We start from the raw sequence: 228,319 nt of genomic DNA, 5'->3' as shown, positions 1-228,319 counted from the left end.
GATGCGCTCCATGGGCGGGGCCATGTTCGGCCAGCAGATCGGCCAGGCCGTGGGCGTGCTCGCGGGCGAGGTCGTCGGCTCCACCGACATCGGGCTGCCTCTGGGCCCGGCCGGCAAGGCGGCGCTGCTGCCGCTGAACATCCAGGGCTTCGGCAAGGACCTCGGGGTGCCCTCGGAGGAGGTCCGGCTGTACCTGGCCCTGCGCGAGGCGGCGCACGCCCGGCTGTTCGCGCACGTGCCGTGGCTGCGCTCGCACCTGTTCGGCGCGGTCGAGGGGTACGCGCGCGGCATCAAGGTCGACACCTCCAAGCTGGAGGACGTGGTCGGTCAGATCGACCCGACCAACCCGGAGCAGCTGCAGGAGGCCCTGCAGGGCGGCATGTTCCAGCCGCAGGACACCCCCGAGCAGAAGGCCGCGCTGGCCCGCCTGGAGACGGCCCTCGCGCTGGTCGAGGGCTGGGTGGACGCGGTGGTCCACGAGGCGGCCAAGCCCCGGCTGACCTCGGCGGACGCGATGCGCGAGACCATGCGGCGGCGGCGCGCCTCGGGCGGCCCGGCGGAGCAGACGTTCGCGACGCTGATCGGGCTGGAGCTGCGGCCGCGCCGGCTGCGGGACGCCTCGCGGCTGTGGGCCTCGCTGACCGATGCGCGCGGCGTGGAGGGGCGCGACGGGCTGTGGGAGCACCCGGACATGCTGCCGACGGCCTCCGACCTCGACGACCCGGACGGCTTCGTCCACCGCGAGCAGCTGGACTTCTCCGAGATCGACAAGATGCTCGGCGAGGCGGCGCAGCGGCGCGAGCAGGGCGACAATGGCGGCGACAAGGGCGGCGACGAGGGCGGCAGCCGGGGCGAGGGTGAGGACGGGAAGTGAGCCTGTACGAGGACGCCGTCCTGGTCCTGAAGGGGTACGAGGGCCGCGACGAGCAGCAGAGCGCCCTGCGCGAGGTCTACCTCGAGCACCTGGCGGCGCATCCCGACGGGGTCTACAAGCCCTGTCAGGCCGGGCACGTCACGGGCAGCGCGCTGGTGATCGACCCCGTGGGCGGCCGCGTGCTGCTGACCCTGCACAAGAAGCTCGGCCTGTGGTTGCAGATGGGCGGGCACTGCGAGCCCGGTGACGCCACGCTCGCCGCGGCGGCGATGCGCGAGGCGGTCGAGGAGTCGGGCATCGCCTCGGGGCTGACGCTGCTGGCGGGCGGGCCGGTGCGGCTGGACCGGCATCCGATCCCGGCGCCCTGCAACTGGCACCTCGACGTGCAGTACGCGGCGCTGGCCCCGGCCGGTGCGACCGCGGAGATCAGCGACGAGTCGCTGGACCTGCGCTGGTTCCCGTACGAGGAGGTTGCGGCGGTGGCCGACACCTCGGTGGTGCGGCTGGTCGAGGCGACCCGGGCGCGACTGGGCGCGTGAGCAGAGCCGCCCGCCGGCCGACCCGCTCGGGCGGCGGGGCGCCCGTGTGATGTGCGAGGGGCGGGGCCGCCGGTGCGGCCCCGCCCCTCGGCGGTGGTGGAGCGCTCAGTTCCAGACGTTGTTCTGGTTCTGGGCGTGGGCCCCGTGCTGGCCCATGCCGAACTGCGCGGCGATGCCCTGCCCGAGCTGCGCGTTCTGCGGCGGCAGCACCTCGCTGGGCTGCACCAGGGCGAAGCCGGTTCCGAGGAAGCTGAGCTCCCAGCCCTCGCCGGTGTTGCCGCGGCGCCGCCAGACGCCCGAGGAGTGCGTCTGGGCCTGCATCTGCACGCGCAGCGAGGTGGACCAGGCGACGATCGCGTCGGCGTCCACGTTGACGTACTTGTCCGGGGTGACCTGCATCATCAGCGGCTGCCCGGAGGTCATCAGGGCCACCTTGCCGCGGCCGGTGATGTTCAGCTGGTACTTGCCGGAGCCGGAGATCCCGTACTGGCTGTCCACCGCGATGACCTCGGCGTGCAGGCTGGAGTCCATGGCCAGGACGTAGCTGCTGTCGACCGTGAGGCCCTCGTGGTCCACGTCGAGGACGTGCACGTGCTGGGCGAGGTTGGCGAAGTAGACCGTGCCCTGCCCGGAGCAGCGCATCAGGTCCAGGCCCTCGCCGGTGCGGCGGCGGGCGCCCCGCTGGCTGCTGCTCTGGTACTCGCCGTCGAAGTCGATGATCCCCTGGTAGGCGACCATGGAGCCCTTGCGGGCGAGGACGTCGTCGGAGCCGGCCAGGGTGACCCGCAGCAGCTGCGGGTTCTGGACGGTGTACCGGTCCTGGGACTGCTGTTCGGCGTGGCCGAAAAGTGAGCTCTGCATGATGTGTGTCCGCTCCCCCTCAGCCCCGGGTCCGGAGCCGGTCGGTGCTGTCCTCGCTGGGCTGTACGACGACGATGCCCTGGCCGGAGAAGGCCATCTGGTAGGCCTCCCCGCTGCCCCGGCCGATCATCGACGAGGCCTTGAAGCTGCGCTTCCCCTTCACCTTGAGGTTCGGCGACCACGCGACGAGCGCGTCCGGGTCGACGTAGGTCTCGTCCTCGCCGCGGCCGCAGTCGACGACGATGGGGGTGCCGCGGGAGGTGATGGCCACCCAGCCGGTGCCGGCGATCTGCACGTTGAACAGGCCCTGGCCGGCGAACTTGGCCATGCCCTTGACCCGCTCGACGCCCCACTGGAGGTGGGCGTCGAAGGCGAGGACGTTGGTGCCGTTGACCGACAGGGCGTCGTTGTCGAGGTGGATGACGACGACGTCGGCGCCGTAGTCGGCGAGGTAGAGCAGGCCGTCGCCGGTGCACTTCATCAGCGGGGTGCCCTCGCCGGTGAGCCACTGCGAGGCCATCTGGCGCAGGGCCGGCGGGTTGGGCTCGTACTGGACGAAGCCCTCGTAGGCGACCATCGATCCGGTGCGGGCGAAGAGGTCCTGGCCGCTCTGCATGGCGACCTTGAGCATCGCGCGGCCGTGGTTCTCCATGCGGGCCGTGACGGGGGTGGGGGCGTAGCCCGCGAGCTGCTGGTTCATTGCGTTCATGACGGGCTCCCTCAGACCTCGTACGGCTGGACGACGATGAAGTTGCCGGGGGCACCGCGGAATTGGAGGTTCACGGTCTCCCCGCTGTGGCCCGGGTAGGCGTTGCGGCGCAGCCGGACCTGGCTGGAAACGATCACCTGGGAGGCCGCGGACCACGCCACGATGGCGTTGCTGTCGGCGAAGGTGGTCGGGGTGACGGGCAGCACGACGGGGGTGCCGTGCGTCTTGACGATCACGGTGCCGGTGCCCTGGAAGAGCATGGTGAACAGGGCTCCGCCCGGGATGCCGTGGCCCTCGATGCGGCGGACCTCGTGGTGCAGGGACTCGTCGAAGGCGAGGACGCTCTCGGAGGAGACGCAGATGCCGTCGCCCTGGAGCTCGATGGCGTGCAGGTGGGCGCCGTTCTCGGCGAGGAAGACCTGGCCGCGGCCGCTGCACCGCATCAGCTGCATCTCCTGGCCGGTGGCGTTGCCGACGATGCGGCCGGCGAAGCCGGCTCCCTTGTAGCTGAAGTCCACCTTGCCCTGGTAGAGAACCATGCTGCCCTGGCGGGCGAGCACGGGCTGGCCGCCCATTGCCAGGTCGACGCGCATCAGCTGCTGGTTCTGCGCCGTCCAGCGGGCGCCCGTGGGCACCTCCTTGTACGGCTGGAGGGCCGCGCCGAGGCCGCCGCCGGGGGCCTGCGGGGCCGCCTGGCCGTAACCGGGCGCGGGCTGCTGGCCGTACGGGGGCGGCTGCTGGCCGGGGACCTGGCCGTAGCCGGGCTGCTGCTGGCCGTAGGGCGCGGGGGCCGGGGCCGGCGGCGGGACCTGGCCGTAACCGGGCTGCTGGTGGCCGTAGCTCGGCTGCGGCGGCTGCGGGACCTGGCCGTAGGAGGGCGGGCCCGGCTGCTGCGGCGGGGGCGGCTGTCCGTACGGGGCGGGGGCCTGCGGCGCCTGCGGGGCGATGGGGCCCACCATGGTGGGCGCCGAGTGAACCGGGGCGGGCGCGGCCGGCGGGGCGGGCTGCTGGTACTGCGGGGCGGGGGCCTGGGGTTGCGGGGCCTGGGGGGCCTGCGGCTGCGCGGGTGCCTGGACCGGGGCCCCGAAGGAGGGGGCGGGGGCGGCGGCCGGCGGCGGGGCGAAGGCGGGGGCGGCGGCCTGGGCCGGGGCGGCCTGCTGCGCCTGGGCCGGGGCCTGCTGCTCCTGCTCGTCCTCCTCGGCGACCTCGCCGCCGAAGTTCTTCAGCAGGGCGGCGAGTCCGCCGTCGAAGCCCTGGCCGACGGCGGCGAAGCGCCACACGTCCTTGAGGTAGAAGTCGCCGAGCATCACCGCGCGCTCGGTGCTGAACTCCGCGCCCGTGAACGAGTACCGCACGACCTCCTCGCCGCCGGCCACGATCCGGATGTAGCCGGGGCCGATCTGCGACATCTGGCCGGGGCCGTCGATGGTGGCGGTGAAGGACAGCTTGTGGATGGCGGCCGGGATGCGGTCCAGGGTCACCCGGAACGACTCGGTGTCACCCGCCTGCGGGCCGAGCTGCTGGATCGACTCCTCCGGCGACTTCGGCTGGTTGTAGAAGACGAAGTAGCGGTCGTCCGACAGCCGCTCATCGGCGTCGAGGCCGAAGCAGCTGATGTCGAAGGCGAGTCCCGGCCCGGCGATCTGGACGCCCACGTACAGATCGGTGCCTGCCGTCAGATCGCTGATCCTGGCCTTGTGACCGCGTTGGAATTCCCTGGCCATACGTAACGACCGTCCCCCATCCCGACAGTGAATTGCGTGCCGCTCAGGCTAGCCCCATCCGGCGACATCCGGCCAAGCCGGTACCGACCCGGTACACGGCGCCTCACTCCGCACGGGGCGCCGGCACCTTGGGGAGGCGCTCGGCGGCGGCCACCCCTTCGAGGTAGCCGCGGGCGCGCTCGGTGCGCGGATAGGCCTCCAGCAGCTCCCAGAAGCGCGGCCCGTGGCCCGCGACGAGGAGGTGGGCCAGCTCGTGCAGCAGCACGTAGTCGACCACGTACTCCGGCATGCCCTGGAGGCGGTGCGAGAGGCGGATGCTGCCCTCGGCGGGGGTGCACGAACCCCAGCGGGTGTTCTGGTTGGTGACCCAGCGCACCGAGCGCGGGCGGGCGCGGGCACCGAGGTACTGCTCGGACAAGCGTGCGGCGCGCTCGGCCAGTTCGGCGTCGCCGAGGGTGCGCCGGCTCTCCTGCGCGGCGAGCTTGTCGAGCATGACACCGACCCAGCGCTGCTCCTCGGCCTCCGACATCCGGGCAGGGATGAGCACGACCGTACGGTCGCCCTCGCGGTAGGCGGACACGGTCCTGCGGCGGCGCGCGCTCCGGCGGACTTCGACGGCGCGCTGCGTGGGGTCGGCGGACACGCCCTCGACCGTACCCGTTCGCCGCGGTCGGCGTACCGCCGCTCCGCGGTTCGAACATGATCGGTGCGCAGCCGGTGCGGAAAGCGCGCCCATCCTGCATCTCATATGCCTTATAGGGGTCGCCTGTGGACGAATGCGCGCACGGAGGGCGGCGGGCGGGCACTCTGCGGGGGACGGCAGAACGCGGCGGGAGCCCGGGGCGAACGCGGCGGTGGGTGGACGAGGGGGCAAGGCGATGTATCCGAAGGTGAAGCCGGCGTTGGCCAGGGCGTGGCGGGATCTGCAGACGGTGCAGTTCGGGGTGACGCCCGCGCATGCGGTGGTGCTGGGTCCGGTGGACACGGCGACCGGGTCGCTGATCGACCGGATCGACGGGACGCGGGGCATGGACCGGCTGCGGGCGGAAGGCGCGGGGATGGGCCTGCCGGAGGGCCAGGTGGACGCGCTGGTACGGCGGCTGGCCGCGGCCGGGCTGATCGACGACGCCACGGCGGGCGGTCCGCAGGCCCAGGCGGTGCGCAGGCGGCCGGAGACGCTGGAGCGGCTGGGGCCCGACCTGGGTTCGCTGTCCCTGGTGCACCGTGAGCCGGGCGGGGACCTGCGGGGGGTCGCGGCGCGGCGGAGGTTACGGGTCTAGGTGCGCGGCAGCGGCCGCGTCGGCGCGATGATCGCCGGGGTCCTGGCGGGAGCCGGCGTGGGCCGGGTCGAAGTGCTCGACGGCGGCCGGGTGGAGCCGGCCGACGTGGCGCCCGGCGGGCTGGGGCCCGGCAGCATCGGCCGGCTGCGCGCCGAGGCCGCGGCGCGGCTGGTCCGCGAGTCGGCCCCGGGGCGGCCACCGGGCGCCGGGGAGCGCGAGGGGCCCGACGGTGGGACGGCCCTGGTGGTGGTCGCGCCCCGGGACGGGCTGCACGCCTGGGCCCCGGATCCGGGAACCGCGTCCGACTGGATCGCCGCCGGCACCCCGCACCTGTACGCCGGGGTGCTGGAGGGGACCGGCCTGGTCGGACCGCTGGTGCTGCCGGGGGCCACGGCCTGCGCGGGCTGCATGGAGCGGGAGCGGGTCGATCGGGACCCGGCCTGGCCGCGGATGCTCGTGCAGTGGCGCTCGGCGCACCGCCGACGGGCCGGCGCCGCCTGCGACCTGGGGGTGGCCACGGCGGTGGCCGGGCTGGCCGCGGCCCATGCGCTGTCCTTCCTGGACGGGGAGCTCCCGGCCTCCACGGCGGCCCGCTGGGAGGCCGCCCTGCCCGGGCTGCACTGGGAGCGCACCGCGGTCCGCCCGCATCCGGACTGCCCGTGCGCCGCGGCCTCGCTCACGGCGGGGCGGGAGCAGGAGCAGGAGGTCGGGTCGTGAGCCGGCTGTCATCCCGGCGCGGCGAGCCGCTCCTCCACGGCGCGGCAGAACTCCGGGATCCGCGGCTGCGCCCAGGCGAGCACCGGGAGCAGGCTGCGCAGGCTCATGAGCAGCTCGTCCACCGTGCCCCTGGGCGGGTTGAGGTCCAGGAAGCGGGCGAGGGACCGCTCCGCCTCGTCCCAGCGGGCCCGTACGCAGTGGGCGAGGACGAGGTTGGCGTGGTCGTCGGGCTCTTGGGGCGCGGAAAGGAGTCCGACCGCCCGTTCCAAGTGGTGGTCTCGCTCGGGGTGCCGGAGTACGTGCAGCACCACGGCCGTTTCGTAGTGGGTCCAGGCCTCGTCGGGGTCGAGTGCGATCGCGCGCGTGAGATCGGCCAGCGCCTGGTCGTACTGGCCGAGCAGCCGCCGGGTGGCACCCGAGCGGGTCAGCACCGACGCGTTGTCGGGCCGGACCTCGTCCGCACGGGTGTAGTCCGCCAGCGCCTCCTCGACCCGGCCCAGCTTGATGAAGACGTCCCCCCGGTCGCTGAGGGCCCAGGCATCATCCGGCCCCAGTTCGATGGCTCGGGTGTAGTCGGCCCTGGCTTCGCCGTACTGGCCGAGCACTTCATGCGTCAGTCCGCGGTGCCGCAGGGCCCACCGGTACCCCGGGGTGAGCTCGATCGCGCGGTCGAAGTCGGCCAGAGCCTGGTCGAACAGGCGCATGAGCCGGTAGGTCTCGCCGCGGTGGGCGAGGGCCCAGCCGTAGTCCGCCGTGAGCTCGACGGCCCTCGTGAGATCGGCGAGCGCCTCCTCGTACCGGCCCGTCAGCCGGAAGACGTCCCCGCGGGAGGCCAGCGCCGAGGAGTCATCGGGCTCCAGCTCGAGGGCACGGGTGTAGTCGGCCCGCGCCTCTTCGTACCGCTCGCACAGCCGGTGGCATTCCCCTCGGGCCACCCTGGCCCAGGCGTAGTCGGGGTCGGCCTCGATCGCCCGGTCGAGGGTGGTCAGGGCTTCCTCGTACCGCCCGGTGCTCGTGAGGACCCAGCCCCGGCTTGCCAAGGCCCAGGCGCTGTCCGGTTCGATCTCGAGGGCGCGGTCGAAGTCCGCGAGGGCCTCGTCGAACCGGCCGGTGCTGCGGTGGAGGGCGCCGCGCTGGACGAACGCCCCGAAGTCGTCCGGAGCGAGCTCGATCGCCCGGTCGTAGTCGGCGAGCGCCTCCTCGTGCCGGCCGAGGTTGTGGTGGCAGTACCCCCGGCAGACCAGGCTCCAGACGTACTCGGGGTCGAGTTCGAGTGCGCGGGTGTAGTCCGCGACGGCCTCTTCGAAGCGTTCGGTGAGCTCGTGCGTGCGGCCGCGGCCGTAGTGGGCGCGTTCGGTCTCCGGGTCGAGGGCGAGGGCCTGCGCGTAGTCCGCCAGGGCCTCGGCGTACCGCTCGGCGTTGCGGTGGTCCCGGCCCCGGAGCGTCAGGGCGAGGCAGCGGCCGGCGGTGTCGAGCGGGGCGCGGGTCAGCAGGAGCGTCAGGGTGGCGATGCGGGGGTCCGGCTGTTTCAGGGCCTCGCGGAGGCGTTCGCTCCAGGAGGCCAGGTCCGCGGACTCGGTGTCCCGGCCGGCCTGGTCCAGGGCCTGGACCCAGCGGTGGAGGGTGGTGATGCCGTGGTCGTAGGCGTCGAGGAGCTCGCCGAGGGCGGCGGGGAGGGCGCCTCGGGGGTCGGCGCAGAGCCGGTGGTAGGTCTCCTGGAGGCGGTGGCCGCGCCAGTTCTCGTCCGACCACCAGCCGTCCGGCGGGGCGGCGGCCTCCTCCAGCCGGGCCCGGCGCCCGTGGAAGGCGTCGGCCAGGCGGCCGTGGAGCCGCTCCCAGCGTGCGGGGGACTGCCTGCGCTGGAGGCGCAGCATCGCCGTACGGACCACCTGGTGGTAGCGGCAGTGGCCGGAGCGGTCGGTGACGAAGGGCATGGAGCGGAGCCAGCCGAAGAGTTCGGCCGCCTCCTCCTCGACGGCCGCCCGGTACACGTCCTCGTCCAGCTCCTGGGGGAACGCGCAGGCCAGGGCGGCGGCCCGGCGGGCGGGGTCGGTCTCCCACTTCAGGAACCGCTCCACGGCGGTGCCGCTGGGGTCGCCGATCTCCTCCACGCTTGCCGGCTGGGTCTCGGCGAGGGTGGAGACCAGGACCGGGAGCCGGCCCGACAGGCGCAGGATCACCTCGACGATCCGCTCGTCGGTGACTCCCTTGCCGGCGAGCAGGGTGCGGGCCTCGGTGTCGGTGAAGACCTCCAGCGGCCAGTCGGTGACCAGGTCCTGCCAGTCCTCCCAGCAGCGGGCGGCGAGCCGGGACTGGCCGGCGAGGACGACCAGCACGTTCGCGGGGAGTTCCCCGTGGCGGTCGCTGACCAGGATGTCGCGGAGCCAGGTGTCGAGCATCGGCCCGGTGCGCTCGTAGGTGTCGAAGAAGAGCACGATCCACGGGTGCTTGCGTGCGACGCCCGCGAGCTCTTCCAGGAAGACTGGAGTGAGGGCGTCGAGCGGGGAGAGGACGAGTTCGACGTCGCCGTGGCTGCGCAGGCGGGTGCTGAGGAGGGCCTTGACCCGGTCCGCGCCGGCGGCGACCTGGTTCGGGTCGACGGCGCCGGCGAAGGGGCCGACCCCGGGGATCAGGCCGAGTCCGGCCAGGCCCAGCTGGGAGGCGACCACGCTGGAGGGAGAGGGAGCCGGGGCGCCGCCGGCGGCGGGGTCGGCTCCGGCGGTGCCGATTCCGGCGTCGGCCTCGTGCCGGCGCTGGCGGTAGGTGGCCAGCAGTTTGTCGAAGGCCTTCAGCGGGGCACCCTGCTGGGCGAACTGGGCGCTGATGACCTCCATCGTCTCGATGGCGTCGGCGGCGGATTCGTCCGCGCAGGCGGTGATCGCCTGGTCTTCGCGGGCGATGGTCTCCAACCGGCGTACGAGGGAGGACTTCCCGACCCCGGCCTGGCCGCGGACGTGGAAGAGGAACTGCGTCGCCTCGTCCGGGGGCCGGCGCAGGGTGTCGCGGAAGGCCGCCACCTCTCCCTGGCGGCCGACGAATCCGCTGGAACGCCGCCGCCTGATGAGTTCCTGCCTCGAAGGCCCCCGCCCCGCCATGCACAGCCCTTTCGAGATCCGTCCTGGTGTGCTGCCGACCATGGTCTCCCACCCGGGTCGGCAGCGGCCGCCGATGGCCGGATTCGAGTCCTGGCGGAGGCCGGGAGATGCGGGCCCGGCGGGTGGGAAGGGCCATGGCAGGATGCGTTTTGACCGCAGGCACGGGGAGGGCACCCCTGAACCGCCGCTTGCGCCACGGCTGTCTGGGAATTGGAGGGGCGCATGTCTGATCTTCCCCGGAAGGCGGTCACCCGGACCGTCAAACTGGCCGCTCTGCCGCTGGGCATAGCGGGTCGGGCCACCTGGGGGCTCGGAAAGCGGATCGGGGGCAAGTCGGCGGAGATCGTGGCGCGCGAGATCCAGCAGCGCACTGCCGATCAGCTCTTCCGCACGCTCGGGGAGTTGAAGGGCGGCGCCATGAAGGTGGGGCAGGCCCTGTCCGTCTTCGAGTCCGCGCTGCCCGAGGACTTCGCCGGGCCGTACCGGGCGGCGCTGACCAAGCTCCAGGAGGCGGCTCCGCCGCTGCCCGCGCACACGGTGCACCAGGTGCTGGCAGAGCGGCTGGGTGACGATTGGCGGGATCTGTTCGAGGAGTTCGAGGACAAGCCGGCCGCGGCGGCCTCGATCGGGCAGGTGCACCGGGCGGTGTGGCACGACGGGCGGCAGGTCGCGGTCAAGGTCCAGTATCCGGGGGCCGGTGAGGCGCTGGTGTCGGACCTGAGGCAACTGGGCCGGTTCGCGGGGCTGCTGGGGCCGCTCGTGCCCGGGATGGATCTCAAGCCGCTGATCCAGGAATTGCGCGAGCGGGTCGTGGAGGAGCTGGACTACGAGCTGGAGGCCGAGGCGCAGCGCACCCACGCGGATGCGTTCGAGGGCGATCCGGACGTGGTCGTACCGGAGGTGGTGCACCAAGGCGACCAGGTGCTGGTGACGGAGTGGTTGGAGGGGACCCCGCTGTCGGAGGTGATATCCGACGGCACGCAGGAGGAGCGGGACCGCGCGGGGCAGTTGCTGGCCCGGTTCCTGTTCACGGGGCCCGCGCGCACGGGGCTGCTGCACGCCGATCCGCACCCGGGGAACTTCCGGCTGCTGGCGGGGCCGGACGGCCGGGTGCGGCTGGGCGTGCTGGACTTCGGCACGGTCGACCGGCTGCCGGGCGGGTGGCCCAAGCCGATCGGCACCTCGCTGCGCATGACGCTGGAGGGGGACGCCGAGGGGATCTACGGGCACCTGTGCGCGGAGGGGTTCGTGCGGGAGTCCATAGAGCTGGACCCGGAGGCGGTGCTCGCCTACCTGCGGCCGATCATCGAGCCGGCCGAGGCCGAGGAGTTCACCTTCACCCGGTCGTGGCTGCGCGGGCAGGCGGCCCGCATAGCCGACCCCCGCTCCCCCGCCCACCAGTTGGGCCGGCAGATCAATCTGCCGCCCTCGTACCTGCTGATCCACCGGGTCACGCTGAGCACGATCGGGGTGCTGTGCCAGCTGGGCGCGACGGTGCGGCTGCGGGGCGAACTGGAGTCCTGGCTGCCGGGGTTCCTGCCCGAGGAGTGAGCGGGCGGGGCCGCGCACCGGGGGCGGTCACCACCAGGACGAGTCGAGGCGGCCCTCGATCGCGCGGAGGTTGGCGCGCGCGCAGTCCACGCAGAAGTACTGTCTGGCCCCGTTCTCCACGGAGCAGGTCCAGGTGGGCGGGGCGACGCCGGCGGGGGCCCGGGTGCCGCAGCGCGCGCAGACGACGGGCTGCGCCTCGGGTCCCGGCTGGGCGGGATGGGGAGTCGGCTGGTCCACCTCCAGACGATATCCCCGCGGGGCCGCGGAGCGGTCCGCAACGCACCGGGGGGACCGGTCCGTTCGGACCGGTCCCCCCGGGAGGCTGCCGTGCCGCCGGCTCGACCGGCGGTCAGCGGTGGTCGGGGCCGTCAGTGCATGACGGCCATCGCCAGTGCACGGCGGGCGCGCATGGAGACGCGCTCGGCTCGCCGCTGCATGCGGCGGGCGGCGACCAGGCGCAGGGCGCGACGCTCGGCGTCGACCTCACGCATCCGGTCCTCCATATGTGCACGGGCCAGGGCTTCTGGGATGAGTTGCATTTCGCGGGTCCTGTTCTGACGCGAGGTGATCGCGCCGGTGGTGATGAAGTCTGCGGTGGCGGAGCCGTGCGGCTTCTCGCTCGTCGTGTGGGCGGTCATGGGGGCCTGCTTCAGGGGGTCGTGCGTCAGGGGGCGGTCGATGGTTCCGATGGTGGCGTTCATGCCGAGGCAACCGGGTTCTTGCGCGGGCGGCCACGGGGACGCTTGCGGGCGACGACCACACCCTGGACGAAGAGCTCGCCACCCCAGACACCCCAGGGCTCGCGGCGCTCGACCGCGCCGGCGAGGCAGGCCTCGACCAGCGGGCAGGTGCGGCACAGGGACTTGGCGTACTCGACGTCGGCCGGGGACTCGGCGAAGAAGACCTCCGGGTCGTAGGTGCGGCAGGCGACGGGTACACCGAGGTTCTCGATGGCGTCGTCGAGCGCGGTGAGCGCGGTGAGGGGAGTCAAGGCGGAGTCCTCCGGGACGGCGGGCGGGGAGATCGTGTGGGTCTGCGGTACGGACGGGGCGTGCGCTTCGAGTTGCACGGTGTTTTCTTCCTCGTCTTGTTCGTCTAGTCGTTCCGGCCGGGGTCGGCCGGGGGCGGCTGGTACCTGGTCTTGCCAGTCCCGAGGCTCCTTCGGGCTGCCGCCCCCGTTTGGGGGCAAACAGAAGGGCCGCGGATCCCGGGTGGGGTTCCGCGGCCCTGAAGGCGCCGGCCTGATCATCGGATCAGGCTGGATCACTCCAGGGTTCGAGCCCACGGAAGGCCCACATCAGGTGGTGCTGGTGCTGCGTCTGCTTCGTCTGCGTTCCGGCACCGGCCGCGGCGGCAAAGCCATAGGCCTGGGCCTGGGCTTCTGCCAGTACTGCCACCGGTGCCTGGGTCGGTCGCTCATTGCGCTCGCTCGCGAGCAGCGCGGCGGGCGCGGCCGCCAGGACGCGGTCGCCGGCGGAAATCGCAGACAGACCGGTACCCGGGAGCGGGAGGACGGAGACGGAACCGAGCAGGGTGGAGCCGAGGGTGCAGGAAGCGGCGACCGAGCGATCGGTCATTTTGGTGCTGGTCATGAAGCTGGTCACTGGTCTCGCCTCCTCTCGGCGTCTCGGGGACGGGGGCCCGGGGGCCCGTCCCATGCGTATTCGGATAAGTACAGCACGGATCCGGAGCTTCGTGTGAAGCCACCGTTTCCGTTGCTAAGAACCTATGGGGATTCGCTGGGCATGTGCAAACTATTTTTCCGACGAGTTTCTACGCGTCGGCCGCCTCGCCCCCGCCGGGCTCTTGACCTGCGCAGATCGCCAGGACGTCGGCCCCGTACCGGTCGAGCTTGCGGACGCCCACGCCGGGGATCGCCGCGAGCTCGCCGTCCTCGCCGGGCGCGGCCTCGGCGATCGCCATGAGCGTCTTGTCCGTGAAGACGCAGTACGCGGGCAACCCCTGCTCCTTGGCCCGCACGGCCCGCCACTCCCGCAGCCGCTCGTACAGCCCCTCGTCCATGTCGGAGGGGCAGTCCTCGCAGCGCATCAGCTTCAGCTCGCCCGCCTCGGTCAGCGTCCTGCCGCAGACCCGGCAGCGGACCGGGCCGCGGCGGGTGCGGCCGCGCCCTGCGGGGACCGGCCCGGCGGACGGGGCGCCGGCCCGGGGCGCGAGGGCCCCCGAGCCGGGCCGCAGCCCGTTCAGGAAGCGGCTGGGCCGACGGGAGGCCCGGCCGCCCGGGGAGCGCGAGAGGCCCCAGGAGAGCGTCAGGTGGTGCCGTGCGCGGGTGACGCCGACGTAGAGCAGCCTGCGCTCCTCCTCGATCTGCTCGTCGGTCTTGGCGTACGTGATCGGGATCATGCCGTCGGTGAGGCCGACGAGGAACACGGCGTCCCACTCCAGGCCCTTGGCGGCATGCAGCGAGGCGAGGGTGACGCCCTGGACGGTCGGGGCGTGCTGGGCGGCCCGGCGCTCCTCCAGCTCGACCGCGAGGTCGGCGAGGGTGGCGCCGGGCCGGGCGCGGGCGAAGTCCTCGGCGAGGCGGACCAGGGCGGCCAGCGACTCCCACTGGTCGCGCACGGCGCCGGAGCCGGCGGGCGGCTCGGCGCTCCAGCCGGTGGAGCTGAGCACGGCCCGGACCTGGGAGCCGAGCTCGACCACGTCGTCGAGGAGCGGGTCGTTGCCGCCGGAGCGGGCGGCTCCGCGCAGGGCGAGCATCGCCTTCTGCACCTCGGCCCGCTCGAAGAACCGCTCGGCGCCGCGCAGCTGGTACGGGACCCCGGCATCGGCGAGGGCCTGCTCGTAGACCTCGGACTGGGCGTTGATGCGGTAGAGCACGGCGATCTCGCCGGCCGGGACCCCGGCGGAGACCAGCTGCCGGATCCGGGCGGCGACGCCCTCGGCCTCGGCGGGCTCGTCGGCGTACTCGGCGTAGACCGGGGCGGGGCCGGGCTCGCGCTGGGAGACGAGCTCCAGGCGGTGCTCGGCGGCGCGGCCCCGCGCCTGGGCGAGCAGCCCGTTGGCCAGGTGCACGACCTGCGGGGTGGAGCGGTAGTCGCGGACCAGCTTGACCACGGTGGCGTGCGGGTAGCGGGCGCGGAAGTCCAGCAGGTGGTCGGGGGTGGCGCCGGTGAAGGAGTAGATCGTCTGGCTGGCGTCGCCGACGACGCAGAGGCTGTCGCGCTCGCCGAGCCACAGCTCCAGCAGCCGCTGCTGGAGCGGGCTGACGTCCTGGTACTCGTCGACGACGAAGTGCTGGTACTGGCTGCGGATCTGCTCGGCGATGTCGTGCCGGTCCTGGAGGATGCCCACCGTCAGCAGCAGCACGTCCTCGAAGTCGATCATGGCTCGGTCGCGCTTGAGCTGCTCGTACGTGGCGTAGATCTGGGCGATCTCGGCCATGTCGCGGGGGGCTTCGCGGCCGGCCTTGAGGGCCGCCGCCGGATAGTCCGCGGGCACGGTCTGCGTGACCTTCGCCCATTCGATCTCGCCGGTGACGTCGCGCAGCTCGCCCCGGTCCAGCCGCAGCCGGCAGCGGGCGCCCGCCTCGGCGACCAGCTGCACCTTCCGCTCGACGAGCCGGGGCAGGTCCCCGCCGATCGCCCTGGGCCAGAAGTACTGCAGCTGGCGCAGGGCGGCGGAGTGGAAGGTCCGCGCCTGGACGCCGCCCGCGCCCAGCGAGCGCAGGCGGCCGCGCATCTCGCCGGCGGCGCGGTTGGTGAAGGTGACGGCGAGCACGCTGGCGGGCATCAGCTGCCCGGACCGGACGCCGTAGGCGATGCGGTGGGTGATCGCCCGGGTCTTGCCCGTCCCCGCTCCGGCCAGCACGCACACCGGTCCGCGCAGGGTCGTCGCGACCTCGCGCTGCTCCGGGTCCAGGCCCAGGAGCACCGCGTCGGCCGACTCGGCCGCCTCGGCGCCGGCGGGGAAGGACGGGAAGTGCGTTGCTGCTGTCACCCCAACATGCTGCCAGGTCCGCAGTGGCGGGCGGGACCTCTGTCCACAGGCCTGCGTCCACAGGGCGCCCCCGCCGGTCGTACTTGACGTACCGGCTGCACCGCGGGTGCGGGAATGGCTCCCGGGTCCCGTACGTTCGAGTACTCGGCACCACGCCCAGACCCACCCACGAAGGAGCGCAGCATGCAGGACACGGGTTCCGTGACGATGTACAGCACGACCTGGTGCGGCTACTGCCGCCGGCTGAAGACCCAGCTGGACCGGGAAGGCATCGCGTACAACGAGATCAACATCGAGCTGGACCCGGAGTCCGCGGCGTTCGTCGAGAAGGCGAACGGCGGGAACCAGACCGTTCCCACCGTGCTCGTCGTCTCGCCCGCCGGCACCGAGTCGGTCATGACGAACCCGAGCCTCGCCCAGGTGCAGCAGGCGCTCGCCGTCTGACCGGGCCGTTCCGGCCCGTTCCGGTGCGACGGAAAGGCCCCCGCCCTCGGGCGGGGGCCTTCGCTGTGCGCGGTGCGCGCGTGTGAGGAACCCCGCGCCCGGGCTACGCGGCCGGGCGGGGCAGCGGCTCGCCGTACCAGCGCTCGACCAGCCGGGCCGCGATCGAGATCCCCGACGGCGGCAGCACCTCGCCGGACTCGAACGCCGCGCGCAGCTCCTCGCGGGAGAACCAGCGGGCCTCCTCGATCTCCTCGCCGTCGACGTTGATCTCGCAGGAGACGGCGCGGGCGGTGAAGCCCAGCATCAGGCTGTACGGGAAGGGCCAGGGCTGGCTGGCGACGTACTCGACCTCGCCGACCTGGACGCCCGCCTCCTCCCAGACCTCGCGGACCACGGACTGCTCGATGGACTCGCCCGGCTCCACGAAGCCGGCCAGCGTCGAGAAGCGGCCCTCCGGCCAGTGCACCTGGCGGCCCAGCAGCGCCCGGTCCCGGTCGTCGGTGACCAGCATGATCACCGCCGGGTCGGTCCGCGGGTAGTGCTCGGCGCCGCAGCCCGGGCAGCGCCGGATGTGCCCGGCGGCCGCGACCACGGTGCGCTCGCCGCAGCGCGAGCAGAAGCGGTGCATCCGCTGCCAGTTCTCCAGCGCCACCGCGTGCACCATCAGCCCGGCGTCGCGCGGGGACAGCAGCAGCCCGGCCTCGCGCAGGCCGGCCGGGCGGGCCGACTGGTCCATCCGGCCCGGCAGGGCGTCCTTCTGCAGCGCGAAGTACCGTACGCCGTCCTCGTCGGTGCCCAGGAAGTAGCGGTGGGTCTCCGTGAGCGGGGCCTCGAAGGCCGGCGTCATGACGATCCCGGTGCCCCCGTCGGGGGTGTCGTCGATCAGGACCTGGCCGCCGGAGACGACGAAGACCCGCGTCGTCGGGTGGCTCCACGCGGCGGCGAGCCATGCCTCGTCGAGGCGGTGGTGTGCGGCACGGTCGATCCCGCTGGGCGCGGCGAGCGAGATCGGGTGCTCGGTATGGGTGCTCACTGGTACTTCCAACTCCCCCGGTGGCTGGGACGGGCGGGCTCGGTGACGCGTGACGGGCGGGCGGTGCGGGGCTCGCGGCTCAGGACCGCGGCCCACGGCTCGTGGTTCGGGGCTCTCGGCCGGTTCGGGGCTCTCGGCTCACGGCTCACGGCTTCCAGGTGGCGGCCAGGTCGCTCCACAGGTGGGCGGCCGTCTCGACGCCCTTGAGGAGGAGGTCGAGCTCGACCTTCTCGTTGGGCGAGTGCCAGCCGTCCGAGGGCACCGAGATGCCGAGGAACAGCACGGGCGCGGACAGCACGTCCTGCAGGTCGGCCGCGGGTCCGGAGCCGCCCTCGCGGGTGAAGCGGACCTTCTGGCCGAAGGCGCGCCCCATGGCCCGGACGACCGACTGCAGCGCGGGGTGGTCCAGCGGCGTCAGGCACGGGCGGGTCGGGGCGCCGAAGACGATGGAGTGGCGGATCCCGTCCGGGATGCGGGCCGCGACCCAGTCGCGCACCGCGGCCTCGATCTCGTACGGGTCCTGGCCGGACACCAGGCGGAACGACAGCTTCAGGTGGGCGGAGGCGGGCACGATGGTCTTGCCGCCGGGGCCCTGGTAGCCGCCGCCGATGCCGTTGACCTCGGCGGTCGGGCGGGCCCAGACGCGCTCCAGCGTGGAGTAGCCCTTCTCGCCGGCGGCCGCGTGCGACTTCGCGGTGCGCAGCCACTGCGCCTCGTCGAACGGCAGCTCGGCGATCAGGGCCCGCTCCTCGTCCGTCAGCTCGGCGATGTTGTCGTAGAAGCCGGGGATCGTGACCCGCTCGTCGGCGTCGTGGAGCGCCGCGACCAGGCGGGCGGCGACGGTGGCCGGGTTGGGCACGGCCCCGCCGAAGGCGCCCGAGTGGATGTCCTGGTCGGGCCCGTGCAGGTCGATCTCGCAGTCGGCGACGCCGCGCATGCCGGTGCACACGGTCGGGGTGGTCTCGGACCACATGCCGGTGTCGGAGACGATGACCACGTCGGCGGCGAGGCGGGCCGCCTCGCGCTCCACCAGGGCGCGGAAATGGGGAGAGCCGGACTCCTCCTCGCCCTCGATCAGCAGCTTGAGGTGGACGGCGGGCGCCTCGGCGCCGGTCGCGGCCAGGTGGGCCCGTACGCCGAGGGTGTGGAAGAAGACCTGGCCCTTGTCGTCGGCGGCGCCGCGCGCGTACATCCGGCCGTCCTTGACGACCGGCTCGAACGGCTCGGTGCGCCAGCCGTCGGCCAGGGCGGCCGGCTGCACGTCGTGGTGGCCGTAGACCAGGACGGTCGGGGCCTCGGGGTCGTGGCTGGGCCACTCGGCGAAGACGGCGGGCGCGCCGGCGGTCTCCCAGACCTCGGCGGTCGGGAAGCCGGTCTTCTCGAGGTGAGCGGCGAGCCACTCGGCGCTGCGTCGTACGTCGTCCGCGTGCTCGGGCTGGGCCGAGACCGAGGGGATGCGCAGCCACTCCGCGAGGTCCTCGAGGAAGGCGGCGCGGTGCGTGTCGATGTACGTGCGGACGACGGTGTCCGCCGGGAGGTCGCTCATGCCCACGAGCCTATCCGGCCCTCCGGGGGCCGCCGCCGGTGCCCGTTTCGCCTTGGAGGATCCGCTCAAGACCGGCCCGGCCGGGCAGGTCGCGGGGCCGGATCACGCGGCCGCTGCGGACGTGGAGGAAGGCGGCGCCGACCCGGTCGAGGGGGGTGCCGGTGGCTTCCGCCCAGGCGAGGCGGTAGACCGCCAGCTGGAGGGGGTCGGCCTCGGTGGTGCGGCCGGTCTTCCAGTCGACGATCTCGTACGCGTAGGGGGCCCCGGGCTCCGGATCGCGGTACACGGCGTCGATGCGGCCGCGGACCACCCGGCCCGCCAGGGTGAGCTGGACCGGGACCTCCAGGCGGTACGGGGTCCGCTCCGCATACGGGCTGCGCTCGAAGGCGGCCTTGAGGGCGTCGAGGTCGGCCTCGTCGGCCACCTCCTGGTCGGAGCCGGGCAGGCCGGTCTCCGGGTCGAGGACGTCCAGGAACGGGAGCGGGAGCTCCTCGAACCGGGACTCCACCCAGGCGTGGAAGCGGGTGCCCCGGCGGGCGGCCGGCTGGGGCGGCTTGGGCATGGGGCGGGCGAGGTCGCGGGCGAAGCCGGCCTCGTCGGCGGCGAGGCGCAGCAGCTGGCTCGCCGAGAGGGCGGCGGGGAGCTCCACGTCGCGGACCGCCTCGCGGGCGCGGCGCAGCTCGCCCTCCAGGGCGTCGAGGTCCCGGTCCCAGGAGTCGACGGTCCGCGCCTCCTCGGGGCTGAGCCCGTGCGCCCCGGCGGGCCCGGGCCGGTCCGCGGTGCGCGCGGGCACGCCGCCGGGCAGCCACGGGTCGGTGTCGGCGGCGCTGGGCGCGGGGGCGCCGGGAGCGGTTTCTTCCCCCGCCCCGCCCCTTCCCGAAACCGGAGCTCCGCCCCGGACCCCGTGGCCGGGCGCAGTCGCTCCGCGACCGCCGCCGGGCGCCGGGGCGGCGCCCCGGGGCGCGTCGGCGCCCGCCGACGGGTCACCGGGCAGCCACAGCTCGTCGTTCGGGGCCTCCGCAGGAGTGCGGGAGCCGTCGGCGGGCGGCGCGGGCGACGCCGACGGGTCGGCCGGCAGCCAGAGCTCGGCGTCCGGGTCCGCCACAGGCGTGCCGGAGTCGCCCGCCGGGGGCGCGGACAGCGGCGACGGGTCGGCGGGCAGCCAGAGGTCGTCGTCCGGGCCCGCCGCGGGCACGTCGGGGCCGTCGGCGGGCCAGGGCTCCTCGTCGTAGGACGGGTCCTCGCAGTGCGGGGGCCAGAGGTAGGGGTCCTCCTCCGCCGCGGGTGCGGGGGCCGCCAGGTGGGATTCGACCAGGGCCGCAGCCGCCCGGCGCAGGGCCAGGGACGCGGGGTCCAGGGGCAGGGGCCAGGACTGGTCCGGCGCCGAGCCGGCCGACAGGGCCGGGTTCTCCTCCTCCGGGTCGGGCTCGGGAGCCCACGCCTCGATCTCCCCGTGGCCGGCCGCGCAGTGCCCGTACAGCGCCTGGAGGAACGGCGACGGCCCGCGCGGCTTCTTCTGCGTCGGGCCCCACCAGTGGCCGGAGGCCAGCAGCAGGGAGCGCGGGCGGGTGAACGTGACGTAGCCGAGGCGGAGCTCCTCGACCTCCTTGTGCTCCTTGAGGGCGGCCTTGAAGGACTTCAGCCCGGCCGAGGTCCACTCCGGGTCCGCGGGCAGGGTGGCGGCGTCGCCGCGCAGCGCGTACGGCAGCACCTTCGGGTACGAGGTCCACGCCTCCGGCGGCTTCTGCTTGGGGAAGGAGCCCGCGCACAGGTCGGGGACGACGACCACGTCCCACTCCAGCCCCTTGGACTTGTGGGCGGTGAGCACCTTCACCGTGTTCTCCCCGCCCGGAAGCGCGTGGTCGAGGCCCTTCTCGTACTGCACGGCCGTCCGCAGGAAGCCGAGGAAGGCCAGCAGCGACGCCTCGCCGTCGAGGGAGGCGAAGCCGGCGGCCACGTCCAGGAAGGACGAAAGGGTCTCGCGGCGGCGGGCGGCGAGCGCATGCGGCGACGCCGACAGCTCGACGTCGAGGCCCGTCACGGCCAGCACCCGGTGCAGGACGTCCATCAGCGGGTCGGAGAGCGAGCGCCGCAGGTCGCGCAGCTCCTGCGCGAGGTGGGCGAAGCGGACCCGGGCGGCCGCCGAGAACGGCAGGTCGTCTGGGCCCTCCGCGGCGCCCGGGCCGCCGCCCGCACCGTCCAGGAAGGTCTCCAGGGCGTCGGCCAGCGAGACGACCTCGGCCGGGTCCACGCCCTCCACGGCCGCGGCCAGCCGCCCGTCGGGGTCCACCTCGCCGGGCACCCGCCCGACGAGCTGCCGCGCCCGCCGACCCAGCAGGGCCAGGTCGCGGGCGCCGATCCGCCAGCGCGGCCCGATCAGGAGCCGGACCAGGGAGGCGTTGGCCCCCGGGTCCTGGAGCACCTCGCACACCGCGACCAGGTCGGCCACCTCGGGCAGGTGCAGGAGCCCCGACAGCCCGACCACCTCGACGGGCACGTCCCGGGCCACCAGCGCCGCCTGGATCTGCGCGAAGTCCCCGGCCGAGCGGCACAGCACCGCGATGTCGCGCGGCTCGGTCCCGGTGCGGACCAGGTGCGCGACCGAGTCGCCGAGCCAGTCGAGCTCCTCGGCGTGCGTGGCCAGCAGCGCGCAGCGCACCGAGCCGGCCTGCTCCTCGCCCGGCGCGGGCCGCAGCGCCTCGACGCCCTCGTGCATGGCGCGCAGCGGGGCGGCCAGCCCGTTGGCGAGGTCGAGGAGGCGGCCGCCGCTGCGCCGGTTCTCGCTGAGCGAGAAGCGGGTGGCGGGGCGGCCGTCGGCGTGCGGGAAGTGCTCGGGGAAGTCGTCCAGGTTGGCCACGGACGCGCCGCGCCAGCCGTAGATCGCCTGGCAGGGGTCGCCGACGGCGGTCACGGCGTGCCCGGTGCCCCCGCCGAAGAGCCCCGACAGCAGCAGCCGCTGCGCGACGGAGGTGTCCTGGTACTCGTCCAGCAGGACCACCCGGAACTCCTCGCGCAGCAGCGCCCCCACCTCGGGCCGGGTGGTGGCGAGCTCCGCGCACAGGGCGATCTGGTCGCTGAAGTCGAGCAGGTCGCGGGAGCGCTTGGCGGCGCGGTAGCGCTCGGTCAGCTCCAGCAGCTCCAGGCGGCCGCGGACCGCTTCGGGGACCTTGCGCAGGTCGTCGTTGGTCAGGCGGGCGCCGGCCAGCTCCTCCAGCAGGGCGGTGTCGTACGCGCGCAGCCGCTCGGGCGCGACCAGGTGCTCGGAGAGTTCCCCGTCCAGCGCCAGCAGGTCGCTGACCAGGTCGGGGACCGACTTCGTCAGCGCCGGGTAGGGGCCGGGCGCCTCGCGCAGCACGCGGGCGGCGAGCTGGAAGCGGGTGGCGTCGGCGAGCAGCCGGGCGCTGGGCTCCAGCCCGATGCGCAGGCCGTGGTCCTTCAGCAGCTGGCCGGCGAAGGCGTGGTACGTGGAGATGCGGGGCTCGCCGCCGGCCGCATCGGGGTGGTCGGCCGGGGAGGGGTCCGGGTCGGTGACGCCGGCCCGCGCGAGGGCCCCCCGTACGCGCTCGGCCAGTTCGCCGGCGGCCTTGTTGGTGAAGGTCAGGCCGAGGACCTGCTCGGGCGCGACCGTTCCGGTGCCGACCAGCCAGACCACGCGGGCCGCCATGACCGTGGTCTTGCCGGAGCCCGCGCCGGCGACGATGACCTGCGGGGCGGGCGGGGCGGTGATGCACTCCAGCTGTTCGGGGGTGAAGGGGATGCCGAGGAGCTCCTTGAGCTGCTCGGGGTCGGTGAGGGGGGACGGACGCGCGGACACCCGGAAAGGCTAGCCGTCCGCGCCGACACTGCCCGCGACCCGCATCACACCTGTGGACGGCCGGCGGGCCGGGCGGGCTCACTCCACCGTCTGGCGGCCCTCGGGGCGGGCGCTGCACGCGCTGCGGAAGGAGCAGTGGTCGCAGTGGCTGCCGGTGGCGGGGGCGAAGCGCTCGTCGAGGACCCGTCCCGCGGCCGTGGCCAGCAGCTCCCCGACCCATGCGCCGGAGGAGCCGGCCGACAGCCCCTCCTGCGCCTGCACCCTGGGGACCGTCTCGCCGCCGTCGCGCTTGGCCGCGCCCTGGCGGAGGTGGACGAGCTCGGCGCCGCCCGGCTCGGGCCGTACGCCGTCGAAGACCTCGTCGACGGCGCCCGCGCGGACGGCGAGCTGGTAGACGGCGAGCTGGGGGTGGCGGGCCACCTCGGCCTTGGTCGGCGCCGACTTGCCGGTCTTGAAGTCGACGACGTACGCGCGCCCCTGCGGGTCCGCCTCGACCCGGTCCATGGAGCCCCGGATCCGGACGGCGTACTCGCCCGCTTCGAGCGTGACGTCGAAGTCGTGCTCCGTGGCGACCGCCGCCCGGCCCCCGCGGTCGGTGGTGTGCCAGCGTAGGAAGCGCTCCAGGGCGGCGCGGGCGTTGTCCTTCTCCTGGCGGGACTTCCAGGGCGCGTCGAAGGCGAGGGCGTCCCAGACGGAGTCGAGGCGCTCCATGAGCACGGCGAGGTCGGCGGGGGTCCGGCCGGAGGCGACCTCGTCGGCGAGGACGTGGACGACGTTGCCGAAGCCCTGGGCGGCGGTGGCCGGCGCGTCGGCCTTGACCTCCCGCCCCAGGAACCACTGCAGGGAGCAGGTGTTCGCGAGCTGGTCCAGGGCGCTGCCGGAGAGGGCGACGGGGCGGTTGCGGTCGCGCAGCGGGACGCTGCTGCGGGTGGGCTCGTACAGGCCCCACCAGCGCTGCGGGTGGGCGGCGGGCACCAGCGGCCGGCCCTCGTCGTCGGTGAGCGCGGCCAGCCGGGCCAGGCGCCGGGCGGCGGCGTCGCGCAGGGCCGGCGAGGCCTCGGGGTCGACGGTGGTGGCGCGCAGCTCGGCGACGAGCGCCGGGACGGCGAGGGGGCGGCGCGGGCGGCCGGTGACGTCCTTGGGGGTAACGCCGAGCTCGGCCAGGAAGCGGGAGGGCTGGTCGCCGTCCTCGGCGGGGGCCTTGACGGCGGTGACGACGAGCCGGTCGCGGGCGCGGGTGGCGGCGACGTAGAACAGGCGGCGCTCCTCGGCGAGGAGGGCGCCGGCGGGGAGCGGCTCGGCGAGGCCGTCGCGGCCGATGCGGTCGGCCTCGAGGAGGGAGCCGCGGCGGCGCAGGTCCGGCCACAGGCCCTCCTGGACGCCGGCGACGACGACGAGGCGCCATTCGAGGCCCTTGGAGCGGTGCGCGGTCATCAGCCGGACGGCGTCGGAGCGGGCGGCCCGGCGGGTGAGGGTGTCGGCGGCGATGTCCTCGGCTTCCAGCTGCTCGAGGAAGTTCAGGGCGCCGCGGCCGCCGGTGCGGTCCTCGGCGCGGGCGGCGGTGTCGAAGAGCGCGCAGACCGCGTCGAGGTCGCGGTCGGCGTTGCGGCCGGCGGGGCCGCCGCGGCGGGCGCTGCGTTCGAGGCGCTGCGGCCACGGGGTGCCGTCCCAGAGGGTCCACAGGGCCTCCTCGGCGGTGCCGCCGCCCTGGAGGAGCTCGCGGGTCTTGCGCAGGAGCAGGCCGAGGCGCTGGGCCCCGCGGGCGTACGCGGGGTCGTGCGCGACGAGCCGCTCCGGCTCGGCGAGGGCGCGGGCGAGCAGCACGTCGGAGGGCGCGGGCACGGCGATGCCGGCGGCGCGCTCCTCGTCCCGCAGCGCCCGCCCGAGCCGCCGCAGGTCGGCGGCGTCCATCCCGCCGAGCGGCGAGGTCAGCAGCATGAGCGCCGCCTCGACCCCGACCCACCCGGCATCCACGGCCGCACCGGCGCCGCCGTCGCCCCCGTCGGACGCGTGCGCGGACACGCCGGCCTGCTCCGCACCGTCGCCCTCGGCGGCGACACCGGCGGGCTGCACGGCCGGCCGCGGGGAGGCAGCTTCGGCGGCAGCGGTCCGGGGGTCTGCCGCGGCCGCCTGTTCGGCGTCGGTCCGCGGGGCGGAACCGGGCGCCGCGGCTCCGTCCCCGGAGGGCGTGTCGTCCTGCGTGCCGTCGGCCGCGGTCCCCGGCCCGTCGGCCGGCCCCGCGGCCGCAGACACGGCGGCGTCGGCAGCGGTCGCCGCGGGGGCGGACGCGGCGGCGCCGGCGGACGCAGACGCGTCCCGGGCGCCCTCGTCCGCGGCGGCTTCGGTGCCGGGCTCGGGTGCGGTCAGCGACAACGCTGCGGTGCGCAGGGCCGTCAGGAGGGGGGTGACGGCCGGCTCGTGGCGGAGCGGGGTGTCCGTGCCGTCCGTTTCCGCCGGGACCCCCGCCGCGATCAGGGCCCGCCGCATCGCCGGGAGCGTGCGCCCGCCGGAGCGGACCAGGACGGCCATCTCCTGCCAGGGCACGCCGTCCTCCAGGTGGGCCCGGCGCAGGATGTCGGCGATGTTGTCCAGCTCGGCGCCGGCCGTCGGGTACGTGTACACCTCCACCCGGCCGCCCTCGCGGGTCGGCGCCAGCCCGCGGTGCGCCCGTACGGCCTGCGCCGGCAGCCGGGGCACCGGCATGCGCGCGGCCAGCAGGCGGGTGGCGGCCAGCAGCTCGGACGCCGAGCGGCGGCCGACCGTCAGGGCGCGCACCGCGGCCCCGGGGAAGGAGCCCTCGAAGTCGAGGATGTTGTTGATGTCGGCGCCGCGGAAGGCGTAGATCGACTGGTCGGGATCGCCGAAGGCGACCAGCGTCCCGCCGGGCCCGGCCAGCGCCTGCAGCAGCCGCAGCTGCGAGGCGTCGGTGTCCTGGTACTCGTCGACGTAGATCACGTCGTACGCGGCGGCCAGCGCCGGCGTCCGCTCCGCCAGCAGCACGGCGCGGTGCAGGAGCTCGGCGTAGTCGAGCGTGCCCTGCATGTCCAGGACGTCCAGGTACTCGGAGAGGAAGGCGGCGGCGGCCTTCCAGTCCGGGCGGCCGATCCGGGCCGCGAACGCGTCCAGCGCCGCCGGGCCGAGCCCCAGCTCGCGCGCGCGGGCGAGCACGGCCCGCACCTCGTCGGCGAAGCCGCGCGTGGTCAGCGCGGCGCGCAGGTCGTCGGGCCAGCGGATGGACCGGATCTCGCGCTGGCCCTCGAGCAGCGTGCGGACCATGACGTCCTGCTCCGGCCCGGACAGCAGCCGCAGCGGGTCCGCGAACAGGTCGGTGTCCTGGTGGGCGCGGACCAGCCCGTAGCAGAAGGAGTGGAAGGTGGTGGCCTGCGGGGCGCGGGCGCCGCCGAGCCGCAGGGCGGCCCGGTCGCGCAGCTCGACCGCCGCCTTTCGGCTGAAGGTGAGGATCAGGATCCGGGCCGGGTCCGTCCCCGCCTCGACCCGGGCCGCGGCCGCCTCGACCAGGGTGGTCGTCTTGCCCGTGCCCGGCCCGGCCAGGACCAGCAGCGGCCCGGTGGTGTGATCAACCACCGCCTGCTGGCTTGCGTCCAGGACAGGGGGGTCCACTCGCTTCGGCCCGCTGCGCACGAGGCGGTACGCGTCGGGGATCCGCGTACGCCGCCGCTGGGAGCGGTCGGAGGAAGAGGTGATCACGTGGGGTGCCGGTCCTGGTGGGTCTGCTGCTGCGGTGGTGCGTACGGGCGCCGGGGCCGCTGCGCGGGCGCCCCGACGGCCCCCGGCGGCGACCGCCGAAGAGGCAACGCTACGGCAAGCCGCCCGCCCCTCGCAGTTCCCCGAGGTCGGCGGCGGGACCCCGCCGCGGCCCCCGCGCGTCCCCCGTACGGGCCTTCGGCCGGGTACGGGAGCGGACGCGGCGGCGCCCGATGGACGAAGCTGTCAGATGTGACCCCCGTCGCCCCCGGCACCACCGGCTTCGCCGCCTTCGCCGGCCCCGCTGCCGTCCCAGCGGGCCCTCCGCATGTCCAGCCGGGCCTCCCCGGCGGCGGTCAGCCGCAGCGGGGTGGACTCGGCCCGGTAGTGCTCCAGCGCGCGGGGCTCGCTGCCCGGCAGGGGCCGCCCGTCGGCGCGGACCACGCGCCACCAGGGCACCGCTCCCCCGTACAGGGCCATCACGCGCCCGACCTGGCGCGGGCCGCCCTCGCCGAGCCACTCGGCGACGTCCCCGTAGGTCATCACCCGCCCGGGCGGAATCCGGTCGGCCACGTCCAGCACGCGCTCCGCGTACGCGGGCAGCTCTTCGCTCATTCCGCCCATGGTGCCGGACCGGCCGGGGCGGCCTCGCGGAGTCGTTCCCTCCGCACCGGCGCGCACCCTGCTGCCCCGCAGGCCCGCCCGTCCGTGCCACCATCTTCCGGGCGGTGACTGGTGATACGTGATCAAGAAGAGACGGATGTGACGACGAAGGAGCAGGGTGTGAGCCCTCCGGACGGCGCGACCGAGGACGACGGCACGCGGCCGGGCCCGCGCCCCGGCGAGCCGGCGGCCGAGCGCCCCGCCGAGCAGGCCGGGCGTCCGGCCGAGCTGCCCTCCGACGTGCCCTCTGACGTGCCCTCCGACGTCCCCGCCGAGCCGCCCTCCGAGCCGCCCGCCGAGCTCCCCGAGGGAGCCGTCGAGGTGGACGAGCCGCTGCTCGCCGCCCGCGTGCACCGCCCGTCCGACCTGGTCCGCCTCCTCGTCGGCATCCTCGGCATCGCCGTCGTCCTCGGCATCGCCGCCTTCGCCCACGGCACCACCGCCGGCCTGGAAGCCGACATCTCCCAGGGCACCGGCGCCGCCCCCGACCTGCTGATCAAGGTGGCCGGGCTGGTGTCGAGCATCGCCGTGCTCCTCGTCCCGGTCGCCTTCGCGATCGAGCGGCTCATCAAGCGCGACGGGCTCCGCATCGCCGACGGGGTGCTCGCCGCCGTCCTCGCGCACGGCGTCACCCTGGCCACCGACCTGTGGGTCTCGCAGGGCGCCCCCGAGACCATCCAGGACGCCCTGACCCGGACCGCGGGCGCCGGCGGGGCCCCCACGGACCCGGTGCACGGCTACCTCGCGCCGGTCATCGCGTACATGACGGCCGTCGGGATGACGCGTCGGCCGAGGTGGCGGGTGGCGCTGTGGGTGGTGCTGCTGCTGGACGCCTTCGCGATGCTGGTCAGCGGCTACACCACCCCCTTCTCGATCATCCTGACGGTGCTGATCGGCTGGAGCGTCGCGTACGGGACGCTGTACGCCGTCGGCTCGCCCAACGTCCGGCCCACCGGGCAGAACCTGCTGGCCGGGCTGCGCCGCGTCGGCTTCCAGCCGGTCAGCGCGAGGCGGGCCGAGCTCCCGGACCGCGCCGACGCCTCCGAGGCCAGCGACCGGGGCCGCCGCTACCACGTCACCCTGGAGGACGGCCCGCCGCTGGACGTGACCGTCGTCGACCGCGAGCAGCAGGCGCACGGGTTCTTCTACCGGGTCTGGCGCCGCATGACCCTGCGCGGGATCACCACCCGGCGCTCCCTGCAGTCGCTGCGGCAGGCACTGGAGCAGGAGGCGCTCCTCGCGTACGCGGCCATCGCGGCCGGGGCGAACGCGCCGAAGCTGATCGCCACCTCCGAGCTCGGCCCGGACGCCGTCATGCTCGTGTACGAGCACCTGGACGGCCGGCCGCTGGACGCCCTCGCGGACGAGGAGATCACCGACGAGCTGGCCCGCAACGCGTGGCAGCAGGTACGCGCCCTGCAGTCGCGCCGGATCGCGCACCGCCGGCTCACCGGGGACGCGCTGGTGGTGGATCGTTCCGGCACGGTGGTCCTCACGGACCTGCGCGGCGGGGAGATTGCGGCCGGCGACCTGGTGCTGCGGATGGACATCGCCCAGCTGCTGACCACGCTCGGCCTGCGGGTCGGTGCGGAGCGGGCGGTGGCCTCGGCGGTGTCGGTGCTCGGCCCCGACGCGGTGGCGGACTGCCTTCCGCTGCTCCAGCCGATCGCGCTGAGCCGCTCCACCCGGGCGACGCTGCGCCGGCTGGCCCGGGAGCGCGCCGACCGCCAGCGCGAGGCCGTACTGGAGTCCTCGCGGGCGGCGAAGGCCGCGCGGGAGGCGGCCGGGGCGAAGGCATCGGCCACCTCGGCGGCCGACCGCAAGGCAGAGAAGAAGGCCCTGGACGACGCACTGGAAGGGGCCCGGGAGGAGGACCTGCTGAGCCAGATCCGCGCCCAGGTGCTGCTGATCCGGCCACAGGCGCCGGTGGAGCCGGCCCGGCTGGAGCGGATCCGCCCGCGGACGCTGGTGTCGTTCATCGCGGGCGCGTTCGGTGCGTACTTCCTGCTGACGCAGCTGGCCCACGTGGACTTCGCGACGATCGTCGGCCAGGCGGAGTGGAGCTGGGTGGGGGCCGCGATGGCCTTCTCGGCCCTCAGCTACTGCGCGGCGGCGATGAGCCTGCTGGGCTTCGTGCCCGAGCGGGTGCCGTTCCTGCGGACCGTGGTCGCGCAGGTGGCGGGCTCGTTCGTGAAGCTGGTCGCGCCGGCCGCGGTCGGCGGTGTCGCGCTGAACACCCGCTTCCTGCAGCGGGCCGGGGTCCGGCCGGGCCTGGCCGTGGCCAGCGTCGGCGCCTCCCAGCTGTTCGGGCTGGCCAGCCACGTCCTCCTCCTGCTGCTGTTCGGCTACCTGACGGGGACGGAGAAGACCCCGGAGATGACCCCGTCCAGAACGGTCATCGCAGGCCTGCTGACCGTCGCGGTACTGGTCCTGGTGGTCACGGCGGTGCCCTTCCTCCGCAAGTTCGTGGTCACCCGGGTCCGGGCCCTGTTCGCGGGCGTGGTGCCGCGCATGCTGGACGTGCTCCAGCGGCCGCAGAAGCTGATGACCGGCATCGGCGGCATGGTGCTGCTGACCGGCTGCTTCGTGATGTGCCTGGACGCCTCGATCCGCGCCTTCGGCGGCGGCGAGGCCCTCAGCTACGCGAGCATCGCGGTGGTCTTCCTGGCCGGCAACGCCCTCGGCTCGGCGGCCCCGACCCCGGGCGGCATCGGCGCGGTGGAGACCACGCTCACCCTGGGCCTGATCGCAGCCGGCCTGGAAAAGGAGGTCGCCATCTCCGCGGTCCTGCTGTTCCGCCTGATGACCTTCTGGCTCCCCGTCCTCCCGGGCTGGATCTCCTTCAACTACCTCACCCGCAAGGAAGCCATCTAGCCCCGGCGGACGCCGCCCCGCCGCCAACCGCCGACCGAGCCCAGGAGGTCTGGCGGCTGGCTCAATATGTGCGGAGGAAAGAGGCAAAGTTGGCCTCCACGGGCACCCCAGGCAAAATCACGTTCGATTGCAAACGGTCGCGGGGGCGCGGGCCGGACAACCGAAGGGCTTTGGGGTGGGGTTCGACGACGAGTGGGGCGCCCTGCGCGCCGCAGCGGCAACACGCACCACCGATCCGGTGGCGGATCCGTACGAAACGGCGCGCACGGCGGCGCAGCAGCGCCTGACCGACCTCCGTGGGAGCACGCTCCTGATCCCGTCGGACCCGCAAGACGGTGCGTGGACCGCCCGATTCGGCGGCATGGACTGGATCTGCGCGTTCACCGACGAGGAAGCGCTGTACCGGTTCGCGGTGGCGCGGGACGAGGCAGACCGTGAGTGGCCGTTCCGCCGGGTGATCGGCGCGCGCCTGCTGGACGAGGTGCTGCCTGCCCTGGACTTCCCTTGCGGGGTGGCACTGAACGCGGCAGGCCCGGACGGCGCCGTGTACCCGCCGGTGCGCGGCATCGTGCCCGACGCAGCGGCCCTCGACGGGGAGCGTGCAGCGTGAGCGGCGGGGACGGCAAGGACCTGGACGTCTCGAAGCAGGCACTGGCGCAGATCGCGCAGGGCATCACGGACACGCTGTCCGAGCTCAAGGAACTCGGCACCGTCGGCAACGCGAGCATGGGCCGGGGCTTCTCCGACCTCGCCCTGTCGGGCGGGCAGACCGGCCATGCGGGCCTGGCCTCCACCCTGAAGTCGTTCTGCGAGCGCTGGGAATGGGGAGTGCGCGCGCTGGTCCAGCAGGGCAACGCCTTCGCCGCGAAGGTGGGTCTCGCGGCAGGACTCGTCCACGAGCAGGACCAGTACATCCAGGGCACCTTCAAGATCGCGACCAACGCGGTGATGGGCAACCCGTACGCGTCCGAGCAGGAGATCGCCGACAAGAGCTGGGGGGAAGTCCTCTCCGACAACCCCTACACCCAGTTCCGCGACGCCGACAACAGCCGCGAGTCCTTCGACCGTGCCGTCCACAACGGCAAGGACGCCTGGAAGGCCGCCATCCACGACGCGAACTCCTCCCCCCTCCTCCCGTCCACCCAGATCACCGACGCGGTCGGCCTGCGCGAGGAGAACGACGCCGTGGTCGAGGGCGTCGTCGGCCCCGCACCCCGATCCCAGCCGCAGCCGGAGGAGGGCGAGCGCCGATGACGGACTGGGGCGGCCTGGTCAACCGGGCGAAGAAGGCCGTCGGCGAGGGCATCGACAAGGCCACCGACGGCATCGGTGACGCCTTGGACGCCGTCGGCGCCCACGACGTGGCGGACGGGGTCGAGAACTGGGGCGACACCATGGCCTCCGCCTTGGGCGCCACCGTGCACGAGGGGCAACTCGGCCGAACCGAGCAGGCCGACGAACTCGTCCACGGCTCCCCGTCCGCGATCCGCGAAAGCGCGATGCACCTGAACGCCTTCAAGGCGGCGTTCGACGGTGTCGGCGCGGGCATGCGCGCCCTGGACACCGAGCACTGGAAGGGCGCCGCGGCGGACGCCTTCCGCGAGAAGTTCGCCATGCACCCGGCCGACTGGCTCCGCGCGGCGGACGCCTGCGAAACCGCCGCGAAGGCCCTGAGCGGTTACGCGGAGACTGTCGAATGGGCACAGAACAAGGCGGCGGAGGCCGTCGAGCTGTACCGGCAGGGCAAGAAGGCCACGGCCGATGCCAAGACCGCCCACGACAACGCGATGAAGACGTACGAGGCGGCCGCAGCGGGCGGCCGTGACGCCGGACCGCGGCCGACCGACCCCGGCGACGTGGGCAAAGCGGCCCGCGACCGGGCGGAGGAGGTCCTCAAGGAGGCCCGCAGCCAACGCGACACGGCCGCGCACACCGCCGAACAGGCCCTTCGGGCCGCCCTCGAACACGCCCCGGCCAAACCTCCCGCGATGGACCGCATCTGGGCCGAGCTCGTCGACTACGAAGGCGCCCAGGCCGTCGAACTCACCCACTTCGCCGGCGGCATCGCCAAGGGCACCGCCGGTCTGGCCACGTTTGCCCGCGGCCTCGATCCCGCCGACCCCTACAACCTCACGCACCGTGCCGAGTACGCGGAACATCTCAACCTGACCCTCGCGGGCCTCGTCTCCGCTGCCTCCCACCCCGAGCGCATCCCCGGCCCCCTGATCGACTCCTTCCTCCGCGACCCGAGCGAATTCGGCGGTCGCCTGGCACCCGAGCTCCTCGGCACCAAGGGCCTCCCCACCCGCACGGCCGCCCGCTTCGCGGAGGACTTGGCGCATGTGCCGAAGACGCCCAAGGTGCCGAGGGGCCCGAAGGAGCCGGAAGCGCCTTCCGCAGCAGATGAGCTGAACAAGGATCCGCACGGAACGTCCCGCGAACCGGGGGACCGGACCTGCCGGACCGACCCGGTCGATGTCGCAACGGGCCGGATGATCCTCCCGCAGACCGATCTCGTCCTCCCCGGCTCCCTGCCGCTCGTCCTCAGCCGCACCTTCGAGTCCTCCTACCGACTGGGCCGCTGGTTCGGCCCACGATGGGCTTCCACGCTCGACGAGCGGCTGGAGTTCGACGAGACGGGCATCGTCCTGGTCGGCGGGAACGGCAGCCTGCTCGGCTACCCGCACCCGGCGCCCGGCGTCGCCGTACTCCCTCGCCTGGGCCGGCGCTGGCCGCTGGAACAGCAGCCGGACGGCGGCTACACGGTCACCGACCCGGACCGGGGCCAGGTCCGCCACTTCACGGAGCACGGCGTCCTCACGCAGATCGACGACCGCAACGGCGCCTGGATCGCCTTCACGTACGACGCGGCAGGCGCTCCCACCGCCATCTCCCACAGCGGCGGCTACGAGGTCCGGCTCACGACCTCCGGCGGCCGAATAACCGGCCTGGCCCTCGCCGACGGCACGGAGGTCCTGCGCTACGGCCACACGGACGGCCACCTCACCGAAGTCACCAACTCCTGCGGCCGCCCCCTCCGCTTCGGCTACGACGAGCTGGGCCGGATCACCTCCTGGACCGACACCAACGACCGCCACTTCGCCTACGTCTACGACGACCAGGACCGCTGCACCGCCCAGTCCGGCACCAACGGCCACCTGAACGTCCGCTTCAGCTACGAGCCGGGCCGCACCACCCTCACCGACTCCCTGGGCCACAGCACGCAGTTCCTGGTCGACGACCGCAGCCGCGTCACGGCGGAGATCGACGCCACGGGCGCGGTCACCCGTTTCGAGCACGACCGCCACGACCGCCTGCTCTCGCGCACGGACCCCATGGGCCGCACCACCCGCCTCGGTTACGACGCGGACGGGCGCCTGATCACGGTGACTCGCCCGGACGGCCGCAGGACGCGGGCCGAGTACAACGCCATGGGCCTGCCCGTACTGGTGGAGCACCCGGACGGCAGGCTCGTCCGCGAGACGTACGACGAGCGGGGCAACCGCACCTCGGTGACCGACCCGTCCGGCGCCACGACGTTCTTCGCGTACGACCTGCGCGGTCACCTCGCGTCGGTGACCGATGCCCTGGGGCACACCACCCGGGTGCAGTGCGACCCGGCGGGCCAGATCGTCTCCGCGACGGATCCCCTGGGCGGGACGACCACATACGAACGCGACGCCTTCGGCCGCCCGGCTACGATCACGGACCCACTGGGCCGTTCCACCCGCCTCACCTGGAGCGTCGAAGGCCGCCTCGTGCGCCGCGTGAACCCCGACGGCACCGAGGAGGCCTGGACCTACGACGGCGAGGGCAACTGCCTGACCCACACCGACGCGGCCGGCGGCGTCACGGTCTCCGCATACGGAGACTTCGACCTGCTCACCGCCCGTACCGCCCCCGACGGCACGCGCCACACCTTCACCCACGACACGGAGCTCCGACTCACGGGGGTCACGAACCCCCAGGGCCTGACGTGGAGCTACGCGTACGACCCGGCCGGCCGCCTGGCCTCGGAAACGGACTTCGACGCCCGCACCCTCACGTACGGGTACGACGCGTCGGGCCTCCTGACGTCCCGCACCAACGCCGTCGGCGAGAGGACCGTCTACGAGCACAACCTCCTCGGCCAGACCACCCGCAAGGAAGCGGCGGGCCTGGTCACCACCTACGCGTACGACGCCTTCGACGCCCTCGCGGCGGCGTCCTCGCCCGAGGCCACGGCCACCTGGCTCCGCGACGCCGCGGGACGCCTCCTCTCGGAGACGGTGAACGGCCGCACGATCACGTACGGCTATGACGCCCTGGGCCGCCGCACCAGCCGCAGGACCCCCGCGGGCGCGGAGTCCCACTGGACGTACGACGCGGCAGGCCGGCGGACCTCCCTCACCACGGCCGGCCGCACGCTGACGTTCGAGCGCGATGCGGCGGGTCAGGAGCTGACCCGCACCCTGGGCGGCGGCGCACTCTCCCTCACCCACGAGTACGACGTGATGGGCCGCCGCACCGCCCAGTCCGTGGTCGGCCAGGACGGCCGCACCCTCCAGCGGCGCGGCTACAGCTACCGTGCCGACGGGCACCTGACCGGCATCGACGACTCCCTCACCGGCCTGCGCACCTTCACCCTGGACGCGGCGGCGCGCGTCACGGCGGTGGAGGCCGACTGCTGGTCGGAGCGCTACGCCTACGACGAGTCCGGCAACCAGACCAGCGCGTCCTGGCCCGCCACCCACCCCGGCACGGAAGCGCAGGGCGAGCGCACCTACACGGGCACCCGCATCACCCGCGCGGGCTCGATCCGCTACGAGCACGACGCGCTCGGCCGCGTGACCCTCCGCCGGAAAAGCCGCCTCTCCCGCAAGCCGGACACCTGGCGCTACGAGTGGAACGCCGAAGACCAGCTGACGGCCGTGATCACCCCGGACGGAACCCGCTGGTGCTACCGCTACGACCCGCTGGGCCGCCGCACGGCCAAGCAGCGCGTATCCCCCACGGGCGAAGTCCTCGAGGAAACCCTCTTCACCTGGGACGGCGCCACCCTCTGCGAGGAGACGAGCGGCCGGGTCACCCTGACCTGGACCCACCAGGGCCTGCACCCCCTGACCCAGACCGAACACATCGACCAATCAGAAATCGACGACCGCTTCTTCACGATCGTCACGGACCTGATCGGCACCCCCACGCAGCTCTTGGCGGAGGACGGCACCACGGCGTGGCACACCCGCAGCACCCTGTGGGGCACCACAACCTGGAACCGGGACGCAACGGCCTACACCCCGCTCCGCTTCCCAGGCCAGTACTACGACCAGGAGTCGGGCCTCCACCACAACTACTTCCGCACCTACGACCCGGAAACGGCCCGCTACCTCACCCCGGACCCCCTGGGCCTCACCCCGTCCCCCAACCCGACCACATACGTCCACAACCCCCACACCTGGTCCGACCCCTTGGGTCTGAAGTGCGAGCCCGGTGACGGCGTGACGAACCGGGAACGCCCACCCGTAAACGGAGACACCAATTATATCGTGGACAACCCAGCGGACTGGTCGGACACCATCACAGACATCGACAGGATCGAGAACGGTACATTTTGGGAGGAAAAATCTGCCACAGGCCAGAACCCCAACATGAATGTCCAGAAATGGACAGACAAGCACATCATCAAGAAGCTGGACTCATATCTCCGCGCACGCTCACACCTGGAAGGGTGGGAGCAAGCTCCGCTCGGGATCCATTTCGTGGAGCCTGGGGCGACACCAGCATTCAGAGCGGCGGTAGAGTCGGCGGTTGATTCCTGGCGCCAAGCAAACCCGGGCGTCACCGTAGAGGTGAGGTGGAGCTAGTGAGCATTTTTTTTCAGATCGACGGGGCGGATGTCTGGAACCCGTCCAATTCCGTTGCGCGACTTTTCATTGCGCAGGCGTTGACCACTGGTCGCGAACTCGGATTCGAACCAGGAATTGGCCCTGTCGTTGACGACGAATGCAATATTGACGGCCAACTATTTGCCACATTTATTTCATCGGTCATCACTCGTCATCGCGAAACCAATAACCTTCCTCTGAAGCTCCTCATCGAAGGAATCATTCCGATGGGCGTAATCATGTTGGAGCGTGCGAAAATTTTCCCCATTGAATCGAATCACACTGGCGAAGATTTTTGGCGAGAGCGTTCGGTTACAGTTTCAAAAGCAATGCCACAGTAGCGGACGTCCGTGGTGGCGCGGGATCGTCCGAATGGGCCCGTGCGGGGGCGGGGGGCGTGGGGGGCGCGGAGGATGGGGCTATGGCGAGACGTGGCGTGTGGGTGGTCGCTGTGGGGGTTGTCGGGGCCGTGGTGGCCGGGTGCTCCGGGCCGGCGGCTGCGCCGCGGGCCGGGGGGACCGAAGGGCCGCCGCCGCTGAAGTGGGGGGAGTGCGCGGCACCCGACGCGGCCCAGGGGGGCGGGCCGGCGCCGCCCAAGGACTGGCAGTGCGCCACGCTCCGCGTGCCGCTGGACTACGCCAAGCCCGAGGGGGAGACCATCCCCCTCGCGCTCATCCGGGCACGGGCCCGGGACAAGGACAAGCGGCTCGGGTCGATGGTGTTCAACTTCGGCGGCCCCGGAGGGTCCGGGATCAGCACGCTGCCCGGCGCGGCCAAGCAGTACGAGGCCCTGCGCAGCCGGTACGACCTGGTGAGCTTCGATCCGCGCGGGGTGGGCCGCAGCGCGCCCGTGCTGTGCGAGACCGACAAGGAGCTCGACCGGTATTACGCGCAGGATTCCTCGCCCGAGACGAGCCGGGAAGAGGCCGCGTTCGTCGACGGGATCCGGAAGTACCAGGCGGCCTGCAAGAAGCGGTCCGGGAAGGTGCTGCCGTATGTGGGGACCGAGAACGCGGCCCGTGACCTCGACCGGATCCGGCAGGCCCTCGGCGACAAGAAGCTGAACTACTTCGGGATCTCCTACGGCACCGAGCTGGGCGGGGTCTACGCCCACCTCTTCCCGAAGAACGTCGGGCGGGCCGTCTTCGACGCCGTGGTCGACCCGACCAAGACCTCCGAGGAAGGGTCGCTGGCCCAGGCCAAGGGGTTCCAGCTGGCGCTCGGCAACTTCGCACAGAACTGCGTGGACCGCGGTGATGACTGCCGGCTCCAGGGCGCCACCGCGAAGGAGATCGAGGACAACATCGTCGCGCTGCAGAAGCGGCTCGCGCAGAAGCCCATCGCGGGGCTCGGCGGCCGCAAGCTCACCGACTCCGCCGCCACGAACGGCATCGCCCAGGCGCTCTACTCCAAGGAGCTGTGGCCGCTGCTGGAGCAGGGGCTCGACGAGGCCGAGGGCGGGCAGGGGCAGTTGCTGATGGCGCTGTCCGACGCGCTCAACGGGCGGGACCGCTACGGCCGCTACAGCAACATCGGCGCGGCCAACACCGCCGTCAACTGCGCCGATTCCAAGGACCGGTTCACGCTGGAGCAGACCAAGGCCCGGCTGGCGCGGTTCCGGGCGGCCTCGCCCGTCTTCGGGGACTTCCTGGGGTGGGCGCTGATGAGCTGCACCGGCTGGCCGGTGCCCGGTGCCTGGCGGACGCCGGACGTGTCCGCGCCCGGCGCCGCGCCGATCCTGGTGATCGGCAACACCGGCGACCCGGCGACCCCGTACGAGGGCGCCCGCCGGATGGTCGAGCGGCTGGGCCCCGGTGTGGGCGTGGAGCTCACGTACGAGGGCCAGGGCCACGGCGCGTACAACAGCGGCGACGCGTGCGTGCAGAAGGCGGTCGACGACTACTTCCTGACGGGGAAGGTGCCCGGCCGCAACACCGTGTGCAGCGCAGGCTCCGGCGCCAGCCCCACCGCCCCGCCCGCTGCCGCCGCCTGACCGGAGGCAGCGAGCGCGCCACCGCACGGCGAAGGGCCGTACCCCGTCGCAGGTACGGCCCTTCACGTGCGCGCTCCGGAGCCTTCGGCTCCGCTGCTGCTAGTAGACCGGCTTCTCCGGCTCGACCTGGTGGACCCAGCCGATGACGCCGCCGCCGACGTGGACCGCGTCCGCGAAGCCCGCGGACTTCAGGACGGCGAGGACTTCCGCACTGCGGACACCCGTCTTGCAATGCAGGACGATGCGCTTGTCCTGCGGCAGGTCCTGCAGGGCGTTGCCCATCAGGAACTCGCCCTTGGGGATCAGCCTGGCGCCGGGAATCGAGACGATCTCGTACTCGTTCTTCTCGCGGACGTCGATGATCTCGATGTTCTCGCCCTCGTCGATCCACTCCTTGAGCTGCTTGGGAGTGATCGTCGAGCCGAGCGCCGCCTCCTGGGCCTCCTCCGACACGACGCCGCAGAAGGCCTCGTAGTCGATGAGCTCCTTGACGGTGGCGTTCGGGCCGCAGACCGCGCAGTCGGGGTCCTTGCGGACCTTGACCTGGCGGTACTGCATCTCCAGGGCGTCGTAGATCATCAGGCGGCCGACGAGCGGCTCGCCGACGCCCGCGAGCACCTTGATGGCCTCGGTGACCTGAATGGAGCCGATGGACGCGCAGAGCACGCCCAGCACGCCGCCCTCGGCGCAGCTCGGGACCATGCCCGGCGGCGGGGGCTCCGGGTAGAGGCAGCGGTAGCAGGGGCCGTACTCGGACCAGAAGACCGAGGCCTGGCCGTCGAAGCGGTAGATCGAGCCCCACACGTACGGCTTGTTCAGCAGCACGCACGCGTCGTTGACCAGGTAGCGCGTGGCGAAGTTGTCCGTGCCGTCGACGATCAGGTCGTACTGGCTGAAGATCTCCATCACGTTCTCGGCCTCGAGCCGCTCTTCGTGGAGGATCACGTTCACGTACGGGTTGATGCCCAGCACGGTGTCGCGGGCCGACTCGGCCTTGGAGCGGCCGATGTCCGACTGGCTGTGGATGATCTGGCGCTGCAGGTTCGACTCGTCGACCTCGTCGAACTCCACGATGCCCAGCGTGCCGACGCCGGCCGCGGCGAGGTACATCAGGGCGGGCGAGCCGAGGCCCCCCGCGCCCACGGCCAGCACCTTCGCGTTCTTCAGGCGCTTCTGGCCGTCCATCCCGACGTCCGGGATGATCAGGTGGCGGGAGTACCGACGGACCTCGTCAACGGTGAGCTCAGCAGCCGGCTCGACCAGGGGTGGCAGCGACACGGGGACTCCGTAGATGGGTATGCATGAACGGTGGTTCTTTCCGTAACACTGCCACGCCCTTCTTCATTCCGAGACACCCGGTCCGATGCGTGAGACGATTTCGTCCCAGTACGCGGGCATGGACGCCCACGGGTCCTGATCGCGGGCCCCGCGCCGGTCGGTGAACCAGATGGTGCCCGCCCCCTGCCAGCGGGCGATGCGCACCGCTTCCTCCAGGTGCGTGCGCGGCACGCCGTGGACGAGGTGGCAGAACCGCTCGGGCGGGTGTTCGGCGGTCCACTCCGCCACCTGCGACCAGCGGTAGTCGGTCCACGCCCCCGCGAAGGTGACCAGCTGGTCGGCGGCCTCCGCGTAGCCCTCGTACGGGTGGGTGCCGTGCCCGAGCACGATCCGCATCCCCTCGCCGAGGCCGCGCAGGCTGTCGGCGACGCGGCGCACCGCGGAGAGCTCGTCGCGCCCGGCGGGGGCCCGGTCCAGGTAGAAGCCGTCCACCCGGTACCAGTCGGCGAAGCGGTGGGCGTCGGAGAGCAGCTCCCCGAAGGACCGCGCCCCGTCCCGCATGGCGAGATGCCCGAGGACGGTGCCGCCGGCCTCCCGCAGCCGGCCGACGGCCTCGCCGCAGTGCGGGTCGGGGCGGGTGCCGGGGCCGTCCGTGACGTTGAGCACGGCCCAGTGCAGCGGGGTGCCGGGGCGGGTCAGCTCGGCCCATTCGACGGGGGCGAGCAGCGGGTGCGCGTAGCCGGGGATGCCGAGGCCGAGGCGGCCGGCCTCGGTGGCGGCGCTCGCCGCGGGCCGCGTGGTCAGATGCGGCATGCCGCCTCCATCCAGATGTCCGCGAGGGACTCCTCCAGGTTGATCCGGGGCCGCCAGCCGAGCCGGTCCCGGGCGGTGCGCACGTCGGCCTGCTGCCAGGCGCCGCAGCCGTCGGGGTAGGGGTACGGGGCCGGCGGCGGGGGCGCCGCGGCCAGCTGCTCGGCGGTGGCCTCCGAGCGCGGGGCGCCGATGGCCGACAGGGCGGAGGCCCGGCCGGGGTGGCCCGGGTGGCCGTGGCCGTGGCCGTGCTGCCCGTGCGCCTGCCGGTCTCCGGGGCCGTGGGGCAGGTCGAGCTCGTGCAGGGCCCCTCCGTACCCGGCGACCCGGGCCAGGATGGCGGCGGCGTCGCGCAGCCGGACCGCGCGGCCCGTGCCGATGTTGACCACGCCCTGGGCGGCGGAGAGCGAGGCGGCGTGCACGGCCCGCGCGACGTCCCGTACGTCCACGAAGTCCCGCTGGACACCGAGCCCGCTGAGCTTGAGCTCGCCGTCCCCGGACTGCATGGCGCGCCGCATGGCCTCGGCGAGGCGGCCGAGCGGGGAGCCGGCGGGGGTGCCGGGGCCGACGGGCGAGAAGATCCGCAGGACGACGGCGTCGAGCCCGGAGCCGAGCACGAGCTCGGTGGCGGCGAGCTTGCTCACGCCGTACGGGCCGCCCGGTCTGGGCACGGCGTCCTCGGCCGTGGACGATCCGGGCTGGCTGGGCCCGTACTCGGCGGCGCAGCCGAGCTGGACGAGCCGGGCCCCGCAGCCGCTGCGGCGCAGGGACTCGCAGATGGTGGCGACGGCGACGGTGTTGTGCCGGGTCAGCTCGCGGGCGCCGCCGCGGGTGGCGCCGGCGCAGTTGATGACGACGCCGGGGTGGACGGCGTCGAGGAACCGGGTGAGGGCCCCGGGGCTGCCGGTCGCGAGGTCGAAGCGGACGTCCGCGTCGTCGCCGCGGCCGAGCGCGGTGAGCTGGACGGCGGGGTCGGCGAGCAGCCGGTCGGCGACGTAGCGGCCGAGGTATCCGTTGGCTCCGATCAGCAGCACCCTCATCGCGCGGCCCCTTGGTCGGTTGGCTGGCCGGTCATCGTGTGTCTCCTTGGTCGACGGTTCGGGTTGAGGGATCCGGTGGTTCCGGGGGCGGTACGGGTGGCGGTGCGGCGCTTGGTGTCGAGCGGGCGGTGCGCCGCTCAGGGCCGGGCGTGCGCGGAGGCGCGGGCCAGCACGGGGACGGCGAGGACGAGGAGCCCGGCCGCGGCGGCGGCCGCGGCCGGGGCGGCCGGGACCAGGGCGAGGGCCAGGGCGGCGGCGAGGGGCCGGCGCGGGGCGCCGTGGCCGAGGAGCAGCCGGGCAAGGAAGAGCAGCACGGCGAGCGGCACCGCGACGGGGAGCGGGGCCCCGGTGAGCAGGGCGGCCCCCGCGGCGGCCGCGGTGAAGGCGGCGACGCAGCCCAGGAGCAGCGGCCGGGCGCCGTCGGCGAAGTCCTCCAGGGCGCGGCTCGCGGCGAGCCGGCGCCGGGCGCGGGCGGCGAAGGCGGCGGAGGCCAGGTGGGCGGGGGCGGCGGCCAGGGCGAGGCACACCCCGAGGGCGGCGCCGTGGCGGTGGACGGCCCAGCCGGCGACGGCCGCGGCGAGCAGGTAGACGGCGGCCGCGGCGGCCCGGCCGTGGGCCTCCCGCGGACCCGCTCCCGGCCGGACCGGTGCGGCGACGGCCGCGAGGGCGGCGAGAGCGGCGAGGGGCCCGGCGTACGGGACCCCGGCGGCGGCCGCCGCGAGGGCGACGGCGCCGGGCAGCAGGGAGTAGCCGAAGCCGCGTAACGCCCGGGCGTCGGCCCGGCCGCCGGCGGCGGGGACGGCCGGCTCGTCCCCGCGGGGGGTGCGGGCGTAGAGCTCCTCGGCCAGGGAGAAGACGTCCCGGTGCCGGAAACGGGCGGCGGTGCGGTCGGTGATCCCGTGGGCCTCCAGCCCGGCGGCGATCTCCAGCGGGTCCACGGCCTGCTCGCACAGCACCCGGTGCCGGTGCAGCAGCGCCTTGACGGGATCCCCGCCGGCCCGCCGCCGGGGCCCCGCCGCGAGCGGTACGGCTTCGTCGAGGGTCATACGGTCGCCTCCGTGATCGGGACTGCGACCGGGGTCGGGGTCGCAGCGGGCGTCTCGCCGGCGGTCGGGGCGGGGGCCGGGCCCGGGACCGGCAGCGGGGCGCCGGTCGCCCCCGCGGCCGGGCCGCGGCCGGCGGCGGCCCGTGCAGCGCCACGGGCGCCGTCGCCGAGGACACCCGCACAGGCGTCACCGAAGGGGCCCGCCAAGGCGTCCCCGAAGCCACCCCCGCCGGCGTCACCGAAGGGATCACCGCCGGCCTCACCGAACGGGTCCCCGCCGACGTCGCCGAAGGGATCCCCGGAGGCGTCGCCCGAGCCGTCCGCGGCGGCGTCGCCGACGGCGTCCTCGGGACCGCCCGCCGCCGGATCCGGGGCCGGGGTCCAGGTCGGGCTGGTCCAGTGGCCCGGGACGCGGGCCTCCGGCGGGTGGTCGAAGGGGACCGCGGCCCCCGGCCGGGCCGGGCCGCGGGCCAGCAGGTGGAGGTAGATCTCCCGGAAGGCGGCCACGTTCTGCTCCACGGTGAACAGTTCCAGGGCCCGCGCCCGGGCGGCGGCGCCGAGCCGCTGGGCCCGTTCGGGGTCCCTCAGCAGCGCCAGGCAGGCGTCGGCCAGGGCGCGCGGGTTGCGGGGCGGGACGACGAGGCCGGTGCCGCCGATGACCTCGCACACCGCGCCGACGTCGGTGGACACGGTGGCCCGGCCGCAGAACATGGCCTCGGCCAGGGTGATCGGGAAGCCCTCGATGACGGAGGACAGCACGACCACGCGCCCGCAGCCGTACGCGTCGGCCGCCGACGGGGCGTCGGGCCCGCCGATCTCCTCGAAGGTGACCGGGTTCTCCCCCACCGTGACCGCGTCGGCGGCCTCGTCGGGGAAGAGCTGCGCGGCGAGCGAGCGGCAGTCGGCGAGGTAGCCGGGCACGGCCGCGGTGGCGAAGATCCGCAGCCGGGTGCCGGGTGCGGCCCGCCGGACGTCGGCGAAGGCGTGCAGCAGGGCGATCAGGTCCTTGGCGGGTTCGATCCGCCCGACCCACACCAGGGTGCCCGGGTCGCCGCAGGCGGGGTCCTCGCCGACGGTGGCGAATCGGTCCGCCTCCATCCCGGGGTACACCGTGCGCAGCCGGTCCCGGGTGGCCCCGCACCGCTCCTGCCAGCGGCGGGCGTGCGCGTTGCCGGGGGTGAGCAGGTCGGCCCGGGCGTAGATCTCGCAGGCGAGCCGTTCGTGGAAGGCCGCGAGGAGGGCGCGGACGGCGGGCCGGGCGTCCCCGGACCGCTCGAGGTAGTGGGCGCGCAGCCGCACCCCGTACTCCGTGACCAGCAGCGGCACCCCGAAGAAGCGTTTGGCCAGGAGCCCGGCGAGGGCGGCGACCCCGCCGGCGGTGGCGTGGCAGACGTCCACCTCGCGCAGGTCCTCGTACCAGTCGAGGGACAGCGGCCGCAGCAGCCGCTCCAGGGCGTCGACGAACTCCAGCAGGTCCGGGACCTGCACGCGCTGTACGGAGCGGCGCGCGCCGGGGGCCCGGCAGGCGGACTCCACGGCCCGCACGGCGGTCTCGGAGCGCAGGGCCGCGTACAGCCCGCCCTGGTCCCGGGCGAGTTCGGCGAGGCCGTAGAGCCCGGCGGCGAAGGCGTCGGCGTCGCCGGCGCAGATGCCGCGGACGAGCTCCTTGAAGGCGTCGGCGAACCGCCGGCGCTCGCGGCGCGCATAGCTGCGCCCGTCGTCGGCGGGGGCCCACAGCGGCGCGGTCCAGACGCGGGTGACGTGCTCGGGGAGCACGACCCGGCCGCGTTCCTCCTGCTCGGCGCTGCGGCTCAGCGCGTACAGCTCGAACTCGTGCTGCGGCAGCCCGCGCACGAGGCGGTCGCACCAGAGCCTGGCCTCTCCCGTCGCATACGGATAACCACCTTCGGTGAGCAGTCCGATCCGCACGAGTGGCACCCCCGATCTCCCGTCGAGGCGGCCGCCGTAGTCCGGTGACCGCCGCGGGAGAACTCAAGCGGATGTGCCGGTGGCGCGGCGGACGGTTGTCCGTCGCGCCACCGGAAGGGGTGAAGAGTCGTAACTTTCCCGTACGGTTCGCGTTCGAGCGCGCTAGCCGGGGGCGGCCGGGGCAGGGGCCTCGGCAGGCCCCGCTGCAGGGGCCTGCGGCCGGGGCGTGCGGGGCGCCTTGCGCCTTTCGGACGTCAGTTGCCGGGGAAGACCCACGGGTTCGGCTTGCACTGGATGCCGCCGATGTCGAGGGACTTCGTCTGCTGCTGCATGATCGGCGCGAGGGCCCCCGGGGTCTGGCAGTTCACGTGCCCGTTGCCGAGCCGGTGGCCGACCTCGTGGTTGATGAGCATCTGGCGGTACGCGAACATCTGGTCCGGGCCGTACGTCGGCGAGCCCTGCGCCCAGCGGAACGCGTTGATCATCACGCGCTCGGTGGACGCCGAGTCGCAGGAGACGTTGTCGATGGTGGTGTCCAGCCCGGACTTGGCGCACCACACGCCGGTGGTCCCGGGGCTGGCCAGGGTGATGACGAAGTCGGCCTCGCCGCCCGGCACCCGCTCGAACGTCCTGGTGCCGCCGTGGCCCCAGCTGCGGTCGTCGTTGAGGGTGCGGTGGACGGCTTCGGCGAACAGCTGCGGGTCCAGGCCGAGCCCCTGCTCGACGTCGACCCGGTAGCGGACCACCTTGCCCTTGCCCGGCGCGGGGGCCAGGCCGGGCACGGTGTCGAAGGTGCCGGGCCCCTTGAGCTTCTCGTCGATCGGGAGCTGCGCGGCCATCTTCTGCTCGTACGACAGCTCCGGCGCGGCCGCGGCCGCGGCCGGGGGCTGGGGGGTGGGCCGGCCGTCGGAGCGGGAGGCGGCGGACTGGCCGGGCAGGGCGCGGTCGGGGTGTCCGCCGGCGGCGCGCGGAGCGGGATTCTTGCCGTCGCTCTCGGTGAACACCTGCCCGGCGGCGACGACGGCGATGACGACGGTGACGGCCGCGGCGGCCATCCCGGTGTAAGCGAGGACCTTCCGCCGGCGGCCGGAGCCGGACGTGGCCGCTCCGGGCGCACCGGCAGCCGACTCGCGGGGGCCGGGCACGCGGCGGTGCGAGCCGGTGGAGGTCAGGGGGTCCCGGTCGGGCGCGGGGGCGGCGGCCGGGGCGGGCGCCGCGGCAGAGGCGGCGGGCGCGGGCAGGGTGACCTGCGGGAAGCCGGCGGCGGGGGTGCCGAAGGCCGGGGTGTCGGTGTCGAGCACGGCCGCGGCGGCCGGGCGGGGGCTGCGCGGGACGCCGCGCCAGTCGCCGTAGACCGCTCCGGTGGCGGAGCCGGGGGCGGGGCGCGCGGCGGGACCGCCGGCGGCCGGGCCGCTGCCCCAGGCGCCGCCGGGTTCGCGCTGCTCGGGATGGCCGCCGAGGCGCGCACCGGTCCCGGGCGCGGCGGGCGGCGCGTATCCCTGGGCGGAGCCGGGGGTTTCGGCCCGCCGCCGCCCGCGCGGTCCGGCGTACAGGGGTGCGTTGCCGTACGGAAGCCCGCCGCCGACGGCGGGGGACGCGGGCCGCTCGCGGGCCGACAGGTCGTCAGGGGCGCCGGCGTGCCCGTGCGCAGGGGCCGCCTCGTGGGCCGAGGGGTCGCCCTGGGCCGCGGTCCACTCGTACGCCGACGGGTCGGCAGCGGTGGCGGGCTGCGCGGGGGCCGGGGCAGCCCCGTACGCCGGGCGTTCTCCGTACGGCTCCCCGTACGGCTGGGATTCCCCGTACTGCTCGTGGGCCGGGCGCCCGCCGTACGCTGCGGGCGCCTGCGGAGCGGGCTGCGGCGCCGGCCGGGCGGGCGCGGGGGCAGGGGCGGGGCCCTTGCGGCTATGTCGTCCCACGGTCGTCAGCCTCTGCCGTCTTCGGTGTTGCGGTCGGTCTCCCGTGCGGTGTCGCGCAGCAGTTCCCTGAACGCGCCGGCGACCACCTCGGGGTACTCCATCATCGCCACGTGCCCGGCCTCGGGCAGGCTCAGCAGCCGCGAGCCCCTGAAGGCCGCGGCCGCCTTGCGCGCCATACGGTACGAGACGAGTTGGTCCCGGCCACCGTAGACCAGCAGGGTCGGCGCGAGCACGCGCTGCGCCTGGCGCCACAGTCCGTGTTGCCCGCCGAGGGTGTAGGCGTCGACGATCCCGCGGGTCGAGCGGCTCATCGCCTCCCAGAAGTACGGAAGGGCCGCGCGCCGCTCCATCTCCTCCACGGCGCCGGCGAGCTCCTCCGGTGTCACCCGGGAGGGGTCTCCGTAGCAGAGCTCCATCACCCCGCGGGTGCGCTGCTCGGCGGTGAGGCCCCGGGTCAGCCGGCCGAACAGGCCGACCATGCCGGGGAGCGCCAGGAGCACGGTCGGCACGACCGCCCGCTGCACGCGCAGCTCCGGCAGCGCGGGCGAGACCAGCGTCAGGGTGCGCACGAGGTCGGGGCGGACGGCGGCGACGCGGGTGGTGACGGCGCCGCCGAGGGAGTTGCCGAAGAGGTGGACGGGGCCGCGGCCGGCGGCGTCGAGGTGGCGGATGACCGCGCGGGCCATGGCCCGGACCGAGTAGTCCCGGTCGGCGGGGGGCGGGGACCAGCCGAAGCCGGGCAGGTCCAGGGCCTCGCCGTCGACGCTGTCCTCCAGCTGCCGCATCAGGCTCGACCAGTTGGTGGAGGAGCCGCCGAGCCCGTGCACGTACAGCGCGGGCGGCAGTCCCGCCCGGGTTCCGGGGCGGGCCCGCACGGCCAGTTCCAGGCCGGGCAGCACGACGGTGCGCAGCTGCTCCCCCTCGGCCACCCGGGCGGTTCCCGCCCGGACGGAAGGCTCGGCGGCGGACCGCACACCCGGCAGCTCGGTCGAAGACATGGGGGCAATGTTACGAGACGATCACGTCCGGACTCTTGTGTTCGGCATCACAGGTCGGGCGGGATCCGCATAGCGGCGCACCCGCGATCCTCCTAGGCTCATAGGTGAGGCAGGACCACGAGGGGTGAGGGAAGAAGGGGAGCGAGATGAGTGTCGACCCCGCAGAGCCGGAAACCTTCCGGGGCCGGATCCGGGAGGCCCTGGACGACGAGGCGCCCGAGGCGGATGCGGCGGAGCAGCTGGCCGAGCTCCGGCCCGATGACGACGACGAGCGCGTCACCGGGGTGGACCGGGACGAGGCGACGGACGGGGACGCCGTGGAGCAGGCGCGGGTGGTGCCCCTGGACGAGGACGAGTACCGCTGACGGCGGCGGCCCGGGACACCGCCCGGCGTCTACCGTCCGGTAACCCCGCCCGAGCGGCCCCGAGCGGCGCTGACCAGCACGTCCTGGTGGTCCGTAGAGCGAGAAAACTCGGCTTGAACCCTACAGATTCGGTTACCGAAAAGTACGATGGCGGGCGCGGCGCAGAGCGCACTGTGTTCAGAGAGAAAGTGGGAGGCGGCGTGACAGCCATCGAGCAGACGGAGGCAGCGCGTCCCCGGGGCACGCGCCTGCCGCGCCGAGCCCGACGCAACCAGCTGCTGGGCGCGGCCCAGGAGGTGTTCGTCGCGCAGGGGTACCACGCGGCGGCGATGGACGACATCGCGGAGCGGGCCGGAGTCAGCAAGCCGGTGCTGTACCAGCACTTCCCCGGCAAGCTCGACCTGTACCTGGCGCTGCTGGACCAGCACTGCGAGAACCTGCTGCAGTCGGTGCGCGGGGCGCTGGAGTCCACGACGGACAACAAGCTGCGCGTGGCGGCGACGATGGACGCCTACTTCGCGTACGTGGAGGACGAGGGCGGGGCGTTCCGGCTGGTCTTCGAGTCCGACCTGACCAACGAGCCGGCGGTGCGCGAGCGCGTCGACCGTGTCTCGCTGCAGTGCGCCGAGGCCATCTCCGACGTGATCGCGGAGGACACCGGCCTGTCGAAGGACGAGTCGATGCTGCTGGCCGTCGGCCTCGGCGGCGTGTCGCAGGTCGTGGCCCGGTACTGGCTGTCCAGTGAGAGCCCGGTGGCCCGCGACAAGGCGGTGGGACTGCTGACCTCGCTGGCCTGGCGCGGCATCGCGGGCTTCCCGCTGCACGGCGCCGACGGGGCCGGGGCCGGCCAGGCCTGAGCCGCGACCCCGCCGGGCGGGGGGCCGGTGTTCGCTGCGAGCGTGCCGCAGCGCCGCGTCCGCGTCCCCTCCGGCGGGCTAATGTGGCCGGTGTACGGCGCGACTGATCGCGCACAACGGACCGTCGGAGGGACAAAGCCGTGGAGGTCAAGATCGGCGTGCAGCACGCACCCCGGGAGATCGTGCTGGAGAGCGACTTGAGCGCCGATGAGCTCGAGCGCATCGTCTCCGCCGCGCTGACGGGTTCGGAGCCGCTGCTGAGCCTCACCGACACCAAGGGCCGCCGGGTCCTGGTGCCGTCCGACCGCCTGTCGTACGTCGACCTGGGCGAGCCGGCCGCGCGGAAGGTCGGCTTCGGCCAGCTCTGACGCATCGCGCGCCACCGCGCCGCGGCCCGTGCCGGCGGCCGGAAGAAGCGGGTGGAACGGCCCGGCGGATGATTCCGCCGGGCCGTTTCCGTGTCTTCCGCTTCGGGTAGGACGGCAGTGACCCGGTTCGCCCCCTGACCTGCGGGAGGCACTCATGGTGCTGATGGAAGCGCTCGGCTCCGCCCTGCTGGGCCTGGCCCTGGCGGCCCTGGCCGCGCGCCTGCTCGCCAGGCGGCTGCCGTCCGCGCGGGTGGTGCTCCTCAGCGGCGTGCTGGGCGCCCTCTTCGGTGCATACCTCACGCAGTACGCGCTCGGCCCGGGGCACAACACCCTGACCGCGACGCTGGTCGGCTCGGTGCTGGTGGCGGCGGTGGTCCTGTCGCTGCTGCTGCGGCCGGGTACCGAGGGCCGCAGGCCGTCCCCGCGGGCGTCGTTTTCGCTCCCGTCGCGCGGCTGACCGGCCGCCGCCGGACGAGGAGCCGCCGCCCGGTGCAGCCGGGCCCGCCGAACCGCCCGGACCTTCCGGACCTTCCAGACCTTCCGGACCTTCGGGAACCGGACCCCCCGACGACTGAACGCACCCCGGCCCCGGAGCGCTCCTCGCGCTCCGGGGCCGGGGTGTGTCGGTCCGTCAGGCCGTCACGGCGTCAGGACGGCGGCCCGTCAGGACGCGGAAGGCAGAAGCAGAACGCACCGCGCAGAGCAAAGCGCAGCGCGCCGCGTCAGGCCGCGAGGCCCAGGGCCGCCATCCGCTTGGTGTGCGCCTTGGTGATCCGGGCGAACATCTCGCCGACGGCGGCGAGGTCGAAGCCGGCCGCCATCCCGTCCACACCGCCGACCAGCATGGTCGAGAGCGCGTCGCGCTCGGCGACCACGCGCTGGGCCTGGGAGAGCGCCTCGCCCATCAGGCGGCGCGCCCACAGCGCGAGCCGGCCGCCGCAGCGCGGGTCGGCCTCGATGGCGGCGCGGACCTTCTCCACGGCGAAGCCGCCGTGGCCGGTGTCGTCGAGGACGCCGAGGACGAGGGCGCGGGTGTCGGAATCGAGGTGCGTGGCGACCTCGCGGTAGAAGTCGCTGGCGATGGAGTCGCCCACGTAGGCCTTGACCAGGCCCTCCAGCCAGTCCGACGGCGCGGTCTGGCGGTGGAAGGCGTCGACGCCCGCGGCGAAGGGCTCCATGGCGGCGGTGGGCTCGACGTCGATGGCCGCGAGCCGGTCGCGCAGCTGCTCGAAGTGGTGGAACTCCGCGGAGGCCATCTTCGCGAGCTCGGCCTTGTCGTCGAGGGTGGGCGCGAGCTTGGCGTCCTCCGCGAGGCGTTCGAAGGCCGCGAGCTCGCCGTACGCGAGGGCGCCCAGCAGGTCCACGACGGCGGCCCGGTACTGCGGCGAGGCGGAGGCGGTCGCCCAGTCCTGGGCAGCGATCCCGCTCGCGTCCGCGGGGGTGCTGTCGTCGGCGGGCGAGGCGTTTTCAACGGTCGGCATGCTCCGCACAATAGCCCGCCGGACCAGGCTCGAGGTCACCGCGTCGCAGCGGCGTCCGTCCACCTAAACGCGACGACCAGGTGAATTCACCCGACACGCCTGCGCGATTCCGGGGTACAGTGGTAATGCGCCTGCCGAATACTCGGCGGGCCATCCGAATGAGGATGCCCGGTCGGTGGCCCGATCGGCTCCAACCCGACCGCCCTCGGCCGATGCGTACGTCCATGCGTACCGCGTCCACGAGGGGCCCCCTCAGCGGCACAAGCGCTTGAGCGAAGGCCAGTGGTCCCGCGCAGCTTCGTACGTACGTCGCAGTACTGCAAGCCCGGCACGGTAGGACCCCCCTCTCGCCGCCTCGCGCCGCGTCTCACAGAAGAGGCAGCACCCTGACTACGTTCCGAGAACTCGGGATCTTTCCCGAAACCGCCGAGGCCCTCGAAGCCGTCGGCATCGTGACCCCCTTCCCGATCCAGGAGATGACCCTTCCCGTCGCCCTCTCCGGCACGGACGTCATCGGCCAGGCGAAGACCGGAACCGGCAAGACGCTCGGTTTCGGCCTTCCGCTGCTGGAGCGGGTCGTCGTCCCCGCGGACGTCGAGGCCGGCCGGGCCACGCCCGAGCAGCTGACCGACTCCCCGCAGGCCCTCGTCGTCGTCCCCACGCGCGAGCTGTGCACCCAGGTCACCAACGACCTGCTGACGGCGGGCAAGGTCCGCAACGTCCGCGTCCTCGCCATATACGGCGGCCGCGCGTACGAGCCCCAGGTCGAGGCGCTGAAGAAGGGCGTCGACGTGATCGTCGGCACCCCGGGCCGCCTGCTCGACCTGGCCGGCCAGCGCAAGCTCGACCTCTCCCGCGTCAAGGCCCTGGTGCTGGACGAGGCCGACGAGATGCTCGACCTGGGCTTCCTGCCCGACGTCGAGAAGATCATCAACCACCTGCCGGCCAAGCGGCAGACGATGCTGTTCTCGGCGACCATGCCGGGCGCGGTCATCGGCCTGGCCCGCCGGTACATGACCCAGCCGACGCACATCCGCGCCACCTCGCCCGACGGCGAGGGCGCGACCGTCGCCAACATCACGCAGCACGTCTACCGTGCGCACAACATGGACAAGCCGGAGCTCGTCTCCCGCATCCTGCAGGCCGAGGGCCGCGGACTGGCCATGATCTTCTGCCGCACCAAGCGCACCGCGGCCGACATCGCCGAGCAGCTGGAGCGCCGCGGCTTCGCCTCGGGCGCCGTCCACGGCGACCTGGGCCAGGGCGCGCGCGAGCAGGCGCTGCGCGCGTTCCGCAACGGCAAGGTCGACGTGCTGGTGTGCACCGACGTCGCCGCGCGCGGCATCGACGTCGACGGTGTGACGCACGTCATCAACTACCAGACGCCCGAGGACGAGAAGACCTTCCTGCACCGCGTGGGCCGCACCGGCCGCGCGGGCAACAAGGGCACCGCGATCACGCTGGTGGACTGGGACGACATCCCGCGCTGGCAGCTGATCAACAAGGCGCTGGAGCTCGACTTCCACGACCCGGTCGAGACGTACTCCACGTCCCCGCACCTGTTCGAGGAGCTGAACATCCCGGCCGGCACCAAGGGCATCCTGCCGCGCGCCGAACGCGTGCGGGCGGGCCTGAAGGCCGAGGAGATCGAGGACCTGGGCGAGACCGGCGGCCGCGGTGGCCGCGGCGGCCGGGGGCCGGCCGCCTCCGCGCAGCCCGCGGAGCGTCCCGCCCGGACCCGTACCCCGCGCCAGCGCCGCCGTACGCGCGGTGGCGCCGAGGTGGAGGCCGGTTCCGCGGCCGTCGCCGAGGCCGCAGTCGCCGAGGCCCCCGCGGTGGTCCCGGCCGCCGCCGAGGCCGTCGAGGCGCCCGCCGCCGACGAGGCGCGCCGGCCGCGCCGCCGCCGCACCCGGGTGTCGGCTGCCGCCGTCGCCGCTGCCGCGGTGACCCCGGTCGCCGAGGCGCCCACGGCCGAGGCCCCCGCCGCCACGGCGGCGAAGGCTCCGGCAGCCGAGGGCCGGGTCGTCCAGGCGCGCGTCGCCGAGGCTCCCGCGGCTCCCGCCGCCGTGGCCGTCGAGGCTCCCGCGGCCGAGGCCACGGCGGCGAAGGCACCGGCGGCGAAGGCACCGGCCGCGCGCCGGCCCCGTACCCGCAAGCCCACGCAGACCTCGATCCTGGCCGCGGCCGCGGCCGCGCCCGTCGTGGCGCCGGTGGTCCCGACCGGGCCGGAGCCGGACTTCCAGATCGCGCCGCCGTCCGAGCCGGTCCGCCCCCGCCGTACGCGGGCCCCGCGCCAGGCCGCCCCGGCCGCCGCAGTGGCCCCGGTCGCCGAGGCGCCCGCCGCCGAGGAGGCGCCGGCGAAGCCCAAGCGCACCCGGACCCGCAAGGCCGTGGCGCCGGCCCCCGAGGCGGCTCCGGCTGCCGAGGCGGTCGTGGCCGAGGAGGCCCCGGCGAAGCCGAAGCGGACCCGGACCCGCAAGGCGGCCGCGGCTGCGGAGGCTCCGGTGGCCGAGGCCGCCGCGGCCGAGGAGGCCCCGGTCAAGCCCAAGCGCACCCGGACCCGCAAGGCCGTGGCGCCGACCGCCGAGGCCTGAGCCCCGCCGTCGCCGTGATGCGAGGCCCCGGTCCCCTTCCAGGGGGGCCGGGGCCTCGTGCCGTACGGGCCGCACCGGCTCTGGACAGCCCGCTACGGGCCGGTAACCTCGGGCCATGAGCAAGCCGCCCCGCCTCACCCTGCCGTCCGACGCCCGCGCGTACCGCCTCTCGACCGCCCGCGGCGACTTCGCCGTGCACGAGGCCGGTGAGCCGGTGCGCGGCACGGCCCTGCTGGTCCCCGGCTTCACCGGCAGCAAGGAGGACTTCATCGGCCTCCTGGAGCCGCTGGCGGCCGCCGGGTACCGGGTCGTCGCCGTCGACGGGCGCGGCCAGCACGAGACGCCCGGCCCGCGCGAGGAGTCGGCCTACGCCCTGGAGGAGCTCGCGCTCGACGTGCTGGCGCAGGCGGCCGCGCTGGGCGGCGGCCCGGTCCACCTGGTCGGGCACTCGCTCGGCGGGCTGATCTCGCGGGCCGCGGTGCTGCGCGATCCGGCGCCGTTCGCCTCGCTGACCCTGATGAGCAGCGGGCCGGCCGCCATCTGCGAGGCGCAGCAGGAGCGGACCGCGCTGCTGGTGGCCGCGCTGGAGGCGATGCGCGAGGACATGCCGGGCATCTGGACGGCGATGCGTGCGCACGACCCGGAGGACGCGGTGCCGGACGCGCCCGAGCTGGCGGAGTTCCTGCGCGAGCGCTGGCTGGCCACGGTCCCCGAGCAGCTGATCGCCACGGGGCGGGTCCTGGTCTCCGAGCCGGACCGGGTGGACGAGCTGAGCGCGGTGGACCTGCCGAAGCTGGTGCTCTCCGGTGAGGTGGACTACGCCTGGCCGGTTCCGGTGATGGACGACATGACACAGCGTCTGAAGGCGCGGCGGGTGGTCGTGCCGGGCGCCGAGCACTCCCCCAACGCGGAGAATCCGCAGTTCACGGCGGGTGCGCTGGTGAAGTTCTGGGACACCGCGAGCCCCCGGTAGTTAGCTTATGAAAAAATTTCCTTAGCGTAGGGAATGTTTGCTTCATACACTTCGTTGGGAACGGTGCAAGGAGAACACTGACGAAGGGAGAAGCCGGTGCGCTTCGAGATTCTGCGCCTGGACGATGTCGACGGAACCGCCGTGGACAGCACCGTCGTGGACGCGGCCTCCGTCAACCGGATCGTGCAGCAGGCGGCCGCCGTCGGCCAGCGCATCCTGATCCGACCGGCCGAGAGTGCGTCCTCCTGACACGCGGCACCGGCTACGCCGCACACCGCACACCGCACGCCGGACGCCCCCGCACCGATCACTTCGGTGCGGGGGCGTTCGCATGTGCCCGGGGTCCGGGGCCGCAGGCGGGGCGGGGCGTCAGGCGCCGTGCACCACCTGGAGCACGCCGTTGATGATCTGCTGGACGGCGATGGCGGAGAGCATCATGCCGGCGAGGCGCGTCACGAGGACGACGCCTCCGTCCTTGATGACCCGGATGATCACCAGCGAGTACCGCATCGTGAGCCACAGGACCACGTGCATCGCGGCGATGGCGGTCCACACCGAGAACTGGCCGCCGAACCCCTCCGCCTTCTGCACGGCGAGGATGACGGAGACGATCGCACCGGGACCGGCCAGCAGCGGCATGCCGAGCGGCACGAGGGCGACGTTGACGTCCTTGGTCTGCTTGGGCTCGTCGGTCTTGCCGGTGAGCAGGTCGAGCGCGATGAGCAGGAGCAGCAGACCACCGGCGATCATCAGCGCCGGGACGGAGACGTGCAGGTAGTCCAGGATCTGCTGGCCGCAGATGCCGAAGACCGCGATGACGCCGAAGGCCACGCAGACGGCCTGCCAGGCCATCCGGCGCTGCACCTTGGCGGGTCGGCCGGACGTCAGGGCGAGGAAGATCGGCGTGATCCCCGGAGGGTCCATAATCACAAAAAGCGTGAGAAATAGGGATCCGAAGACGGCGAAGTCGAACACAGTGATGCCTTGCAGGGAGTTAGGGGTGTGACGGGGGAAAGAAGAGGGGCGCAGGGCGCGCAGGTGGACGTCCGTCCTCCCGGCACGGGCCGCCCAGGGCGACCGGCCAGGAGGGGCAGGAGCCTTACGCGCCCGCGGTTCCGCCGGCGCCGGGGACGGGGAAGGCGCCGAACGCGCGGCGCGTGATCTCGCCGTAGACCTCGGGGTCGGTCGTGTAGTCGCCGAGGCGGCACGTCTTGCGGCTGCCGTGGTAGTCGCTGGAGCCGGTCGTGAGCAGCCCCAGCTCGCCGGCGAGCCCGCGCAGCCGGGCGCGGGTGTCGGCGTCGTGCTCCATGTGGTCCACCTCGACCCCGTCCAGGCCGGCGGCCGCGAGCGCGGCTATCGCGCTCTCGGGCACGCACCGGCCGCGCTTGACGGCGGCGGGGTGGGCGAAGACGGTGACGCCGCCGGCCGCCTTGACCAGGCGGACGGCGTGGAAGGGGTCGAGCTCGTGCTTCTCGGCGTACGCGCGGCCGCCGTCGGCGAGCCAGTCCGCGGTGAACGCGTCGGACACGGTGGGCACGACGCCCAGCTCGACGAGGGCGGTGGCGATGTGCGGCCGGCCGACGGAGCCGCCGCCGGCGATCCGGGAGACCTGCTCCCAGGTGATGCCGACGCCCAGCGCCTGCAACTTGCCGATCATGGTCTGCGCGCGCGGGGTCCGGTCGTCGCGCACCAGCTCGCGCTCGCGGGCGAGTTCGGGCTCCTCGGGGTCGAAGAGGTACGCGAGCAGGTGCATCGGGATGCCGTCGAGGCGGCAGGAGAGCTCCATGCCGGTGACGACGGTGAGCCCGGCGGGAGCCGCGGCGATGGCCTCGGCGTGTCCGGCGACGGTGTCGTGGTCGGTCAGCGCGACCACGTCTAGCCCGGCGGCGGCCGCGTGGCGGACCAGCTCGGCGGGGGTGTCGGTGCCGTCCGAGGCCGTGGAGTGGGCGTGCAGGTCGATGCGCACGGCCATGGCTCCAGGGGTCGCGGGTACGGGGGGACACCCCAGGATAACGCCCGGCCGCACCGGCGGCCGACCGGCCCGCGCACGGCGGCGTCCGGGGCCCCGGACGGGTCGCCGTTACGGCCCCAGGATGCGGGGGCTCAGTGCGCCGCAGGGCATCATCTCGACCTCCGCCCCCAGGTCCCGCATGTCCGTCAGGACCAGCTCGTCGTACATCAGCAGGCCCGACTGCTCCGGCCAGGCAATGGCCCACAGCCATATCCCCCGCGCCTCCCCGGCGAAGACGGCCCGGTCGTCCGGGGTGTCCCGCACGAGCCACAGCGGCGTCGGGCGCCCCGCCGCGACGACCTTGGTGTGCGGAGGGGACGACACGTCGATGTACGCGCCGGGGTCGGGGCCGTCGATGCCCGCGTACCGCGCACCGAGCCCGACCCCCAGCTCCTCGGCGATCAGCAGCAGCTCCCCGACTCCGCCCAGCGGCCCGGGCCCCGAGCAGGCGACGGCCGTCGCCCGGCCGCCGCTGCGGTCGTCACCGGCAGCCGCCACCCCCGTGAAGAGCCAGCCCAGCGGCAGCGGCCACGGCATCCACACCGGCACCTGCGCCCGGCGGACGACCACCTCCAGCCCCTCGACGCTGGGCGGGATGACGGGCTGCAGCGGGTACACCGCGCCGTGCACCGCGCACTGCCAGGAGTCGGAGAACAGGCCGGGCGCCCTGACCCGGCCACCGCACTTCGGGCAACTTGGTTCGCCCCTCATAGGAAGCCACGCTCCTCCCCGCCCGGCGCGCCGTCAAGACACGATCACCCGTCCGGATGCCTCAGTCCAGCGTCACGGCCGTACGCAACGGGTCGCGCAGGTCGGTGCCGTGGGCCAGCCAGCGCTCCTGGAGGGCGGCCGCGCCGTGCACCCGCTTCCACGCCGCCTCGTTCGGCGTCATCGGCAGCAGCGGCAGGAACTGCACCGGATCCATGGGCTCGTCCAGCTCCAGGTCCTCCACGAGCCCGCCCGGCTCGGCGACCAGCACGGAGGTGAACGGCGCCCCCTCCCACAGCGGCTCGCCCACGTCGAGCGAGGCGCCCGGCGCCACCACGAGCCCCTCGACCTGCGGCGACGCGGCCAGCACGGCGAGCGGCCGCAGCAGCCGGTCGGTGGGCGCGAGCCCGGCCCGCACCGTCAGCACCAGTTCGGCGCGCGGCCCGCGCAGCGGGTCGGCGACCACCGCGGTCGGGTCGGTCATCGGGTTCGCGGACATGCCGAGCGTCGCGTACCGCACGAGGTCGCCCTCGGCGAAGCGGAGCACCTCGATGCGGTCGGTACCGAGGAAGGTGACGGCGGCGCGGGCGTCGGGTTCGCCGAGCGCGCTGCGCAGCCGGGCTTCGACGAGAGCCAGAATTTCTGCCATGGGGCGAGCATAGAACTCGTATCAGGCGGGTAAAGGGCGGGTCTTGACCATCCGTCGGCTGATAGTGTTGACCGCTGGTCGGGGCCGCACGCAGAAGCGTTGTTTCGAGGCCCCGGCGACAGGAAGTCCCCCACGGGGGACCGGCCGGAGGAGGTGGGGACTGTCATGGACCGAAGTCGATCGTGCAGTACCAACCGCTCTTCCGCTTCCTGTGCGGGCGCGTCCCGCTCCATGTGATCGTCCGATCAGCAGAAGAGCGACGGCAGAACGTCTTGTCCTCCCGTCCTGTTCCTTCCGCCGCGTCCCGGCCTGCCCGCCGGACGGCACGAGCGGAGGGTCTCCCACCCGTGCGGTCCCGTCCGTGCGCGAGAAGGAGCCTGCCATGTCGATGCTGCCCTACCTGCGTGCCGCCGTACGTCCGGCCCTGCGCAGGTCCGCTCCCGTCCAGCCCGGTTACGACACCACCCGCGACCCCTCGGCGAGCAGCGCCGTGGTGGACTGCGCCGTCTACCGCGACGGCCGGCGCGCCCTCGGCCCCTCGTGCCTGACGCCGCGTGAGGCGATCCGGCGCGTCCGCGAGGACGGCGGCTTCGCCTGGATCGGCCTGCACGAGCCGACGGAGGAGGAGTTCGCGGGGATCGCCGCCACCTTCGGCCTGCACCCGCTGGCCGTGGAGGACGCGGTCCACGCCCACCAGCGCCCGAAGCTGGAGCGCTACGACGACACCCTCTTCACGGTCTTCAAGACCATCCACTACGTGGAGCACGCCGAACTCACCTCCACCAGCGAGGTGGTGGAGACCGGCGAGGTGATGTGCTTCACCGGCCCGGACTTCGTGATCACGGTCCGGCACGGCGGCCAGGGCTCCCTGAGGGGCCTGCGCCACCGCCTCCAGGACGACCCCGAGCTGCTGTCCAAGGGCCCCTCGGCCGTCCTGCACTCCCTCGCCGACCACGTCGTGGACGGGTACATCGCGGTCGCGGCGGCCGTGCAGGACGACATCGACGAGGTGGAGAACGCGGTCTTCGCCGCGCCCGCCAAGGGGGTCGCCCGCGGCGGCGACGCGGGCCGCATCTACCAGCTCAAGCGCGAGGTGCTGGAGTTCAAGCGGGCCGTCGCCCCGCTGCTGCGGCCGATGGAGCTGCTCAGCGAGCGGCCGATGCGGCTGGTCGACCCGGACATCCAGAAGTACTTCCGCGACGTGGCCGACCACCTGGCCCGCGTGCACGAGCAGGTCGTCGGCTTCGACGAGCTGCTGAACTCCATCCTCCAGGCCAACCTCGCGCAGGCGACCGTCGCCCAGAACGAGGACATGCGCAAGATCACCTCCTGGGCGGCGATCATCGCCGTCCCCACCATGATCTGCGGCGTGTACGGGATGAACTTCGAGCACATGCCCGAGCTCCACTGGAAGTACGGATACCCGATGGTGATGGCCGCCATCGTCGGCACCTGCCTCACCATCCACCGCGCGCTGCGCCGCCACGGCTGGCTCTAGGGAGCCGAGGGCCCGGAAGGGGCGTGCGGGGCACCCCCTACTCTGGTGCGCATGACTCTCAGCACGCTCGACCTGGCCCTCGTCGAGGAGGCCACCAAGAAGTCCGGCCTGATCTGGGTCCGCGGCTCGGGGGCCGAGCGCGCCCTGTGGCACGCGTGGGTGGACGGCGCGGCCCACGTGCTGGGCGACGGCCCCGGCGAGCAGCCGCTGCCCGGGCTCGCGGACGGCTCGGCCGCCGAGGTGACCGTGCGCAGCAAGGACAAGGGCGGCCGGCTGGTGGCCTGGACGGCTGCGGTACGGGAGCTCGCGCCGCGGGGCGAGGCCTGGGAGGCGGCGGTGGCCGAGCTGAAGGGCAAGCGGCTGAACGCGCCCGACTCGGAGGAGATGACCGAGCGGTGGGCGCGCGAGTGCCGGCTGCTGCGGCTGGAGCCGGTCGCGGCGAGCACCGAACTGCCGGCCGGTTCGCTGGCCGCGGTCCCGGTGGGCTCCCCCGCGGTCACCCGCCGGCCGGTCCCGGCGGGCCTGCCGAAGCTGCTGCTGAAGCGGAAGAAGGCGGCCCGCTAGCCTCCGCCGCCCCGTGGCCGGGGCGGCCGCCGCCGTCCGGGCTACTTGGTCGGGTCGGAGCCCTGGCCGGCGCCCCCGCCCGCACCGCCCTTGCCGCCGCCGGCCGACGGGGCCGGGCCGCCGCTCTGGTCCTTCGTCGTCGGCAGCTGGGAGCCGTAGTCGACGGTCTGGTCCTGCGGGGGCGCCTGGAGCGGGAACTGCTTGCCCCAGTCGGAGAGGTCGACCGTCCCGGCGCCGCCGGCGCGCTCCATCCGCAGCGGGTACGGGGTGCCCTCCAGGGAGACCGACAGCTTGCCGCCCTTGCCCTTGTCCCCCGCCGTGACCTGGACGGCGCGGGTGGCGCCGACCTTGGTGTACTCCTCGGTCTTGGCGAGCTTGCCGTCGAGGCCGAGCAGCCCGTCGAGCAGGACGTGCATGTCGGTGAAGCCGCGGAACTGCTTGTAGGTGGGGTCGCTGTCGGGGACCTTCACGTACTTGTCGCCGAGCTTGCCGGCCGAGTCGGACTTCCCCCAGAAGGCGGCGCTCGCCTTGAGGTAGAGCTGCTCTCCCACCCGCAGCAGCTGGAACGTGTCCTCCTTGGACTTCACCTCGCCGGACCCGCCGTCCTTGCCCAGGCGCACGTCCAGGGCGTAGGTCTTGCCGCCGCTGACGAGGGTGCCCGACAGGTGCACCGAGGAGGCGGCGGCCGCCGCGGCCTTGGCCTTGCCCTCGATCTGGGCCGCGGACAGCTTGCCCACGCCGTTCGTGCCCTCGTCGGGGTCCGCCCCGCAGCCCGTGCCGGTGACGGCCAGACCGGCGAGCAGGACGCCGGCGAAGGCGGCCCGGCGCAGCCGTGCTGCGGGAAGGTGGGCGGTCACGGGCAGGTGCCTCTCTTCGGGGGTCTTCGGGCAGCAGGCAGCGTACCCGGCCCCGCGCGGCGGCCCGCGCCCGCGGCCCCCTCGGCCGCCGCGGCCGGCGCCCGGGTGCTGCGCCCGGGCGGACCGCCCCACCAGGACGCCCGTGCGCCCCACGGGCTAGCCTGAGGGCGGCAGGAGTGGTGATCGACGCTAGGAGGCGCTGGGATGGCCGGAGGCGCCCCGCGGATCTTCGTATCCCATCTGTCGGGTGTGCCCGTCTTCGACCCCAACGGCGACCAGGTGGGCCGTGTCCGGGACCTGGTCGCGATGCTCCGCGTCGGCGGCCGCCCGCCGCGGCTGCTGGGCCTGGTGGTCGAGGTGGTCAGCCGGCGCCGGATCTTCCTGCCGATGACCCGGGTGACGGGCGTGGAGTCCGGACAGGTCATCACCACCGGCGTGGTGAACATGCGGCGCTTCGAGCAGCGCCCCACCGAGCGGCTGGTCCTGGGCGAACTGCTCGACCGGCGGGTGCGGCTGACCGCGACGGGCGAGGAGGTCACCGTCCTGGACGTGGCCATCCAGCAGCTCCCGGCCCGCCGCGACTGGGAGATCGACAAGATCTTCGTGCGCAAGGGCAAGGGGGGCGCGCTGCGCCGCCGCGGCGAGACGCTGACGGTGGAGTGGTCCGCGGTGACCGGCTTCTCGCTGGAGGAGGAGGCCCAGGGCGCGGAGAACCTGGTGGCCACCTTCGAGCAGATGCGCCCGGCCGACGTGGCGAACGTACTGCACCACCTGACGCCGAAGCGGCGCGCCGAGGTGGCCAGCGCCCTCGACGACGACCGGCTCGCGGACGTCCTGGAGGAGCTCCCGGAGGACGAGCAGGTGGAGATCCTCGGCAAGCTGAAGGAGGAGCGGGCCGCCGACGTCCTGGAGGCCATGGACCCCGACGACGCGGCCGACCTGCTGTCGGAGCTGCCGGAGGACGACAAGGAGCGGCTGCTGACGCTGATGCAGCCCGACGACGCGGCCGACGTGCGCCGCCTGCTGTCGTACGAGGAGAACACCGCGGGCGGTCTGATGACGACCGAGCCGATCGTGCTGCGGCCCGACGCGACGGTCGCGGACGCGCTGGCCCGCGTACGGCAGGCGGACCTGTCGCCCGCGCTGGCCGCCCAGGTGTACGTGTGCCGCCCGCCGGACGAGACGCCGACCGGCAAGTACCTGGGCACGGTGCACTTCCAGCGGCTGCTGCGCGATCCCCCGTTCACCCTGGTCAGCTCGATCGTGGACACCGACCTGCCGCCGCTGCGCCCGGACGCCCCGCTGCCGGCGGTGACCAGCTACCTGGCCGCGTACAACATGGTGGCCGTGCCGGTGGTCGACGAGGGCGGCGCCCTGCTGGGAGCGGTGACCGTGGACGACGTACTGGACCACCTGCTGCCGGACGACTGGCGCGAGACGGACTTCCACCACTCCGAGGAGGTGGTCCGTGGCCAGTGACCGGGACCGGGGGCGCGAGCGCGAGCAGGCCCGCGAGCGGCGCCGGGAGCAGATCCGGGAGCGGCGCGAGCAGGCGCGCGCCCAGGCGAGGGAGCAGGGGCTCGTGGAGGCCTCGGAGCGGGTGGCCGAGCGGGTCGCGGAGCGGGCCGAGCGGGTCCGGGCCGGGCAGTCGACCGGGGCGAGCGCGCTGTCGCGCTCGCGGGCCCGGCTGGACCAGCCGCGGGCGCCGCGGCGCTCGCTGCTGCCCGAGTACGACCCGGAGGCGTTCGGGCGGCTGTCGGAGCGGGTGGCGCGGTTCCTCGGCACGGGCCGGTTCATCGTCTGGATGTCGCTGGTCATCGTGGTGTGGGTGCTGTGGAACATCTTCGCCCCGGACCACCTGCGCTTCGACCGGTACCCGTTCATCTTCCTGACGCTGATGCTGTCGCTGCAGGCCTCGTACGCGGCCCCGCTGATCCTGCTCGCGCAGAACCGGCAGGACGACCGCGACCGCGTCAACCTGGAGCAGGACCGCAAGCAGAACGAGCGGTCCATCGCCGACACCGAGTACCTGACGCGGGAGATCGCGGCGCTGCGGATGGGCCTGGGCGAGGTCGCGACGCGCGACTGGATCCGCTCGGAGTTCCAGGACCTGATCAAGGAGATGGACGAGCGGCGGCTCTTCCCGTCCGAGAGTGACGAAGGCGACCGTTAGCGGCCTTTCCTGAGGCAGGCTACCGAGCCGTACCATCGGGGGCATGGCTACCGACACAAGCTCCGCCGCCGTGCCCGAGCAGGACGCGATCCTGGACGCGCTGGCGACGGTGAACGACCCCGAGATCCACCGGCCGATCACCGAGCTCGGCATGGTCAAATCGGTGGAGATCGGCGACGGCGGCGCGGTCGCCGTGACGGTCTACCTGACGGTGTCGGGCTGCCCCATGCGCGAGACGATCACCAAGAACGTCTCCGAGGCCGTGGAGAAGGTCGCCGGCGTCACCTCCGTCGCGGTGTCCCTGGACGTGATGAGCGACGAGCAGCGCAAGGAGCTGGCTGCCTCGCTGCGCGGCGGCACCGCCGAGCGCGAGGTCCCGTTCGCCAAGCCCGGCTCGCTGACCCGCGTCTACGCGGTCGCGTCCGGCAAGGGCGGCGTCGGCAAGTCGTCGGTGACGGTGAACCTGGCCGCGGCGATGGCCGCGGACGGCCTCAAGGTCGGTGTCGTGGACGCCGACATCTACGGCCACAGCGTGCCGCGCATGCTCGGCGTGGACGGCAGGCCCACGCAGGTCGAGAACATGATCATGCCGCCGTCGGCGAACGGCGTGAAGGTCATCTCCATCGGCATGTTCACCCCGGGCAACGCGCCGGTGGTGTGGCGCGGCCCCATGCTCCACCGCGCGCTCCAGCAGTTCCTGGCGGACGTGTTCTGGGGCGACCTGGACGTGCTGCTGCTCGACCTGCCGCCGGGCACGGGCGACATCGCGATCTCGGTGGCCCAGCTGGTCCCGAACGCGGAGATCCTCGTCGTCACCACGCCGCAGCAGGCCGCGGCGGAGGTCGCCGAGCGGGCCGGCTCGATCGCCGTCCAGACCCACCAGAAGATCGTCGGCGTGGTCGAGAACATGTCCGGGCTGCCCTGCCCGCACTGCGACGAGATGGTCGACGTGTTCGGCACGGGCGGCGGCCAGAAGGTCGCCGACGGCCTGACGAAGACGGTCGGCGCGACCGTCCCGGTCCTCGGCTCCATCCCGATCGACGTGCGGCTGCGCGAGGGCGGCGACGAGGGCAAGCCGGTGGTCCTGTCCGACCCGGACTCCCCGGCGGGTGCGGCGCTGCGCGCCATCGCCGGCAAGCTGGGCGGGCGCGCCCGCGGCCTGGCCGGCATGTCGCTGGGCATCACCCCGCGCAACAAGTTCTGACGTTCTGACAGCGGTGCGGCCGGCGGACGGGCCGCACCCCGGCGAGGGCACCGCCTGCGGGCGGTGCCCTTTCGCATGGGCCCGGGCCGGGCTCCGTACCGACCCGGACCGCCCGCGCACCCGGCCCGTGAGGCTAGGCCTCGTACGCCGAGAGGTCGCCGATCACCGAGAAGCCGAGCCCGTACGCGCTCATGCCGCGGCCGTAGGCGCCCAGGTGGACGCCGCCCGGGGTGGAACCGGCGAGCACCCAGCCGAACTCGGACTCGCGGTAGTGGAACGGCGTCGGCTCGCCGTCCACGGGGAGCGACAGCGTCGACCAGTCCGGGCCGTCGAGGTGGTCGGCCAGCTCCCAGGCGGCCTCCGTCTGCTGCTCCAGCCAGTCGTCGCGCAGGGCGTGGTCCATCTGGCCGGGCCAGCTGTACGCCAGCAGCCCCGAGCCGGCCAGCCAGGCCGCGGAGGAGACCGAGGTGGCCTCCAGGGTGCCGGTGCCGTCGCCGCTGCGGCGCAGCGGATTGCTCGCGACGGTGATGACCACCGCGAAGCGCTCCTTCTCGCCGGTGGCGATCTCGCCGCGCACGGACGGCTCGTCCCCGTGCCCGGTGGAACCGTGCTCGACGGTCCCGTCGGCCCCGGTGCCCACCTGCATCAGCCAGCGGGGGCCGGTGAAGGCCCCGTCCAGCCCGTACCAGGGGAAGTCGGCCCGCAGGAAGCCCTCGGCCGTCCGGCGGGCCGCCGGGACGGGCGCGGCGGTCTCCTCGGGCGGGGCGGGCGTGCTCGGCGCGGGTGCCGCGGGGGCCGCGGCACCCGCGGCGGCGGCTGATGTGGCAGGTGTGGCGGCGGGTGCAGTGGGTGCGGCGGCTGGTGCCTCGGGTACCTCGGCGGGCTGTGTGCCCACCCGGCTACTGCTCGTCGTCTCCATCGATGCGGCCTCTCGTTCCGTTGGGTCCGGAACGGCCCTCCCCCACACACGTCGGGGGGACCCCCACCTCGGGCGTCCTGTGTCCGGACTCATGGAGGATAGCCACCGGACACCGGATCGCCCGGCAGGCTCGGGCTCAGGTGGCGTCGGCGTCGAACGGGGTGCGCTGCTCGGCGGCCGGGGCGGCGGGCTTCTTCAGCAGGTCGGGCCCGGCGGCGGAGGCGCCCGCGGCGGCCGGCTCGGGGGCGGTGTCGCGGCTGTTGACCGCGTCGGTGACCTCGTTCAGCTCCTGGCGCAGGTCGAAGCTGCTGCGGATCTCCCGCAGGTCCTCGTTCTCGGCGAGCTGCTTGCGGATGAAGGTCTTGGGGTTCAGGTCCTCGAACTCGAAGTCCTTGAAGTCCGGGCCGAGTTCGGAGCGGATGTCCTGCTTGGCGCTCTCGGAGAAGGCGCGGATCTTCCGGATGACGCCCATGACGTCCTGGATGACCTTGGGCAGCTTGTCCGGTCCGAAGACGAGGATGGCCAGCACCACGATGGTGACAAGCTCGAGTGCGCCTATGTCGTTGAACACCTTGCCGCTCCTCGGCTCTCTTCACTCCAGGCCACCACACACGGTACCCGGCGTTGTCGCCGCTCCCCTACATCGGTACTCCTTCGGCCCGCTTTTGGGCATGTTCCGCGGCGCGCTCCCCGTCATGACCCGTCCGCGGAGCCGAGGACCAGCCGCAGGGTGCGCTCCTGGCCGTCGCGGAGGACGGTGAGGGCCAGGGGGTCGCCGGGGCGGTGCGAGCGGATCTTGATGATCAGCTCGTCGCCGCCGTGGACGCGCGTGCCGTCGACCTTGGTGATCACGTCGCCGCCCTTGACCCCGGCGCGGGCGGCGGGCCCCCCGGGGGTGACGGCCGGCTTGCCGCCCTCGCCCTTGGTGCCGACGCGGGCCCCGTCGCCGGTGTACTCCATGTCGAGGGTGACACCGATGACGGGGTGCGTGGCGCGGCCGGTGCGGATCAGCTCCTCGGCGACGCGCTTGCCCTGGTTGACGGGGATGGCGAAGCCGAGGCCGATGCTGCCGCTCTGCTTCTCGGAGTCCGCCTTGTCGGCTCCGCGGATGGCGCTGTTGATGCCGATCACCCGGGCCTTGGCGTCGAGGAGCGGGCCGCCGGAGTTGCCGGGGTTGATGGGGGCATCGGTCTGGAGGGCGTCGACGTAGCTGATGTCGCTGCCGTCGCCCTTGTCGCCGCCCGCGGTGACGGGGCGGCCGGTGGCGCTGATGATGCCGGCCGTGACCGTGTTGGAGAGGTCGAAGGGCGCCCCGATGGCCACCACCGGGTCGCCGACCTTCACGTCCTCGGAGTTGCCGAGGGCCAGCGGCTTCAGACCCCGTACGCCGTCGACCCGGACGACGGCCAGGTCGTACCCGCTGTCCTGGCCGACCAGCCGGGCGGCGACGCTCTCCCCGGTGCTGAAGGTGACGGTGATGTCCTTGGCACCGGCGACGACGTGGTGGTTGGTGAGGATGTGCCCCTGCGGGTCGAGGACGAACCCGGTGCCGGTACCGCCGCCGCCGCTGCCGCGGACGTGGAGGGTGACCACGCCGGGCAGTGCGGTGGCGGCGATGCCGGCCACGCTGTCGGGGGCCCGGTCCTTGCCCTCCACCGCCGCCTGGGGGAGTTCGAGGCGGGTGCTGCTGCTGCGCTCGGCGAGCACGCCCAGCCAGCCGCCGACCCCGCCGGCGAGCAGCGCGACGCCGGCTCCGAGCGCGACCGCGTGCCGCAGCCCCACCACCCGCCGGCCGGCCGCCTTGCCGCCCTGCCCGTCCAGCTGCCAGGTCTCCACCGCCCCGACGCCCCAGGGGTCGTACGCAAGGGGTGCGGCGGCGGTGGCGGCGTCCGCCGCCTCGGGGCCGGCTGCCGCGGTCGTGCCGGGCCCTCCGGCGGCAGCCTCCGCCGGTGCGGGGCCGGCTTCTGCGGCCCCGGCCGGCTCGGCGGCAGCGGGAGCCGCCGCGGTGTCGGGGACGGCCTCGGGCTCCGGTGCAGCGGGGCCGCCTCCCTCGCCAGGACCGGCCTGCGGCGACTGCGCCGCGGCGGGAGCATCCGCTGCGGCGCGGTCGGCCTCTCCTGCGGGGGCGACGGGCCGGGGCGCGGGGACCGGGTCGGCAGGGCGGGTCTGCCCGGGCGGAGACGGTTCGGGCTGGTGCTGGTCGGCCATGTGGGCGCTCCCCGGGTACCTGTGGCACCGCAGGGCGGCGCATCTGCCGCCCGATTCAACCAGGTCGCCCCCGGGGCGGGCGCGGCGCCCCCGGGCCCCGGAGCCACCCCGTACACCCGACCCGCAGCAAGCCCCGCAGCACCGGCAACGGGCCCGCCGGGACGTGCCTCCAGCGCAGCACAGCCGGGAACGCCCGGCGGCTGACGGGGGGCCTCGGTCGGAGGCCGAGCCCTCTGGCCACGGCCCCCTCGCAGACGGCGGCATCGGCTGCGCCCCCGGCCGGAGGCGGGCCGTCAGCGCAGCAGAGAGACCCGGTGCGGCGAGGGGGAGGTGGAGGGCGCGGCCGGTGGCACGGGGCCGGCCGGGCGGGGGGCGACGGCGAAGCCGGACCGGGGCTCCCGGTCGCGGACGACGGCATCGGCCACGGACACCGCCGGGCCGGGGGCGACGGACACCGCGGGCCCGGGCCGGGACGCCGGGGACTCGCCCCGCGCGTTCGGCTCGACGGAGTCCAGCGGCAGCGAGCCGCCGAGCGCGATCGCGGCCAGCGAGACCGCCCCGGCCGCCACGAACGCGAAGCGCCGCCGCGGCCGCCCGACCTCGTGGATCCGGAAGCCCTGCTGCGGCGGTTCGACGGCGGCCCGGTACCCGAAGAGCTCGGCACCGGGCGGCCCGGGCGGCCCCGGCGGCCCGTCGGGGCCCCCGCCGGGCAGCTGCTGGAGCCGCGCGAGCAGCCCGGCCGACAGCGGCGGCGGCGCGCTCTCCACGAACAGGGTCTTCAGCCGGCGCTGCGCATCGGCCTCGGCCTTGCACTTGGGGCACGTGGCCAGGTGTGCCAGGACCCGCTCGCGCGCGTCATGGCTCAGCTCGCCGTCGACGAGGGCCGCGAGACGGTCGCCGAGGTGCTGCTCGGCGGGGGAAGGACTGACTCCGCTCACTCGGCTCCGCCCTCTCCCCCGGCGCCCGGGGCGCCCGGGGCGCCCACGGCGACCCCGGCCAGCGCGCGCTGCTCCGCGCGGGCCTCGGGTGAGCGGTGCTTGAGCGCCTTGCGCAGGTGCGAGCGGCCCCGGTGGATCCGGCTGCGCACGGTGCCGAGCTTCACCCCGAGCGTGGCGGCGATCTCCTCGTACGACAGGCCCTCGATGTCGCACAGCACCACGGCCGCGCGGAACTCGGGCGCCAGCGTGTCCAGCGCCTGCTGCACGTCGGCGTCGAAGTGGGTGTCGTGCAGCACCTGCTGCGGGGACGGCTCGCGGCTCGGCAGCCGCTCCGCCGCGTCCTCGGCGAGGGCGTCGAAGCGGATGCGCTGCTTGCGGCGGACCATGTCCAGGAAGAGGTTCGTGGTGATGCGGTGCAGCCAGCCCTCGAAGGTGCCCGGCGTGTACGTGGACAGCGAGCGGAAGACGCGGACGAAGACCTCCTGCGTCAGGTCCTCGGCGTCGTGCTGATTGCCCGTCAGACGGTAGGCGAGGCGGTAGACCCGGACGCTGTGCGTGCTGACGATGTCCTCCCACGAAGGAGGGGTCCACGCCGGTGAGCCCGCATCGGCGGCGAAGGACGCGGTGGTTGCGGTCGCGGCGGTGTGGAAGCGGTCAGCAATGTCGGTCACGGATTTCGGCTCACCCGCCGACCAGAAGAGGCGCCTCAGCACGCCTCGCCGATCCACAGGCGCAGCCGCACCTCCCCTATCGGCTCTGGTGGTGTCCAGTGGAGTCCCTACCATAGCCACCCCTCCCGTCAGCTTTGGATAAGCGTTTTTGCCCTAACTTTGCACACGGCGCCGCGGCGGTGGGCGGTGATCTGCACGGAGCCCGCCCGGCCGTCCCCGTCCCTTCTCCAACGCCCGGTCCCATCTGCGGGTTCCCGACGTCAGCGGATACAGTCACCGTTGCGCCAACTATGGGGACAGGAGAGGGTCATTACCGGCAACCGGCAGACGAGCTGGGCGTTCGCCGACGCGTTTGTCGCCGAGGACGACGCTCTGCGGTGGGCCCGCGACCGGGCCAGGGAAGCGGGCCTGCGCGCCGTCTCCCCCGGCACCGGGGCCGCGCTGCGCCTGCTCGCCGCCACCGCCGACGCCAAGGCCGTCGCCGAGATCGGTACGGGTACCGGCGTCTCCGGCATCCACCTGCTGCACGGCATGCGCCCGGACGGGGTGCTGACCACCGTGGACCCCGAGCCCGACCGGCAGGCCTTCGCCCGCCAGGCCTTCCGCGCCGCCGGCTTCGCCGGCAACCGCGCCCGCTTCATCCCCGGCCGCGCCCTGGACGTCCTGCCCCGGCTCGCCGACGGCGGTTACGACCTCGTCTTCTGCGACGGGGACCCCGCCGAGTCCCTCGACTACCTCGCTGAATCGTTGCGCCTGCTGCGCCCGGGGGGCCTGGTGTGCTTCGAGGGGGTCTTCGCCGACGGGCGCACCGTCGACTCCTCCGCCCAGGAGACCGAGGTGCTGCGCGTGCGGGAGCTGCTGCGCGGGGTCCGCGAGAGCCCCGCCCTGGAGGCGGCCCTGCTCCCGGTGGGCGACGGCCTGCTGTGCGCCGTCCGCCGCTGAGCCCCGGCCCGGCCCGCGGGCCCCGGCCCGGGCGGCCGCCCGGGCCGTGACACAACACTGCCCCGGCCGCAGGATGCGGGCCGGGGCAGCGCAGAGTATGCAGGTGGTGCCGGGGGGTGGGTCAGCCGACGACCTTCTTGAGGGCGTCACCCAGGGCGTCCGCCTCGTCCGGCGTCAGCTCGACGACCAGCCGACCGCCGCCCTCGAGCGGTACGCGCATGACGATGCCCCGCCCCTCCTTGGTGACCTCGAGCGGGCCGTCGCCCGTCCGCGGCTTCATGGCCGCCATGCTCGTTCCCCTTCCTGAAACCAGCTCATCGTCAGCCGACGGCCCCATTCAGGTGCCTGGAACCCGGCATCGAACACATTGCTTCCCGGCCATTATCCCGCATGTCAGGACCCGATGACCAACATCGGCCGGGAACGCTTGCGCAACGCGCCCTGCCAAAACCACTCATTTCGGGGACCTGCCTGCGATACTTCGCCCGCTCTGCGTCCGCTCTGCGCGCACACGGCCGCTTCTTTCTTTGACACACATCACATGCCCTGGAGCGGCCCCGTCCGCCATGCTGACCCTGTACCGGCCAGTACCGATCCGCTGGCCGGGTCCGCGACGGAGGGGACACCACCTGCCATGGCCGACACCGTGCTGTACGACGTGACCGACGGGCTCGCCACGATCACGCTGAACCGCCCCGACGCGATGAACTCGCTGAACACGGAGCTGAAGGTCGCGCTGCGCGACTCCCTGGAGGCCGCGGGCGCCGACCCGGGCGTGCGCGCGGTCCTGCTGACCGCGACCGGGCGGGCCTTCTGCGTGGGCCAGGACCTGAAGGAGCACGTCGGGAACCTGGAGGCGGCCCGGCAGTCCGGCTCGGGCAACGCGCTGAGCACCGTGAGCGAGCACTACAACCCCATCGTCCGGGCGATCACGCAGATGCCGAAGCCGGTGGTCGCCGGGGTCAACGGCGTCGCCGCCGGGGCGGGCTTCGGCTTCGCGCTGGCGGCCGACTACCGGGTGGTGGCCGACACCGCAAGCTTCACCACCGCCTTCGCCGGGGTCGGGCTGTCCGCCGACTCCGGGCTGTCGTGGACGCTGCCGCGGCTGGTCGGCACCAGCCGGGCGGCGGACCTGCTGCTGTTCCCGCGGTCGATCACCGCGCAGGAGGCGCAGGAGCTGGGTCTGGTCAACCGGCTGGTGCCGGCGGCGGAGCTCGCGGACACCGCCGCCGAGGTCGCGCGGCGGCTGGCGGACGGCCCGACCGTGGCCTACGCCGGGCTGAAGGAGGCCCTGGCGTACGGGGCCGGACGGTCGCTCGCCGAGGCGCTGGAGAAGGAGGACGAGCTCCAGACCCGTTCGGGCGCCTCCGAGGACCACGCGATCGCGGTCGCGGCGTTCCTCGCCAAGGAGAAGCCGAAGTACACCGGGCGCTAGCCCGAACGGGAGCCGGGGCGGCGTGGCCGCCCCGGGCCGTCAGGCGGCGGGGGTGCGGGCGGTGCAGGCGGCCAGGTGGTCGTTGACCAGGCCGCAGGCCTGCATCAGCGCGTAGGCCGTGGTGGGCCCGACGAAGCGGATGCCCTCCTTCTTCAGGGCCTTGGCCAGGGCCGTGGACTCGGGCGTCACCGCCGGGACGTCCTCGATGGTCGTCGGGGCCGGGCGGCCCGGCTCCGGGGCGTGCGACCAGATCAGCTCGTCCAGCTCGCCCGGCTTCCACTGCGCGAGCACCCGGGCGTTGGCGAGCGCGGCCTCGATCTTGGCCCGGTTGCGGATGATCCCCTCGTCGGCGAGCAGCCGCTCGGCGTCCCGCTCGTCGAAGCGGGCGACGGCCGCGATCCTGAAGTCGGCGAAGGCCGTGCGGAAGCCCTCGCGCCGCCGCAGGATCGTCAGCCAGGACAGCCCCGACTGGAAGGCTTCCAGGCACAGCCGCTCGTACAGGGCGTCGTCCCCGTGCACCGCCCGGCCCCACTCGGTGTCGTGGTAGGCGATGTAGTCGGTGGTGGACAGCGCCCAGGGGCAGCGCAGACCCCCGTCGGGCCCGGCGAGGGCGCTCACTGCGCGTCCCGCTTCGAGAGGTCGACCGCTGCGGCGTCCTCGGCGGGCACGGCGTCCTCGACCGCTGCGGCGTCCTCGGCGGGCACGGCGTCCTGCGGTCCGCCCTCCTCCCCGGAGTCCGCGGCCGCGGCGGCCGGGGCCGGCCGCGCGGGCCGGGCCGGCCGGGCCGCCGGTGCGGCGTGCGCCGCGTGCGCCGCGGCCGCGGTCAGCTCGGCGATCCGCGCGTCGCGCTCGGCCAGTTCCGCCGACAGCCGTTCCAGTACGTCGTCCACCTCGGCCATGCGGTAGCCGCGCGGCGCCACCGGCAGCCGCAGGGCGTCGATGTCGGCCGGTGCGACGGGCCGGCTCTCCGGTAGCGCGTCGGCCACCCGGTCCGGCTCCGCCTCGGGGAGCACGGGCTCCGAGCCGCCGCCGACCACCGCCAGGGTGACCGCCGCGACGACCACGACCAGCGCGATCAGCAAGAACCAGAACACGATCAACTCCCCGGGGCAATGGCTGGGGGCATGTCCCGGCGGCGGCCGGGGGGACCCACTTCCGGTCACCAGGTTAAGGTCGCAGACGAGGCGCGAGGGCCGCCTGAGGAGGAAAGAACGGGATGCTGCGACTGGGCAGGCGCGAGTTCGACACTCACGAGCCGGTGATCATGGCCATCGTGAACCGGACGCCGGACTCCTTCTACGACCAGGGCGCCACGTTTCGTGACGAACCCGCCCTGGACCGCGTCGAACAGGCGGTGGCCGAGGGCGCCGCGATCATCGACATCGGCGGGGTCAAGGCCGGTCCGGGCGAGCACGTGGACGCGGCGGAGGAGGCCCGGCGCACGGTCGGCTTCGTCGCCGAGGTCCGCCGCCGCCACCCGGACGTGGTGATCAGCGTCGACACCTGGCGGCACGAGGTCGGCGAGGCGGTCTGCGAGGCCGGCGCCGACCTGCTCAACGACGCCTGGGGCGGGGTCGACCCCAAGCTGGCGGAGGTCGCCGCCCGGTACGGCGCCGGGCTGGTCTGCACCCACGCGGGCGGGGTCGAGCCGCGCACCCGGCCGCACCGGACGGCGTACGACGACGTGATGGCGGACATCCTGCGGGTCACGGTGGGCCTGGCCGAGCGGGCGGTGGAGCTCGGCGTCCGCCGGGACGCGATCATGATCGACCCGGGGCACGACTTCGGGAAGAACACCCGCCACTCCCTGGAGGCCACCCGGCGCCTGGCCGAGATGACCGACACCGGCTGGCCGGTGCTGGTCTCGCTGTCCAACAAGGACTTCGTCGGCGAGACCCTCGACAAGCCGGTCAAGGAGCGGCTGCTCGGCACCCTCGCCACGACGGCCGTCTCGGCCTGGCTGGGCGCGCAGGTCTACCGGGTCCACGAGGTGGCCGAGACGCGGCAGGTCCTGGAGATGGTCCGGTCGATCCAGGGGTACCGGGAGCCGGCGGTCGCCCGCCGGGGACTGGCCTGAGCCAGGCCGGCCCCCGGACGGGCGGACGGACGGGCGGCCGGGCTACTTCCCGACTTCCTTCGTCACGAGCGCGATCGCCTCGTCCACGTCGTCGGTGACGTGGAAGAGGTACAGGTCGCGCTCGGAGGCCTTGCCCTGGGCGATCACGGTGGTGCGCAGCCAGTCGACCAGGCCGCTCCAGTACTCGGTGCCGAACAGCACGATCGGGAAGCGGGTGATCTTCTGGGTCTGGACCAGGGTGAGGGCCTCGAACAGCTCGTCCAGCGTGCCGAGTCCGCCGGGAAGGACCACGAAGCCCTGGCTGTACTTCACGAACATCGTCTTGCGGACGAAGAAGTACCGGAAGTTCAGCCCGAGATCGACGTGCTGGTTGAGCCCCTGCTCGAAGGGCAGCTCGATGCCCAGGCCCACCGAGATGCCGCCTCCCTCCCGGGCGCCCTTGTTGGCGGCCTCCATCGCGCCGGGGCCGCCGCCGGTGATCACCGCGAAGCCGGCCTCGACCAGGGCGCCGCCGATCCGGACGCCGGCCTCGTACTCCGGTGAGCCGGCGGGCGTGCGCGCGGAGCCGAACACGCTGATCGCCGGCGGCAGCTCGGCCAGCGTGCCGAAGCCCTCGATGAACTCCGACTGGATGCGCAGGACCCGCCAGGGATCGGTGTGCACCCACTCGCTGGGGCCGGCCGAGTCCAGCAGCCGCTGGTCGGTCGTACTGCCCGCCTGCACCTGGCTCCGCCGCCGCAGTACCGGCCCGAGCTGCTGCTCCTCGGGCCGGCGGCGAGGGTACCCCTCGGAATTGCGGTGGTTGCCCATGATGTGCTCCCTCCTGCTGATCGTTGGATCAGCGTAGGCGCACGAAGGTGACGGCAAGCGGAATTCAGGCGGTCAGCCAGGCGCGGAGTCGTTCCTCGCAGTGCAGGATCGCCTTGGTCTCCACCCGCTCGTCGACCTTGTGCGCCAGCAGGGCGTCGCCCGGGCCGTAGTTGACGGCGGGCACGCCGAGCGCGCTGAAGCGGGAGACGTCCGTCCAGCCGAACTTGGGCATCGCCCGCCCGCCGACCGCCTCCATGAACGCGGCCGCCGCCGGGTGGGAGAGGCCGGGCAGGGCGCCGCCGGAGGAGTCGTCGACGACGTACTCGGCGACCCCGCAGTCCGCGAAGACCTCACGGACGTGGGCGAGGGCCTCGGCCTCGCTGCGGTCGGGGGCGTAGCGGAAGTTGACGGTGACGGTGCAGGCGTCGGGGATGACATTGTTGGCGACGCCGCCCTCGATGCGCACCGCGTTGAGGCCCTCGTGGTACTCCAGGCCGTCGATCACGGGCTTGCGCGGCTCGTACGCGGCCAGCCTCGCCAGGATCGGGGCGGCGGCGTGGATGGCGTTGGAGCCCATCCAGCTGCGCGCGGAGTGGGCGCGCTCGCCCGCGGTGCGCAGCAGCACGCGCAGGGTGCCCTGGCAGCCGCCCTCGACCTCGGCGTTGGAGGGCTCCAGCAGGACGGCGAAGTCGCCGGCCAGCCAGTCGGGGTGGGCCTCGGCGACCTTGCCCAGGCCGTTGAGGTCGGCGGCGACCTCTTCCTGGTCGTAGAAGACGAAGGTGAGGTCGCGGTTGGGCTCGGGCACGGTGGCCGCGATGCGCAGCTGGACGGCGACGCCGGACTTCATGTCGGTGGTGCCGCACCCCCACAGCACGCCGTTCTCGTCGAGGCGGGAGGGGACGTTGTCGGCGATCGGGACGGTGTCCAGGTGCCCGGCGAGGACGACGCGCTCGGCGCGGCCGAGGCGGGTGCGGGCCACGACGTTGTTGCCGTGGCGGTCCACCGTCAGGTGCGGCAGGGCGCGCAGGGCCTGCTCCACGGCGTCGGCGAGGACCTTCTCGTCGCCGCTCACGGAGGGGATGTCGACGAGCCGGGCGGTCAGCTCGGCGGCGTCCAGGGTGAGGTCGAGCTCGGATTCGGTCATGGACCGACCCTAACGCGCGGGGCTGCGGCGAACGTCTCACGTCCGGCCGGTGGACGTGGCATCTGGCTCAAGTACGGTGGGCCGCGTGTCCCAGAGCGATCTTCCCCGCCCCCGCCGCCGCCGTCGGCTCCTGACGGCCGCCGGCCTGTGCGTCCTGCTGGCGCTCGTCGGCTACCTCGTGGTCCAGTTCAACTCGCTGGGCGGTGGCGGTGCACCGCACTGCACGGCTTTCGATACGGCCGGAAATGTCGCCGACCGGGGCGCACGCCAGTCCTACGACATGACGCCGGAGCAGGCGGCGAACGCGGCGACGATAGCCGCGGTCGGCGTGGCGAAGGGGCTGCCGGACCGGGCCGTGACGATCGCGCTGGCGACGGCCATGCAGGAGTCGGCGCTGCGCAACCTCGACCACGGCGACCGGGATTCGCTGGGCCTGTTCCAGCAGCGGCCCTCGCAGGGGTGGGGCACCCCGGAGCAGATCATGGACCCGGTGTACTCGGCGGGGATCTTCTACGACCGGCTGGTCGAGATCAAGGGGTACTCGCGGCTGCCGCTGACGGAGGCCGCGCAGCGGGTGCAGCTGAGCGGCTTCCCGCAGGCGTACGCGAAGCACGAGCCGGACGCTACGGTCCTGACGGCGGCCTTCGCGGGCGGCGGCGAGCTGACCTGCGGCGGGCCCGCCCCGACCACTCCCGGCGACCCGGAGAAGGTGCGGGGCGAGCTGAAGCGGATCTTCGCGAAGAACGCGCTGCACACGACGCCCGCCGCGCCGGGCGGCGCCGCGGACGGCGGCCGGGGGATCAAGGAGTCCGAGGTCACGGTCGTGGAGAAGAGCGGCGGCGGGGAGCCCGCGGAGCGCGGCAGCCGGGCGATCGCCGGGTGGGCCGTGGCGAACGCGCGCGGGCTGGGCATCGCGCGGGTCTCCTACAACCAGCGGGGCTGGGTCGCCGGCGAGGCGAAGGGCCAGTGGCAGAACAAGGGGCTGCCGGGGGCCAAGGCGGGCGACGGCGACCCGCACAACGCGCCGCAGGGCGAGGTGCGCATCTTCGTCAAGAAGTGACGCGCGGCCCGGATCTCCGCTCAGGCGTGCGGGGCGTCCCCCGCCCGGGGGTGATCGCCGGGGCGGGGCGCGGGGCACCTGTGGGTACGGAAGGCCTGGTGGGGGCGGGTTCCCGGCGCTTTTCCGGGAAGCCGATAAAACGATGCGTTACCGATCCTTTACCCATCGGCTCCGCAACCCGCCCCGCCCCGCGAGCGGTTGTACGGGCGTACTCAGCCGCTACCGCTTAGGAGCATCATGTCCCTCCCCCTGACCCGCCGGATCGCCCGTACCGCGCTGCTGCTCGCAGCCGGGGCAGCTCCCGTGGTCGGTGCGGCCGGCGCCGCCAGCGCCGCGGGCCTGGAGTCCGTGCCGCAGCTGGGCGCGCTCACCGGCTCGGACGCCACGGCCGCCGCCGGCGACACGGTCGGCGCCGGCGAGGCCGCCGCCCACACGGCCACCGACACCGCCGCCCACGCCCTGCCGGGCGCCCCCGGCCAGGTCACCGACACCACGGGCGCCCTGCTCGGCGGGCTGCCGGCCGCCAAGGGGCTGCCGGGCGGCGACGTGGCCGGCGCGGTGCCGGCCGGCGAGCTGACCGGCGCGGTGCCCACGCAGAACCTGCCGCTGAACACCCTGCCGCTGAACGGTCTGGGCGGCTGATCGCAGGCGAAGGCGCACCAGAGGGGCCGGGAGTCGCTCCCGGCCCCTCTCGCGTGTCGTCCGCCGGCCGGTGTCAGGCGAGCCGCTTGACGGCCGCCGCCACCCGCTCGTCCGTCGCCGTGAACGCCACGCGGACGTGCCGGGCCCCCGCCTCGCCGTAGAAGTCGCCGGGCGCCACCAGGATCCCGAGCTCGGCCAGGTGCGCCACGGTGTCCCAGCAGGGCTCGTCGCGGGTCACCCACAGGTAGAGGCTGGCCTCGCTGTGCTCGATCCGGAAGCCGTGCGCCTCGAGCGCCGTGCGCAGCGCCTCGCGCCGGGCCGCGTAGCGCGCGCGCTGCTCCTCCACGTGCGCGTCGTCGCCGAGCGCCGCAACGGTGGCCGCCTGTACGGGAGCCGGGGTCATCATGCCGCCGTGCTTGCGGATCTCCAGCAGTTCGCCGAGGACGTCCGCGTCGCCGGCGATGAAGGCGGCCCGGTAGCCCGCCAGGTTGGAGCGCTTGGACAGGGAGTGGACGGCCACGAGGCCCTCGTACGAGCCGCCGCACACGTCGTCGTGGAGGACGGAGACGGGCTCGGCCTCCCAGCCCAGCTCCAGGTAGCACTCGTCGCTGAACACCAGGATCCCGTGCTCGCGCGCCCAGGCGACGATGCGGACCAGCTCGTCCTTGGGGATGACCTTCCCGGTCGGGTTCGAGGGGGAGTTGAGCCACAGCAGCTTCAGGCCGGCCGGGTCGAGCTCGGTCGGGTCGTCGTAGACCACGGCCTCGGCCCCGCACAGCCGTGCGCCGACCTCGTACGTGGGGTAGGCGAGCCGCGGGTAGGCGACCTTGTCCCCGGCGCCCAGGCCCAGCTGGGTCGGCAGCCAGGCCACCAGCTCCTTGGAGCCGACGACCGGCAGGACGTTGCGGTGCCCGGCGGCGCTCGCGCCGAGCCGGCCGCGCAGCCAGCCGGTGATCGCGTCGCGCAGGGCGGGGGTGCCCCAGACGGTGGGGTAGCCCGGGGAGTCGGCGGCCGCGACCAGGGCGTCCCGGATCAGCTGCGGCACCGGGTCCACGGGCGTGCCGACGGACAGGTCGACGATGCCGTCGGGGTGCGCCGCGGCCGTCGTCTTGTACGGCTCCAGCTTGTCCCAGGGAAAGACGGGAAGACGTGCGGATACTGCGGCCACGGTGCTCTCTGCTCTCTCGTGCGTGCCTGGAACTGCGGAACTGCGGGAACGGCCTGGGGCCGCAAACGACTCGGTCCCGCGCGGCCCGGGGGCCGAACGGGACCGAGGTGCGCGTGCCGGGGCGGCAGGGCCGTCAGTGGCCTTCGCCCATGGGCGGCAGCGCGGCGATGAAGGGGTGGTCGCGCTCGATCAGACCCAGCTTCGAGGCACCACCGGGCGAACCGAGCTCGTCGAAGAACTCGACGTTCGCCTTGTAGTACTCCTTCCACTCCTCCGGGGTGTCGTCCTCGTAGAAGATGGCCTCGACCGGGCAGACCGGCTCACAGGCGCCGCAGTCGACGCATTCGTCCGGGTGGATGTACAAGGACCGCTGGCCCTCGTAGATGCAGTCGACGGGGCACTCTTCGATGCATGCCTTGTCCTTGACGTCGACACAAGGCTCCGCGATGACGTAGGTCACGCTCTGTTCCTCCTCGGTAGGGCTGTCCATATCGCGCGGGAGCGCGGCGTCGTCGATGCCCACGCCTAGTATCTCCGTTCCCGGGCACGATCCGAACAGGAGGGGCGGACAGAGCTGTGGAAATCACTGCCGGTGGGCTGCTGGAGATCCGTATCACCCCGGCTGACGTGGGTAAACGAGTCTCTGTACGACGGGTGGAAAGCGGGGCCGGCGGTTCGCCCGCCTTCACGGACACGGTAGGGGTTCTCACATCCTGGGACCAGGGTGTGCTGACGATCACACGGAAGAACGGCGAGTCCGTCCGCATCGCGGAATCGGCGCTGGTGGCGGGCAAGGTGGTGCCCCCCGCTCCGGCCCGGCGGCGCGGGCCCGCGGCCTCCTTCGAGGAGCTCGCGCGCGTGGCGGCGCGGTCCTGGCAGCCGCTGGAGAGCGAGCCGCTCGGCGAGTGGACGCTGCGGGCCGCCCGCGGCTTCACCCGGCGGGCCAACTCGGTCCTGCCGCTCGGCGAGCCGGGGCTCCCGCTGGACGAAGCACTCGCGCGGGTGACGTCCTGGTACGCGGAACGAGGGCTTCCGGCGTACGTGCAGGCCGCGACCGGGGCCGCCGGCACCCAGGAGCTGCTGTGCGCGGAGCTGGAGCGGCGCGGGTGGGCGCGGCAGGTGTCGGCGGAGGTCCGCACCGCGGCACTGGCGCCGATCGCCGACACCATCGCGGACACCGCGCACGTCCGGCTCGCCCGGACCCCCGACGAGGAGTGGCTCGGCCGCTACGGGAAGGTCGAGGATCCGGACGTGGCCCGGCAGGTGCTGGTCGCCGGACCGTCGGTGTGGTTCGCGACGCTGCCCGGCCGGGCCATCGGCCGGCTGGTGGTCGACGGCCGGTGGGCGGGGTTCGCGGCCGTCGAGGTCGATCCCGAGCACCGGCGCGGGGGCCTGGCCACGGCGGTGATGGCGGCGCTGGCCCGGCAGGCGCTCGACGAGGGGGCCTCGGCGGCCTGGCTGCAGGTCGAGACGGACAACGGGGCCGCGCGCGGGCTGTACGACGGGCTGGGCTTCGCGACGCACCACGCGTACCACCACTACCGGGCGGCGGCCCGGTGAGCTCGCGGATCCGGGAGCAGTTCGCGCAGGAGGCCCGCTCCGAGCGGCCCGACCTGTCGGTGCTGTGCCTGCTGCTGGCCGCCGAGGCGGATCCGGACCTGGACGAACGGGCCATGGACTGGGCGCAGATCGAGCTGGACCGGCTCGCCGGCATGCTGCCGTACGGGCTGCGCGGGGCCCGGGCCTGGGCGTCGGCGGTGACCGAGCTGCTCGGCGGGCGGCTCGGCTTCCACGGCACGCCCGCCGACTACGACCGGCTGTCGTCCTCGCTGCTGCACGAGGTGCTGCGCAGGCGCCGGGGGCTGCCGATCCTGCTGTCGGTGGTGTGGCTGGAGGTTGCGCGGCGCGCGGGGGCGCCGGTGTACGGGCTCGGGCTGCCGGGGCACTTCGTGGTGGGCTTCGGGGACCCGGAGGAGGGCGTCGTCGTCGACCCGTTCGCGGGCGGGGCCGCGCTGGGGACCGGGCCGGCCGAACTGGCGTCCGGGCCGCGGACGCCCGCCCGCACGCTGGACATCGTGCTGCGGATCCTGAACAACATCCGGGCGTGGGCCGCGGCCCGTCCGGAGCAGTCCGGGGTCGCCCTGTGGGCCCTGGAGCTCTCGCTCCTCCTGCCGTCCCACCCGGCTTCGCTGCGGTACGAGCGTGCTCGCCTCCTCGTGGAGCGGGGGTCCTTCCGGGAGGGGGCCTCGGAGCTGGACGCGTACGCGGAGGTGGTCGCGGCGTTCGATGCCGACGCCGCCGCCCGCATCCGCGCCGAGGCCGCCGCCGCCCGAGCCCTGCTCAACTGACCGGCCCGCCCCGTACGGGCCCCGCTGCGCGGAGCCCCAGGGGGCGGGCTGGGCTACAGCCAGCCCTTTTCGCGGGCTGCGCGGACCGCTTCGGCCCGGTTGCGGGCGGCCATCTTCTGGATGGCCGTCGAGAGGTAGTTGCGCACCGTCCCCTGGGAGAGGTGGAGCGCGGCCGCCAGCTCGGCGTTGGTCGCCCCGTTCTCCGCGGCCCGCAGCACCTCCCGCTCCCGGTCGGTCAGCGGGTTCGCCCCCTCGGCCAGCGCCGCCGCCGCCAGCGTGGGATCGATCACCCGCTCCCCCGCCATCACCTTGCGCACCGCCTCCGCCAGCTGCGCGGCCGGCGCGTCCTTGACCAGGAACGCCGAGGCCCCGGCCTCCATCGCCCCCCGCAGGTATCCGGGCCGGCCGAAGGTGGTCAGCACGACGATCTGCAGCCGCGGCAGCGCCTCGCGCAGGGCGGCGGCCGCCTCGATGCCGGTCATGCCGGGCATCTCGATGTCCAGCAGGGCGACGTTCACGTCGTGCGCACGGGCGGCGGCCACCACCTCGTCGCCGCGCGCCACCTGGGCCACCACCTCGATGTCGGGCTCCAGGCCGAGCAGCGCCGCGAGGGCCTCGCGGACCATGGACTGGTCCTCGGCGAGGAGGATCCGGATGGGGCGTGCGGGGGTCATGCCCCTGATCCTAGGGGGATGCGGGCGAGCAGCCGGAAGCCCCTCTTGCCCGCCGGACCGGCCGACAGGCTGCCGCCGACGGCCTCCAGACGCTCCGTCAGGCCCGACAGCCCGTTGCCCGGCACGGCCTGCCCGCCCGCGCCGTCGTCCGCGACCGACAGCTCCACCATCTCCCCGGCCAGGGTCTGGCGCCGTTCCAGGCTGACCGTGCAGCGCTTGGCCCCGCTGTGGCGGACCACATTGGTCACCGCCTCGCGCAGCGACCAGGCCAGGGCCGCCTCCACCTCCTCCGGAAGGCCGTCGACCGCCTCGGCCGGAAGGTCCGCCGCCACCCCGGCCGCGGTCAGCGCGGTCCGCGCACCGGCGAGTTCGCCGGGCAGGGTGGCCCGCCGGTAGCCGCTCACGGCCTCCCGTACGTCGACCAGGGCCTGGCGGCTGACCCGCTCGATGTCGGCGACCTGCTGGGCGGCCTGCTCGGGGTGGCCCGGCAGCATCCGGCCCGCGAGCTCGCTCTTGAGCGTGATCAGGGACAGCGAGTGCCCCAGCAGGTCGTGCAGGTCGCGGGCCATCCGCAACCGCTCCTCGTTGGCCGCGAGCTGCGCCACCGTGGCGCGCGCCTGGCGGAGTTCGATCGTGGTCCGGATCAACTCGCGGACCCCGACCATCGCGAACCCGCCCATCAGGGCCGGGATCATGAGCGAGGCCAGGTAGCCGTCCCAGCCGGGCAGCGCCGGGGCCACCACCATCATCAGCGCGGTCGCGGCCGGAACCGACCAGCGGGACATCTCCCCCGGCAGGGCGGCGCCGGAGGAGATGGAGACGTAGACGAAGAGCACCAGCCACTCGCGCCCCAGGGCCAGCGACAGCACCGTGGCCAGGGTGGTGAGCACGGTGAGGGAGATCAGGACGCGGCGTACCGGCAGCTGTCGTTCCGGGTGGAAGACCAGCACCAGGTAGGAGGCGACGAAGGCCAGCAGGCCGAGGCCCCCGAGCAGCCGGGCCGTGCTGCCGTGGCCGCCGTGGACCAGGTCGGCGACGGGGGCGCTGAGGTAGAAGAGCCAGATCGCGATCCAGAGGCTCTTCACCACTTTGTGCACGGTGGTCTCGGGTCCGCGGCCGATGCGGCTCGCGCCGTCGGCCTCCTGGGTCAGCGCCACGGGTTCATGCCTTCAGTGAGTCCTTGCGGTACAGCCAGGCGGCCGCACCGGTGAACAGTACGAAGTAGACGGCGAGGATCGCCACGTCCTTCAGGTGCGGCGCACCGCCGAGCTCGATGGCCTGGCCGAGGCCGGCGTACGCACGGGTGGGCAGCCACTCGCAGATGTCCCGCAGCCACTGCGGGAAGTTGGCGGTGGGCATCCACAGGCCGCCGAGGATGGACAGCCCGAAGTAGACGAGCATCGACAGGGGGCGGACGTTGTCCGCGGTGGCCAGGTAGCCGATGGCCACGCCGAGGGCGGCGAAGACCAGGCTGCCGGCCCAGATGGAGCCGGTCAGGGCCAGCCACTGCCAGGCCTCGAAGCGGACGCCCTTGACGGCCGCGGCGACCGCGAACACGGTGACGATCGAGGGCAGGGACAGCACGCCGGCGCTGGCGGTCTTGCCGAGCACGTACCCGCGCCCGGGCAGGGCGGTCAGGCGCAGCTGGCGCACCCAGCCCTTCTCGCGTTCCTTGGCGATGCGCTCGCTGTTGCCCATCAGGACGGCGGTCAGCGCGCCGAAGGAGGCCATGGCGACCATGTAGAAGGCGGGCATGGTCAGTTCGGTGCCCAGGACCTTCGTGGTGCCGTCCAGGGTGCCGCCGAGCATCAGAAACAGGGCGGCCGGGTAGAGGACCGTGAAGAACAGGTACTTCTTGTTGCGCAGGGCGCGGGTGATCTCGAGCTTGATGAGCTGGTTCATGATGCGGCGGCCTCCTCGGCCTCGGTGAGGGCGATGAAGGCCTGTTCCAGGCCCAGTCCGGCGACTTCCAGGTTCCGGGGGTAGAGGCCGAGCGCGTAGACGGCGTGGACCGTGGCGTCGGCGTCGCTCGACTGGAGCCTGATCGTCCCGCCGTGCCGCTCGTACGCGGTCAGGTGCGGCAGGGCGCGCAGCGCGGCCTCGTCCACGGGGGCGTCCGGGGCCAGGTCGAAGGCGATCCGGCGGGCGCCGGCCTTGGCCTTGATCTCGGCGGCGGTGCCGTCGGCGAGGAGGCGGCCCTTGTTCAGGACCAGGACGCGGTCGGCGATCGCGTCGGCCTCCTCCAGGTAGTGGGTGGCGAACAGGACGGTGCGGCCCTGTGCGGCCTGCTCGCGCATGGTGGCCCAGAAGGCCTGGCGGGAGGTGACGTCCATGCCGGTGGTGGGCTCGTCGAGGACGATCAGGTCGCTGCGGCCGGCGGTGGCGAGGGCGAAGCGGACGCGCTGCTCCTGGCCGCCGGAGAGCTTGTTGACCATGCGGTCGGCGATCTCGGTGACGCCGGCGCGGCTGAGGACCTCGTCCACCGGGTGGGGGCGGGGGTGCAGGGCGCAGCCGAGGGCGACGATCTCGCGGACGGTGACCTCCTCCATCAGACCGCCGCTCTGGAGCATCGCGCCGACGCGGCCGGCGGCGACGGCCTCGCGCGGGCCGGTGCCGAAGAGCCGGACGGTGCCGGAGTCGGCGGGGCGCAGGCCGAGGAGGAGGTCGAGGGTGGAGGACTTGCCGGCGCCGTTGGGGCCGAGCAGTGCGACGGTCTCGCCCGGGTGGAGCTCGAGGGAGAGGCCGTCGACCGCGCGGACCGCGCCGTAGCTCTTGGTCACGTTGCGGAAGCTCACCACGGGGCCGGCACCGGGTCCGGTGTCCTGCGCGGCGGCGGTGTGCGCCGAGGTCGTCGTCATGCCCCAAGGTTCGCCCGTACGGGTGGGCGTGCGGCAGTGTCTGCCGTCGTGAGCGGCGGATGACAGATGTCATGCGCGCGGTGTGACAGGCCGCCCGAACAGCGCGGGAGCCCCCGTCCCGGGCGGGGACGGGGGCTCCCGTGCTGCGTGCAGGTGCCTCGGGCGCGGGCCGTCAGCTGGGGTTGGTGTCGATCGTGGCGGTGCGCTCGGCGGCGGTCTTGCCGCGCAGGGCCTTGCCGAGGGCGCCGGCGACGTCCTGCGGGGTGACCGGGGTCTTCTCGCCCGTGCCGCGGGTGATCAGGACTCCGTCGAAGCTGTTGCCGTACGTGGCCTTGAGCGCCTCCAGGTCGTACTTCTCGACCAGGTGGCCGTCGACGGCCTGCATGCTGAGGATCTTCGGCAGGGACTTCGGGCCGAAGGGCAGGGACTTGGTGCCCGCCTTGACGGTGGCGACGCCGGACATGGCGGGCTCGGCGAACTCCTTCATGGCCCGGTCCAGTTCCGCCTGGGTGATCGCCGGCTCCTTGGTGGTGACCGGCAGGTCGACCGGGGCCGCCTTGCCGGTGGCGACCATGGTGCGGAAGGCCTTGGTGACCAGGTCGGCGGAGGCGCCCGCGTCGAGGGTGGTGCCGGCCTTGCCGGGGACGGCGACGGCCTTGCCGGTGTCGAACTTGATGGTCCCCTCGGTGGCGGTGCCCGCGGTGCCGGCGAGCTCCTGGAGGGCGACGTGGAGCTTCTCCTCGTCGACGGGGATCACCGGGTCGGCGACGCGCTCCTGGCCGAGGAGCGAGCCGATGACGGTGACGGGGTTGTAGTCGCTGCCCGCGGCGTTGCGGACGGTGGTCTGGGCGTCGAGGGACAGGCCGGCCTTCTCGGGCTTGAGCTCGACCTGCTTGCCGCCGACGGTCAGCTGCAGCGGGGCGGCGGCCCGGCTGCCGAAGGCCGTCTGGATCTTGGCGACGGCCTCGTCGCGGCTGCCGCTGATGTCGACGCCGAGGACGGTGGTGCCCTTGGGGACGTCGGAGTGGTTCAGCAGCAGCCCGGCGCCGTAGGCCACGCCGACCAGGGCGATGACGCCGCCGCCGACCAGGACCAGCTTGGAACGGGCCTTGGCGACCTTGGTGGGCTTGGGGGCGGCCTTGGCGGAGGCCGGCTTGGGGGCGCGCGGGCCGGGGGCCGGGGGCGCGGGGGCCGGGGTGGGCCGCGGCTCGTCCAGCTCGGGGCCGGGCCAGCGGGGCTCGTCGGCGCGCGGGGCGTCGACGGGGAAGGTGCCGAGGGCGGGGCCGCCGGTCGGGCCGGTGGGGCCTGCCGGGGCGTCGAAGGCGGGGAACGCCTCGGTGGCGGGGCCGCCGTCGGGGTCGCCCGGGAAGGCGGGGAAGCCCTGGGTCGCGCCGACGCCGGGGCCGCCGAGCGGGCCCGCGGGGCCGGGGCCGGTCCCGCCGGGGCCCATGCCCATGCCGGGGCCGGGGCCCGTGCCGGGGCCGCCGGGGGCGGGGGGCATCGGGGCCGGGGGCGTGGCGGAGCGGCCCGGGCCGTCGAAGCCGGGGCCGGCGGGGGCGCCGGGGCGCGGGCCCGCGGGGGCCGGGGCGGGGCCGCCCGGGGCGAATCCGGCCGCGGCGGCGCCGCCGCGGGCACCCGGGCCGCCGGGCGGCGCGGGGGTGCGGACCGGCAGCGGGCCGGGAGCCGGGGCGGACGGCGTACGGGTGGGCAGCGCGGGCGCGGGGCCGGCGGCGGCCTGGGGGCGGCTCGGCAGGGCCGGGGCCTGGGCCGGGGCCTGGGAGCGCGGCGCGGACGCGGCGGGTGCGGGCTTGCGCGGGGCGAACCAGTTGTTGGCCGGCGCGGGCTCTTCCGGTTCGGCCGGCTCCGCGGGCGCGGGGGACGCGGCGGGCGCGGCGGCCGCTTCGGCCTGCTCCGGCTCGGCCTCCGCCTCGGCGGCGGCGACCGGCTTGCGTACGACCACCGGCGGGATCGGCCGCGAACCCGGGATGTTGATCCGGATGCGGGTCGTCAGGGTGGTCTCGGTCTTCGGCCCGTCGGTGTCGGGCGTGGACGGGTTCGAGGTCACAGAGTTCTCCTCCGAGGCAGTCGCTGCCGGGTCCGTGGACGGGTACTGGCCGGTTCCGTACGGCGGCGTACCCGAGGGGTAGGCGGCTCCGCCGCGCCCCTGGGGCCCGGAGGACGAACGGTCGGTTTCACGACTCAAGGCAGGTTCTCCCGGTTGGCTCCACCGCCCGTCGTACCGTGCGCGGGCAGCTCGGCGGCCCGACCACCATACTGGCCGAGGCCCGCGGGCAACTGACCTAGGGGAATCAATGATTCCCCTTCGCCTTTCCCGCACCCCCCGCGCAGGCCGTGCGCCCTGCGGCCCAACCCCCCGCAGCGCACACCGAGGCCGAGTTCAACGGCCTGTCAGCGGCCGGGCGGAGCGGCCGAAACCGGCCGGTCGTACGGCAGGCGGAGCGTGGCACAGATCACAGCCACCACGGCCCCGCCCAAAAGGTAGGCGTACGTGGCGATTCCGGACGAACCGAGCAGGAAGTCGCCCTCGGGGCGCGGGACCCCGAGCATCACGTACACCAGGAACCAGCCGATCACGCCGACACCCGTGCCGAGTCCGGTCCCGACGGCGATCCGGCCGCCGAGGAACAGCCCGAACAGGGCCAGCAGTGCCAGCACCAGGCCGCCGGGGAACCACAGGTCCACGACCAGCCAGCCGGCCAGACCGGTCAGCACGCCGACGGCCAACAGGCCGAGCAGGGCGGCGATCCGGCCCGGGGTCAGGGGCCGGCTCATGCGCTCACCCCGGCGAACAGGTCCTGCTCGCGCTCGCCGGCCGGGGCGCCGGGGCGGCCGTGGACGAGCTCGTAGTACTCGCGGGCGAACAGCGGCTGGGCGAGGTCGTTGGAGAGCGCGAAGAAGGGGAAGTCCACGGCGATCTGCGTCGCGTGGGCCCGCATCGCGGCCGCCTTGGCCGCCACGAGGGCCTCGTCGGCGCCGATCTCGGCGGTGACGCGGTCGTCGGCGACGACCCCGGGCACGTCCTGTGGCGAAGCGACCCCCGGGAACGGCGTCTTGGTCCCGGCGTCGCGCAGCCGGGCGAAGCCCTCCTCGACCACCGAGCGCGGCACGCGGTTCCAGTAGACCTTCGCGATCTCGTGGGGGTCGCCGAGGTCGCGGCGGTACGCGGGCTCCGCGGCGAGTTCGGCGGCGCGCATGGCGACCCGGTGGGCCTGGATGTGGTCGGGGTGCCCGTACCCGCCGTCGGGGTCGTAGGTGACGAGGACCTGGGGCCGCAGCTCCCGGATCACCTCGACGAGGTGGGCGGCGGCCTCGTCCACGTCGGCCGACCAGAAGGAGCCGGGCCGGCGGTTCTGCTCCACGCCCATCATCCCGGAGTCGCGGAAGCGGCCCGGGCCGCCGAGGAACCGGTGGTCGCTGACGCCCAGTTCCGCCATCGCCGCGGCGAGCTCGCCCATGCGGTGGGGGCCGAGCGCGTCGTCGCGGTCGGCCGCCAGGTGGGCGAGCTCGGCCGGGATGACCTCCCCCTCCTCGCCGAGGGTGCAGGTCACCAGCGCGACGTGCGCCCCCTCGGCCGCGTACTTGGCCATGGTGACGCCGTTGTTGATGGACTCGTCGTCCGGGTGCGCGTGCACCAGGAGCAGACGACGGGCGGGAAGACCGTTCATGGCCCAAGCCTACGATCAAGCGGCGTGCGGGCTACAGCTTGAGGCCACTGATCATGCTGGCCACGTTCGTCGTGAGCTGGCTGAGGGTCGGCGCGATGGTCGAACTGGCCAGGTAGAACCCGAGGAGCACACAGACGGCGGCGTGTCCCGCCTTCAGGCCCGACCGGCGGACCAGCAGGAAGACGACGATCGCCAGCAGCACCACGGCCGAGATCGAGAGTGCCACGGCGTTTCACCTCCACGTCGAGCGGACATCGGTACGCGTACTCGTACTCAGTGCTCGGCGGAGTCATACCCACCGTGCGCTACGGATCATAACTATCCGTACCAGCGCATCGATCGAAATTCGGCAGCATGAGGGGCGCACGCCGCGCATGCACAGGGTCACGGGGGTGGCCGGCCGGGGAGCCGGTGCGCCTCCCCGGCCGGCCGTCTGCGCCCGCACGGCCGCACGCCCTCAGGCTGCCCGGTCCGCATCTCGGGACAGAAACGGTCAAGTTGCCGCTTTGTGAACCGGGTTGGGGTGACAGTGGCCACCACGCCGCGAAATCGCCGCGGTGGCCGAAAAACGCCGTCGCCGCACGGCTGCCGCGGCCGCGTCGCACCGAATCCGTCAGGACCCGCGCCCGCGTCCGGCCCGGCCGGCCCGCCCGGCGCCTCGGCGGCACGCTACCCCGTCTGCCCGCCTGCGGCGGCGCCAACCCTTCGCCCGCGCGCCCCCAACTGCCGCCGGGCGCCGGGCGGTGCGCCTCTGCGCGGCTCACACCGACGGGTGCAGGGGCCCCGGTGGCGCGGGCGGCGGAGGGAGCTCCCCGGTGGGCGGGACCACCTGCTTCTCCGCGGCGAAGTGGCAGGCCGACGGGTGGGCGGCCGGGCCCGAGGGGAAGACGCCCGGGACCGCCAGCGGCGGCACCTCGGCGGCGCACTTGTCCTGCGCCTTCCAGCAGCGGGTACGGAAGGGGCAGCCGGACGGCGGGTTCGCCGGCGAGGGGACGTCACCGGTCAGGATGATCCGCTCGCGGTGGGTGCGCGCATCGGGGTCCGGCACCGGCACCGCCGACAGCAGGGCCTGGGTGTACGGGTGGGTGGGGTGGTCGTAGATCTGGGCGTCGGTGCCGATCTCCACGATCCGGCCCAGGTACATCACCCCGACCCGGTCCGAGATGTGCCGGACGATCGACAGGTCGTGCGCGATGAACACGTAGGACAGGTCGAACTCGTCCTGCAGGCGCTCCAGCAGGTTGACCACCTGCGCCTGCACCGATACGTCGAGCGCGGAGACCGGCTCGTCCGCGACGATGACCTCCGGGCGCAGGGCGAGGCCGCGGGCGATGCCGATGCGCTGGCGCTGGCCGCCGGAGAACTGGTGCGGGTAGCGGTTGACGTACTCCGGGTTCAGCCCGACCACGTCCAGGAGCTCCTGGACCCTGCGCCGCCGGTCGCCCTTCGGGGCGGCCTCCGGGTGGATCTCGTACGGCTCGCCGATGATGTCGCCGACCGTCATGCGCGGGTTCAGCGAGGTGTACGGGTCCTGGAACACCATCTGGATGTTGCGCCGCACGGCCTTCAGGGCCCGCCCGGACAGCCTCGTGATGTCCTCGCCCTTGTACGAGATCGCCCCCCTGGTCGGGCGCTCCAGGTTGACCAGCATCCTGGCCACCGTGGACTTGCCGCAGCCCGACTCCCCGACGATGCCCAGGGTTTCGCCCCGGGCGAGGTCGAAGGAGACCCCGTCGACGGCCTTGACCGCGCCGACCTGCTTCCTGAAGAGGATGCCCTGGGTGAGCGGGTAGTGCTTGACCAGGTCGCGGACCTCCAGGATGGGCTCAGCCACGGAGGCACTCCTTCCAGAAGAAGCACGCGCTCCTGCGGCCCTCGGCGACGTGGGCCAGCGGCGGCACGTCGGTGCGGCAGACCGCCTGCGCCATCGGGCAGCGCGGATTGAAGGCGCAGCCGGGCGGGATGGCCAGCAGGCTCGGTGGGAGGCCCTTGATCGCGTAGAGCTCCTGGCCCTTCTGGTCCAGGCGCGGGATCGAGTCGAGCAGGCCGCGGGTGTACGGGTGGGCGGGCGCCCGGTAGAGGTCGTGGACCGGGGCGGTCTCGACGATCCGGCCCGCGTACATCACCGCGATCCTGTCGGCGACGTCGGCGACGACGCCCAGGTCGTGGGTGATCAGGATCAGGCCCATGTTCAGCTCGCGCCTCAGCTCCGCCAGCAGGTCCATCACCTGGGCCTGCACGGTGACGTCGAGCGCGGTGGTCGGCTCGTCCGCGATGATCAGCGAGGGCTCCAGGGCCAGCGCCATCGCGATCATGATGCGCTGGCGCATGCCGCCGGAGAACTGGTGGGGGTAGTCCCCCACCCGCTGCCGGGCCGCCGGGATCCTCACCCGGTCCATCAGCTCGACCGCCCTGGTCCGGGCGTCCTTGCGGGACATCCCGCGGTGCACCTCGTACATCTCCCCCAGCTGCGCGCCCACGCTGAGCACCGGGTTCAGCGAGGACAGTGCGTCCTGGAAGATCATTGCCATCTCGGCGCCGCGGATCCGGCGCCGCTCCTCCTCCTTCACCCTCAGCAGGTCCTTGCCCTTGAAGAGGATCTCGCCGCCCGCGATCCGGCCCGGGGGCGTGTCGAGGATGCCCATCACGGCCTGGGCGGTCACCGATTTCCCGGATCCCGACTCGCCCAGCACGGCGAGCGTCTCCCCCTCGTCCACCGCGTAGCTCACGCCGTTGACGGCCTTCGCGACGCCGTCGCGGGTGGTGAACTCCACGTGCAGGTCGCGCACTTCGAGCAGCATGGGCAGGCTCCTCAGCGCAGCTTGGGATCGAGGGCGTCGCGCACCGCGTCGCCGAGCATGATGAACGCGAGCACGGTGATGCTCAGGGCGCCCGCCGGCCACAGGAGCATGTGCGGGGCGTTGCGGATCTGCGGGGCCGCGTTGGAGATGTCGATGCCCCAGGAGACGGTGGGCGGGCGCAGTCCCACGCCGAGGTACGACAGGGTGGCCTCCAGGGCGATGTACGTGCCGAGCGCGATGGTGGCGACGACGATGACCGGGGCGACGGCGTTGGGCGCCACGTGCCGCAGCAGCATCCGGGCGTTTCCGGCGCCCAGCGCCCGGGCCGCCTGGACGTAGTCGTTGTGCTTGGCGGTGATCACCGATCCGCGGGCGATGCGGGCGACCTGCGGCCAGCCCAGCAGCACGATGAAGCCGACCACCGGCCAGACGGTGGTGCCGGTGACGACGGACAGGAAGACCAGGCCGCCGAGGACCACGGGGATGCCGAAGAAGATGTCGGCGACCCGCGAGAGCAGGGCGTCGCCCCAGCCGCCGAAGAAGCCGGCGAGGCCGCCGAGGAAGGAGCCGAGCAGCGCTGCGCCGAGGGTGGCGCAGATGCCGACGGTGATCGAGGCCCGGGCCCCGTACACGGTGCGGGTGTACACGTCGCAGCCCTGGGTGTCGTAGCCGAAGGGGTGCCCGGGCGACGAGCCCTCCTGCGATTTGGACAGGTCGCAGTGGAGCGGGTCGCCGCTCGCGATGAGCTGGGGCCAGATCGCGATGACGACGAGGAAGAGGATCAGCAGCGCGGAGACGACGAAGACGGGGTTGCGGCGCAGCTGGTGCCAGGCGTCGGACCACAGGGAGCGGGGCTTGTGGGCCGGCCCGGTCCCGCCCGGTCCGTCGTTGCCGAGCGGCTTCTCCAGGCTCTCGGCCTCCTCCAACGCCAGGTCCATGGGTCCGCCCTGTCCGGTGGGTGCGATGGCCTCGTCCTCGCCCGGGTTGAGCGGGTCGTACGGCTCGGGCTCAGGCATAGCGGATCCTCGGGTCCAGGACCGCGTACAGCAGGTCGACCAGCAGGTTCGCCAGCAGGAAGACGATGACGAGGATGGTCACGAAGCCCACGACCGTGGGCGAGTTGTTGCGCAGGATGCCCTGGTAGAGCAGGAAGCCGACGCCGTGGATGTTGAAGATCCGCTCGGTGATGATGGCGCCGCCCATCAGGGCGCCGATGTCGGTGCCGATGAAGGTGACGACGGGGATCAGCGAGTTGCGCAGCAGGTGGCGGGTGATGACCCGGTGGCGCGGCAGCCCCTTGGCCGTCGCGGTGCGCACGTAGTCGGCCTTGACGTTCTCGGCGATGGAGGTGCGCGAGAGGCGGGTGACGTACGCGAGGGAGACGAGCGCCAGGACGATGCCGGGCAGGATCAGCTCGTTGAAGGGGGCGTCCGGGGAGACCGAGGGGCGCACCCAGCGCAACTGGACGCCGAACAGGTACTGGAGCAGGTAGCCCGTCACGAAGGTCGGCACCGAGATGACGATCAGGGTGAGCACCAGCACGCCGGAGTCGACGGCCTTGCCGCGGCGCAGGCCGCTGACCACGCCGAGGGTGATGCCGACGACGATCTCGATGACGATGGCGACGCAGGTCAGCCGCAGGGTGACGGCGAAGGCACCGGCCATCAGCTCGGTGACTTCCTGGCCGTTGAAGGCCCTGCCGAAGTCCCCCTGGAAGATCTGCCCCATGTAGTGGAGGTACTGCTGCCACAGGGGGCGGTCGAGGTAGAGGTCCTTGCGGATGCGCGCGGCGGTGGCCGGGTCGGGCGCCTTGTCGCCGAAGAGGGCGGCGACGGGGTCGCCGAGCGCGTACACCATGAAGAAGATCAGGAAGGTGCTGCCGATGAACACCGGGATCATCTGCAGCAGCCGCCGGATCACGTAACGTCCCACACAGGGCTCCAGGGTGTCGGTGGCGGATCAGCTGACCTTGATCTCGTTGTAGACGGGCACGCTGAACTGGTTGAGCGCCACGTTCGAGAGGCGTTCGGCGTAGCCCGCGCTGCCGTTCTGGTACCAGAGCGGGATGGCCGGCATCTGCTCGGCGAGGATCTTCTCGGCGTCCTGGAACTTGGCGATGGCCTTGGCGGGGTCGCTCTCCTGGTTGGCCTCGTCGACGAGCTTGTCGAAGCCCGGGTCGCTGAACTTGCCGTAGTTGGAGGAGGCTCCGGTGAAGTACAGCGGCTGCAGGAAGTTCTGGATGAGCGGGTAGTCGGCCTGCCAGCCGGAGCGGAACGGGCCGGTCAGCTTGTAGGAGCTCTGCTGGTTGCGGAAGTCGGCGAAGGTGCCGACCGGGTTGACCGTGCAGACCGGGCCCTGGCCGAGGGCGTTGTTGATGCTGTTGCAGACCGCGTCCATCCAGTCGCGGTGCGATCCGGTGTCCACGTTGGAGGTCAGGGTGACCCTGCCGCCGGGCAGGCCGCCGCCCTCCTGGATCAGCTTCTTCGCCTCCACGGGGTCGAAGGTGCAGGCGCTGCCGCACAGCGTGGGGCTGTAGCCGCCCTTCTCGCCGAGGGCCGGGGAGGTCCAGTCCTTGGCGGGGGTGCGGGTCCCGCGGAAGATCTGCCGGGTGATCTCGTCGCGGTTGACCGCCATCGAGATGCCGCGGCGGACCTTCTCCATGCCCTCCTTGTTCCACTGGGGCTGGTACAGCGGGAAGGTGAGGGTCTGGATGATGAGGGCCGGCTGGTTGATGTACCGGTCGCCGAGGTCGTTCTTGACGTTCTTCAGCTGCTGCGCGGGGACGTCGTCGACGAGGTCGAGGTTGCCGGAGATCAGGTCGGTGTAGGCGGTGTTGTTGTCGGTGTAGACCTTCAGGTCGACGCCGCCGTTCTGCGCCTTGTCGGCGCCCGGGTAGCCGTCCCAGGCGCGCAGCTTCATGCCGGTGCCCTTGGTGTAGGAGTCCACCGTGTACGGGCCGTTGCCGACCGGCTTGTCCAGCCAGCCGGAGTGGTCGGTGAAGAAGGCCTTGGGCAGCGGGGAGAAGGCCTGGTAGCCGAGGGTGTCGGGCCAGGTGGAGAACTTCTTGTCGAGGGCCACCGTGAAGGTCTTGTCGTCCTTGACGACCAGGCCGGACATGGTCTTGGCCGTGGGCTCCCCGGAGGCCGGGTGGAGGTCCGCGTAGCCCTTGATGTCGGCGAAGAACGGTGCGTTGTTCTGCTTGTTGCGCACGTCCGCGGCGTAGTTCCAGGCGTCCACGAAGGAATGGGCCGTCACCGGCTCGCCGTTGCTGAACGTCCAGCCGTCCTTGAGGGTGATCGTGAAGTTCTGGCTGTCACTCGTCTCGATCTTCGCGGCGAGCATGTCCGTGGCCGCGCCGGTCTTCGGGTCGTAGCGCTTGAGCCCGCGGAAGAGCATGTCCAGCACCTTGCCGCCCTGCACCTCGTTGGTGTTGGCCGGCTCCAGCGGGTTCTGCGGGTCACCCCACGAGGAGCTGACGATTCCCGCGCCTCCGCCGCCGCCACTGTCGCCTCCGCCGCCGCAGGCCGTCGCCGCGAGGGCGACGGCCACCGCACAAGCGGCCCACCGGGCGTGAGTGGCTCCGCGCATGGAGTGCCTCCTTGTGACTCCCACGATTCACGTGGGGCCAATGTCACCCCCCGGGGGAGCCGGTGCACTCCTGGTTGCCCCGAATGCACCCGTGCGCGCGGCGCTGTCACCCCTGGGGGTGCAAAGCCAGCTCCCAGGTGTCGACGGCGTAGTGCAGGCGCATGCCGTGCGCCTCGTACAGCTTCAGCGCGCCCGTCTCGTTGCGGACGTCGACGCCGAGGCCGACGGTGTCGCGGCCGCGTGCCGCATGGGCGGCGAAGCCGTGGCGCAGGAGGTGGCCGCCGATGCCGCGGCCGCGCAGCTCCTGCCGTACGCCGAGGTGGCTGACCCAGGCCATGCTGGTGCGGTCGTCGCGGGTGAGCAGGACGCCCGCGTCGCCGTGGCCGGGCAGGCTCGCGATCCACACGAGGGACCAGTCCAGGGCGTGTGCGTCGAGGTGGTCCAGCCAGGCCTCGTACGTGCGCTCGACGTGGCCGTGGTGGGCGGCGAAGGTCTCCTCCACCAGGGCGTGGGCCCGGCGCCGGTCGGCCTCGCCGCCGGCGCAGTCGCGCAGGACCAGTCCTTCCGGCGCGGCCGGCGGCAGGCCGGCGGCCGGGGACGTGTGGGCGGCCGGCGGGAGGTCGGCGGCCGGCGGGAGGGCGGCGGCCGGGGACAGGGAGCGGGTCATCACCTGGTAGCGGCGCACGCTGCGGTAGCCGCGCCCGGTCAGCAGGGACAGGTCGAGGGTGGGCTCGGCGTTGAGCCGGAGCCGCAGCCGGCCCGCGGGCGCCCCGGCGGCCATCGTGCGGGCCCGGGCCTCCATCCTCGCCAGCAGGGCGAGCGCGGCCCGGTCGTGGCCGGGCAGCACGTAGTGGTCGCCGTCGATCCGGCCCGGCCCGGAGTCGGTCCACACCAGGCCGTACGCGACGAGCCGGCCGCCCTCGAAGGCGAGCCAGGAGTCGGTGGCGAGGTCGACGCCGGTGTGGTGGAGGTCGGCCTCGACCGCGGCCAGGTCGGTCTCGGGTCTGCCGATCTCGATCACGTCGACGGCGTTGAGCAGGGCGCAGATGTCGGACGCGTCCGAGGGGCCGGCCGGCCGGACGGTCATCACGTCGGTCATCCGGCCACTGTCCGCCCGCCCGCCCGGCGCCCGCAACTGCCTTTCGGCGCACCGTTCTTCCGCGGCCGGTGGCCCGGTGTGCGCCAGGGCGCCCGCCGCCGGAGGGATCCGGCGGCGGGCGCCCTGGGGATGCGTACGCGGGGGGTCAGACGGCCAGGACGGCCCGCTCCTCCGCGAAGTGGCACGCCGACTCGTGCGCCGCGAGGGTGTTCTGGCCCTGGTAGCGCTCCGGGATCGCCAGCACGGGCTGCTCGGTGGCGCACTTGTCCTGCGCCTTCCAGCAACGGGTGCGGAAGCGGCAGCCCGACGGCGGGTTGGCCGGCGAGGGGACGTCACCGGTCAGGATGATCCGCTCGCGGCCCTCGCGGGCGTCGGGGTCCGGCACCGGCACGGCCGACAGCAGGGCCTGGGTGTACGGGTGGGTCGGGTGGTCGTAGATCTCGGCGTCGGTGCCGATCTCGGCCATCTTGCCCAGGTACATCACGCCGACGCGGTCGGAGATGTGGCGGACGATCGACAGGTCGTGCGCGATGAAGACGTAGCTCAGGTCGTACTCGTCCTGGAGCTTCTCCATCAGGTTGACGACCTGCGCCTGCACCGACACGTCGAGCGCGGAGACCGGCTCGTCGCAGATGATGATCTCCGGGTTGAGCGCGAGGCCGCGGGCGATGCCGATGCGCTGGCGCTGGCCGCCGGAGAACTGGTGCGGGTAGCGGTTGATGTACTCCGGGTTCAGGCCCACGACGTCCAGGAGCTCCTGGACCTTGCGGCGCCGGTCGCCCTTCGGGGCCACCTCGGGGTGGATCTCGAAGGGCTCCCCGATGATGTCGCCGACCGTCATGCGCGGGTTCAGCGAGGTGTACGGGTCCTGGAACACCATCTGGATGTTGCGGCGGACCTCCTTGAGGGCCTTGCCGGACAGTTTGGTGATGTCCGTGCCCTTGTAGAAGATCTCGCCCGCGGTGGCCTTCTCCAGGTTCATCAGGAGCTTGGCGACGGTGGACTTGCCGCAGCCTGACTCGCCGACGATGCCGAGGGTCTCGCCCCGGTAGAGGTCGAAGGAGACGCCGTCGACGGCCTTGACCGCCCCGACCTGCTTCTTGAACAGGATGCCCTGGGTCAGCGGGAAGTGCTTGACCAGGTTGCGGACCTGGAGGATCGGCTCGCGCTCGGTGGTGTTCTTGCTGAGCTCAGCCATGGAGCTGCTCCTTCCAGAAGTGGCACGCGCTGCCGCGGCCGGGCAGCTCGGTGCCGTCCTGCTCGGTCACCCGGTGCAGGGCCGGCACCTCGGTGCGGCAGACGTCCTGCGCCTTGGGGCAGCGCGGGTTGAAGGCGCAGCCCGAGGGGATGTTCAGCAGGTTGGGCGGCAGGCCCTTGATCGCGTAGAGCTCCTGGCCCTTCTGGTCCAGGCGCGGGATCGAGTCCAGCAGGCCGCGGGTGTACGGGTGGGCCGGACGCTTGTAGATCTCGTGGACCGGGGCGGTCTCGACGATCCGGCCGCCGTACATGACGGCGATCTTGTCCGCGACGTCGGCGACGACGCCGAGGTCGTGGGTGATGAGGATCAGGCCCATGTTCATCTCGCGCTGGAGCTCCGCGAGCAGGTCCATGACCTGGGCCTGGACCGTCACGTCGAGGGCCGTGGTCGGCTCGTCGGCGATGATCAGGTCCGGCTCCAGGGCCATCGCCATGGCGATCATGATGCGCTGGCGCATACCGCCGGAGAACTGGTGGGGGTAGTCGCCCACGCGCGCCTTGGCGGCGGGGATCTTCACCCGGTCCATCAGCTCGACGGCCTTGGCCAGGGAGTCCTTCTTCGACATCCCGCGGTGCACGCGGAACATCTCGCCGAGCTGGGCGCCGACGGTGTGCACCGGGTTCAGCGAGGACAGGGCGTCCTGGAAGATCATCGCGATCTTGGAGCCGCGGATCTTGCGGTACTCCTCGGCCGGGAGCTTCAGCAGGTCGGTGCCCCGGAAGAGGATCTCACCGGAGGGGATCTTGCCGGGCGGCATGTCGAGGATGCCCATGATGGCCTGCGCCGTCACGGACTTGCCCGAGCCGGACTCGCCGAGGACGGCGAGGGTCTCGCCGGCGTTCACCGAGTACGACACGCCGTTGACGGCCTTGGCGACGCCGTCGCGGGTGTGGAACTCGACGTGCAGGTCGCGCACTTCGAGAAGCGGGGTGGCCTCCGGCGCCGATCGGGGCGCGGGGACGTTCGAGGTCTGGTCGATGATGGTCAACGTACGCCCTTCCTCAGCGCAGCTTCGGGTCGAGGGCGTCGCGCACCGCGTCGCCGACCATGATGAACGCGAGCACGGTGATGCTCAGCGCGATCGACGGGAACAGCAGCACGTGCGGTGCCTGGAGCCAGCGGACGGAGGCGTCGCTGACCATCAGGCCCCAGGAGATCTGCGGGGGCTGGACGCCGATGCCGAGGTACGACAGGGCCGCCTCTGCGGAGATGTACACGCCCAGGCTGATCGCGCCGACCACGATGACGGGGGCGACGGCGTTCGGCAGGATGTGACGGATCGTGATGCGCATGGTGCCGGCGCCGAGGGCGCGGGCGGCGACCACGTAGTCGTTGTTCTTGTTCTGCAGGACCGAGGACCGCATGATGCGGAAGATCTGCGGCCAGCCGAGGATCGCGAGCACCAGCGAGACGGTCCAGGCGTTGCCCGGCAGGGCCGACATGATCAGCATGCCGCCGAGCAGGAGCGGGATGGCGAAGAAGATCTCGGTGAAGCGGGACAGGATGCTGTCCACGATGCCGCCGACCCAGCCGGCGATCAGGCCGAGCGCACCGCCGACGACCAGCACGAGCGTGGTCGTGACGATGCCGACGATCACCGAGTTGCGGGCGGCCCACACCGTGCGGGTGTAGACGTCGCAGCCCTGGATGTCGTAGCCGAACCAGTGGGCGGAGCTCGGGGTCTTGAGCGAGTCCTCCAGCTTGCAGGCGCCCGCCTCGAACGGGCTGCCGTCGGTGAACAGCTGCGGCACGGCGGCGACGATCAGCAGGAACACCACGAGCACGGCGCCGATGATGAAGATCGGGTTGCGGCGCAGGTCCTGGAGGGCGTCGGACCAGAGGCTGGCCGCCCGCTCCTTCTTCTCCGGGGCCTGGGCCGCCTCGGTCCCGGCGGACGTGGCGCCGGCGGTCTGGGTGTCGGTCGTCATCGAGTCCTCCACCGTCTTCGTGTCACGCATAGCGGATCCTCGGGTCGAGCACGGCGTACAGCAGGTCCACCAGGAGGTTGGCGACGAGGTAGATGAGGACCAGGAGGGTCACACCACCGACGACGACGGCACCCTGCTTCAGGTACACGGACTGGGCGAGCAGGCCGCCGAGGCCGTGGATGTTGAAGATGCGCTCGGTGATGACCGCACCGCCCATGAGCGCGCCGAGGTCGGCGCCGAGGAAGGTGACGATCGGGATCAGCGCGTTGCGCAGCGCGTGGTTGACCACGACGCGGCGGCGGGGCAGACCCTTGGCCGTGGCGGTGCGCACGTAGTCGGCGCGCATGGTCTCCATCAGGCTGGTGCGGGTCAGTCGGGCCACGTACGCGAGCGAGGTGGAGGCGAGGACCCAGGCCGGGAGGAGGTAGGCCTGGAGCCCGTCGTTCTCGTTGAACGAGACGGAGAAGATCTCGATGCCCCAGCTGTTCTTGAGCTGCACGCCCAGGGTGAGCTGGAGGACGAAGCCGGTGACGAAGACCGGGATCGAGATGACCATCAGCGTGGAGATCAGGACCAGCTGGTCCAGGAACTTCCCCCGGCGCAGGGCGGCCATGATGCCCGCCAGGACGCCGACGACGGCCTCGATCACGAAGGAGAAGATGGCGAGGTTCACCGTGTACGGGAACGCATCACCGATCATGTCGATGACCTTGCGCCCGGTGAGGGTCTCACCGAGGTCGCCCTGGAACACCCCGCTGATGTAGTTCCAGTACTGCAGCAGGAACGGGTCGTCCAGGTGGTACTTCTCGCGCAGCATGGCGGCGACGAGCGGGTCTGCCTTCTTCTCGCCTGCGAGGAGCTGGATCGGGTCGGCTCCGGGCATGGCGAAGGTCAGCAGGTAGATCAGGAACGTGGCACCGATCAGGACAGGGATCGCCTGTATGAGTCGGCGGATGAGGTAGCGGCCCATCAGACCTCCAACAAGAACAGGGGGAAAGGGCGGGCAGACGGAAACCTGATTCCGCCTGCCCGCCCCCTGGAATTCCCCTAAGTGAAGAGGGGTGTTAGTTGAGCTCGACGTTCGCCAGGTCCATGCGGCCCTGGGCGTCGACCTCGACGTTCTTCACGGACTTGGAGTAGGCCGAAGAAGACATGTAGGTGAAGACCGGGATGTACGGCAGGTCCTTGATGATGATGTCATCGGCCTGCTGGTACAGCTTCTGGCCCTCGGCCGGGTCCGTGGCCTTGTCGGCCGCGTCCATGACCTTCTCGAACTCGTCGTTCTTGTAGTGGCCGTAGTTCGAGCCGTTCTCGATCGCGACCTTCGAGAAGACCGGACGGAGGTAGTTCTCCGCGGCCGGGTAGTCCATCGACCAGGCCATGCGGAACGCGCCCTTGTACTTGGCGGCGCCCAGGTCGTCCAGCATGTCGCCGAACTTGGCGTACGGCTTGGCGGTGACCTCGAGGCCGAGGTTCGCCTTCAGCTGGTTGGCGACGGCCTCGATCCACTCCTTGTGGCCGCCGTCGGCGTTGTAGCCGAGCTCCAGCTTGTTGCCGGGGATGCCGCCGGCCTGCTGGAAGAGCTCCTTGGCCTTGGTCGGGTTGTACGTGCCGGCCTCGCCCAGGGCGCCCTTGCGGTAGCCGGGGATGATCGGGCTGATGAAGTCGTCGGCCGGCTTGCGGGTGCCGTTGAAGATGGTCTTCGTGATGGCGTCGCGGTCGATGGCCATCGACAGCGCCTTGCGGATCTCGACCTTGCCGAACGCCTCGGGGTTGGTCTCGAGCGGCAGGCCGATGTAACCGACGGCCGACTCCGGCTTGTAGATGTAGCGGTCGCCGAACTCCTGGGAGACGGTGGCCATCGCGGAGATCGGGAGCTTGTCGACGATCTGGATGTTGTCGGCGCGCAGGTCGTTGTACGCCGTGTCCAGGTTGTCGTAGATCTTGAAGGTGACGCCCTGCAGCTTGGCGCGGCCCGCGGCGGGGTACTTGTCGTACCGCTTCACCTTGATCTGCTTGTTGTGGTCCCAGGCGCCGTCCATCTGGAACGGACCGTTGCCGATCGGAGCCTCGCCGAACTTCTTCGGGTCGGCCTCGAACGCCTTGGGCAGCGGGTAGAAGGCGTTGTAGCCCAGCATGGTCTTGAACTGGGAGAAGGGGGCCTTCAGCGTGACGGTGAAGGTCTTCTCGTCGACGACCTTCAGACCCTTGAGCTCGGTGGCGGTGGGCTTCTTGTCCTTGCCCGGCGCCAGCTCGTCGGAGCCCTCGATCTTCGAGAAGAACGGCATGCCCTCGGCGGCGTTGTCCTGGTTGGCGCCCCAGTTCCAGGCGCGGACGAACGACTGCGCGTCGACCTTCTCACCGTTGTGGAAGGTGTAGCCGTCCTTGATCTTGATCGTCCAGGTCTTCGAGTCCGTGGTCTCGATGGACTCGGCGACCGCGAGCTTCGGCTCGTTGGTCTTGTTGTCGTAGTCGACCAGGCCGGTGAACAGGGCGTTGAGAACCTCGGCGCCCTCGGACTCGGCGGTGTTCTGGCCGATCAGGCCGTGCTGCGGCTCGCCGAGCACCACGGTGATGTTGCCACCACCGGCCTTGTTGCCGGCGTCATCCTTGCTGGTGCTGCACGCCGTGGCGGCCATCGCCACGATGACGGCACCGGCGACCCACTTGGCGCTCGTTGCTCCGCGCATGGGTTATTGCCTCCTCAGGAGTCACTGTCGATACGTGAAGGACCCGGCTGGCGCTGACACCCCTGACAGCGAAATCCGGACCCGTCGTGTGTGCTCGTGAGTCGACGCTCCCCACAGCGTGTGACCCATTGACCCGAGCTCAATGGAGCCATCCTCTTGGACGCCCAGACCGTAAACCACACTTGGGTGGTCTCGTTTTCACAACATCGATCCGCGGCAGAAACCCGAAATCCGGACAAAGGGAACAGAGACAGACACGCGCGAAACGGACGGTTAGCTCACCTTCCGGAGCGTCACGGTCGGTATGCGGACACCTGAACGCAATAATCCACTTGACAAAGGCGAACAGCCCCTCTCGCCACGGAGAACCGTGGGAGAGGGGCTGTCCGCCCGGGGCGGGCCCCGGGGGTGCCTTGAACTACCGCACTACTTGGCGGACTTGGCGCGCGACGCGGTGCGCGAGCGCTCCTTCTGGTCCAGGACGACCTTGCGGATGCGGACGGCCTCCGGAGTCACCTCGACGCACTCGTCGTCGCGGCAGAACTCCAGGGACTGCTCCAGGGAGAGCTTGCGCGGCGGAACGATCGCCTCGAACGAGTCGGCCGACGAGGACCGCATGTTCGTGAGCTTCTTCTCCTTGGTGATGTTCACGTCCATGTCGTCGGAGCGCGAGTTCTCGCCAACGATCATGCCCTCGTACACCTCGGTGCCGGGGTCGGTGAACAGCACGCCGCGCTCCTGCAGGTTGGTCATCGCGAAGGCGGTGACCGCACCGGCGCGGTCGGCGACCAGCGAGCCGTTGTTGCGGGTCTGCAGCGGGCCGAACCACGGCTCGTGGCCCTCGTGGATGGAGTGGGCGATGCCCGTGCCGCGGGTCTGCGTCAGGAACTCCGTCCGGAAGCCGATCAGGCCGCGGGACGGGACGACGAACTCCATGCGGACCCAGCCGGAGCCGTGGTTCGACATGTTGTCCATGCGGCCCTTGCGGACGCCCATGAGCTGGGTGACGGCGCCCATGTGCTCCTCGGGCACGTCGATCGTCATGCGCTCGACGGGCTCGTGGACCTTGCCGTCGACCTCCTTGGTGACGACCTGCGGCTTGCCGATGGTCAGCTCGAAGCCCTCGCGGCGCATCTGCTCGACCAGGATGGCGAGCGCGAGCTCACCGCGGCCCTGGACCTCCCAGGCGTCCGGGCGGTCGGTGTCCAGGACGCGGAGCGAGACGTTGCCGATGAGCTCGCGGTCCAGGCGGTCCTTGACCTGGCGGGCGGTGACCTTGCGGTCCTTGACCGCCGCCTTGGCGTCGGCGCCCTTGCCGGAGCCGCCGCGGCCGACCAGCGGGGAGGTGTTGGTGCCGATGACCATGGAGATCGCGGGCTCGTCGACCGTGATCAGCGGGAGGGCGACCGGGTTCTCCGGGTCGGCCAGCGTCTCGCCGATCATGATGTCGGGGATGCCGGCGACGGCGCAGATGTCACCGGGGCCGGCCACCTCGGCCGGCTTGCGGGTGAGCGCCTCGGTCATCATCAGCTCGGTGATGCGGACGTTCGAGATCGAGCCGTCGCGCTTGATCCACGCGACCGTCTGGCCCTTGCGCAGCTCGCCCTGCTCGACGCGGAGCAGCGCGATGCGGCCGAGGAAGTTGTCGGCGTCGAGGTTGGTGACGTGGGCCTGGAGCGGCGCGTCCTCCTCGTACGTCGGGGCCGGGACGTGCTCCAGGATGGTGGAGAAGAACGGCTCCAGGTTGTCGCTGTCCGCGGGGACGGTGCCGTCCTGCGGCTTGGTCAGCGAGGCGATGCCGTCACGGCCGCAGGCGTAGACGATCGGGAACTCGATCTGGTCCTCGTCCGCGTCCAGGTCCAGGAACAGGTCGTACGTCTCGTTGACGACCTCGTCGATGCGGGAGTCCGGACGGTCCGTCTTGTTGATGCAGAGGATGACGGGCATCCGGGCCTGGAGGGCCTTGCGCAGCACGAAGCGGGTCTGCGGCAGCGGACCCTCGGAGGCGTCCACCAGCAGGACGACGGCGTCGACCATCGACAGGCCGCGCTCGACCTCACCGCCGAAGTCGGCGTGGCCGGGGGTGTCGATGATGTTGATCGTGATCGGGGCCCCGCCGTCCTTGGGGTGATACTTCACCGCCGTGTTCTTGGCGAGGATCGTGATGCCCTTCTCACGCTCCAGGTCGTTCGAGTCCATCATGCGGTCGTCGAGCTGCTGGTGGGCGGCGAAGGCGCCGGCCTGCTTGAGCATGGCGTCGACGATGGTCGTCTTGCCATGGTCGACGTGGGCGACGATGGCGACGTTGCGGATGTCGTGGCGCGTGGGCACTGCGGCGCTTCTCCCGGGATCGTGGATGGCGTCGCGTACGGTCCGGCACGCGCGCCCTGGCCGGGCGGAAAACCTGCCACGGCCTTACCCCATGGTACGTCGCGTGGCGGGAAGTGCCCGCCGGGGGGTCTGTCAAGAGGCCGGAAGGCTGATCGCGGCCGGAGTGCGGGGTGGGGGGTCCGGCCTTGCGCTCTGCGGGTCCCGGGGGGGGTTTTCCTGCAGGTGGCTGTGGGGGCGCCTGCAGGTGGTGCCGTGGTGCGGTGGGTGGAGCCTCGGGTCAACGGGCATCCACGACCTTGCCCGCCGGACGTGCGGCGGGCAAGGGACTTGAGTCACATCTGAGCTTGGGGGGCGAAGGTCAACCCGAGGGGTGCCCGATTGTCACTTGTTCTTCGTCTTTCCTTCCCCGGCGCCCGACTCCTTGGCACTCGGGGCCTTCTTCCACCCGATGTCCTGGAAGCGCGGAGTGCCCAGTCCGAAGGCGCCGGCATTGGCCACGGACGGCTTGACGGCCACCAGCTCCGGGCGCTGGTAGAGGGGGATGGAGCCGGCCGCCGCCCAGATCCGGGCGTCCGCCTTGCGCACCAGCTCGCGGGAGGCGTCCTCGTCCAGCTCGCCCAGCGCCTGGTCGAACAGCTGGTCGATGTGGTCGGTGCCGACCCGGGTGTAGTTCTGCTCGACGAGCAGCGAGCCGTCCGCGGCCGGCTCCGGCTTGGCGAAGATGGGCCGGGCGTCGGTGGCCGGGTAGGCCGTCGCGGGCCAGGAGTACAGCGCCAGGTCGTACTGGCCCGAGGCCACGTGGTCCTTGAAGAAGCTCTCGTCCGCCACCTTCGTCAGCTCCGTCGCCACGCCGATCTTCAGGAGCATCTGGGAGATCCGCTCGCCCACGGAGCGCAGCGCCTCCGAGCCCGGGCCCGAGGGCAGCACGAAGCGTAGGGTGAGCGCCTTGCCGTCCTTCGCCATGATCGCGCCGGAGGTGCGGCTGTGCTGGGCGGGCGCGGGGGCCGGGCTGGCCGTCCCGCCGGCCGGGGCGGCCGGGGCCGGGGTGCTGCCGGGGGCGGCCGGGTCCGGGGCGGTGTCGGGGGCGGCCGGGGCGGTGCCGGCGGCGGCCGGGTCGGGGGCGGGCGGCGCGGGCGCCGGGGGCGGGGCCAGGGAGAGGTGCCGGCCGCCGACGAGGGCCACGGGGCCCAGGACGGAGCGGGCGCCGGGGAGCGCCCGGTCCGGGGTGTCGCCGCCCCGCTCGTCCTCCGAGCCCACGACGTACAGGCCGTCGTTGCCGGTGCCGGGGCCAGAGGGGGTCTTGCCGTCGTCCGCGGGCTCGGCCTCCGGACCCGCCTTCGCGCCGGCGGGCTCGGTGATCCTGCCGCCCCGGCGCCAGCCGGCGTCCGCCAGCAGCGCCTGGGCCGCCTTGGTGTCCTGGCCGCCGAGGGCCTCGCTGTTGTCGGCGTACGCCCGCTGGCCGGCCAGCGCCACGTGGCTGCCGACGGGCTTCGCCGGCAGGCCGAGCGGCTTGAGGACGAGCTCGGCGAGCTCCTTGCGGTCCAGGGCGCGGGCCACCGCCCGCCGGACCCGCTCGTCGGCCAGCGGGCCGGAGGCCCCGTTCAGGGCGAGCTGGGTGTAGGCGGGCTCCAGGGACTTGCGGACGGTGAAGCCGCTGAGCGCGGCGTCCGGCCCGGGTACGGGGGCGCCGGCCGCGCCCGCACTGGCGTTCGCCGCGCGCCGGGCGGCGGTGATGCGGTCCGCGGTGGCCCGGTCGACCTCGGCCAGGTCGAGCTTGCCCGCGGCCAGCGCCGCCGGGCGCTCCGCCCTGGGCACGGCGGTCAGGACCAGGGTGTCCAGCTTGGCGGGCCGGCCCCACCAGCGGGCGTTGCGGGTCAGGGAGGCGGTTCCGGCCTTCTTGTCGAAGGCCCCGAGGTTGAAGGGCCCGGCGGTGACCTTGAGGGTGCCGCGGGCCCCCTCGTTGAAGGCCTCGGGGGTGCCGGTGACCTGCTTGGGGTAGAGCGGGGAGAACAGCGAGCGCCAGTCGGTGTACGGCTTGGCGAAGGTGACCTTGACCTCCAGGTCGGACTTGCCGCGCTCGATCTTCTCGATCCGCTCGTAGCCGGCGTTGCGCGCGGTCCAGTACGCGGAGTCCTTGCCGCTCAGGGCCCGCCACTGGGCCACGAAGTCCGGGGCGCCGATCTCGCGGCCGTCGCTCCACACCGCCTGCTGGTTCAGCTTGTACAGGACGACCTGCTTGGGCTCGCGCTCGACGATCGCGGCCTTCTCCAGGTAGTCCGGGTTGGCCACCGGGCGGCCCTTCTCGTCCAGCGTGAACAACTGGGGCAGCACCGCCTGGGCGACGCGGGTGGTGGCGGCGTCGGCGTCGGCCTGGAAGGTGTTCAGGGTCTCCGGAAGGCTGTCCACGGCCCAGCGCAGCACGCCGCCGTCGGCGACCTTCTCGCGGGCCGTCGCCGCGATGTCCTGTCCTGCGGCGACGGGGCCGCCGTCGTCGCCGGCGGAGCACCCCGCCAGCAGCGGCAGTGCGAGGACTCCCGAGGTCAGCAGCGCAAGGGGCCTGCGCCTTCTGTGGGACATGGGGGCTACCTCCGGGCGGGGCGTGAGGGCATGGAGCAGGTCGGGCGGTATATCGCATTTGGCGGTATATGGAGCTGATCACACCGGGTGCAGAAACACACTGAAATCCACAGGTCCCCGCACCCCCCGCAGCCGCCCCTCGCCACGCCGCGAACCCCACCCGTGCGGACCAATCCCGCTTGCGCGAGGAACAGGCGTTCCCTCGGGAGAGGGATGAGAATGGGAGCGGGGAGGGGCGCACAGATCGCGCCTGCGCGCCCGCAATCGCTTCCTGTCCCTTCACAACCGGGGGCGCGAGGGGCGACACTCGCAGGCGCACATGAACGTTGCCACCGCAACCTGCGGAAGTGAGGGCAAGTCATGTCCCAGCAGGACGATTTGAACGCCGTACGGCGCAGCCTGGACGAGCTCACCCGCAAGGTCGAGGAGCTGGAGCGCAGAGCCTCGCGCACGACGTCCCAGAGCGGCCGCGCCGCCCCGCCGGACCGGTCCGGAATCGTGAGCATCCCGGACACTCCGTACGACAGTGCACTGTGGACGGACACCGACGACGAGGGCCTGGGCTCCCGCGACCGGCGAGCACCCTGAGTCCCCGGACGTAACCTTCCGCCACCCACACCACCCATCAGACCCAGCCGCCCCTCCGGGCAGCTGGGTCTCCTGGGCCACCCCGATCACTCCACCCGGAGTCCCCTTTGGCCACAGGTACAGAACCACCCCGGCAGCGGAGCGGCGTCCACGGCGCCACCCGGGCCGCGATCGCCGCCCGGCACCTGCGCACCGACCGGTGGTGGCTGGCCCCCGCCGGCACCGCCGCCGGGCTGCTCGCCTTCATCGCCTACTCGACCTGGCGGGCCTTCGCGAACGCCGACTACTACGCCGCCCCCTACGTCTCGCCGTTCTACTCGCCGTGCCTGGCGGAGAACTGCCAGGAGATGCGCGGCGGCCCCAACCTCGACCTGTTCGGCAGCTGGTGGACCCTGTCCCCGGCCCTGCTGATCCTGGTCTTCCCGCTCGGCTTCCGGCTGACCTGCTACTACTACCGCAAGGCCTACTACCGCGCCTTCTGGTCCTCCCCGCCCGCGTGCGCCGTCGCCGAGCCGCACGCGGCGTACACCGGCGAGACGCGCTTCCCGCTGGTCCTGCAGAACGCGCACCGCTACTTCTTCTACACGGCGCTGCCGGTCGCCGGCGTCCTGACGTACGACACCGTGCTGACCTTCCGCAACGACCGGTACGAGTGGGGCCACATGGGCCTCGGGACGCTGCTGTTCGTCCTCAACATCGTGCTGATCTGGGCCTACACGGTGTCCTGCCACTCCTGCCGGCACATCATGGGCGGCCGCCTGAAGCACTTCTCCCGCCACCCGGTGCGCTACCGGCTGTGGGGCTGGGTCAGCCGGCTCAACGGCCGCCACATGCAGCTCGCCTGGGCCTCCCTGATCAGCGTCGCCGCGTGCGACCTGTACGTCTACCTGCTCGCCACCGGCGCCTTCACCGACCCGAGGATCTTCTGACATGGCTCAAGTCGACCGGCAGAGTTGGGACGTGGTCGTGGTCGGCGCGGGCGGCGCCGGGCTGCGCGCCGCGATCGAGGCGCGCGAGCGCGGCGCCCGTACGGCCGTGATCTGCAAGTCCCTGTTCGGCAAGGCGCACACGGTGATGGCCGAGGGCGGGATCGCCGCCGCCATGGCCAACGCCAACGAGCACGACAACTGGCAGGTGCACTTCCGCGACACCATGCGCGGCGGCAAGTTCCTCAACCAGTGGCGGATGGCGGAGCTGCACGCCAAGGAGGCCCCGGACCGGGTCTGGGAGCTGGAGACCTGGGGCGCCCTGTTCGACCGCACCCCCGACGGGCGGATCTCGCAGCGCAACTTCGGCGGCCACGAGTACCCGCGCCTGGCCCATGTCGGCGACCGTACGGGCCTGGAGCTGATCCGCACCCTCCAGCAGAAGATCGTCGCCCTCCAGCAGGAGGACTTCAAGGAGTACGGCGCGTACGAGGCGCGGCTGAAGGTCTTCCAGGAGTGCACGGTCACCCGCGTGCTCAAGGACGGCGACCGGGTCTCGGGGGCCTTCTGCTACGAGCGCGAGTCCGGGCGGTTCTTCGTCCTGGAGGCCCCGGCGGTCGTCCTGGCCACCGGCGGGATCGGCAAGTCCTTCAAGACCACGTCCAACTCCTGGGAGTACACCGGTGACGGGCACGCGCTCGCGCTGCTGGCCGGAGCCCCGCTGCTGAACATGGAGTTCGTGCAGTTCCACCCCACGGGGATGGTCTGGCCGCCGTCGGTCAAGGGCATCCTCGTCACCGAGTCGGTGCGCGGCGACGGCGGGGTGCTGCGCAACTCCGAGGGCAAGCGGTTCATGTTCGACTACGTCCCCGACGTCTTCAAGGAGAAGTACGCCGAGACGGAGGAGGAGGGCGACCGCTGGTACGAGGACCCCGACCACAACCGGCGCCCGCCCGAGCTGCTCCCCCGCGACGAGGTGGCCCGGGCCATCAACGCCGAGGTCAAGGCCGGCCGGGGCTCCCCGCACGGCGGGGTCTTCCTCGACGTGTCGACCCGGATGCCGGCGGAGAAGATCAAGCGCCGGCTGCCCTCCATGTACCACCAGTTCAAGGAGCTGGCGGACGTGGACATCACCGCGGAGCCGATGGAGGTCGGGCCCACCTGCCACTACGTGATGGGCGGGATCGCGGTCGACTCGGACACCGCCGCGGCCCGGGGCGTCCCGGGGCTGTTCGCCGCCGGAGAGGTCGCGGGCGGCATGCACGGCTCGAACCGCCTCGGCGGGAACTCGCTGTCCGACCTGCTGGTGTTCGGGCGGCGGGCCGGACTGCACGCGGCGGCCCACGCGGCGGCGCCGGGCGGGCGGCCGGCCGTCTCCGAGGCGCAGGTCGACGCGGCGGCGGCGGAGGCACTGGCCCCGTTCCACGCCGCGGAGGGCGCGGAGAACCCGTACACCCTGCACCAGGAGCTGCAGACGGCCATGAACGACCTCGTCGGCATCATCCGCCGCGAGGGCGAGATGGCCGAGGCGCTCGGGAGGCTGGCCTCGCTGCGGGCGCGGGCGGCCCGCGCCGGCGTCGAGGGGCACCGGCAGTTCAACCCCGGCTGGCACCTCGCCCTGGACCTGCGGAACATGCTGCTGGTCAGCGAGTGCGTGGCCCGGGCGGCCCTGGAGCGCACCGAGAGCCGCGGCGGGCACACCCGCGAGGACTGCCCGTCGATGGAGCGCAGCTGGCGCCCGGTGAACCTGCTGTGCCACCCGGTGCAGCCGGTGCCCGAGGACCCGGCCGCGGACCGGATCGTGCTGGAGCGGGTGCGTACCGAGCCGATCCGCTCCGACCTGCTCGCGCTCTTCGAGAAGGAAGAGCTGGCCAAGTACCTCGCCGAAGAGGAGCTCCACGGGTGACCACATACGACGCACGCTTCCGGATCTGGCGGGGCGACGCCGAGGGCGGGGAGCTGCGGGACTTCACGGTCGAGGTGCACGACGGCGAAGTCGTCCTCGACATCGTCCACCGCCTCCAGGCCACGCAGGCCTCGGACCTCGCGGTGCGCTGGAACTGCAAGGCCGGCAAGTGCGGCTCGTGCAGTGCGGAGGTCAACGGCCGGCCGCGGCTGATGTGCATGACGCGGATGTCGGTCTTCGACCGGGCCGAGACGGTGACCATCACCCCGCTGCGGGCCTTCCCCGTCATCCGGGACCTGGTCACCGACGTCTCGTTCAACTACGCGAAGGCGCGGGAGGTGCCGGCCTTCGTGCCGCCGCCGGGGCTGGCGCCGGGCGAGTACCGGATGCAGCAGGTGGACGTCGACCGCTCGCAGGAGTTCCGCAAGTGCATCGAGTGCTTCCTGTGCCAGGACACCTGCCATGTGGTGCGTGACCACGAGGAGAACAAAGAGGCCTTCGCCGGCCCCCGCTTCCTCATGCGGGTGGCCGAGCTGGACATGCATCCGCTGGACGCGGCCGCGGAGGCGGGCCTGGACCGCAAGCGCACCGCCCAGGAGGAGCACGGGCTGGGCTACTGCAACATCACCAAGTGCTGTACGGAGGTGTGCCCCGAGGGCATCCGGATCACCGACAACGCGCTGATCCCGCTGAAGGAGCGGGCCGTGGACCGCAAGTACGACCCGCTGGTGTGGCTGGGCAACAAGATCCGCCGCCGCCCCGGCTCCCGGCCGTAGCCCCTTCCGCGTCCCGGACGCGGCGTCCCCGGCGGCACGTCGGCCGGGCCGGCCGGGCGGTCCGGCCGGCCGGGCTGGTCGGGCCGGTCGGGCCGGTCGGGCTGGTCGGGCCGGTCGGGCTGGTCGGGCCGGTCGGGCCGACGGCCGCGGTGCCGGGTGCGGCCGGTCAGCCGTACATGCTCAGGAGCTGCTCCGCCGAGAGCTCCGGGGGGCCGTCGGGGGTGGTGCCGGGGAGGGGGAGCTCGAACCAGACCGTCTTGCCGCGGTGGGTGCGGCGCGTGCCCCACCCGGCGGACAGCATGCCGACCAGCTGGAGGCCGCGCCCGCCCTCGTCGGTGTCCCGCGCCCGCCGGCGCCTCGGCTGGACCAGGTTGCCGTCCCAGACCTCGCAGACCAGGGTCCGGTCCAGCAGCAGCCGCAGCCTGATCTCGCCCTCCCCGTACCGCAGGGCGTTGGTGACGAGCTCGCTGACCAGGAGTTCGGTGGTGTCCAGGAGGTCCTCCAGCCCCCACGCCGGCAGCTTCGCCCGCGCCAGCTCCCGCGCCCGGCCCACGGAGCGGGCCTCGCGCGGCAGCTGCCAGTCGCCCACCGCGTCCACCGGCAGCCCCTGCACCCGTGCCATCAGCAGGGCGATGTCGTCCTCGCCGTGCCGGGTGTCGAGGGTGTTCAGGACGTGGTCGCAGACGTCCTCCAGCGGCCGTACCGGGTCGGACAGGGCCTCGCGCAGCCCGCGCAGCCCCTCCTCCAGGGGGTGGTCGCGGGATTCGACGAGCCCGTCGGTGTACAGGGCGAGCAGGGCGCCCTCGGGCAGGTCGACCTCCACCTCCTCGAACGGTTCCCCGCCGACCCCCAGCGGCATGCCCGGCGGCACCTCCAGCAGCAGCGCGGGCCGCGCCGGCCCGCCCGGTTCGGCCGGCTCGACCAGTACGGGCGGCATGTGGCCGGCGTTGGCGATGGTGCAGCGCCGGGTCACGGGGTCGTAGACGGCGTACACGCAGGTGGCGAGGTACACCTCGGAGCGGTCGGCGTCCCGCGAGTGCAGGGCGGCCCGCGAGGCCTGCTGCGATCCGCCGGGCGCGCCGAGCCCGCGGGCGATCTCGTCGAGGGCGGCCAGCACCTCCGCCGGCTCCAGGTCCAGCAGGGCCAGGGTCCGTACGGCGGTGCGCAGTTCGCCCATGGCGACGGCGGCCCGCAGCCCTCTCCCCATCACGTCGCCGACGACGAGCGCGGTGCGGTGGCCCGGCAGTTCGATGACGTCGAACCAGTCGCCGCCGACCTCGGTGGCGGCGTTGCCGGGCAGGTAGCGGCAGGCGATGTCGAGGCCGGCCGCCTCCGGGTCGCCGGGCGGCAGCAGGCTGCGCTGCAGTATCAGGGCGCGCTCGTGCTCGCGCCGGTAGAGGCGGGCGTTGTCGATGCAGACGGCGGCGCGGGCGGCGAGCTCGACGGCGACGGCCCGGTCGCGTTCGCCGAAGGGTTCGCTGCCCTTGGTGCGGGAGAACTGGGCGAGGCCGACGACGGTGTCGTGGGCGACCATCGGCACGACCAGCGTGGACTGGACGAGGTCGTCGGGCCCGCCGCCCTCGATGAGCCGGGGCCGGGCGGTGCGCAGGGCGACCGCCCCGGGCGAGGCGGGCGGGTAGCGGTGGGTCTCCCCGACGGCGACGGGCGCGCCGTGGCCGGAGAGCGGGGCGTCCGAGACGGCGGAGGCGAAGGCCACCCGCCGCAGCGGTGCGGAGGGCGCCCGCCCGGTGCCGAGCCCGGGCGGAAGCGACGGGACGCCGGGGCCCTGCGGGCGGGCGGGGCGGTCGTCGTCGCCGAGCAGGAGCCCCTGGTAGAGGTCGACGGCGGCGAGGTCGCAGAAGCCGGGCACGGTCACGTCGAGCAGTTCCCGGGCGGTGGTCTCCAGGTCGAGGGAGTTGCCGATGCGGTGCCCGGCCTCGTTGAGCAGGGCGAGGTTGCGGCGGACGCCCGCGGCCTCGCGGGCGGCGAGGTGGCGGCGGGTGACGTCGGTGCCGAGGCCGGCGACGCCGACGGGCCGGCCGGAGCCGCCGTGGACGCGGTAGAGGTTGATGGACCAGTGGCGGTGTTCGCGGCTGCCGGGGGCGGCGCCGGTGATCTGGAGGTCGGTGACGGATTCGCCGGTCTCCAGGACCCGGCGCAGGGCGGCGGTCAGCCGGTCGGCTTCCTGGGGCGGCAGGTAGTCGTGGACGGTGCGGCCGCGGTGCTCCTCGACGGCGCCGCCGAAGACGGTGGCGAAGCGGCGGTTGGCGCGCTGGACGGTGAGGTCGGTGCCGAACAGCAGGAAACCGAAAGGAGATTGGCCGAATATGGCCTGCGAAGCAGCAAGGTCCGATTCGATACGGCGCAGGGCGCGTACGTCGACCACGACGCACAGGGCGGCCCGCTCGGAGGTCTCGGTCTGGGTGGGCATCACGTAGATCTCGGCCACGCCGTGGGCGCCGCTGCCACCGGGGATGCGGAAGGGGACGAGGCCCGTCCATTCCTTGCCGTCGAGGATCTCGGCCATCCTGCGGTGGCCGCCCTCGCGCAGTTCCGGCGGCATGAACGCATCGACGGGATCGCGGCCGACGGCCTGTGCGGGGGTCAGTCCGAACAGTTCCTCGGCGCGCAGGCTCCACTGGTCGATGAGCCCGTCGGGCCCGATCGAGAACGACGCGACCTTGATGTAGTCATATATCGAGCCAGGCGGGCTGCTGTGCCACAAGGAGTCGTGCCATGTCTCCCCGGGCACACGGGCCTGATGTGCCTGCGCAGGTATCTCGCTCACGCGACCGTCCCCTCCAGCTCACCGCAACCGGACCGGCCATGACCGAAGTATTCAGCACCACGGCCCCGGACGGCACGGCGTTCCCGATCACGAAAAGGTCCCGACTATTTCGAGCCATGTCGGGTGATCGTCGGCCACCCTTCACCTTGTTACTCACCAGGAAGAGCCAACTCGAACCACACGGTCTTGCCCGACTTGCCGTGCCGGGTGCCCCACCGCTGGGCCGAGACGGCCACCAGGTGCAGCCCGCGGCCCCCCTCGTCGTCGGGCTTCGCGACCCGTTCGCGGGGCGGATCCGGAAGCGGATCGGAGACCTCCACGAGCAGCGCCGGACCGTGCGCCGCGCCCTCCGCGGGCTTGTCGCGCCGTTCCAGGCGGACCCCGATCGGGCCGGACGCGTAGCGCAGGGAGTTGGTGACCAGCTCGCTGACCAGCAGGACGGTCACGTCGCCGACCGCTTCCAGGCCCCAGGCCAGCAGCGTGCCGCGCACGGCATGGCGTGCGGTGCGGACGGCGCCGGGTTCGGCCGGGAAGGCCCACTCGGCGTTTTCGCCGTCTGTGTCGATCACGCCGATCACTTCCCGGGCCGGCGACGGCCCCAGTCCGGTTCAGCAGGGACAGAGCCACGAGGGGCAGTACTCGATAGGGACTAATAGCGACATACCCGATATTCGAGGCGCCGTACCACCCGTCCCTCATGCACCGGCGCACTGTGGCGCAGACGGCCTAGAACTCCGGTGTCACGCGCCCCCGCGCGACCCGGCATGCCCTCCGGCGCGCCCGCCGTTCCCCGCGCGCCCGCTCTCCTCCGAGCGCCGACCCTCCTCGGTGCGCCGACTCTCCTCGGTGCGCCCGGCGCGCAGTCGGCGTCCGACCTCGGCGACCGCGGGCCGGTCCTGGTCGAGCCAGTCCACCGTGTCCAGTTCCCCGGGGCCGAGCCAGCGCAGCTCGTCGTGGTCCTCCAGCGGGGCGGGCTCGCCGGAGAGGAGCCGCGCGGTCCACACGTGCAGGACGAGCCCGGGCCTGAGGGGCCACTCCCCCGGGATGCGCTCCACCGGCTCGGCCTCCACGCCGAGCTCCTCGCGCAGTTCGCGGACCAGCGCCTCGGGGCCGGTCTCGCCCGGTTCGGCCTTGCCGCCGGGCAGCTCCCAACGGCCCGCCAGCTCCGGGGGCGCGCTGCGGCGGGCGGCCAGCAGTCGGCCCCCATGGCAAAGGGCTCCGCCCACGACCACTCGATCCGTCATGGGCGGAGCCTATGCCAACGCCGTACCGCTCAGTTCGTCGTGGCGGTCTGACCGATCCGCTCGACCCAGTAGAGCTGCTTGTGTCCTCGGTCGTCGAGGCTGTCGACGACCTTCTGGGCCTCGGCCCGGGTGGGGTAGCGACCCACCCGGTAGCGGTTGCCGTTGTCGTCCTGACGTATGACCAGCCATGGGAGCAGGGCACCGCCGTCGTTCATCGCGTCTCACCCTCCGCCGATCCACCTGCCCGGGAAACCGCATTGCGCATATGCCCGAGCTTACGCCCGACCTTTACTGAGCGGATACGGTTTTTCACGAAGAGGTACCTTGCGGCGTACGCATCCGGCCACGCGTCCGAGTGAGCCGTGTGCGCCGGTTCGACCCTGCTCCGCTGCGCCGGGGCGCGCGCCCCCCGGCTACCGGACCGGCAGGTGGTAGGCGAGCCGGTAGCGGTCCGCCGGGACGACCACGTCGGCCGTCTCCACGGCCCGGCCGGAGGCGTAGTACGTGCGCCCGATGACCAGCACGACGTGCCCGGGGACGCCGCCCAGCTGCACGAGCTCCTCGGCGAGGCCGGGCCGGGCCCCCACCTCCTCCACCACGTTGTCCACGACCACGTCGATCGCGGCCATCCGGTCCACGACGCCCGAGCCCCCGAGCGGCCCCTCCTCGGGCAGCATCACCGGCGTCCGGCCCGTCAGGGCCAGGGGCTCCCACGAGGTGGACAGCATCATCGCCTCGCCCGCGTCCCGGAACACGTACCGCGTCCGCATCACGCGCTCGCCCGGCTCGATGCCGAGCCGCTGGGCGATGTGCGCCGGGGCGGCCGTCTGCTCGCTGCTGGAATCCCAGGTGCCGCGGGCGCCCGCCTCGGCCTGCTCCTGCCGGAAGGGCGTCGAGGGGCCGCCGGAGCGGTAGCCGGAGCGGGACACCCGTCTGGGCACGGGCTGCTCCCGCACGTACGTGCCCGACCCGGAGCGGCCCTCGACGAGGCCCTCCGCCATGAGCACCTTGCGCGCCTCCAGCGCGACCGTGTCGGAAACCCCGTACTCCTCGCGGATCCGGGCCTGCGAGGGAAGCCGGGCATGCGGGGGCAGGGACCCATCGACGATCTGCCGCCGCAGATCCCCGGCGACGCGCAGATAGGCCGGCTGCTCACCGAAAGTCACTGGCCACTCCCATCAGGTTGACAGACAGCTACACCCTGGCAACCCGCCGTTGTACGCCGCAAGCACGGGCCAGAGTTTCACCCGAAGTGATGAAGCCTGGTCACTCAAACCCGTTACCGCGCGTTACCTCGGACGGAGCGGCGCCGTCACGCCTCCGCGGCCGGCCCCGTGCCCCTCGGCTGGTCGGCCAACCACTCCGGGACCGTCGTCGCGAGGCCGTACGCCCCCCGCAGCGCCTTCTCCGTCTCCACGCTCAGCGCGCCCGACGCCCGGTCCCACGCCTCCTGGAAATCCGCCGGCCGCACCGCCCCGCCCGCCTTCTGCCAGTCCCGCCGCGCCGCCTCGACCTCCTTCAGCTGCGCCCGCGCCGGCCCGGCCAACTCCGGCCGCTCCCCTGCCTCCTGGAGTACGCGCACCTCCGCGCCCAGCGCCCGGTCCACCGCGCGGGCCCACTCCCGGTAGGCCGGCAGCGCCTCGTCGAGCTCCTCCTCCGGCCACTGCCCCAGCGCCAGGTCCACCTCGTTCATCGCGCGCAGGAAGGCCACCTGCTCCGGCCGCAGCGTTCCGGCGTCCCGGCGCAGGCTCCCGCGGTGCTCCCGCTCGGCCGTGCCGATCACGCACAGCAGCCGCCGGGCCCCGCCGCCCCAGGACTCCCGCGCGGGCGCGAACCAGAACATCTCCGCGTAGCCGGGCAGCGCCCAGGTGTCCATGGCGTAGGCGTCCTGGGCGCGCCAACAGGCGTCCGTGGCCGCCTTCCTCAGTTCCTCGCCGCCGGGCGTGGCGGCGGCCGGGTCCAGCCGGGTCGAGGCGGTGACCTCGCCCTCGTGGACCTCCGTACAGGCGATCCGGTACAGCAGCGGGTCCTCTTCGAGGAGGTCGCCGCCGGGGACGTTGAAGCAGTCCCCCGTCCGCATGTCCTCGATGTCGGTCAGCTCCCCGGCCACGCTCTCGTACGGCGACAGCGCGTCCAGCCGGGAGAACAGCGGCCCCGCCGCCCGGCCGGCCAGCAGGACGAGGAGCAGGGTCGTCACGAGCGACACCGCCAGGCCCGTGACGGCGAGCGGCCTGCCGCGCTCGCCCTTGCGGGCGATCTGGACCAGCGCCACGATCCCGAACACGACGCCGAGCGGCGGCATGCAGACCAGTCCGACCAGCAGCGAGGCCAGCGCGAAACCGTTGAGCGGCGGTTCTCCGTACGCCGGTCGGGCCGGCGCGGGCGGCCAGTGGGGTGGCGGCGGGGTGGTCACGGGGGGCGGGGGCTCCATCCCTGGGCGTCGCGGACGAACGCGCGAAATAGTACGCAGCGGGGGCGACCGTGGTGTCGGTCGCCCCCGCCGTTCGCCGCAGCCCGTGCGGCACGCTCCGTTCAACCCGCCGGGCGCGGGATCAGAACTGCAGCGCCCAGGAGTCGATCTTGCCGGTGTCGAGGTTGGCGTTGTCGTTCACGCGCAGCTTCCACACCCCGTTGGCGACCTCCGAGGAGGCGTTGACGGTGTAGGTCTTGATGATGTTGTCCGCGCTGCCGCCGCTGCGGTTGTGCAGGTTGTAGACGGAGCCGTCGGGCGCGACCAGGTCGACCTTCAGGTCGCCGATGTACGTGTGCTTGATGTCGACCGAGACGGCCAGGGCGGCCGGGGCGTTGCCGGAGACGCCGCTGACGGTGAGCGGGGACTCGACGGTCGCGTTGTCGTTGACGGCGTAGTCCGCGGTGTTCTCGAAGCGCGGGCCGGTCGGCGGGGTGGTGCCGCCGCCCGCGTAGAGCAGGCGGTTCGGGGAGCCGGTGCCGGGGCCGGTCACCACGTTGGGCGTGGCCGCGGCCACCAGGCCGTCGCGGACCTGGGCCGGGGTGCTGGAGGGGTTCTGCGAGAGGTACAGGGCGGCTGCGCCCGCGACGTGCGGGGTGGCCATCGAGGTGCCGGAGATGGTGTTGGTGGCGGTGTCGCCGGTGCCCCAGGAGGAGGTGATGGAGGAGCCGGGGGCGAAGATGTCGAGGACGCTGCCGTAGTTGGAGTAGCTGGCCTTGGCGTCGGTGTTGGTGGTGGCGCCGACGGTGATGGCCTCGGCGACGCGGGCCGGGGACTTGGTGCTCGCGTCGGTGGACTCGTTGCCCGCGGCCACCGCGTAGGTGATGCCGGAGGCGATGGAGTTGCGCACGGCGGTGTCGAGCGCCGAGTCGGCGCCGCCGCCGAGCGACATGTTGGCCACCGCCGGCTTCACGGCGTGCTGGGTCACCCAGTCGATGCCGGCGACGACCTGGGCGGTGGTGCCGGAGCCGTTGTTGTCGAGGACGCGGACACCGACGATCTTGGCCTTCTTGGCGACGCCGTACGAGCCGCCCGCGACGGTGCCGGCGACGTGCGTACCGTGGCCGTGGCCGTCCTGGGCGGTGTTGTCGTTGTCGATGGCGTCGAAGCCGTAGGAGGCGCGGCCGCCGAAGTCGGTGTGGCTGATGCGCACGCCGGTGTCGATGATGTACGCGGTGACGCCTTCGCCGGCCTTGTCCGGGTACGTGTAGCTGCTGTCGAGCGGGAGGGCGCGCTGGTCGATGCGGTCCAGGCCCCACGAGGGCGGCCCGGGCTGGGTGCCCTGGGCTCCGTCGATCGTGAAGGTACGATTCTGCACGACGGACTTGACGGCCGGGTCGGCCGCGAGCTTCTTCGCCTGCTTCTCGGAGACCTTGACGGAGTATCCGTTGAGGGCGGCGCTGTACGTGCGGTCGATGCTGGCGCCGTACTTCCGGGCGACGGCCTTGCCGCTGGCCGCGGTGGAGCGGGCGGCCGAGTCCTTCAGGGTCACGATGTAGCTGTCGGCGACGGCGCCCGGGGCCCCGGCGTTCTCGACGACGCCCTGCGGGCCGCCGTCGGCCGCGGAGGCCGGGAGCGCGGCCGCCGCGCCGAGCGCGAGGGCCAGGGCTGCTGCCGCGCCGAGGCCGGTGTATTTCCGGCGGGTGTGACGCTTCACGGACATGTGGGGGGTCCTCCTCATCAGGGACTTCGCCGGGGCAGCGGGCGCAGCGGCATGCGCATGACAATCTACTGGACGGCCTGCCGGGGCCCGCTCTGACGAAAGGTTGACCCAGCCTTTCGGCATCCCACAAGAGGACTGCGAACGCGTAACATCCGTGCCATACAACGGCCATGAACGAGCAAAGGCCCTCCGCACATGACGCACGCACTGCCCGGTTACGTCTGCCCCGACGACGGCACGCGCGCCGACGCCCGTACCGCGCCGTGGTGCTGCCCGGTGTGCGCCGGCCCGTGGGACCTCGACTTCACCCCGGATCCGGCCAGTGCGCTGGATCCGGGGTCCGGGCCGAACTCCCTGTGGCGATACGGTTCCGCGCTGCCGCTGCCGGGGGCGTTCGCCGTCACCCTGTCCGAGGGCAACACCCCGCTCGTCCCGCTCGGGGAGCGGATTCACGCCAAGCTCGACTTCCTGATGCCGACGCTGTCGTTCAAGGACCGGGGCGCCGTCATGCTCGCGGAGGTGGCCCGGCGGCTGGGGCCGGAGCGGGTGATCGCGGACAGCAGCGGCAATGCGGGGACGGCTGTCGCCGCCTACTGCGCGCGCGCCGGGCTCACTTGTGAAATTTTCGTGCCCGAGGGCACTTCGGAGAAGAAGACCGAACAGATCCGGGCCCACGGCGCGGGCGTCCGCCTCGTCCCCGGCGGGCGGGAGGCCGCCGCCGCGGCGGCGCGGGCCGAGGCCGACCTGCCGGGGGTCTTCTACGCCAGCCACGTCTTCAACCCGTACTTCCTGCACGGCACGAAGACGTACGTGTACGAGGTGTGGGAGGAGCTCGGCGGCCGGCTCCCCGAGGCCCTGGTCCTTCCCGTCGGCAACGGCACCCTGCTGCTGGGGGCCGCCCTGGCCGTGGAGGAGCTGGCCCGGCGCGGGGTGCGGCCGCCGGCGCTGGTCGCGGTCCAGGCGGAGGCGGTCTCGCCGCTGGCCGCGGCGTTCGCCGCCGGGGCGCAGGACGCGCAGCCGGTGGAGCAGCGGCCGACGCTGGCCGAGGGGATCGCGATCCCGGCGCCGCCGCGGGCCCGGCAGATCCTTGCCGCCGTACGGAAGTCCGGCGGCACGTTCCTGACCGTCCCGGACGACGCGCTGCGCGCCGCCCAGCGGGACCTCGCCGGCCGCGGCCTGTTCGTCGAGCCGACGGCGGCCGCCTGCTGGGCCGCGGTGGGGCCGCTCTCGGCCGCCAACCCCCTCCGGGGCCGCACCGCGGTCCTCCCCCTGTGCGGAGCCGGCCTGAAGTCCGGCCTCGCCCCCTGACGGGTGCGGCGTGGCCGCTGCGCGGAGCCAGTCCCCTCCCCGCCCCTTCCCGAAACCGGGCCTGACGCCCGGACCCCGTCCGCCTCAAACGCCGGCGGGACTGAAATCGGCTCCGCCGGCGTTTGAGGCGCGGGGTCCGGGGCGGAGCCCCGATCCTTGACGGGTCCGGGCGGAGCCCGGTTTCGGGAAGGGGCGGGGTGGGGAGCGGTTCCGCGCAGCGAACACGAACACCCCGAGCACGCACACTCCGGGGCAGGATCCGGCTCGGCGGGGCCGGCGCCGAGGTGGGGCCGGTGAGCCCGGCCGGAGGCGGGCCGTACATGTCGGAAAATCGCCGGACCGGGGCGGCGCCGTCTGGTGAAGTGGGGGGATGAGCAGCCAAGTTGAGCTGGCGCGGCGGTTGACCGCGCTGCACACGCCCACCCGCCCCCTCGCCCTGGCCAACGCCTGGGACGTGCTCAGTGCGCGCCTCGTGGAGGCCGCCGGGGCCCCCGCCGTCGCCACCACCAGCGCCGGCGTCGCCTGGTCCCTCGGCGCCCCCGACGGGGACTCCCTCGCCCGGGACCGCGCCCTCGACCTCGTCGCCCGCGTGGCCGGCGCCGTCTCCGTCCCCGTCACCGCCGACATCGAAGGCGGCTTCGGCGCCACCGCGGCCGAGGTCGGCGAGACCGTCGCCGCGGTCCTCGACGCCGGCGCGGTCGGCATCAACATCGAGGACGGCACCCGCGCCCCCGGCGACCTCGCCGAGCGCGTGGCCGCGGCCCGCGCCGCAGCCGACGCCGCCGGAATCCCGCTCTACATCAACGCCCGGATCGACACGTACCTCTTCGGGCTCGGGGAGGCCGGCGGCCGCCTCGACGAGACGCTCGCCCGCGCCGCCGCCTACCTCCGGGCCGGGGCCTCCGGCATCTTCGTGCCCGGCGTCACCGACGCCGCCACCGTCGCCGAGCTCGCCAAGGGCATCGACGCGCCCCTGAACGTCCTGGCCGGGCCGGGCGCCCCGTCGGTCGCCGAGTTCGGCGCGCTCGGCGCGGCCCGCGTGAGCCTCGGCTCCTGGGTCGCGTCCGCCGCGTACGACGTGGTGCGCCGGACCGCCGAGGAGCTGGTGAGCGGCGGCACGTACACCGACCTGCCCGAGGGGCTCCCGTACGGGACGGCCAACGCCCTCCTGCAGGGCTGACGCGCGAGCGGGCGGGCGGCCGCGGCCGGCTCAGTCGCGCGCCGCCTCCTCGTACAGCGCCCTCGCCCGCTCGTCGAACAGCGCGGCCGTGGAGTCCACGTCCGTGTCGCCGCCGCTCAGTACGCCGATCAGGTGACCCGGGCTGCCCGGCCCGCCCCGGTCGGCGATCCAGGGGCTGCCGCTGGTGCCCGTCCAGAACCCGGCGCAGCTGATGTACAGCATGGCCGGGTCGTCCTGGTCGTGGGTGGTCTGGGTGGTGCAGGAGACGGGCTTGTTCTGCGGGTTGCGGTCGGACTCCGGATAGCCGACCACCGTCACCTCCCGCTCGTACCCGGACGTCCAGTCGGGCACGGGCGCCTCCGCCGCACCCCCGACGGCCTGCTGGACGGTGCGCCCGTCCTCGTCGGGCTCGATGCTGAGGAAGGCGAAGTCGGCGGTGTCCTCGCCCCACCGCGTCCAGCGGTCGTCCACGTGGACCGCGCGCACCTTCCACACGCCGAGCGGCCGGCGGCCCGCACCCTCCCCGGAGAAAGCCGGTGCGAAGGACAGCTCGCCGATCTCCCGCCCGTCGTGCGCGACCGCGCCGGGTTCGCCGTTCTCGCCCGCCGGGGCCACGCAGTGCGCGGCGGTGGCGACGACGGTGCCCTTGGGGCTATCGACGACGCTCGCCGTGCACCAGTGCTCCCCGTTCGCCATGAGCACGCCCACGCCGGGGAAGGGGTGCACCGCGCCCGCGTCCTCGTCCGTCGCCTTGACGAAGGCCACGGCGAGGACGGCCGCCACACCGGCGGCGGCCGCGGCGGATGCCCCCTTCACCACGGCGTTCATCGCACGCCGGGATCGGGGGTCGGTGGCGACATCACCTTGCTGATCCACTCCAGGGAGCCCTCCCTCATGCCACGCACGTACGACTTTCCGTTGTGCTCACCATCCTGGATCACCTGCAGCCGGGTGTGCACGGGGCCCCTTCCGTACTCCTGCATGAACTTCTCGGTCTTGTCGCGGCCGCTCTCCGCGGTGCCGATCTGGAAGTTGATGTACACGTCCGGGCCGCCGGCGGCGATCAGCTTCTCGGCGAGCTTCTCGGGGTTGTTCTCGTCCATGGCCTGCGTGTTCCCCTTCCACAGCGGGGAGTCGGGGACGATGTCGACCCCGCTGGCGATGGCCGCCTTGAAGCGGTCGGGGTGCTTCAGGACGTGTTTGAACGCGCCGAAGCCGCCCGAGGAGGAGCCCATGAAGGCCCACCCGTCGCGCGAGGTGAAGGTGCGGAAATTGGCCCGGGCGAAATCCGGGACGTCATCGGCCATCCAGGTGCCCATCTTGGGCTGCCCGGGGATGTCGGAGCCGTCGAAGTGGTGCTTGGTGTCGGCGTTGATCACCGGCATGACGAGGATGAACGGCAGGCTCTTGCCCGCCTTCACCCCGTCGATGACGGCCTGCTCCAGGCCGAGGGCCGGACCGGTGCCCCAGTAGTTCGTGGGGTAGCCGCGGCCGCCGGGCAGGGAGATGAGGACCGGGAAGCCGCTCTTGGCGTACCTCGGGTCGTCGTACTCCTTGGGCACCCACACCCACACGTCGCCGGTGAACCCCGACTTCGCGCCGGTCAGCGTCGTACGGGCGATCTGGGTGCCGTCGGGCATCCGGTACGTCCGGACGAAGGCGGCCTTGGGACCGGTGGGCATGCTCACACCCGGCCGGATCTCCTCGGCCGCCGCCGACTGCTGCACCTTCCCGAACGACACGGGATCCCCTGTGTCGGAGAAGATCCCGAGGGTGTACGCGGCCGCGCCCCCGGCGGCCAGCACGAAGGCGAGCCCGCCTCCGATCAGAAGCCTGCGCAGGCGCTTGGGGCGGTGGCCCGTGGTCACGGGGCCCTCCCCGGCCGCGAGGCGGCCGTCGCACTGGAGCTGGTCTTGCTGCACGATCTTGTCCCGTTCCCTCTCCGGCGCCCGCTGGGGGCGCGGTTCGGACCGATCGGTCCCCCTTACACCTTTTACAGAGGGTTCAACGACCGGGAGGGTTGCCTGGGACGGGTGTGACGTGGTGCGTGCGCCGCGCCCGCCCCGGCTCCGTGGGCCGGCGCAGGCGGGCGCGGGTCAGCCGGATTCGGGCTTCGGCGCTTTGAGCACCTTGCTGATCCACTCCAGGGAGCCCTCCTTCATGCCCCGGACGTAGTGCCAGCCGTTGTGCTCGCCGTTCTGGATGTCGCGGATGGTGGTCTTCACCGGCCCCTTGCCGTACTGCTGCTGGAACGCGAGCATCCGGTCCTTGCCGGTCTCCTTCGTGCCGACCTGGAAGTTGATGTAGACCTCGGGGCCCTGGGTGTCGATCAGCTTCCTGGCGAGCTTCTCCGGGTTGTTCGCGTCCATCTCCGCCTGGTGGCCCCTCCACAGCGGGGAGTCGGGGACGATCTCGCCGCCGCTGGCGATGACGGCCTTGAACTTCTCCGGGTACTGCAACAGCGTCTTCATGCCCACGAAGGCGCCGGAGGAGGAGCCCATGAAGGCCCAGCCGTCACGGGACTTGTACGTACGGAAGTTGGCCCGGGTGAAGTCCGGGACGTCCTCGGCGATCCACGTGCCCATCCTGGGCTGACCGGGGATGTCGGAGCCGTCGTAGTAGTACTTGCTGTCCGGGTTGAGCACCGGCATGATCACGATGTACGGCAGGCTGGTGCCGGCCTGGACGCCCTCGCTGATGGCCTTCTGCAGACCGAGGCTGCGGTCGGCCCAGTAGTTGGTCGGGTAGCCGTTGCCGCCGGGCAGCGCGATCAGCACCGGGAAGCCGCTCTTGGCGTACTTCGGGTCGTCGTACTCCTTGGGCGTCCACACCCACACGTCGCCGGCGAAGCCGGACTTCGGGCCCGCCAGGCGGGTCTTGGCGATGACGGTGCCGTCGTCGAGCTTGGCGGTCTGCTTGAACTCGGCCTTCGGGCCGGCCGGCAGCTGCACGTCCGGGTCGCCGGTGGGCTTGGCGGGGACCTGCGGGGTGCCGGGCGCTGCGCTTGCGGTGTCCCCGGCGGCGGGCGGCCGGTCCTTGCCGGAGCCCACCGCGTCGCCGCTTCCGGAGAACCACTCCTGCTTCCAGGCGGCGAGGCCTCCGCCGGCGAGCAGCAGCACCAGGGCGAGGGCCGCGCTGATCCACATCGTGCGGCGCGAGCGCTCGGCCGACTGCGGCTGTATGGACTGTGCGGGCTGTGCGGGTCGGACGGGGTCATGGGGCTCGCCCGGCTCGCCGCCGGGCGGCGGCCGGCGGCCGTGGTGCTCCCCGTACGGGCGGCCGGGCCGGTCACCGTACTGCGGCGGCTCCCCCTGCTGCGGCTGCTGCGCCTGTTGCGGGTACTGGTGCACGGCATTCGCTCCGAACGGTCATGCCTGCCCCTTCGAAGGGACAGAACGGCTGGGCTCCCCCTGGTTCTGATGTGCGAATCCCGCGGTCAGTTCCCACATCCGGCAAAAAGACGATCCGCGACCCATGTGCCGCGAACCCCGGCGCGGGACGTCACCTCTGGGTCTCGAGCACCTCGGCGCACCGCCCCAGCAGCCGGACCAGCAGCTCCCGCTCCTCGTCCGTGAACGCGGCGGCGAGCGCGCGCTCCACCCGTACGGCGCCCTCGTCGGCCAGCTCCATCGCGGCCCGCCCCTCGTCCGTCAGCCGGGTCTCCAGCACGTTGCGGTGCCACTCGTGCGGGGTGCGCTCGATGAAGCCGCGCTCCTGGAGGTTCTTCAGGACGGTGTTCATCGTCGGCGGGGTCACCCCGCACAGGCGGGCCAGGGCGGCGGCGGAGATCCCGGGCTTCTCGGCGAGCCAGAGCAGGGCGGCGTACTGCGGAACCGTTACTGCAGCCGGCTTGCACGCGGTGTTCTTCGCCGCGAGGAGCGCCTGCTCGGCGCGCTTGATGTGCGCGCCGATGCGCTCCTCGGGAGGCATGGACGTCATCCCGGCATCCTAGTGCCCTTGCGAGCATTAGAGCTCTAACTTATGTTCTTGTTCACCTACACGGAAGAGGACACACGCTGTGCTGAAGAAGAAGGCCGTGCCGGCCGCGTCCCGGCCGCTGCTGCCCGCCGCCCTCCTGGCCCTGACCACCGCACTGACCCTGGCCGCCCTGCCCGCAGCGCAGGCCGCGCAGCCGGCGCAGGCCACCACCCCGTCCGCCCCGTCCGCCCAGGGCGTCAAGGACTGGAGCATCTCCACCGCCTTCACCCTCCCCGGCGAGAAGGTCTACCCCGAAGGCATAGCCACCGACCCCCGCACCCATGCCGTGTACGTCGGCTCGTACGCGGACGGCACCGTCTACCGGGCCCTGCCCGGCCGTTCCGCCGCCGAGGTGTTCCTGCCCGCCGGGACCGACGGGCGGCACACCGCCAACGGGCTGCGCGTCGACCCCCGCGGCCGCCTGTGGGTGACCGACTCCACCGCCGGCGTCGCCGTGTACGACACCGCGTCCGGGGCCCGCCTCGCCCACTTCGAGGTCGCCGGGAGCGACCCCCGCTTCATCAACGACCTGGCCTTCACGCCCGACGGCACCGCCTACCTGACGGACAGCGTCCGGGCCGTCCTCTACCGGGTCACCCCGGCGCAGCTCGCCGCGGGATCCGGGGAGCTGGAGGCCGCGTACGACCTCAGCGGCCGGCTCACCCCGTACCCGGGCCGCTCCTTCAGCCTCAACGGCATCGCGGCGGACCCGGCCGGGCGCTACCTGCTCACCGTGGACATGATCGCGGGCGACCTGCACCGCGTGGACCTGCGCACCGGGGCGCTGTCCCGCGTCGACCTCGGCGGCGGCGACCTCACGCACGCAGACGGGCTCGACCTCGCACCCGACGGCAGCCTGCGGGTGGCCCACAACACCACCAACACGCTGACCCGGTGGCGCGTGAACCACGACGGCACCCGGGCCCGCCTGGTCCGTACGATCACCGACCCGTCGCTGCAGATCCCGACCACGCTCAGCCACACCGCCGGCCGGACCCTGGTCGTCCGCTCCCAGTTCGACAAGGGCGGCCCGATGGGCCCGGGCACTCCGGGCACGTTCACGGTCGCGGCGGTGCGCGGCCTGTAGGGCCGGACGAGCCGGGGCACGGGGCCGCTGCTCAGCGGGCCGCGCCGAGCCGCTCCTGCTCCTCCTCGACGATGCGCCGGGCCAGCGCGGTGTCCGAGACGTCGACCGCCTCGGGCGCCGACTCCGCGACCGCGCTGCGCCTGGCGTACGCGTCGAACGTCCGGGACTTGCGTTCCAGTACCGCCAGGAGCCGCTGGTCCACCCCCTCGGTGGCCAGCAGCCGGTGGACCCGTACGGCACGCACCTGCCCCATCCGGTGGGCGCGGGCGACCGCCTGCGCTTCCGTGGTCGGCTTGAGCTGCGGCTCGCACAGGATCACCACGGACGCCGCCTGGAGGTTCAGCCCGATCCCGCCGGCCTCGATCTGAGCGAGCAGCACCGCGTGCCCCGCCGCGGCGGCGAAGCCGTCGACGATCCGCTGCCGCTGCGCGGCCGGCACGCTCCCGCACAGGGGGCCGAAGAGCGGGGCGGGCCCCCCGCCGGGCGGCCGGCGTACGAGCGCGTCCTCAACCGCGCCCAGCACGTCCCGGAAGGAGGAGAAGACGACCACCTTCAGCCCGTTCGCCGCGGCGTCCGCGACCAGCTCGCGCAGCCGCCGCAGCTTCGCCGACTTCTCGGGCCGGGCGTACGCCGCCCGCCGCATGGCCGTGAAGTTGCCGTCCCGGACGGCGGCCCGGTAGGCCTCCCGGTCGCCCGCGCCGGGCTCCTCCCACTCGTCGGTCCACTGCAGGGCCGGCAGTTCGGCGAGCACGTCGCGCTGGTTGCGCCGCAGGTACGCCGGCGCCACCGCCGCGCGGAACGCGGCCGGGCCGGCTGCGGTCTCGACGTCCCCGGTCCCGGAACCGGCCTCGGGGCGCAGGAGCCGTACGAGGCTGCGGAACTCGGCGACCCGGTTCTCCATCGGCGTGCCGGTGAGGAAGAGGACGTACGGGCAGGGGCCCGCCCAGTCGGCGACGGCCGCACTGCGGCGGGTCTGCGGGTTCTTGACGTGGTGCGCCTCGTCCACCACGAGCATCGCCGGCCCGCCCTCGGCGGGCCGCGGGAAGCCGGCCAGGGCCTGGAAGGTGGTCACGGCGACGCCGCCGCGCCGGCACCACTCCGCGAACGCGTCCTGGCGGCCGGGACCGTGCAGCACGACGGCCCGCAGGGTGCTGCGGGCCTCGATCTCGCGGGTCCAGTTGATCAGGACCCCGGCCGGGCAGACGACGAGGAAGCGGCCCTCCCCCTGCGCGGCGAGGTGCGCGAGGGCCGCGATCGCCTGGACGGTCTTGCCGAGGCCCATCTCGTCGCCGAGGACCACCCGCCGCTGGGCGAGGGCGAAGCGGGCGCCGAAGGCCTGGTAGCCGCGCAGCGGTACGCGCAGGGCGGTGGTGTCGAGGAATTGGGCCCGCACGCGGGCGGCCACCGCCTCGGGCAGGAACCCCTCGGCCGCGGCCGGGTCGGGGCGGCCGCCGGCGAGCTCGGTGATCTGCGCGAGCAGCCCGTGGTACTCGGCGGAGCGCAGTTCGAAGCCGACCCAGGCCGCCGCCTCGTCGGCGGTGCCGCGCAGCAGGTCCACCGACGCCTGCCCGAGCAGCAGCCCCGTCCCCTCCCGCTCGGCCTGCCGCACGAGCCGGCCGATCCCGGTGACGGCGGCGAGCGCCCGCTCCCGGCGCGCCCGGCGCTCGCGGCCGGACCAGCGCAGGCGCAGCAGCCGCAGCCGCCCGAGCCGGCCGGCGGCGGGGGCCGCGTCGGCGAGCAGCGGTCCCAGCCCGGAGTCGAGCGCCTCGGCGGCGGCGACGGCCCGGCGCACGTCGGGCCCGGCCTGAACGAGCAGGTGCAGGGCGGCGACCAGGGCCGTGGTCCCGGGCCCGGGCCGGTCGACGTCGAGGTGGACGGCGACGGTCTCGCCGACGGCCTCGGCGAGCTGCCGGGCCGCGGCGAGCGCCTGGTCGGCGGTCTGCCGCCCGACGCCGGGCAGCAGCCGCAGGCGGTGCGGGCCGGCGTCCAGCACCCTCTGCACGGTGTCGAAGCCGGCGGCCTCGATGACGGCCACCCGCAGCCGGCCCTCGGTGACGTCCTTGAGGCGGCCGACCGGGATCCGGCTCAGCTCGGCCCGCGCCAGGGCGGCGTGCAGCGGCGCCCAGGCCTCGCGGACCGCGTCGACGGCCCGCCGGTGGTCCTCGAGCAGCCCTCGCGCCGCCGCGTGCAGCCGCTCGCCCGCGCCGATCACTTCGGACGCCCTGAGCCGCATGACCCCTCACTCCTCGACTGCCCCGGCCGGGTACCGGCTGGACGCAACCTACCGCGGGGACGGGAGAGGCCCGGGCCATCCATCACTCTCGGTAACGCTTCGACGTGCGAGGGTGACGTCCGGATGCCAGCATGATGACGCCCCCTCCCCCCCACAACGAGGAGCGAAACAGACATGGCACGCAAGCAGTCCCCGCAGGACAAGGCCTCCCAGCTCAAGCAGGACAGCAAGAAGAAGATGCAGGAGGCCAAGGACCGCTCGAAGGACCCCTCCCGCATGACCGACGACATGGACAAGGACATGGACATGGAGGAGGACCGCCCGGGCCGCCAGCAGCCCCCGCGCGCCACGTTCTGACGCACTGCCAACGACGCGCCCGCCTTCCCGGCGGGCGCGTCGCCGTCATGACGAGTCGTTCCCGCCTGGAGGCGTGTGGTGCCGAACGAGGGAGGCGCTGCAGACGAAGCGGGCGGCACCCCGCCGGACGGGGTGTCGCCCCCGGAGATCCCCGAGCCGCAGGACACCGGCGAGACGGCCGGTCACGGCGGCTGGAGCTGGCTGTGGCCGGCGATGGCGGTGGCGGCCGCTGCCATCCCCACCGTACTGACCGCGGTGCAGCAGCTGTTCGGGGTCAGGACGGGCCGGGTCTCCGCGGTCCTGGTGCTGGCGGCGGCGCTGGCCGCCTCGGTCCTCCTGGCGCGCAAGACCCTGCAGGAGAAGCTGCCCGGGGCCTCGAGGGGCGTGCGCGTCCTCTTCTCCGCCGTCCTCGTCGCCGTCTTCGCGGGCGCTTCCTTCGTGGTCGTCCGGTTCCCGGAGAACGCGGCGGTCCCGCTGCACCGGTTCAGCGGGACCCATGACGTGGCCGTCGTCGGCTTCACGCAGGGGGAGCAGCATGCGGGACAGGACCAGAGGGTCCTCGACGATGTCGCGGACACCTTCACCCAGAGCCTGAAGGGCCGGCTCCCGCAGGGTGCGACCGCGTGGAACTACGCGGAGGCGTCCCAGCGCCCGCCGCTGGCCGAACTGTCCCGCCCGGACCACCGCGGACTCGACGAGTGGACCAGGAGGTTCACCGACGAGACGAACGCCGGCATCGTCATCGGGGGCATCGTCACCTCCGATGCTTCGGGCCAGGCCGGGCTGCAGCCCGCGTTCTCGGTCCGCCCGGACCAGGTGGTGGACGCTCCGGAGCTCACCGGCTGGTACCTCGGAGCACCGATCCTGCTGGACCAGAGCTGGGCCTCGCCCCGCGGCCGCGCCGGGGTCGTCGCGGAACTCGTCCGGCGGACGCGCGGGCTCGCCACCTTCATGGACGCGCTGGACGCGTGGCGCTACGGCGCGGCCCGGCAGGCCGCCGAGCTGCTCGCCGACCTGCTGCCCTCCGGCGGCACGGGCACCCTGCCGGGCGACACCGGGTTCGTCACGCCCGATCTCGTACGGCTCTTCCACGGCCACGCGCTGGAGCAGGCGGCCGCCGGGGAGCCTGCGGACACCGCTTCGGCCCACCTGCGTGCCGCCCGGGCCGACTACGAGGCGATCGCTTCGGACGGACCACTCGGCCGCCGCGCCCGGCTCAGCCTGGCCGGCAACACGTACCTGCTGGCGCTGAGATCGGCGCCGACGTGCAAGGCCGGCGAGGTGGACGACGCGGAACTGAAGGGGGTGGCGGCGACCCTGCGGGCACTCGCGGACGATCCGCGGTTCACCGAGATCGGCCGCCTGAAGGCATCGGTCAACCTGGCCCAGGTGGAGCAGTGCCGGGTGACGGCGGATCCGGCCCGGGACGACGGCACCGTGGACGCGGCCGTGCGGCGGGTCCGCGAGGCCGGCGGCGACAGCAGCGCGGTCAGGGAGCTGAAGGCGCTCGCCCTGTCGGTCGGCGCCCAGCACGCGGCCGGCCGCGGCGACCTGGCCACCGCGGTCACCACGATCCGGGAGGCGGTCTCCCTCGAACCCCGCTTCATCCGGCGGGCGCTGTGGCTGGGGCTCGCCGCCTCCTGGTCCTACAGCCGCTGCGATCTGGCGACTGCCGACCGGGTCGCCGAGGAATCGCTCGCGCAGCTGCGCGCGGCGGTCCAGCAGGGCGAGGCGAACGCCCAGCGCCTGGAGGGCTACCGCACGCTCTTCCGCCAAGAGGCCACCGCCGCCCGAGGCCGCTGCCCGGGGCCGGCGCCGCGCTGAGGACGGACCGACGGGACCCACCATGAAGGCGAGGACGCGCATGACCACCCACAGAAGACCGACCGCATGGCTCGCGGTGCTGACCTGCGCCTGCGCCCTGGCCGCCTGTGGCGGCCCGGACAACGGCGGCGGGCATCCGGCGGACCGCTCCCGCTCCCCGTCGGCCCGGGCCATGACCTCCGAACCGCCCCCTGCACCCACGCCCCCCGCGCCCACACCCCCCTCACCCCCACGCCCCTCACCCCCGCACCCGCCTCCTCACCCGCCCTCTCACCCGCCCTCTCACCCGACGGACGGAACCGCGGACTCCCTCCTCGCGGACCAGATCGCGCTCCTCGCCGCGGGCGACGGCGCGTCGCCCGACTGCCCTGCGGACCTGTCCCGGCTGCCGGGGCTCGGCAGCCCGGCGGTCTGGATCGGCAACATCGCCGGGAAGCAGCGCGTGACCTTCCCCGAGGAGTCCGGGCTCTGCCTGAGCGGCTTCTCGGACGCCGAGCCGGTGCAGATCACCGTCAGCACGGGAGCCGGCCGGTACACCACCTCCGTCCAGCCCACCCCCGGCCCGCCCACGGGCTCCCAGGACGAAGCGCCCGACTCGCTCTTCCGCGGCGGCACCTTGGCGGCGCACGAGGTCGGCGGCGGTGTGATGCAGAGCGAGCAGTGGTGGTTCATCCCGCCCGACGGAGCCCGCGAGGAACTCGCAGCCTCCGGCAAACTCACCCTCCGGGCGACCCAGGGCTCCCTCACCGCCGACTACGAACAGCCCGTACAACTGCCGGACCGGCCGGAGCGCATGTGGGTGACCCCGGTCAGCCACACCCTGCTCGTCTACGGCTTCGAGCCGGGGAGCCGCATCCCCATCGGCCTGTACAAGGAGGACGTCCCGGACGAGCACGCCGTTCTGGTCCGCCGTATCGGCACGGTCACCATGCCCCGCTCCCGAGCCGCGACGTTCACGGTCCCCGCCGGCGTCCTGGCGGAGACCCGGAACCAGGGCCGGTTCTGCGTAACGGTCCCCCTCCCCACCCAGTACAACTGCCCCACCCTCTGACCGCGGTCCCTTCACCTGATTGCCCCCGCCGCCTTGCCCGCGGTGCGCCGGGGCCCTCGCATGGAAGGGGGACGAGGGCCCGTGCGGGCCACCGGACGGCAGGAAAGGGCGCTATGTACGTTCGCAGCATCTATGCAACGGGTGATCCGGCCGGGCTCGGCGGGGTCGCCGAAGTGCTCCGGACCGAGGGGCGCGAGCTGCTGTCGGCGCAGCCGGGCTTCCGCGGGATGGGGCTGTTCGTCGACCGCGAACTCGGCAAGCTCCTGGTGGGTTCGTGGTGGGAGGACGCGGCCTCCCAGCAGGCCAGTTACGACAACCTGAGCACGCAGCGGGCCGAGATGATCGGGTCCTTCGCGCAGACCATGACGGTCGAGCGCTGGGAAGCGGCGGTCGCCCGGCGCGCAGAGGACATCGGGCCCGACGCGGGGTTCCGGCTGGTCCGCATGGACGTCGAGTCGCCCGCCATCGACCTGCTGGTGGAGACGTTCCGCGACACCGCACTGCCGAGGCTCCAGCAGGTTCCCGGCATGGCCGGCATCTCGCTGCTCGTCGACCGCGACCGGGGCAGAGCCGCCGTCGGCGCGCTCTACACCGACCGGGAGGCGCTCGCGGCATCCCGCGGCACCGTCGCGGCGGTCCGCGGAGAGGCCACGGCGAAGGTCGCCGCGAAAACCACCAGCCTGGAGGAATTCGAGGTCGTACTCGCCACGGCGGTCCCCCACACCTGACCACGCCCACGCAAAGGGACCGATCGAAAAGCCGGCACCACGTCATCACGCGCACGCAAAAGGGGTCGGACCCAGCAGAGTCCGACCCCTTCTGACTCGCATGTTTGACGAGCAACATCCCGGCACCGCCGCCCCGCATGAGCGGTCAGTAGTGGTAGCGAGCCACGAGAATGACGATCTCCTTCTCAGTCACCAAGTAGACGAGGCGATGCTCGTCGTCGATTCGCCGCGACCACGCCCCGGGCAAGTGGTACTTCAAGGGCTCGGGCTTACCGATCCCTGAGAACGGGTCACGTCTGACGTCCTCGATGAGCTTGTTGATCCGGGCGAGCATCTTGCGGTCGTTCTTGAGCCAGGACGTGTAGTCCTCCCAGCCCTGATCCTCGAAGACGAGCCTCACGCGGCACCCGGATCCGCGTCCGCCGAATCCGGATCGATCAGCTCGCGCTCTGACACGTTGACATGCGCCAGGGCGTTCTCGTACGCCTTGAGGAGCCGGCGGGCGTTCGCCGGGGAGCGCAGCAGGTACGAGCCCTCGCGCAGCGCCGCGTAGTCCTCGGCCGAGACGAGCACGGCATTGCCGTGCTTGGAGACGATCTCGATGGCCTCGTGGTTCTCGTTGACCTTCTTGATCAGCGGAAAGAGTTCCCTGCGGGCTTCACTCGCGGTTATGGACATGACCTGACCTCTCCCCTCAAGTGGTACCTGATAACGTACCACTCTCGCGACCCGTCGGGCGGGTCACATGCTGACGGCCGACCGGATTTCCCAGCACCATCCCCAGCACGGGAAACAGCAAGGAGCCGGCGCCTGGGAGGAGCCGACCCCTTCTGACCTGCATGTGGGCCGCGTCAGCGACGGGCTGTTATTTCATCCGCTCACACGTTGAACCTGAACTCCACGACAAGGCTCTGACCTGCGGAAATACGGGCGCATCCCAGCACCATCCCAGCACGGGATGCACGACAAAGTACAAGAAGACCGAAGATCGCCAACGCTACCCGGAAGCGCCCGCACACGCCTGAATTCTGCGGAACTTCTACGAGCGCCACATCAGGCTCGCGCCACCGCACCGAACCTCGCAAAGCAGCACAGCGCTCGCGCTCACTCGCGGTCTCCCCGGACGCCAGCGGCCAGCTCCGACGCCTGGCCGCCTCCCAGAATGTACGTCCAGACCTTAGGGCCGGCGCGAGCGTCCGCGGGTCCCGTATACCCCCGGTTTGGCGGGGCATAGTCAGAAGCTTCCGCGCTGTCGCAGGTCAGCCTGCGTAGCTCAGCGGGTGGAGCAGGCGCCTTCTAAGCGCTTGGCGGCAGGTTCGAGTCCTGCCGGTGGCGCCCAAACATGGCTGGTCAGGGCTCTCTCGGACCGCCAGCGGAGAAACGGTGCGCGCGGTACTGCGCCGTTCGTTCAGAGCGTTGGATTCCGTGCTCCAGAGAGGGGCAACGTGGATCAGCTCGGCATTCAGCTGGCCGAGGTGAGACGCGCCAGGCCCCCCTTCTCCAGCTCGTGCACCACCAGCTCCTCCATCACGTGTCGCTCCCTGGCGGAGGCGTAGGCGAGGTCGTGCAGGGCAGCAGCACGCCTGGCGAAGTCCCGCCTCACCGCATCGGTCGGCCAGGGGATCTTGTAACGGGAAAAGTCCTTGCGCCTCATCGCGCGGGCCTGCTCACCCTGCGTAACGGCCGTCAACTCCCGCCTCCGGTAACGCAGCGAGTGCAACAACCACATCCGATCGACCTCGGACTCCGTGTACATCGCGAGCGTCCGCCGACCTGGCACTACCGGGGTAGTAGTGAGCACGGTCCGCACCTCCCCGGGACGGGGCGCGATCAAGAGGCTGCCGGACGGGCATACAACCTCCGCTTGCGCCACGGTGCGTGAAGTCACTGCACCCAGATGTACTGTCTTGCAGTTCAGTACTTCGCGGGGAGACACCCACGGCATAGCCGACTGCTCGCTGTCCGGCAGAGACTGTGCCGCACCAGCCGTAACCTGACACACTTCGCCCACTGCACGCTCGGTAGCGGGACCTTGCCCGCACGTCTGCAGCGCCTCCATGAAATGCGCATCCGCTAGTTCCGTCGCGCAAGACACAATCCGGGTGTTCAACGCATTCTTGCGCTCAGCAAGCGAGATCAGAGAAAGCAGCCTCTCCCGCACCGGCGCTGGAGGCACTGGCACGGGAAGTCGGTTGAGTGCCTGCAGAGGTAAGGTCATGTGCTCGGCGTTCGACGAGGACAGCGTGAGATAGCTCTGGCTCTGCGAGGTCTTCAGCCACCATCGAAGCCACAGATCCCATTGTTGGGCGCGGCCCTCTGGTGTCCAGCGGACGACCGCGAGCGACCTGGCGACATTCCATCCTGCGTGCTCCTCCCCTGCAACTGCCGCCTCCCCCACGCGCCCCACGAGCACGACAAGGAGGTCCCCAGACCTCAGCGTGCTGCGTGGGTGGCGTTTGGCCACCTCGGGAGGAACAAATGTGAACTCCTGGACGTGCACACCTCCCTCGACAATCTCTGTGGCGCGGATCATAGGGATTCCGCCGGATGCCTTCTGCTGTCGCGCAATTCCGTAGGCGGCGTACTCGACCCCAGGGTACTCACGCAACTCAACGAGGGGCCACGGAGTGGGGACATCATCCGATTCTGTAGTCATGCCTGCTCTCCAGGGCATCACGGACTCGGTTCCTGGCTGCGGCGCTACGATCCATGCACTCATACAGCTCGGCCTTCCGGTTCCGGTCTCCGTCACTTGAATGCAACTGCGCGGTGCCCCCGTTCCGTACGTAGCGTGCGGGAGTCAGATCGAAGCCCGCCTCAGCGATTTCCTTGTACCTCGCCGCACGGCACCATGGGACGGATTCAGGGTCCCCCTCGCCCTCACGGCGTCGAAGTCCCTGCCATTCACCGAAGATCTGCAGCAGGCGTTCGGCCGAGTCCTTTGCGAAGTGGCGCCGCTGCCCCTCCTTCGCCGCTGGCAGTTTCCCTGCATCCGCGAACAAGACCTGATCGGAGTGCGGCCGCTCCCCTTTGGCCAGCAGCCACAGCGCCGTGCTCGCGCTGGCGTGCGGAAAGAGCCACGTCGGCAAGGCCACGACGCCCACGACCAGACCGTTCTCCAGCAGCCCACGGCGGATCAGTCCGTCGGTGCTGTTGCTGCTGTGCGCCGCACCGGAAGACAGCAGAACGACGGCCCGTCCTTGTGGCGTGAGATCGGCAAGGATGTGCTGGACCCAGGCGAAGTTCGCGTTACCCGGACGTGGCACCCCCAGGGTCCACCGCCAGTCGTCCTTCAGTTCACCGTGCCCCCAGTCCCGCTGGTTCACAGGAGGGTTGGCGACGATCACGTCGGCCGGTATCGGTGAAGTGCCGGCCCTGAGGGTGTCAGTTCCTTCCTTGCCGAGGTCGGCAAGGAATCCGTGCAGGGCGAGGTTGACGGCTGCGGCATAACGCGCCGTCCGGTTGATATCCGCACCGGACAAGCGCACTTCACCCCCCTGTGCCCGAGCCCGCTGTGCGGCGGCGCGCAGCAGTCGCCCGCTGCCGCACACCGGGTCCCGAACAATCTCGCCTCCTCGGGGAGCGGCCAGCCCCGCGAAGAGGTACGCCAGGTCGTTTGACGTGAAGTAGTCATCGCCACGCGCATAGCGTGTCGAGTATGTGTCGAGGAGCACGTCAAGGAGCCTCGGGTCCGGATCCAGCTGCCGCACCTCCGCGATCAGCTCACGGAGGGCCGGGTCGATGAGCTCGAAGGGACGGCTCACACCTTCGTCGCGATACGCAGGAAGACTGTGGGCGCGAGCAACGGGCGTACGCGGCCACACTGCGCCGAGCCTGGCCCCCGCTGACTCCGAACCCGGCCCCCACAACCGGTCCACCTCCGCCAGTGATCCATGGCGGGACCAGCAGTGAAGGTAGACCACTTGAAAGGCAAGCCGGTACGTCGTCGCGGCATCGGCGACGCTGCGTAGCTTCTCGACGGCCCGCAGCACTCGCCGGTACTTCAGCCGCCCCTCTTCGTTCGCCCATTCCTCCTGGGTCACGACGACCTCAGCCAGGAGACGACCGCCAGCCCGATGAGAACAGTGGCTCCGCAGGCGGCACCACCGTTCTGGATGGCCGTAACGACCTCTCCCGCGCCCACGAACTCGAGGATGCCGGCCACGAGCCCCACCACCACGGACGCCAGGACGACCACGACCAACAGCAGCGCTCGCTGCGACATGCCACAACTCCCTCGGTTCCACCAGCAGTTAGCAGTTCTGCGGTTCGTTCCGCGGACTTGAAAGTAGTGGCCTGCTGCACCTCACGTCTCGCAGCACGGGAATTTGCTTTTGCCGTAAGGCGGTCGGGCGCAGCCCCTGCCGACCCCGCGAAGGACATCCGGTCGGGCAGACAACCGCCCCGGCAAACAGACGCTTGCCGGGGCCAGAAGCGAGATGAGCGAGGGCTATGCGGCGGTGGCCGAGCCGTCCTGGGACCACTTGTCGGCGAAGTGTTCCATCTGACGGATCACCAGGTCGATCGCTTCCTTGGACTGCTCCGGCGGGTAGCCATGACGGGCCAGGAGGCGCCTGATGGTGGCGCGGAGCCTGGCCCGGACCGGCTCGCGGGCGATCCAGTCCTTCTTGAGGTTCTTGCGGACCTGGACCACGAGGTCCCGGGCGATGCCGGAGAGGATCTCGTCGCCCATGAGGTCGCGGGCGCTGCCGAGGTCGGCGACCGCGTCGTAGAAGGCGAGTTCGTCGTCGCCCAGCGGCGGGGTGAACTTCTCACCTCGCCGCGCGTCCTCCGCAACCGTCTTGGCCAGTTCCACCAGCTGGGCGATGATCTCGGCGCTGGTGAGCTGCTGACGCATGTAGCGGGTCATCAGGTCCTGAAGGCGCTCTGAGAAAGCGGTCTGGCGGACGATGTTGTGCCGGGTCTGCTCGCGCATCTTCTGCTCGACGAGGCGGCGCAGGGCTTCGGCGGCCAGGTGTGGGGTTTCGCTGTTCTGCAGGCGGCCGACGAGGGCGTCGTTGAGGTGGGTGAGGTCGGCCTTGTCCAGTCCGGCCTCGGAGAAGAGGTCGGTGACGCCGCCGGTCTCCACGACGGCGGAGGTGAGCTGGGAGAGGTAGAGGGCGACGTCGCGGGCGACGGGCAGGCCCTGGGCTTCGCGGTCCATGGCGTCGAGCTTCGCCATATACGTACGGACCTCGACGAGGAACTGGATGTCGCGCTTCCAATACGGCTGGTCGGTGAACCGGGAGGAGATGTCGGCGGATGAGCCGGCCAGGGCGAAGAAGCGTTCCAGGCGGTAGCCGTGTTCGCGGAAGCGGCGGCTGAGGGTCTGGTTCGGGTCGTCGAGCTGGTCGGGGTTGTTGCCCGGGGTGGCGGGGCTGCGGAGGTACTCGGCCGTGGTGTAGGCCGCCTTGACGAAGGCCTTCGCGTCGGGGCGGGAGAGGCGTTCGCGCCAGTTCCAGTCGAGGAGCATCTGGTCGAGGATGTCGTACTCGTTGCGGAGTTCGTCCAGGGCTCGGTCGATGTCCTGGCCGAGGGTCCGGTCGGCCTGGTCGTCGGCGGAGTACTCGGCGATGGCCTTCTGGAGGTTCTCGGTGAGCGGGGCGTAGCCGACGAGGAGGCCCTCCTCCTTCTTGCGGAAGCGGCGGTTGACGCGGGCGAGGGCCTGCATCAGGCCGGCACCGCGGAGCGGCCGGTCCAGGTACATGGTGTGGATGGACGGCGCGTCGAAGCCGGTCAGGAGCATGTTGTTGACGATGAGGAGCTGGAGTTCGTCCTCGGGGTCCTTGGCGCGGTTGATGACGGCCTTGCGCTGGGAGTCGCGCAGGGCGTGGACGCGCAGTTCCTCGGAGTCCTTGCGGGAGTCCGAGGAGTAGACGATCTTCATGGCGCCGGTGGTGGGGTCGTCCGTGTGCCAGTCCGGGCGCAGTTCGCGCAGGGCGTCATAGACGCGGACACAGATCTCTCGGGTTGCGCAGACGAGCATCGCCTTGCCGGGGGCGCCGCCGGGTGCGTCCTCGGCGTCCGCGACGAAGGGCAGCATCGCCGCACGGCGTGCTTCCCAGTGTTCGACCAGGTCCTGGGTCAGGTCGCGTATCCGGGCGGGGGCGCCGTACATCGCGTTCATGGTGGCGACGGCCTGCTCGACGCGGGCGCGCTCGGTGTCGTCCAGACCATCGGTGATGCGGTCGGCCTCGCTGTCGATGGTGGTGGGGTCGACGTCGTGGTCGAGGACGAGCTGGACGACACGGCTCTCGTGGTAGACCTTCACGGTCGCGCCGTCGTCGGCGGCCCGCTTGAGGTCATAGGTGTCGATGTAGTCGCCGAAAACCTCGCGGGTGTTGCGGTCGGCCTCGGAGATCGGGGTGCCGGTGAAGGCGAGCAGCGTGGCGTGCGGGAGCGCGTCGCGCAGGTGGCGGGCGTAGCCGTCCAGGTGGTCGTAGTGACTACGGTGGGCCTCGTCGACCACGACGACGATGTTGCGCCGCTCGGAGAGGAGCGGGTGGTCGGTCCCGGATTCCTTTTCCTGCTTGGTACGGCCGAACTTCTGCAGGGTGGTGAAGAGGATTCCGCCGGTGCGCTTGGCGGCGAGCTCTTCGCGGAGTGCGGCGCGGTTGAGGAACTGGTGGGGCTGTTCCGGGAGGACCTCGCTCTCCTTGAACGTGTCGAACAGCTGGTCGTCGAGGTCGGTGCGGTCGGTGACGACCACCACGGTGGGGTTGTGCAGGGCGGGGTCGCGCATGACGAGGTTGGTGGTCAGCACCATCTCCTCGGACTTGCCCGAGCCCTGGGTGTGCCAGACCACGCCGGCCTTGCCGTCGGTCGCGGCGGCGCGGCGCACGGCGTCGGCGGCCCGGGTGACCGCGAAGTACTGGTGCGGCTTCGCGATCCGCTTCATGCGCTTGGCCGGCACGAAGTTGATGAAGGACCGGACGAGGGCGAGGAAGCGGGGCTGGGTGAACAGGCCGTGCAGGGCGAGGTCCTGGCCGGTCGGGATGTCGGCATCGGCGTCGGCGTGGACGGCGGCAGCGTCCACGGTGTCCACGCGGGCGCCGAACTCGTCGGTGTTCCACGGGGCGAAGTGCTCGTACGGGGTGAAGGGGGTGCCGTACTTCGCGGTGATCCCGTCGGAGAGCAGCACGACCTCGTTGTAGCGGAAGGCGGTCGGGAACTCCTCGACGTAGTGCCGGATCTGGGTGTGCGCGGCGGCCAGGGTGGCGTTCGGGTCGCCGGCCCGCTTGAGCTCGATGACGGCGAGCGGAAGCCCGTTGACGTACAGAACAAGGTCGAAGCGACGGTTGCACTCACCGTTGATCACGGTCACCTGGCGGACTGCGCGGTACGTGTTCGCGTCCGCGTGCTCCAGGTCGACGATCCGGACGGTCGGCGTGTGCTCGGCGCCGAGCGCGTCGGTGTACGTGACGGAGTGGATGCCGTCGGTCAGGTAGCCGTGCGCGGTCCGGTTCTCCTCGTACGTGTCCTGGGAGGTCGGGGTAGCGGCGGTCGCGAGGGCCTCGCGGACTGCCTCCGGGGGGAGGGCGGGGTTCAGCCGCTCGATGGCCTCGCGGAGATCGGAGTACAGGATCAGGTCGTCCCAGGAACGGCGGTGACCGGAGCCGGGTGCGAGCTCATTGCCCTCGGCCTTCGGCCAGTCGAGCTCCACGAGCTCTTCGAGGGCAAGGAATTCCCAGTCGATTTCGAGGGGGCGGAAGTTGTCGGGGGTCTCGCTGCTGCCGTCGTCGTTCCCGCGCGTAGTCATACGTGGTCCTCGACAATCTTCTCGGCGTCCTTGACGCGGATGCGGCCGGACATGAGTTGGGGGAGGAGGGTGTCGCGGAGGGTGGCGAGAGTGCGGGACTCGCTCTCCAGCGATTTCATGTGCGCAAAAGCGGCAGAGGCTTCCTTTCCGAACGCTGCGAGCTGCTCGGTGTCAGGACTCCTCACTGAATAGTTCGAAGCGTCTGCCGCACTGACTCGTTGACGCCCAGATGAGCCAACCATGTTCCGGATGGCGTGTTCACGGAACCGAGGGTCGCGAGCCAGGAAATAGCTCAGCTCGCTTGGGACTCCCGGAAGGGAACGCAGCACGATGAACTCGGTAGAGCCGACCCCGATCTCTCCGTCCTCCATGAAGTTGACGTAGCCGGTCTTACCGTTCTCCAGGCAAGGAGTGATACGCGCCATAAGCGTGTCACCATTCATGAAACGGGGGCCAGACTTCGGCTCACGCCGAGTCCAGGACGGAATTCCAGCACGACTCGTCTGGAGCGCCGCCATGTCCACATAGACCGGTTCGGCAGCGGCAGGCTTGCCGAGCTTCGGTCCGAAAGCGATGAGATCCGTAATCGGCATCTCAGATTCACCGTCCGGCTCGTCACCAAGACCTAGCTCAGCGAACCGGCACTGGAGCAGCTGCTCGTAGGTGGCCGCGATGCGCTCATTGACGGCGATCTTGTCGTCCAGCGCCCCGAGAACAGCCGCAATCGAGCGCTGTTCATCGGGATCCGGAAGACTAATGGGAATCTTCGTGATGTAATTCCTGTTAAGCATTGGCTGGGCGGCTCCAGAATTGTATCCAGAAAAATCGATCTCCCCCAGCAGGTGATAGACAAACCTAGGGTCATTCCCCAGAAAGTCGGTCACGTAAAGCGAAGTGTTCAGCGGCCAAAAATCTTCGCCACAGTATGTGGCATGCCCCATGGAGGCCCCAGCGCGACCAACAACGACGCCGGGGGCCTTCACGATCGCCGTGTCATGAAATCCGCTTGGCCCAGCCGCTCCGACCACTGGAACGTTTCCCGGGTTCCGGCTCGTCGTCGGAAGATCGTGGCCACGACGCAGCTTCACAAGCTGGTCAAGCGTAGTGCGAGTCCATTCAGACATCGACCCTCCCCAGCTGCTCGCGCACCGTCTTCGCCAGCTCGTCCGACTTGTCGAACAGCTCGTACAGCTCCCCCGTCAACCGTGCGATCTTGTCTGCGACTGCCTCGGCGGCCTCTTCCTCCGCCTCCGCCGCTCCGACGTACCGCCCCGGCGTCAGCACGTACCCGTGCTCCTGGACCGTCTTCAGGTCCGCGCTCGCGCAGAACCCCGGTACGTCCGCGTACGACTCCCCAGCGTCCTTGGCGCTCGTCGTCCCGCGCCACGCGTGGTACGTCCCCGCGATCTTCTTGAGGTCGTCCTCCGTCAGGACGCGCTCAGTACGGTCGACCATCTCGCCCATGTCCCGGGCGTCGATGAACAGGATCTCGCCCCGCCGGTCCGCAGCAGCGACCTTCTGCCCCTTCACACCCCCCGGCGACTTGTCCTTCGCCAGGAACCACAAACAAGCCGGAATCGCCGTCGTCCGGAACAGCTGGGCCGGCAGGGCGACCATGCAGGCCACCATGTCGCCGTCCACCAACGCCTGCCGGATCTCGCCCTCACCGCTCTGCTGGCTGCTCATCGAGCCGTTGGCGAGGACGACACCCGCCGTTCCCCGCTCCCCCAGCTTGCTGATCATGTGCTGGAGCCAGGCGTAGTTGGCGTTACCCCTCGGCGGGACGCCGTACTTCCACCGCGCGTCCGACTCGTTGCGCGCCCAGTCCTTGATGTTGAAGGGCGGGTTGGCCATGACGTAGTCGGCCTTGAGGTCCGGGTGCTTGTCGTCGGCGAAGGTGTCGCCCCAGCGGGCGGCGAGGTTGCCGTCGATGCCGTGGATGGCGAGGTTCATCTTGGCCAGGCGCCAGGTGCGTTCGTTGAGCTCCTGGCCGTAGACGGAGATGTCGGCCTTGTGGCCGCGGCCACGGTGGGCCTCGATGAACTTGGCGGCCTGGACGAACATGCCGCCGGAGCCGCAGGCCGGGTCGTACACGCGGCCCTCGTACGGTTCCAGGACCTCCACCAGCAGGCGGACGACGCTGCTCGGGGTGTAGAACTCGCCGCCCCGCTTGCCTTCCGCGCGGGCGAAGTTGCCGAGGAAGTACTCGTAGACCTCGCCGAGGACGTCCTGGGCGGGCTTGTCGTCGCTGCCGCCGAAGCGGGCGTCGGTGATGAGGTCGACGAGTTCGGCCAGGCGCTTCTTGTCGACGTTGTCCTTGTTGAAGATCTTGGGGAGGACGCCGGTCAGCGACGGATTGGCCTTCATGATGGCGTCCATCGCCTGGTCGAGGACCTCGCCGACGTTGCCGCTCTTGGCGTTGGCGGAGATCGAGGACCAGCGGGCGTTCTCGGGGACCCAGAAGACGTGGTGCCCGGTGTACTCGTCCTGGTCCTCCAGGAACTCCTCCAGGCGGTCCTCGGCGATGCCTTCCTCCGCGAGCTCCTTGGCGAGCTGTTCGCGGCGCTCTTCGAAGGCGTCGGAGACGTACTTGAGGAAGATCAGGCCGAGGACGAACTCCTTGTACTGGTTGGCGTCCATGGAGCCGCGCAGCTTGTCGGCGGCCTTCCAGAGGATGGCCTGGATCTCCTTGGGCGTGGAGGCGGTGAACAGCTCCGCCTGGTCGGCGGGCTTCTTCTTCCGGGGAGGCATGGGCGCTCGGGTCTCCTTCAGGAGTCGGACGAGAGATTCAGACGAGAGGGGGTTCGGTGAGGGTCAGCGTGCCGTCGACGAGGCCGGCGGCGGTCAAAGCGGTCAGGTCGTCGAGGGCCGCCGCGTGCTGGCGAAGCAGGGCCGTGCGGCGGGCGATGTCGGCCAGGAAGGCGTCGTAACGCTCGGCCTCGTCGCTGGGGAGGTCGGGGATGAGGAGATCCTCTATGCGGCGGGCGGAGCGGACCGCGCTGCTCACCCGCCGGTGTTCGGTGGCCGCCGAGCGCAGGAGCGCCGCCAGGACGCGAGGCCGTACGGGATGCTCGGCGTCGGACCGTGCGCGCAGGACGCGGGCGGGGAAGGCGACCACCGACAGGCCCTCGTCGTCGACGTACGCGCCGAAACTCGGGGTGGCGGTGACGACGATGTCGCCGGGTTCGGTGAAGTAGGCGTGCTCGTAGGTGTTGAGGAGTACGGCGCGGTCGATGCGGTGGCTGCCGACCGGCGCGCTGCCGGTGATCTCGGCCGGGGTGAGGACGGTGTAGTGGCCTGCGCCGCCGGTGAGGAGGTGTTCGGCGGCGATGCGATGGCCGGGCAGCCGGCGCAGGCGGCGGTCCTTGAACAGGCGGGCCACGGTGGTGCGGCGGGCCGGCTGGTCGTCGGGGCGCAGGACGGCGTTGGCGCGGATCGTGGGCGCGTGGTCGAGGGCGCTGCGGGTGGCGTCGATTAGCTGCTGGAGGCGGAGTTCGGTCTCGGAGATGCGGGCCGGGCGTTCGACGACGGTGCGGGTGTAGCGGTCGGCGTGCGGGCGGTGCTGCGGGGTGAACGCGGCACCGGGTGCGCTGGTCAGCGCGGTGGCCCGGACGACGGCGGCGTTGCGCGGTTCGTGGCAGCTGTCCGCCCGCCAGCCGGCGTCGCGGAAGATGTCGATGTCCTCGGCCAGTGCGTCCAGGGTCTGCGGGGTGAGGGTGCGTGAGGAGAGGTCGGCGAGGAGGACCTGTCCGGTGCGCTTGTCTTCGGGGGTGCGGTGCAAGATCCAGATCGCGGTGCGGTGGGCCGGGCGGAAGGGGAGTACGCCTTCGGGGAGGCTGATCGCGGCCTTGAGGAGGTGCTGTTCCAGGAAGTCCCGGCGGAGGCGGTCCGCTTCCCCGCGTGCGGGCAGGGGCCGGACGAGCGCGTCGGCGGGTCCCAGGACGACGGCCATGCAGTCCTCGGCGAGGAGGTCGGTGAGGTCCTGCAGGCTCTGCAGAACGGCGAGCGGGCTGCGGGTCTCGGCCGCCTCGTAAGGGAGGCAGCAGGCGATGACGTGCGGGTTTCCCCAGTCTTCCGTAGCCAGTTCCTCGCCGTCGGCAAGGTCCATCTCGAATTCCTGGACGCCCTGTGCCATGAGGCGGCGGCGGGCGAGCCGGGCCAGGTCCGGCATCGGGTCCGCGGAGAGGAAGAAGGGTGAGTTCTCGGCATCGGACACGGATTCGCGCAGGGCGACCAGTAGATCGCCGCTCCGGGGATGCAGGACGGCGGCCGTTGCCCCTTCCTCGCACTCGTTCAGTCGCGCGAGGCCGGTCAGGCGGGCCATTGTCTGGCTCACCGGCGGAATCGGTTCATCGGCGGCGAGGTCGTCGCAGCCGAGGCGGCGGCGGGCGTCCATGACTCGTTCGAGCGCTTCGGCCGGGGTGTAGGCGGCCTCGGTGAGCTGGTCGGCGAGCATGGCGAGCAGGGGGCCCTGACGGTCGGCGTCGGGCAGGTCGCGCAGCTCTCTTCGGAGGAAGGTGTCGTCGAAGTCGGTCTCGGCGGCACGCTCCAGGATCGCCTGCCAGGGCAGGTCCGCGAGCGGTTCGTCGAGGAGCTGACGCAGGCAGAGCAGTGCGGTCACCGTGTCGACCAGCGTGCGAGCGGGGATCGCGCGCCGCCAGGCAGACAGGGTGTGCAGCACAAGCTCCGCCCGGATCTGGCCGGCGTCGGCATTACCGCGGCCGGTGGACAGAAGCCATTCGGCGACTTCACGGCCGTCGAAGAGCGGGCTGGCCCCCTCGTAAGCGACGGGCTCGGGGAAATCCGCGTGCCGGCGGGCCCAGGTGGTGACGACGGGACGTTGGACCTGGGCCAAGGTCCCAATTTCGGCGTAACTGATCCGCCAAAAGATCTCCTCGGGCAGGATGGGATCGGTCGCTTCACGTGCGCCAGCCATGCGGTTCCGTTCCCTTCGTGACGACTGCCTCGTGCTCTCGGTCGAGAACGTTTCTCCCAGGGCACCTCACACGCTACAGCCGGTCGAGCTCTCAACTTCGCCAGCGGTTGATAACCAGGGTTATCAGGTTCTCGAACAATTTAACCTCCAATCTTCTGGCACCGTCGTCACCATCACCCCGGCACCACCCGCCGGGACGCCAGCCCCATACGAGTCCAACCGCATCGGCGTCCTCATCGCCGCACCTCTGCTCCCTTGCCGGGCGCTCACCCCTGTCCGCCTCGACACCACCCGTCCCGTAAGGCCGCTCGTGTTACCGAACCGCACCGCAACCTCGCCCCAGGAGACCTCTGTGTCCAGCACCGCGTCGAAGCGCACCCTGTACCGCCTGACCCACGTCAAGGCGACCCCTGAGTCGATGCTCGAAGCCCTCGACGTCGACGCCCTCGACGCCCTGGACGCGGTCGTGCGCGACGTCAGCGATCACATGGGAGTTCCCGCCCTCGCGGTGTCCTTCGCCGTAGCGAAGGAGGAAGCCGCCTGGGGCAAGGACATCCTCCGGCTCGCCGGCGAATCGGACCTGCTGCAGAGCGAGCAGCGCACCGGCGCACTGCTCGTGCTCGCCGTCGACGACGTGGTGTACGCGATCGGCTTCGACCAGGGCTACCGGCTTCTCCCCGCCCAGCTCAAGGACGCGCACTTCGGTCTGTCCTTCGGTATCCGCGCCATCAACCCGCGTCAGGTGCGGGACTTCACTGCCAGCGTCCTCGGCCAGGCGCGCATCGACAGTTCCCTGATCCCTGCCGGCGCCTCCGTACCGGCACTCGGACTCCGGGACCACGGGCGGATCATCCGCCACCTCGGCGGCTACCTCGACGAAGTCGAACTCACCGCAGGGAGCGGCACTAGGAACGGGGCCATGACCGCGGAGGGCGGCATCGGTCTCCGTATCAAACTCGGCACCACCCCCGCCACACTGGTCAAGGACATCCGCGCCATCGCCGCGATCTGCGAGCACGTCGTTCCCCACCCCGACCTGGCCTTCGTCGAGCACATCACCGCGGTCAAGGACGCTTCCCTCATCGACGCGCTCGATGCGGAACTGGACGCCACGCTCGGCCGTCCCGCAGACGGCCGGATCATCACCGCCGTCCCCTTCTCCCAGAGCACAGACCTGCCCCGGTCCACCGCCTGCACCATCAAGATCGGGTCCTGCCCGCCTCACCTCCGGGACGAGTTCAGTCTCGACTACGTCCTGGAGCGGGCCCGTGTGATCAAGGCAGGCGCCCGCGTCACGGCGCTCCGGCAGGGCACCGTCGAACTATTTCGTGACACGCTCTCCGCACGGACCGCGCTCGCCCCGCGCACCGCCTCCCTGGAAGCCCTGTCCAAGGAAACCGCCATGAAGTGGATCGAGGCCACTTTCTCCCTCGACTCCCGCACGTTCTGTCTGCTCGACGGTGAGTGGTACGAGCTCGGGGCGGGCTACCTGCGCAACGTCAACGAGACCGTGGCTCCCTTGTTCCCCGACACGCCCTCCGTCGATCTCCCCCGCTGGCCGCTCGTCGAGAAGCTCAACAAGAAGGGTATGCGCGTGATGCGTCCCGTAGACGAAGGCGACTACAACAAGCTGGCCGCCCAGGCCCGTCGCGGCTGGGTCTGCCTGGACAAGAAGAATGTCCACAACCCCTTTCGGGCAAGCAACTCCGTCGAGATCTGCGACCTGTTCACCGAGGACGACACTCTTGTCCTCGTGAAGCCCGTGCACTCCTCAAGCCCGCTGAGTCACCTGTTCAGCCAGGCGCGCGTCTCCGTTGAGCTCCTCTTCGAGAACGCGGCCGTACGCGCGGAGTTCGCCCGGTCCGTACACGTCAACAGCGATCCGGCCCGCAGCGTCCCCGAGGACTTCACCCCGCGCCGCGTCGTCTTCGCGATCCTTCTGAAGGACGGAGCCAAGCTCACGCCGGACTCCCTCTTCCCGTTCTCCGCCATCACCCTGGCCCAGACCGCGAAGGCCCTCGCCGCTCGCGGCGTGACCGTCGAAGTCATCGGCGTCGAAAGCGAGTCGGCCCAGTCCGCCATGCGCGACGAGGCTGCGTAGCCGCCCGGGACTCTCGCCGTAAACACGCCCTCTATATCTCTCATCCGAACGAGGAGTCCTTTCAGCAGCCCAGAATTCCCGCAAGGGCAGCGGGCATCGTCTCCGTGTGCAGGGCATTCAGGGAACGGCGGGAGGCTACATGGAACAGGCCCTCAACAAGCGGCAGCAGGCCGTGCTCGGCTGGGTGGGCCAGGGGTGTCCCGACGGAGTCTGGCCAGACAGCACGTACAAGACCAGCGGACAAGCCCTGCAGAACCGAGGGCTCATGAAAGTCACCAAACGCCGCGGGCATTGGAGCGTCCACCTCACCGAGAAGGGGCGGCAGCATCTCATCGAACGCGGCATCCGCCCCGTGGAGCAGAGCACCCGACCGCCGGAGCGCCCCGCGGCACCGCCGCGCCCCCGAGCCGTGCCGAAGGCCCTTGCGAACTACGCGGACCAGCTACTCGATGAACTGGCCGTTGCGAACGACGGCTGTCTCATCAAGCCCATCGAATCCGGCCCGCACGCGGTGAATTGGGCGTCACGGGTCCACGCCGCCCGCAAGTCCGGCAAGATCCCCCACACGCAGGAAATCCACGGATACCGCACCCACCGCGGCTACGAGATCAAGCTGGTCAACATCCCTGCCTGGCGCCTCGCGGAACTCACCCCGCTCCCTGTGCCGGCCAGACTCACCAAACCCCATGCCGTCGTGGCCGCCCTCCAAAAGCAACCGCAGCCCATGGGCCTGACCAAACCCCTCCAGGGCCGAGCCCTGCGCATCATCCAAACCCTCATCGCCGCCACCACAGCCCAAGGCCACAAGGCATCGCTCGGCACCACACAAGGCGCGCCCCCGCCCCATCGGCGCCGCAAGGCACCACCGCACTTCTCCATCACCGCCCACGGCGAAAGTGTCGGATTCCTCGTCCTCCAAGAACAGGACCGCAACGAACACGTCCCCACAGACAAGGAACTCGCCGACGCCAAGAAGCACTCATGGATGCGCATCCCCCGCTTCGACTACACCCCCTCCAGCCGCCTACGCTTCATACTCCGCGGCGGCAGCCCGCACCGTGCAAGCGAATGGGCAGATCTCCCCGACCGGCCTCTGGAAGAACAACTCGCCGAGATCGTGCAGGAGGTCGGACTCCGCGGCGAGGCCGCAGAACGCAAACGCCTTGCAGGCCAGCAAGCCAGAGAGCTACAGCAAAAGCGCTGGGAAGCCGCCATGCAGGAAGCGCACGCCGCCTACGCCCACGCCTACCGCGTCAAACACCTCGGAGAACAGGCGGACACCTGGTACCAGGCCAGGCGCCTGACTGAATACGTCGCAGCAGTAGGCGTCCATGCCACATCACTTCCGCCCGGGCAGGAGCGGACCGAGGTCGAGGCGTGGCTCGCGTTCGCGGACGCGCACCTCCAAAACCTCACCGGATCGGTCTCAGCGCCGAAACTGCCCACGCCGCCGAAACCCAGCGGCGACGACCTCAAGCCCTTCCTCGGTCACTGGAGCCCCTACGGACCCCGCTCCTACTGAGCCGGACCAAGGGAAATCACACCGCCACGAGCCGGACCCGCTCGCCGCACAGCTTGGCCATGTCGTCAATATCGGAAGTCAGCATGACCACGGGGCGGTGCTGTCGCAGCGCGGCCTCGGCGACGGCCGCATCGATCGCGTACTTGTGTCCGTGCAATCCGGCATTCATCAGCAACTTCGAGGCAGCCCTCGCCTCCTCGTCACCGACCGGGACGACCCGCAGCCCGGAAAGCACCCAGTTCAGGCGTGACTTGTTCGTACGGGCGTGGACGGCCTCGATGATGGTGAGCGCACTGATCACGACCTCCATGCCACGCGAGCGCGCCTCGGCGATCAGAGCCACCACCTGTTCTTCGTCAGCGAGCAGCTTCGAGAGTCCCTCGCTGTCGAGGACGAGCGTCCCCTCGTGTCTCAGCCTGCGGCGGGCCACTCGGCCTCCTCGGCGAACACCTGGTCGAAGACCTGCCGCGCCCGCTGACGAGCCGGCTCGGAGACCGGCCCCTTGCGGCTCTCGTAGTCCGCCAGGTACTCGTCCAGGACCTGCCCGCGCAGCTCACGCTCGACCGCCTCGGCGATGAACGCGGAGAACTCCCGCTTGCCCACGCGAGCCCGGATCGCCTCCGCGGTCCCCTCCGGCAGCGACAAGCTCACCCGCGTCGCTGGCCCTTCCCCGATGCTGTACGTCGCCTCAGCCATACCCTCGATTGTGTCAAACGAGTAGGAAAAGCGCCACGTCTGCACTACCTTCACAGCTCGGTCAGCGCCCCGCTCACGCAAATCCCAGCACGGGCACCCCCATCCCATCCCATCCCAGCACGATCCCAGCACGGTAGGGATGAGCAGGGGCGATGACAGGTGACGAGGGGTCAGCTATCCCAGCACCATCCCAGCACGGGAAAAACCAAGGGCCCGACCCCGAAGAGTCGGACCCTCTCTGACCTGCACGTTTGCCAGATCAGCGACGTGGTGATACGTCACCCGCTACACGTTGAACCTGAACTCGACCACGTCGCCGTCCTGCATGACGTAGTCCTTGCCCTCCATGCGGGCCTTGCCCTTGGCGCGGGCTTCGGCGACCGAGCCGCATTCGACCAGGTCCTCGAAGGAGATGACCTCGGCCTTGATGAAGCCGCGCTGGAAGTCGGTGTGGATCACGCCGGCGGCCTCGGGGGCGGTGGCGCCCTGCTTGATGGTCCAGGCGCGGGTTTCCTTCGGGCCGGCCGTCAGGTACGTCTGCAGGCCCAGGGTGGCGAAGCCGACGCGGCCGAGGGTGGCGAGGCCGGGCTCGTCCTGGCCGACGGACTGGAGGAGCTCGAGGGCCTCCTCGTCGTCCAGCTCGGCGAGGTCCGCCTCCAGCTTGGCGTTGAGGAAGATCGCCTCCGCCGGCGCGACCAGCGCCGACTGCTCGGCCTTGAAGGCGTCGTCCGTCAGCTCGTCCTCGTCGACGTTGAAGACGTACAGGAACGGCTTCGTCGTGAGCAGGTGCAGCTCGTGCAGGAGGTCGCCCTGCTCGGTGCCCTTGGTGATGCCGTGGGAGAACAGGGTGTCGCCGGCCTCGAGGATCTTCTGGGCCTTCTCCACCGCCGCCAGCACCGCGACCTTGTCCTTCTGGAGGCGGGCCTCCTTCGTCAGGCGCGGGACGGCCTTCTCGATGGACTGCAGGTCGGCGAGGATCAGCTCGGTGTTGATGGTCTCGATGTCGTCCTTCGGCGAGACCTTGCCGTCGACGTGGACGACGTTCTCGTCCTTGAAGGCGCGGATGACCTGGCAGATCGCGTCCGACTCGCGGATGTTCGCGAGGAACTTGTTGCCCAGGCCCTCGCCCTCCGAGGCGCCGCGGACGATGCCCGCGATGTCGACGAAGTCGACGGTCGCCGGGAGGATCCGCTGCGAGCCGAAGATGCCGGCGAGGACGGCCAGGCGGGCGTCGGGGACACCGACGACGCCGACGTTCGGCTCGATGGTGGCGAACGGGTAGTTGGCCGCCAGCACGTCGTTCTTGGTCAGGGCGTTGAACAGGGTCGACTTGCCGACATTCGGCAGGCCGACGATTCCGATCGTGAGCGACACGTTGGCGACTTCCCGTAGCTGGAGGGGGCGGCGGCCCGGGAGTGGGCCACCGGACAGTTTACTTTCCGCTGGGCGCCGGTCGTTGTACGCGTGTCCCCGCAGGGATAGCGGCCCCGCCCCGCCTAGTTTGGTGGGGTGGAGCGACACAGGACGCGTTCGGCGTATCACCCGCAGCGACAGCAGCAGCCCCGCGCCCGCGCGGCCGCGCCGCAGGGCATGCCCGGCGTGCCCTCGCAGGGCGGGCCGCCGCGGCCGGCTGCGGGGCGTAGGCTGCCGCGGCCGATGCTGACGGGGCTCGGCGGCGGGCTGTTCGCGTGCGTGTCCATGACCCTGGTCGCCGGGTTCGTCTGGCTGTTCTTCGACGGTTCGCTGTTCGGGTACGGGCTGCTGTTCCTGCCCGTCTCGGCCGCCACCGCGATCTGGGTGCGGCCCGCCGACCTGGTCACCGCCCCGATCGCCGCGCCGATCGCCTTCGCCGTCGGGGTCTGGCCGATCTCCGGCGGCTCGGGCGGCGGCTTCGGCGCGCAGCTGATGGGGGTCGTGTCCGCGCTGGCGCTGCACGCCGGCTGGCTGTACGGCGGCACGCTGGTCGCCGCCCTGATCGCGATGGGCCGCAAGGCCGTGCTCATGGGGAAGCGGGGCCGGCTCCCCCGCCGGGCTTCCTGACGCCCAGCCCCAGAACACCCCGCCGGGCTAGCCCGGCCCCTCCTCCGCCGCCATCGCCGGCTTGGTCGCCTTCGCCGCCATGGCCGCTCCCACGATGCCGGCGTTGTTCTGGAGCGCCGCCGGGACGATCTCGGCGCGGATCCCGTCGATCAGCGGCAGGAACTTCTCCGGCTTGCGGCTGACGCCGCCGCCGAGGATGAAGAGGTCGGGCGAGAACAGCATCTCCACGTGCGCCAGGTACTTCTGCACCCGGCGCGCCCAGCGCTCCCAGGTCAGCTCCCCCTCCTCCTTGGCCTTGACCGACGCCCGCTTCTCCGCGTCGTGGCCCTTGAGCTCCAGGTGCCCGAGCTCCGAGTTCGGCACGAGCCGCCCGTCCGTGAACACGGCGCTGCCGATGCCGGTGCCCAGGGTCAGCAGGATGACGGTGCCGGTGCGGCCGCGGCCCGCCCCGTACGTCATCTCCGCGACGCCGGCCGCGTCGGCGTCGTTGAGGACGGTGACCGGCCGGCCGCCGAGCCGCTCGGAGAGCAGGGCGGCGGTGTCCACGCCGATCCACGACTTGTCCATGTTGGCGGCGGTGCGGGTGACGCCGCCGGTGACCACGCCGGGGAAGGTCACCCCGACGGGTCCGTCCCAGTCGAAGTGGCGCACCACCTCGACGACGCAGCCCGCCACCCCGTCGGGGGTGGCCGGCTGCGGTGTCAGTACTTTGTGGCGCTCCTGCGCCAGGTCGCCGCGGTCCAGGTCCACGGGAGCGCCCTTGATCCCGGTACCGCCGATGTCCACACCGAAGAGCTGCATGGACTCACCGTACGGAAACCGTCACTCGTCTGCGACCAGGGCGGCCGCCTCGGCGCGCAGGTCGCGGCGCAGCTCCTTCGGGAGCGAGAAGGTGATCGACTCCTCGGCGGTCTTGACGATCTCGACGTCGGCGAAGCCGCGCTCCGCCAGCCATTCGAGGACCTGCTCGACGAGGACCTCCGGCACCGAGGCGCCCGAGGTCAGGCCGACCGTGGTGACGCCGTCGAGCCAGGCCTCGTCGATCTCGCTCGCGAAGTCCACGAGGTGGGCGGCGCGGGCGCCGGCGTCGAGGGCGACCTCGACGAGCCGGATCGAGTTGGAGGAGTTCTTCGAGCCGACGACGATGACCAGGTCGGAGTCGGCGCCCATGGCCTTGACCGCCGCCTGCCGGTTGGAGGTGGCGTAGCAGATGTCGTCGCTGGGCGGGGAGACGAGCAGCGGGAACTTGGTCTTCAGCGCGTCGACCGTCTCCATCGTCTCGTCGACGGAGAGGGTGGTCTGGGAGAGCCAGACGACCTTGGACTCGTCGCGGACGGTGACCTTGTCGACGTCGTCCGGGCCGTCGACGATCGTGATGTGCTCGGGGGCCTCGCCGGAGGTGCCGATGACCTCCTCGTGGCCCTCGTGGCCGATCAGGAGGATGTCGAAGTCCTCCTTCGCGTACCGGATGGCCTCCTTGTGGACCTTGGTGACCAGCGGGCAGGTCGCGTCGATCGTCGCGAGCCGGCCGCGCGCCGCCTCCTCGTGCACCACCGGAGCCACGCCGTGGGCGGAGAACATCACGATGGAGCCCGGCGGGACCTCCTCCGTCTTCTCGACGAAGACGGCGCCCTTTTTCTGCAGCGTCTGCACGACGTACTTGTTGTGCACGATCTCGTGGCGCACATAGACCGGGGCGCCGTACTGCTCGAGGGCCTTCTCGACGGCGATCACGGCTCGGTCGACGCCCGCGCAGTAGCCGCGGGGGGCGGCGAGCAGGACGCGGCGGGAAGCGGGAGCAGGGGCGGCAGCACTCATGCGGTCCATCGTACGGGGGTCCGTGCCGGGCCACGCAGCGGCGGTTCGCCGCGGAACGGGACGGACGTGTCGCATCTCCGTGCCGGCCGTCGCGCGGAGGAATGATGGCCTCCGTGAGGGATTCCGGTGCCGGTACGGCGTCTTCGTCAGCGTCAGCGTCAGCGCCGGCAGCCGGTGCGGGCGGCGCCGGTCTGCGGCGCAGCCTCGGTTTCCGGGACCTGGTGGTGTACGGGCTGCTGTTCATCGCCCCCATGGCCCCGGTCGGGGTCTTCGGCACGCTCGACGCCCGCTCGCACGGGGCGGTGGCCCTGGTGTACCTGGCGGCGACCGCCGCGATGGCCCTGACGGCGTCGAGCTACGCCCGGATGGTCCGGGTGGCCCCGCAGGCCGGGTCGGTGTTCACGTACGCCCGCAAGGGGCTCGGCGAGGGCGCGGGCCTGGTGGCGGGGTGGATGGCGATGCTGGACTACCTGCTGATCCCGGCGGTGGCGTACCTGTTCTCCGGGATCGCGATGCACGCGCTGGTGCCGGGGGTCTCGCGGTGGGCGTGGACGGCGCTGGCCGTGCTGGTGACCACCGCCCTGAACCTGTGGGGGGTACGGGCGGCCGCGCGCGTCGGCTTCGCGGTGCTGGCACTGGAGGTCGCGGTGCTGCTGGTGTTCACGGCCGCCGCCGCGGCGGCGCTGGTGCAGGACGGGCCGCGGCGCGGCTGGCTGTCGCCGCTGACGGGGGACGGCTCGCTGGGCGGCTCCTCCGCGGCGGCGGTCCTCGGCGCGGTGTCGGTGGCGGTGCTGTCGTACCTGGGCTTCGACGCGATCGCCTCCTTCGCGGAGGAGGCGGCCGGGGGCCCGGCGCGGGTGGCGCGGGCGGTGCTGTTCTGCCTGGGGCTGGCCGGGCTGCTGTTCGCGGTCCAGTCGTACCTGGCGGCGCTGCTGATGCCGGTGCCCGCGGCCGCTCTCGCGGCGGACCCGGCGCAGCAGGGCCCGGCGTTCTACACGGCGGTGGAGTCCTCCGTCGGGCCGTGGCTGCACGACCTGGTCGCGGCCGGCAAGGCGGTCGGTGCGGCGTTCGCCGCGCTGGCCGGGCAGGCGGCGGCCGGCCGGCTGGTGTTCGCCATGGCCCGGGAGCGGCGCCTGCCGCGGGCGCTGGCGCGCACCTCGGGCGGGACCCCGCGGCCGGCGCTGCTGGCGGCCGCGCTGATCACGCTGGTCGCGGCGGTGTGGGCGGCCCGGCGCGACGACGGGCTGGACCACCTGGTCTCCGTGGTGGACATCGGGGCGCTGGTGGCGTTCACGCTGCTGCACGCCTCGGTCGTCGGCTGGTTCGTCGTACGGCGCGGCGGGGGCGCGCCGGTGTGGTGGAAGCACCTGCTGGTGCCGGTGCTGGGCGCGGCGGTGACCGTCGCGGTGATCGTCGAGGCGTCCCCGACGGCGCAGGTCGTGGGGGCGGTGTGGCTCGCGGTCGGCCTGGGAGTGCTGGTGCTCCAGCGCGGCCGACGCGCCGACGGCCGCCGGGCCGGGCCCGGAGACGGTGTCGGTGCGGGCGGTTAGCCTGCGTGCATGGGTCTGAATACATCGGCCGACGCGCCGCTGCCGGTCGGCCGGGTGTCGCGGCTCATCGGGGGCTGGATCGACCGGCTCGGCCAGGTCTGGGTGGAGGGGCAGATCACGCAGCTCTCGCGGCGGCCGGGGGCCGGGGTGGTCTTCCTGACGCTGCGCGACCCCTCGCACGACATCTCGATCGGGGTGACCTGCTTCCGGCAGGTCTACGACGAGGTCGCGGACGCGGTGACGGAGGGCTCGCGCGTCGTGGTCCTGGCCAAGCCCGAGTGGTACGCCCCGCGCGGCCAGCTGTCGCTGCGGGCCACGGAGATACGGCCGGTGGGCATCGGCGAGCTGCTCGCCCGGCTGGAGCGGCTCAAGCGCTCGCTGGCCGCCGAGGGCCTGTTCGCCCTGGACCGCAAGAAGCCGCTGCCGTTCCTGCCGCAGCTGATCGGGCTGGTGGTCGGGCGGGCCTCGGCGGCCGAGCGCGACGTGCTGGAGAACGCGCGGCGCCGCTGGCCGGCGGTCCGCTTCGAGGTGCGCAACGTGGCCGTGCAGGGCGTGCACGCGGTGCCGCAGGTGGTCCGGGCGGTCCAGGAGCTCGACGCCCTGGACGAGGTCGACGTGATCATCGTGGCGCGCGGCGGCGGCAGCGTGGAGGACCTGCTGCCGTTCTCCGACGAGGAGGTCGTGCGGGCGGTCGCGGCGGCCCGCACGCCGGTGGTCTCGGCGATCGGGCACGAGCCGGATGCGCCGCTGCTGGACCTGGTCGCGGACCTTCGGGCCTCCACGCCCACGGACGCGGCGAAGAAGGTCGTCCCGGACGTCGGCGAGGAGCTGGAGCGGGTGCGCCAGCTCCAGGCGCGGGGCCTGCGGGCCGTGCGCGCGCTGCTGGACCGGGAGGAGCGGGGGCTCGCGCACGCCCTCGGCCGGCCGGTGTTCGTCCATCCGCAGCGGATGGTGGAGAGCCGGGAGGAGGAGCTGGACGCCCTGCTGGGGCGCAGCCGGCGCACGCTGGGCCACCTGTTGGACCGGGCGGACTCCGAACTCGCGCACACCCTGGCCCGGGTGGTGGCCCTGTCCCCGGCGGCGACGCTGGAACGCGGCTATGCGGTGCTGCAGCGGGCGGACGGGCACGTGGTGCGCTCGCCGGGGGACGTGGCGGACGACGAGGTGCTGCGCGCGCGGGTGGCGGAGGGCGAGTTCTCCGTACGGGTCAAGGGACTCGATACATGACACGACATGACACGGCAACCGGATGCAGGAACGGAAGCGGGAATGACTGAAACCGATACCTCGTTGGGGTACGAGCAGGCGCGCGACGAGCTCATCGAGGTCGTCCGCAGGCTGGAGGCCGGCGGCACCTCCCTGGAGGAGTCGCTCGCGCTCTGGGAGCGGGGCGAGGAACTCGCGCAGGTCTGTCGCCGCTGGTTGGAGGGGGCGCGGGCCCGTCTGGACTCGGCGCTCGCGGCCCGCGAGGCCGGGGCGGACGAGCGCGGCGAGCGGGACGACCGGGGCTCGGGGGACGCCTGAGACAGGGGCGCCGGGCGTGAAGCGTGATCCGCGCCACTCGTGGCCAGATTTAGTTGAAAATTCGACTAAATCCGCCCTAGAGTCGGGACGACGCTTCACCTCTCCGCATGGAAGAAGGCCTTTCCGATGTCCCTCGTTCTTGACTCCGCCGCCCAGGACCTGCTGTTCCGCGAGGCCCGCACCGCCAACACGTTCTCGGACGAGCCGGTGACCGAGGAGCAGGTCCAGGCGATCTACGACCTGGTCAAGTACGGCCCCACCGCCTTCAACTCGACTCCGCTGCGCATCACCCTGGTCCGCTCTCCCGAGGCCCGCGAGCGCCTGGTGAACCTGATGATGGAGGGCAACCAGGAGAAGACGGCCGCCGCGCCGCTCGTGGCGATCCTCTCCGCGGACAACGAGTTCCACGAGGAGCTGCCGACCCTGCTGCCGCACTTCCCGCAGGCCAAGGACGTCTTCTTCAGCGAGCGCCCGGCCCGCGAGGCCTCCGCGCTGATGAACGCCGCCATGCAGGCCGCGTACTTCATCGTCGGCGTGCGCGCCGCCGGCCTGGCGGCCGGCCCGATGGGCGGCGTGGACTTCGCCGGCGTCCAGAAGGAGTTCCTGGACGACGACCACACCCCGCTGATGGTCGTCAACATCGGCAAGCCGGGCGAGAACGCCTGGCACCCCCGCGGCCCGCGCCTGGGCTTCGACGAGGTCATCACCACCGTCTGAGCCGGCACGCCCCGCCGCCCGCCCTGCGTGAAAGGCCGCCCGCCCCGGCTCCCGGGGCGGGCGGCCTTTCACGCGTTCTCGACGGCGTACGGCACGACCGGTCCGGCGGCTACTGCCCCTGCTTGAACTCCAGGGCCGCCGCCATCGCGCCGAGGCCCTCGAAGGGGGCCGTTCCGGTCACCACCGTGACGTGGCCCTGCTCCTGCCGGACCAGGGCGTCGTACTTCTCGCCCTCCCAGCGCTCCCAGGACGCGCCGCCGACCTGCTGCGTCTGCCCGGTGGCCTTCGCCCGCTGGGTGACCTTCTCCAGGTACCCGGGCGAGACGTCGCTGGACTGCTCGATCGCCACGTACTGGCCCTCGGGGTCCAGGAAGCCCAGGTGCCAGGCGTTGGCCGACTTCCGGTCGAAGGTCACCGAGGTCGCCCGCCACTGCGCGTCCAGCCCCGCCGGGGCCGCGACCGGGTACGGCGCCGCGCGCCGGGCCGTCAGCGTCTCCACCCGGTAGTCGACCACGTGTGTCGGATCGGCCTTCTCGTCATGGGGGACGAAGATGTAGATCCCCGCCACGACGACACCGATCACCGCCAGCGACCGGACCATGTCCCAGACCGTCTGCTTGCCCTTCATACCTGCCACGCCACCATCGTCCCCCATCGCCGGACGCGATCACCGCCGGGGTGGGCGCCGCGCCCCGCGGTCCCCGCAAGACGTCCGCTCAGGCCAAACGCCTGACCGATAATCCGCTCATACGTGACCCGCCCTGCTCAGTTTGTCGACGTAGCGATAGAGTTCCAGCACCCTCACCTTCCCGGCCGTCGTCGTACAGAAAGGTGCGCTCCGATGTCCGAGCACAACCTGCCGCCCCAGCTCGAAGTCTCTCCCGAGGCCCCCGACCGCAACCTCGCCCTGGAGCTCGTCCGGGTGACCGAGGCCGCAGCCATGGCCGCGGGCCGCTGGGTCGGACGCGGTGACAAGCTCGGCGCCGACGGCGCCGCGGTCAACGCCATGCGCACCCTGATCTCCACCGTCTCGATGAACGGCGTCGTCGTCATCGGCGAGGGCGAGAAGGACGAAGCCCCCATGCTCTTCAACGGCGAGCGGGTCGGCGACGGCACCGGCGCCGAGGTCGACATCGCCGTGGACCCGATCGACGGCACCACCCTGAACGCCAAGGGCATGCCGAACGCGATCGCCGTCCTGGCCGCCGCCGACCGCGGCACCATGTTCGACCCGTCCGCGGTCTTCTACATGGAGAAGCTGGTCACCGGCCCGGAGGCCGCCGACTTCGTCGACATCAACGCCCCGGTCTCGGTCAACATCCGCCGCGTCGCCAAGGCCAAGAACATGGCCGTGGAGGACGTCACCGTCGTCATCCTGGACCGCCCCCGCCACGAGGGCATCGTCAAGGAGATCCGCGAGACGGGCGCCCGGATCAAGTTCATCTCCGACGGCGACGTCGCCGGCTCGGTCATGGCGGTGCGCGAGGGCACCGGCGTGGACCTGCTCATGGGCATCGGCGGCACCCCCGAGGGCATCATCTCGGCCTGCGCCATCAAGTGCCTGGGCGGTGTCATCCAGGGCAAGCTGTGGCCGAAGGACGAGGCCGAGCGGCAGAAGGCCATCGACGCGGGCCACGACCTCGACCGCGTCCTGACCACCAACGACCTGGTCTCCGGCGAGAACGTCTTCTTCGTCGCCACGGGCATCACGGACGGCGAGCTGCTGCGCGGCGTCCACTACCGCTCCGAGACCGCGACGACGTCCTCCCTGGTCATGCGCTCGAAGTCCGGCACGATCCGGCAGATCGACTCCACGCACCGCCTGTCGAAGCTGCGCGCGTACAGCGCCATCGACTTCGACCGGGCGCAGTAGGCGCGGCAGTCGGTACGAGCGCACCCGGCCGGCAGCGCGCGCCGGCACAGCGAGAGGGGCGGTTCCCGTGTGCGGCGGGACCGCCCCTCTCGCGCGCCTGCGTACGGGCCTCAGCCCGCGGCGGCTATCGTTCCGGCGGCCGGCGCCTGGCGCAGCTCCGCCGCCCGGCGCCGGCGGCGGGCCAGCACCACGCGGCGCTCGGCCGCGGTCAGGCCGCCCCAGACCCCGTACGGCTCGGGCTGGAGCAGGGCGTGCTCGCGGCAGGCGACCATGACGGGGCAGCGCGCGCACACGCGCTTGGCGGCCTCCTCCCGCGAGAGCCTCGCCGCGGTCGGCTCCTTGGAGGGGGCGAAGAACAGCCCCGCCTCGTCCCGGCGGCACACCGCCTCGGCGTGCCATGGGCCGTCCTCTTCCCTCGCCGGCGCCAGCGGCTTCGGCACGGGGGCGGCGGCCGGCCGCGCCTGAAGGGTCTGTACGGCGGCTACCTGCAGGGACTGATGCGGCGGATGCTGCACGGTCTACTCCTGACGACGGATACGCAAGCGAGAGACGATGCAGCTGTCCCTACCCGCTGTGCGCGCCCCTATGCACTGGGTACCGCGCCCGCGCCGCCCCAGGAGAAGTCGACCGAAATACGACGCGGAATCCAGCCGTCCCCCCGCCGGCCGGCTAGCGCTGCGGGCGTCCCCGCAGCTTCAGCGCCAGGTCGACCAGGCGGGAGCCGGGCCTGGGCCGGGCCTCGATGTTGCCGAGCAGGGCGAAGCCGCGGATGATCACCACCGGGGCGTGGGGGTCGACGCCGGGCCGCCCCTCGCCGTGCACCTCGAAGTTCCCGAGGACACCGCTGCCGTGACCGCGCAAGGTGACGTTTTCCGGGACCAGGACCTCCACGTTCCCCAGCACGCAGGTCACGTCGATCTCGGTGACCTGCTGCTCGAAGACGGCCTCGGTGAGGTCGAGGGTGATGTCGCCGAGGACGGAGACCGCGCGGGTCCGGGGGCCCGGCCGCCAGCGGCCCTTGCGCGCCGAGCTGCTGCACACGGCGACGACCGCCTCGGGGGCGGCGGGCAGGCCGGCGGGGCCGCTCGGGGCGGGGCCGGGCGCGTACGCGGGCGCCGCGGCGGCGTGGGGGCCGCCGGGCGCGGGCAGGTCCCGTACCAGCAGGTCCAGCTCGGCGACCGTCTTCACGGCGTACAGCGCGTCCAGCCGCTCGGAGTGCTCCTGCGCGGTCAGCCGGCCCTCGGCGAGGGAGTCGGCCAGGATCTGCGCGATCCGGTCGCGGTCGGCGTCGGAGGCGCGCAGCGCGGGGGCCGGCGCCGCGGCATCAGCGGACGCGGCGGAGGCGGCATCCGCAGGGGCGGCAGCAGGGGTTGCAGGGTGCTTTTCCAGGTCCACGCCCGCCAGCATAGCGAGACACGATAGATCGCGATAGTCGGCGGTGAGCCTTACCTCACAGACACAGCGCCCCGGCGAGGTCCTAGGCTGGATGACCGCGCTGCCAATTGGTCGTCAGCGCTGTCTGCCCGAGTAGAGGATGACTGCCGTCATGCCAGAGTTTGCGTACACCGACCTGCTGCCCTTGGGCGAGGACACCACCCCCTACCGGCTGGTGACCTCCGAGGGCGTCTCGACCTTCGAGGCCGACGGCCGTACGTTCCTCAAGGTCGAGCCGGAGGCGCTGCGCAAGCTCGCCGAAGAGGCCATCCACGACATCCAGCACTTCCTGCGCCCGGCGCACCTCGCGCAGCTGCGCCGGATCATCGACGACCCCGAGGCCTCCTCGAACGACAAGTTCGTCGCCCTGGACCTGCTGAAGAACGCGAACATCGCGGCGGCCGGCGTCCTGCCGATGTGCCAGGACACGGGCACGGCCATCGTCATGGGCAAGCGCGGGCAGAACGTGCTCACCGCCGGCGGTGACGAGGAGGCCCTCTCCCGCGGCATCTACGACGCGTACACGAAGCTGAACCTGCGCTACTCGCAGATGGCCCCGCTGACGATGTGGGAGGAGAAGAACACCGGCTCGAACCTGCCCGCGCAGATCGAGCTGTACGCGACCGACGGCGGCGCGTACAAGTTCCTCTTCATGGCCAAGGGCGGCGGCTCGGCCAACAAGTCGTTCCTGTACCAGGAGACCAAGGCGGTCCTCAACGAGGCCTCCATGATGAAGTTCCTGGAGGAGAAGATCCGCTCGCTCGGCACGGCGGCCTGCCCGCCGTACCACCTGGCGATCGTCGTCGGCGGCACCTCGGCGGAGCACGCGCTGAAGACCGCCAAGTACGCCTCCGCCCACTACCTGGACGAGCTGCCCCGCGAGGGCTCCGCCCTCGGCCACGGCTTCCGCGACGAGGCCCTGGAGCAGCAGGTCTTCGAGCTGACGCAGAAGATCGGCATCGGCGCCCAGTTCGGCGGCAAGTACTTCTGCCACGACGTCCGCGTCGTCCGCCTCCCCCGCCACGGCGCGTCCCTCCCGGTCGCGATCGCGGTCTCCTGCTCCGCCGACCGCCAGGCGGTCGCGAAGATCACCGCCGAGGGCGTCTTCCTGGAGCAGCTGGAGCGCGACCCGGCCCGCTTCCTGCCGGACACCACCGACGAGCAGCTGGCCGAGTCCTCCGACGTGGTCTCCATCGACCTCAACCAGCCGATGGACGAGATCCTGGCGACGCTGACCAAGCACCCGGTCAAGACCCGCCTGTCCCTGACCGGCCCGCTGGTCGTGGCGCGCGACATCGCGCACGCCAAGATCAAGGAGCGGCTGGACGCGGGCGAGGACATGCCGCAGTACCTGAAGGACCACCCGGTGTACTACGCCGGCCCGGCCAAGACCCCCGAGGGCTACGCCTCGGGCTCCTTCGGCCCGACCACGGCCGGACGCATGGACAGCTACGTCGAGCAGTTCCAGGCGGCGGGCGGCTCCAAGGTCATGCTGGCCAAGGGCAACCGCTCGCAGCAGGTCACGGACGCCTGCGGCACGCACGGCGGCTTCTACCTCGGCTCGATCGGCGGCCCGGCGGCCCGCCTGGCGCAGGACTGCATCAAGAAGGTCGAGGTCCTGGAGTACGAGGAGCTCGGCATGGAGGCCGTCTGGAAGATCGAGGTGGAGGACTTCCCGGCCTTCATCGTCGTCGACGACAAGGGCAACGACTTCTTCCAGAACCCGGCTCCGGAGCCGACCTTCACCCACATCCCGGTCCGCGGGCCGGGCCTGGCGTAAGCGGCGCTCGTCGGCGGCCGGCACCGGCGCTGCCCGCACGGGGCCCGGGGGTGATCACCCCCGGGCCCCGTCCCGCATCCGGCCCAGCCACTGCGCCTCGACCGGCGTGGCGTCGATGCCGTACGCCCGCGCGTCGCGCAACTGAGGAAGGGTGAGCCCGTACAGCTCGCGGACGGCGGCGAGCGGGACGCCGTCCGGCCCGCCGACGGCGAGGCGCACGGCGCCCTCCCCGGCGAGGATCCGCTCGCGGATCCGGGGCGGCGGCGGGCCCCAGCCGCCGCCGCAGGCCTGGTACGCGTGCCCCTCGGCGGTGCAGTACTCCTGCTGCTCCCACCGCAGCCGGCCGTCCACGACGACCTGCCACGCCTCGGAGCGGCAGGACCCGCACGGTTCGCAGGGGGATGTCACGAAGAGTTCGGCCATCCGTGGAGGATGCGGTATCGGCGCCTCCACCGCAGCCGGTTAACGTCTGGGGCATGACAGAGCTGCTGTTCCCCACCGCGCGCGACGTGCGGGTCATCGCTCATCGCGGCGCCTCCCACGACCACCCCGAGCACACCCTCGCCGCGTACCGGCAGGCCATCGCCGACGGCGCCGACGCGCTGGAGTGCGATGTGCGGCTGAGTGCCGACGGGCGGCTGGTGTGCGTGCACGACCGGACCGTGGAGCGGACCTCCGACGGGCGCGGCGTGGTCTCCGCCCTCACCTACGAGCAGCTCGCCGCGTTCGACTTCGGCCGGTGGAAGGGCGAGGAGCACCGGGGCGCGCAGGTGCTGCTGTTCGAGGACCTGCTCAAGGAGGCGCTGGCCGCGGACCGGCCCGTGGGCCTGGCCGTGGAGACGAAGCACCCCACCCGCGCCGGCGGCCGCCTGGAGGCCGAGCTGGTGCGGGTCCTGAAGGACCACGGGCTCGCCGACGGCTCCGACGGCCGCGTCGAGGTGATGAGCTTCTCCCGCAACGCGCTGGTCCGGCTGAACCGGCTGGCGCCCGGGCTGCCCGCGGTGTACCTGATCGAGCGGAGCCTGCGCCCGCCGCGGCCGCCCTTCGCGGGCCACGCCGGCCCGGGCATCGAGCTCGTCCGCAGGGACCCGGGGCTGGTGGCGCGGCTGAAGGCCAAGGGGCTGCGGGTCCGCGTCTGGACCGTCGACGAGATCGCGGACGTGGAGCTGTGCCTGCGCCTCGGCGTGGACACGCTGATCACGAACCGGCCCCGGCAGGTGCGGGAGTACCTCGACGGGCTCTAGGGGGCGCGGGTGCGTCTGCCGTTCGGGGGAGGCGGGGGCCGCGAGGTCCGGCCGATCGGCAGATGTCCCGGGGGCGGGGCCCCGGCGAGGGTGGGGGGTGTCGACAACCACCCGATCCGACCCGGGAGTTCATGATGGACACCAGCACCGGCACGAGCACCGGCACGAAGCGCGTCACCCTGTGCGCCGGGGGCGCCGCCCTCGTCGCGCTGGCCACCGTAGTGGCGGGGGCCTCCGGCGCGCCCGCCGCGCAGAAGCCCGCCGCCGCGGCCGTGCACGGGGCCGCGGCCGTGCGCTACGACTACGCCCCCGCCGACAACGACATCCGGTTCACGGTCGATGCCGAGGCGGCCCCCTTCACCCGGCCCTTCCCGGGCCCGCAAGGCGCGAAGGGCTCGCCCGTCGACGCCCGTGGCAAGGTGACCGTGTACCACTCCGTCCCCGGCCGCGGCGTCGGCACCTCCGAGGCGGAGGTGGACTGCCTGGTGACCGGCGGCCGGACCGCGACGCTCACCGCGATCGTGACGAAGTCCAACATCGGCGACGTCGGCAAGCGCATCGGGATCAGCGTGCAGGACGGCCGCCACGGCGAGCCCGACCGGCTGGGCTTCTCCTGGGGCATCGCCAACCTCGACCCCCCGCACACCGACGGCGAGGGCGACGTCGCGAAGGCGACGGTGGGCACCTGCATGGCGCCGGCGCCCTTCACCACGGTCGTCAAGGGCGGCTTCGCCGTGACCCCGGCCGCGCTTCCCCCGCTGCCGGACGGCTTCGGGAGCAGCGCCACGCCCGCCGCCGCGCACCGCGACTGAGGCCGGGGCGCGGGCCCGGACGGGGAAGGGCGACCCGGCCGTCGGCCCGGACCGGCCCCGAACGGCAGGACACCCGGCCGGGGCACCGGCCGGGTGTGGGGGCTTCGGCCGCGGCGGAGCGGCCCTGGGGGCGGGGCGGATGGTGCGGTGCGCGGGAGTCAGGCGAAGCGCTGGTTCGGCGAGCCGTTGCAGGGCTGGAGGCGGGCCTGCTCGTGCGCGGAGGCCACGGTCAGGCACATGCCCCGGGCGGCGGCGGGCCGCAGGGTGGCGCCGTCGCGGACCCAGGTCTGGTTGGCGCCGCCGTGGCAGTTCCACAGGATCAGGCCGGTGCCGGCGCCGTAGTCGGCCCCGGGGACGTCCAGGCAGCGGTCGTGGGTGAGCTCGGTGTGCACGGAGGAGCGGGCCGCGTCGTACCACCAGCCCTGGTTGCGGCCGCCGTGGCAGTCCCAGCCCAGGGCGGCGGTGCCGTTCGCACTGGCTCCGCCCCTGGCGTCGAGGCAGTTGCCGGTGGCCTCGTTCTCGAGCGGCGCGTACAGGTCGTCCCAGGCGCCGGCCTGCAGGACGGGCGTGCCGGTGCTCGCGGGGTCGGCACAGGAGGCCTCGCGCAGCCCGGAGGCGTAGAGCTGGGTGAGGCACGACGCGAACGCCCCGTGCCCGCGGTAGTTGGGGTGGAAGGACTGCCGGGCGGTGTTCTCGTCCCACGGGAAGTGGTCGCCGAGGTCCAGGTAGAGCCCGCGCGCCCAGGCGTCCTCCATGCAGACCTCGTGGCCGTGGAAGAGCCGCGAGTTGTCCAGGAACAGGGCCCCGGAGGTGCGTGCGGCCTCGCGCAGGCCCTTCTCGAAGGCCGGGACGGCCTGGTTGCGGCCCCAGGTGGCGTCGGAGTCGTAGCCGGCGCAGCCGCCGGGGAGCTTGCCGGGGAAGTTCGGGTTGTCGTAGAAGTCGGGGCCGATGGGGCTGGGGTAGCCCATGACCACGAGCTTGTAGTCGGTGTCGGCGTACCCTGCGTCGCGCATGACCTTCTTCAGGTCCCCTACGGTGGCCTCCACCTTGGGCTTCAGGCCGTCGACGCGGGCCTGCCAGCCGGGGGCGTACTTGGGCTCGCAGGTGCCCTGGCCGAGCACCCAGCGGGAGACGCAGTCGGTCATGACGGGGCCGAACTGGAGGTCGTCGTTGGCGCCGGCGACGAGCAGCACCATCTTGATCCGGGTGTTGCGGGCCTTGATGGCGAGGTTGTCGCTCTGCACCAGCTCGTCGGCGTACTGCTTGCTGCCGCCGATGCGGATGTTGCCGGTGTACGCGCCGGAGCAGGCGACGTTGAAGGTGAGGTCGGCCGGGATGCCGGTGCGGTGGATCGCCGTGTCGGGCGAGCGGTGGCACTGGTTGGAGGAGGTGTTGGTGGCGGGGTCGTAGGTGCCGACGCCCTCGCCGGAGATCTCGCTGTCGCCGAGGGAGATCAGCCCGGTCTTGCGCTCGGCCGGGGGGCGCACGGCCGGGTCGCCGTAGATCCGGGTGGCCTCGGCCGCGCGGATCGCCTCCAGTTCCGGGGGCAGCGGCACGGCGGCCGCGGGGGCGCCGGTTCCGGCCACGGCGGCGCCGGTGGCCGCCTGGGCCATGGGGGTGATGGCGGTGACGCCTCCGAGGGCGGCCGCGACCGCCGCGAGCGCGGCGACGGTACATCTGAGCCTGGGTCTGCCGGTCACACGTGTCATGCACGCCTCCCCGATGTCGGTGTTACCCCGGGTATTTACTGGTCGGTAGGGGAGATGGGAACACTTCGAACAAGACGATTGCTCAACTTTTTGAGGAGGCAGCGAACATGACGAACGATCAGCACCACAGCGGTGACACCGGCTCGCACCGCATCGAGCACGACTCGATGGGCGAGGTCAAGGTGCCCGCCCACGCCAAGTGGCGGGCCCAGACCCAGCGGGCGGTGGAGAACTTCCCGCTCTCGGGCCAGCGGCTGGAGCGCGCCCACATCGAGGCGCTCGCGCACATCAAGGCCGCGGCCGCGCGGGTCAACGCCCGCCTCGGCGTCCTCGACGGGGAGACGGCCGAGGCGATCGCCGCGGCCGCCGCCGAGGTGGCCGAGGGGCGCTGGGACGAACACTTTCCGGTGGACGTGTTCCAGACCGGCTCGGGGACCTCGTCCAACATGAACACCAACGAGGTGATCGCCACCCTGGCCGCCGAGCGGCTCGGCCGCGAGGTGCACCCCAACGACCACGTCAACGCCTCGCAGAGCTCCAACGACGTGTTCCCCTCCTCCATCCACATCGCGGCGACCGCCGCCGTCACCCGCGACCTCGTCCCGGCCCTGCGCCACCTGGAGCTGGCCCTGGAGCGCAAGGCCGCCGAGTTCGCCGAGGTGGTCAAGGCCGGCCGGACGCACCTGATGGACGCCACACCCGTCACCCTGGGCCAGGAGTTCGGCGGGTACGCCGCCCAGGTCCGCTACGGGATCGAGCGGCTGGAGTCGGTGCTGCCGCGCCTCGCCGAACTGCCGCTGGGCGGCACGGCGGTCGGCACCGGCATCAACACCCCGGCCGGTTTCTCGGCCGATGTGATCGCCGAGGTGGCCGCCGCCACGGGGCTGCCGCTGACCGAGGCGCGCAACCACTTCGAGGCCCAGGGGGCGCGGGACGCGCTGGTGGAGACCTCGGGGATGCTGCGTACGATCGCGGTCTCGTTCACCAAGATCTGCAACGACCTGCGCTGGATGGCCTCGGGACCGCGCACCGGATTGGCCGAAATCAATCTGCCCGACCTGCAGCCGGGCTCCTCGATCATGCCCGGGAAGGTCAATCCGGTGATTCCGGAAGCCGTGCTGATGATCGCGGCGCAGGTGACCGGGAACGACACCGCGGTCGCGGTGGCGGGTGCGGCGGGCAATTTCGAGCTCAACGTGATGCTCCCGGTGATGGCCCGGAACCTGCTCGAGTCGATCCGGCTGCTGAGCGCCGCGAGCCGCCTGCTGGCCGACCGCACGGTCGACGGGATCACCGCCAATGCGGCGCGGGCCAGGGAGTACGCCGAATCCTCCCCCTCCGTGGTGACCCCGCTGAACCGGTACATCGGCTACGAGGAGGCGGCCAAGGTCGCCAAGCGGTCCCTCGCGGAGCGGAAGACGATCAGGGAGGTCGTCCTGGAGTCCGGCTACGTCGACCGCGGCGAGCTGACCCTGGAACAGCTCGACGAGGCCCTGGACGTGCTGCGGATGACGCGGCCCTGAAATCGGTTCCGGGCGGGTTCCGGACAGGGGCCGGATCCGGTCGTTTCCCGCCCCCGGACACCCTCCGTGACCTGCACCGCAGCGGGCGCGAGGGCCGCAGCCCTAATATCTGCGCATGACAGGTACGGCAGGCCGCGGGGGCGGCGGAGCACAGGACACTCGCTGGCGGCCCGGGGAACAGATCCTCTGGCGCTACCGCGACCACGCCCCCGGCCTGACGGGCGCGGTCCACATCTGCCGCCCGGTCACCGTGGTGCAGGACACCGACGACCTGCTGGCCGTGTGGATGGCGCCGGGCACCGAGTGCGTCAAGCCGGTGCTGGCCGACGGCACCCCCGTGCACGAGGAGCCGCTCGCGACCCGCTACACCGCGCCGCGCACCACCGTGCGCGCGCGCTGGTTCGGTGCGGGGGTGCTGAAGCTGGCCCGGCCCGGGGAGCCGTGGTCGGTGTGGCTGTTCTGGGAGCACGGCTGGCGGTTCAAGAACTGGTACGTCAACCTCGAGGAGCCGCGGGCGCGCTGGGCGGGCGGCGTCGACTCCGTCGACCACTTCCTGGACATCTCCGTGTACCCCGACCGTACGTGGAAGTGGCGCGACGAGGACGAGTTCGCGCAGGCGCAGCGCTCGGGCCTGATGGACGCGGAGCAGGCGCGGCGCGTGGAGGAGGCGGGACGGGCCGCCCTGGAGGTGATCAAGGCCTGGGGCACTCCGTACTCCGACGGCTGGCAGGACTGGCGGCCCGATCCGGCATGGCAGGTTCCGGTCCTGCCCGAGGACTGGGACCGCACCCCGGCGCATATGACCTCATGAGACCCTTGATGCGCCCCCGGGGTTGAACCGTAATATCTCCCTCCGCAAGGGCGGGCGCGCCTGCCACGCTCGACTGCACAGCCGTAAATGTCGTGCGATATGCGGGACTTGACCGGGGGTCAGCGGGGGGAGAGGTAACGAGCGGGACGCGGAACGCGGGGCGATGGTGCCCCCGCCGCTGAGCGGGTATACCGCGACTGACCGAGTTGAGTGCAGCGCACATCGAGCGCAAACGGACGGAATGCCACGCGTGACGGAGTACCCCACCTCGCAGGAGGGCCCGCAGCCTGCCGCGGCCGCCGCCACACCGGCCCACGGCGGCCCCGGGCTGCCCGCTGCCTCCGGCGGCGACGCGCGCGAGCGGGGCCACGGGAAGGCCGGTGCGTCCGGTGCGTCCGGCGCGTCCGGCTCCGGCCGCTGCACGGAGGAGCTGGGCCACGGCAAGGCTTCCCTGCCGGCCGCCGAGGCCGTCCGCGGCACGGCCGCGTCCGGCGAGGACCCGCCGCGCGCGCACGCGGACGCCGGCCCGGGCCCCGAGCTCCCGCGCCCCCGCACCGAATCGGCCTCCGCGGCGCAGGAGGACGGCCCGCGCCGCGGCCGCACCGCCCGCGGCCGGGACGCCGAGGCCGCCCGCAACGCGGGCTCCGCGGGCCGCCCCCGCCGCGCCGGCCACCGCGCCGCCGGCGGCGGCTCCGGCCGCGGCACGGAGCTGCCCGCGGGCCGGACCCACGAGGGCCAGGGCGCTCCCGAGGGCGCGGCCGCCACTGCCGGAACCGACGCATCCGCCGGCGGCTCCACGGCCGCGGCCACCGCAGCCCCCGCGGCCGTGCCCGCCGCCGGCCCCGCGCCCGACGCCGGGGCTCCCGCCGCGGGCGCGGTCGACGACGGCGAGGAGTACGCCCAGGACGCGGCCGCCGGCCCGGAGGGCTCCGGCCCCGTCGCCGCCGCGCCGGGGCCCGAGGGGGCGGCCGCGCGCCGGGAGGGCGACCGGCTGCGCTTCGTCGGGGCGGCGACCCGCCGCATCGCCCGGGGCATCGACCTCGACGAGATCGTGCTCGGCCTGTGCCGGGCCACGGTGCCGACCTTCTCCGACGCGATCCTCGTCTACCTGCGCGACCCCCTGCCCGTGGGCGACGAACGCCCCGTCGGCCCGGTCGTTTTAAGGCTGCGCCGCACCGACCGGCTTCGGCCGATCGACGACCTGACCGGAGCGGAGGGCGCCGGGGCCGCGGGGGGCGCCGGCGAACTCGACTTCAGCCAGCTGCCGCTGGTCGGCCCGCAGGGCGACCTGCCCGCCGCCGAGCTGTGCGAGATCCTGCCCGGCGGGGCGCTCGCCGAGGTGCTGCGAGGCGTACGGCCCGTGTTCGGCTCCGCCGCGGGCGCGCAGGACGCGCTGCCGGAGCTGCTGGGCCAGGAGCACCCGCTGCCCCGCGGCCGGCGGGCCATCCTCGCCCCGCTGCGCGGCCGCCGCCGGGTGATCGGCGCGGCGGTGTTCCTGCGCAGCCCGGAGCGGCCCGCGTTCGAGCAGAACGACCTGCTGGTCGCCGCCCAGCTGGCCACCCACACCGCGCTCGGCATCGACAAGGCCGTGCTGTACGGCCGCGAGGCCTACATCGCCGACGAGCTCCAGCGCACCATGCTCCCCGACAGCCTCCCGCAGCCCACGGGCGTGCGGCTGGCCTCCCGCTACCTGCCGGCCGCCGAGACGGCCCGGGTCGGCGGCGACTGGTACGACGCCATACCCCTGCCCGGCAGCCGCGTCGCCCTGGTCGTCGGCGACGTCATGGGCCACTCCATGACCTCCGCCGCGATCATGGGCCAGCTGCGCACGACCGCGCAGACCCTGGCCCAGCTGGACCTGCCGCCGGCCGAGGTCCTGCACCACCTGGACGAGCAGGCGCAGCGCCTGGGCTCCGACCGCATGGCCACCTGCCTGTACGCGGTCTACGACCCCGTCTCGCACCGGATCACCATCGCCAACGCCGGCCACCCGCCGCCGGTGCTGCTGCACCTGGGCGGCCGCGCCGAGGTGCTGCGGGTGCCGCCGGGCGCGCCCATCGGCGTCGGCGGCGTGGACTTCGAGGCCGTGGAGCTGGACGCCCCGGCCGGGGCGACGCTGCTGCTGTACACCGACGGCCTGGTGGAGTCCCGGCTGCGGGACGTGTGGACGGGCATCGAGCAGCTCCGCGAGCGCCTGGCCACCACCGCGCAGCTGACCGGCCTGGACCACCCTCCGCCGCTGGAGGCCCTGTGCGACGACGTGCTCGACATGCTGGGCCCGGGTGACCGGGACGACGACATCGCGCTGCTCGCGGCCCGCTTCGACGGGATCGCGCCCAGCGACGTGGCGTACTGGTTCCTCGACCCGGAGGAGACGGCCCCCGGCCGGGCGCGCCGCTTCGCCCGGCGGGCGCTGAGCCGCTGGGGCCTGGAGGAGCTCGAGGACTCGGTGGAGCTGCTGGTCAGCGAGGTGGTCACCAACGCGGTCCGGTACGCGGAGCGGCCGGTGACGCTGCGCCTGCTGCGGACGGAGGTGCTGCGCTGCGAGGTCGGCGACGACTCCCCGCAGCTTCCGCGGCAGCGCCGGGCCCGGGAGACCGACGAGGGCGGCCGCGGGCTGTTCCTGGTCAACCGGATGGCCCGCCGCTGGGGCGCGACCCGGCTGAGCAGCGGCAAGGTCGTCTGGTTCGAGCTCTCGCTGCCGCCGTCGCCCGACCGGCGCTGATCCGCTGGCGGGTGGAGCCCCGCAGGACGGAACACCGCCGCCCCGCAGCACGGATGCTGCGGGGCGGCGGTGTCGTTCCTGCGGTGCGGCCGTTGCGGCCTGCCTACGGGTTGAACGGCGGCGGGAACTGCGGGCTCGGGCTCTTGGTCGGGTCGGGCTTGCCCGTGCTCTTGGACGGGTCCGGGCCGGGCTTGCCGGTGCTCTTGCTCGGGTCCGGCGTGACCTTGCTCGGGTCCGGGCTGGGCGAGGTCTGGCTGCCGCTCGGCGACGGGCTGACCTGGCTGGCGGAGCTCGACGGGGAGGCGGTGCGCGGCGGGGCCATCGTCGGGCCCATGTTGGCCTCGGAGAGGTCGAACTCGCCGGTCTTGACGCCCTTGAGCGCGGCCAGCGTGTACGCCTTCCAGATGCCGGCGGGGAAGCTGGAGCCACCGGCTCGGCCGCCGCCCGCGGTACCGGTCAGGGTGACCTGCTTGGCGGTGCCGGGCTCCTCACCGAAGATCGCCACGACGGTGACGAGTTCGGGGGTGTACCCGGTGAACCAGCCGGCCACGTTGGACTCGGTGGTGCCGGTCTTGCCGGCGGCCTCGTAGGCGGAGCTCTTGACCTTGTTGCCGGAGCCGCCCTCGTCGTTGACCACGCCGGTGAGGACCTTGGTCACGGTGTCGGCGGTCTCGCGCGATATGGCCTGGCCGCCGACGGCCTCGACGGGCTTGAACTCGCGCTCGTGGTGCGTGGCGCTCTTGATGATCGAGGGGGTGATCTTCTTGCCGTGGGCGTCGAAGGTGGCGTAGACGCCGGCCATCTCCACGGTGTTGGCGCTCATGGTGCCGAGCGACATGGCCGGCTTGTCCTCGGGCCAGCCGTCGCGGTCCTTCATGCCGAGCTGGAGGGCCGTCTTCTTGGTGTTCTCCGGCTTCACGTCGACGATCATCTGGGCGTAGACGGAGTTCACCGAGAAGTCGGTGGCCTCCTGCACGGTGATCATCGGGTTGCCGAAGTTGCGGTTGTCCTGGTTCTGCGGGTTGAACGGGATCTTGCTGCCGACGACGGGGCGCTTGCTGGTGCCGTCGTACAGCGTGTTCGGCGTGATCGGCTTGCCGTCCTGCGTCTTGGAGCCGTTCTCCAGCGCGGAGGCCAGCACGACGGGCTTGAAGGTCGAGCCCGGCTGGAAGTCCGTGCGCAGGGCGTTGCTGGCCCAGTGGTCGGACAGGCCGGTGCCGCCGTACATCGCGACGATCGCGCCGGTCTTCGGGTCGACGGAGGTGGCACCGGCCTGCACGGAGGCGTCGACGGCCCGCTCCTTGCGGTCGAGCTTGGACTCCAGCTCGGCCTCGACGGCGTCCTCCAGGGCCTTCTGCTTCTTCGGGTCGATGTTGAGGGTGATCTCCCAGCCGCCCGCCTGGAGTTCGGCTGCCTTCATGCCGGTCTGGCGGCGCAGCTCGGCGTCGGCGGCCTGCTTCAGGTAGCCCTTCTGGCCCTCCAGGCCGGGGGCGGCCTTGGGCTTGATGGGCTCCTGGAAATGCAGGGTGTCGCGCTTGGCCTTGTCGAGCGCGCCCATCTCGACCATGTTGTCGAGGACGCCGTTGAAGCGGATCATCACGAGCTTCTTGCCGATCGGGCCGGCGGTCGCCCAGTCGTAGTCGCTCGGGGCCTGCAGGAGGGCCGCCAGGTAGGCGCCCTGTTCCAGGGTCAGCTTGTCGGAGTTGACGCCGTAGTAGGCCTGCGAGGCGGCCTGGATGCCGTACGCGCCGCGGCCGAAGTAGCTGGTGTTGAGGTAGCCCGCGAGGATCTCGTCCTTCTCCATGCGCTGGTCGACCTTGAGGGAGATCACCAGTTCCTTGAGCTTGCGCGTGGGGGTCTGGTCCTGCGTCAGGTAGAAGTTCTTGACGTACTGCTGGGTGATGGTCGAACCGCCGGCCTTGCCCTGGCCGGTGGCCGTCTTGACGAGGCCCCGGGCCACGCCGAGGAAGTCGACTCCGCGGTCGCTGTAGAAGGACTTGTTCTCGATGGCGATGAACGCCGTCTGGACTTCCTTCGGGATCTTGTCGATGCCCACGATCTCGCGGTTCGTCTTGCCGTCGCGGGCCATGATCGAGCCGTCGGCGTACTTGTAGACGTTGCTCTGCTGGATCGCCTCGGCGTTCGGGTCCGGCGGGTCCACGTAGAAGTAGAGGCCCACGAGGGCGGCCACACCGAGCAGGATCATCCCGAAGAACGTCCCGAGGATCGTCTTCCAGGTGAAGAAGCGGCGTATGCCGGTCCGCTTGCCCGCGCGCCCCTTCCCCGTCGCGCGCCCGCGCGGCGCCCGCCGCGCACTGCGCTGCTGCTGCGCTTTACGCGCCTCTGCTCGGCCCATCGCTCCCGCTCCGCTCGGTTTCCCCCCCGACGTCAGCTCAGAAAGCTAACACCGCAGGTTGTGGCAAAGGTTGGCCAACCAAGGCCAATACCGGTCAATTCGGACGTGAGAATCAGCACCCACACCAAGGGAACCGACGCACGGCGGGCCCATAGGGTTGCGATCATCGTAAAAAGTGATATCACTTTGCTAGGTGCTCGACCGGCGGGCGCCGATCGAAACGGGGGCAGACGATGACGAACGCGGCAGACACGGTGACGGGCGTGCGGGAGTTCCCCGCGCGCAGCCTCGGGGGCGGCCTGGCGCTGCTGCTCGGCCTGGCGGGGGCCGTCGCCGGGGCGGCCGTCATAGCGGTGGGCAGCGCCGCAGACGGTGCGGGGGCCCGGGTGGCGCTGATCCTCCCCGGCATCCTGCTGGTCCTGCTCTCGGTGCTGGCGACGAGCGGGCTGAACATGGTGGCGCCGGGCGAGGCCCGCGTCGTCCAGCTCTTCGGCCGCTACCGCGGCACGGTCCGCACCGACGGCCTGCGCTGGGTCAACCCGCTGACCTCCCGCACCAAGATCTCCACCCGCGTGCGCAACCACGAGACGGCGGTGCTGAAGGTCAACGACGCCTACGGCAACCCGATCGAGCTGGCGGCGGTCGTGGTGTGGCGGGTGGAGGACACCGCCCGCGCCTCCTTCGAGGTGGAGGACTTCACCGAGTTCGTCGAGACGCAGACCGAGGCCGCGGTCCGGCACATCGCGATCGAGTACCCGTACGACGCGCACGAGGAGGGCGGCCTGTCGCTGCGCGGCGACGCCGAGGAGATCACCGAGAAGCTCGCCCTCGAACTCCAGGCGCGCGTGGAGGCCGCCGGTGTGCGGATCATCGAGTCCCGCTTCACGCACCTCGCGTACGCTCCGGAGATCGCCTCCGCGATGCTCCAGCGCCAGCAGGCCGGCGCGGTGGTGGCGGCCCGCAAGCAGATCGTCGAGGGCGCGGTGGGCATGGTCGAACTGGCCCTGAACCGGCTGACGGAGGAGGACATCGTGGATCTGGACCCCGAGCGCAAGGCCGCCATGGTCTCCAACCTGATGGTCGTCCTGTGCGGCGACCGCGCGGCCCAGCCCGTCGTCAACGCCGGGACCCTCTACCAGTGAGCCCCTCCGAGGCCGGGACCGGCGCCGAGGAGCCCGGCGGCCCGCAGCGCGCACCGCGGGAGTCCGCCGCGCGCGCGGCGGGCCGGCAGGCGCGCAAGCAGGTCCTGCTCCGGTTGGACCCGCAGGTGTACGACGCCCTCGCCCGCTGGGCGGGCGAGGAGCTGCGCAGCGCGAACGCCCAGATCGAGTTCCTGCTGCGGCGCGCCCTGTCCGAGGCCGGCCGGCTCCCGGGCGGGGCCGCGCCCATCCCGCCGCGCGGCCGGCCCCGCTCCGCTCCCGGGCCCTGAAGCCGCTGCCGGTCAGCGGGTCCGGGTCAGCAGGACGAAGCCGTTCTCCTCGGCCACCGTCCGGTACCCCGAGGCCCGCAGGTCGGAGAGGGCGACCAGCTCCTGCATCGGGTCGAGCGGCCAGTGCAGTTGCGGGGACACCGCGGTGTCGACCACGACCCACTGCGGATCGGGCCGGCTGTCGCCCCAGCCGAACAGGCTGACGCTCGTGCGGTCGGCCAGCTGCGGCACCAGGTGGTTCGAGGCCTGGACGGTGGCGCCGTCCGGGATCCTGTCCAGCACGCGGTGGGCCACCGCGACCCGCGGATCGGTCTTCCAGAAGGCCGGCCTGAGCAGTTGCCCGAGCGAGTACACCGGCAGCAGCATCAGGCACACGCCGGCCGCCCCCGCCAGGTACCGGCGCAGCCCGGCGGGCGTGGTGCCGCGCCGCAGGAGGGCGTCGAGGAAGGCGGCGAACACGATCGGCATCAGCGTGAGCGAGTAGTGGAAGCCGGTCCCCCAGTGGGACGAGTCCTCCGAGAGCCCGCGCCACAGCACGGTCGGAACGGCCACCAGGACCAGCGGGGAGCGCAGCGCCAGGAAGAGGGTCGGCGCCAGCAGCATCACCAGGGTCGCCACCTTGGTCTCGGGGGTGACCAGGCCGACCGTGGCCTTCTCCAGCAGACGGCCGATGCCGCCGCCCGCGCCCGGCGGGAATCCGCCCAGGTCGGCGGTGTACGCGTACGAGCCGGCCGGGTTGAACGCCGGCAGCACCACGAGCAGCGTCAGCAGCATGCACCCGACGCTGCCCGCGGCCGCGGCGATCCCGAGCCACCGCCGCCGTCCCGGGCCGGCACTCCGGGCGGCCAGCAGGGCGATCACGGCCACCGTGAGCCCCATGTCCTCCTTCACCAGCAGCATCGGCAGCGCCCACAGCACGGCCGCGCGCAGCCTCCCCTGTCCGAGGGCGCACAGCGAGCAGGCCAGCAGCGGGACCGCGAAGGCCCACTCGTGGAAGTCGAAGCCGACCGCGCTCGCGATCCCCCACGAGAGCCCGTAGCAGAGCCCGAACACCAGGGCGGCGGCGGTCCCCAGCGCCTTGTGCGCCCACCGCATCAGCGGCAGCGCGCTGACCGCGACCAGCGCGGCCTGTGCGACGAGCAGGGTCCGCGGCGAGGGCCACAGCCGGTAGAAGGGCGCGAGCAGGGCCAGGACCGGGGAGAAGTGGTCGCCGAGGAGGGGGAACCCGGGCCCCTTGACCTCGGAGACGGGCAGGTGGCCGTGCGCGTAGGAGCGGACGCCCTGCTCGAAGATGGCCAGGTCGAAGCTGTTCGAGAGCAACTGCTCGTGCAGGCGCAGCGAGAGCGTGGCGTGGACGAGGAAGAGCCCGCAGACCACCGACCACATCCACCACGGCGGTGCCGGGCGCCGGGCGCTCGGGCCGGCCGCCGGGCCCTGCGCGGCCGCGCGGGGCGGCGTACCGGACTGCTGGGGCGGGAGCGCGGGCGTACCGGTGGTTCCGGTGGGGGGTGCGTGCATGGCGCGCCTTTCGAAAAGCAGGGCCGATGCCCTCAAACTGCCAGCCGTCCCGCGGCCGGGCGCCGAGCCGCCGCACCCGGGGCCAAAGTCCCTTCGAATGGCGCAGGGGCGGGCCGGACGTCCGCTCTGCACCCGGTGTATACACTGCGGGTATACACCGCATGTATAGTCGCCGCCATGTCCATCGGTCACACCCTCCTCGGCCTCCTGGAGGCCGGTCCGCGGCACGGCTACGACCTCAAGCGCGCCTTCGACGAGAAGTTCGGCCACGACCGCCCCCTCGCGTACGGGCAGGTCTACTCGACCATGTCCCGCCTCCTGAAGAACGGCCTCGTCGAGGTCGACGGGATCGAGGCCGGCGGCGGACCCGACCGCAAGCGGTACGCCATCACCGACGCCGGCATCACCGACGTCTCCGCCTGGCTCGCCCAGCCCGAGAAGCCCGAGCCCTACCTCCAGTCGACCCTGTACACCAAGGTCGTCCTCGCCCTGCTCACCGGCCGCAGCGCCGACGAGCTGCTGGACACCCAGCGCGCCGAGCACCTGCGGCTCATGCGCATCCTGACCCAGCGCAAGCGCAAGGGCGACCTCGCCGACCAGCTCGTCTGCGACCACGCCCTGTTCCACTTGGAGGCGGACCTGCGCTGGCTGGAGCTGACCGCCGCCCGCCTCGACCAACTCGCCCGGGAGGTACGCCGATGACCCCGGCCGGCACCCTGCTGTCCGCCACCGGCCTGCGCAAGGCGTACGGTCCCACGAACGCCCTCGACGGCGCCGACTTCTCCATCCACCCCGGCGAGGTCGTCGCCGTCATGGGCCCCTCCGGCTCGGGCAAGTCGACCCTGCTGCACTGCCTGGCCGGCATCGTCACCCCCGACGCCGGCACCATCACGTACGCGGGCCGCGAGCTGTCCGCCATGAACGACGCCGAGCGCAGCGCCCTGCGCCGCACCGAGTTCGGCTTCGTCTTCCAGTTCGGCCGGCTCGTCCCGGAACTGACCTGCGTGGAGAACGTCGCGCTCCCGCTGCGCCTGACCGGCGTCAAGCGCAAGGAGGCCGAGCGCACCGCCCTGCAGCGGATGCAGCAGCTCCAGGTGGAGGACCTGGCCCGCAAGCGGCCCGGCGAGGTCAGCGGCGGCCAGGGCCAGCGCGTCGCGGTCGCCCGCTCCCTGGTGACCGACCCGCGCGTGATCTTCGCCGACGAGCCCACCGGCGCCCTGGACTCCCTCAACGGCGAGCTCGTGATGCAGCTGCTGACCGAGGCCGCCCGCTCGGCGAACACCGCCGTCGTCCTCGTCACGCACGAGACCCGGGTGGCGGCGTACTCCGACCGGGAGATCGTCGTGCGCGACGGCAGGGCCCGGGACATGGAGCGCGCCGTATGAGCACCCCGAGGGCATGGGCCCGCGACCTCGCCCTCGGCGTCCGGTTCGCGTTCACCGGCGGCCGCGAGGGCTGGATCCGCACGCTCCTGACCGGGGTGGGCGTCGGCCTCGGCGTCGCCCTGCTGCTGGTCACCAGCGCGGTGCCGAACGCCCTGCACGCCCGCGACACCCGCGCCGCCGCCCGCGCGACCCTGGACGGGGCGGCCACCGCCGACGCCCCCGGCCCGAACACCCTGCTGACCGTCCACGCCGACCAGAGCTACCGCTCGTACGGCGTCGACGGGCTGCTGGTCCAGCCCGAGGGGCCGAAGGCCCCGCTGCCGCCCGGCCTGAAGAAGTACCCCGGCCCCGGCGAGCTGGCCGTCTCCCCCGCCCTGGACCGGCTGCTGAAGACCGGCGAGGGCGCCCTGCTGCGCGAGCGGCTCGACGGGCGGATCGTCTCGACCATCGGCGACGCGGGCCTGGTCGGCCCCGGCGAACTCTTCTTCTACGCGGGCACCGACCGGCTCGCCCCGGTGGTGCAGCGGGAACCGGGCACCAGCCCGGTCCAGCGGATCACCGGCTTCGGCAACGACCTCGAGGCCCCGCCCCTCGACCCGGTCCTCACCCTGCTCGCGCTGCTGACCGTCGTGGCGCTGCTCATGCCGGTCGCCGTGTTCATCGCGACCGCCGTGCGCTTCGGCGGCGAACGCCGCGACCGCCGCCTGGCCGCGCTGCGCCTGGTCGGCGCCGACGGCCGGATGACCCGCCGGATCGCCGCGGGCGAGGCGCTCGCCGGCTCGGCGGCCGGCCTGCTGCTCGGCACCGGCTTCTTCCTCGCCGGCCGCCGGCTCACCCCGTACGCGGGCGTGCGGCGGCTGAGCGTCTTCCCCGACGACCTCGCCCCGCAGCCCTGGCTGGCGGCGGTCATCGCGGTCGCCGTGCCCGCGGCCGCCGTCGCCGTGACCCTGTTCGCGCTGCGCAGCGTCGTCATCGAACCGCTCGGCGTGGTGCGGGTCGGCGCCCCGCGCAGGCGCCGGATCTGGTGGCGGCTGCTCACCCCGCTCGCCGGGCTCGGCCTCCTCGTGCCGATGACGGGCCGCGGCAACTCCCACGGCCGCTTCAACGAAGGGCAGGTCACCGCGGGCGTGGTGCTGCTGCTGATCGGCACCACCGCCCTGCTGCCCTACCTGCTGGAGCGGATCGTCGCCCGGCTCGGCGGCGCCGGCCCGGTCTCCTGGCAGCTGGCCGTGCGCCGGCTCCAGCTCACCAGCGGGGCCGCCGCCCGGCTCGTCGCCGGCATCGCGGTGGCCGTCGCGGGGGCCATCGCCCTGCAGATGGTCTTCGCGGGCGCCGAGCGCGACTACACCGACGAGACCGGCCAGGACCCCGGCCGCGCCGCCCTCTCCGTCCTGGTCCGCACCGGCACCCCGGAGACCACCGAGGCCCTCGGCCGGACCCTGGCCGGGGCCCGGGGGATCGCCCGGGCCATCCCGCTCGGCTCCACCACGGCCTCGCGCACGCAGCAGGTCGGGGAGGACCACAGCTCCATCGGCATGACCATCGGCAGCTGCACCGCCCTCGCCGAGCTCGCCGAGCTGCCCTCGTGCGCGGACGGCGACGTCTTCCTGCTGACCGGCGGGGCCCGCGGCACCCCGGGCTACCACTCCGAGAGCGCCCGGGCGGGCGAGAAGCTCTTCACCGGCAACGTCTACGGCCAGGAGGGCGCGCAGCCGGTCGGCTGGACGGTGCCCGCCGGCGCCCGGTCCGTTCCCGCGCGCAAGGACCCGATGGGCAACCTGCGCACGGGCGTCCTGGTGACCCCGGCCGCCGCACCGAAGGGCCTGGGCGACTTCCGCTCCGCGCAGGTGTACCTGCGCCTCGACCCGGCCGTGCCGGACGCGCTGGAGCGGGCCCGTACGGCGGTCTTCAAGGCCGATCCGCTGGCCGTGCCCATGACCCTCGCCGCGATCCGCACCGACGCGCAGTACGCCACGGTGCGCAGCGGGCTGTTCGTCGGGTCCGCGTGCGTGCTGGTGCTGATCGGCTGCAGCCTGCTGGTCTCGCAGCTGGAGCAGCTGCGCGAGCGCAGGCCGCTGCTCTCCGCCCTGGTCGCCTTCGGCACCCGGCGCTCCACGCTGAGCCTGTCGGTGCTGTGGCAGACGGCCCTGCCGGTCGGGCTCGGCCTGGCCCTGGCCACCGCCGCCGGGCTGGGGCTCGGTGCGGTGCTGATGCGGATGGCGGACCTGGAGGTCCGCATCGACTGGGGCGCGGTCGCGGGCATGGCGGGCATCGGCGGCGCGGTGGTCGCGGGGGTGACCCTGCTCAGCCTGCCGCCGCTGCTGCGCCTGATGCGCCCCGACGGCCTGCGCACGGAGTAGCCCGGCCCGTGGCGCGGCGGGAACCGGCCCGGCCGGTGCGCCCGCCGCAGCCGCCGCGCCCGCTCCCGGCGGCCCGTCCTACTCGGCGGGCCACACCGGGAGCGGGCGCACCGCTTCGCGCAGGGCATCCGCGACGGCCCGGAACTCCTCCTGGCGGGCGGTGCCCGTCCGCATGGCGAGGGCGATCCGCCGGGAGGGCGCGGGCTCCGCGAAGTACCCGGTGGCCAGGTGCTCGTTGCGGGCGGTCTCCAGGCGCAGCGCGGTGCGCGGCAACAGGGTGACGCCCAGTCCCCCTGCGACCAGCTGTACGAGGGTGGACAGCCCGGCGGCGGTCGTGGTGACGTCGGCCCCGTCGGTGCGCCCCGCCTCGCGGCAGATGTCCAGGGCCTGGTCGCGCAGGCAGTGCCCCTCGTCGAGCAGCAGCAGCTGCAGGCCCCGCAGTTCCTCGCGGGGGATGTCGCGCCGCCCTGCGAGCGGGTGCTCCCTGGGGGCGAGCAGGACGAAGTCCTCGTCGAAGACGGGCAGTTCGGTGACCCCCGGCACGCCGAGCGGCACCGCGAGCAGCAGCAGGTCGAGCCGGCCGGCGGCCAGCCCGTCCAGCAGCGAGGCCGTCTGCTCCTCGTGCACCTGGAGGTCCATGCGCGGGTAGCGCCGGTGGAACAGGCCGAGCACGGTCGGCAGCAGGTACGGGGCGACCGTGGGGATCACGCCGAGCCGCAGGATGCCGGTGAAGGGGGCGCGGACCGCCTCGGCCTCCTCCAGCAGGGCGCCCATGGCCTCGAGCACGGCCCGGGCCCGGCCGGCGATCCGCTCGCCCGCCGGGGAGAGCAGCACCTTGCGGGTGGTGCGCTCCAACAGCTGCACGCCGAGGGCCTCCTCCAGCGCGGAGACGGCCCCCGACAGCGCCGGCTGGCTCATTCCGATCGCCGCGGCGGCGTCCCGGAAGTGCAGGTGCTCGGCGACGGCTGCGAACGCGCGCAGCTGTGCGAGCGTCGCCTGCTTCGCTCCTCTATTACCGACAGCCACTGATAGGGACCTCCGATCACCCGCCACAAGACTAGCTATTTCCGCAATCAATGCAGCTGTGTCAGCATGTGAGATCCGTCCAACCCTCACGGAAACTGCCCAAAAAGGGCGGTTTCCTGTCCGCAAGGAGAGCACGTGCTCACTGTCGGTGACAAGTTCCCCACGTACGATCTGACCGCCTGCGTCTCGCTCGAGGCCGGCAAGGAGTTCGCGCAGATCGACCACAAGACCTACGAGGGCAAGTGGCGCGTGGTGTTCTTCTGGCCGAAGGACTTCACCTTCGTCTGCCCGACCGAGATCGCCGCCTTCGGCAAGCTCAACGAGGAGTTCGCCGACCGCGACGCCCAGATCCTCGGCGTCTCCGGCGACTCCGAGTTCGTCCACCACGCCTGGCGCAAGGACCACGCCGACCTGCGCGACCTGCCCTTCCCGATGCTGGCCGACTCCAAGCACGAGCTGATGCAGGCCTGTGGCGTGCAGGGCGAGGACGGCTTCGCGCAGCGCGCCGTCTTCATCGTCGACCAGAACAACGAGATCCAGTTCTCGATGGTGACCGCCGGCTCCGTGGGCCGTAACCCCAAGGAGGTCCTGCGGGTCCTCGACGCCCTGCAGACGGACGAGCTGTGCCCCTGCAACTGGAACAAGGGCGAGGACACCCTGGACGCGGGCGCCCTGCTGGCCGGTGAGTGACGGATGTCCCTCGACTCCCTCAAGTCCGCCATACCGGACTTCGCCAAGGACCTGAAGCTGAACCTCGGTTCGGTCATCGGCAACCAGAACACCCTCTCGCAGCAGCAGCTGTGGGGCACGGTCCTGTCCTGCGCGATCGCCGCCCGCTCCGGGCGCGTCCTGCGTGAGCTGGAGCCGGAGGCGAAGGCCGCCCTGTCGCCCGAGGCGTACACGGCCGCCAAGTCCGCCGCCGCCGTCATGGCGATGAACAACGTCTTCTACCGCACCCGCCACCTGCTCTCCGACCCGGAGTACGGCACGCTGCGGGCCGGCCTGCGGATGAACGTCATCGGCAACCCGGGCGTGGAGAAGGTCGACTTCGAGCTGTGGTCGCTCGCGGTCTCCGCGATCAACGGCTGCGGCCAGTGCCTCGACTCGCACGAGCAGGTCCTGCGCAAGGCCGGCGTCGACCGCGAGACGATCCAGGAGGCCTTCAAGATCGCCTCGGTGATCCAGGCCGTCGCCGTGACCCTCGACGCCGAGGACGCCCTCGCCACCGAGTAGCACCCCCGCACCGCCCCGTACGGTCGCTCCGTACGCGCCGCGCGCGGACGAGGGCCCCGCAGCCGTTCCCGGCCGCGGGGCCCTTGCTCATGGCCGCCTCACTTGCGCAGGCGGCCCATCAGGACCCGCATGTCCTCGATCATCGCCGTCTTGACCGCGTCCTCGTCCGGCTGCGGGGCCCCGTCGGTGTCCCCGAGCCAGCCCACCGACAGCGTGAACACCGCCCCGCCGTCGAGCACCTGCAGCCGCGGCCCGGCGCCGGCGCCCGCGAAGTGGGTGGTCATCAGCGCCTTCTCCCCCAGCCCCGGCACCTGCTCCACGTCGGCGGGGGCCTGGAGCGCGTCCATGAAGCTGCCCGGCCCGGTCCCGAACTCGGCCTGCGGGTCGGTCTTCTTGTGCAGCTCGACCATCGTCTGCATCTGGTACGAGGTGCCCCCCTCGACCCATTCGGTGAAGTACTCGCAGTGCGACCAGTCCAGGGCCGGGCTCTCCCGGTGGGTCGGGTGGTCGCTCATGGAGGGCGCGGTCACCTTCAGCAGGGTGTTCAGCCGCGCGTCCTTGCACAGGTTCTCGGTGTGCCGGTACTCGATGCGCGGCGCCGCGGAGGAACGTTCCTGTAATGCCGGTACGGTCGTCCACACCGCCGAGGCCAGCACCACCCCGGCGAGCCCCCACAGCCACGGGGCGCGCTGCCCCCGTACCGCGGCCTCGGGCGGATCGGGACGGGCGGGCTCCTGCGCCCGGTCCTGCTCCCACTCCCCCTCCAGCTCAGGCTCGCTGATCACTGCCGGCCTCCCGGGCGGCCTGCTCCATCGCGGTCGCCCCGTGCGGGCCCGGTCCGATCGACGCGGCCCCGTGCAGGAGCTGGTCGCGCGAGTACGCCTTCAGGTAGCCGACCACGGTGTTGGTGACGGCGACGAGCGGGACGGCGACCACCGCTCCGCCGATGCCCGCGACCATGCCGCCGGCGGCCACCGCCAGCACCACCGCGAGCGGGTGGACCCGTACCGCCCGGCCGAGGATGAACGGCTGCAGCACGTGTCCCTCGATCTGCTGCACGGCCAGCACCACGCCCAGCACCAGCAGCGCCGTCCACGGCCCCTGGGTCACCAGGGCGACGACCACGGCCAGGGCCCCGGAGACCACCGCGCCGACCAGCGGGATGAAGGCGAACAGGAAGATGAAGACGGCGAGCGGCACCGCCATCGGCACCTTCAGGAAGTACAGGCCGAGGCCGATGAAGATGGCGTCGATGAGCGCGACCAGGACGGTGCCGCGCACGTACGCGGTCAGCGTCCGCCAGGCGCGCGGACCGGCTCCGGCGACGCCCGGGCGGGCCGCGGCGGGGACCAGGCCCAGCACCCAGCCCCAGATGCGCGCGCCGTCGTAGAGCAGGAACAGCGTCGAGAACATCGCGAGCAGCATGCCGGTGAGCACCTCGACGAGGACGGTGACGCCCTGGAGGCCGGCCGAGGTGATCTGCTCGGTGTTGGTGCCGATGGTCTCGGTGAGGTTCTTCGCGATGTCGTTGATCTGCTTCTCGGTCACGTGGAACGGACTGTCCAGTGCCCAGAGTTTGAGCTCGTTGATGCCGTCGCGGACGCGGGCGGAGAGGTCGTCGAGGTTCTCCATCACCTGCCAGACCACGAACCAGCCGACCAGCCCGATGACCACGAAGCCGAGCACCGCGGTCACGGCGGTCGCGAGCCCCCGCGGCAGGCCGAGCCGGCGCAGCCGGACGACGAACGGCTGGAGCAGGGCGGTCACCAGCAGGGCCGCGGCGAAGGCGAGGACGACCAGGCGGACTTCGCTGATCACCTTCATCAGCACCCAGAGCATCCCGGCGAGCATCAGCAGCCGCCAGCTGACCTCGGCGGCGACCCGCATGCCCCACGGGACCACGCTCGCCGGGTGCGGCCGCTCGGGCAGGCCGGGGTGGTGGGGGTGGCCGGCGGCGGCTCCGGGCGCCGGTCCCGGCGGGACGGAGGCGGCCGGCGGCACGGGCGGGACCGCGGGGGTCGCAGCGACGCCGGCGGTCTCCGCCTCGACCTCGGCGCGCCGCGCGTCGAGCCTGGCCTCCATCCGGCTCAGTTTGTTCCCGAGCCGGCCGAGCCAGCCTGCGGTCTTCCCCATCTCGATCCTTTCCCCCCGCCCGTGGACACGCCTCGACCGACCGTACACGCGAGGAGCCCCGCACCGTAGGACGGTGCGGGGCTCCCCCGGGTTGAGCGGTGCGGCGGGGCCTCTAGTACCAGCCGTTGGCCTGGTGGAAGCTCCAGGCGCCACAGGGGCTGCCGTAGCGGTCGTTCATGTAGTTCAGGCCCCACTGGATCTGCGTGGCCGGGTTGGTGCGCCAGTCGGAGGCGACCGAGGACATCTTCGAGCCGGGGAGCGCCTGGACCAGGCCGTACGCGCCCGAGGACGAGTTGACGGCCTTGTAGTTCCAGGTGGACTCCTCGTTCACGATGTTCGAGAAGCACTGGAACTGACCGGACGGGACGATCTGGCGGGCGATGTCCTTCACCTGCGCGACCGTGTAGGAGCCCTGGACCGCGAAGTCGGAGGCGTCGCGGGTCGCGGAGCGGCTCGCGATCTGCTCCTTCTCCTCGCGCTCCTTCTTCGCCTTCTCGTCCGCCGCCTTCTGCGCCTCGGCCTTCTTGGCCTTGGCGTCCTCGGCGGCCTGGAGGCGCGCGGCCTCCTCGGCGGAGCGGCGGGCGTCGGTGTCGGCACCCTGGGCGAGGGCGTCGGCCTGCTGCGTCAGGGAACCGCTCTGGACCTCGGCCTGCTCGCCGACCGGAATGTCAGTGAGGAGGGTCGCCCCGGACGCGGTGGTCTCGAGATCGTTCGAGGAGGGGTCGCCTGCGGCAACGCCCACGACTGCGCCGACGGTGGTGACCGCGGTGGCCGAGGCCACTGCAAACCCCCGGACCGAGATCCGGCTCACACGATGTCCTTCCAGCAGCGTCCGCAGTGACCGGGCGGGCGCACGAGTGCCCCTCGCACTGGCCTCCGTGGAACTGCGGTCACTGGAGGCGCTGGCCCGTGGGCAACCCCCTTGCGGGGGCTGCCGCGTGGTGCTCGGGCGGCATACGGCGAACGACTGTGGAGTTGTGGTGCTGCGCGTACCGCCGGGAAAACAACCGGAGATACAGGTATGCCGTATGCGGGGCCTGACGGAAAACAGACTCTGCCGGACCCCGACACCGCAAGGCAATTCTGCGTTGCGTGGGAAAGGTCACACCTGGCATGTTGCGGTTGGTTCGGACAAAGACCTGTGCAGCACGGCGCCGCCCGGCTAGGCTCTCGGGCCTTTGCCGGGCGGCGCCAACTCACCGTCCCGCTATGGGCGTTTTGACGCCCCTTGTGACTACAAGCTCTCCAGCATCTCCGTCACCAGGGCGGCGATCGGGGAGCGCTCGGAGCGCGTGAGCGTCACGTGGGCGAACAGCGGATGCCCCTTCAGCTTCTCGACGACGGCGACGACTCCGTCGTACCGGCCGACCCGCAGGTTGTCCCGCTGGGCGACGTCGTGGGTCAGAACGACCCGGGAATTCGCCCCGACTCGGGACAGAACGGTCAGGAGGACGTTGCGCTCCAGCGACTGCGCCTCGTCGACGATCACGAAGGCGTCGTGCAGCGAGCGGCCGCGGATGTGCGTGAGCGGCAGGACCTCCAGCATCCCGCGGTTCAGCACCTCATCGATGACCTCCCGCCCGGCCACCGCCGAGAGGGTGTCGAAGACCGCCTGCGCCCAGGGGCTCATCTTCTCCGACTGGTCGCCGGGCAGGTACCCGAGCTCCTGGCCGCCCACCGCGTACAGCGGCCGGAAGACCATCACCTTCTGGTGCTGGCGGCGCTCCAGCACCGCCTCCAGGCCCGCGCACAGCGCCAGCGCCGACTTGCCGGTGCCGGCCCGGCCGCCCATGGAGATGATGCCGACCTCCGGGTCGAGCAGCAGGTCCAGCGCGATGCGCTGCTCGGCGCTGCGGCCGTGCAGCCCGAAGGCCCCGCGGTCGCCCCGGACGAGGCGCACACTGCCGTCGGCGGTGACGCGGCCCAGCGCCTTGCCGCGCTCGGACTGCAGGACGAGCCCGGTGTGCACGGGCAGTTCGGCGGCCTCCGGCACGTACAGCCGCTCCTCGGAGTAGAGGAGGTCGACCTGCTCGCCGGAGAGGGCGAGCTCGCTCATGCCGGTCCATCCGGCGTCGGTGATGGCGAGTTCGGCGCGGTACTCCTCGGCGAGCAGCCCCACGGAGGAGGCCTTGATGCGCAGCGGGAGATCCTTCGAGACGACCGTGACGTCGTAGCCCTCGGCCTGGAGGTTGCGGGCGACCGCGAGGATCCGCGAGTCGTTGTCCCCCAGCCGGAAGCCCGCCGGCAGGACGCCGGGGTCGGAGTGGTTGAGCTCGACACGCAGGGTGCCGCCCAGGTCGCCCACCGGGATGGGGGCGTCGAGTCGGCCGTTGCGGACCCGGAAGTCGTCCAGCAGGCGCAGGGCCTGGCGGGCGAAGTAGCCGAGCTCGGGATGGTGGCGCTTGGCCTCCAGCTCGGTGATCACCACGATCGGGAGCACGACCTCGTGCTCCTCGAAGCGGGTGATCGCATTGGGGTCTGCCAGCAGGACGCTGGTGTCGAGGACGTAGGTCCGCCTGTCGGGCAGGCGGCGCTTTGTGCTGGTCACCACGGAAGGACGTACCCCCTCGGAAGAGGTCGGGCCATGAAGACCGGACCGGTCATCGGCACCCCTGCGAGGGCCGACTCCGGCCCTCCCACTCCGTCCGTGCGAACCGCACGTGCGTCCTGGCGCAAAGGGCCTCCCGGGCGGACGGCCCCATGCCGCCCGCTGAGACTCGACACCCGTGGATCGGGCATCGACCTGAAAGGGGTATTCCCCGATCAGGCACGGCCATGCCATGGCATATGACGGACGCTCGGTGAAGCCCAGGTGAAGGGCTTGCGGCGGTGACGGGTGCGCCGGGGGCGGCGGGGGTGACGGGCGGGGCGGGCGGCCGGCCGAAGGGGCTCCGCCCGGGGGCGGGGCGGGGGCCGGCCGAAGGGGCTCCGCCCGGGGGCGGGCCGAGGGGGCGTCAGAAAGCTCCGCCGCCCCCGCCGCTGTCCTCAGGTCCCGTAGCGCCGGTGGCGGGCGGCGTAGTCGCGCAGCGCCCGCAGGAAGTCGACCTTGCGGAAGGCCGGCCAGAACACCTCGCAGAAGTAGTACTCCGAGTGGGCGCTCTGCCACAGCATGAACCCGGACAGGCGCTGCTCGCCGCTGGTGCGGATCACCAGGTCCGGGTCGGGCTGACCGCGCGTGTAGAGGTGCTCCGCGATGTGGTCGATGTCGAGGATCTCGGCGAGCTCCTCGAAGGAGGTGCCCTTCTCCGCGTGCTCCAGCAGGAGCGAGCGGACCGCGTCGGCGATCTCCTGGCGGCCGCCGTAGCCGACGGCGACGTTGACCAGTATTCCCTTGATGTCGTGGGTGGCCTGCTCGGCCTCCTTGAGCACCGTCTGGGTCTGCGCCGGCAGGATGTCGAGGTTGCCCACGTGGTGGACGCGCCAGCGGCCGTCGGCGGCCAGGCCGCGGACGGTGTTCTCGATGATGTTGAGCAGCGGGCGGAGCTCGTTCTCCGGCCGGTCCAGGTTGTCCGTGGACAGCATCCACAGGGTGACCACCTCGACGTCCGTCTCGGTGCACCAGCCCAGCATCTCGGAGATCTTGTCGGCACCGGCCTGGTGGCCCTGTTCGGTGGTGCCTCCGGACGCCTTCGCCCAGCGCCTGTTGCCGTCCAGGATCACACCGATGTGCTTGGGCGACGCGGCATGGTCGAGGCGGCCTTCCACCCGGCGTGCATAGAGCTTGTACACCAGGTCGCGCAGCTTCACGATCTTCCAGCCCCTCCGTGCGATGCCCCCGTGCGAAATGCGGTCCCTCCCCCGAGGGCGCCACATTACTGCGCGGTGGGATCGGGTACCCAACTCGGTCTGTCACAAGTCCGTGATAGAGAGGACAACGTGACTGATACCAATCCCTATCGGGCAGAGCCCGCCCGCTACGACTCCATGGAGTACCGCCGCACCGGCCGCAGCGGCCTCAAGCTTCCCGCCGTCTCCCTCGGCCTCTGGCACAACTTCGGCGACGACAAGTCCCTGGAGACCCAGCGGGCGATCCTGCGCCGCGCCTTCGACCTCGGCATCACCCACTTCGACCTGGCGAACAACTACGGCCCGCCGCCCGGCTCGGCCGAGCTGAACTTCGGCAAGCTGCTCGCGCAGGACTTCGCCCCGTACCGCGACGAGCTGATCATCTCCAGCAAGGCCGGCTACCTGATGCACCCCGGCCCGTACGGCGAGTGGGGCAGCCGCAAGTACCTGCTGAGCTCGCTCGACGCCTCCCTGAAGCGGATGGGCCTGGACTACGTCGACATCTTCTACTCGCACCGCTTCGACCCGGAGACCCCGCTCGAGGAGACGATGGGCGCCCTGGCCTCCGCGGTGCAGCAGGGCAAGGCGCTCTACGTCGGCATCTCCTCGTACACCGCGGAGCAGTCCGCCGAGGCGGCGGGCATCCTGCGCGAAATGGGTGTGCGGCCGCTGATCCACCAGCCCTCGTACTCCATGATCAACCGCTGGACGGAGGAGGACGGGCTGCTCGACACCCTGGAGGAGGCCGGCATGGGCTGCATCTCCTTCGCGCCGCTCGCGCAGGGCCTGCTGACCGGCAAGTACCTGGGGGGCATCCCGGAGGGCTCCCGGGCCGCCGCGGGCAAGTCGCTGGACCCGGCCCTGCTCTCCGAGGAGGTGCTGCGCCGCCTGACCGGCCTGAACGAGATCGCGGCCCGGCGCGGGCAGTCGCTGGCGCAGCTGGCGCTGATGTGGGTCCTGCGGGACGAGCGGATGACCTCGGCGCTGATCGGCGCGTCGAGCGTGAAGCAGCTGGAGGAGAACGTGGCCGCGCTGGCGGGCGCGCCGCTGTCGGAGGAGGAGCTGAAGGAGATCGACTCCTTCGCCGTCTCGACCCCGGGCACCAACATCTGGGCGCAGCGCGGCTGACCTGCGTCTTTGCCGTGCGGGCGCGGGGGGACCGGGCGGAAAGGAAAACGGGCCGGTCCGTGGGGGGGATACGGACCGGCCCGAGGGGGGGGTTCCACCATAACCCTTCGTAAAGCGTGATGCGTGCATCAGCGCGGAATGATTACGCTCCGAAACCACCCAGGAGCACTCCGGTGAGGGCGCCGGCCACCATGAAGGGGCCGAAGGGGAACGCCTGCTTCCGCCCTGCCGGGCGCCGCAGCACAAGGCCGAGGCCGTACAGGGCCCCGTAGAGGAAGCCGGCGAAGGCCCCGAGGGCCCATACCCCCCACCCGTACCACCCAAGAGCGACCCCCAGCGCGAGCGCCAGCTTGACGTCGCCGAAGCCGAGGCCGGCGGGGTTGATCAGAAACAGCAGGAGGTACGCGCCGCCGAGCGCGGCCCCGCCGAGCAGTGCGAGCCGCCAGGAGCCGGCGGCGCCGGGCAGGAGCGCAGCGCCCCCGAGCCCGAGGGCGAGGCCGCCGGCCAGCGGCAGCGTGAGCACGTCGGGCAGCCGCTGCACGGTCCGGTCGACGAGCGCGAGGACGACGAGCACGGGCACGAGCCCGATGAACACCAGGGCCTCGGGCCGCGCCCCGGTGCCGGCGGCGAGGGCGGCGCACACGGCGGCGGTCAGCAGGGCGGTGCGGCCGGGGCGGGGGCCGTAGCGGTGGGCCGGCCCGCTCGGGGCGCCGCCGCCCGTGCAGCGGGCGGCACCCCACCACCCGCCCAGGGGGTGCCCGCGGGGGCACCGGCCCCGCCACGGCTCGCCCGCCGGGACGGAGAGCCGGTAGACCACCCGGGGGACCCGGAGCCCGACCAGCCCCCCGTACCCTCCGGCGAGAACGACCACCACCACACCCATCCGCCGAAGCTAATCCCCCCACCCCACGAAGACACGGGCCCCCGGACCCAACCCTCCGCTGCCGGGGGCACGACGGCCTGGCGGCCAACCTCCCGGGGCCCGCCCCCAGCCCCGCGCCTCACAGGGGGGCGGGAGAGGCTGAAGCAACGCCCTCAGGCCCGAACGTGCACGGCACCCGGCCAACCTTCCCGGGGCTCCGCCCCAGACCCCGCGCCTCAAACGCCGGCGAGGCTGGATCTGCCGGACCACGGCCCTGCAGCACCGCCACACCCAGCCGCACGGCACTTGAGCCCACCGGACGCGAAGCGGCCGGCACTCCCAGCCCGCACCACACCCGAGCCGACCGGACGCGAAGCGGCCGGGGCTTCCAGCCCGCGCGGCGCTTGAGCGCACCGGTGCGGAGCGGGCGGAGCCGGCGCTTGGCGGGGGCCGGGGCCGCAGGTCCCGGTTTCGGGAAGGGGCGGGGAGGGGAAGGGCCCCGCAGGGCAGCGGCCCGCGGCCCGACGGCCCGCGGCCCGACGGCCGACCGGGAGGGCAGCCAGCACGGCAGGGTCGGGGCCGGGTAGGCCGGGCCGGGTAGGCCGGGCGGGAATGAGGGGTATGGGGCGGCGGTGGGTGGACGGGGCGGGCGTGCTGCGGGTGGGCGGGGACGGCCCGCCGATCCCCCTGGAGGTGGCGGCCTCCTACCGCGCCCGAACCCGCGGCCTCCTGGGCCGCCCCGGCATCGAGGGCGCCCTCCTCCTCACCCCCGCCACCTCCGTCCACACCTTCGGCATGCGCTTCCCCATCGACGTCGCCCACCTGGACCGCGCCCTCCGCGTCATCGCCGTGACCACCATGCCCCCGGGCCGCCTCGGCCTGCCCCGCCTCCGCGCCCGCCACGTCCTGGAGGCGGAGGCCGGCGCCATGGCCGCCTGGGGCCTGCACACCGGCACCACGCTCACCCTCGCCCTCACCCCCGACGCCGCTCCCCCGGGCGGCACCCCGGGCCGTCTCACCTCGCGCTAGGCGGCACGCGGCCCCGGCGATAGGTTGGTGCGGTTGGGCTGGGGCGGTGTCTGGGGAGCGGGCGGCGGCATGACGGAGAACGCGCGGGTGGCGGCGCTGGAGCAGATCATGCCGGCGACCCACGGCGCCGACGAGGACATCGACTGGCAGGCGGCGGAGGCCGTCTGGAACACCCGTTTCCCAGCCGACTACGTCGCCTTCATGGGCCGCTTCGGCGCGGGCTCCATCAACGGCGAGGCGAGCATCCTGCTGCCGCTGCCCAAGCCCGGACTGCAGTGGGATCCGGCCGAGATGGCCGAGGAGACCGACAACGCCCGCCAGCTGTGGGCGACGCTGGGCGGCCGCGCCGCCTTCGACGCCGACCCCGAGTCGATCATCGCCTGGGGCGTCACGGGCGGCTCGGACATCCTGTGCTGGCTGGCCGTCGACCCCGACCCGGACCGCTGGCCGGTCCTGGTCATCGGCCGGCACACCGCCGACGCCTTCGCCGTGTACCCGTACGGCATGGCGGAGTTCCTGCTGCGGCTGTGCTCCGACGAGTTCGACGTGAGCCCGGTCGGCCTCACCTTCTGGGACGGCGGCCGGCTCAGCTTCGTGCACTGGCGCAAGGCCCAGCGCCGCTGGCAGGAGGGCCGCAACCCCGAGACCGGCGACCCGGACCCGTACGCGGGCGAGTTCGCGGGAGAGTTCACGGACTGACGCCCCGCGCAGCCCGCGCCGGGCCCCGCCCTTGACCTGAACCACCCTCAGCCCGTTTCCCGGCCCGCATCCGCCGGAAACGGGCTTTTCGGCATGTCTACGCGCGTCAGAATTGTCGATCACATATCGGAAAACACCAGCCGGAAAAGCGCCGGTTGGAGCAATGACCACAAGTTCCGCCCCAATGGAACGAACTGCCCCCGCGCAGGAGAGAATTCCGGCCAACGGGCCACGGACGGACACCCCAGCCCGGAGTGACTCATAAGTAGTGACGGGACTCGAAAGAAATTCAGGGGACAACACCCGTGCAACGAAGAATCTTCGGCACGACCGCGGCCGCGGCTGTGCTCGGACTGCTGATCCCGCTGGCCGGATGCGGTTCCGACGGCGGCGCGAGCGACAGCGGCACCCTGCGTCTGGTGGCCGCGGAATACGGTGACAACCAGGCCGCCAGTTCCAAGGTTTTCTGGGACAAGGTGTCGGCCGATTTCACCAAGGCCAACCCGGACATCAAGGTCCAGGTCCAACTCCTGCCGTGGGCGGACATCGACCGCGAGGTCTCCCGCATGGTGAAGGCCGGAAACGCACCCGACATCGCGCTCATGGGTTCGTACTCGGACTTCGCGGCCCAGGGCAAGCTGTATTCCGCGGACGAGCTCCTCTCGGTGAGCACCGAGGCGAACTTCCTGCAGCCGCTGGTCGAGGCCGGCTCGGTCGGCAACACCCTCTACGGCCTGCCCTGGGTGGCGAGCAGCCGCCTGCTCTTCTACAACGAGAAGCTCCTCGCGGACGCCGGCGTCATCAGCCGCGGCGCCCCGGGCGGCTGGCAGCCCAAGAGCTGGAGCGACCTCCAGGCCGCCGCCAGGAAGCTCAAGGGCAACGGCGTCCCGACGCCGCTCGCCATCCCGCTGGGCCCGGAGGAGGCCCACGCCGAGGCGATGATCTGGGAGCTCAGCAACGGCGGCGGCTACGCCGACAGCAGCGGCCACTACAACCTCGCCTCCGACCAGAACATCCAGACCTTCACCTGGATCAAGAACAACCTGGTCGGCGCGGGCCTGACCGGCCCGGTCCCGCCGTCGCAGCTCAACCGCGCCGACGCCTTCGCGGGCTTCCTGCGCGGCGAGGTCGGCATGGTCAACGGCTACCCCTCGCTCCTGCACGAGGCCCGCGCCAAGGGCATCGGCGTCGGCGCCGTGTCCATGCCGGTCTCGGACACGCTCGGCGCCGGCGAGACCCCGCCGACGGTGGGCGTGGCCGACTGGATGATGGCGTTCAAGCAGAACGGCAAGCGGACGCAGATCGGCAAGTTCCTGGAGTTCATCTACCAGGACAAGAACCTGAAGGAGTTCGCGGGCCGCTACCACCTGCTGCCCTCGACCGTCTCCGCCACCCGCACCCCGGCGGGCGGCGGCGTCGACGGGACGGACCAGCAGTTCCTGACCGCCCTGCGGGGCGCCCAGCTCTACCCCGTCAACGACCCGACCTGGGTGACGGTCAGCGACACCATCAAGCGCAACATCGGCCGCGCCGTGGAGCCGAACGGCGACCCGAAGGGCGTCCTGGAGGACATCGCCTCCAAGGCCAACGAGGCCGAGAAGAAGAAGCACTGACCCGGCGCCGCCCTTCGCGCAGGCGCGCCCCCAACGTCCCTTTCGAATAGGGACTTTCGCCCCTGTCGCCGCCCACCCGGTGCGACAGAATGGCTGCTACGGCCCTTGATCCAAGGCCGCGGCCGGCCGCCCGCGGCGCACCCACAAGGTGCGCGGGACGGCAGGCCTCCCTCTCCTCCCCCTCCGCCGGCGTCAGCCGCCGTGGCCCTTGCCGCCCCTGTCGCCCCTGTCGCCCTTGCCGCCCCTGCCGTTCTCCGCGGAGAACGCCGCCCGGTGGTTCTCGCAGCTCGCGTTCCAGGGCATCGAGCCCCTCACCGTCCCGTAGCCCTTGCGCGTGACGGACCACTCCACCGTGTAGGCGCCCGTGTCACAGGCGATCCGCTTGTTGCCCGGCACCTTGGCGCGCCCGGTCGCCGGCCGGTCCGCGAGATCCTCGTGCACTTCGAGGGCCTTGGCGCCGTCCGCGGAGCGCAGGACCGCGTGCACCGCGATCGGGTGGCGGCCCTCCTTGACCGTCACGGCCTTCTTCACCACCGTCGAGTCCGACACCGCCCAGCCGAAGTCGAACGAGGGCTGCCAGACCAGCGTCTTCGGGTCGGCGACCCGGCGCTCGTAGTCCGGGGCGGCCGGGTGCCCGGGCCGCGTGATCGTCTCGTAGAGGATGCCGGGGTGGAAGCGCACCTGCGCCTCGACCTTGTGCATCTCGTCCTTGGTCCACATGGACTTCATCGCCTTCTCGCCGCCGGCCGGGTCCTGGAGGTACGAGTCCGCGGCGGTGGCGGCCTGCCCGAGGACGGGCGTGAGGGCGGCCGCCGTGGCGGCGGCGAGACCGAGAGCGGCGGTGCGGGTGCGCTTCATGCCCGGTCCAACGGGGACCCGCCGCGGGCCGGAACGACGCCGGATGCGCTTTCACCCGTACGGGAGACCCCGCGGAATATCAGGTGATCATCTTCGGTTTCCCGAGCCGAGCGACGACGCGGAGCGAGAGGGGCCGGGCATGGGCGGGGCGCAGGGCGTGACGGTGAACGGGACGGTGGCGGCGGGCTGGGAGCCCGTCCGGGAGGAGTTCGCGGCCTTCGTCGCCGCCGAACGGCACTCCCCGGAGGCGCAGTTGGCCGTCTACCGCGACGGGCGCCGCGTGGTCGACCTGTGGGCCGGGGAGGACACCGGCGCCGACACCCTCAGCGGGGTCTACTCGGTCACCAAGGGCGCCGCCCACCTGGTGGTCGCGCTGCTCGTGCAGGACGGCGTACTGGACCTGGAGCGCCCGGTGTCGGCGTACTGGCCGCAGTTCACCGGCGACGGCAAGGAGCGGCTCACGCTGCGGCAGCTGGTGTCCCACCAGGCGGGCCTGATCAACACCGCCGAGGGCTTCGACTATGCCGAGCTCGCCGAGGACGCGCTGGTCGCGGCCGGGCTCGCCGTGCAGAAGCCGTACTGGGAGCCGGGAACGGCGTACGGCTACCACGCCTTCGTGATCGGCGCTCTGACCGGCGAGGTGGTGCGCCGCGCCACGGGCCGGTCCCTGCAGGAGGTGTACGAGGAGCGGATCCGCGCCCCGTACGGCCTGGACCTGTACATGGGGCTGCCTGCGGAGGCGGAGGGGCGCTGGAAGCCGGTGCTGGACATGCGGCCCACCCCGGAGCAGCTCGCGGCGCAGGCCGCGGCCGGGACGGCGCTGCCGGAGCTGTTCCCGGTGGCGTTCAACGCGCACCGGGAGCCGCCGATGGACCTGGTGGCGTACGCGAACCACCCGCGGGTCAGGGCGCTGGGCCCGGCCTCGGCCGGCGGCATCGGCACGGCGCGCGGGGTCGCCGGGCTGTACGCGGCGGCGATCGCGGGGCTGGACGGCCGCCCGGCGCTGCTGGAGCCGGAGACGGCGGCCGAGGTGGCCCGCCCGCACACCCCGGGCCCGGACCGGGTCACGGCGGGTGCGGACCACTTCGGGCTGGGTTTCGAGCGGCAGCACGCGGTGGGCCCGCGGGCCTTCGGGCACAGCGGCGCGGCGGGCGGCCTGGGCTGGGCCGACCCGGCGACGGGGATCGCGTACGGGTACACGCGGCGCCGGTTCGGCTTCCCGGGCGGCGAGGCCCCGGAGAACGCCCGCCTGACGGCGGCGGTGCTGGAGAGCGCGCGGCGCGAGGGGCAACCCGCGGTGTGAGACGGGCGGGCCCGTGTGAGGGGGTCAGGCCTGGCCGGTCTCGAAGCGGCTGATGCGGTCGCCGTCGACGGTGAACCGCCAGGCGGTGCGCATCTCGCCCCAGGTGTCGTTGCGGTAGTTGACGAGGAGGGCGCGGCCGCCGTCCGACTCGGAGACCACGTCCATGTGGCCGCCGGAGTCGAAGATCTCCTTGTCGATCCACTCCTGCACGTCGCGGTCCGAGCCGTCGTCGGACATGGTCGCGTCGGGGGTGAGGAGCCCGAGGAAGGTGCTCCTGTCGTGCGCGTTGACGGCGGCGACGAGGCGGCTGACGACCGGGTCGGACAGCTTGCCGGGGGCGATGGTCAAGGGGGCCCTCCTCCTGGCGTACGGGGTGCTCACTGCTCGGGATCAGGGAACACCCGCCGGACGGTGTTTCGGGCGGTGCCGCGCCGGGGCCTCGCGCGCACTCCGCCTTCTCGCCCACGGGCGTCCGGCCGGAAGGGGCCCTGGCTGCCGGCTGCCCGCACGCGAGAGCGCGCAGTGCAGCCCCCGCATCGCCGGAGTCGCACCGGGGCACGTGCGGCGCATCCCGGGTACGGCCGCCGCGGACGGCGGCGGAGCGATCCGCGCATGCTCGTGGCTAGGGCGCGTCGGGGGCCGTGCGGACCGGGAAGCCGGTGGGGCGGCCCTGGTCCTTCAGCCAGGCCAGGACCTGGTCGAGCGCCTCGACGCTCTGGCGGCGGTCGCCGCCGGCGTCGTGGAACAGGACGGTCGGGCCGTTGGCTATCTCGCGCTTGACCGCCTCCACGATGGCGGCGGTGCCGGGCTTCTGGAAGTCCTTCGTGTCGACGTTCCAGCCGAGCGGGCGCATGCCGTTCGCGGCGGCGATGCGCCGGCTGTCGGGGGTGAACGCGCCTCCGGGGGCCCGGTAGTACTCCACCTTGGCGCCGCCGCCCGCCGCCTCCTCGATCAGCCTCTTCGCGTCCAGGATCTGCTGCTGCTGGTAGGCGACGGGCTTCTTGTCCATGGAGGTGTCGTGGTTCATGGTGTGGTCGCAGAGCCGGTGGCCGCCCTGGACCACGCGCTTGACCAGGTCGGGGTGGGCCTTGGCCTGCGGGCCGATCATGCAGAACGTCGCCTTGGCGTCGTGCCGTGCGAGCACCTCGAGGACCTTCGGGGTCCACTGCGGGTCGGGGCCGTCGTCGATGGTGATGTTGACGGCGTTGGCCCCGCTTTCGGAGGCGTGCGCTATGGAGTCCGGTATCCGGCCCTGCTGCGCGCCGGCGCTGCCCCGGGCGCCGCCGCCCTTGGCCCCGTCGTCGCTGCTGCTGCCGGTGCCGTTTCCGGTGCCAGTTCCGGTGCTGCCACCGCCACCGCCCGCGCCCGCACCCGCACCCAGTTCCTGTGACACGTCCGGGCGCGGGGCGCCGTCCGGGGCGACGAGCACCACGGCGCCCCAGACGGTGGCGGCGACGGCGGCGGCCGATGCGGCGATGACGATCCGGGACCGGGTGGTGCCGAGCTTCTGCGTGCGCCCCGTGAAGTCCATGAACTCCCCACTCCCCCTCGGCGGTTGCCTGCGCTCTGTGGTTCAGGACGTGCACCGAAGCGAAGGGGTTCCCACCCATTCCCCCGTAATCACCGGTGAAGAGACCTTGGCCCTTGATCGTCCCGAATTACGCCCCGAGGTGAAACGGGAGATCATCACAGGAACGAGGAGAAACCGGATCAGCGTGCCGCCCCCGGCCGCCCGGCCCCAACCCCGGGCTCCGGCCGCTCTCTTTCCGTACCCGCCCGCGTACGGGTCGACCCGCCGCGCGCGTGACGGAACGGCAACAACCGGCTCGCCCGCCGGGCCCCCGCCGGGGCGCCGGCCCGGCGGGCGCGGCCAGGCCGAATGCGGCATCGTGGTTCTGGGGGCAGCGGCTTTCCGGAAGGCCGCGGATTCGGCGGGGGAACGGCAGGCGGACGTTCCCTCGTTGGTTCATTCGCCAACCTTTAGGAGGGGCAACATGCCCCGGAGTCACCCGAGCGCGCGCTGGGTCCTCGCGTTCACGACGGTCTGGCTGCTCCTCTTGGCGGGAAGCCCCTTCGCGCGGGCCATGACGAGCGTCCAACCGGTGCGGCCGACGGCCGCGCAGGCAAGGGCGCCGGGCACTGCCGGAGCGACGGGCATCAGCACCGTTTCCCAGCGCGACGGCCACCTGGACGTCTTCTGGATCGGCCCCGACGGCTCGATCCGGTCGAACTGGTGGGACAGCGACCCGAGCGGCGCCTGGGACAAGCACCAGCCGTTCAGCATCACCCCGCCGAACAGTGCCGCCCTTGAATCGGGCGTGGCCGCGGTCTCGCAGCGGAGCGGCCACCTGGACGTCTTCTGGATCGGCCCCGACGGCTCGGTCAGGTCCCACTGGTGGGACAGCGGGGCGAACGGCGCCTGGTCCACCCACGGCCAGTTCACCATCGCACCGCCGAACAGTGCCGCCCCGAACTCGGCCGTCGCCGCCGTCTCCCAGCGCGACGGCCACCTGGACGTCTTCTGGATCGGCCCCGACGGCTCGATCCGGTCGAACTGGTGGGACAGCGACCCGAGCGGCGCCTGGGACAAGCACCAGCCGTTCAGCATCACCCCGCCGAACAGCGCGGCCCTGAACGCCGGCATCACCACCGTCTCCCAGCGGAACGGCCACCTGGACGTCTTCTGGGTGGGCCCCGACGCCACGATCCGCTCCCACTGGTGGGACAGCGGGGCGAACGGCGCCTGGTCCACCCACGGCCAGTTCAGCATCACCCCGCCGAACAGCGCCGCCCCGAACTCCGCCATCGCCTCGGTCTCCCAGCGCGACGGCCACCTGGACGTCTTCTGGATCGGCCCCGACGGCACCATCCGCTCCCACTGGTGGGACAGCGGCGCGAACGGCGCCTGGTCCACCCACGGCCAGTTCACCATCACCCCGCCGAACAGCGCGGCCCCGAACGCCGGCATCACCACCGTCTCCCAGCGGAACGGCCACCTGGACGTCTTCTGGATCGGCCCCGACGGAACGGTCAGGTCCCACTGGTGGGACAGCGGCGCGAACGGCGCCTGGAGCACCCACGGCCAGTTCAACATCACGCCACCCAACAGCGCGGCCCTGAACGCGGGCATCACGGCCGTCGCCCAGCGGAACAACCACCTGGACGTCTTCTGGACGGGCCCCGACGGCACCGTCAGATCGCACTGGTGGGACAGCGCCGCAGGCGGCGCCTGGGCCACGCACGGCCAGTTCAACATCGCACCGCCGAACAGTGCCGCCGTCCCCGGCGTCAGCGCCCCATCTCAGCCGACCCCGCAGAACCCCCCGGCACCATCGGAGCAACAGCGATTCCTCGACCAGATCAACAGCGCACGCCAGAAGTACGGGTGCGCACCCCTGCAGACCGATCCGAAACTCGCGGAGACCGCACGCGCCCACAGCCAGGACCTGGCCGAACACCCGGAGCTCACCGCCGAGGGCACCCCGCATCGCGGCCACGTGGGCAGCGACGGCAGCCTGGCCTGGGACACGAACGACCCTCCGGCCGTGGGACGGATCCACCGGGATCTGGGTTCGTCGGCGGACCGCGCCCAGGGCGAGAACGTCCACTGGGGCAAGGGAGACACCTTCGACAAGGCGATGGACGACTGGATGAACCACGACGAGGCGTCCAAGTGGGGTCACAAGTACAACATCATGGGCTGTGACCCCGATGACCCCGACAACCCTTACGGCAACGGCATCCTCGGGAAGGACAAGCCGCCGCCCACGGCCAGCTACAGGCTGGTCGGAGTCGGCACGGCCACAGCGGCCGACGGCACCGTCTACATCACCCAGGACTTCGCGGGCTGACCCCGGACCTGACCGCCAAAAGCGCCCGGCCCCCGGCGTTGAGACGCCGGGGGCCGGGGGATGCGTACGCGGGCGGGCGGTGGGCCGCCGGGGGAGCCGCTAGTGGGCCAGGGACTCCTGGGGGGCCTGCGCCGGCTGCTGGCCCTCGGCTCCGGCCTTGGCCGGGCCCGCGCCCCGCAGCGGGACCTCCTTGACGAACCAGGCGGCCGCGAAGCCCAGGACGGCGACGAGGGCGCCGAGCAGGAACGCGGAGTGCGTGCCGGCGGCGACCGCGTACTGGTACGCCTCGCGGACGGCCTCCGGCAGCTTCTTCAGGCTGGCCGCGTCGAGCTGCGCGGAGCCCGCCGCGGTGCCGGCCTGCGGGCCCAGCCGCTCGGTCATGGTGTCGGTCACCCGGCTGGTGAACAGCGAGCCCATCAGCGCGACGCCGAAGGAGCCGCCGAGCGTGCGGAACAGGGTGGCGGAGGAGGAGGCGACGCCCATGTCCTTCATCTCCACGCTGTTCTGCGCGACCAGCATGGTGATCTGCATCAGGAAGCCGAGGCCGGCGCCCAGGATCGCCATGTAGAGGCCGGAGACCAGGCGGGTCGTCTCGGTGTCCATCTGCGCGAGCAGGAACATCCCGACGACCATCAGCGCGCCGCCCACGATCGGGAAGACCTTGTACTTGCCGGTGCTGGTGGTGATCCGGCCCGCGATCAGCGAGACGACCATCATCGACAGCAGCATGGGCAGGAGCAGCAGCCCCGAGTTGGTGGCGGAGGCGCCCTGGACGGACTGCTGGAACAGCGGCAGGTACAGCACGCCGCCGAACATCGCGAAGCCGACCAGGAAGCCGATCACCGACATGAGCGTGAAGTTGCGGCTGCGGAAGATGTGCAGCGGCATGACCGGCTCGGCGGCCTTGGTCTCGGCGAAGAGGAACGCCGCGATGGCGAGCACGCCGACGACGATCAGGCCGATGATCTCGGCGGAGCCCCAGGCGTACTCGGTGCCGCCCCAGGTGGTGACGAGGACGGTCGAGGTGATGGCCAGGGTCAGCAGGGCCGCGCCCAGGTAGTCGATCTTGCCCTGGGCCTTCTTCTTCGGCAGGTGCAGGACCGCGGAGACCATGGCGAGCGCGACGGCGCCGAGCGGGAGGTTGATGTAGAAGGACCAGCGCCAGCCCATGTGGTCGGTGATGGTGCCGCCGACGAGCGGGCCGCCGATCATGGCGAGGGCCATTACGCCGGCCATCATGCCCTGGTACTTGCCGCGCTCACGCGGCGGGATGAGGTCGCCGATGATCGCCATGACGCCGACCATCAGACCGCCGGCGCCCAGGCCCTGGATCGCGCGGAAGCCGATCAGCTGGCCCATGTCCTGGGCCATGCCGCTCAGCGCGGAACCGATCAGGAAGATCACGATGGAGGTGAGGAAGGAGCCCTTCCGCCCGTACATGTCGCCGAGCTTGCCCCAGATCGGGGTGGAGGCGGCGGTGGCGAGCGTGTACGCGGTGACCACCCAGCTGAGGTGCTCCAACCCGCCGAGCTCGCCCACGATCGTCGGCATCGCCGTACCGATGATCATGTTGTCGAGCATGGCCAGCAGCATCGCGATCATCAAGGCCATCAGGACGACGCGTACGCTGCGCGGCTTCACCTCCTCCGAAGCCCCTGCCTTCATCGCCTTGTCGCCCATGTTCCGCTCCCCGTTTACTCTCACCTGCACCGAGCCCTTACTTGCCGCCCGGCTAGTTCACTACACTGGGGAAGGTAGACCCGGCACTAGCCGGGCGTCAAGTAAGTATGGGGAGAGCCATGTCCAGCAGCAGTCCGCAGGGGCGTCGAGGCAACACGCGCCAGCGCATCCAGGACGTCGCGCTGGAGCTCTTCGCCGAGCAGGGGTACGAGAAGACGTCGCTGCGCGAGATCGCGGAGCGGCTGGAGGTCACGAAGGCGGCGCTCTACTACCACTTCAAGACCAAGGAAGACATCATCATCAGCGTCTTCGAGGACCTGACGCGGCCCATCGACGAGCTGATCGAGTGGGCGAAGCAGCAGCCGCGCACCCTGGAGACCAAGCAGGAGGTGCTGCGCCGCTACAGCCGGGCCATGGCGGGCGGGGCCCAGCTGTACCGCTTCATGCAGGAGAACCAGGCCACGATGCGGGAGCTCAGCATCGGCGAGACGGTCAAGCGGCGCCTGTTCACGCTGGTCGAGCTGCTGCGCAACGACGACGGACCGCTGACGGACCAGGTCCGCTGCACCAGCGCGCTGTTCACGCTGCACGCGGGGATGATGTTCCTCCAGCACGTGGAGGCCGACCCGGAGGAGACCCGGCTGGCCGCGCTGGAGGTCGCCATCGACCTCATCACCCAGGCACATCACGGAGCCTGACGCCCCGTACGGTCACGTCGCCGCGGGCGGCAGGTACGCGGCGGCGCCGACCCGCGGGAGCATGACCCAGGTACGGGTCCCCCCGCCGGGCTCCCGCGAATCCCCGAACCCCCATTCCCCGCCGCACTCCCGCACGACCACCCGCATCAGCCGCAGAGCCGCCCGCCGCCGGGCCTCGCAGTGCGCGGCGAGGCGGGGGTGGTCGTGTGCGGCGTGCCCGTCGCACACGGTCAGCCGCAGGGAGTCGTCCCCCTGCCGGTACCGCAGGTTGAGGTACAGCGACCCGCCGGGATCCAGATGCCACCCGGCCGCGAGCAGCTCCCCCGCCACCTGCACCGCGGCGGGCACCAGCGGATCGAGCCCGTAGGCGTGCAACGCGGCCCGCACCGCGGACCGGCCGATCTGCGCACTGGCGGCCTCCCCGGGCACGCTGAAACTGCAGGCGAGCGCATCGGGCGCGGGCGGCTCCCCGCCGGCCCCGGGGGCCGGACGGGACGGACACACGGAAAAACGGGCTGCGGACGGCATGGCCATCACGGACTCCTCGGCAAGGCACGGCGGTAGACGGGTACGCGGCTGCGATGAGGTCGGCACGCACGAGTGGCTCCGCGGCCTGGCGAGCTGTGGCCTGTCCCCGCGGCAGGACATGGCGCGGCCCGGGGATGCACTTCAACTCTGCTGCGTGAGCGGTGCGTTACCCAATGTAGCGCGTCTCCGGGCCAAATTTGGCCCGCTCGCCGGACGAAGTCAGCCGTTCGTGCCGGACGGGCGGGAGACGCGCGAGACTGCACGCCATGACTGCGAGGACCGCCACAACAGAGCGCCAGAAGCGGTTGGGTTACGAGCTGCGAAGGATGCGCACGGCAGCCGGCCTCTCCGCCGAGCAAGCGGCTGCCCTACTGGGTGTGGACCGGGGTGCCATCTCCGCCATGGAGTCCGGGACACGAGCCGTCTCGGTCGAGCGGCTTCACACTCTGGCCGACGCATGCGCTGTCACCGACGAGGTGTACGTCTCGGCACTCACGCAGATGGCGCAGCCCGCCAGGCGCCAGTGGTGGAGCCGCTATCGCGGCCAACTACCCCAAAGCTTCCTGGACATCGCCGAGATGGAGGCGGCCAGCCCTCGCATGCGCGGGGCCTACTCCGTCCACATGCCCGGGCTCCTCCAAACCTCGGATCACGCGCTCGCCCTGTTCCGCTTGGTCATCCCGGCTCTTCCGGACCACGAGATCGCGTTGCGGCTGGCGCTGCGCGTCGAGCGCCAACACATCCTGGACCAGGAGGGAGCTCCCGAGTTGGTGGCCGTCGTACACGAAGCAGCCCTGCGCATGCAGTTCGGCGGACGGGCAGTCCTGCGAGCACAGCTGAACCACTTGATCAGCCGCTCCGAGCAGGACAATGTAACGGTGCTCGTCCTCCCGTTCGAGGCGGGAGGGTTCCCGGGAGCAGGCCAGACGGTGATTTACGCAGAAGGCGCGACACCCCAGCTCGACACCGTACAGATCGACAACTCGCACGGACCGGACTTCATCCACGCCCCCGACCAACTCGCCAAGTACCGGGCGCATTTCGAGCTGCTGGAAAGCCTGGCACTGCCGCCCAATGCATCGCGCGACTTCATCCGAACCCTGGCAAACCAGCTATGAAGGAGGCACCGTGACCACCGTGCACTGGGAAGAGCCGTTCTGTGGCGAGGGCAATTCCTGCTACCGGATCGGCATGGACGGCGACGGCAACAGCTACATCGCCGTCGCCGGACAGGAAACGGCATACCTCACGGACAGCGGCGAGGCCCTCCGGCAACTGATCCGGGACATCAAAGCCGGCAAGGCCGACCACCTCCTTGCGGATTAGGCGGCGCCGGGCCGGGCCGGCAGGGTCCGGTCGGCCGCCGAGCCGCGCCCGCGAGCCGTTGGCACGAATCCTGCGATCGGCGGCAGGAGTGCCACTCGTGGGGCGCGGCCGCGCGCACAACCATGGGGGCATGACAGACGCACCGCACGGCCGCAGCGCCGCGTTCGAGGTTCTGACCACCGGCTACGTCGGGTCCACCGGGCCCGGGGTGGCCGCGACCGTCTCCTACGTGTCCGACGCGGGCCGGCACGTCATCTTCGATCCGGGGATGGTCGCGAGCACCGACGACATCCTCGTCCCGCTCGCCGAACTGGGCCTCGGGCCCGAAGACATCACCGACGTGGTGCTCAGCCACCACCACCCGGACAACACCATGAACGCGGGCCTCTTCCGCAACGCCCGCGTCCACGACCACAAGGTGGAGTACCGGGGCGACCAGTGGAAGAACCGGGACGCGGAGGGCTACGAGCTCACCCCCTCGCTCCGGCTCATCCGCACCCCGGGGCACAGCCCGGAGGACATCACCCTGCTCGCCGGCACGGCCTCGGGCGTGGTGGCCTTCGCCGGCGACCTGTGGTGGCACGCACAGGGTCCGGCCGACGACCCGGTGGCCCCGGACCGCGAGGTGCTGCGTACCTCGCGGGAGCGGGTGCTGGCCGCGGCGGACCTGATCGTGCCCGGCCACGGCGCCCCGTTCGAGCCCGCCGCGACCACCCCGCGCTGAACGCCCGCTGCGCGTCAGTCGACGTACCAGACCTGGCTGTCCGCCCCCTCGTAGTCCCACTGCTGGGCACGGGCGCCGTCCTCGGTGTCGGAGTCCGCGATCTCGAGCGCCTTGCCGGTGCCGTGGTTGCGGATCACCCCGTCGCCGATGGTCCACTCCTGCTCACCGGCGCCGTCGACACAGCCCCACATCTGGACCCGGGCGCCGTTGCGCGTGCCGCCGTGGGCGACCTCGAGGCACATGTCGGGGTGCCGGCGGCTGCGGATCGTGACCCGGCCGTCGGAGCCGGCGGGGTGCAGCTGCCACTGGCTGGCCGCCTGCCCGAGGCAGGTCCACTGCTGGACGCGGGCGCCGTCTTCCCCGCTGTTGTCGTCGATCTCCAGGCAGCGGCCGCTGTTGCGGTTGACGAGATGGACGTAGGCGTAATCGGCGCCGTCCGAATTCGCGGTATGGCCCACCGCGGGCGTGAGGAGCACCAGGGCCCCCGCAACGGCTCCGCCAGCCGCAATCCTCTTCGATATCCTCGCAATCCTCATTGCGAACCCCCCTTGTGAACCTTTGGTCAGTCGGCTCCCCGTTTCGAACTATAACCCACCATGATCATCCGACTGCGGGTGCCCATCGGGCGGGCCGGCCACCTATTGCCCTGAAGGTTTCGAGGCATTAGGTGGCCGGAAATCAGCCCACCCGCACCCGATTTACCGGCAGGCGAGAACAGCGAAGGAATCCGTCCGCTACGCGACGGCCGACTGCCCGGCGATGAAGGTTTCGAGGCGGTCGGCGTAGGCCTCGGGGTGGGTCAGGTGCGGTACGTGCCCCGCGCCCTCGAAGGTGTACTGCTCGACCCGGCCGCCGAAGGCGCCCGCCACCCCGTCCAGGATCGCGGGGAACCACGGCGGGCTCTCGGTGCCCGTCGTCAGCAGCACCGGCCCGGTGAACCCGCCGAGGCGCCCGACGTCGAGGACCGCCCAGTCGGGATCCGCCTGCTCGTCGGCGAAGGTCGGGGCGTTGTCGGCGAAGGTCCGGCGGACCGGGTCCGGCAGCTGCTCCCACGCCCCCGGCCCGACGGCGACGTCCTCCACGAACTGCCGCGCGGCCGCCTCCGGCCCGCCCGAGCGCAGGGCGGCGAGGACGTCGCCGAGGGCGGCCCGCATGGGCTCCAGCACCGGCCGGAGCTCCGCCCTGTCCGCCACCACGGCCACCAGCGGGGGCTCGTGCGCCATGATGCTGCGCAGCAGCCCGGGCCGGCGGGCGGCCAGCCCGAGGGCGGTCGAGGCACCGAAGGAGCTCGCCGCAACGTGCACGGGGCCGCTGCCCAGCATCTCGATGAGCGCGGCCAGGTCGGCCTCGTCCTCGCGCCGGCTGCCCGGGCCCGCCGGGCGCTCGCTGCGGCTGTGGCCTCGGCGGTCGTACGCCAGGACCCGGTACGTCCGGGCCAGGCGCGGCAGGACGAACCGCCAGCCGAGGTGGTCGCTCCAGGAGCCGTGGACCAGCACGAGCGGCTCGCCGCCGACCGGGCCCTCGGTCTCGTAGAAGAGCTCGACGCCGTTCACGCGCGCCCGTGGCATGACCTGTCTCCTCCGCCGGTGTCGCGGAAGACATACCGCGGGCCGGGGCGGCCGCGCGCCGGGCGGCGGGGGACTCACCCGTCCGGCAGACTCGGCGGTCAGCGCAGGCGGCGGTCGGCCTCGGCGATCGGGACGTCGTTGATGCTGGCCTCGCGGCGGCTCATCAGGCCGTCGGCGTCGAACTCCCACTGCTCGTTGCCGTGGCTGCGCCACCACTGGCCGGCGGTGTCGTGCCACTCGTACTCGAAGCGGACGGAGATCCGGTTGCCGGTGTACGCCCACAGCTCCTTGCGGAGGCGGTAGTCGAGCTCGCGCTCCCACTTCTCGGCGAGGAAGGCGCGGATCTCGGCGCGGCCGGTGAGGAAGCGGTCGCGGTTGCGCCACACGGAGTCCTCGGTGTACGCGAGGGCCACACGCTCGGGGTCGCGGGTGTTCCAGGCGTCCTCGGCGGCCTGCACCTTGGCTCGGGCGGACTCCTCGGTGAACGGCGGCAGGGGCGGGCGTACGGCGGTCATGGCGTCGCCTCTCAGGGGAGGGAAGGGAGAGAACGCTCGTTCTCAAGGCGGTCCCGACCCTACGAGAACGTGCGTTCTCAGCGCAAGGGCTTCTGGGCTACGCTGCCCGCATGGACGACGAAGAGGCCCGCACCCGGCTCCTGGACGCGGCGGAGGCACTGTTCTACGCCGAGGGCATCCAGGCCGTCGGCATGGACCGCATCCGCACGGAGTCCGGCGTACCGCTCAAGCGGCTGTACAAGGTGTTCCCGGCCAAGGAGGCGCTGGTCGCGGCCTACCTCGAGCGGCGCGACCGGCGGTGGATGGCGAGCCTGCGCGACGCGGTGGAGGCGGCGCCGGGAGACCCGGTGGGGGCCGTGTTCGAGTGGCTCGCGGCGTGGTTCGCGGAGCCGGGCTTTCGCGGGTGCGCGTTCCTGAACGCCTTCGGGGAACTGGGGGCCGGGCCCGCCGGGGTCCTGGACGTCGTACGGCGCCACAAGGCGGAGCTGCGGTCCCTGCTGGCCGGGGCCGTCGCGGGCGCGGGCCGGGAGGACCTGGCGGACCAGCTCGTGATCCTGGTCGAGGGCGCCACGGCCGTGGCCGCCCTCACCCCCGGCCCGGAGCCGGCCCACCACGCGGGGGCGGCGGCCACGACCCTCCTGGCGGCGGCCACCACCACTGCCTAGCCCCCGGCGCCCTGGCCCCCGCTGCTGCGGGGGAACGTGATCTCGACGCGGCGGTTCTTCTTGCGGCCTTCCTCGGTGCTGTTGTCCGCGATCGGGTAGTCCTCGCTGTAGCCGCGGACGTCGTAGATCACGCCGGGGACGGTGACCGTCTTGGCGAGCTCCGCCTGCACGGCGTCGGCGCGCTGCTTGGACAGCTCCTGGCCGTGCTCGTAGCTGCCCTGGTCGTCGGTGAAGCCGAAGACGCGGATGCGGGTCGCCTTCTGGGTGTTGATCTCCTGGGCGATGGCCTGGATGCGGGCCGCCGCGGCGGCGTTGAAGACCGCGCTGTTCTCCGGGAAGAGCACCTCGGACTGCAGCGCCATCATGACCGTCTGGTTGGTCTCCTGCCGGCGCTGCTCACCGCCGAGGTCCTCGACGACCTCGGCGATGTCGAGCACCTTGATGGGCGCGAGGGTTCCGCCCTGGGGGATCTTGAGCCCGGGGGCGTGGGAGTCGATGGGCACGGGCGCGGCGGCGGAGGGCTCGGTGCCGGGGGGCACGGAGGGCTTCACGTCGTCGGCGTGGGCGCTCGTCGCGCCGAGGAACTGGACGCCGGCGATGACGAGCCCGGCGACGGCTGTCGCGGCGGTGACGGGGACGCGGTGGCGTTTTGTCATGGGGTCACCCGGAGATTTTGACGGTGGCCGTGGCGAACGTGGGCAGGCTCATCTCGACCTCCGCGGTGGCGGCCGGTGGTGCCGGGAACTGTGCGAAGAAGGGCACCGATTGCCCTGGTTCGATGATGGCGAGGCCGGTGGTGCACAGGCACCTGCCGTCCGTGTCACGGAGCACGTAGTAGCGCTTCTTGCCCGCCTTGTCGACCAAGGTGACGCCTGCCACCGACACACCGCTGGCGTTGAGCTCGTTGCCGCGCCAGGGGGCGGTGTTGACGTAGGGAGCAGAACCGGTGTTCTTCAACTGCCCCTCTAGGGTGAGGAATCCTCCGGCATCCCGAGCCGCCTTGTTGACCGTGAGAGTCATGCCGGCTTCACCGTTGACCGTGGCGAGCACCTCCGTCGGCGCGGATTTGGGGCTGCCGCTCGACGCAGGCGACTTGGGCGCGTCGCCCTGCGCCTTCGGCGAGGGGTCCTGGGCCGCCTTGGGCTTGCTGTCGTCCCCCACACCGCAACCCGCCACCGTGATCGCCAAAGCGACCGCAACTGCGGCAGCCGCTCCCCCGCGGATCTTCGCCGAGTGCCGAGTGCTCATCTATGAAGCTTCCTTCTCTCGCGTACATGTCAGTCGACCAGTCGAACCGTGAAGAGCGCCCGCGCCAGCTTGGTCAGCGGTCCCGGTTTCGCCGGATCCAAGGTGAGAGGCTTCCCGTCACAGACGAAAGTGACGCCTCCTGCTCCCGGCGAAGGGCTCGGACTGGCAGCCGGCGTCGGATCCGCCGTCTGGGTGGGCGGGGTGGGCACCGGAGCCGACCGCAGGGAACACCGAGGTTTGATCCGCGCCTTGGCAGTGGCCTCGCCATGAACGTTTTCCGTGCCCGGAACGACCGATCGGCCGACGGTCCCGTTCGTTCTCACCCTGACGGTGACCACGGGGATGGCTGCATTGCACTGCGCGGTGGTGGCATCGTTCAAGGCAGCGAGCTCGTCAGCCTTGCCGCATGCCCCTTTCCCGGTGAGAAGATCACCCTCGGCGAGCTTCGCCCAGTCAGTGGGTTTGAGGTTGAGCAGGTCGAGCCCCAAGAAGACGTTATCCCTGGCTTCACCGGCGGCTGCGAGGGCAGCAGCATCAGCCGCACCCTGCGCATTGCTTCGCGTGACGCCCGCCTGCCCCACAACGAAGAAGGCCAAAGCAGCGAAGAGCAGGCCGACGATCGCGACGGCGTAGATCGGGAACGCCTGTCCGCGATCGTCCCGCAGTCTGCGCCGGATCACTTCCCCGCGGTGATGCTCGCGACAGCGCCCGTGATCTTGGTCGTAATGGCCTGGCCGATGCCCGTGCCGACGATGGCGCCGATGATCACCACGACCACCAGGATGATCCCGAGGTACTCGAACGCCGTCTGGCCACGGTCGCGGCCCGCAGCCTCGTAGCGCTTCCGCATCCGCGCCAGGGTGCTCTGCTTCATGAGGGGTCCCTCCCGGTCCGGTGCCGCTGTCGACTTGCGGACCGTACGGGGAGTCACCGGTCGTCACCAAGGGTCCCGGGACCCAAATACGGACCCACTGCGCACTGCGTCTAGCCATGTCCCGTCACCCCCGGACGGGCGGTTCCCAGCCAGCGGGCTATCGCCTCGCTGCGGCTGGCGCTGTGGAGCTTCGCGAAGATGCGGTTGATGTGGTTCTTCACCGTCTTCTCGCTGATGAAGCAGGCGGCGGCGATCTGCTGGTTGCTCATCCCGGACGCGATCAGGTCCATCACCTCCACCTCCCTGGAACTCAGGCCGAAGAGCACGGAGTTGTGCAGCCGCTCAGGAGACTGTGCCACAGTTCGTTGCGGTTGCGAAGAGGACGACCTGAGGTCGGCGAGCAGGGTGCTCGCCGCCGTCGGCGTGAAGCGGGGCCGGCCCTCGCGGACGTCGTGGACAGCCCGGACCAGCTCGTCCGGCGTGAACTCGCCGTGCACCAGGTAGCCGCCCGCGCCCAGCAGCAGTGATTCCCGGACCGCATCCGGGTCCTGGCTGTACGTCAGCATCAGGACCGGCGCCAGCCGGACCAGGTGCGGCAGGGCCGAGATCCCGTCCACGCCCGGCATGCGCACGTCCAGCAGGACCACGTCCGGCGCGTGGCGGCGGGTCAGGCCGATGGCCTCGCGGCCGTCGGAGGCCTGGGCCGCGACCTCGATGCCGCCCGAGGTGGCCAGCAGGGCGGCCAGGCCGGCCCGGACGACCGGGTTGTCGTCGGCGATCAGGACACGGAGGGGACTCGGCGGCATCGGCGGCATCAGGGGCTCCCTTCGGGGGTCAGGGCGGCGAGCGGGAGGTCCAGGCGGACGCGGGTGCCGGGGCCGCCGGGTCGCGGGCCGATGTCCAGGCGGGCCCCGATGGCGGCGGCGCGTTCGGTCATGCCGAGCAGCCCGAAGCGGCCGGTGGCGGCAGCCGCCTGCACGTCCGCGCCGCCGGGCGGCAGGCCCCGGCCGTCGTCGTCGACCAGCAGCGTGAGGTGGCGCGCATCCGCCGCCGAGGCCGTCACCGTGACGTGCGCCGCCCCGGCGTGGCGGCGGGCGTTCTCCAGGGCCTCCGCGGCCACCGCCAGCAGCTGGCGGGCGACCGCGGCCGGGACCACCGGCAGGGTCCCGCTCGTGCGCACCTGCGCCTCCCCGGCCGCCGCCACCCGCCGGAGCTCCGCGGCCAGCGACACCCCCGGCGCCTCGACGTCGCGCCGCAGGCCGGTCAGGAGGTCCCGGGACTCCGCGACCGCCCGCCGGGCCGCCCCGGACAGCAGCTCGGCCTGCGCCCGTACGGCGGCCGGGTCGGCGGTGCGGGCGAGGGCGTCGGCCGCCAAGGCCAGGCCGTGCAGGGTCTTCGACACCGAGTCGTGCATCTCGCGGGCCAGCCGGTCCCGTTCGCCGCGCACCGCCTCGGCCACCGCGAGCCGCGCCCGCGCCTCGGTCAGGGCCTGGCTCGCCGCGCCGAAACGGAACAGCAGGTCGCGCAGGGAGGATCCCGCCGCACCGGCCAGCAGGCACAGCACCGGCAGGGTCAGCGCCCCGCCGGACAGCGCCGCCACCGCGACCGCCTGCAGGGCCGCGTACACCGCCGAGCCCCGCCACCCGTACACCAGCCCGGCCAGCAGCGGCGTGCACAGGGAGACGAAGCCGAGCGGGGAGCGCGGGGTCGCGGTCACCAGCAGCAGCGCGCCGAACGCCGTGTCCACGGCCAGCAGCCACCGGTGGCGCAGCAGCAGCGGCCCGAAGCGCTCCCAGTCCCGGAAGAGGGCGTACGAGCACATGAAGGTCAGCAGGATCGCGCCGGCCACGAGGTACGTGGGGCCGCCGCGGGCGGTCCCGGCCAGCGCCAGCGGCGCCCCGAGCCCGATCATCGCCATCCGGAAGGCGAACACCCGTCGGCACAGGGACTGCAGGGCGTTCACCCGGAGGGTGAGGGAGTCCGCGCCTCCCCGCGCCGGGGGCCCTTCCCCGGCCCGCGCCGCCGCGGACACCACACCCGCGCCCACACCCACCGCACCCGTGTCCAGCACCGCCACGGCCGCTCACCCGCCCCCGAGCATCGCGCCGAAGTCGACGTCGGCCCCGTACACGAACCCGCACACCAGCAGGATCAGCGTCCCCGGCAGCATGAACATGGTCACGGCGAAGGTGGCCTTGGGGACGGCGCGCGCGGCCCGCCGGCGCGCGTTCTGCGCGTCGGTGCGGCGCATGTCCTCGGCGATGGCGATCAGCGTGTCCACGATCGGCGAGCCGAGCTCCTCGCCCTGCTGCAGTGCGGTCACGAACTGGGCGACCTGCTCGGAGTCGTTGCGCCGGCGCAGCTCGTCGAAGGCCTGGCGGCGGCTGACGCCCATGTCCATCTGCTGCAGCGTGATGCGGATCTCGTCCGACCACGGGCCCTCGTACTTGCCCGCCACCCGGTCCAGCGCCTGCCGGAAGCCGAGCCCGGCGCTGACCACGACCGCGAGGACGTCCAGGAAGTCGGGCAGGGTCCGCTCGATGTGGTCGCGGCGGACCCGGATCGCCGACCACAGCCCGACCTCGATCCAGAACAGCCCGAACGCGACCATCAGCAGGGCCGGTACGAGCTGCCCGTTGAGCAGCATCGCGAAGGCGCCGAGCCCGCCGAGGAACCCGTACACCGCGCGGCGCGCCGCGTAGCGGTCGATGGTGAGGCCGGCCGGGTTGCCCGCCATGTCGATCTGGCGGCGCTTGCGGGCCACCCGGTCGGGGCCCATCAGGCGCAGCACCAGCGGCGCCCAGCGGATGCCGAGGCGGTCGACGGCCGAGCCGACGGCCGTGGTGCGGGTGGCGCCGACCTCCAGGGCGAGCGCGAGGTCGCTCGGCAGCTTGGTCTCGGCGCGGTACAGGCGGATGCCGTGGAAGACGCCGAGGACGGACAGTCCCACGGCCGCGGCCAGGCCCAGAGCCAGTGCGCTCATGTCGCTCCCCGCCCCCTCAGACGTCGATCTTCGACAGGCGGCGGATCAGGACGAACCCCAGGGTGAAGAGCCCGAGCGCGACCAGCACCGCCGTCTGGCCGAGGAACGCGCCGGTCATCCGGTCCAGCGCGCCGGGCATCATCAGGTTCACCAGGAGCAGCGAGCCGAGCCCGATGGCCGGCACGAGGTACGCGGTCACGGTCACCTGGGACAGCTGGGTGCGGATCTCGCGCCGGGTCTCCTTGCGCTGCTCCAGGGTGACCGTGAGGTTCCGCAGGGAGCCGACGAGCTCGCCGCCCGCCCGCGCGGACAGCACCAGCGTCGAGACGAGGACGACGAGCTCGCGGGACGGCAGCCGTTCGGCGATCTCGCCGAGCGACTCCTCGATGGAGTGGCCGACGGCGAGCCGGTCGGCGACCCGGGACAGCTCCTCGCCGGCCGGGGCCTCCAGTTCCTCGGCCGCTATGGCGATGGCCGTGCGCAGGGCCAGCCCGGCCTGGGTGGCGTTGGCGAGGATGCGGGCGAGCTCGGGGAGCTGGTTGATGAACCGCTCGGTGCGCCGGGCCCGCTGCCAGTTGAGGAAGGCGTTGGCCGCCCACAGGCCGATCAGGCCGGCGACGGGGCCGAAGAAGGGGGCGAGGAAGCTGGCGGCCACCAGCCATATGCCGGCCACCGACATCAGCATGTAGACGAAGAACTCCCCCGGGGTGAGGTCCAGGCCGGTCACGGCCAGCTTGACCTCGATCCGCTTGCCGAGCGCGGTCCTGCGCAGGCGGCGGTCGACGCCGGGGAAGCGCCGGCGGCGGCCGACGGGCTCGGGGGCGCCGTCGGTGACGAGGCGTTCGATGAGGGCGGCGCGCTGGGCCCGGCCGGCGGTGTAGGCGTGCACGCCCGCGATGACGAGGACGCAGGCCAGCAGGGTGGCGCCGAGGGTGAGAAGGACGAGTGGGTTCACAGGGCTGTCCGGGTGGCGAGCTGGGCGTCCGACACGGCGACGCCGAAGGCCTGCGGGATCGGCTGGTTGTTCATGTAGAGGCGGTCGGCGATGCGGCGCGGCAGCGGGAAGTACTCGAAGCGGCCGTGGACACGGCCGTCGGCGCCCATGGGCAGGGCGGCGAAACGGCACACGGTGGTGATGCGGAAGGGCTCGCGGCCGTGCGAGTCGAGGATGGCGATCTCGGTGACGCGGCGGGAGCCGTCGCCGAACCGGGTGAGCTGGACGACGACGTTGACGGCGCTGTTGATCTGGTCCTGCAGCGCCTCGAAGGGGACCTCGACCTCGGACATGGAGGCGAGGGTCTGCAGGCGCATCAGGGCGTCCTCGGCGCTGTTGGCGTGGACGGTGGCGAGGGAGCCGTCGTGGCCGGTGGACATGGCCTGGAGCATGTCGAGGGTCTCGCCGCCGCGGACCTCGCCGACGATGATGCGGTCGGGGCGCATGCGCAGGGAGTTGCGGACGAGGTCGCGGATGGTGATCTGGCCCTTCCCCTCCACGTTCGGCGGGCGGGATTCCAGTCGGATGACGTGCGCCTGCTGGAGCTGGAGCTCGGCGGAGTCCTCGATGGTGATGATGCGTTCGCCCTCCGGGATGAGGCCGGAGAGGGCGTTGAGGAGGGTGGTCTTCCCGGTGCCGGTGGCGCCGGAGACGATCAGGTTCATCTTCGACTGGACCAGGCCGGACAGCAGCAGGAGCATCTGCTCGTCCAGCGAGCCGAGACCGATCATCTCGTGGAGGGTGAAGGCGCGCGGGAAGCGGCGGATCGTGAGCGTCGCACCGGTCAGGGACAGCGGCGGGATGATGACGTTGACGCGCTCGCCGCTGGGAAGGCGGGCGTCGACCATCGGATTGGCCTCGTCGACGCGCCGGTTGACGGTGGAGACGATGCGCTCGATGGTCTGCATGAGCTGCTCGTGCGAGGCGAAGCGGAGCGGGAGCTGCTCGACGCGGCCCGCGCGCTCGACGAAGATCTGGTCCGGCCCGTTCACCATGATCTCGGAGATCGAGGCGTCCTCCAGGAGCGGTTCGAGCACGCCGAGGCCGAGGGCTTCGTCCACGACGCGGCGGATCAGCTGGGCCCGCTCGACGGTCGACAGGACCGGGCCCTCCCGGCTGATGATGTGCCCGAGCACCCGCTCCAGCCGGATCCGCCGTTCGGCGGGGGCGAGGGCGGACATCTCGGCGAGGTCGATCTCCTCCAGCAGCTTGGCGCGGTACGAGGACACCAGGCGGCCGTCCTCGCGGGGGCTGTGCCGGTCGTCCGGTGTACCGACCCGGGAACGCAGGCTCATGGTCCGACCTCCGGGTCGTCGTTGGGCATGATGGCGGTCCGCTTGGCCGGGTCGAGGCCGAGCCCCGGCACGATCGACTTGATCTCGATGGTCACGGTGGCGGTGACCGCGTCCCGGCCGGCGTCGACCCGGACCTGCGCGTTCAGTCCTTCCCGCACCGCGGCCTGCCCGGCCGCCACGCCGCTCCCCCGCTTGCGGGCCTCCGCGCGGGCCGCGGTCCGGGCGGCGGTGTCCGCCTGCTCGTGCACGTACGCGACCCAGCCGAGCTGGATCGCGCAGAGCGCGACGAACAGCAGGATCGGAATGAACCCGATGTACTCGAGCGCCACCTGCCCCCGGTCCCGCTGCGCGGAGCGCAGCCCCGGAGCCGGCCGGGCGGCGGCTGCGGGCTCGGGCTCGGAAGGAGAGCCGGGGGCAGCGGTCGGGCCGGGCACGCACGCCGGGTCCGAAGGGGCGGCGCGGCCGGGCGGGAAGCCGGGCCCGGGTGGGATGGGGTGGGGCATCTCAGTCCTCCCTCTCCATCGCCGCGCCGGCGGTGCCCGTGATGGGGACGCCGATGTCCAGGCCCGGGTAGAACACCGGGACGTTGAGCTTGACCGTGGCCTTGTAGAGCGAGCCCGACTCGCCGCATTCGGCGGACATGGTCCAGGCCCCGCCGATGTGCTCCGCCGCGGCGGTCTCGCAGGCCCCGTCGCCCTTGACCGCGCCCGCGCGGGCCGCCTCGTCCGCGGCGTTGCCCGCCAGGGAGAAGGCGTAGCCGATCAGGACGCACTCCCAGACCGCCGCGACCAGCAGCAGGATCAGCGGGACCATGCCGACGAACTCCACGGCGACCTGGCCCTGCTCGCCCCGGACGGCCGACAGGCCCCGGCCGAGGCGCACGACCCGCGGGCCCCGGCCGCGCCGGACGCCCCTGCCGCCCGGGCGGCAGGGGACGGCGCTGCGCGCGGACGGCACCGGTCAGCCCTCCCGGCCGCGGCGCAGCCACGGGCCGGCGGCGCCCCGGTCGCCGCGGTCGCCCCCGCCGCGGCGGAGCCGGGCCACGGGGCCGGAGGCGCGCACCGCGAGGGCCGCGCCGGGCTTCCCCGCACCCGCGGCCCCGGCCGCGAGCGCGGCGGCCCCCTGCGCCGCCGGCTCCTCCCGCGCGGCCAGCAGGCCCAGTTCCCCGGCCACGGTCCACAGCGCCTGCTTGACGGTGGAGCGGTTGTCGAGGTCCTGCACGCGCCCGGCGTCGACCACCGCCTGGAGCTCCTTGAAGGCCGCCGGGACGGGGGTCCGCGCCACCCGCGTCTTGGTGATCTTCTCGATCAGGGCGGGCTGGATCTCGGTGTGCTTGCTCCAGCGGTTGACGACGAGCGAGGTGTCCTCGGCCTTGCGGACCTGGAGCCGCTCCCACATCCGCACCATCCGCTTGGCGGCCCGCACCGCGACCACGTCCGGCGTGGTGACCAGCACGGCGACGTCGGCCATCTCCATCGCGGCGGCGTTCGCGCCGGTCACCTGGGTGCCGCAGTCGATGACGACGAGCTCGTACCGGCTGCGCAGGGCCCCGACGACGTGCCGGGCGGCCCGGTCGTCGACCTCCTCGCCGCGTTCGCCGTCGGCGGGGGCCAGCAGCAGGGCGAGCCCGGTCCGGTCGTCGTACACGGCGTCCTGCAGGACCCGGGGGGAGATGTCCTGGATCCCGGCGAGGTCGGCGATGGACCGCCGGAACTGCACGTCGAGGTAGGAGCCGACGTCGCCGGCCTGGAGGTCCATGTCGACCAGGGCGGTGCGCCGGCCCGCGGCGGCCGCTGCCAGCGCGAACTGCACCGCGGCGAAGGTGGTGCCGACCCCGCCCTTGGCCCCGGCGACGGTGACGACCCGCCCGCCGGGCCCGGTGAACACGTCGGCGGAGCGCCCCAGGTGGCGGCGCACGCCCGCGGACCACTGGGCGGCGGCCTGGACGCGGGCGGCGAGCTCCTCGTACGAGGGCGGCAGCCCGATCAGCCCGCGGGCCCCGGAGTCCATCGCGGCGGAGAACAGCGCGGGGCCGGTGTCGGAGGAGAGCAGGACGACGCCGACGGCGGGGAAGCGCAGGGCGACCTCGCGGACCAGGTCGAGGGCGGGCACCGGCCCGATCCGCTCGTGGACGAGGACCACCTCGGGCAGCTCGTCGACGGAGTCGGCGGCGAGCCGCCCGAGGGTGTCGAGCAGGGTGGTGGAGTCGGGGACGGGCACGGCCGGCTCGGTGTCGGGCAGCTGGCCGATCAGGGAGGTGATGGCGCGGGCGGCGTCCGGGTCGCCGGCCGCGGGGAGGATTCGCGTGGTCATCCGGGCCTCACTTGTCCCCGTCGAGGGTGTACGTGCGGTCGCCCGCGCTCGGCGCGGAGTCGGTGCCGGGGGCCACCAGGGCCAGGCGTACGTGCTCCGCGAAGGACTCGGCGTAGGCGACGCGCTGGGTGTCCTTGGTGTTCAGGGCGAAGGTGATGGGGACGGCCTCGGCGGGGCCCTTGCGGTCGCTGTCCTTGTCGAGGGCGGTGAGCTTGCCGACGTTCAGGACCCGCGCATTGGCCACGATGATCACCGACCGCGCCGGATCGGACTCCTTGGCGCCCTTGAAGGTGGCGATGATGTTGACCTTGGCACCGGAGTAGATCTTTCCGGCCACGCCCGTCGCCGCGTCGATCATGATGGCGATCTCCTGCTCGCCCGGCTGGAGCTGCGGCTTGTCGACGACCATGTCCGACTGGAGCAGCGAGCCCTTGCGCAGGGTGGTCAGCGCGATCTTGTCCTTGAGGGCGCCGAGGTCGGTGACGGCCGTGCCGGACAGCCACCGCTTGGGGATGCTCACCTCCTCGAACTGGCCGGCCGAGAGCGGGCTGTACGGGGCGATGTCGGCCTTGGCCCGGTAGGCGACGACCTCGGCCCCCACCTTGGAGTTGACGTCGCCGATCACCACGAGGACCCCGCCGAACGCCGCGAGGGCGCACAGGACCGACAGGAGCAGCAGGATGACGCCGCGGCGCTGGCGTGAGTTCATGTGCCGTACTACCTCGCCGTTCTTCGTTCGTTCGGGCCGGTCGGTCAGTGTCTTGCGCGCGTACGGGTGGTGCCTGCGGCCGCCTCCTCGGCCGGCGGCGGCCCTGCGGCGGGCGGCGCGGCGAGGGGGGCGGAGCAGAAGCCGCACCGGTCGCCGATGAGCTCGAGCCCGCACCAGCGGCACTCGTCGCGCCGCACGGAGGCGACCAGCTGGTAGAGGACGGACAGGTCCGGGATGCCGGCGGCGAACTCCACGAGCTTGGGCGTGGCCCACCAGGTGGGCGAGTCGGCCGGCAGCGGGTTCTCCATGACGCCCTGGACCTGCCAGGCGGGGGCCAGTTCGGCGGTCACCCAGTCGGAGGCGAGCTGGCCGCGCGCGAAGGTGAGGTGGGTGGCGAAGGCGGGCCCGGGCGGCAGCCCGGCGGTGCCGCCGGACGCCCCCGTCGCGCCGGCCCCGCGCGCGCCGCCGCGCCCGCCGTGCGCCCCGCGGCCGCCCCGGCCCCCGCGCCCGGCCGTGCCGCTCGCGGAGCCCCCGCCGCCCGCCGGCCCCCCGCTGCCGCCCGTCAGCCGGACCACGGCGGGCTCCGGATGGGCCAGAACGGCGAACTGGGCGCTCGGCGACCAGGATCGGGCGTGCGCCTTCAGTCCGACCTGCACCCGGTCGAGCTTGGCGACCGAGCCGAGCAGGGCCCCGGCGTGGATGTAGTGCGACAGCAGGCGGGCGGAGGCGGCCACGACGCCGGGGCTGAAGTCGCAGACGCTGAGCTGGCGCAGCTGACGTACCAGCAGGGCGGTGGCCAGCGGGGGCAGGTCGACGTCGAGGAGCGCGATCCGGTCGGTTTCCAGGATGGCGCGCACGGTGTGCATCCGGCGGACGGCGGCGGCCGGCAGCCAGGGCGGGACGACGGCCAGGACGTGGCCGTGGCGTTCCAGCAGGGCGCTGGTCTCGGCGAGGGCGCCTTCGAGGTCGAGCTGCCCGGGCGGTCCGATGACGGCGGCCGGCGGCGTGTGCCGGTCAGGGGCCGGCAGCACCAGATCGGCGCTGGTGACGGCAATGGCGATCGGCACAGCGAATCCCCCTGTTCACCCCGTACGCCACGCACGTTCACGCGCTCTCCGCGTACGCGCACACCCTGCGCGACCGCAAACGGCCGACGCGCTTCCCCCTTGCACCGGAACCATATCCGCGTCCCCGCCGAGGAGTCAGGGCCTTGGGAATTCCTGTGCCAGGAGCACATGTCACAGGTGGCGGAAAACCCGGACATCCGGGATCGGACGGTCGATCAGTTCAAGCCAGATTGCAAACAGTATTGACACCGGGATTGGTCTGGACCAACTTGTGTGCGGGGCCCCCACCTTCCCCTCCTCCCCCCACGGAGCCCACGTGAACCGCATACGCTCGCTCGCCCTGCTCGGCGCCGCGACGCTCACCGCCGGCGGTCTGACCGCCCTGTCCGCCGGCACCGCCCAGGCCGCCGACACCAACGTCGCCCGCAACGGGGGCTTCGAGTCCGGCCTCGCGAACTGGAGCTGCAGCTCCGGCAGCGGCGCCGTCGTCGCCTCGCCCGTCTACGCCGGGGCCGCCGCCCTGCGGGCCGCCCCGGCCGGCCAGGACAACGCGCAGTGCAGCCAGACCGTCACGGTCAAGCCGAACTCCACGTACGCGCTCAGCGCGCAGGTCCAGGGCAGTTACGTCTACCTCGGCGCGACCGGCACCGGCACCCAGGACGTGTCCACCTGGACCCCCGGCTCGGGCGGCGGCTGGCAGAAGCTGTCGACCACCTTCACCACCGGTCCGAACACCACCCAGGTGACCGTCTGGACGCACGGCTGGTACGGCCAGCCGGCCTACACCGTGGACGAGTTCAGCGTCTTCGGCCCGGACGGCGGCGGGCCCACCGACCCGGGCCCCTCGCTCCCGGGCGCCCCGGCCGGGGCCGCCGTTTCCGGCCAGAGCACGGACTCCCTCACCCTTTCGTGGAACGCCGTCGGCGGGGCCGCCGGCTATTACGTGTACCGGGACGGCGTCCGCGTGCAGACCGTCTCCGCCCCGCCCGCCCGGATCACCGGGCTGGCCGCCTCCACCTCGTACTCCTTCCAGGTGAGCGCGTACAACGCGGCGGGCGAGGGCCCGAAGTCGGCCCCGGTGACCGGCACCACGACGGGCGGCGGCAGTCCGGACCCGCACCCCGGCCCCGGCGTGCCGAAGCACGCCCTGACGGGCTATTGGCAGAACTTCAACAACGGCGCGGCCGTCCAGCGGATCTCCGACGTGTCCTCCCAGTACGACATCATCGCCGTCTCCTTCGCCGACGCCACCGCCACGCCCGGCGCGATCTCCTTCACCCTCGACTCGGCGGGCCTCGGCGGCTACACGGTCGCGCAGTTCAAGGCGGACGTCGCCGCGAAGAAGGCGGCCGGCACCTCCGTCATCCTCTCGATCGGCGGCGAGAAGGGCACCATCACGGTCAACGACTCCGCCTCCGCGGCGAACCTGGCGAACTCGGCGTACGCCCTGATGCAGGAGTACGGCTTCAGCGGCATCGACATCGACCTGGAGAACGGCCTCAACCCCACGTACATGACCCAGGCGCTGCGCGCGCTGTCGGCGAAGGCGGGCCCGTCCCTGGTCCTGACGATGGCCCCGCAGACGATCGACATGCAGTCCACGCAGGGCGGCTACTTCAAGACGGCGCTGAACGTCAAGGACATCCTCACCGTCGTCAACATGCAGTACTACAACAGCGGCTCGATGAACGGCTGCGACGGCAAGGTCTACTCCCAGGGCTCGGTGGACTTCCTCACCGCGCTGGCCTGCATCCAATTGGAGGGCGGCCTCGATCCCTCGCAGGTGGGCATCGGCGTGCCGGCCTCACCGAGCGGCGCGGGCAGCGGCTACGTCCCGCCGAGCGTCGTCAACGCCGCCCTCGACTGCCTGAGCAGGGGCGTGAACTGCGGTTCCTTCAAGCCGGCGCGGACCTATCCGGGGCTGCGCGGGGCGATGACCTGGTCGACCAACTGGGACGCCAAGGCGGGGAACGCTTGGTCCAACGCGGTGGGGCCGAAGGTTCACAGCCTGCCGTAGGCGGTACGTGTGGGGGTGGCCTTCGCGGAATCTGGCCGAATTCAGGCCCTTGACCGGGACATGCCATAAGAGCACGCTGTGCGCGTCCGCACGGCTACCCCCACACTCCCACCCAGGAGAACGCATGCGGCTCCACACACGACGCAGGGCCGCCGTCACGGCGGCCCTGCTCGCTCTCGCGCTCGGCGCACCCGCCTACGGCCTGAGCGCGACGGCAGCCCCGCCGCCCCGCCCCTCGACGGCCACCCTCGACGACACCGTCGGCCAGTACGAGATCAAGGGCCCGGCCACACCGGCCGAGCGAACCGCCCTGCTCCGTACGGGTGTCTCCATCGACGAGGTCGACGCCCGCTCGGTCGTCGTCAGCGCCGACGCGCAGCAGGCCAGGACCCTGCGCGCGCTCGGGTACAAGCTCACCGCCCTGCCCGGCCCGCCGGACCGCTCCGAACGGGGGGTGGTGGCGAGCCCGATGGACTTCCCGTCCGCGGACTCGAAGTACCACAACTACGCCGAGGCCGGCGCCGAGATCGACCAGCGCATCGCCCAGTACCCCTCGATCATGAGCAAGAAGGTGATCGGCAAGTCGTACCAGGGCCGCGACATCGTCGCCATCAAGATCAGCGACAACGTCGCGACGGACGAGAACGAGCCCGAGGTCCTCTTCACCCACCACCAGCACGCCCGCGAGCACCTGACCGTCGAGATGGCGCTCTACCTGCTCAACGAGTTCGGCTCCAAGTACGGCACCGACTCGCGCATCACCAACCTCGTCAACAGCCGCGAGATCTGGATCGTCCCCGACCTCAACCCGGACGGCGGCGAGTACGACATCGCCACCGGCTCCTACCGCTCCTGGCGCAAGAACCGGCAGCCGAACTCCGGCTCCTCCTCGTACGGCACCGACGAGAACCGCAACTGGAACTACAAGTGGGGCTGCTGCGGCGGCTCCAGCGGCACCAAGAGCTCCGAGACCTACCGCGGCTCGGCCCCCGAGTCCGCGCCCGAGGTCAAGGTCGTCTCCGACTTCGTCCGCAGCCGCGTGGTCGGCGGCAAGCAGCAGATCACCGCGGCCATCGACTTCCACACGTACAGCGAACTGGTGCTGTGGCCGTTCGGGTGGACCTACAACGACACGGCGCCCGGCATGACCGCGGACGACCTCGCCGTGTACAAGACCATCGGCACGAGCATGGCGAACAGCAACGGCTACACGCCGGAGCAGTCCAGCGACCTGTACATCACCGACGGCACCATCGACGACTGGCTGTGGGGCAACCAGAAGATCTTCGCCTACACCTTCGAGATGTACCCGTCCGACAGCGGCGCCGGAGGCGGCTTCTACCCGCCCGACGAGGTCATCGACCGCGAAACGGCCCGCAACCGCGACGCCGTGCTCCAGCTGCTGGAGAACGCGGACTGCATGTACCGCTCGATCGGCAAGGCGGCCCAGTACTGCTCCTAGTGCCGCTCCCGGCACTGCTCCTGGCCGCCCGTCAGAGGACGCGTGGCACCGGGGCGCCCCCGCCGCCAGGGGGGCGCCCCGCTCGGGGTCGGGGCGGGTCGCCGGGCAGCTCCGGCACCGCGGGCCCGCCGCCCCCGAGGTAGCGGAGCACCCTGAGGGTGTCGGGGCGCTGGGGCCCGAGCACCCGCGCGCGGGCGCGGTGGACCTCCTCGAAGAGCGGCCGGGCCGCGTCCCCGCCCTCCAGGAGCAGCACCGTGTGGGCGATCGAGAACCGCGTCAGCAGCGTGTCCGGGTGGTCCGCGCCGAGCACGCGGACGCGCGCCTCGCGCACCTCCTCGTACAGCGGCCGGGCCGCCGCCGGGTCGTGGCTGTGCACCACCACGGTCAGGTTGTGGGCGATCCGCAGCGTCCGGTAGTGGTCGTCGCCCAACCGGTCCCTGGCCCGGCCGTGCAGCTCCCGGAACAGGACCTCGGAGGCCTGCGCATCGGAACGCGCCAGGATGACGGCCAGGGAGTTGCCGACGGTGAGGCTGTCGGGATGGTCCGGGCCGTTGACGCGCACGGCCTCCCGGTACGTCTCCTCGGCGAGTTCGAGCGCCCGCGGCCAGTCCCCGTGGCTGCCCACGGCCCGGGCATGGCGGCCGCGGACGTACAGGGTCAGCGGGTGCGCCGGACCGAGGTGCTCGGACGCCTCGCGCACGAGGCCGTCCAGCAGTTCCAGGCTGCACGACCACCCCCTCTCCCCCATCCGCCGCCGCCCCCGCACCTGCTGCATGCGGGCGGCGAGCACCACCGCGTGGTGCTCGCCGTATTCCGCCCTGAGGTCGGGCAGGAGCGCCGCGAGCCGGTCCAGGGACTCGTCGGTGTCGCCGGCCAGGTGGGCGGCGCCGGCTCCGCCGAGCCGCGCGAGCAGCGTGATCCGGTCATCCGGACCGTTGCGGGCCAGTTCCCGGTAGAGCCGGCGCCCCTGCGCCGGGTCGCCCGCACCGGTCGTCCACGCGGCCAGGCGGAGTGCGGAGAGCCGGGTGAGCGGGTGGTCCGCACCCAGTGCATCCAGGCAGTCGGCCCCCAGGCGGGCGGTCAGGTCGCGGGCCCTGCGCACCTCCCCCGCCTCCCCGGCCCAGTACGCGGCGACATGGCGTGCGGCGAGCATCCCCGGATCCTGCGGCGGGAGGGTCTCCTCGGCGCAGCGCAGGAATTCCCGGGCGACGTCGTGCGCCCGGCGGTACAGGCCCAGGGCCGAGAGTTCGCCGATGACCGCTGCGATGCGCGGCAGCCGGGACCCCGTCAGCCAGGCCAGTTCCGTGTCGGCGCCCATGCCCGCCCTTTCGAGCGGGCCGTCCCAGCCGAGCGCGCCGCCGGTCGGGGTGCCCGCGAGCAGAGCGTCGCTCCGGCCGCGGTCGTCGAGCTCCTCCCAGCGGCGCTGCCAGGCGGCCCGGTCGCGCCACGGGGCGGCGGCCGGATCGTCGGGCGCCGCCCGCGCGAGCAATACGGTGACGAGGCGTTCCAGTTTCCCGGTGCACTCCCTCCCTGCCCTCTTGTCCGCCGGCCCCAGCAGGCCGTGGACGGTGGACCTGGGCAAGGACGGGTCGGCGTCCTCGATCTCCCGGTAGGTCATTGCGGACGCTTCCCTCAACGCCGCCAGATCCCCGCGGAATTGACGCCACGAGTCGGTCATGGTGCCGATTGTCCCCAATCCGCGGACGCGGCGGGCCCGTTCCGGACGCACCGGTGGTGCGTCCCGGACGGGCCCGCGGCGCTCCCGGGACGGCCCGGGCGCATCCGGAACGGGCTTCGGGCGTCCGGGAACGTCCGCCGCCGGGCACAGCCGTGATGGCCTTCGGTCCACGGCCGGCGCAGAGGGCGCGGGCCACCGCACGCCGAAGGAGTTCCGCCATGGCCGAGACCACGCCCCCGCGCCGCCCCTACGTCGAGCTGCGCGTCGGCACGTTCGAGATGCGCCTCACACGGCGCCCCGCCCGGCTGATCGGCTGGCTGGGATCCGCACTGGCCACCGGCGCAGGCGCCTGGCTGGGCACCCACTGGCCGTGGTAGCCGGCCGCCCGCCTTTCGTTGACCGCCGTCACCTGGGATGTTACACAGCAGGCACACCCGCAACGGACGTTGCGGACAATGCAGCGCAACGGTGCGGTGCAACGCACACGAGGAGGATCCGCATGGGCAGCGACGCCGTCCGCAGACTCGCCGACGAGCCGGTCGACCACCGCTTCAAAGGCCTGCCCCCGGACGCCGAGCGGGCCGCCCTCACCGTGGGCGCCCTCGCGGCCCAGCGCCGCAACCTCCACACCGGCGGCTTCACCACCCCGGTCCTGACCCTCGACGCCGAGGCGCTGGAGCACAACCTCACCGCCCTCGGCGAGTACGCCGCCCGCCACCACCTGGCCTTCGCCCCGCACGGCAAGACCTGCATGGCCCCGCAGCTGTTCGAACGCCAGCTGGAGCACGGCGCCTGGGGCATCACCGCCGCCGTCCCCCACCAGGCCCGCGTCTACCGCGCCTTCGGCATCCAGCGGATCTTCCTCGCCAACGAGCTCGTCGACCCCGCCGCCCTGCAGTGGGTCGCACAGGAGCTCGCCGCGGACCCGGACTTCCGGTTCGTCTGCTACGTGGACTCCGTGCGCGGCGTCCACCTCATGGACCGGGCCCTGCGCGACCACTCCGCCGTCGTCGACGTCGTGGTCGAGCTCGGCGCCGGCGAGGGCGCCCGCACCGGCGCCCGCACCGACGACGACTGCCGCGCCGTCGCCGACGCCGTCGCCGACGCCGCCAACCTCCGCCTGGTCGGCATCGCCGGGTACGAGGCCGAGGTCCCGGACGCCAACCCCGACTCCGTCCACGCCTACCTGCGCCGGATGACCGCCCTGGCCGTCGAGTTCGACAAGGCCGGCCGCTTCGGCCCGGACCTCGCCGAGATCATCGTCAGCGCGGGCGGCTCCGCCTGGTTCGACGCCGTCGCCGACGTCTTCGCCGAGCTGCCCGCGCTGTCGCGGCCCACCCTGCGGCTGCTGCGCTCGGGCGCGTACGTCTCCCACGACCACGGCTGGTACACCCGCCTCACCCCCTTCAACCGGATCCCGCAGGAGGGCGGCCTGCGGCCGGCGTTCCGGCTGTGGACCCAGGTGGTCTCCCGGCCCTCGCCCACACAGGCCTTCGTCAACGCCGGCAAGCGCGACGTCGCCTACGACCTCGGCCTGCCCGAGGCCGAGCTGGTCCGCGACGCCCTCACCGGCGAGGAGCGGCCCGCCGAGGGGGTGCGCGTGGTGAAGCTGTCCGACCAGCACGCCTGGCTGGAGACCGACTCCGCCGACGCGGTCGACGTCGGGGACTGGGTGGCGCTCGGCATGTCCCACCCCTGCACCATCTTCGAGAAGTGGCCGCTGATCCCGGTCGTGGACGCCGACGGCACCGTCACCGAGTTCGTGCGCACCTTCTTCTGATGGACCTGGTGGTCCGCGGGGCCCGCGTCGTCGACGGCACGGGCGGGCCCTCGTACACCGCCGACGTCGGCGTCCACGAGGGCCGGATCGCCGAGATCGGCCGGATCCGCAGCGGCGGGCGGCACACCCTCGACGCGCACGGCCTGGCGCTGTCCCCCGGGTTCGTCGACATGCACGCCCACAGCGACCTGGCCCTGCTGCACGACCCGGACCACAGCGCGAAGGCCGCCCAGGGGATCACCCTGGAGGTCCTCGGCCAGGACGGGCTGTCGTACGCCCCGGTCGACGACCGCACCCTGGCCGAGGTCCGGGCGGCCATCACCGGCTGGAACGGCCCCGGCGAGGACGGCGACTTCACCTGGCGCAGCGTCGGCGGCTACCTCGACCGGCTCGACACCGCCGGCATCGCCGTCAACGCCGCCTACCTCGTCCCGCAGGGCACCGTGCGCGCGTACGCGGTCGGCTGGGGCGACCGGCCCGCCACACCGGCCGAGCTCGACCGGATGCGCGCACTCGTCGCCGAGGGGCTCGCGCAGGGCGCCGTCGGGATGTCCTCGGGGCTCACCTACACCCCCGGCGCGTACGCCACCCGCGCCGAGCTGACGGAGCTGTGCCGGGTGGTCGCCTCGTACGGCGGCTACTACTGCCCGCACCACCGCTCGTACGGGCGCGGGGCCCTCGCCGCCTACGCCGAGATGGTCTCCCTCGCGCAGGAGGCGGGCTGCGCGCTGCACCTCGCGCACGCCACCCTGAACTTCCCCGAGAACGAGGGCCGGGCCCCCGAGCTGCTCGCCCTGCTCGACACGGCGCTGGCCTGCGGCGCCGACATCACCCTCGACACCTACCCGTACACCCCCGGCTGCACCACCCTCGCCGCGCTGCTGCCGAGCCGGGCCGGCGAGGGCGGCCCGGACGCGGTCCTGGCACGGCTGCGGGACGACGCCGAGGCGGAGCGGATCCGGCACGCGCTGGAGGTGGCCGGCTCCGACGGCTGCCACGGCGTCCCGGTCGACTGGACGGCCGTGGAGGTCTCGGGGACGGCGGACCCGGCGCTCGGCGCGTACGTCGGCACCAGGCTGCGGAACTGGCAGGACGCCCGGCGGCTGCTGCTGGCGGACCGGCTCGGGACGACCGTCCTGCAGCACGTCGGGCACGAGGAGAACGTCCGGGCCATCATGCGCCACCGCACCCACACCGGCGGCTCCGACGGCATCCTGCAGGGCGCGAAGCCGCACCCGCGGGCGTACGGCGCCTTCCCGCACTACCTCGGCCGGTACGTGCGCGAGCTCGGCGTCCTCTCGCTGGAGGAGTGCGTGGCCCACCTGGCGGGCCGGCCGGCGGCGCGGCTGCGGCTGCCGGACCGGGGCCTGGTACGGGTGGGCCACCGCGCCGACCTCGTCCTGTTCGACCCGGCGACGGTGGCGGCCGGAGCGACGTACGAGAACCCGCGCGCGCTGCCGACCGGCATCCCGCACGTACTGGTCGACGGCCGCTTCGTGATCCGCGACGGCCGCCGCACGACCGCCCTGCCGGGCCGCGCCGTCCGCAGGACGCCGTACGGGAGGCCGCACGGGAGGCTGCACGGGAGGCCGTACGCGAGGAGCAAGGGGGCGGCGGGTGCCGGAAGTTGACTGACCGTTGAGGGGAATCCCATCTCGTGTCCGCGGCCGGGACGAGACCCCCCGCCACGACGGGCCGTCTGCCTACCATGGGGTGCGTGATCGCATTCGTGCCCGCCGCCGTGCTCCTCGTCCTGTTCCTGGTGAGCGTGCGGGCCGACCGCCGGCGCTTCCGCAACGCGGTCCTGTTGGGACTGACCCTGATATGCGCCTCGCTCGGGGTGCTGTTCCAGATACCGGCCCTACCCCGGCCGCTCGCGGTCACCGCGTGGGCGCTGGTCCTCCTCGTACCGGTGCTCGGCACGCTCGCCCTGGGCTGCTTCCTGATCGGCAACGGCCTCACCATGATCCGCAAGGAGGGGCGCAGCCCGGCCAACCTGCTTTCCTTCGTCGCCGGCATCGCGATCTTCGCGCTGATCACCCTGGTCCTCACCGTGGCCGGCCAGGGATCCCGGGCCATGAACACGCTGGTCGCAGGGCTGGTCCTGATCGTCGGCTACGTCTCCTTCATCTTCCTCTGCTTCCTCGCCTACGCCTTCCTGTACGGGCGGATCCGGGTCCGCGGGGACGTGGACTACGTGGTGGTGCTCGGCTCGGGCCTGATCGGCGGCGAGCGGGTGCCGCCGCTGCTGGCGTCCCGGCTGGCGAAGGGCCGGCAGATCCAGGACGTCCAGGCGGCGCGCGGCGGCCGGGTACCGCTGCTGCTGGCCTCGGGGGGACGGGGGTCGGACGAGAAGCTGTCGGAGGCGCAGGCGATGGCCGACTGGCTGATCGCCTCCGGGGTCCCGCGGGAGCAGATCGTGCTGGAGGACCGCTCCCGTACGACGCGGGAGAACCTCGAATTCAGCCGCGCCCTCATGGAGGCGGCCGACCCGGACTACCGGTGCGTGATCGTCACCAACAACTTCCACGCCTTCCGCGCGGCGATGACGGCCCGCAGGGCCGGGGTGAACGGCCAGGTGCTGGGCTCGGCGACCGCCCGCTACTTCTGGCCGAGCGCCATGATCCGCGAGTTCGTCGCGGTGTTCTGGGAGCACCGGGCGGTGAACCTGACCGTCTGCGGCGCGATCGCCGTACTGGCGGTGGCGGGGGCGCTGGCGGGGTAGTAGATCCCGCAGACGGCGCCGACCGCCGACATGCGTTCATGGGGACGGCGCCGGAGTATGGGGGGCACTGGGGGGACCGACGCAGGAGGTAACCGATGGGAAGTGAATCGGACCAGCAGCGTGAGACCGTCACTCCGTCGTCCAAGCTGTTCACGGGCGGCGAGCGGGCTTACGACCCCGAAGACCTCGTCATGGCGACGGGCGCCGACCCGACTCCGGAGCGGGTCGAAAAGGCCCGGAAGCTGATCGAGAAGGAAGGCCAGAGGGTCATCGAGCGCTTCCTCCCGTAAGGCAGGGGGCCGAGGTCAACGGCAGTGTCCACGGGCGGCCGGCCGTACTCGCAGCGGCCGGCCGCCTGCATGCCGTGGGGAGAGGAAGAGAGTGGAAGACAAGGGAGGACCAGGGCGAGGGCGACGGTGCCGGCCGCGGCCCGCGACGTGTCGCAGCGGCCGCATCCGGATCGGGTGAAGGATCGTTAAGCCTCCGGGGGGTCGTTACTCGGAGGAAACATGCAGACGATCACCATCGACTGGGACCACCCCACCGACCCGGCGCCACCCCTCGCGCGCGACCACGTACGGGACTACGTGCGCACCGGCGGAGAGGACGGCCACCTCTGGCACGGCGTGCCCACGCTCCTGCTCACCACCTTCGACCGCGCGACGGGCCGCACGGTCCGCACCCCGCTGATCTACACCGAGGACGAGCGCAGGCTGGTCGTCGCGGCCGCGGCCTGGGGCGCCCCGGAGCACCCGGCTTGGTACCGCCGCCTGACGGCCCACCCCGAGGTCCGCGTCCAGACCGGCCCCACGGTGTACTGCGCGGAGGCCCGCACGGCAACCCCCCACGAACGCGAGGCCTACTGGCCGGCCCTGACCGCCCTGTGGCCCGCCTTCGACGACTACCAGTCACACTCCCCCCGCACGATCCCGGTCGTGATCCTGGACCGGGGGGCGGGGCCGGAGGGGGCCGGCCGGCAGGGGGCGGGGCGGAGGTAGGGAGGCGGGGTCACGGTGGGACGGGGTGTGCCCTGCCGGGCAGTGCCGTGGAGGGGCGGGGTCACGGTGGACCGGGGTCGGGGAGCGTCCGGGGGCGTCCCGGCCGCCCATTGTCCTTCCGGTTCGCGCCGGCCTATCAAGGGCGCTCCTTCGTCGCGTCGCTTCGCGATGGCCTTCGGCCACCCTTGACAGGCCGACACGACCCGAAATGCCAAAGAGCTGCCGGGAAGCCCCCGAAGGATGGCCAGGGGGTCAAGTCCGGCCCTCTCCCCCGTCAGAGATCTCACTCCCCCGCCCAGGTGCAGAATCCTTCCTCCCAGGACCACCCTTCTGGCCCGGCCCCGAGCATGCGGGTAGCCGAGCCCCCAGGCGCACCAATGGGCCATCACGGGAGCCGAGGGGCTCCAACCCGCACCAGACGTCAATGAGATGACCATCGGGGGCGGGGAGCGCCCCGAATCGCTACGCGCTCCTCTCTCCTCGGCGACTGCCGACCGTCCTGGGCTGGTAGCGCACCAGATCGCTACGTGGCCCGGCACGTCTCAGCGACAAACGACCGGCTGTGGCTGATGGGGGCGCAGCAGACCGCTCCATGGCCCGGCACGTCTCAGCGACAAACGACCGTCCGTGGCTGATGAGCGCGGCAGGTCGCTACGTGGCCCGGCACGTCTCAGCGACAGACGGACGTCTGGGGCTGGTGGGCGGGGCGGATAGTGAGGTTGTTCCTGTTTGGCGGACAGGTTTGATGTGTTGGTCAGGCTGCTGTGGTTTCGTACTGGGCCGGGCTTTGGTAGCCGAGGCTGCTGTGG

Annotated in this window: 204 protein-coding genes and 1 pseudogene (1 of these 205 cut by a window edge); 81 read left to right on the top strand and 124 right to left on the bottom strand. The window is 72.6% G+C overall.

Annotation, left to right across the window (positions count from 1 at the left end; all coding sequences use genetic code 11):
• Positions 1 to 874 carry the 3' portion of a zinc-dependent metalloprotease gene (locus AB0953_RS09415; protein ID WP_366858812.1) on the top strand. It extends 578 nt beyond the left edge of the window, so the window shows 874 of its 1,452 coding nt (coding positions 579–1,452); the start codon falls outside the window, past its left edge; its stop codon occupies positions 872 to 874.
• Positions 871 to 1,413: an NUDIX hydrolase gene (locus AB0953_RS09410; protein ID WP_366858811.1), complete on the top strand. Its 543-nt coding sequence runs from the start codon at positions 871 to 873 to the stop codon at positions 1,411 to 1,413. The genes AB0953_RS09415 and AB0953_RS09410 overlap by 4 nt, the downstream gene beginning before the upstream one ends.
• A gap of 105 nt (positions 1,414 to 1,518) precedes the next feature.
• Here AB0953_RS09410 and AB0953_RS09405 read toward each other — a convergent pair whose 3' ends face one another.
• The 4 genes from AB0953_RS09405 to AB0953_RS09390 all read right to left on the bottom strand — a co-directional run bounded on the left by AB0953_RS09405 (position 1,519) and on the right by AB0953_RS09390 (position 5,350).
• The gene (locus AB0953_RS09405; protein ID WP_366858810.1) at positions 1,519 to 2,274 is read right to left on the bottom strand and encodes an AIM24 family protein; all 756 of its coding nucleotides are present in this window, start codon (positions 2,272 to 2,274) and stop codon (positions 1,519 to 1,521) included.
• Between the two features lie 19 nt (positions 2,275 to 2,293).
• Complete coding sequence (locus AB0953_RS09400; protein ID WP_366858943.1) at positions 2,294 to 2,974, bottom strand: AIM24 family protein; 681 nt, start codon at positions 2,972 to 2,974, stop codon at positions 2,294 to 2,296.
• A 20-nt stretch (positions 2,975 to 2,994) separates the two neighbouring features.
• Entirely contained in the window at positions 2,995 to 4,707 is a 1,713-nt protein-coding gene (locus tag AB0953_RS09395; RefSeq protein WP_366858809.1) for a TerD family protein, read from the bottom strand.
• Between the two features lie 103 nt (positions 4,708 to 4,810).
• Positions 4,811 to 5,350, bottom strand: a complete 540-nt coding sequence (locus AB0953_RS09390; RefSeq protein ID WP_366858808.1) for a M48 family metallopeptidase — start codon at positions 5,348 to 5,350, stop codon at positions 4,811 to 4,813.
• A 235-nt stretch (positions 5,351 to 5,585) separates the two neighbouring features.
• Here AB0953_RS09390 and AB0953_RS09385 point away from each other — a divergent pair.
• Positions 5,586 to 6,704 (top strand): annotated as a pseudogene (locus AB0953_RS09385) (ThiF family adenylyltransferase).
• Positions 6,705 to 6,712: 8 nt separating this feature from the next.
• On the opposite strand, the gene AB0953_RS09380 reads toward AB0953_RS09385, so the two are convergent.
• Positions 6,713 to 9,799 (bottom strand): tetratricopeptide repeat protein, encoded by a 3,087-nt coding sequence (locus AB0953_RS09380; protein ID WP_366858807.1) that lies wholly within the window; start codon positions 9,797 to 9,799, stop codon positions 6,713 to 6,715.
• 222 nt (positions 9,800 to 10,021) lie between these two features.
• Between AB0953_RS09380 and AB0953_RS09375 the strand changes: the two genes are divergently transcribed.
• Entirely contained in the window at positions 10,022 to 11,350 is a 1,329-nt protein-coding gene (locus AB0953_RS09375) for an AarF/ABC1/UbiB kinase family protein (protein ID WP_366858806.1), read from the top strand.
• Positions 11,351 to 11,377: 27 nt separating this feature from the next.
• Here the strand turns inward: AB0953_RS09375 and AB0953_RS09370 are convergent, their stop codons facing one another.
• The 5 genes from AB0953_RS09370 to AB0953_RS09350 form a co-directional block, all read right to left on the bottom strand.
• A complete protein-coding gene (locus AB0953_RS09370) occupies positions 11,378 to 11,587 on the bottom strand; it encodes a hypothetical protein (RefSeq protein ID WP_366858805.1) in 210 nt (69 codons plus the stop codon).
• Between the two features lie 131 nt (positions 11,588 to 11,718).
• Positions 11,719 to 12,051 carry a hypothetical protein gene (locus AB0953_RS09365; RefSeq protein ID WP_366858804.1) on the bottom strand — a complete coding sequence of 111 codons (333 nt, stop codon included), beginning with the start codon at positions 12,049 to 12,051 and terminating at the stop codon, positions 11,719 to 11,721.
• Entirely contained in the window at positions 12,048 to 12,419 is a 372-nt protein-coding gene (locus AB0953_RS09360; RefSeq protein ID WP_366858803.1) for a WhiB family transcriptional regulator, read from the bottom strand. The genes AB0953_RS09365 and AB0953_RS09360 overlap by 4 nt, the downstream gene beginning before the upstream one ends.
• Positions 12,420 to 12,603: 184 nt before the next feature.
• Positions 12,604 to 12,954: a hypothetical protein gene (locus AB0953_RS09355; RefSeq protein ID WP_366858802.1), complete on the bottom strand. Its 351-nt coding sequence runs from the start codon at positions 12,952 to 12,954 to the stop codon at positions 12,604 to 12,606.
• Positions 12,955 to 13,123: 169 nt separating this feature from the next.
• Entirely contained in the window at positions 13,124 to 15,307 is a 2,184-nt protein-coding gene (locus tag AB0953_RS09350; protein WP_366858801.1) for an ATP-dependent DNA helicase UvrD2, read from the bottom strand.
• Positions 15,308 to 15,490: 183 nt separating this feature from the next.
• Between AB0953_RS09350 and AB0953_RS09345 the strand changes: the two genes are divergently transcribed.
• Positions 15,491 to 15,751 (top strand): mycoredoxin, encoded by a 261-nt coding sequence (locus AB0953_RS09345; RefSeq protein ID WP_361908712.1) that lies wholly within the window; start codon positions 15,491 to 15,493, stop codon positions 15,749 to 15,751.
• Between the two features lie 103 nt (positions 15,752 to 15,854).
• Here AB0953_RS09345 and nudC read toward each other — a convergent pair whose 3' ends face one another.
• From nudC to AB0953_RS09320, 5 genes are all read right to left on the bottom strand, one after another.
• Positions 15,855 to 16,796 (bottom strand): NAD(+) diphosphatase, encoded by a 942-nt coding sequence (nudC, locus tag AB0953_RS09340; RefSeq protein WP_366858800.1) that lies wholly within the window; start codon positions 16,794 to 16,796, stop codon positions 15,855 to 15,857.
• A gap of 133 nt (positions 16,797 to 16,929) precedes the next feature.
• On the bottom strand, positions 16,930 to 18,330 hold the full coding sequence (locus AB0953_RS09335; RefSeq protein WP_366858799.1) for a dipeptidase: 1,401 nt from the start codon (positions 18,328 to 18,330) through the stop codon (positions 16,930 to 16,932).
• A 10-nt stretch (positions 18,331 to 18,340) separates the two neighbouring features.
• Complete coding sequence (locus tag AB0953_RS09330) at positions 18,341 to 22,144, bottom strand: UvrD-helicase domain-containing protein (RefSeq protein ID WP_366858798.1); 3,804 nt, start codon at positions 22,142 to 22,144, stop codon at positions 18,341 to 18,343.
• 78 nt (positions 22,145 to 22,222) lie between these two features.
• A complete protein-coding gene (locus AB0953_RS09325; protein ID WP_366858942.1) occupies positions 22,223 to 25,765 on the bottom strand; it encodes an ATP-dependent DNA helicase in 3,543 nt (1,180 codons plus the stop codon).
• A gap of 330 nt (positions 25,766 to 26,095) precedes the next feature.
• Complete coding sequence (locus AB0953_RS09320; protein ID WP_366858797.1) at positions 26,096 to 26,473, bottom strand: MGMT family protein; 378 nt, start codon at positions 26,471 to 26,473, stop codon at positions 26,096 to 26,098.
• 111 nt (positions 26,474 to 26,584) lie between these two features.
• Between AB0953_RS09320 and AB0953_RS09315 the strand changes: the two genes are divergently transcribed.
• The 6 genes from AB0953_RS09315 to AB0953_RS09290 all read left to right on the top strand — a co-directional run bounded on the left by AB0953_RS09315 (position 26,585) and on the right by AB0953_RS09290 (position 37,243).
• A complete protein-coding gene (locus tag AB0953_RS09315; RefSeq protein WP_366858796.1) occupies positions 26,585 to 29,386 on the top strand; it encodes a lysylphosphatidylglycerol synthase transmembrane domain-containing protein in 2,802 nt (933 codons plus the stop codon).
• A gap of 175 nt (positions 29,387 to 29,561) precedes the next feature.
• Positions 29,562 to 29,996: a hypothetical protein gene (locus tag AB0953_RS09310; protein WP_366858795.1), complete on the top strand. Its 435-nt coding sequence runs from the start codon at positions 29,562 to 29,564 to the stop codon at positions 29,994 to 29,996.
• Positions 29,993 to 30,640, top strand: a complete 648-nt coding sequence (locus AB0953_RS09305; protein ID WP_366858794.1) for a hypothetical protein — start codon at positions 29,993 to 29,995, stop codon at positions 30,638 to 30,640. The genes AB0953_RS09310 and AB0953_RS09305 overlap by 4 nt, the downstream gene beginning before the upstream one ends.
• A complete protein-coding gene (locus AB0953_RS09300) occupies positions 30,637 to 35,229 on the top strand; it encodes a putative T7SS-secreted protein (RefSeq protein WP_366858793.1) in 4,593 nt (1,530 codons plus the stop codon). The genes AB0953_RS09305 and AB0953_RS09300 overlap by 4 nt, the downstream gene beginning before the upstream one ends.
• A complete protein-coding gene (locus tag AB0953_RS09295; protein ID WP_366858792.1) occupies positions 35,229 to 35,591 on the top strand; it encodes a DUF6086 family protein in 363 nt (120 codons plus the stop codon). The genes AB0953_RS09300 and AB0953_RS09295 overlap by 1 nt, the downstream gene beginning before the upstream one ends.
• Positions 35,592 to 35,671: 80 nt before the next feature.
• Positions 35,672 to 37,243 carry an alpha/beta hydrolase gene (locus tag AB0953_RS09290; protein WP_366858791.1) on the top strand — a complete coding sequence of 524 codons (1,572 nt, stop codon included), beginning with the start codon at positions 35,672 to 35,674 and terminating at the stop codon, positions 37,241 to 37,243.
• 99 nt (positions 37,244 to 37,342) lie between these two features.
• Here AB0953_RS09290 and moeZ read toward each other — a convergent pair whose 3' ends face one another.
• The 7 genes from moeZ to AB0953_RS09255 form a co-directional block, all read right to left on the bottom strand.
• Positions 37,343 to 38,521, bottom strand: a complete 1,179-nt coding sequence (gene moeZ / locus AB0953_RS09285) for an adenylyltransferase/sulfurtransferase MoeZ (RefSeq protein WP_366858790.1) — start codon at positions 38,519 to 38,521, stop codon at positions 37,343 to 37,345.
• A 63-nt stretch (positions 38,522 to 38,584) separates the two neighbouring features.
• The gene (locus tag AB0953_RS09280; RefSeq protein WP_366858789.1) at positions 38,585 to 39,334 is read right to left on the bottom strand and encodes a spherulation-specific family 4 protein; all 750 of its coding nucleotides are present in this window, start codon (positions 39,332 to 39,334) and stop codon (positions 38,585 to 38,587) included.
• Positions 39,322 to 40,371 (bottom strand): NAD-dependent epimerase/dehydratase family protein, encoded by a 1,050-nt coding sequence (locus tag AB0953_RS09275; RefSeq protein ID WP_366858788.1) that lies wholly within the window; start codon positions 40,369 to 40,371, stop codon positions 39,322 to 39,324. Before AB0953_RS09275 ends, AB0953_RS09280 begins: the two co-directional genes overlap by 13 nt.
• Positions 40,372 to 40,508: 137 nt before the next feature.
• Positions 40,509 to 41,417 (bottom strand): hypothetical protein, encoded by a 909-nt coding sequence (locus AB0953_RS09270; protein ID WP_366858787.1) that lies wholly within the window; start codon positions 41,415 to 41,417, stop codon positions 40,509 to 40,511.
• Positions 41,414 to 43,345, bottom strand: a complete 1,932-nt coding sequence (gene pelF, locus AB0953_RS09265; protein WP_366858786.1) for a GT4 family glycosyltransferase PelF — start codon at positions 43,343 to 43,345, stop codon at positions 41,414 to 41,416. The genes AB0953_RS09270 and pelF overlap by 4 nt, the downstream gene beginning before the upstream one ends.
• A gap of 254 nt (positions 43,346 to 43,599) precedes the next feature.
• Positions 43,600 to 45,261, bottom strand: a complete 1,662-nt coding sequence (locus tag AB0953_RS09260; protein ID WP_366858785.1) for a DUF3152 domain-containing protein — start codon at positions 45,259 to 45,261, stop codon at positions 43,600 to 43,602.
• A gap of 5 nt (positions 45,262 to 45,266) precedes the next feature.
• Positions 45,267 to 46,259, bottom strand: coding sequence for an alpha/beta hydrolase (locus AB0953_RS09255; RefSeq protein ID WP_366858784.1), 993 nt, complete (start codon positions 46,257 to 46,259; stop codon positions 45,267 to 45,269).
• A 146-nt stretch (positions 46,260 to 46,405) separates the two neighbouring features.
• Between AB0953_RS09255 and AB0953_RS09250 the strand changes: the two genes are divergently transcribed.
• The 4 genes from AB0953_RS09250 (at position 46,406) to AB0953_RS09235 (ending at position 48,306) form a co-directional block, all read left to right on the top strand.
• A complete protein-coding gene (locus AB0953_RS09250) occupies positions 46,406 to 46,624 on the top strand; it encodes a hypothetical protein (RefSeq protein WP_366858783.1) in 219 nt (72 codons plus the stop codon).
• Positions 46,625 to 46,824: 200 nt separating this feature from the next.
• Positions 46,825 to 47,481: a TetR/AcrR family transcriptional regulator gene (locus tag AB0953_RS09245; protein WP_366858782.1), complete on the top strand. Its 657-nt coding sequence runs from the start codon at positions 46,825 to 46,827 to the stop codon at positions 47,479 to 47,481.
• 140 nt (positions 47,482 to 47,621) lie between these two features.
• Positions 47,622 to 47,849, top strand: a complete 228-nt coding sequence (locus AB0953_RS09240; RefSeq protein WP_366858781.1) for a DUF3107 domain-containing protein — start codon at positions 47,622 to 47,624, stop codon at positions 47,847 to 47,849.
• Positions 47,850 to 48,006: 157 nt separating this feature from the next.
• Positions 48,007 to 48,306, top strand: coding sequence for a hypothetical protein (locus AB0953_RS09235; RefSeq protein ID WP_361908780.1), 300 nt, complete (start codon positions 48,007 to 48,009; stop codon positions 48,304 to 48,306).
• Positions 48,307 to 48,571: 265 nt separating this feature from the next.
• Here AB0953_RS09235 and AB0953_RS09230 read toward each other — a convergent pair whose 3' ends face one another.
• A complete protein-coding gene (locus AB0953_RS09230) occupies positions 48,572 to 49,330 on the bottom strand; it encodes a ferritin-like fold-containing protein (protein ID WP_366858780.1) in 759 nt (252 codons plus the stop codon).
• Positions 49,331 to 49,782: 452 nt separating this feature from the next.
• Between AB0953_RS09230 and AB0953_RS09225 the strand changes: the two genes are divergently transcribed.
• From AB0953_RS09225 to AB0953_RS09215, 3 genes are all read left to right on the top strand, one after another.
• A complete protein-coding gene (locus AB0953_RS09225; protein ID WP_366858779.1) occupies positions 49,783 to 51,924 on the top strand; it encodes a DEAD/DEAH box helicase in 2,142 nt (713 codons plus the stop codon).
• Between the two features lie 115 nt (positions 51,925 to 52,039).
• Complete coding sequence (locus AB0953_RS09220) at positions 52,040 to 52,897, top strand: alpha/beta hydrolase (RefSeq protein ID WP_366858778.1); 858 nt, start codon at positions 52,040 to 52,042, stop codon at positions 52,895 to 52,897.
• A 96-nt stretch (positions 52,898 to 52,993) separates the two neighbouring features.
• The gene (locus tag AB0953_RS09215) at positions 52,994 to 53,146 is read left to right on the top strand and encodes a hypothetical protein (RefSeq protein ID WP_366858777.1); all 153 of its coding nucleotides are present in this window, start codon (positions 52,994 to 52,996) and stop codon (positions 53,144 to 53,146) included.
• 120 nt (positions 53,147 to 53,266) lie between these two features.
• Here the strand turns inward: AB0953_RS09215 and AB0953_RS09210 are convergent, their stop codons facing one another.
• The 4 genes from AB0953_RS09210 to AB0953_RS09195 form a co-directional block, all read right to left on the bottom strand.
• Positions 53,267 to 53,872, bottom strand: a complete 606-nt coding sequence (locus AB0953_RS09210; RefSeq protein WP_366858776.1) for a MarC family protein — start codon at positions 53,870 to 53,872, stop codon at positions 53,267 to 53,269.
• Positions 53,873 to 53,996: 124 nt separating this feature from the next.
• A complete protein-coding gene (locus tag AB0953_RS09205) occupies positions 53,997 to 54,863 on the bottom strand; it encodes a PHP domain-containing protein (RefSeq protein ID WP_366858941.1) in 867 nt (288 codons plus the stop codon).
• A gap of 114 nt (positions 54,864 to 54,977) precedes the next feature.
• Entirely contained in the window at positions 54,978 to 55,619 is a 642-nt protein-coding gene (locus tag AB0953_RS09200) for a DUF6758 family protein (protein WP_366858775.1), read from the bottom strand.
• Positions 55,620 to 55,680: 61 nt separating this feature from the next.
• Positions 55,681 to 56,265, bottom strand: coding sequence for a suppressor of fused domain protein (locus tag AB0953_RS09195; RefSeq protein WP_366858774.1), 585 nt, complete (start codon positions 56,263 to 56,265; stop codon positions 55,681 to 55,683).
• Positions 56,266 to 56,647: 382 nt separating this feature from the next.
• Between AB0953_RS09195 and AB0953_RS09190 the strand changes: the two genes are divergently transcribed.
• Together AB0953_RS09190 and AB0953_RS09185 are read left to right on the top strand one after the other, a co-directional pair.
• Positions 56,648 to 57,763: a magnesium and cobalt transport protein CorA gene (locus AB0953_RS09190; RefSeq protein ID WP_366858773.1), complete on the top strand. Its 1,116-nt coding sequence runs from the start codon at positions 56,648 to 56,650 to the stop codon at positions 57,761 to 57,763.
• A 51-nt stretch (positions 57,764 to 57,814) separates the two neighbouring features.
• The gene (locus AB0953_RS09185; RefSeq protein ID WP_366858772.1) at positions 57,815 to 58,327 is read left to right on the top strand and encodes a hypothetical protein; all 513 of its coding nucleotides are present in this window, start codon (positions 57,815 to 57,817) and stop codon (positions 58,325 to 58,327) included.
• A 41-nt stretch (positions 58,328 to 58,368) separates the two neighbouring features.
• Here the strand turns inward: AB0953_RS09185 and AB0953_RS09180 are convergent, their stop codons facing one another.
• The gene (locus AB0953_RS09180) at positions 58,369 to 59,184 is read right to left on the bottom strand and encodes a hypothetical protein (RefSeq protein ID WP_366858771.1); all 816 of its coding nucleotides are present in this window, start codon (positions 59,182 to 59,184) and stop codon (positions 58,369 to 58,371) included.
• Between the two features lie 204 nt (positions 59,185 to 59,388).
• Here AB0953_RS09180 and AB0953_RS09175 point away from each other — a divergent pair, with 204 nt between their 5' ends.
• The 3 genes from AB0953_RS09175 to AB0953_RS09165 all read left to right on the top strand — a co-directional run bounded on the left by AB0953_RS09175 (position 59,389) and on the right by AB0953_RS09165 (position 62,561).
• Positions 59,389 to 60,663, top strand: coding sequence for a CBS domain-containing protein (locus tag AB0953_RS09175; protein WP_366858770.1), 1,275 nt, complete (start codon positions 59,389 to 59,391; stop codon positions 60,661 to 60,663).
• A gap of 187 nt (positions 60,664 to 60,850) precedes the next feature.
• The gene (locus AB0953_RS09170) at positions 60,851 to 61,357 is read left to right on the top strand and encodes a DUF1003 domain-containing protein (RefSeq protein WP_366858940.1); all 507 of its coding nucleotides are present in this window, start codon (positions 60,851 to 60,853) and stop codon (positions 61,355 to 61,357) included.
• Positions 61,358 to 61,427: 70 nt separating this feature from the next.
• A complete protein-coding gene (locus tag AB0953_RS09165; protein ID WP_366858939.1) occupies positions 61,428 to 62,561 on the top strand; it encodes an Mrp/NBP35 family ATP-binding protein in 1,134 nt (377 codons plus the stop codon).
• A 133-nt stretch (positions 62,562 to 62,694) separates the two neighbouring features.
• On the opposite strand, the gene AB0953_RS09160 is transcribed toward AB0953_RS09165, so the two are convergent.
• The 5 genes from AB0953_RS09160 to sigE all read right to left on the bottom strand — a co-directional run bounded on the left by AB0953_RS09160 (position 62,695) and on the right by sigE (position 67,411).
• Positions 62,695 to 63,480 carry a hypothetical protein gene (locus tag AB0953_RS09160; RefSeq protein ID WP_366858769.1) on the bottom strand — a complete coding sequence of 262 codons (786 nt, stop codon included), beginning with the start codon at positions 63,478 to 63,480 and terminating at the stop codon, positions 62,695 to 62,697.
• Between the two features lie 136 nt (positions 63,481 to 63,616).
• Positions 63,617 to 64,051 (bottom strand): sec-independent translocase, encoded by a 435-nt coding sequence (locus AB0953_RS09155; RefSeq protein ID WP_366858768.1) that lies wholly within the window; start codon positions 64,049 to 64,051, stop codon positions 63,617 to 63,619.
• Between the two features lie 122 nt (positions 64,052 to 64,173).
• A complete protein-coding gene (locus tag AB0953_RS09150; protein ID WP_366858767.1) occupies positions 64,174 to 65,688 on the bottom strand; it encodes a trypsin-like peptidase domain-containing protein in 1,515 nt (504 codons plus the stop codon).
• A 293-nt stretch (positions 65,689 to 65,981) separates the two neighbouring features.
• Positions 65,982 to 66,626: a zf-HC2 domain-containing protein gene (locus tag AB0953_RS09145; RefSeq protein ID WP_366858766.1), complete on the bottom strand. Its 645-nt coding sequence runs from the start codon at positions 66,624 to 66,626 to the stop codon at positions 65,982 to 65,984.
• The gene (sigE, locus tag AB0953_RS09140; RefSeq protein WP_366858765.1) at positions 66,623 to 67,411 is read right to left on the bottom strand and encodes an RNA polymerase sigma factor SigE; all 789 of its coding nucleotides are present in this window, start codon (positions 67,409 to 67,411) and stop codon (positions 66,623 to 66,625) included. The genes AB0953_RS09145 and sigE overlap by 4 nt, the downstream gene beginning before the upstream one ends.
• Positions 67,412 to 67,576: 165 nt before the next feature.
• Between sigE and AB0953_RS09135 the strand changes: the two genes are divergently transcribed.
• Positions 67,577 to 68,239, top strand: coding sequence for a class I SAM-dependent methyltransferase (locus AB0953_RS09135; protein ID WP_366858764.1), 663 nt, complete (start codon positions 67,577 to 67,579; stop codon positions 68,237 to 68,239).
• A gap of 121 nt (positions 68,240 to 68,360) precedes the next feature.
• Here the strand turns inward: AB0953_RS09135 and AB0953_RS09130 are convergent, their stop codons facing one another.
• Positions 68,361 to 68,528, bottom strand: coding sequence for a DUF3117 domain-containing protein (locus tag AB0953_RS09130; RefSeq protein ID WP_003966491.1), 168 nt, complete (start codon positions 68,526 to 68,528; stop codon positions 68,361 to 68,363).
• Positions 68,529 to 68,873: 345 nt separating this feature from the next.
• On the opposite strand from AB0953_RS09130, the gene AB0953_RS09125 reads away from it, so the two are divergent.
• Positions 68,874 to 69,674, top strand: coding sequence for an enoyl-CoA hydratase-related protein (locus AB0953_RS09125; protein WP_366858763.1), 801 nt, complete (start codon positions 68,874 to 68,876; stop codon positions 69,672 to 69,674).
• A gap of 39 nt (positions 69,675 to 69,713) precedes the next feature.
• On the opposite strand, the gene AB0953_RS09120 is transcribed toward AB0953_RS09125, so the two are convergent.
• Together AB0953_RS09120 and AB0953_RS09115 are read right to left on the bottom strand one after the other, a co-directional pair.
• Entirely contained in the window at positions 69,714 to 70,292 is a 579-nt protein-coding gene (locus AB0953_RS09120) for a DNA-3-methyladenine glycosylase I (RefSeq protein WP_366858762.1), read from the bottom strand.
• The gene (locus AB0953_RS09115) at positions 70,289 to 70,768 is read right to left on the bottom strand and encodes a DivIVA domain-containing protein (protein WP_366858761.1); all 480 of its coding nucleotides are present in this window, start codon (positions 70,766 to 70,768) and stop codon (positions 70,289 to 70,291) included. The genes AB0953_RS09120 and AB0953_RS09115 overlap by 4 nt, the downstream gene beginning before the upstream one ends.
• 122 nt (positions 70,769 to 70,890) lie before the next feature.
• On the opposite strand from AB0953_RS09115, the gene folP reads away from it, so the two are divergent.
• On the top strand, positions 70,891 to 71,751 hold the full coding sequence (folP, locus tag AB0953_RS09110) for a dihydropteroate synthase (protein WP_366858760.1): 861 nt from the start codon (positions 70,891 to 70,893) through the stop codon (positions 71,749 to 71,751).
• Between the two features lie 42 nt (positions 71,752 to 71,793).
• Here folP and AB0953_RS09105 read toward each other — a convergent pair whose 3' ends face one another.
• The gene (locus tag AB0953_RS09105; RefSeq protein ID WP_366858759.1) at positions 71,794 to 72,561 is read right to left on the bottom strand and encodes a TIGR00730 family Rossman fold protein; all 768 of its coding nucleotides are present in this window, start codon (positions 72,559 to 72,561) and stop codon (positions 71,794 to 71,796) included.
• Between the two features lie 64 nt (positions 72,562 to 72,625).
• Positions 72,626 to 73,705: a succinyl-diaminopimelate desuccinylase gene (dapE, locus tag AB0953_RS09100; protein ID WP_366858758.1), complete on the bottom strand. Its 1,080-nt coding sequence runs from the start codon at positions 73,703 to 73,705 to the stop codon at positions 72,626 to 72,628.
• An 85-nt stretch (positions 73,706 to 73,790) separates the two neighbouring features.
• On the opposite strand from dapE, the gene AB0953_RS09095 reads away from it, so the two are divergent.
• Together AB0953_RS09095 and AB0953_RS09090 are read left to right on the top strand one after the other, a co-directional pair.
• The gene (locus tag AB0953_RS09095; RefSeq protein WP_366858757.1) at positions 73,791 to 74,765 is read left to right on the top strand and encodes a hypothetical protein; all 975 of its coding nucleotides are present in this window, start codon (positions 73,791 to 73,793) and stop codon (positions 74,763 to 74,765) included.
• A gap of 237 nt (positions 74,766 to 75,002) precedes the next feature.
• Positions 75,003 to 75,407, top strand: coding sequence for an ATP-binding protein (locus tag AB0953_RS09090; protein ID WP_366858756.1), 405 nt, complete (start codon positions 75,003 to 75,005; stop codon positions 75,405 to 75,407).
• Positions 75,408 to 75,480: 73 nt separating this feature from the next.
• On the opposite strand, the gene dapC is transcribed toward AB0953_RS09090, so the two are convergent.
• Positions 75,481 to 76,575, bottom strand: a complete 1,095-nt coding sequence (gene dapC / locus AB0953_RS09085) for a succinyldiaminopimelate transaminase (protein WP_366858755.1) — start codon at positions 76,573 to 76,575, stop codon at positions 75,481 to 75,483.
• A 133-nt stretch (positions 76,576 to 76,708) separates the two neighbouring features.
• Positions 76,709 to 77,035 (bottom strand): ferredoxin, encoded by a 327-nt coding sequence (gene fdxA, locus AB0953_RS09080; protein ID WP_114054017.1) that lies wholly within the window; start codon positions 77,033 to 77,035, stop codon positions 76,709 to 76,711.
• A gap of 116 nt (positions 77,036 to 77,151) precedes the next feature.
• Between fdxA and AB0953_RS09075 the strand changes: the two genes are divergently transcribed.
• On the top strand, positions 77,152 to 78,135 hold the full coding sequence (locus tag AB0953_RS09075) for a GNAT family N-acetyltransferase (RefSeq protein WP_366858754.1): 984 nt from the start codon (positions 77,152 to 77,154) through the stop codon (positions 78,133 to 78,135).
• On the top strand, positions 78,132 to 78,923 hold the full coding sequence (locus AB0953_RS09070) for a transglutaminase-like domain-containing protein (protein WP_366858753.1): 792 nt from the start codon (positions 78,132 to 78,134) through the stop codon (positions 78,921 to 78,923). Before AB0953_RS09075 ends, AB0953_RS09070 begins: the two co-directional genes overlap by 4 nt.
• Positions 78,924 to 78,976: 53 nt before the next feature.
• Here the strand turns inward: AB0953_RS09070 and AB0953_RS09065 are convergent, their stop codons facing one another.
• From AB0953_RS09065 to AB0953_RS08965, 21 genes are all read right to left on the bottom strand, one after another.
• A complete protein-coding gene (locus AB0953_RS09065) occupies positions 78,977 to 79,597 on the bottom strand; it encodes a response regulator transcription factor (protein ID WP_366858752.1) in 621 nt (206 codons plus the stop codon).
• Entirely contained in the window at positions 79,594 to 80,748 is a 1,155-nt protein-coding gene (locus AB0953_RS09060) for a sensor histidine kinase (RefSeq protein WP_366858938.1), read from the bottom strand. The genes AB0953_RS09065 and AB0953_RS09060 overlap by 4 nt, the downstream gene beginning before the upstream one ends.
• Before the next feature lie 10 nt (positions 80,749 to 80,758).
• Complete coding sequence (locus tag AB0953_RS09055; RefSeq protein ID WP_366858751.1) at positions 80,759 to 81,499, bottom strand: ABC transporter permease; 741 nt, start codon at positions 81,497 to 81,499, stop codon at positions 80,759 to 80,761.
• Positions 81,496 to 82,455: an ABC transporter ATP-binding protein gene (locus tag AB0953_RS09050; RefSeq protein ID WP_366858750.1), complete on the bottom strand. Its 960-nt coding sequence runs from the start codon at positions 82,453 to 82,455 to the stop codon at positions 81,496 to 81,498. Before AB0953_RS09050 ends, AB0953_RS09055 begins: the two co-directional genes overlap by 4 nt.
• A gap of 172 nt (positions 82,456 to 82,627) precedes the next feature.
• The gene (locus AB0953_RS09045) at positions 82,628 to 84,520 is read right to left on the bottom strand and encodes a hypothetical protein (protein ID WP_366858749.1); all 1,893 of its coding nucleotides are present in this window, start codon (positions 84,518 to 84,520) and stop codon (positions 82,628 to 82,630) included.
• Between the two features lie 344 nt (positions 84,521 to 84,864).
• On the bottom strand, positions 84,865 to 85,248 hold the full coding sequence (locus AB0953_RS09040; RefSeq protein WP_366858748.1) for a DUF6113 family protein: 384 nt from the start codon (positions 85,246 to 85,248) through the stop codon (positions 84,865 to 84,867).
• Positions 85,245 to 86,141 (bottom strand): N-acetyl-1-D-myo-inositol-2-amino-2-deoxy-alpha-D-glucopyranoside deacetylase, encoded by an 897-nt coding sequence (gene mshB / locus AB0953_RS09035; RefSeq protein WP_366858747.1) that lies wholly within the window; start codon positions 86,139 to 86,141, stop codon positions 85,245 to 85,247. Before mshB ends, AB0953_RS09040 begins: the two co-directional genes overlap by 4 nt.
• Positions 86,142 to 86,172: 31 nt before the next feature.
• Positions 86,173 to 86,367, bottom strand: a complete 195-nt coding sequence (locus AB0953_RS09030) for a hypothetical protein (protein WP_030153401.1) — start codon at positions 86,365 to 86,367, stop codon at positions 86,173 to 86,175.
• A gap of 534 nt (positions 86,368 to 86,901) precedes the next feature.
• Positions 86,902 to 87,975 (bottom strand): dipeptide ABC transporter ATP-binding protein, encoded by a 1,074-nt coding sequence (locus AB0953_RS09025; RefSeq protein ID WP_366858746.1) that lies wholly within the window; start codon positions 87,973 to 87,975, stop codon positions 86,902 to 86,904.
• Positions 87,968 to 88,942: an ABC transporter ATP-binding protein gene (locus tag AB0953_RS09020; RefSeq protein ID WP_366858745.1), complete on the bottom strand. Its 975-nt coding sequence runs from the start codon at positions 88,940 to 88,942 to the stop codon at positions 87,968 to 87,970. The genes AB0953_RS09025 and AB0953_RS09020 overlap by 8 nt, the downstream gene beginning before the upstream one ends.
• A gap of 11 nt (positions 88,943 to 88,953) precedes the next feature.
• Positions 88,954 to 89,958: an ABC transporter permease gene (locus AB0953_RS09015; protein WP_366858744.1), complete on the bottom strand. Its 1,005-nt coding sequence runs from the start codon at positions 89,956 to 89,958 to the stop codon at positions 88,954 to 88,956.
• Positions 89,951 to 90,874, bottom strand: coding sequence for an ABC transporter permease (locus tag AB0953_RS09010; RefSeq protein ID WP_366858743.1), 924 nt, complete (start codon positions 90,872 to 90,874; stop codon positions 89,951 to 89,953). The genes AB0953_RS09015 and AB0953_RS09010 overlap by 8 nt, the downstream gene beginning before the upstream one ends.
• Before the next feature lie 27 nt (positions 90,875 to 90,901).
• Entirely contained in the window at positions 90,902 to 92,530 is a 1,629-nt protein-coding gene (locus AB0953_RS09005) for an ABC transporter substrate-binding protein (RefSeq protein ID WP_366858742.1), read from the bottom strand.
• Positions 92,531 to 92,636: 106 nt separating this feature from the next.
• The gene (locus AB0953_RS09000) at positions 92,637 to 93,629 is read right to left on the bottom strand and encodes a GNAT family N-acetyltransferase (RefSeq protein WP_366858741.1); all 993 of its coding nucleotides are present in this window, start codon (positions 93,627 to 93,629) and stop codon (positions 92,637 to 92,639) included.
• A gap of 145 nt (positions 93,630 to 93,774) precedes the next feature.
• Entirely contained in the window at positions 93,775 to 94,827 is a 1,053-nt protein-coding gene (locus tag AB0953_RS08995) for a dipeptide ABC transporter ATP-binding protein (RefSeq protein ID WP_366858740.1), read from the bottom strand.
• A complete protein-coding gene (locus tag AB0953_RS08990; protein WP_366858739.1) occupies positions 94,820 to 95,875 on the bottom strand; it encodes an ABC transporter ATP-binding protein in 1,056 nt (351 codons plus the stop codon). The genes AB0953_RS08995 and AB0953_RS08990 overlap by 8 nt, the downstream gene beginning before the upstream one ends.
• A 13-nt stretch (positions 95,876 to 95,888) precedes the next feature.
• Complete coding sequence (locus AB0953_RS08985; RefSeq protein WP_366858738.1) at positions 95,889 to 96,845, bottom strand: ABC transporter permease; 957 nt, start codon at positions 96,843 to 96,845, stop codon at positions 95,889 to 95,891.
• The gene (locus AB0953_RS08980; RefSeq protein ID WP_366858737.1) at positions 96,838 to 97,785 is read right to left on the bottom strand and encodes an ABC transporter permease; all 948 of its coding nucleotides are present in this window, start codon (positions 97,783 to 97,785) and stop codon (positions 96,838 to 96,840) included. The genes AB0953_RS08985 and AB0953_RS08980 overlap by 8 nt, the downstream gene beginning before the upstream one ends.
• Positions 97,786 to 97,879: 94 nt before the next feature.
• Positions 97,880 to 99,505 (bottom strand): ABC transporter substrate-binding protein, encoded by a 1,626-nt coding sequence (locus AB0953_RS08975; RefSeq protein ID WP_366858736.1) that lies wholly within the window; start codon positions 99,503 to 99,505, stop codon positions 97,880 to 97,882.
• 426 nt (positions 99,506 to 99,931) lie between these two features.
• Entirely contained in the window at positions 99,932 to 101,836 is a 1,905-nt protein-coding gene (gene typA, locus AB0953_RS08970; protein WP_366858735.1) for a translational GTPase TypA, read from the bottom strand.
• Positions 101,837 to 102,217: 381 nt separating this feature from the next.
• Positions 102,218 to 104,413: an ABC transporter family substrate-binding protein gene (locus tag AB0953_RS08965; RefSeq protein ID WP_366858734.1), complete on the bottom strand. Its 2,196-nt coding sequence runs from the start codon at positions 104,411 to 104,413 to the stop codon at positions 102,218 to 102,220.
• 360 nt (positions 104,414 to 104,773) lie between these two features.
• Here AB0953_RS08965 and AB0953_RS08960 point away from each other — a divergent pair, with 360 nt between their 5' ends.
• The 4 genes from AB0953_RS08960 (at position 104,774) to AB0953_RS08945 (ending at position 108,609) form a co-directional block, all read left to right on the top strand.
• Positions 104,774 to 105,001, top strand: coding sequence for a hypothetical protein (locus tag AB0953_RS08960; RefSeq protein WP_366858733.1), 228 nt, complete (start codon positions 104,774 to 104,776; stop codon positions 104,999 to 105,001).
• Positions 105,002 to 105,108: 107 nt separating this feature from the next.
• The gene (locus tag AB0953_RS08955) at positions 105,109 to 105,930 is read left to right on the top strand and encodes a hypothetical protein (protein ID WP_366858732.1); all 822 of its coding nucleotides are present in this window, start codon (positions 105,109 to 105,111) and stop codon (positions 105,928 to 105,930) included.
• A 1-nt stretch (position 105,931) separates the two neighbouring features.
• Positions 105,932 to 107,833 carry a fumarate reductase/succinate dehydrogenase flavoprotein subunit gene (locus tag AB0953_RS08950; RefSeq protein ID WP_366858731.1) on the top strand — a complete coding sequence of 634 codons (1,902 nt, stop codon included), beginning with the start codon at positions 105,932 to 105,934 and terminating at the stop codon, positions 107,831 to 107,833.
• Complete coding sequence (locus tag AB0953_RS08945; RefSeq protein ID WP_366858730.1) at positions 107,830 to 108,609, top strand: succinate dehydrogenase/fumarate reductase iron-sulfur subunit; 780 nt, start codon at positions 107,830 to 107,832, stop codon at positions 108,607 to 108,609. Before AB0953_RS08950 ends, AB0953_RS08945 begins: the two co-directional genes overlap by 4 nt.
• Before the next feature lie 166 nt (positions 108,610 to 108,775).
• On the opposite strand, the gene AB0953_RS08940 is transcribed toward AB0953_RS08945, so the two are convergent.
• The 7 genes from AB0953_RS08940 to AB0953_RS08910 form a co-directional block, all read right to left on the bottom strand.
• The gene (locus AB0953_RS08940) at positions 108,776 to 111,361 is read right to left on the bottom strand and encodes a SpoIIE family protein phosphatase (RefSeq protein ID WP_366858937.1); all 2,586 of its coding nucleotides are present in this window, start codon (positions 111,359 to 111,361) and stop codon (positions 108,776 to 108,778) included.
• A gap of 185 nt (positions 111,362 to 111,546) precedes the next feature.
• Positions 111,547 to 111,975, bottom strand: coding sequence for an ATP-binding protein (locus tag AB0953_RS08935; protein ID WP_366858729.1), 429 nt, complete (start codon positions 111,973 to 111,975; stop codon positions 111,547 to 111,549).
• A 162-nt stretch (positions 111,976 to 112,137) separates the two neighbouring features.
• Positions 112,138 to 112,641, bottom strand: a complete 504-nt coding sequence (locus AB0953_RS08930) for a (deoxy)nucleoside triphosphate pyrophosphohydrolase (protein WP_366858728.1) — start codon at positions 112,639 to 112,641, stop codon at positions 112,138 to 112,140.
• A gap of 29 nt (positions 112,642 to 112,670) precedes the next feature.
• Entirely contained in the window at positions 112,671 to 112,856 is a 186-nt protein-coding gene (locus AB0953_RS08925) for an SPOR domain-containing protein (RefSeq protein WP_366858727.1), read from the bottom strand.
• A gap of 198 nt (positions 112,857 to 113,054) precedes the next feature.
• On the bottom strand, positions 113,055 to 113,807 hold the full coding sequence (locus AB0953_RS08920) for a GntR family transcriptional regulator (protein WP_366858726.1): 753 nt from the start codon (positions 113,805 to 113,807) through the stop codon (positions 113,055 to 113,057).
• Between the two features lie 146 nt (positions 113,808 to 113,953).
• Complete coding sequence (locus AB0953_RS08915; RefSeq protein WP_366858725.1) at positions 113,954 to 115,054, bottom strand: DUF4190 domain-containing protein; 1,101 nt, start codon at positions 115,052 to 115,054, stop codon at positions 113,954 to 113,956.
• 139 nt (positions 115,055 to 115,193) lie between these two features.
• Positions 115,194 to 116,774: a S8 family peptidase gene (locus AB0953_RS08910; protein ID WP_366858724.1), complete on the bottom strand. Its 1,581-nt coding sequence runs from the start codon at positions 116,772 to 116,774 to the stop codon at positions 115,194 to 115,196.
• A 195-nt stretch (positions 116,775 to 116,969) separates the two neighbouring features.
• Here AB0953_RS08910 and AB0953_RS08905 point away from each other — a divergent pair, with 195 nt between their 5' ends.
• Together AB0953_RS08905 and AB0953_RS08900 are read left to right on the top strand one after the other, a co-directional pair.
• On the top strand, positions 116,970 to 118,082 hold the full coding sequence (locus tag AB0953_RS08905) for a pyridoxal-phosphate dependent enzyme (RefSeq protein WP_366858723.1): 1,113 nt from the start codon (positions 116,970 to 116,972) through the stop codon (positions 118,080 to 118,082).
• A gap of 370 nt (positions 118,083 to 118,452) precedes the next feature.
• Positions 118,453 to 119,262, top strand: coding sequence for an isocitrate lyase/phosphoenolpyruvate mutase family protein (locus AB0953_RS08900; protein ID WP_366858722.1), 810 nt, complete (start codon positions 118,453 to 118,455; stop codon positions 119,260 to 119,262).
• A gap of 30 nt (positions 119,263 to 119,292) precedes the next feature.
• On the opposite strand, the gene AB0953_RS08895 is transcribed toward AB0953_RS08900, so the two are convergent.
• The 4 genes from AB0953_RS08895 to AB0953_RS08880 form a co-directional block, all read right to left on the bottom strand.
• A complete protein-coding gene (locus tag AB0953_RS08895; RefSeq protein ID WP_366858721.1) occupies positions 119,293 to 120,090 on the bottom strand; it encodes a trypsin-like peptidase domain-containing protein in 798 nt (265 codons plus the stop codon).
• Positions 120,087 to 121,184 (bottom strand): alpha/beta hydrolase-fold protein, encoded by a 1,098-nt coding sequence (locus AB0953_RS08890; RefSeq protein WP_366858720.1) that lies wholly within the window; start codon positions 121,182 to 121,184, stop codon positions 120,087 to 120,089. Before AB0953_RS08890 ends, AB0953_RS08895 begins: the two co-directional genes overlap by 4 nt.
• Positions 121,185 to 121,358: 174 nt before the next feature.
• A complete protein-coding gene (locus tag AB0953_RS08885) occupies positions 121,359 to 122,612 on the bottom strand; it encodes an alpha/beta hydrolase-fold protein (protein WP_366858719.1) in 1,254 nt (417 codons plus the stop codon).
• Positions 122,613 to 122,763: 151 nt separating this feature from the next.
• Positions 122,764 to 123,201: a MarR family transcriptional regulator gene (locus AB0953_RS08880; protein WP_366858718.1), complete on the bottom strand. Its 438-nt coding sequence runs from the start codon at positions 123,199 to 123,201 to the stop codon at positions 122,764 to 122,766.
• A 79-nt stretch (positions 123,202 to 123,280) separates the two neighbouring features.
• Between AB0953_RS08880 and AB0953_RS08875 the strand changes: the two genes are divergently transcribed.
• Positions 123,281 to 124,327 carry a superoxide dismutase gene (locus AB0953_RS08875; protein ID WP_366858717.1) on the top strand — a complete coding sequence of 349 codons (1,047 nt, stop codon included), beginning with the start codon at positions 123,281 to 123,283 and terminating at the stop codon, positions 124,325 to 124,327.
• 31 nt (positions 124,328 to 124,358) lie between these two features.
• Here the strand turns inward: AB0953_RS08875 and AB0953_RS08870 are convergent, their stop codons facing one another.
• Positions 124,359 to 126,560 (bottom strand): DEAD/DEAH box helicase, encoded by a 2,202-nt coding sequence (locus AB0953_RS08870; protein WP_366858716.1) that lies wholly within the window; start codon positions 126,558 to 126,560, stop codon positions 124,359 to 124,361.
• Positions 126,561 to 126,734: 174 nt separating this feature from the next.
• Here AB0953_RS08870 and AB0953_RS08865 point away from each other — a divergent pair, with 174 nt between their 5' ends.
• From AB0953_RS08865 to AB0953_RS08850, 4 genes are all read left to right on the top strand, one after another.
• Complete coding sequence (locus AB0953_RS08865) at positions 126,735 to 126,917, top strand: hypothetical protein (RefSeq protein ID WP_366858715.1); 183 nt, start codon at positions 126,735 to 126,737, stop codon at positions 126,915 to 126,917.
• Between the two features lie 78 nt (positions 126,918 to 126,995).
• Positions 126,996 to 128,741, top strand: coding sequence for a hypothetical protein (locus tag AB0953_RS08860; protein WP_366858714.1), 1,746 nt, complete (start codon positions 126,996 to 126,998; stop codon positions 128,739 to 128,741).
• A 40-nt stretch (positions 128,742 to 128,781) separates the two neighbouring features.
• Positions 128,782 to 129,792, top strand: coding sequence for a hypothetical protein (locus AB0953_RS08855; protein ID WP_366858713.1), 1,011 nt, complete (start codon positions 128,782 to 128,784; stop codon positions 129,790 to 129,792).
• Between the two features lie 113 nt (positions 129,793 to 129,905).
• Complete coding sequence (locus AB0953_RS08850) at positions 129,906 to 130,520, top strand: antibiotic biosynthesis monooxygenase (RefSeq protein WP_366858712.1); 615 nt, start codon at positions 129,906 to 129,908, stop codon at positions 130,518 to 130,520.
• Positions 130,521 to 130,665: 145 nt separating this feature from the next.
• On the opposite strand, the gene AB0953_RS08845 is transcribed toward AB0953_RS08850, so the two are convergent.
• The 9 genes from AB0953_RS08845 to AB0953_RS08805 all read right to left on the bottom strand — a co-directional run bounded on the left by AB0953_RS08845 (position 130,666) and on the right by AB0953_RS08805 (position 143,215).
• Positions 130,666 to 130,920, bottom strand: coding sequence for a Txe/YoeB family addiction module toxin (locus AB0953_RS08845; protein WP_366858711.1), 255 nt, complete (start codon positions 130,918 to 130,920; stop codon positions 130,666 to 130,668).
• Entirely contained in the window at positions 130,917 to 131,198 is a 282-nt protein-coding gene (locus AB0953_RS08840; RefSeq protein ID WP_366858710.1) for a type II toxin-antitoxin system prevent-host-death family antitoxin, read from the bottom strand. Before AB0953_RS08840 ends, AB0953_RS08845 begins: the two co-directional genes overlap by 4 nt.
• A 784-nt stretch (positions 131,199 to 131,982) precedes the next feature.
• A complete protein-coding gene (locus AB0953_RS08835; RefSeq protein ID WP_366858709.1) occupies positions 131,983 to 133,053 on the bottom strand; it encodes a hypothetical protein in 1,071 nt (356 codons plus the stop codon).
• A gap of 103 nt (positions 133,054 to 133,156) precedes the next feature.
• Complete coding sequence (locus tag AB0953_RS08830) at positions 133,157 to 134,563, bottom strand: N-6 DNA methylase (RefSeq protein ID WP_366858708.1); 1,407 nt, start codon at positions 134,561 to 134,563, stop codon at positions 133,157 to 133,159.
• Positions 134,560 to 134,745: a hypothetical protein gene (locus tag AB0953_RS08825; protein ID WP_207824155.1), complete on the bottom strand. Its 186-nt coding sequence runs from the start codon at positions 134,743 to 134,745 to the stop codon at positions 134,560 to 134,562. Before AB0953_RS08825 ends, AB0953_RS08830 begins: the two co-directional genes overlap by 4 nt.
• 225 nt (positions 134,746 to 134,970) lie before the next feature.
• Positions 134,971 to 138,279: a type I restriction endonuclease subunit R gene (locus AB0953_RS08820; RefSeq protein WP_366858707.1), complete on the bottom strand. Its 3,309-nt coding sequence runs from the start codon at positions 138,277 to 138,279 to the stop codon at positions 134,971 to 134,973.
• Positions 138,276 to 139,403 (bottom strand): restriction endonuclease subunit S, encoded by a 1,128-nt coding sequence (locus tag AB0953_RS08815; RefSeq protein WP_366858706.1) that lies wholly within the window; start codon positions 139,401 to 139,403, stop codon positions 138,276 to 138,278. The genes AB0953_RS08820 and AB0953_RS08815 overlap by 4 nt, the downstream gene beginning before the upstream one ends.
• Complete coding sequence (locus AB0953_RS08810; protein WP_366858705.1) at positions 139,396 to 141,030, bottom strand: class I SAM-dependent DNA methyltransferase; 1,635 nt, start codon at positions 141,028 to 141,030, stop codon at positions 139,396 to 139,398. Before AB0953_RS08810 ends, AB0953_RS08815 begins: the two co-directional genes overlap by 8 nt.
• Positions 141,031 to 141,067: 37 nt before the next feature.
• Positions 141,068 to 143,215 (bottom strand): hypothetical protein, encoded by a 2,148-nt coding sequence (locus AB0953_RS08805; protein ID WP_366858704.1) that lies wholly within the window; start codon positions 143,213 to 143,215, stop codon positions 141,068 to 141,070.
• Positions 143,216 to 143,567: 352 nt separating this feature from the next.
• Here AB0953_RS08805 and AB0953_RS08800 point away from each other — a divergent pair, with 352 nt between their 5' ends.
• Together AB0953_RS08800 and AB0953_RS08795 are read left to right on the top strand one after the other, a co-directional pair.
• A complete protein-coding gene (locus AB0953_RS08800; RefSeq protein WP_366858703.1) occupies positions 143,568 to 145,316 on the top strand; it encodes a DUF6119 family protein in 1,749 nt (582 codons plus the stop codon).
• Between the two features lie 139 nt (positions 145,317 to 145,455).
• Positions 145,456 to 146,838 (top strand): hypothetical protein, encoded by a 1,383-nt coding sequence (locus AB0953_RS08795; protein ID WP_366858702.1) that lies wholly within the window; start codon positions 145,456 to 145,458, stop codon positions 146,836 to 146,838.
• Between the two features lie 16 nt (positions 146,839 to 146,854).
• Here AB0953_RS08795 and AB0953_RS08790 read toward each other — a convergent pair whose 3' ends face one another.
• From AB0953_RS08790 to ychF, 3 genes are all read right to left on the bottom strand, one after another.
• On the bottom strand, positions 146,855 to 147,268 hold the full coding sequence (locus AB0953_RS08790) for a PIN domain-containing protein (protein ID WP_366858701.1): 414 nt from the start codon (positions 147,266 to 147,268) through the stop codon (positions 146,855 to 146,857).
• Complete coding sequence (locus AB0953_RS08785) at positions 147,250 to 147,534, bottom strand: hypothetical protein (protein WP_366858700.1); 285 nt, start codon at positions 147,532 to 147,534, stop codon at positions 147,250 to 147,252. The genes AB0953_RS08790 and AB0953_RS08785 overlap by 19 nt, the downstream gene beginning before the upstream one ends.
• 285 nt (positions 147,535 to 147,819) lie before the next feature.
• Entirely contained in the window at positions 147,820 to 148,908 is a 1,089-nt protein-coding gene (gene ychF, locus AB0953_RS08780) for a redox-regulated ATPase YchF (protein ID WP_366858699.1), read from the bottom strand.
• A 216-nt stretch (positions 148,909 to 149,124) separates the two neighbouring features.
• Between ychF and AB0953_RS08775 the strand changes: the two genes are divergently transcribed.
• The gene (locus tag AB0953_RS08775; protein WP_366858936.1) at positions 149,125 to 149,574 is read left to right on the top strand and encodes a DUF6542 domain-containing protein; all 450 of its coding nucleotides are present in this window, start codon (positions 149,125 to 149,127) and stop codon (positions 149,572 to 149,574) included.
• Positions 149,575 to 149,601: 27 nt separating this feature from the next.
• Here AB0953_RS08775 and ppgK read toward each other — a convergent pair whose 3' ends face one another.
• The gene (gene ppgK, locus AB0953_RS08770) at positions 149,602 to 150,375 is read right to left on the bottom strand and encodes a polyphosphate--glucose phosphotransferase (protein WP_366858698.1); all 774 of its coding nucleotides are present in this window, start codon (positions 150,373 to 150,375) and stop codon (positions 149,602 to 149,604) included.
• Between the two features lie 21 nt (positions 150,376 to 150,396).
• Positions 150,397 to 151,401, bottom strand: a complete 1,005-nt coding sequence (locus tag AB0953_RS08765) for a 4-hydroxy-3-methylbut-2-enyl diphosphate reductase (protein WP_366858697.1) — start codon at positions 151,399 to 151,401, stop codon at positions 150,397 to 150,399.
• A 95-nt stretch (positions 151,402 to 151,496) separates the two neighbouring features.
• On the opposite strand from AB0953_RS08765, the gene AB0953_RS08760 reads away from it, so the two are divergent.
• From AB0953_RS08760 to AB0953_RS08745, 4 genes are all read left to right on the top strand, one after another.
• Positions 151,497 to 152,942: an APC family permease gene (locus AB0953_RS08760; RefSeq protein ID WP_366858696.1), complete on the top strand. Its 1,446-nt coding sequence runs from the start codon at positions 151,497 to 151,499 to the stop codon at positions 152,940 to 152,942.
• 9 nt (positions 152,943 to 152,951) lie between these two features.
• Entirely contained in the window at positions 152,952 to 154,169 is a 1,218-nt protein-coding gene (xseA, locus tag AB0953_RS08755; RefSeq protein WP_366858695.1) for an exodeoxyribonuclease VII large subunit, read from the top strand.
• Between the two features lie 42 nt (positions 154,170 to 154,211).
• Positions 154,212 to 154,466, top strand: coding sequence for an exodeoxyribonuclease VII small subunit (locus tag AB0953_RS08750; protein WP_366858694.1), 255 nt, complete (start codon positions 154,212 to 154,214; stop codon positions 154,464 to 154,466).
• Positions 154,467 to 154,592: 126 nt separating this feature from the next.
• The gene (locus AB0953_RS08745; RefSeq protein ID WP_366858693.1) at positions 154,593 to 155,183 is read left to right on the top strand and encodes a malonic semialdehyde reductase; all 591 of its coding nucleotides are present in this window, start codon (positions 154,593 to 154,595) and stop codon (positions 155,181 to 155,183) included.
• Positions 155,184 to 155,292: 109 nt separating this feature from the next.
• Here the strand turns inward: AB0953_RS08745 and AB0953_RS08740 are convergent, their stop codons facing one another.
• Positions 155,293 to 155,811, bottom strand: a complete 519-nt coding sequence (locus AB0953_RS08740; RefSeq protein WP_366858935.1) for a DUF4245 domain-containing protein — start codon at positions 155,809 to 155,811, stop codon at positions 155,293 to 155,295.
• A gap of 213 nt (positions 155,812 to 156,024) precedes the next feature.
• Between AB0953_RS08740 and glpX the strand changes: the two genes are divergently transcribed.
• Entirely contained in the window at positions 156,025 to 157,056 is a 1,032-nt protein-coding gene (gene glpX / locus AB0953_RS08735; protein ID WP_366858692.1) for a class II fructose-bisphosphatase, read from the top strand.
• A 110-nt stretch (positions 157,057 to 157,166) separates the two neighbouring features.
• Here the strand turns inward: glpX and AB0953_RS08730 are convergent, their stop codons facing one another.
• On the bottom strand, positions 157,167 to 157,496 hold the full coding sequence (locus tag AB0953_RS08730; RefSeq protein ID WP_366858934.1) for a WhiB family transcriptional regulator: 330 nt from the start codon (positions 157,494 to 157,496) through the stop codon (positions 157,167 to 157,169).
• Between the two features lie 229 nt (positions 157,497 to 157,725).
• A complete protein-coding gene (locus AB0953_RS08725; protein WP_366858691.1) occupies positions 157,726 to 158,451 on the bottom strand; it encodes a DUF1707 domain-containing protein in 726 nt (241 codons plus the stop codon).
• A gap of 151 nt (positions 158,452 to 158,602) precedes the next feature.
• Here AB0953_RS08725 and AB0953_RS08720 point away from each other — a divergent pair, with 151 nt between their 5' ends.
• Positions 158,603 to 160,270 carry a fumarate hydratase gene (locus AB0953_RS08720; RefSeq protein WP_366858690.1) on the top strand — a complete coding sequence of 556 codons (1,668 nt, stop codon included), beginning with the start codon at positions 158,603 to 158,605 and terminating at the stop codon, positions 160,268 to 160,270.
• Between the two features lie 54 nt (positions 160,271 to 160,324).
• On the opposite strand, the gene AB0953_RS08715 is transcribed toward AB0953_RS08720, so the two are convergent.
• Entirely contained in the window at positions 160,325 to 160,693 is a 369-nt protein-coding gene (locus tag AB0953_RS08715) for a hypothetical protein (protein WP_366858689.1), read from the bottom strand.
• Positions 160,694 to 160,746: 53 nt separating this feature from the next.
• On the opposite strand from AB0953_RS08715, the gene AB0953_RS08710 reads away from it, so the two are divergent.
• Positions 160,747 to 161,514 carry a glycerophosphodiester phosphodiesterase family protein gene (locus AB0953_RS08710; RefSeq protein WP_366858688.1) on the top strand — a complete coding sequence of 256 codons (768 nt, stop codon included), beginning with the start codon at positions 160,747 to 160,749 and terminating at the stop codon, positions 161,512 to 161,514.
• 134 nt (positions 161,515 to 161,648) lie between these two features.
• A complete protein-coding gene (locus AB0953_RS08705) occupies positions 161,649 to 162,326 on the top strand; it encodes a hypothetical protein (protein WP_366858687.1) in 678 nt (225 codons plus the stop codon).
• A gap of 158 nt (positions 162,327 to 162,484) precedes the next feature.
• Here AB0953_RS08705 and AB0953_RS08700 read toward each other — a convergent pair whose 3' ends face one another.
• Complete coding sequence (locus AB0953_RS08700) at positions 162,485 to 164,035, bottom strand: ricin-type beta-trefoil lectin domain protein (RefSeq protein ID WP_366858686.1); 1,551 nt, start codon at positions 164,033 to 164,035, stop codon at positions 162,485 to 162,487.
• A gap of 107 nt (positions 164,036 to 164,142) precedes the next feature.
• Between AB0953_RS08700 and AB0953_RS08695 the strand changes: the two genes are divergently transcribed.
• The 3 genes from AB0953_RS08695 (at position 164,143) to AB0953_RS08685 (ending at position 169,094) form a co-directional block, all read left to right on the top strand.
• Complete coding sequence (locus AB0953_RS08695) at positions 164,143 to 165,558, top strand: class II fumarate hydratase (RefSeq protein ID WP_366858685.1); 1,416 nt, start codon at positions 164,143 to 164,145, stop codon at positions 165,556 to 165,558.
• A 115-nt stretch (positions 165,559 to 165,673) separates the two neighbouring features.
• Positions 165,674 to 166,369, top strand: coding sequence for a DUF402 domain-containing protein (locus AB0953_RS08690; protein WP_366858684.1), 696 nt, complete (start codon positions 165,674 to 165,676; stop codon positions 166,367 to 166,369).
• A gap of 826 nt (positions 166,370 to 167,195) precedes the next feature.
• Positions 167,196 to 169,094, top strand: a complete 1,899-nt coding sequence (locus AB0953_RS08685) for a SpoIIE family protein phosphatase (protein ID WP_366858933.1) — start codon at positions 167,196 to 167,198, stop codon at positions 169,092 to 169,094.
• 103 nt (positions 169,095 to 169,197) lie between these two features.
• Here the strand turns inward: AB0953_RS08685 and AB0953_RS08680 are convergent, their stop codons facing one another.
• Complete coding sequence (locus AB0953_RS08680; protein ID WP_366858683.1) at positions 169,198 to 171,450, bottom strand: transglycosylase domain-containing protein; 2,253 nt, start codon at positions 171,448 to 171,450, stop codon at positions 169,198 to 169,200.
• A 233-nt stretch (positions 171,451 to 171,683) separates the two neighbouring features.
• Here AB0953_RS08680 and AB0953_RS08675 point away from each other — a divergent pair, with 233 nt between their 5' ends.
• Together AB0953_RS08675 and AB0953_RS08670 are read left to right on the top strand one after the other, a co-directional pair.
• The gene (locus tag AB0953_RS08675) at positions 171,684 to 172,592 is read left to right on the top strand and encodes an SPFH domain-containing protein (protein ID WP_366858682.1); all 909 of its coding nucleotides are present in this window, start codon (positions 171,684 to 171,686) and stop codon (positions 172,590 to 172,592) included.
• A complete protein-coding gene (locus tag AB0953_RS08670) occupies positions 172,589 to 172,879 on the top strand; it encodes a hypothetical protein (protein WP_366858681.1) in 291 nt (96 codons plus the stop codon). Before AB0953_RS08675 ends, AB0953_RS08670 begins: the two co-directional genes overlap by 4 nt.
• A gap of 12 nt (positions 172,880 to 172,891) precedes the next feature.
• Here the strand turns inward: AB0953_RS08670 and AB0953_RS08665 are convergent, their stop codons facing one another.
• Entirely contained in the window at positions 172,892 to 174,397 is a 1,506-nt protein-coding gene (locus tag AB0953_RS08665) for a DUF2079 domain-containing protein (RefSeq protein WP_366858680.1), read from the bottom strand.
• Positions 174,398 to 174,574: 177 nt separating this feature from the next.
• Between AB0953_RS08665 and AB0953_RS08660 the strand changes: the two genes are divergently transcribed.
• The 3 genes from AB0953_RS08660 to AB0953_RS08650 are packed head-to-tail and all read left to right on the top strand — an operon-like array spanning position 174,575 to position 178,142.
• Complete coding sequence (locus tag AB0953_RS08660) at positions 174,575 to 175,099, top strand: PadR family transcriptional regulator (protein WP_366858679.1); 525 nt, start codon at positions 174,575 to 174,577, stop codon at positions 175,097 to 175,099.
• Positions 175,096 to 175,782, top strand: coding sequence for an ABC transporter ATP-binding protein (locus AB0953_RS08655; protein ID WP_366858678.1), 687 nt, complete (start codon positions 175,096 to 175,098; stop codon positions 175,780 to 175,782). Before AB0953_RS08660 ends, AB0953_RS08655 begins: the two co-directional genes overlap by 4 nt.
• Positions 175,779 to 178,142, top strand: coding sequence for an FtsX-like permease family protein (locus AB0953_RS08650; RefSeq protein ID WP_366858677.1), 2,364 nt, complete (start codon positions 175,779 to 175,781; stop codon positions 178,140 to 178,142). Before AB0953_RS08655 ends, AB0953_RS08650 begins: the two co-directional genes overlap by 4 nt.
• 78 nt (positions 178,143 to 178,220) lie before the next feature.
• Here AB0953_RS08650 and AB0953_RS08645 read toward each other — a convergent pair whose 3' ends face one another.
• Positions 178,221 to 179,168: a LysR substrate-binding domain-containing protein gene (locus tag AB0953_RS08645; RefSeq protein ID WP_366858676.1), complete on the bottom strand. Its 948-nt coding sequence runs from the start codon at positions 179,166 to 179,168 to the stop codon at positions 178,221 to 178,223.
• Positions 179,169 to 179,303: 135 nt separating this feature from the next.
• On the opposite strand from AB0953_RS08645, the gene AB0953_RS08640 reads away from it, so the two are divergent.
• Together AB0953_RS08640 and AB0953_RS08635 are read left to right on the top strand one after the other, a co-directional pair.
• A complete protein-coding gene (locus AB0953_RS08640) occupies positions 179,304 to 179,858 on the top strand; it encodes a peroxiredoxin (protein ID WP_366858675.1) in 555 nt (184 codons plus the stop codon).
• A 3-nt stretch (positions 179,859 to 179,861) separates the two neighbouring features.
• Complete coding sequence (locus tag AB0953_RS08635) at positions 179,862 to 180,401, top strand: alkyl hydroperoxide reductase (RefSeq protein ID WP_366858674.1); 540 nt, start codon at positions 179,862 to 179,864, stop codon at positions 180,399 to 180,401.
• A 98-nt stretch (positions 180,402 to 180,499) separates the two neighbouring features.
• Here the strand turns inward: AB0953_RS08635 and AB0953_RS08630 are convergent, their stop codons facing one another.
• The 5 genes from AB0953_RS08630 to AB0953_RS08610 all read right to left on the bottom strand — a co-directional run bounded on the left by AB0953_RS08630 (position 180,500) and on the right by AB0953_RS08610 (position 186,281).
• On the bottom strand, positions 180,500 to 181,186 hold the full coding sequence (locus tag AB0953_RS08630; RefSeq protein ID WP_366858673.1) for a hypothetical protein: 687 nt from the start codon (positions 181,184 to 181,186) through the stop codon (positions 180,500 to 180,502).
• On the bottom strand, positions 181,170 to 182,534 hold the full coding sequence (locus AB0953_RS08625; RefSeq protein WP_366858672.1) for an AI-2E family transporter: 1,365 nt from the start codon (positions 182,532 to 182,534) through the stop codon (positions 181,170 to 181,172). The genes AB0953_RS08630 and AB0953_RS08625 overlap by 17 nt, the downstream gene beginning before the upstream one ends.
• A gap of 112 nt (positions 182,535 to 182,646) precedes the next feature.
• Complete coding sequence (locus tag AB0953_RS08620; protein ID WP_366858932.1) at positions 182,647 to 183,363, bottom strand: transglycosylase SLT domain-containing protein; 717 nt, start codon at positions 183,361 to 183,363, stop codon at positions 182,647 to 182,649.
• 405 nt (positions 183,364 to 183,768) lie between these two features.
• Entirely contained in the window at positions 183,769 to 185,085 is a 1,317-nt protein-coding gene (locus tag AB0953_RS08615; protein ID WP_366858671.1) for a PhoH family protein, read from the bottom strand.
• A gap of 434 nt (positions 185,086 to 185,519) precedes the next feature.
• Positions 185,520 to 186,281, bottom strand: a complete 762-nt coding sequence (locus tag AB0953_RS08610; protein WP_366858670.1) for an isoprenyl transferase — start codon at positions 186,279 to 186,281, stop codon at positions 185,520 to 185,522.
• 129 nt (positions 186,282 to 186,410) lie between these two features.
• Here AB0953_RS08610 and mgrA point away from each other — a divergent pair, with 129 nt between their 5' ends.
• The gene (mgrA, locus tag AB0953_RS08605) at positions 186,411 to 187,448 is read left to right on the top strand and encodes an L-glyceraldehyde 3-phosphate reductase (RefSeq protein WP_366858669.1); all 1,038 of its coding nucleotides are present in this window, start codon (positions 186,411 to 186,413) and stop codon (positions 187,446 to 187,448) included.
• A 142-nt stretch (positions 187,449 to 187,590) separates the two neighbouring features.
• Here the strand turns inward: mgrA and AB0953_RS08600 are convergent, their stop codons facing one another.
• The gene (locus AB0953_RS08600) at positions 187,591 to 188,331 is read right to left on the bottom strand and encodes an A24 family peptidase (protein ID WP_366858668.1); all 741 of its coding nucleotides are present in this window, start codon (positions 188,329 to 188,331) and stop codon (positions 187,591 to 187,593) included.
• Between the two features lie 600 nt (positions 188,332 to 188,931).
• Between AB0953_RS08600 and AB0953_RS08595 the strand changes: the two genes are divergently transcribed.
• The 3 genes from AB0953_RS08595 (at position 188,932) to AB0953_RS08585 (ending at position 191,651) form a co-directional block, all read left to right on the top strand.
• On the top strand, positions 188,932 to 189,339 hold the full coding sequence (locus AB0953_RS08595) for a DUF192 domain-containing protein (protein WP_366858667.1): 408 nt from the start codon (positions 188,932 to 188,934) through the stop codon (positions 189,337 to 189,339).
• A gap of 69 nt (positions 189,340 to 189,408) precedes the next feature.
• Positions 189,409 to 190,038, top strand: coding sequence for an SMI1/KNR4 family protein (locus AB0953_RS08590; protein ID WP_366858666.1), 630 nt, complete (start codon positions 189,409 to 189,411; stop codon positions 190,036 to 190,038).
• Between the two features lie 305 nt (positions 190,039 to 190,343).
• Positions 190,344 to 191,651, top strand: a complete 1,308-nt coding sequence (locus AB0953_RS08585; RefSeq protein ID WP_366858665.1) for an extracellular solute-binding protein — start codon at positions 190,344 to 190,346, stop codon at positions 191,649 to 191,651.
• Between the two features lie 192 nt (positions 191,652 to 191,843).
• On the opposite strand, the gene AB0953_RS08580 is transcribed toward AB0953_RS08585, so the two are convergent.
• Positions 191,844 to 192,509: a hypothetical protein gene (locus AB0953_RS08580; RefSeq protein ID WP_366858664.1), complete on the bottom strand. Its 666-nt coding sequence runs from the start codon at positions 192,507 to 192,509 to the stop codon at positions 191,844 to 191,846.
• 139 nt (positions 192,510 to 192,648) lie between these two features.
• Between AB0953_RS08580 and AB0953_RS08575 the strand changes: the two genes are divergently transcribed.
• The gene (locus tag AB0953_RS08575; RefSeq protein ID WP_366858663.1) at positions 192,649 to 193,812 is read left to right on the top strand and encodes a serine hydrolase domain-containing protein; all 1,164 of its coding nucleotides are present in this window, start codon (positions 192,649 to 192,651) and stop codon (positions 193,810 to 193,812) included.
• 24 nt (positions 193,813 to 193,836) lie between these two features.
• On the opposite strand, the gene AB0953_RS08570 is transcribed toward AB0953_RS08575, so the two are convergent.
• Both AB0953_RS08570 and AB0953_RS08565 read right to left on the bottom strand, forming a co-directional pair.
• Positions 193,837 to 194,160 carry a nuclear transport factor 2 family protein gene (locus AB0953_RS08570; protein ID WP_366858662.1) on the bottom strand — a complete coding sequence of 108 codons (324 nt, stop codon included), beginning with the start codon at positions 194,158 to 194,160 and terminating at the stop codon, positions 193,837 to 193,839.
• 274 nt (positions 194,161 to 194,434) lie between these two features.
• On the bottom strand, positions 194,435 to 195,343 hold the full coding sequence (locus tag AB0953_RS08565; protein ID WP_366858661.1) for a polysaccharide deacetylase family protein: 909 nt from the start codon (positions 195,341 to 195,343) through the stop codon (positions 194,435 to 194,437).
• A 463-nt stretch (positions 195,344 to 195,806) separates the two neighbouring features.
• Between AB0953_RS08565 and AB0953_RS08560 the strand changes: the two genes are divergently transcribed.
• Positions 195,807 to 197,663: a CAP domain-containing protein gene (locus AB0953_RS08560; RefSeq protein WP_366858660.1), complete on the top strand. Its 1,857-nt coding sequence runs from the start codon at positions 195,807 to 195,809 to the stop codon at positions 197,661 to 197,663.
• A gap of 99 nt (positions 197,664 to 197,762) precedes the next feature.
• Here the strand turns inward: AB0953_RS08560 and AB0953_RS08555 are convergent, their stop codons facing one another.
• The gene (locus AB0953_RS08555) at positions 197,763 to 199,343 is read right to left on the bottom strand and encodes an MDR family MFS transporter (protein ID WP_366858659.1); all 1,581 of its coding nucleotides are present in this window, start codon (positions 199,341 to 199,343) and stop codon (positions 197,763 to 197,765) included.
• A 119-nt stretch (positions 199,344 to 199,462) separates the two neighbouring features.
• Between AB0953_RS08555 and AB0953_RS08550 the strand changes: the two genes are divergently transcribed.
• On the top strand, positions 199,463 to 200,041 hold the full coding sequence (locus tag AB0953_RS08550; protein WP_366858658.1) for a helix-turn-helix domain-containing protein: 579 nt from the start codon (positions 199,463 to 199,465) through the stop codon (positions 200,039 to 200,041).
• 12 nt (positions 200,042 to 200,053) lie between these two features.
• Here AB0953_RS08550 and AB0953_RS08545 read toward each other — a convergent pair whose 3' ends face one another.
• Positions 200,054 to 200,470 carry an ATP-binding protein gene (locus tag AB0953_RS08545; RefSeq protein ID WP_366858657.1) on the bottom strand — a complete coding sequence of 139 codons (417 nt, stop codon included), beginning with the start codon at positions 200,468 to 200,470 and terminating at the stop codon, positions 200,054 to 200,056.
• Between the two features lie 365 nt (positions 200,471 to 200,835).
• Here AB0953_RS08545 and AB0953_RS08540 point away from each other — a divergent pair, with 365 nt between their 5' ends.
• The 3 genes from AB0953_RS08540 to AB0953_RS08530 all read left to right on the top strand — a co-directional run bounded on the left by AB0953_RS08540 (position 200,836) and on the right by AB0953_RS08530 (position 202,619).
• Positions 200,836 to 201,687 (top strand): helix-turn-helix transcriptional regulator, encoded by an 852-nt coding sequence (locus AB0953_RS08540; protein WP_366858656.1) that lies wholly within the window; start codon positions 200,836 to 200,838, stop codon positions 201,685 to 201,687.
• Between the two features lie 10 nt (positions 201,688 to 201,697).
• Entirely contained in the window at positions 201,698 to 201,895 is a 198-nt protein-coding gene (locus tag AB0953_RS08535; RefSeq protein ID WP_366858655.1) for a hypothetical protein, read from the top strand.
• 130 nt (positions 201,896 to 202,025) lie between these two features.
• Complete coding sequence (locus AB0953_RS08530; RefSeq protein WP_366858654.1) at positions 202,026 to 202,619, top strand: MBL fold metallo-hydrolase; 594 nt, start codon at positions 202,026 to 202,028, stop codon at positions 202,617 to 202,619.
• A 14-nt stretch (positions 202,620 to 202,633) separates the two neighbouring features.
• On the opposite strand, the gene AB0953_RS08525 is transcribed toward AB0953_RS08530, so the two are convergent.
• The 3 genes from AB0953_RS08525 to AB0953_RS08515 all read right to left on the bottom strand — a co-directional run bounded on the left by AB0953_RS08525 (position 202,634) and on the right by AB0953_RS08515 (position 204,702).
• Positions 202,634 to 203,095 carry an RICIN domain-containing protein gene (locus AB0953_RS08525; protein WP_366858653.1) on the bottom strand — a complete coding sequence of 154 codons (462 nt, stop codon included), beginning with the start codon at positions 203,093 to 203,095 and terminating at the stop codon, positions 202,634 to 202,636.
• A gap of 258 nt (positions 203,096 to 203,353) precedes the next feature.
• Positions 203,354 to 204,187, bottom strand: coding sequence for an alpha/beta hydrolase (locus tag AB0953_RS08520; RefSeq protein ID WP_366858652.1), 834 nt, complete (start codon positions 204,185 to 204,187; stop codon positions 203,354 to 203,356).
• A 98-nt stretch (positions 204,188 to 204,285) separates the two neighbouring features.
• The gene (locus tag AB0953_RS08515) at positions 204,286 to 204,702 is read right to left on the bottom strand and encodes a nuclear transport factor 2 family protein (RefSeq protein ID WP_366858651.1); all 417 of its coding nucleotides are present in this window, start codon (positions 204,700 to 204,702) and stop codon (positions 204,286 to 204,288) included.
• 110 nt (positions 204,703 to 204,812) lie between these two features.
• Between AB0953_RS08515 and AB0953_RS08510 the strand changes: the two genes are divergently transcribed.
• Positions 204,813 to 205,367 carry a TetR/AcrR family transcriptional regulator gene (locus AB0953_RS08510; RefSeq protein WP_366858650.1) on the top strand — a complete coding sequence of 185 codons (555 nt, stop codon included), beginning with the start codon at positions 204,813 to 204,815 and terminating at the stop codon, positions 205,365 to 205,367.
• Here AB0953_RS08510 and AB0953_RS08505 read toward each other — a convergent pair.
• The 14 genes from AB0953_RS08505 to AB0953_RS08440 all read right to left on the bottom strand — a co-directional run bounded on the left by AB0953_RS08505 (position 205,364) and on the right by AB0953_RS08440 (position 216,850).
• Positions 205,364 to 206,023: an OmpA family protein gene (locus tag AB0953_RS08505; RefSeq protein ID WP_366858649.1), complete on the bottom strand. Its 660-nt coding sequence runs from the start codon at positions 206,021 to 206,023 to the stop codon at positions 205,364 to 205,366. The genes AB0953_RS08510 and AB0953_RS08505 overlap by 4 nt on opposite strands.
• Before the next feature lie 4 nt (positions 206,024 to 206,027).
• Positions 206,028 to 206,615 carry a hypothetical protein gene (locus tag AB0953_RS08500; RefSeq protein WP_366858648.1) on the bottom strand — a complete coding sequence of 196 codons (588 nt, stop codon included), beginning with the start codon at positions 206,613 to 206,615 and terminating at the stop codon, positions 206,028 to 206,030.
• Between the two features lie 29 nt (positions 206,616 to 206,644).
• Positions 206,645 to 207,295, bottom strand: a complete 651-nt coding sequence (locus tag AB0953_RS08495) for a pilus assembly protein TadG-related protein (RefSeq protein ID WP_366858647.1) — start codon at positions 207,293 to 207,295, stop codon at positions 206,645 to 206,647.
• The gene (locus AB0953_RS08490) at positions 207,292 to 207,489 is read right to left on the bottom strand and encodes a hypothetical protein (protein ID WP_366858646.1); all 198 of its coding nucleotides are present in this window, start codon (positions 207,487 to 207,489) and stop codon (positions 207,292 to 207,294) included. Before AB0953_RS08490 ends, AB0953_RS08495 begins: the two co-directional genes overlap by 4 nt.
• Positions 207,490 to 207,599: 110 nt before the next feature.
• Entirely contained in the window at positions 207,600 to 208,304 is a 705-nt protein-coding gene (locus AB0953_RS08485; protein ID WP_366858645.1) for a response regulator transcription factor, read from the bottom strand.
• On the bottom strand, positions 208,304 to 209,452 hold the full coding sequence (locus tag AB0953_RS08480; RefSeq protein WP_366858931.1) for a histidine kinase: 1,149 nt from the start codon (positions 209,450 to 209,452) through the stop codon (positions 208,304 to 208,306). Before AB0953_RS08480 ends, AB0953_RS08485 begins: the two co-directional genes overlap by 1 nt.
• A gap of 120 nt (positions 209,453 to 209,572) precedes the next feature.
• Positions 209,573 to 210,463 carry a DUF5936 domain-containing protein gene (locus AB0953_RS08475; RefSeq protein WP_366858930.1) on the bottom strand — a complete coding sequence of 297 codons (891 nt, stop codon included), beginning with the start codon at positions 210,461 to 210,463 and terminating at the stop codon, positions 209,573 to 209,575.
• Positions 210,464 to 210,488: 25 nt separating this feature from the next.
• On the bottom strand, positions 210,489 to 211,427 hold the full coding sequence (locus AB0953_RS08470) for a type II secretion system F family protein (protein WP_366858644.1): 939 nt from the start codon (positions 211,425 to 211,427) through the stop codon (positions 210,489 to 210,491).
• Positions 211,424 to 212,761 carry a CpaF family protein gene (locus tag AB0953_RS08465; RefSeq protein ID WP_366858643.1) on the bottom strand — a complete coding sequence of 446 codons (1,338 nt, stop codon included), beginning with the start codon at positions 212,759 to 212,761 and terminating at the stop codon, positions 211,424 to 211,426. The genes AB0953_RS08470 and AB0953_RS08465 overlap by 4 nt, the downstream gene beginning before the upstream one ends.
• Positions 212,758 to 213,264: a TadE/TadG family type IV pilus assembly protein gene (locus tag AB0953_RS08460; RefSeq protein WP_366858642.1), complete on the bottom strand. Its 507-nt coding sequence runs from the start codon at positions 213,262 to 213,264 to the stop codon at positions 212,758 to 212,760. Before AB0953_RS08460 ends, AB0953_RS08465 begins: the two co-directional genes overlap by 4 nt.
• A 1-nt stretch (position 213,265) precedes the next feature.
• Complete coding sequence (locus AB0953_RS08455; protein WP_366858641.1) at positions 213,266 to 213,718, bottom strand: TadE/TadG family type IV pilus assembly protein; 453 nt, start codon at positions 213,716 to 213,718, stop codon at positions 213,266 to 213,268.
• Positions 213,719 to 213,721: 3 nt separating this feature from the next.
• Positions 213,722 to 215,074: an AAA family ATPase gene (locus AB0953_RS08450; protein ID WP_366858640.1), complete on the bottom strand. Its 1,353-nt coding sequence runs from the start codon at positions 215,072 to 215,074 to the stop codon at positions 213,722 to 213,724.
• 7 nt (positions 215,075 to 215,081) lie between these two features.
• Positions 215,082 to 215,783 carry a Flp pilus assembly protein CpaB gene (gene cpaB, locus AB0953_RS08445; RefSeq protein ID WP_366858638.1) on the bottom strand — a complete coding sequence of 234 codons (702 nt, stop codon included), beginning with the start codon at positions 215,781 to 215,783 and terminating at the stop codon, positions 215,082 to 215,084.
• A 44-nt stretch (positions 215,784 to 215,827) separates the two neighbouring features.
• Complete coding sequence (locus AB0953_RS08440; RefSeq protein ID WP_366858637.1) at positions 215,828 to 216,850, bottom strand: hypothetical protein; 1,023 nt, start codon at positions 216,848 to 216,850, stop codon at positions 215,828 to 215,830.
• A gap of 316 nt (positions 216,851 to 217,166) precedes the next feature.
• Between AB0953_RS08440 and AB0953_RS08435 the strand changes: the two genes are divergently transcribed.
• Together AB0953_RS08435 and AB0953_RS08430 are read left to right on the top strand one after the other, a co-directional pair.
• The gene (locus tag AB0953_RS08435) at positions 217,167 to 218,867 is read left to right on the top strand and encodes a glycosyl hydrolase family 18 protein (RefSeq protein WP_366858636.1); all 1,701 of its coding nucleotides are present in this window, start codon (positions 217,167 to 217,169) and stop codon (positions 218,865 to 218,867) included.
• 124 nt (positions 218,868 to 218,991) lie between these two features.
• On the top strand, positions 218,992 to 220,329 hold the full coding sequence (locus AB0953_RS08430) for a M14 family metallopeptidase (protein WP_366858635.1): 1,338 nt from the start codon (positions 218,992 to 218,994) through the stop codon (positions 220,327 to 220,329).
• A gap of 31 nt (positions 220,330 to 220,360) precedes the next feature.
• Here the strand turns inward: AB0953_RS08430 and AB0953_RS08425 are convergent, their stop codons facing one another.
• The gene (locus tag AB0953_RS08425) at positions 220,361 to 221,947 is read right to left on the bottom strand and encodes a tetratricopeptide repeat protein (RefSeq protein ID WP_366858634.1); all 1,587 of its coding nucleotides are present in this window, start codon (positions 221,945 to 221,947) and stop codon (positions 220,361 to 220,363) included.
• Positions 221,948 to 222,225: 278 nt separating this feature from the next.
• Between AB0953_RS08425 and AB0953_RS08420 the strand changes: the two genes are divergently transcribed.
• From AB0953_RS08420 to AB0953_RS08395, 6 genes are all read left to right on the top strand, one after another.
• On the top strand, positions 222,226 to 222,384 hold the full coding sequence (locus AB0953_RS08420) for a hypothetical protein (protein ID WP_366858633.1): 159 nt from the start codon (positions 222,226 to 222,228) through the stop codon (positions 222,382 to 222,384).
• Between the two features lie 122 nt (positions 222,385 to 222,506).
• Positions 222,507 to 223,787 carry an alanine racemase gene (locus tag AB0953_RS08415; protein WP_366858632.1) on the top strand — a complete coding sequence of 427 codons (1,281 nt, stop codon included), beginning with the start codon at positions 222,507 to 222,509 and terminating at the stop codon, positions 223,785 to 223,787.
• The gene (locus AB0953_RS08410; RefSeq protein ID WP_366858631.1) at positions 223,787 to 225,418 is read left to right on the top strand and encodes a D-aminoacylase; all 1,632 of its coding nucleotides are present in this window, start codon (positions 223,787 to 223,789) and stop codon (positions 225,416 to 225,418) included. Before AB0953_RS08415 ends, AB0953_RS08410 begins: the two co-directional genes overlap by 1 nt.
• Before the next feature lie 86 nt (positions 225,419 to 225,504).
• Positions 225,505 to 226,512 carry a YdcF family protein gene (locus AB0953_RS08405; RefSeq protein ID WP_366858630.1) on the top strand — a complete coding sequence of 336 codons (1,008 nt, stop codon included), beginning with the start codon at positions 225,505 to 225,507 and terminating at the stop codon, positions 226,510 to 226,512.
• A gap of 95 nt (positions 226,513 to 226,607) precedes the next feature.
• Positions 226,608 to 226,802, top strand: a complete 195-nt coding sequence (locus tag AB0953_RS08400) for a hypothetical protein (RefSeq protein WP_366858629.1) — start codon at positions 226,608 to 226,610, stop codon at positions 226,800 to 226,802.
• Between the two features lie 219 nt (positions 226,803 to 227,021).
• The gene (locus AB0953_RS08395; RefSeq protein WP_366858628.1) at positions 227,022 to 227,510 is read left to right on the top strand and encodes a nitroreductase family deazaflavin-dependent oxidoreductase; all 489 of its coding nucleotides are present in this window, start codon (positions 227,022 to 227,024) and stop codon (positions 227,508 to 227,510) included.
• The last annotated feature ends 809 nt before the right edge of the window (positions 227,511 to 228,319 follow it).

Source organism: Streptomyces sp. NPDC046866, assembly GCF_040704625.1.
Lineage (GTDB): Bacteria > Actinomycetota > Actinomycetes > Streptomycetales > Streptomycetaceae > Streptomyces.
The sequence above is the reverse complement of the archived record's forward strand: the minus strand, read 5'-3'. Positions and strand labels throughout refer to the sequence as shown.

Coding starts and splice junctions, on each gene's coding strand:
- AB0953_RS09405 (WP_366858810.1), bottom strand. CDS start 2,274: ATGCAGAGCTCACTTTTCGGCCACGCCGAACAGCAGTCCCAGGACCGG.
- AB0953_RS09400 (WP_366858943.1), bottom strand. CDS start 2,974: ATGAACCAGCAGCTCGCGGGCTACGCCCCCACCCCCGTCACGGCCCGC.
- AB0953_RS09395 (WP_366858809.1), bottom strand. CDS start 4,707: ATGGCCAGGGAATTCCAACGCGGTCACAAGGCCAGGATCAGCGATCTG.
- AB0953_RS09380 (WP_366858807.1), bottom strand. CDS start 9,799: ATGGCGGGGCGGGGGCCTTCGAGGCAGGAACTCATCAGGCGGCGGCGT.
- AB0953_RS09375 (WP_366858806.1), top strand. CDS start 10,022: ATGTCTGATCTTCCCCGGAAGGCGGTCACCCGGACCGTCAAACTGGCC.
- AB0953_RS09365 (WP_366858804.1), bottom strand. CDS start 12,051: ATGAACGCCACCATCGGAACCATCGACCGCCCCCTGACGCACGACCCC.
- AB0953_RS09345 (WP_361908712.1), top strand. CDS start 15,491: ATGCAGGACACGGGTTCCGTGACGATGTACAGCACGACCTGGTGCGGC.
- AB0953_RS09335 (WP_366858799.1), bottom strand. CDS start 18,330: ATGAGCGACCTCCCGGCGGACACCGTCGTCCGCACGTACATCGACACG.
- AB0953_RS09320 (WP_366858797.1), bottom strand. CDS start 26,473: ATGGGCGGAATGAGCGAAGAGCTGCCCGCGTACGCGGAGCGCGTGCTG.
- AB0953_RS09300 (WP_366858793.1), top strand. CDS start 30,637: ATGACGGACTGGGGCGGCCTGGTCAACCGGGCGAAGAAGGCCGTCGGC.
- AB0953_RS09290 (WP_366858791.1), top strand. CDS start 35,672: ATGGCGAGACGTGGCGTGTGGGTGGTCGCTGTGGGGGTTGTCGGGGCC.
- AB0953_RS09280 (WP_366858789.1), bottom strand. CDS start 39,334: ATGCCGCATCTGACCACGCGGCCCGCGGCGAGCGCCGCCACCGAGGCC.
- AB0953_RS09275 (WP_366858788.1), bottom strand. CDS start 40,371: ATGAGGGTGCTGCTGATCGGAGCCAACGGATACCTCGGCCGCTACGTC.
- AB0953_RS09270 (WP_366858787.1), bottom strand. CDS start 41,417: ATGACCCTCGACGAAGCCGTACCGCTCGCGGCGGGGCCCCGGCGGCGG.
- AB0953_RS09255 (WP_366858784.1), bottom strand. CDS start 46,259: ATGTCTTCGACCGAGCTGCCGGGTGTGCGGTCCGCCGCCGAGCCTTCC.
- AB0953_RS09250 (WP_366858783.1), top strand. CDS start 46,406: ATGAGTGTCGACCCCGCAGAGCCGGAAACCTTCCGGGGCCGGATCCGG.
- AB0953_RS09230 (WP_366858780.1), bottom strand. CDS start 49,330: ATGCCGACCGTTGAAAACGCCTCGCCCGCCGACGACAGCACCCCCGCG.
- AB0953_RS09220 (WP_366858778.1), top strand. CDS start 52,040: ATGAGCAAGCCGCCCCGCCTCACCCTGCCGTCCGACGCCCGCGCGTAC.
- AB0953_RS09200 (WP_366858775.1), bottom strand. CDS start 55,619: ATGAGGGGCGAACCAAGTTGCCCGAAGTGCGGTGGCCGGGTCAGGGCG.
- AB0953_RS09195 (WP_366858774.1), bottom strand. CDS start 56,265: ATGGCAGAAATTCTGGCTCTCGTCGAAGCCCGGCTGCGCAGCGCGCTC.
- AB0953_RS09190 (WP_366858773.1), top strand. CDS start 56,648: ATGTCGATGCTGCCCTACCTGCGTGCCGCCGTACGTCCGGCCCTGCGC.
- AB0953_RS09185 (WP_366858772.1), top strand. CDS start 57,815: ATGACTCTCAGCACGCTCGACCTGGCCCTCGTCGAGGAGGCCACCAAG.
- AB0953_RS09175 (WP_366858770.1), top strand. CDS start 59,389: ATGGCCGGAGGCGCCCCGCGGATCTTCGTATCCCATCTGTCGGGTGTG.
- AB0953_RS09160 (WP_366858769.1), bottom strand. CDS start 63,480: ATGGAGACGACGAGCAGTAGCCGGGTGGGCACACAGCCCGCCGAGGTA.
- AB0953_RS09150 (WP_366858767.1), bottom strand. CDS start 65,688: ATGGCCGACCAGCACCAGCCCGAACCGTCTCCGCCCGGGCAGACCCGC.
- sigE (WP_366858765.1), bottom strand. CDS start 67,411: ATGGTAGGGACTCCACTGGACACCACCAGAGCCGATAGGGGAGGTGCG.
- AB0953_RS09130 (WP_003966491.1), bottom strand. CDS start 68,528: ATGGCGGCCATGAAGCCGCGGACGGGCGACGGCCCGCTCGAGGTCACC.
- AB0953_RS09125 (WP_366858763.1), top strand. CDS start 68,874: ATGGCCGACACCGTGCTGTACGACGTGACCGACGGGCTCGCCACGATC.
- folP (WP_366858760.1), top strand. CDS start 70,891: ATGCTGCGACTGGGCAGGCGCGAGTTCGACACTCACGAGCCGGTGATC.
- AB0953_RS09105 (WP_366858759.1), bottom strand. CDS start 72,561: ATGGGCAACCACCGCAATTCCGAGGGGTACCCTCGCCGCCGGCCCGAG.
- dapE (WP_366858758.1), bottom strand. CDS start 73,705: ATGACCGAATCCGAGCTCGACCTCACCCTGGACGCCGCCGAGCTGACC.
- AB0953_RS09090 (WP_366858756.1), top strand. CDS start 75,003: ATGTCCCTCCCCCTGACCCGCCGGATCGCCCGTACCGCGCTGCTGCTC.
- AB0953_RS09065 (WP_366858752.1), bottom strand. CDS start 79,597: ATGACCCCCGCACGCCCCATCCGGATCCTCCTCGCCGAGGACCAGTCC.
- AB0953_RS09055 (WP_366858751.1), bottom strand. CDS start 81,499: ATGAACCAGCTCATCAAGCTCGAGATCACCCGCGCCCTGCGCAACAAG.
- AB0953_RS09050 (WP_366858750.1), bottom strand. CDS start 82,455: ATGACGACGACCTCGGCGCACACCGCCGCCGCGCAGGACACCGGACCC.
- AB0953_RS09040 (WP_366858748.1), bottom strand. CDS start 85,248: ATGAGCCGGCCCCTGACCCCGGGCCGGATCGCCGCCCTGCTCGGCCTG.
- mshB (WP_366858747.1), bottom strand. CDS start 86,141: ATGAACGGTCTTCCCGCCCGTCGTCTGCTCCTGGTGCACGCGCACCCG.
- AB0953_RS09020 (WP_366858745.1), bottom strand. CDS start 88,942: ATGCTGCTCGAAGTGCGCGACCTGCACGTGGAGTTCACCACCCGCGAC.
- AB0953_RS09015 (WP_366858744.1), bottom strand. CDS start 89,958: ATGCCTGAGCCCGAGCCGTACGACCCGCTCAACCCGGGCGAGGACGAG.
- AB0953_RS09005 (WP_366858742.1), bottom strand. CDS start 92,530: ATGCGCGGAGCCACTCACGCCCGGTGGGCCGCTTGTGCGGTGGCCGTC.
- AB0953_RS09000 (WP_366858741.1), bottom strand. CDS start 93,629: ATGACCGACGTGATGACCGTCCGGCCGGCCGGCCCCTCGGACGCGTCC.
- AB0953_RS08995 (WP_366858740.1), bottom strand. CDS start 94,827: ATGGCTGAGCTCAGCAAGAACACCACCGAGCGCGAGCCGATCCTCCAG.
- AB0953_RS08985 (WP_366858738.1), bottom strand. CDS start 96,845: ATGCGTGACACGAAGACGGTGGAGGACTCGATGACGACCGACACCCAG.
- AB0953_RS08980 (WP_366858737.1), bottom strand. CDS start 97,785: ATGGGCCGCTACCTCATCCGCCGACTCATACAGGCGATCCCTGTCCTG.
- AB0953_RS08975 (WP_366858736.1), bottom strand. CDS start 99,505: ATGCGCGGAGCAACGAGCGCCAAGTGGGTCGCCGGTGCCGTCATCGTG.
- AB0953_RS08965 (WP_366858734.1), bottom strand. CDS start 104,413: ATGTCCCACAGAAGGCGCAGGCCCCTTGCGCTGCTGACCTCGGGAGTC.
- AB0953_RS08960 (WP_366858733.1), top strand. CDS start 104,774: ATGTCCCAGCAGGACGATTTGAACGCCGTACGGCGCAGCCTGGACGAG.
- AB0953_RS08950 (WP_366858731.1), top strand. CDS start 105,932: ATGGCTCAAGTCGACCGGCAGAGTTGGGACGTGGTCGTGGTCGGCGCG.
- AB0953_RS08930 (WP_366858728.1), bottom strand. CDS start 112,641: ATGACGGATCGAGTGGTCGTGGGCGGAGCCCTTTGCCATGGGGGCCGA.
- AB0953_RS08925 (WP_366858727.1), bottom strand. CDS start 112,856: ATGAACGACGGCGGTGCCCTGCTCCCATGGCTGGTCATACGTCAGGAC.
- AB0953_RS08910 (WP_366858724.1), bottom strand. CDS start 116,774: ATGTCCGTGAAGCGTCACACCCGCCGGAAATACACCGGCCTCGGCGCG.
- AB0953_RS08905 (WP_366858723.1), top strand. CDS start 116,970: ATGACGCACGCACTGCCCGGTTACGTCTGCCCCGACGACGGCACGCGC.
- AB0953_RS08900 (WP_366858722.1), top strand. CDS start 118,453: ATGAGCAGCCAAGTTGAGCTGGCGCGGCGGTTGACCGCGCTGCACACG.
- AB0953_RS08895 (WP_366858721.1), bottom strand. CDS start 120,090: ATGAACGCCGTGGTGAAGGGGGCATCCGCCGCGGCCGCCGCCGGTGTG.
- AB0953_RS08880 (WP_366858718.1), bottom strand. CDS start 123,201: ATGACGTCCATGCCTCCCGAGGAGCGCATCGGCGCGCACATCAAGCGC.
- AB0953_RS08870 (WP_366858716.1), bottom strand. CDS start 126,560: ATGCGGCTCAGGGCGTCCGAAGTGATCGGCGCGGGCGAGCGGCTGCAC.
- AB0953_RS08865 (WP_366858715.1), top strand. CDS start 126,735: ATGGCACGCAAGCAGTCCCCGCAGGACAAGGCCTCCCAGCTCAAGCAG.
- AB0953_RS08855 (WP_366858713.1), top strand. CDS start 128,782: ATGACCACCCACAGAAGACCGACCGCATGGCTCGCGGTGCTGACCTGC.
- AB0953_RS08850 (WP_366858712.1), top strand. CDS start 129,906: ATGTACGTTCGCAGCATCTATGCAACGGGTGATCCGGCCGGGCTCGGC.
- AB0953_RS08840 (WP_366858710.1), bottom strand. CDS start 131,198: ATGTCCATAACCGCGAGTGAAGCCCGCAGGGAACTCTTTCCGCTGATC.
- AB0953_RS08835 (WP_366858709.1), bottom strand. CDS start 133,053: ATGATCCGCGCCACAGAGATTGTCGAGGGAGGTGTGCACGTCCAGGAG.
- AB0953_RS08825 (WP_207824155.1), bottom strand. CDS start 134,745: ATGTCGCAGCGAGCGCTGCTGTTGGTCGTGGTCGTCCTGGCGTCCGTG.
- AB0953_RS08820 (WP_366858707.1), bottom strand. CDS start 138,279: ATGACTACGCGCGGGAACGACGACGGCAGCAGCGAGACCCCCGACAAC.
- AB0953_RS08815 (WP_366858706.1), bottom strand. CDS start 139,403: ATGTCTGAATGGACTCGCACTACGCTTGACCAGCTTGTGAAGCTGCGT.
- AB0953_RS08810 (WP_366858705.1), bottom strand. CDS start 141,030: ATGCCTCCCCGGAAGAAGAAGCCCGCCGACCAGGCGGAGCTGTTCACC.
- AB0953_RS08805 (WP_366858704.1), bottom strand. CDS start 143,215: ATGGCTGGCGCACGTGAAGCGACCGATCCCATCCTGCCCGAGGAGATC.
- AB0953_RS08795 (WP_366858702.1), top strand. CDS start 145,456: ATGGAACAGGCCCTCAACAAGCGGCAGCAGGCCGTGCTCGGCTGGGTG.
- AB0953_RS08785 (WP_366858700.1), bottom strand. CDS start 147,534: ATGGCTGAGGCGACGTACAGCATCGGGGAAGGGCCAGCGACGCGGGTG.
- AB0953_RS08775 (WP_366858936.1), top strand. CDS start 149,125: ATGCCCGGCGTGCCCTCGCAGGGCGGGCCGCCGCGGCCGGCTGCGGGG.
- ppgK (WP_366858698.1), bottom strand. CDS start 150,375: ATGCAGCTCTTCGGTGTGGACATCGGCGGTACCGGGATCAAGGGCGCT.
- AB0953_RS08765 (WP_366858697.1), bottom strand. CDS start 151,401: ATGGACCGCATGAGTGCTGCCGCCCCTGCTCCCGCTTCCCGCCGCGTC.
- AB0953_RS08760 (WP_366858696.1), top strand. CDS start 151,497: ATGGCCTCCGTGAGGGATTCCGGTGCCGGTACGGCGTCTTCGTCAGCG.
- xseA (WP_366858695.1), top strand. CDS start 152,952: ATGGGTCTGAATACATCGGCCGACGCGCCGCTGCCGGTCGGCCGGGTG.
- AB0953_RS08750 (WP_366858694.1), top strand. CDS start 154,212: ATGACTGAAACCGATACCTCGTTGGGGTACGAGCAGGCGCGCGACGAG.
- AB0953_RS08745 (WP_366858693.1), top strand. CDS start 154,593: ATGTCCCTCGTTCTTGACTCCGCCGCCCAGGACCTGCTGTTCCGCGAG.
- AB0953_RS08740 (WP_366858935.1), bottom strand. CDS start 155,811: ATGAAGGGCAAGCAGACGGTCTGGGACATGGTCCGGTCGCTGGCGGTG.
- glpX (WP_366858692.1), top strand. CDS start 156,025: ATGTCCGAGCACAACCTGCCGCCCCAGCTCGAAGTCTCTCCCGAGGCC.
- AB0953_RS08720 (WP_366858690.1), top strand. CDS start 158,603: ATGCCAGAGTTTGCGTACACCGACCTGCTGCCCTTGGGCGAGGACACC.
- AB0953_RS08715 (WP_366858689.1), bottom strand. CDS start 160,693: ATGGCCGAACTCTTCGTGACATCCCCCTGCGAACCGTGCGGGTCCTGC.
- AB0953_RS08710 (WP_366858688.1), top strand. CDS start 160,747: ATGACAGAGCTGCTGTTCCCCACCGCGCGCGACGTGCGGGTCATCGCT.
- AB0953_RS08705 (WP_366858687.1), top strand. CDS start 161,649: ATGGACACCAGCACCGGCACGAGCACCGGCACGAAGCGCGTCACCCTG.
- AB0953_RS08700 (WP_366858686.1), bottom strand. CDS start 164,035: ATGACACGTGTGACCGGCAGACCCAGGCTCAGATGTACCGTCGCCGCG.
- AB0953_RS08695 (WP_366858685.1), top strand. CDS start 164,143: ATGACGAACGATCAGCACCACAGCGGTGACACCGGCTCGCACCGCATC.
- AB0953_RS08690 (WP_366858684.1), top strand. CDS start 165,674: ATGACAGGTACGGCAGGCCGCGGGGGCGGCGGAGCACAGGACACTCGC.
- AB0953_RS08680 (WP_366858683.1), bottom strand. CDS start 171,450: ATGGGCCGAGCAGAGGCGCGTAAAGCGCAGCAGCAGCGCAGTGCGCGG.
- AB0953_RS08675 (WP_366858682.1), top strand. CDS start 171,684: ATGACGAACGCGGCAGACACGGTGACGGGCGTGCGGGAGTTCCCCGCG.
- AB0953_RS08665 (WP_366858680.1), bottom strand. CDS start 174,397: ATGCACGCACCCCCCACCGGAACCACCGGTACGCCCGCGCTCCCGCCC.
- AB0953_RS08660 (WP_366858679.1), top strand. CDS start 174,575: ATGTCCATCGGTCACACCCTCCTCGGCCTCCTGGAGGCCGGTCCGCGG.
- AB0953_RS08655 (WP_366858678.1), top strand. CDS start 175,096: ATGACCCCGGCCGGCACCCTGCTGTCCGCCACCGGCCTGCGCAAGGCG.
- AB0953_RS08650 (WP_366858677.1), top strand. CDS start 175,779: ATGAGCACCCCGAGGGCATGGGCCCGCGACCTCGCCCTCGGCGTCCGG.
- AB0953_RS08635 (WP_366858674.1), top strand. CDS start 179,862: ATGTCCCTCGACTCCCTCAAGTCCGCCATACCGGACTTCGCCAAGGAC.
- AB0953_RS08625 (WP_366858672.1), bottom strand. CDS start 182,534: ATGGGGAAGACCGCAGGCTGGCTCGGCCGGCTCGGGAACAAACTGAGC.
- AB0953_RS08600 (WP_366858668.1), bottom strand. CDS start 188,331: ATGGGTGTGGTGGTGGTCGTTCTCGCCGGAGGGTACGGGGGGCTGGTC.
- AB0953_RS08595 (WP_366858667.1), top strand. CDS start 188,932: ATGGGGCGGCGGTGGGTGGACGGGGCGGGCGTGCTGCGGGTGGGCGGG.
- AB0953_RS08590 (WP_366858666.1), top strand. CDS start 189,409: ATGACGGAGAACGCGCGGGTGGCGGCGCTGGAGCAGATCATGCCGGCG.
- AB0953_RS08580 (WP_366858664.1), bottom strand. CDS start 192,509: ATGAAGCGCACCCGCACCGCCGCTCTCGGTCTCGCCGCCGCCACGGCG.
- AB0953_RS08575 (WP_366858663.1), top strand. CDS start 192,649: ATGGGCGGGGCGCAGGGCGTGACGGTGAACGGGACGGTGGCGGCGGGC.
- AB0953_RS08565 (WP_366858661.1), bottom strand. CDS start 195,343: ATGGACTTCACGGGGCGCACGCAGAAGCTCGGCACCACCCGGTCCCGG.
- AB0953_RS08560 (WP_366858660.1), top strand. CDS start 195,807: ATGCCCCGGAGTCACCCGAGCGCGCGCTGGGTCCTCGCGTTCACGACG.
- AB0953_RS08555 (WP_366858659.1), bottom strand. CDS start 199,343: ATGGGCGACAAGGCGATGAAGGCAGGGGCTTCGGAGGAGGTGAAGCCG.
- AB0953_RS08550 (WP_366858658.1), top strand. CDS start 199,463: ATGTCCAGCAGCAGTCCGCAGGGGCGTCGAGGCAACACGCGCCAGCGC.
- AB0953_RS08540 (WP_366858656.1), top strand. CDS start 200,836: ATGACTGCGAGGACCGCCACAACAGAGCGCCAGAAGCGGTTGGGTTAC.
- AB0953_RS08530 (WP_366858654.1), top strand. CDS start 202,026: ATGACAGACGCACCGCACGGCCGCAGCGCCGCGTTCGAGGTTCTGACC.
- AB0953_RS08520 (WP_366858652.1), bottom strand. CDS start 204,187: ATGCCACGGGCGCGCGTGAACGGCGTCGAGCTCTTCTACGAGACCGAG.
- AB0953_RS08515 (WP_366858651.1), bottom strand. CDS start 204,702: ATGACCGCCGTACGCCCGCCCCTGCCGCCGTTCACCGAGGAGTCCGCC.
- AB0953_RS08510 (WP_366858650.1), top strand. CDS start 204,813: ATGGACGACGAAGAGGCCCGCACCCGGCTCCTGGACGCGGCGGAGGCA.
- AB0953_RS08505 (WP_366858649.1), bottom strand. CDS start 206,023: ATGACAAAACGCCACCGCGTCCCCGTCACCGCCGCGACAGCCGTCGCC.
- AB0953_RS08500 (WP_366858648.1), bottom strand. CDS start 206,615: ATGAGCACTCGGCACTCGGCGAAGATCCGCGGGGGAGCGGCTGCCGCA.
- AB0953_RS08490 (WP_366858646.1), bottom strand. CDS start 207,489: ATGAAGCAGAGCACCCTGGCGCGGATGCGGAAGCGCTACGAGGCTGCG.
- AB0953_RS08485 (WP_366858645.1), bottom strand. CDS start 208,304: ATGCCGCCGATGCCGCCGAGTCCCCTCCGTGTCCTGATCGCCGACGAC.
- AB0953_RS08465 (WP_366858643.1), bottom strand. CDS start 212,761: ATGAGCCTGCGTTCCCGGGTCGGTACACCGGACGACCGGCACAGCCCC.
- AB0953_RS08460 (WP_366858642.1), bottom strand. CDS start 213,264: ATGCCCCACCCCATCCCACCCGGGCCCGGCTTCCCGCCCGGCCGCGCC.
- AB0953_RS08450 (WP_366858640.1), bottom strand. CDS start 215,074: ATGACCACGCGAATCCTCCCCGCGGCCGGCGACCCGGACGCCGCCCGC.
- cpaB (WP_366858638.1), bottom strand. CDS start 215,783: ATGAACTCACGCCAGCGCCGCGGCGTCATCCTGCTGCTCCTGTCGGTC.
- AB0953_RS08430 (WP_366858635.1), top strand. CDS start 218,992: ATGCGGCTCCACACACGACGCAGGGCCGCCGTCACGGCGGCCCTGCTC.
- AB0953_RS08425 (WP_366858634.1), bottom strand. CDS start 221,947: ATGACCTACCGGGAGATCGAGGACGCCGACCCGTCCTTGCCCAGGTCC.
- AB0953_RS08420 (WP_366858633.1), top strand. CDS start 222,226: ATGGCCGAGACCACGCCCCCGCGCCGCCCCTACGTCGAGCTGCGCGTC.
- AB0953_RS08415 (WP_366858632.1), top strand. CDS start 222,507: ATGGGCAGCGACGCCGTCCGCAGACTCGCCGACGAGCCGGTCGACCAC.
- AB0953_RS08410 (WP_366858631.1), top strand. CDS start 223,787: ATGGACCTGGTGGTCCGCGGGGCCCGCGTCGTCGACGGCACGGGCGGG.
- AB0953_RS08400 (WP_366858629.1), top strand. CDS start 226,608: ATGGGAAGTGAATCGGACCAGCAGCGTGAGACCGTCACTCCGTCGTCC.
- AB0953_RS08395 (WP_366858628.1), top strand. CDS start 227,022: ATGCAGACGATCACCATCGACTGGGACCACCCCACCGACCCGGCGCCA.